Origin of the sequence: Rhizobium sp. FY34, assembly GCF_005222845.1 — a bacterium.
GTDB lineage: Bacteria > Pseudomonadota > Alphaproteobacteria > Rhizobiales > Rhizobiaceae > Neorhizobium.
Window position 1 is genome coordinate 1 of sequence record NZ_STFZ01000005.1, and the last position, 230,686, is coordinate 230,686.

At 60.2% G+C, this 230,686-nt stretch carries 201 protein-coding genes and 2 pseudogenes (1 of these 203 cut by a window edge); 110 read left to right on the forward strand and 93 right to left on the reverse strand.

The window, feature by feature from the left end:
• Positions 1 to 85: 85 nt before the first annotated feature.
• Together E8M77_RS02020 and E8M77_RS02025 are read right to left on the reverse strand one after the other, a co-directional pair.
• Positions 86 to 841, reverse strand: a complete 756-nt coding sequence (locus tag E8M77_RS02020) for a DUF6030 family protein (RefSeq protein WP_170975712.1) — start codon at positions 839 to 841, stop codon at positions 86 to 88.
• Positions 842 to 986: 145 nt separating this feature from the next.
• The gene (locus E8M77_RS02025; RefSeq protein WP_246659087.1) at positions 987 to 2,564 is read right to left on the reverse strand and encodes an AMP-binding protein; all 1,578 of its coding nucleotides are present in this window, start codon (positions 2,562 to 2,564) and stop codon (positions 987 to 989) included.
• Between the two features lie 194 nt (positions 2,565 to 2,758).
• On the opposite strand from E8M77_RS02025, the gene E8M77_RS02030 reads away from it, so the two are divergent.
• Complete coding sequence (locus E8M77_RS02030; RefSeq protein WP_137128951.1) at positions 2,759 to 3,247, forward strand: MarR family transcriptional regulator; 489 nt, start codon at positions 2,759 to 2,761, stop codon at positions 3,245 to 3,247.
• A 9-nt stretch (positions 3,248 to 3,256) separates the two neighbouring features.
• Here E8M77_RS02030 and E8M77_RS02035 read toward each other — a convergent pair whose 3' ends face one another.
• Complete coding sequence (locus E8M77_RS02035; protein ID WP_137128952.1) at positions 3,257 to 4,111, reverse strand: D-amino-acid transaminase; 855 nt, start codon at positions 4,109 to 4,111, stop codon at positions 3,257 to 3,259.
• Between the two features lie 187 nt (positions 4,112 to 4,298).
• Between E8M77_RS02035 and E8M77_RS02040 the strand changes: the two genes are divergently transcribed.
• From E8M77_RS02040 to E8M77_RS02050, 3 genes are all read left to right on the forward strand, one after another.
• A complete protein-coding gene (locus E8M77_RS02040; RefSeq protein ID WP_137128953.1) occupies positions 4,299 to 5,243 on the forward strand; it encodes a glyoxylate/hydroxypyruvate reductase A in 945 nt (314 codons plus the stop codon).
• Between the two features lie 188 nt (positions 5,244 to 5,431).
• Positions 5,432 to 7,567, forward strand: coding sequence for a mechanosensitive ion channel family protein (locus tag E8M77_RS02045; protein WP_170975713.1), 2,136 nt, complete (start codon positions 5,432 to 5,434; stop codon positions 7,565 to 7,567).
• An 11-nt stretch (positions 7,568 to 7,578) separates the two neighbouring features.
• Positions 7,579 to 8,697 (forward strand): UDP-galactopyranose mutase, encoded by a 1,119-nt coding sequence (locus E8M77_RS02050; protein WP_246659088.1) that lies wholly within the window; start codon positions 7,579 to 7,581, stop codon positions 8,695 to 8,697.
• A 10-nt stretch (positions 8,698 to 8,707) separates the two neighbouring features.
• Here the strand turns inward: E8M77_RS02050 and E8M77_RS02055 are convergent, their stop codons facing one another.
• Positions 8,708 to 9,343 carry a DUF1109 domain-containing protein gene (locus E8M77_RS02055; RefSeq protein ID WP_137128956.1) on the reverse strand — a complete coding sequence of 212 codons (636 nt, stop codon included), beginning with the start codon at positions 9,341 to 9,343 and terminating at the stop codon, positions 8,708 to 8,710.
• Complete coding sequence (locus E8M77_RS02060) at positions 9,330 to 9,896, reverse strand: sigma-70 family RNA polymerase sigma factor (protein WP_137128957.1); 567 nt, start codon at positions 9,894 to 9,896, stop codon at positions 9,330 to 9,332. Before E8M77_RS02060 ends, E8M77_RS02055 begins: the two co-directional genes overlap by 14 nt.
• A gap of 293 nt (positions 9,897 to 10,189) precedes the next feature.
• Between E8M77_RS02060 and E8M77_RS02065 the strand changes: the two genes are divergently transcribed.
• The 4 genes from E8M77_RS02065 (at position 10,190) to E8M77_RS02080 (ending at position 14,894) form a co-directional block, all read left to right on the forward strand.
• Positions 10,190 to 10,690 carry a cupin domain-containing protein gene (locus E8M77_RS02065; protein WP_137128958.1) on the forward strand — a complete coding sequence of 167 codons (501 nt, stop codon included), beginning with the start codon at positions 10,190 to 10,192 and terminating at the stop codon, positions 10,688 to 10,690.
• Positions 10,691 to 10,876: 186 nt separating this feature from the next.
• Positions 10,877 to 12,601: an alpha/beta fold hydrolase gene (locus E8M77_RS02070; RefSeq protein WP_137128959.1), complete on the forward strand. Its 1,725-nt coding sequence runs from the start codon at positions 10,877 to 10,879 to the stop codon at positions 12,599 to 12,601.
• 401 nt (positions 12,602 to 13,002) lie between these two features.
• Positions 13,003 to 13,761, forward strand: coding sequence for a WecB/TagA/CpsF family glycosyltransferase (locus E8M77_RS02075; protein WP_137129170.1), 759 nt, complete (start codon positions 13,003 to 13,005; stop codon positions 13,759 to 13,761).
• 14 nt (positions 13,762 to 13,775) lie between these two features.
• Positions 13,776 to 14,894: a cellulase family glycosylhydrolase gene (locus E8M77_RS02080; RefSeq protein WP_137128960.1), complete on the forward strand. Its 1,119-nt coding sequence runs from the start codon at positions 13,776 to 13,778 to the stop codon at positions 14,892 to 14,894.
• A gap of 28 nt (positions 14,895 to 14,922) precedes the next feature.
• Here E8M77_RS02080 and E8M77_RS02085 read toward each other — a convergent pair whose 3' ends face one another.
• From E8M77_RS02085 to E8M77_RS02095, 3 genes are all read right to left on the reverse strand, one after another.
• Positions 14,923 to 16,500, reverse strand: a complete 1,578-nt coding sequence (locus E8M77_RS02085) for a hypothetical protein (RefSeq protein WP_137128961.1) — start codon at positions 16,498 to 16,500, stop codon at positions 14,923 to 14,925.
• Complete coding sequence (locus E8M77_RS02090; RefSeq protein WP_137128962.1) at positions 16,497 to 17,642, reverse strand: glycosyltransferase family 4 protein; 1,146 nt, start codon at positions 17,640 to 17,642, stop codon at positions 16,497 to 16,499. Before E8M77_RS02090 ends, E8M77_RS02085 begins: the two co-directional genes overlap by 4 nt.
• A 169-nt stretch (positions 17,643 to 17,811) precedes the next feature.
• Positions 17,812 to 19,341: a hypothetical protein gene (locus E8M77_RS02095; RefSeq protein ID WP_170975715.1), complete on the reverse strand. Its 1,530-nt coding sequence runs from the start codon at positions 19,339 to 19,341 to the stop codon at positions 17,812 to 17,814.
• Positions 19,342 to 19,593: 252 nt separating this feature from the next.
• Here E8M77_RS02095 and E8M77_RS23805 point away from each other — a divergent pair, with 252 nt between their 5' ends.
• From E8M77_RS23805 to E8M77_RS02115, 5 genes are all read left to right on the forward strand, one after another.
• Complete coding sequence (locus E8M77_RS23805; protein WP_170975716.1) at positions 19,594 to 20,994, forward strand: GumC family protein; 1,401 nt, start codon at positions 19,594 to 19,596, stop codon at positions 20,992 to 20,994.
• 209 nt (positions 20,995 to 21,203) lie between these two features.
• The gene (locus tag E8M77_RS02105; RefSeq protein ID WP_137128965.1) at positions 21,204 to 22,547 is read left to right on the forward strand and encodes a lipopolysaccharide biosynthesis protein; all 1,344 of its coding nucleotides are present in this window, start codon (positions 21,204 to 21,206) and stop codon (positions 22,545 to 22,547) included.
• Between the two features lie 108 nt (positions 22,548 to 22,655).
• Complete coding sequence (locus tag E8M77_RS02110) at positions 22,656 to 23,066, forward strand: cytochrome b/b6 domain-containing protein (RefSeq protein ID WP_246659089.1); 411 nt, start codon at positions 22,656 to 22,658, stop codon at positions 23,064 to 23,066.
• On the forward strand, positions 22,975 to 23,169 hold the full coding sequence (locus E8M77_RS24360; RefSeq protein WP_281408168.1) for a cytochrome b/b6 domain-containing protein: 195 nt from the start codon (positions 22,975 to 22,977) through the stop codon (positions 23,167 to 23,169). Before E8M77_RS02110 ends, E8M77_RS24360 begins: the two co-directional genes overlap by 92 nt.
• A 20-nt stretch (positions 23,170 to 23,189) precedes the next feature.
• Positions 23,190 to 24,026: a dihydrofolate reductase family protein gene (locus E8M77_RS02115; RefSeq protein WP_137128966.1), complete on the forward strand. Its 837-nt coding sequence runs from the start codon at positions 23,190 to 23,192 to the stop codon at positions 24,024 to 24,026.
• On the opposite strand, the gene E8M77_RS02120 is transcribed toward E8M77_RS02115, so the two are convergent.
• Genes E8M77_RS02120 through E8M77_RS02135 form a run of 4 tightly spaced genes read right to left on the reverse strand, consistent with a single transcriptional unit; the run spans position 23,958 to position 27,198 of the window.
• A complete protein-coding gene (locus tag E8M77_RS02120; RefSeq protein WP_137128967.1) occupies positions 23,958 to 24,746 on the reverse strand; it encodes a class I SAM-dependent methyltransferase in 789 nt (262 codons plus the stop codon). The genes E8M77_RS02115 and E8M77_RS02120 overlap by 69 nt on opposite strands.
• Positions 24,743 to 25,786 carry a glycosyltransferase family 4 protein gene (locus E8M77_RS02125; protein WP_137128968.1) on the reverse strand — a complete coding sequence of 348 codons (1,044 nt, stop codon included), beginning with the start codon at positions 25,784 to 25,786 and terminating at the stop codon, positions 24,743 to 24,745. The genes E8M77_RS02120 and E8M77_RS02125 overlap by 4 nt, the downstream gene beginning before the upstream one ends.
• The gene (locus E8M77_RS02130) at positions 25,783 to 26,181 is read right to left on the reverse strand and encodes a 6-carboxytetrahydropterin synthase (RefSeq protein ID WP_137128969.1); all 399 of its coding nucleotides are present in this window, start codon (positions 26,179 to 26,181) and stop codon (positions 25,783 to 25,785) included. Before E8M77_RS02130 ends, E8M77_RS02125 begins: the two co-directional genes overlap by 4 nt.
• Positions 26,182 to 26,190: 9 nt before the next feature.
• Complete coding sequence (locus E8M77_RS02135) at positions 26,191 to 27,198, reverse strand: zinc-binding alcohol dehydrogenase (protein WP_137128970.1); 1,008 nt, start codon at positions 27,196 to 27,198, stop codon at positions 26,191 to 26,193.
• 176 nt (positions 27,199 to 27,374) lie between these two features.
• Here E8M77_RS02135 and ribA point away from each other — a divergent pair, with 176 nt between their 5' ends.
• Genes ribA through E8M77_RS02150 form a run of 3 tightly spaced genes read left to right on the forward strand, consistent with a single transcriptional unit; the run spans position 27,375 to position 30,053 of the window.
• Positions 27,375 to 28,481 carry a GTP cyclohydrolase II RibA gene (gene ribA / locus E8M77_RS02140; RefSeq protein WP_137128971.1) on the forward strand — a complete coding sequence of 369 codons (1,107 nt, stop codon included), beginning with the start codon at positions 27,375 to 27,377 and terminating at the stop codon, positions 28,479 to 28,481.
• Positions 28,482 to 28,512: 31 nt separating this feature from the next.
• A complete protein-coding gene (locus E8M77_RS02145; RefSeq protein WP_137128972.1) occupies positions 28,513 to 29,310 on the forward strand; it encodes a CDP-alcohol phosphatidyltransferase family protein in 798 nt (265 codons plus the stop codon).
• Positions 29,307 to 30,053 carry an FkbM family methyltransferase gene (locus E8M77_RS02150; protein ID WP_137128973.1) on the forward strand — a complete coding sequence of 249 codons (747 nt, stop codon included), beginning with the start codon at positions 29,307 to 29,309 and terminating at the stop codon, positions 30,051 to 30,053. The genes E8M77_RS02145 and E8M77_RS02150 overlap by 4 nt, the downstream gene beginning before the upstream one ends.
• On the opposite strand, the gene E8M77_RS02155 is transcribed toward E8M77_RS02150, so the two are convergent.
• Positions 30,032 to 30,976, reverse strand: coding sequence for a lysylphosphatidylglycerol synthase transmembrane domain-containing protein (locus tag E8M77_RS02155; protein WP_246659090.1), 945 nt, complete (start codon positions 30,974 to 30,976; stop codon positions 30,032 to 30,034). The two genes, E8M77_RS02150 and E8M77_RS02155, sit on opposite strands and share 22 nt — an antisense overlap.
• Positions 30,977 to 31,100: 124 nt before the next feature.
• Between E8M77_RS02155 and E8M77_RS02160 the strand changes: the two genes are divergently transcribed.
• The 6 genes from E8M77_RS02160 to E8M77_RS02185 all read left to right on the forward strand — a co-directional run bounded on the left by E8M77_RS02160 (position 31,101) and on the right by E8M77_RS02185 (position 36,532).
• A complete protein-coding gene (locus tag E8M77_RS02160) occupies positions 31,101 to 32,717 on the forward strand; it encodes a sulfatase (protein WP_246659091.1) in 1,617 nt (538 codons plus the stop codon).
• Between the two features lie 295 nt (positions 32,718 to 33,012).
• Positions 33,013 to 33,222, forward strand: coding sequence for a cold-shock protein (locus tag E8M77_RS02165; RefSeq protein ID WP_037085395.1), 210 nt, complete (start codon positions 33,013 to 33,015; stop codon positions 33,220 to 33,222).
• Positions 33,223 to 33,416: 194 nt separating this feature from the next.
• Positions 33,417 to 33,797, forward strand: coding sequence for a DUF6481 family protein (locus tag E8M77_RS02170; RefSeq protein ID WP_137129171.1), 381 nt, complete (start codon positions 33,417 to 33,419; stop codon positions 33,795 to 33,797).
• 55 nt (positions 33,798 to 33,852) lie between these two features.
• On the forward strand, positions 33,853 to 34,908 hold the full coding sequence (locus E8M77_RS02175; RefSeq protein WP_137128976.1) for a fatty acid desaturase: 1,056 nt from the start codon (positions 33,853 to 33,855) through the stop codon (positions 34,906 to 34,908).
• Positions 34,909 to 34,986: 78 nt separating this feature from the next.
• On the forward strand, positions 34,987 to 35,316 hold the full coding sequence (locus E8M77_RS02180) for a hypothetical protein (RefSeq protein WP_246659092.1): 330 nt from the start codon (positions 34,987 to 34,989) through the stop codon (positions 35,314 to 35,316).
• A gap of 127 nt (positions 35,317 to 35,443) precedes the next feature.
• Positions 35,444 to 36,532 (forward strand): PHB depolymerase family esterase, encoded by a 1,089-nt coding sequence (locus E8M77_RS02185; RefSeq protein WP_137128977.1) that lies wholly within the window; start codon positions 35,444 to 35,446, stop codon positions 36,530 to 36,532.
• Positions 36,533 to 36,581: 49 nt separating this feature from the next.
• Here the strand turns inward: E8M77_RS02185 and E8M77_RS02190 are convergent, their stop codons facing one another.
• The 5 genes from E8M77_RS02190 to E8M77_RS02210 form a co-directional block, all read right to left on the reverse strand.
• On the reverse strand, positions 36,582 to 37,703 hold the full coding sequence (locus tag E8M77_RS02190) for an anhydro-N-acetylmuramic acid kinase (protein ID WP_137128978.1): 1,122 nt from the start codon (positions 37,701 to 37,703) through the stop codon (positions 36,582 to 36,584).
• A gap of 167 nt (positions 37,704 to 37,870) precedes the next feature.
• Complete coding sequence (gene adh, locus E8M77_RS02195) at positions 37,871 to 39,385, reverse strand: aldehyde dehydrogenase (protein WP_137128979.1); 1,515 nt, start codon at positions 39,383 to 39,385, stop codon at positions 37,871 to 37,873.
• A gap of 135 nt (positions 39,386 to 39,520) precedes the next feature.
• Positions 39,521 to 40,477: a GAF domain-containing protein gene (locus tag E8M77_RS02200; RefSeq protein ID WP_137128980.1), complete on the reverse strand. Its 957-nt coding sequence runs from the start codon at positions 40,475 to 40,477 to the stop codon at positions 39,521 to 39,523.
• Positions 40,478 to 40,959: 482 nt separating this feature from the next.
• The gene (locus E8M77_RS02205; protein ID WP_137128981.1) at positions 40,960 to 41,106 is read right to left on the reverse strand and encodes a DUF1127 domain-containing protein; all 147 of its coding nucleotides are present in this window, start codon (positions 41,104 to 41,106) and stop codon (positions 40,960 to 40,962) included.
• Positions 41,107 to 41,285: 179 nt separating this feature from the next.
• Positions 41,286 to 41,921 (reverse strand): nucleoside/nucleotide kinase family protein, encoded by a 636-nt coding sequence (locus E8M77_RS02210; RefSeq protein ID WP_137128982.1) that lies wholly within the window; start codon positions 41,919 to 41,921, stop codon positions 41,286 to 41,288.
• A gap of 229 nt (positions 41,922 to 42,150) precedes the next feature.
• Between E8M77_RS02210 and E8M77_RS02215 the strand changes: the two genes are divergently transcribed.
• From E8M77_RS02215 to E8M77_RS02230, 4 genes are read left to right on the forward strand one after another with little or no spacing between them, the layout of a single operon-like run.
• Positions 42,151 to 43,683, forward strand: coding sequence for an ABC transporter substrate-binding protein (locus E8M77_RS02215; protein WP_137128983.1), 1,533 nt, complete (start codon positions 42,151 to 42,153; stop codon positions 43,681 to 43,683).
• A complete protein-coding gene (locus tag E8M77_RS02220; protein ID WP_137128984.1) occupies positions 43,680 to 44,624 on the forward strand; it encodes an ABC transporter permease in 945 nt (314 codons plus the stop codon). The genes E8M77_RS02215 and E8M77_RS02220 overlap by 4 nt, the downstream gene beginning before the upstream one ends.
• Positions 44,611 to 45,441 (forward strand): ABC transporter permease, encoded by an 831-nt coding sequence (locus tag E8M77_RS02225; RefSeq protein ID WP_246659093.1) that lies wholly within the window; start codon positions 44,611 to 44,613, stop codon positions 45,439 to 45,441. Before E8M77_RS02220 ends, E8M77_RS02225 begins: the two co-directional genes overlap by 14 nt.
• Positions 45,438 to 46,838, forward strand: coding sequence for an ATP-binding cassette domain-containing protein (locus tag E8M77_RS02230; RefSeq protein WP_137128985.1), 1,401 nt, complete (start codon positions 45,438 to 45,440; stop codon positions 46,836 to 46,838). Before E8M77_RS02225 ends, E8M77_RS02230 begins: the two co-directional genes overlap by 4 nt.
• 45 nt (positions 46,839 to 46,883) lie before the next feature.
• Here the strand turns inward: E8M77_RS02230 and E8M77_RS02235 are convergent, their stop codons facing one another.
• A complete protein-coding gene (locus E8M77_RS02235) occupies positions 46,884 to 48,218 on the reverse strand; it encodes an aspartate aminotransferase family protein (protein WP_137128986.1) in 1,335 nt (444 codons plus the stop codon).
• 142 nt (positions 48,219 to 48,360) lie between these two features.
• Here E8M77_RS02235 and E8M77_RS02240 point away from each other — a divergent pair, with 142 nt between their 5' ends.
• Positions 48,361 to 48,909 (forward strand): cupin domain-containing protein, encoded by a 549-nt coding sequence (locus E8M77_RS02240; RefSeq protein WP_137128987.1) that lies wholly within the window; start codon positions 48,361 to 48,363, stop codon positions 48,907 to 48,909.
• Between the two features lie 51 nt (positions 48,910 to 48,960).
• Here the strand turns inward: E8M77_RS02240 and minE are convergent, their stop codons facing one another.
• The 3 genes from minE to minC are packed head-to-tail and all read right to left on the reverse strand — an operon-like array spanning position 48,961 to position 50,808.
• On the reverse strand, positions 48,961 to 49,221 hold the full coding sequence (gene minE, locus E8M77_RS02245) for a cell division topological specificity factor MinE (protein WP_137128988.1): 261 nt from the start codon (positions 49,219 to 49,221) through the stop codon (positions 48,961 to 48,963).
• On the reverse strand, positions 49,218 to 50,033 hold the full coding sequence (gene minD / locus E8M77_RS02250; RefSeq protein ID WP_137128989.1) for a septum site-determining protein MinD: 816 nt from the start codon (positions 50,031 to 50,033) through the stop codon (positions 49,218 to 49,220). The genes minE and minD overlap by 4 nt, the downstream gene beginning before the upstream one ends.
• A 31-nt stretch (positions 50,034 to 50,064) precedes the next feature.
• Positions 50,065 to 50,808, reverse strand: a complete 744-nt coding sequence (minC, locus tag E8M77_RS02255) for a septum site-determining protein MinC (RefSeq protein WP_137128990.1) — start codon at positions 50,806 to 50,808, stop codon at positions 50,065 to 50,067.
• 477 nt (positions 50,809 to 51,285) lie between these two features.
• Here minC and E8M77_RS02260 point away from each other — a divergent pair, with 477 nt between their 5' ends.
• From E8M77_RS02260 to E8M77_RS02325, 14 genes are all read left to right on the forward strand, one after another.
• Positions 51,286 to 51,714, forward strand: a complete 429-nt coding sequence (locus E8M77_RS02260) for a helix-turn-helix transcriptional regulator (RefSeq protein WP_137128991.1) — start codon at positions 51,286 to 51,288, stop codon at positions 51,712 to 51,714.
• 93 nt (positions 51,715 to 51,807) lie between these two features.
• The gene (locus tag E8M77_RS02265) at positions 51,808 to 53,529 is read left to right on the forward strand and encodes a hypothetical protein (RefSeq protein ID WP_246659094.1); all 1,722 of its coding nucleotides are present in this window, start codon (positions 51,808 to 51,810) and stop codon (positions 53,527 to 53,529) included.
• Between the two features lie 14 nt (positions 53,530 to 53,543).
• A complete protein-coding gene (locus tag E8M77_RS02270; RefSeq protein ID WP_137128993.1) occupies positions 53,544 to 53,759 on the forward strand; it encodes a hypothetical protein in 216 nt (71 codons plus the stop codon).
• Between the two features lie 109 nt (positions 53,760 to 53,868).
• Positions 53,869 to 54,081: a hypothetical protein gene (locus E8M77_RS02275; RefSeq protein ID WP_137128994.1), complete on the forward strand. Its 213-nt coding sequence runs from the start codon at positions 53,869 to 53,871 to the stop codon at positions 54,079 to 54,081.
• A gap of 7 nt (positions 54,082 to 54,088) precedes the next feature.
• A complete protein-coding gene (locus tag E8M77_RS02280; protein ID WP_246659095.1) occupies positions 54,089 to 55,273 on the forward strand; it encodes a YcaO-like family protein in 1,185 nt (394 codons plus the stop codon).
• Positions 55,270 to 55,971, forward strand: coding sequence for a TfuA-like protein (locus E8M77_RS02285; RefSeq protein ID WP_137128995.1), 702 nt, complete (start codon positions 55,270 to 55,272; stop codon positions 55,969 to 55,971). Before E8M77_RS02280 ends, E8M77_RS02285 begins: the two co-directional genes overlap by 4 nt.
• 143 nt (positions 55,972 to 56,114) lie before the next feature.
• Positions 56,115 to 56,324 carry a hypothetical protein gene (locus E8M77_RS02290; protein ID WP_137128996.1) on the forward strand — a complete coding sequence of 70 codons (210 nt, stop codon included), beginning with the start codon at positions 56,115 to 56,117 and terminating at the stop codon, positions 56,322 to 56,324.
• Positions 56,325 to 56,509: 185 nt separating this feature from the next.
• Positions 56,510 to 56,908, forward strand: coding sequence for a hypothetical protein (locus E8M77_RS02295; protein WP_137128997.1), 399 nt, complete (start codon positions 56,510 to 56,512; stop codon positions 56,906 to 56,908).
• Between the two features lie 181 nt (positions 56,909 to 57,089).
• Positions 57,090 to 58,193 carry an ABC transporter substrate-binding protein gene (locus tag E8M77_RS02300; protein WP_137128998.1) on the forward strand — a complete coding sequence of 368 codons (1,104 nt, stop codon included), beginning with the start codon at positions 57,090 to 57,092 and terminating at the stop codon, positions 58,191 to 58,193.
• Positions 58,190 to 59,245: an iron ABC transporter permease gene (locus tag E8M77_RS02305; protein WP_205910449.1), complete on the forward strand. Its 1,056-nt coding sequence runs from the start codon at positions 58,190 to 58,192 to the stop codon at positions 59,243 to 59,245. The genes E8M77_RS02300 and E8M77_RS02305 overlap by 4 nt, the downstream gene beginning before the upstream one ends.
• Entirely contained in the window at positions 59,242 to 60,021 is a 780-nt protein-coding gene (locus tag E8M77_RS02310; protein WP_137128999.1) for an ABC transporter ATP-binding protein, read from the forward strand. Before E8M77_RS02305 ends, E8M77_RS02310 begins: the two co-directional genes overlap by 4 nt.
• Positions 60,018 to 60,500, forward strand: a complete 483-nt coding sequence (locus E8M77_RS02315; RefSeq protein WP_137129000.1) for a copper chaperone PCu(A)C — start codon at positions 60,018 to 60,020, stop codon at positions 60,498 to 60,500. The genes E8M77_RS02310 and E8M77_RS02315 overlap by 4 nt, the downstream gene beginning before the upstream one ends.
• Positions 60,497 to 61,099, forward strand: a complete 603-nt coding sequence (locus tag E8M77_RS02320; protein WP_137129001.1) for an SCO family protein — start codon at positions 60,497 to 60,499, stop codon at positions 61,097 to 61,099. Before E8M77_RS02315 ends, E8M77_RS02320 begins: the two co-directional genes overlap by 4 nt.
• Before the next feature lie 301 nt (positions 61,100 to 61,400).
• Positions 61,401 to 63,173, forward strand: coding sequence for a GGDEF domain-containing protein (locus E8M77_RS02325; RefSeq protein WP_137129002.1), 1,773 nt, complete (start codon positions 61,401 to 61,403; stop codon positions 63,171 to 63,173).
• Between the two features lie 210 nt (positions 63,174 to 63,383).
• Here the strand turns inward: E8M77_RS02325 and E8M77_RS24365 are convergent.
• The 8 genes and pseudogenes from E8M77_RS24365 to E8M77_RS02360 all read right to left on the reverse strand — a co-directional run.
• A pseudogene (locus E8M77_RS24365) lies at positions 63,384 to 63,640 on the reverse strand (ATP-binding cassette domain-containing protein); the annotation flags it as partial.
• A 78-nt stretch (positions 63,641 to 63,718) separates the two neighbouring features.
• Positions 63,719 to 63,781 (reverse strand): annotated as a pseudogene (locus tag E8M77_RS24120) (hypothetical protein); the annotation flags it as partial.
• Positions 63,782 to 63,836: 55 nt separating this feature from the next.
• Entirely contained in the window at positions 63,837 to 64,373 is a 537-nt protein-coding gene (locus E8M77_RS24125; RefSeq protein WP_246659096.1) for a hypothetical protein, read from the reverse strand.
• 44 nt (positions 64,374 to 64,417) lie between these two features.
• Complete coding sequence (locus tag E8M77_RS02340) at positions 64,418 to 65,464, reverse strand: dipeptidase (protein ID WP_137129004.1); 1,047 nt, start codon at positions 65,462 to 65,464, stop codon at positions 64,418 to 64,420.
• Positions 65,465 to 65,572: 108 nt separating this feature from the next.
• Positions 65,573 to 66,475, reverse strand: a complete 903-nt coding sequence (locus E8M77_RS02345) for a dihydrodipicolinate synthase family protein (RefSeq protein ID WP_137129005.1) — start codon at positions 66,473 to 66,475, stop codon at positions 65,573 to 65,575.
• 46 nt (positions 66,476 to 66,521) lie between these two features.
• The gene (locus E8M77_RS02350) at positions 66,522 to 67,400 is read right to left on the reverse strand and encodes an SMP-30/gluconolactonase/LRE family protein (protein WP_137129006.1); all 879 of its coding nucleotides are present in this window, start codon (positions 67,398 to 67,400) and stop codon (positions 66,522 to 66,524) included.
• 87 nt (positions 67,401 to 67,487) lie between these two features.
• A complete protein-coding gene (locus E8M77_RS02355; protein WP_137129007.1) occupies positions 67,488 to 68,201 on the reverse strand; it encodes a FadR/GntR family transcriptional regulator in 714 nt (237 codons plus the stop codon).
• Positions 68,201 to 68,914 carry a ribonuclease activity regulator RraA gene (locus E8M77_RS02360; RefSeq protein WP_137129008.1) on the reverse strand — a complete coding sequence of 238 codons (714 nt, stop codon included), beginning with the start codon at positions 68,912 to 68,914 and terminating at the stop codon, positions 68,201 to 68,203. The genes E8M77_RS02355 and E8M77_RS02360 overlap by 1 nt, the downstream gene beginning before the upstream one ends.
• Positions 68,915 to 69,124: 210 nt before the next feature.
• Here E8M77_RS02360 and E8M77_RS02365 point away from each other — a divergent pair, with 210 nt between their 5' ends.
• The 7 genes from E8M77_RS02365 to E8M77_RS02395 all read left to right on the forward strand — a co-directional run bounded on the left by E8M77_RS02365 (position 69,125) and on the right by E8M77_RS02395 (position 78,358).
• Positions 69,125 to 71,074 (forward strand): ABC transporter substrate-binding protein, encoded by a 1,950-nt coding sequence (locus E8M77_RS02365; RefSeq protein WP_137129009.1) that lies wholly within the window; start codon positions 69,125 to 69,127, stop codon positions 71,072 to 71,074.
• A 135-nt stretch (positions 71,075 to 71,209) separates the two neighbouring features.
• Positions 71,210 to 72,196: an ABC transporter permease gene (locus E8M77_RS02370; protein ID WP_137129010.1), complete on the forward strand. Its 987-nt coding sequence runs from the start codon at positions 71,210 to 71,212 to the stop codon at positions 72,194 to 72,196.
• Positions 72,197 to 72,205: 9 nt separating this feature from the next.
• Positions 72,206 to 73,327 (forward strand): ABC transporter permease, encoded by a 1,122-nt coding sequence (locus tag E8M77_RS02375; RefSeq protein ID WP_137129011.1) that lies wholly within the window; start codon positions 72,206 to 72,208, stop codon positions 73,325 to 73,327.
• A gap of 9 nt (positions 73,328 to 73,336) precedes the next feature.
• Complete coding sequence (locus tag E8M77_RS02380; RefSeq protein ID WP_170975718.1) at positions 73,337 to 75,076, forward strand: ABC transporter ATP-binding protein; 1,740 nt, start codon at positions 73,337 to 73,339, stop codon at positions 75,074 to 75,076.
• Positions 75,073 to 76,290, forward strand: coding sequence for a mandelate racemase/muconate lactonizing enzyme family protein (locus tag E8M77_RS02385; protein ID WP_137129012.1), 1,218 nt, complete (start codon positions 75,073 to 75,075; stop codon positions 76,288 to 76,290). The genes E8M77_RS02380 and E8M77_RS02385 overlap by 4 nt, the downstream gene beginning before the upstream one ends.
• Positions 76,291 to 76,302: 12 nt before the next feature.
• On the forward strand, positions 76,303 to 77,490 hold the full coding sequence (locus E8M77_RS02390) for a galactarate dehydratase (protein ID WP_137129013.1): 1,188 nt from the start codon (positions 76,303 to 76,305) through the stop codon (positions 77,488 to 77,490).
• Entirely contained in the window at positions 77,477 to 78,358 is an 882-nt protein-coding gene (locus tag E8M77_RS02395) for an aldose 1-epimerase (protein WP_137129014.1), read from the forward strand. Before E8M77_RS02390 ends, E8M77_RS02395 begins: the two co-directional genes overlap by 14 nt.
• A 43-nt stretch (positions 78,359 to 78,401) precedes the next feature.
• Here E8M77_RS02395 and E8M77_RS02400 read toward each other — a convergent pair whose 3' ends face one another.
• On the reverse strand, positions 78,402 to 79,499 hold the full coding sequence (locus E8M77_RS02400; RefSeq protein ID WP_137129015.1) for a LacI family DNA-binding transcriptional regulator: 1,098 nt from the start codon (positions 79,497 to 79,499) through the stop codon (positions 78,402 to 78,404).
• Between the two features lie 117 nt (positions 79,500 to 79,616).
• Here E8M77_RS02400 and E8M77_RS02405 point away from each other — a divergent pair, with 117 nt between their 5' ends.
• The 6 genes from E8M77_RS02405 (at position 79,617) to ugpC (E8M77_RS02430) (ending at position 87,881) form a co-directional block, all read left to right on the forward strand.
• Positions 79,617 to 80,717, forward strand: coding sequence for a glycoside hydrolase family 88 protein (locus tag E8M77_RS02405; protein WP_137129016.1), 1,101 nt, complete (start codon positions 79,617 to 79,619; stop codon positions 80,715 to 80,717).
• Positions 80,718 to 80,772: 55 nt separating this feature from the next.
• On the forward strand, positions 80,773 to 83,247 hold the full coding sequence (locus E8M77_RS02410; protein WP_137129017.1) for a hypothetical protein: 2,475 nt from the start codon (positions 80,773 to 80,775) through the stop codon (positions 83,245 to 83,247).
• A gap of 48 nt (positions 83,248 to 83,295) precedes the next feature.
• Positions 83,296 to 84,558 carry an ABC transporter substrate-binding protein gene (locus E8M77_RS02415; RefSeq protein ID WP_137129018.1) on the forward strand — a complete coding sequence of 421 codons (1,263 nt, stop codon included), beginning with the start codon at positions 83,296 to 83,298 and terminating at the stop codon, positions 84,556 to 84,558.
• A 168-nt stretch (positions 84,559 to 84,726) separates the two neighbouring features.
• Positions 84,727 to 85,725, forward strand: coding sequence for a sugar ABC transporter permease (locus tag E8M77_RS02420; RefSeq protein WP_137129177.1), 999 nt, complete (start codon positions 84,727 to 84,729; stop codon positions 85,723 to 85,725).
• Positions 85,725 to 86,777: a carbohydrate ABC transporter permease gene (locus E8M77_RS02425; RefSeq protein ID WP_137129019.1), complete on the forward strand. Its 1,053-nt coding sequence runs from the start codon at positions 85,725 to 85,727 to the stop codon at positions 86,775 to 86,777. Before E8M77_RS02420 ends, E8M77_RS02425 begins: the two co-directional genes overlap by 1 nt.
• A 9-nt stretch (positions 86,778 to 86,786) precedes the next feature.
• A complete protein-coding gene (gene ugpC, locus E8M77_RS02430; protein ID WP_137129020.1) occupies positions 86,787 to 87,881 on the forward strand; it encodes a sn-glycerol-3-phosphate ABC transporter ATP-binding protein UgpC in 1,095 nt (364 codons plus the stop codon).
• A 20-nt stretch (positions 87,882 to 87,901) separates the two neighbouring features.
• On the opposite strand, the gene E8M77_RS02435 is transcribed toward ugpC (E8M77_RS02430), so the two are convergent.
• On the reverse strand, positions 87,902 to 89,758 hold the full coding sequence (locus E8M77_RS02435; protein ID WP_246659097.1) for an EAL domain-containing protein: 1,857 nt from the start codon (positions 89,756 to 89,758) through the stop codon (positions 87,902 to 87,904).
• Positions 89,759 to 90,176: 418 nt separating this feature from the next.
• Here E8M77_RS02435 and E8M77_RS02440 point away from each other — a divergent pair, with 418 nt between their 5' ends.
• A complete protein-coding gene (locus E8M77_RS02440) occupies positions 90,177 to 90,917 on the forward strand; it encodes a FadR/GntR family transcriptional regulator (protein WP_246659098.1) in 741 nt (246 codons plus the stop codon).
• A 15-nt stretch (positions 90,918 to 90,932) separates the two neighbouring features.
• On the opposite strand, the gene E8M77_RS02445 is transcribed toward E8M77_RS02440, so the two are convergent.
• Positions 90,933 to 91,718, reverse strand: a complete 786-nt coding sequence (locus E8M77_RS02445) for a discoidin domain-containing protein (RefSeq protein ID WP_137129022.1) — start codon at positions 91,716 to 91,718, stop codon at positions 90,933 to 90,935.
• Positions 91,719 to 91,731: 13 nt separating this feature from the next.
• Positions 91,732 to 93,483, reverse strand: coding sequence for a heparinase II/III family protein (locus tag E8M77_RS02450; protein ID WP_137129179.1), 1,752 nt, complete (start codon positions 93,481 to 93,483; stop codon positions 91,732 to 91,734).
• 277 nt (positions 93,484 to 93,760) lie between these two features.
• Between E8M77_RS02450 and E8M77_RS02455 the strand changes: the two genes are divergently transcribed.
• The 11 genes from E8M77_RS02455 to E8M77_RS02505 all read left to right on the forward strand — a co-directional run bounded on the left by E8M77_RS02455 (position 93,761) and on the right by E8M77_RS02505 (position 107,630).
• Positions 93,761 to 94,717 (forward strand): sugar ABC transporter permease, encoded by a 957-nt coding sequence (locus E8M77_RS02455; RefSeq protein ID WP_137129023.1) that lies wholly within the window; start codon positions 93,761 to 93,763, stop codon positions 94,715 to 94,717.
• A 3-nt stretch (positions 94,718 to 94,720) separates the two neighbouring features.
• Positions 94,721 to 95,557, forward strand: coding sequence for a carbohydrate ABC transporter permease (locus E8M77_RS02460; RefSeq protein ID WP_137129024.1), 837 nt, complete (start codon positions 94,721 to 94,723; stop codon positions 95,555 to 95,557).
• A gap of 4 nt (positions 95,558 to 95,561) precedes the next feature.
• Positions 95,562 to 96,734, forward strand: a complete 1,173-nt coding sequence (locus E8M77_RS02465) for a glycoside hydrolase family 88 protein (protein ID WP_137129025.1) — start codon at positions 95,562 to 95,564, stop codon at positions 96,732 to 96,734.
• A gap of 15 nt (positions 96,735 to 96,749) precedes the next feature.
• Positions 96,750 to 97,859: an ABC transporter ATP-binding protein gene (locus E8M77_RS02470; RefSeq protein WP_137129026.1), complete on the forward strand. Its 1,110-nt coding sequence runs from the start codon at positions 96,750 to 96,752 to the stop codon at positions 97,857 to 97,859.
• A gap of 22 nt (positions 97,860 to 97,881) precedes the next feature.
• Positions 97,882 to 98,592, forward strand: coding sequence for a DUF624 domain-containing protein (locus tag E8M77_RS02475; protein WP_137129027.1), 711 nt, complete (start codon positions 97,882 to 97,884; stop codon positions 98,590 to 98,592).
• 55 nt (positions 98,593 to 98,647) lie between these two features.
• Positions 98,648 to 99,928, forward strand: a complete 1,281-nt coding sequence (locus E8M77_RS02480) for a sugar ABC transporter substrate-binding protein (RefSeq protein WP_137129028.1) — start codon at positions 98,648 to 98,650, stop codon at positions 99,926 to 99,928.
• Positions 99,929 to 100,003: 75 nt separating this feature from the next.
• A complete protein-coding gene (locus tag E8M77_RS02485; RefSeq protein WP_137129029.1) occupies positions 100,004 to 101,848 on the forward strand; it encodes a DUF2264 domain-containing protein in 1,845 nt (614 codons plus the stop codon).
• 186 nt (positions 101,849 to 102,034) lie between these two features.
• Positions 102,035 to 103,345 carry a diguanylate cyclase gene (locus E8M77_RS02490; protein ID WP_246659099.1) on the forward strand — a complete coding sequence of 437 codons (1,311 nt, stop codon included), beginning with the start codon at positions 102,035 to 102,037 and terminating at the stop codon, positions 103,343 to 103,345.
• Between the two features lie 189 nt (positions 103,346 to 103,534).
• Positions 103,535 to 105,742, forward strand: coding sequence for an EAL domain-containing protein (locus E8M77_RS02495; protein ID WP_170975719.1), 2,208 nt, complete (start codon positions 103,535 to 103,537; stop codon positions 105,740 to 105,742).
• Positions 105,743 to 105,757: 15 nt separating this feature from the next.
• Positions 105,758 to 106,711 carry an amino acid ABC transporter substrate-binding protein gene (locus E8M77_RS02500; RefSeq protein WP_246659100.1) on the forward strand — a complete coding sequence of 318 codons (954 nt, stop codon included), beginning with the start codon at positions 105,758 to 105,760 and terminating at the stop codon, positions 106,709 to 106,711.
• Positions 106,712 to 106,718: 7 nt separating this feature from the next.
• A complete protein-coding gene (locus E8M77_RS02505) occupies positions 106,719 to 107,630 on the forward strand; it encodes an amino acid ABC transporter substrate-binding protein (RefSeq protein WP_205910450.1) in 912 nt (303 codons plus the stop codon).
• A gap of 48 nt (positions 107,631 to 107,678) precedes the next feature.
• Here the strand turns inward: E8M77_RS02505 and E8M77_RS02510 are convergent, their stop codons facing one another.
• Positions 107,679 to 108,212 (reverse strand): DUF992 domain-containing protein, encoded by a 534-nt coding sequence (locus E8M77_RS02510; protein WP_137129031.1) that lies wholly within the window; start codon positions 108,210 to 108,212, stop codon positions 107,679 to 107,681.
• Between the two features lie 225 nt (positions 108,213 to 108,437).
• Here E8M77_RS02510 and E8M77_RS02515 point away from each other — a divergent pair, with 225 nt between their 5' ends.
• Both E8M77_RS02515 and E8M77_RS02520 read left to right on the forward strand, forming a co-directional pair.
• Positions 108,438 to 109,514, forward strand: coding sequence for a LacI family DNA-binding transcriptional regulator (locus E8M77_RS02515; RefSeq protein ID WP_137129032.1), 1,077 nt, complete (start codon positions 108,438 to 108,440; stop codon positions 109,512 to 109,514).
• A gap of 71 nt (positions 109,515 to 109,585) precedes the next feature.
• The gene (locus tag E8M77_RS02520) at positions 109,586 to 111,829 is read left to right on the forward strand and encodes a glycoside hydrolase family 2 TIM barrel-domain containing protein (RefSeq protein WP_137129033.1); all 2,244 of its coding nucleotides are present in this window, start codon (positions 109,586 to 109,588) and stop codon (positions 111,827 to 111,829) included.
• 24 nt (positions 111,830 to 111,853) lie between these two features.
• Here E8M77_RS02520 and mmsB read toward each other — a convergent pair whose 3' ends face one another.
• The 7 genes from mmsB to E8M77_RS02555 all read right to left on the reverse strand — a co-directional run bounded on the left by mmsB (position 111,854) and on the right by E8M77_RS02555 (position 119,059).
• Positions 111,854 to 112,729 carry a 3-hydroxyisobutyrate dehydrogenase gene (mmsB, locus tag E8M77_RS02525; RefSeq protein WP_137129034.1) on the reverse strand — a complete coding sequence of 292 codons (876 nt, stop codon included), beginning with the start codon at positions 112,727 to 112,729 and terminating at the stop codon, positions 111,854 to 111,856.
• 16 nt (positions 112,730 to 112,745) lie between these two features.
• On the reverse strand, positions 112,746 to 114,341 hold the full coding sequence (locus E8M77_RS02530; protein ID WP_137129035.1) for a GMC family oxidoreductase N-terminal domain-containing protein: 1,596 nt from the start codon (positions 114,339 to 114,341) through the stop codon (positions 112,746 to 112,748).
• Between the two features lie 124 nt (positions 114,342 to 114,465).
• Positions 114,466 to 115,458 carry a branched-chain amino acid ABC transporter permease gene (locus tag E8M77_RS02535; RefSeq protein ID WP_137129036.1) on the reverse strand — a complete coding sequence of 331 codons (993 nt, stop codon included), beginning with the start codon at positions 115,456 to 115,458 and terminating at the stop codon, positions 114,466 to 114,468.
• A 1-nt stretch (position 115,459) separates the two neighbouring features.
• On the reverse strand, positions 115,460 to 116,347 hold the full coding sequence (locus E8M77_RS02540) for a branched-chain amino acid ABC transporter permease (protein ID WP_137129037.1): 888 nt from the start codon (positions 116,345 to 116,347) through the stop codon (positions 115,460 to 115,462).
• A gap of 3 nt (positions 116,348 to 116,350) precedes the next feature.
• Entirely contained in the window at positions 116,351 to 117,052 is a 702-nt protein-coding gene (locus E8M77_RS02545) for an ABC transporter ATP-binding protein (RefSeq protein ID WP_137129038.1), read from the reverse strand.
• Between the two features lies 1 nt (position 117,053).
• A complete protein-coding gene (locus E8M77_RS02550) occupies positions 117,054 to 117,842 on the reverse strand; it encodes an ABC transporter ATP-binding protein (RefSeq protein ID WP_137129039.1) in 789 nt (262 codons plus the stop codon).
• 14 nt (positions 117,843 to 117,856) lie between these two features.
• Positions 117,857 to 119,059: an ABC transporter substrate-binding protein gene (locus tag E8M77_RS02555; RefSeq protein WP_137129040.1), complete on the reverse strand. Its 1,203-nt coding sequence runs from the start codon at positions 119,057 to 119,059 to the stop codon at positions 117,857 to 117,859.
• Between the two features lie 175 nt (positions 119,060 to 119,234).
• On the opposite strand from E8M77_RS02555, the gene E8M77_RS02560 reads away from it, so the two are divergent.
• The 3 genes from E8M77_RS02560 to E8M77_RS02570 all read left to right on the forward strand — a co-directional run bounded on the left by E8M77_RS02560 (position 119,235) and on the right by E8M77_RS02570 (position 122,971).
• Positions 119,235 to 120,161, forward strand: a complete 927-nt coding sequence (locus E8M77_RS02560; protein ID WP_137129041.1) for a LysR family transcriptional regulator — start codon at positions 119,235 to 119,237, stop codon at positions 120,159 to 120,161.
• 246 nt (positions 120,162 to 120,407) lie between these two features.
• Complete coding sequence (locus E8M77_RS02565) at positions 120,408 to 122,558, forward strand: bifunctional diguanylate cyclase/phosphodiesterase (protein ID WP_246659101.1); 2,151 nt, start codon at positions 120,408 to 120,410, stop codon at positions 122,556 to 122,558.
• Positions 122,559 to 122,659: 101 nt separating this feature from the next.
• Positions 122,660 to 122,971, forward strand: a complete 312-nt coding sequence (locus E8M77_RS02570; RefSeq protein WP_137129043.1) for a hypothetical protein — start codon at positions 122,660 to 122,662, stop codon at positions 122,969 to 122,971.
• Positions 122,972 to 123,110: 139 nt separating this feature from the next.
• On the opposite strand, the gene E8M77_RS02575 is transcribed toward E8M77_RS02570, so the two are convergent.
• From E8M77_RS02575 to E8M77_RS02585, 3 genes are all read right to left on the reverse strand, one after another.
• The gene (locus E8M77_RS02575; protein WP_137129044.1) at positions 123,111 to 123,965 is read right to left on the reverse strand and encodes an alpha/beta fold hydrolase; all 855 of its coding nucleotides are present in this window, start codon (positions 123,963 to 123,965) and stop codon (positions 123,111 to 123,113) included.
• A gap of 77 nt (positions 123,966 to 124,042) precedes the next feature.
• Positions 124,043 to 124,810, reverse strand: a complete 768-nt coding sequence (locus tag E8M77_RS02580; RefSeq protein ID WP_137129045.1) for a coniferyl-alcohol dehydrogenase — start codon at positions 124,808 to 124,810, stop codon at positions 124,043 to 124,045.
• Between the two features lie 105 nt (positions 124,811 to 124,915).
• The gene (locus tag E8M77_RS02585) at positions 124,916 to 126,388 is read right to left on the reverse strand and encodes a benzaldehyde dehydrogenase (protein ID WP_137129046.1); all 1,473 of its coding nucleotides are present in this window, start codon (positions 126,386 to 126,388) and stop codon (positions 124,916 to 124,918) included.
• A 316-nt stretch (positions 126,389 to 126,704) separates the two neighbouring features.
• Between E8M77_RS02585 and E8M77_RS02590 the strand changes: the two genes are divergently transcribed.
• Entirely contained in the window at positions 126,705 to 128,504 is a 1,800-nt protein-coding gene (locus E8M77_RS02590) for a sigma-54-dependent Fis family transcriptional regulator (RefSeq protein ID WP_137129047.1), read from the forward strand.
• A gap of 15 nt (positions 128,505 to 128,519) precedes the next feature.
• Here the strand turns inward: E8M77_RS02590 and E8M77_RS02595 are convergent, their stop codons facing one another.
• Complete coding sequence (locus E8M77_RS02595; RefSeq protein ID WP_246659102.1) at positions 128,520 to 129,404, reverse strand: methylenetetrahydrofolate reductase; 885 nt, start codon at positions 129,402 to 129,404, stop codon at positions 128,520 to 128,522.
• A 308-nt stretch (positions 129,405 to 129,712) separates the two neighbouring features.
• Between E8M77_RS02595 and E8M77_RS02600 the strand changes: the two genes are divergently transcribed.
• From E8M77_RS02600 to E8M77_RS02620, 5 genes are all read left to right on the forward strand, one after another.
• Positions 129,713 to 130,672: a VOC family protein gene (locus E8M77_RS02600; protein ID WP_137129048.1), complete on the forward strand. Its 960-nt coding sequence runs from the start codon at positions 129,713 to 129,715 to the stop codon at positions 130,670 to 130,672.
• A gap of 132 nt (positions 130,673 to 130,804) precedes the next feature.
• Positions 130,805 to 131,653 carry a formyltetrahydrofolate deformylase gene (gene purU, locus E8M77_RS02605; protein ID WP_137129049.1) on the forward strand — a complete coding sequence of 283 codons (849 nt, stop codon included), beginning with the start codon at positions 130,805 to 130,807 and terminating at the stop codon, positions 131,651 to 131,653.
• Between the two features lie 24 nt (positions 131,654 to 131,677).
• Entirely contained in the window at positions 131,678 to 132,535 is an 858-nt protein-coding gene (locus E8M77_RS02610) for a DUF1932 domain-containing protein (protein WP_137129050.1), read from the forward strand.
• A 113-nt stretch (positions 132,536 to 132,648) separates the two neighbouring features.
• Positions 132,649 to 133,383, forward strand: coding sequence for a GntR family transcriptional regulator (locus tag E8M77_RS02615; RefSeq protein WP_137129051.1), 735 nt, complete (start codon positions 132,649 to 132,651; stop codon positions 133,381 to 133,383).
• Positions 133,384 to 133,541: 158 nt separating this feature from the next.
• On the forward strand, positions 133,542 to 134,954 hold the full coding sequence (locus E8M77_RS02620) for an aminomethyltransferase family protein (protein ID WP_137129052.1): 1,413 nt from the start codon (positions 133,542 to 133,544) through the stop codon (positions 134,952 to 134,954).
• 138 nt (positions 134,955 to 135,092) lie between these two features.
• On the opposite strand, the gene E8M77_RS02625 is transcribed toward E8M77_RS02620, so the two are convergent.
• The 13 genes from E8M77_RS02625 to E8M77_RS02685 all read right to left on the reverse strand — a co-directional run bounded on the left by E8M77_RS02625 (position 135,093) and on the right by E8M77_RS02685 (position 148,467).
• Complete coding sequence (locus E8M77_RS02625) at positions 135,093 to 135,791, reverse strand: ABC transporter ATP-binding protein (RefSeq protein WP_137129053.1); 699 nt, start codon at positions 135,789 to 135,791, stop codon at positions 135,093 to 135,095.
• Positions 135,788 to 136,537, reverse strand: coding sequence for an ABC transporter ATP-binding protein (locus E8M77_RS02630; RefSeq protein ID WP_137129054.1), 750 nt, complete (start codon positions 136,535 to 136,537; stop codon positions 135,788 to 135,790). Before E8M77_RS02630 ends, E8M77_RS02625 begins: the two co-directional genes overlap by 4 nt.
• A complete protein-coding gene (locus E8M77_RS02635; RefSeq protein WP_137129055.1) occupies positions 136,534 to 137,568 on the reverse strand; it encodes a branched-chain amino acid ABC transporter permease in 1,035 nt (344 codons plus the stop codon). The genes E8M77_RS02630 and E8M77_RS02635 overlap by 4 nt, the downstream gene beginning before the upstream one ends.
• Positions 137,565 to 138,425: a branched-chain amino acid ABC transporter permease gene (locus E8M77_RS02640; RefSeq protein ID WP_137129056.1), complete on the reverse strand. Its 861-nt coding sequence runs from the start codon at positions 138,423 to 138,425 to the stop codon at positions 137,565 to 137,567. Before E8M77_RS02640 ends, E8M77_RS02635 begins: the two co-directional genes overlap by 4 nt.
• Positions 138,426 to 138,605: 180 nt before the next feature.
• A complete protein-coding gene (locus E8M77_RS02645; RefSeq protein WP_137129057.1) occupies positions 138,606 to 139,775 on the reverse strand; it encodes an ABC transporter substrate-binding protein in 1,170 nt (389 codons plus the stop codon).
• A 248-nt stretch (positions 139,776 to 140,023) separates the two neighbouring features.
• Positions 140,024 to 141,748 (reverse strand): ABC transporter substrate-binding protein, encoded by a 1,725-nt coding sequence (locus tag E8M77_RS02650; RefSeq protein ID WP_137129058.1) that lies wholly within the window; start codon positions 141,746 to 141,748, stop codon positions 140,024 to 140,026.
• 88 nt (positions 141,749 to 141,836) lie between these two features.
• Positions 141,837 to 142,118 (reverse strand): DUF2160 domain-containing protein, encoded by a 282-nt coding sequence (locus E8M77_RS02655; protein ID WP_137129059.1) that lies wholly within the window; start codon positions 142,116 to 142,118, stop codon positions 141,837 to 141,839.
• A gap of 13 nt (positions 142,119 to 142,131) precedes the next feature.
• Positions 142,132 to 142,950 carry a carbohydrate ABC transporter permease gene (locus E8M77_RS02660; protein ID WP_137129060.1) on the reverse strand — a complete coding sequence of 273 codons (819 nt, stop codon included), beginning with the start codon at positions 142,948 to 142,950 and terminating at the stop codon, positions 142,132 to 142,134.
• A gap of 10 nt (positions 142,951 to 142,960) precedes the next feature.
• The gene (locus tag E8M77_RS02665) at positions 142,961 to 143,830 is read right to left on the reverse strand and encodes a sugar ABC transporter permease (RefSeq protein WP_137129061.1); all 870 of its coding nucleotides are present in this window, start codon (positions 143,828 to 143,830) and stop codon (positions 142,961 to 142,963) included.
• Positions 143,831 to 143,833: 3 nt separating this feature from the next.
• Positions 143,834 to 144,904 carry an ABC transporter ATP-binding protein gene (locus tag E8M77_RS02670; protein WP_137129062.1) on the reverse strand — a complete coding sequence of 357 codons (1,071 nt, stop codon included), beginning with the start codon at positions 144,902 to 144,904 and terminating at the stop codon, positions 143,834 to 143,836.
• 10 nt (positions 144,905 to 144,914) lie between these two features.
• Positions 144,915 to 145,997, reverse strand: coding sequence for an ABC transporter ATP-binding protein (locus E8M77_RS02675; protein WP_137129063.1), 1,083 nt, complete (start codon positions 145,995 to 145,997; stop codon positions 144,915 to 144,917).
• An 83-nt stretch (positions 145,998 to 146,080) separates the two neighbouring features.
• Entirely contained in the window at positions 146,081 to 147,592 is a 1,512-nt protein-coding gene (gene glpD / locus E8M77_RS02680; protein ID WP_137129064.1) for a glycerol-3-phosphate dehydrogenase, read from the reverse strand.
• Between the two features lie 86 nt (positions 147,593 to 147,678).
• Positions 147,679 to 148,467 carry a DeoR/GlpR family DNA-binding transcription regulator gene (locus tag E8M77_RS02685; RefSeq protein WP_137129065.1) on the reverse strand — a complete coding sequence of 263 codons (789 nt, stop codon included), beginning with the start codon at positions 148,465 to 148,467 and terminating at the stop codon, positions 147,679 to 147,681.
• 556 nt (positions 148,468 to 149,023) lie between these two features.
• On the opposite strand from E8M77_RS02685, the gene E8M77_RS02690 reads away from it, so the two are divergent.
• Both E8M77_RS02690 and E8M77_RS02695 read left to right on the forward strand, forming a co-directional pair.
• Positions 149,024 to 149,914, forward strand: coding sequence for a hypothetical protein (locus E8M77_RS02690; RefSeq protein ID WP_137129066.1), 891 nt, complete (start codon positions 149,024 to 149,026; stop codon positions 149,912 to 149,914).
• Between the two features lie 65 nt (positions 149,915 to 149,979).
• Entirely contained in the window at positions 149,980 to 150,189 is a 210-nt protein-coding gene (locus E8M77_RS02695; RefSeq protein ID WP_137129067.1) for a hypothetical protein, read from the forward strand.
• 34 nt (positions 150,190 to 150,223) lie between these two features.
• Here the strand turns inward: E8M77_RS02695 and E8M77_RS02700 are convergent, their stop codons facing one another.
• Entirely contained in the window at positions 150,224 to 151,165 is a 942-nt protein-coding gene (locus tag E8M77_RS02700; protein WP_137129068.1) for a LysR substrate-binding domain-containing protein, read from the reverse strand.
• A 182-nt stretch (positions 151,166 to 151,347) separates the two neighbouring features.
• On the opposite strand from E8M77_RS02700, the gene katG reads away from it, so the two are divergent.
• Complete coding sequence (gene katG / locus E8M77_RS02705) at positions 151,348 to 153,564, forward strand: catalase/peroxidase HPI (protein ID WP_137129069.1); 2,217 nt, start codon at positions 151,348 to 151,350, stop codon at positions 153,562 to 153,564.
• A gap of 646 nt (positions 153,565 to 154,210) precedes the next feature.
• Here katG and E8M77_RS02710 read toward each other — a convergent pair.
• Positions 154,211 to 155,377, reverse strand: coding sequence for a hypothetical protein (locus E8M77_RS02710; protein WP_137129184.1), 1,167 nt, complete (start codon positions 155,375 to 155,377; stop codon positions 154,211 to 154,213).
• Between the two features lie 445 nt (positions 155,378 to 155,822).
• Between E8M77_RS02710 and E8M77_RS02715 the strand changes: the two genes are divergently transcribed.
• Positions 155,823 to 157,307, forward strand: a complete 1,485-nt coding sequence (locus E8M77_RS02715) for a glycosyltransferase family 39 protein (RefSeq protein ID WP_137129070.1) — start codon at positions 155,823 to 155,825, stop codon at positions 157,305 to 157,307.
• A 42-nt stretch (positions 157,308 to 157,349) separates the two neighbouring features.
• On the opposite strand, the gene hutC is transcribed toward E8M77_RS02715, so the two are convergent.
• Entirely contained in the window at positions 157,350 to 158,096 is a 747-nt protein-coding gene (hutC, locus tag E8M77_RS02720; RefSeq protein WP_137129071.1) for a histidine utilization repressor, read from the reverse strand.
• A complete protein-coding gene (locus E8M77_RS02725; RefSeq protein ID WP_137129072.1) occupies positions 158,093 to 159,439 on the reverse strand; it encodes a formimidoylglutamate deiminase in 1,347 nt (448 codons plus the stop codon). The genes hutC and E8M77_RS02725 overlap by 4 nt, the downstream gene beginning before the upstream one ends.
• Before the next feature lie 95 nt (positions 159,440 to 159,534).
• On the opposite strand from E8M77_RS02725, the gene hutI reads away from it, so the two are divergent.
• From hutI to E8M77_RS02755, 5 genes are all read left to right on the forward strand, one after another.
• Positions 159,535 to 160,809 carry an imidazolonepropionase gene (gene hutI, locus E8M77_RS02730; protein ID WP_137129073.1) on the forward strand — a complete coding sequence of 425 codons (1,275 nt, stop codon included), beginning with the start codon at positions 159,535 to 159,537 and terminating at the stop codon, positions 160,807 to 160,809.
• On the forward strand, positions 160,806 to 162,341 hold the full coding sequence (gene hutH, locus E8M77_RS02735) for a histidine ammonia-lyase (RefSeq protein WP_137129074.1): 1,536 nt from the start codon (positions 160,806 to 160,808) through the stop codon (positions 162,339 to 162,341). Before hutI ends, hutH begins: the two co-directional genes overlap by 4 nt.
• Positions 162,342 to 162,570: 229 nt before the next feature.
• Positions 162,571 to 163,380 (forward strand): N-formylglutamate deformylase, encoded by an 810-nt coding sequence (gene hutG / locus E8M77_RS02745; protein ID WP_137129185.1) that lies wholly within the window; start codon positions 162,571 to 162,573, stop codon positions 163,378 to 163,380.
• 1 nt (position 163,381) lies between these two features.
• A complete protein-coding gene (hutU, locus tag E8M77_RS02750) occupies positions 163,382 to 165,055 on the forward strand; it encodes a urocanate hydratase (protein ID WP_137129075.1) in 1,674 nt (557 codons plus the stop codon).
• Between the two features lie 2 nt (positions 165,056 to 165,057).
• Positions 165,058 to 165,630, forward strand: a complete 573-nt coding sequence (locus tag E8M77_RS02755) for a HutD family protein (protein ID WP_137129076.1) — start codon at positions 165,058 to 165,060, stop codon at positions 165,628 to 165,630.
• Positions 165,631 to 165,639: 9 nt separating this feature from the next.
• On the opposite strand, the gene E8M77_RS02760 is transcribed toward E8M77_RS02755, so the two are convergent.
• Positions 165,640 to 166,689, reverse strand: a complete 1,050-nt coding sequence (locus E8M77_RS02760) for a LacI family DNA-binding transcriptional regulator (RefSeq protein ID WP_246659103.1) — start codon at positions 166,687 to 166,689, stop codon at positions 165,640 to 165,642.
• A gap of 239 nt (positions 166,690 to 166,928) precedes the next feature.
• Here E8M77_RS02760 and ugpC (E8M77_RS02765) point away from each other — a divergent pair, with 239 nt between their 5' ends.
• From ugpC (E8M77_RS02765) to E8M77_RS02825, 12 genes are all read left to right on the forward strand, one after another.
• A complete protein-coding gene (gene ugpC, locus E8M77_RS02765) occupies positions 166,929 to 168,005 on the forward strand; it encodes a sn-glycerol-3-phosphate ABC transporter ATP-binding protein UgpC (RefSeq protein ID WP_137129077.1) in 1,077 nt (358 codons plus the stop codon).
• Between the two features lie 57 nt (positions 168,006 to 168,062).
• Positions 168,063 to 169,298 (forward strand): ABC transporter substrate-binding protein, encoded by a 1,236-nt coding sequence (locus E8M77_RS02770; RefSeq protein ID WP_137129078.1) that lies wholly within the window; start codon positions 168,063 to 168,065, stop codon positions 169,296 to 169,298.
• Positions 169,299 to 169,537: 239 nt separating this feature from the next.
• Entirely contained in the window at positions 169,538 to 170,407 is an 870-nt protein-coding gene (locus E8M77_RS02775) for a sugar ABC transporter permease (RefSeq protein ID WP_170975725.1), read from the forward strand.
• Positions 170,408 to 170,410: 3 nt separating this feature from the next.
• The gene (locus E8M77_RS02780; protein ID WP_137129080.1) at positions 170,411 to 171,265 is read left to right on the forward strand and encodes a carbohydrate ABC transporter permease; all 855 of its coding nucleotides are present in this window, start codon (positions 170,411 to 170,413) and stop codon (positions 171,263 to 171,265) included.
• Positions 171,262 to 173,007, forward strand: coding sequence for an L-arabinonate dehydratase (araD, locus tag E8M77_RS02785; RefSeq protein ID WP_137129081.1), 1,746 nt, complete (start codon positions 171,262 to 171,264; stop codon positions 173,005 to 173,007). The genes E8M77_RS02780 and araD overlap by 4 nt, the downstream gene beginning before the upstream one ends.
• A gap of 11 nt (positions 173,008 to 173,018) precedes the next feature.
• Complete coding sequence (locus E8M77_RS02790) at positions 173,019 to 173,825, forward strand: aldolase/citrate lyase family protein (RefSeq protein ID WP_137129082.1); 807 nt, start codon at positions 173,019 to 173,021, stop codon at positions 173,823 to 173,825.
• Between the two features lie 10 nt (positions 173,826 to 173,835).
• The gene (locus tag E8M77_RS02795) at positions 173,836 to 174,720 is read left to right on the forward strand and encodes an SMP-30/gluconolactonase/LRE family protein (protein ID WP_137129083.1); all 885 of its coding nucleotides are present in this window, start codon (positions 173,836 to 173,838) and stop codon (positions 174,718 to 174,720) included.
• An 8-nt stretch (positions 174,721 to 174,728) separates the two neighbouring features.
• Positions 174,729 to 175,493: an SDR family NAD(P)-dependent oxidoreductase gene (locus tag E8M77_RS02800; RefSeq protein WP_137129084.1), complete on the forward strand. Its 765-nt coding sequence runs from the start codon at positions 174,729 to 174,731 to the stop codon at positions 175,491 to 175,493.
• 264 nt (positions 175,494 to 175,757) lie between these two features.
• A complete protein-coding gene (locus E8M77_RS02810) occupies positions 175,758 to 177,749 on the forward strand; it encodes an alpha-glucosidase (protein WP_137129085.1) in 1,992 nt (663 codons plus the stop codon).
• Between the two features lie 2 nt (positions 177,750 to 177,751).
• Complete coding sequence (locus E8M77_RS02815) at positions 177,752 to 178,522, forward strand: TSUP family transporter (protein WP_137129086.1); 771 nt, start codon at positions 177,752 to 177,754, stop codon at positions 178,520 to 178,522.
• Between the two features lie 215 nt (positions 178,523 to 178,737).
• Entirely contained in the window at positions 178,738 to 180,231 is a 1,494-nt protein-coding gene (glpK, locus tag E8M77_RS02820) for a glycerol kinase GlpK (RefSeq protein ID WP_137129087.1), read from the forward strand.
• A gap of 47 nt (positions 180,232 to 180,278) precedes the next feature.
• Positions 180,279 to 181,100 (forward strand): aldolase/citrate lyase family protein, encoded by an 822-nt coding sequence (locus E8M77_RS02825; protein ID WP_137129088.1) that lies wholly within the window; start codon positions 180,279 to 180,281, stop codon positions 181,098 to 181,100.
• 22 nt (positions 181,101 to 181,122) lie between these two features.
• Here the strand turns inward: E8M77_RS02825 and rocF are convergent, their stop codons facing one another.
• From rocF to E8M77_RS02840, 3 genes are all read right to left on the reverse strand, one after another.
• Complete coding sequence (gene rocF / locus E8M77_RS02830; RefSeq protein ID WP_137129089.1) at positions 181,123 to 182,043, reverse strand: arginase; 921 nt, start codon at positions 182,041 to 182,043, stop codon at positions 181,123 to 181,125.
• 145 nt (positions 182,044 to 182,188) lie between these two features.
• Entirely contained in the window at positions 182,189 to 182,584 is a 396-nt protein-coding gene (locus E8M77_RS02835; protein WP_137129090.1) for a diacylglycerol kinase, read from the reverse strand.
• A gap of 192 nt (positions 182,585 to 182,776) precedes the next feature.
• Positions 182,777 to 183,604, reverse strand: coding sequence for a p-hydroxycinnamoyl CoA hydratase/lyase (locus tag E8M77_RS02840; RefSeq protein WP_137129091.1), 828 nt, complete (start codon positions 183,602 to 183,604; stop codon positions 182,777 to 182,779).
• A gap of 342 nt (positions 183,605 to 183,946) precedes the next feature.
• Here E8M77_RS02840 and E8M77_RS02845 point away from each other — a divergent pair, with 342 nt between their 5' ends.
• On the forward strand, positions 183,947 to 184,447 hold the full coding sequence (locus E8M77_RS02845) for a MarR family transcriptional regulator (protein WP_137129092.1): 501 nt from the start codon (positions 183,947 to 183,949) through the stop codon (positions 184,445 to 184,447).
• A 28-nt stretch (positions 184,448 to 184,475) separates the two neighbouring features.
• Here the strand turns inward: E8M77_RS02845 and E8M77_RS02850 are convergent, their stop codons facing one another.
• From E8M77_RS02850 to E8M77_RS02910, 13 genes are all read right to left on the reverse strand, one after another.
• Positions 184,476 to 185,378: a YbhN family protein gene (locus E8M77_RS02850; RefSeq protein WP_246659104.1), complete on the reverse strand. Its 903-nt coding sequence runs from the start codon at positions 185,376 to 185,378 to the stop codon at positions 184,476 to 184,478.
• 190 nt (positions 185,379 to 185,568) lie between these two features.
• Positions 185,569 to 187,086: a glycerol-3-phosphate dehydrogenase gene (gene glpD, locus E8M77_RS02855; RefSeq protein ID WP_137129188.1), complete on the reverse strand. Its 1,518-nt coding sequence runs from the start codon at positions 187,084 to 187,086 to the stop codon at positions 185,569 to 185,571.
• A 257-nt stretch (positions 187,087 to 187,343) separates the two neighbouring features.
• Positions 187,344 to 188,192 (reverse strand): dipeptide ABC transporter ATP-binding protein, encoded by an 849-nt coding sequence (locus E8M77_RS02860; RefSeq protein ID WP_137129189.1) that lies wholly within the window; start codon positions 188,190 to 188,192, stop codon positions 187,344 to 187,346.
• 5 nt (positions 188,193 to 188,197) lie between these two features.
• On the reverse strand, positions 188,198 to 189,049 hold the full coding sequence (locus tag E8M77_RS02865; RefSeq protein ID WP_137129094.1) for an ABC transporter ATP-binding protein: 852 nt from the start codon (positions 189,047 to 189,049) through the stop codon (positions 188,198 to 188,200).
• A gap of 3 nt (positions 189,050 to 189,052) precedes the next feature.
• On the reverse strand, positions 189,053 to 189,961 hold the full coding sequence (locus E8M77_RS02870) for an ABC transporter permease subunit (RefSeq protein ID WP_137129095.1): 909 nt from the start codon (positions 189,959 to 189,961) through the stop codon (positions 189,053 to 189,055).
• 15 nt (positions 189,962 to 189,976) lie between these two features.
• Positions 189,977 to 190,981 carry an ABC transporter permease subunit gene (locus E8M77_RS02875; protein WP_137129096.1) on the reverse strand — a complete coding sequence of 335 codons (1,005 nt, stop codon included), beginning with the start codon at positions 190,979 to 190,981 and terminating at the stop codon, positions 189,977 to 189,979.
• 163 nt (positions 190,982 to 191,144) lie between these two features.
• Positions 191,145 to 192,740: an ABC transporter substrate-binding protein gene (locus E8M77_RS02880; RefSeq protein ID WP_137129097.1), complete on the reverse strand. Its 1,596-nt coding sequence runs from the start codon at positions 192,738 to 192,740 to the stop codon at positions 191,145 to 191,147.
• 441 nt (positions 192,741 to 193,181) lie between these two features.
• Entirely contained in the window at positions 193,182 to 195,119 is a 1,938-nt protein-coding gene (locus tag E8M77_RS02885; RefSeq protein WP_137129098.1) for a beta-galactosidase, read from the reverse strand.
• Positions 195,119 to 196,213: a sn-glycerol-3-phosphate ABC transporter ATP-binding protein UgpC gene (ugpC, locus tag E8M77_RS02890; protein WP_137129099.1), complete on the reverse strand. Its 1,095-nt coding sequence runs from the start codon at positions 196,211 to 196,213 to the stop codon at positions 195,119 to 195,121. The genes E8M77_RS02885 and ugpC (E8M77_RS02890) overlap by 1 nt, the downstream gene beginning before the upstream one ends.
• Positions 196,206 to 198,311, reverse strand: a complete 2,106-nt coding sequence (locus E8M77_RS02895) for an alpha-galactosidase (RefSeq protein WP_137129100.1) — start codon at positions 198,309 to 198,311, stop codon at positions 196,206 to 196,208. The genes ugpC (E8M77_RS02890) and E8M77_RS02895 overlap by 8 nt, the downstream gene beginning before the upstream one ends.
• On the reverse strand, positions 198,308 to 199,159 hold the full coding sequence (locus E8M77_RS02900; protein WP_137129101.1) for a carbohydrate ABC transporter permease: 852 nt from the start codon (positions 199,157 to 199,159) through the stop codon (positions 198,308 to 198,310). The genes E8M77_RS02895 and E8M77_RS02900 overlap by 4 nt, the downstream gene beginning before the upstream one ends.
• A complete protein-coding gene (locus E8M77_RS02905) occupies positions 199,159 to 200,067 on the reverse strand; it encodes a sugar ABC transporter permease (protein ID WP_137129102.1) in 909 nt (302 codons plus the stop codon). Before E8M77_RS02905 ends, E8M77_RS02900 begins: the two co-directional genes overlap by 1 nt.
• Before the next feature lie 89 nt (positions 200,068 to 200,156).
• Complete coding sequence (locus E8M77_RS02910; RefSeq protein WP_137129103.1) at positions 200,157 to 201,389, reverse strand: extracellular solute-binding protein; 1,233 nt, start codon at positions 201,387 to 201,389, stop codon at positions 200,157 to 200,159.
• 162 nt (positions 201,390 to 201,551) lie between these two features.
• On the opposite strand from E8M77_RS02910, the gene E8M77_RS02915 reads away from it, so the two are divergent.
• From E8M77_RS02915 to E8M77_RS02945, 7 genes are all read left to right on the forward strand, one after another.
• The gene (locus E8M77_RS02915; protein WP_137129104.1) at positions 201,552 to 202,478 is read left to right on the forward strand and encodes a helix-turn-helix domain-containing protein; all 927 of its coding nucleotides are present in this window, start codon (positions 201,552 to 201,554) and stop codon (positions 202,476 to 202,478) included.
• 135 nt (positions 202,479 to 202,613) lie between these two features.
• On the forward strand, positions 202,614 to 203,444 hold the full coding sequence (locus E8M77_RS02920; RefSeq protein ID WP_137129105.1) for an MBL fold metallo-hydrolase: 831 nt from the start codon (positions 202,614 to 202,616) through the stop codon (positions 203,442 to 203,444).
• Positions 203,445 to 203,587: 143 nt separating this feature from the next.
• Positions 203,588 to 205,306, forward strand: coding sequence for an adenylate/guanylate cyclase domain-containing protein (locus tag E8M77_RS02925; protein ID WP_137129106.1), 1,719 nt, complete (start codon positions 203,588 to 203,590; stop codon positions 205,304 to 205,306).
• Between the two features lie 50 nt (positions 205,307 to 205,356).
• Positions 205,357 to 206,511, forward strand: a complete 1,155-nt coding sequence (locus tag E8M77_RS02930; RefSeq protein ID WP_137129107.1) for a DUF3095 domain-containing protein — start codon at positions 205,357 to 205,359, stop codon at positions 206,509 to 206,511.
• A gap of 171 nt (positions 206,512 to 206,682) precedes the next feature.
• Positions 206,683 to 208,035, forward strand: coding sequence for an adenylate/guanylate cyclase domain-containing protein (locus E8M77_RS02935; protein ID WP_137129108.1), 1,353 nt, complete (start codon positions 206,683 to 206,685; stop codon positions 208,033 to 208,035).
• 199 nt (positions 208,036 to 208,234) lie between these two features.
• Entirely contained in the window at positions 208,235 to 210,946 is a 2,712-nt protein-coding gene (locus E8M77_RS02940) for an ABC transporter ATP-binding protein (RefSeq protein WP_137129190.1), read from the forward strand.
• A gap of 35 nt (positions 210,947 to 210,981) precedes the next feature.
• The gene (locus E8M77_RS02945) at positions 210,982 to 211,446 is read left to right on the forward strand and encodes a cyclic nucleotide-binding domain-containing protein (RefSeq protein ID WP_137129109.1); all 465 of its coding nucleotides are present in this window, start codon (positions 210,982 to 210,984) and stop codon (positions 211,444 to 211,446) included.
• A gap of 141 nt (positions 211,447 to 211,587) precedes the next feature.
• Here the strand turns inward: E8M77_RS02945 and E8M77_RS02950 are convergent, their stop codons facing one another.
• The 4 genes from E8M77_RS02950 to E8M77_RS02965 all read right to left on the reverse strand — a co-directional run bounded on the left by E8M77_RS02950 (position 211,588) and on the right by E8M77_RS02965 (position 217,821).
• Positions 211,588 to 213,021: an NAD(P)(+) transhydrogenase (Re/Si-specific) subunit beta gene (locus tag E8M77_RS02950; protein WP_137129110.1), complete on the reverse strand. Its 1,434-nt coding sequence runs from the start codon at positions 213,019 to 213,021 to the stop codon at positions 211,588 to 211,590.
• A 19-nt stretch (positions 213,022 to 213,040) separates the two neighbouring features.
• Positions 213,041 to 214,612 (reverse strand): Re/Si-specific NAD(P)(+) transhydrogenase subunit alpha, encoded by a 1,572-nt coding sequence (locus tag E8M77_RS02955; RefSeq protein ID WP_137129111.1) that lies wholly within the window; start codon positions 214,610 to 214,612, stop codon positions 213,041 to 213,043.
• 243 nt (positions 214,613 to 214,855) lie between these two features.
• The gene (locus E8M77_RS02960) at positions 214,856 to 216,304 is read right to left on the reverse strand and encodes an aldehyde dehydrogenase (RefSeq protein WP_137129112.1); all 1,449 of its coding nucleotides are present in this window, start codon (positions 216,302 to 216,304) and stop codon (positions 214,856 to 214,858) included.
• 71 nt (positions 216,305 to 216,375) lie between these two features.
• The gene (locus E8M77_RS02965; protein ID WP_137129191.1) at positions 216,376 to 217,821 is read right to left on the reverse strand and encodes an aldehyde dehydrogenase family protein; all 1,446 of its coding nucleotides are present in this window, start codon (positions 217,819 to 217,821) and stop codon (positions 216,376 to 216,378) included.
• Between the two features lie 189 nt (positions 217,822 to 218,010).
• Between E8M77_RS02965 and E8M77_RS02970 the strand changes: the two genes are divergently transcribed.
• The gene (locus E8M77_RS02970; protein ID WP_170975720.1) at positions 218,011 to 218,904 is read left to right on the forward strand and encodes a helix-turn-helix domain-containing protein; all 894 of its coding nucleotides are present in this window, start codon (positions 218,011 to 218,013) and stop codon (positions 218,902 to 218,904) included.
• Positions 218,905 to 218,929: 25 nt separating this feature from the next.
• On the opposite strand, the gene E8M77_RS02975 is transcribed toward E8M77_RS02970, so the two are convergent.
• The 4 genes from E8M77_RS02975 to E8M77_RS02990 all read right to left on the reverse strand — a co-directional run bounded on the left by E8M77_RS02975 (position 218,930) and on the right by E8M77_RS02990 (position 223,074).
• Complete coding sequence (locus E8M77_RS02975) at positions 218,930 to 219,682, reverse strand: ABC transporter ATP-binding protein (RefSeq protein ID WP_137129114.1); 753 nt, start codon at positions 219,680 to 219,682, stop codon at positions 218,930 to 218,932.
• Positions 219,676 to 220,743, reverse strand: coding sequence for an iron ABC transporter permease (locus tag E8M77_RS02980; RefSeq protein ID WP_137129115.1), 1,068 nt, complete (start codon positions 220,741 to 220,743; stop codon positions 219,676 to 219,678). Before E8M77_RS02980 ends, E8M77_RS02975 begins: the two co-directional genes overlap by 7 nt.
• Entirely contained in the window at positions 220,743 to 221,876 is a 1,134-nt protein-coding gene (locus tag E8M77_RS02985) for an ABC transporter substrate-binding protein (RefSeq protein ID WP_137129116.1), read from the reverse strand. The genes E8M77_RS02980 and E8M77_RS02985 overlap by 1 nt, the downstream gene beginning before the upstream one ends.
• A gap of 91 nt (positions 221,877 to 221,967) precedes the next feature.
• Positions 221,968 to 223,074, reverse strand: a complete 1,107-nt coding sequence (locus tag E8M77_RS02990; protein ID WP_137129192.1) for an ABC transporter substrate-binding protein — start codon at positions 223,072 to 223,074, stop codon at positions 221,968 to 221,970.
• Between the two features lie 144 nt (positions 223,075 to 223,218).
• Between E8M77_RS02990 and E8M77_RS02995 the strand changes: the two genes are divergently transcribed.
• Entirely contained in the window at positions 223,219 to 224,022 is an 804-nt protein-coding gene (locus E8M77_RS02995; protein ID WP_137129117.1) for a class I SAM-dependent methyltransferase, read from the forward strand.
• A gap of 15 nt (positions 224,023 to 224,037) precedes the next feature.
• Here E8M77_RS02995 and E8M77_RS03000 read toward each other — a convergent pair whose 3' ends face one another.
• The 3 genes from E8M77_RS03000 to E8M77_RS03010 all read right to left on the reverse strand — a co-directional run bounded on the left by E8M77_RS03000 (position 224,038) and on the right by E8M77_RS03010 (position 226,706).
• Entirely contained in the window at positions 224,038 to 224,946 is a 909-nt protein-coding gene (locus tag E8M77_RS03000; protein WP_137129118.1) for an ROK family protein, read from the reverse strand.
• The gene (gene nagA, locus E8M77_RS03005; protein WP_137129119.1) at positions 224,943 to 226,118 is read right to left on the reverse strand and encodes an N-acetylglucosamine-6-phosphate deacetylase; all 1,176 of its coding nucleotides are present in this window, start codon (positions 226,116 to 226,118) and stop codon (positions 224,943 to 224,945) included. The genes E8M77_RS03000 and nagA overlap by 4 nt, the downstream gene beginning before the upstream one ends.
• Positions 226,119 to 226,241: 123 nt before the next feature.
• Positions 226,242 to 226,706 (reverse strand): Lrp/AsnC family transcriptional regulator, encoded by a 465-nt coding sequence (locus E8M77_RS03010; RefSeq protein WP_137129120.1) that lies wholly within the window; start codon positions 226,704 to 226,706, stop codon positions 226,242 to 226,244.
• 135 nt (positions 226,707 to 226,841) lie between these two features.
• On the opposite strand from E8M77_RS03010, the gene alr reads away from it, so the two are divergent.
• Complete coding sequence (alr, locus tag E8M77_RS03015) at positions 226,842 to 227,960, forward strand: alanine racemase (RefSeq protein ID WP_137129121.1); 1,119 nt, start codon at positions 226,842 to 226,844, stop codon at positions 227,958 to 227,960.
• A 30-nt stretch (positions 227,961 to 227,990) separates the two neighbouring features.
• Complete coding sequence (locus tag E8M77_RS03020) at positions 227,991 to 229,244, forward strand: D-amino acid dehydrogenase (RefSeq protein ID WP_137129122.1); 1,254 nt, start codon at positions 227,991 to 227,993, stop codon at positions 229,242 to 229,244.
• 62 nt (positions 229,245 to 229,306) lie between these two features.
• On the opposite strand, the gene E8M77_RS03025 is transcribed toward E8M77_RS03020, so the two are convergent.
• A complete protein-coding gene (locus E8M77_RS03025; RefSeq protein ID WP_137129123.1) occupies positions 229,307 to 230,395 on the reverse strand; it encodes a glycoside hydrolase family 88 protein in 1,089 nt (362 codons plus the stop codon).
• Between the two features lie 32 nt (positions 230,396 to 230,427).
• Positions 230,428 to 230,686, reverse strand: the final stretch of a protein-coding gene (locus E8M77_RS03030) for a hypothetical protein (RefSeq protein WP_205910451.1). It continues 2,255 nt past the right edge of the window; 259 of the gene's 2,514 nt are visible here — the last part of the coding sequence; its start codon lies beyond the right edge, outside the window; it ends in the stop codon at positions 230,428 to 230,430.

Sequence of the window (230,686 nt, forward strand, 5' to 3'; positions counted from 1 at the left end):
AAGTCTCTGTTTCTAAACACGAATTCCAATCAACACCCAACACCCCATCCCCAACAACCCCAAATCACCCGCAAAGCCTAAGCCATCATTCGATACCACCTGTCGGTGGGACCGGCAGTCGCAGGGGAAAGGTCAGGTCCTTCCCTCTGCCGGCCTGATCCTGGACGAAACCGGGCTTCAGCAGGACATTAAAGCGCCGTTCGCCGTTGCGCTCCGGTCGAATGGAAATCTCGCCATAGCCAAGGATGAAGGAAACGTTATCGTCCGTTTCGATCGCCTCGTTCACCTTGCCCTCGACGTACGGGACATCAATGGGCAGGTAATGGTTCATGAAATGGGCCGTCAGGCTGATCAGGCTCATACGGTCCTGATCGGCCAGCAGGCTGAGCTTGACTCGAAACGTGCGCGTCAACAGATCATCGCCACGGACATGCAGGAAAAGAGTATCCTTCCCCGTCTGCCGTTCAACGAGCAGTGTGCATTCCCAATCTCCATTGGGGTTTGTCTTGAACTCGGGCGCCGATCCGGCTTCCAGTTCGCGCAACATGTCACATCGTTCTTTTGGCTTCAGCGTAGCGAAACTCTCAGTGAGTTCAGCCTTGGGCGCAGCATCTGTCAGCCGCTCCAACAGGGATTCAGGCGGCACCGGCTGCACTTTGGCCGGAAGTCGTGGACCTTGCATGTCTCGCGGCTTTGCCGGTGCGCCCCATTCAATTCCCAAGGACAGGGCCAGTCTCTTCAGGTTCTGCGCATCATTGGCAAGTAGCGGCACGAGTATGACGGGCGCAAGGAACACCGCAAGGAAGACCAAAAAAGGTCCTTTTGACACTTTCGACTGCATCTGATGCCCCGGAGCAGGCCACCCTGGTCAACAATGACCGGCGATGGCACGGTTACGGCGAGGCAATACCACGACAGGAGGAAATGCGCGACGGTTGATCTGACTGAGCTCAAGCTAAAATGTGCAAGGGCCTGATAGGTCTACCTTAACGGCTAGCCGCCCAGGTCTCGCGCAGCAAATGCTTCAGTGGCTTTCCTGCCGCATTGCGCGGAATGCTATCGACAAAGATCACATGCGCCGGGCGCTTGAAGGTGGCGAGTTTTTCGGCGCAATGGGCCTTGACCATATCGGCGGAGAGTGTCGCACTGTTACGAGGGACGATGAAGGCTGCGCCCACTTCGCCCCAGCGATCATCCGCGACGCCAATCACGGCGACATCGCCCACCATGGAATGGCTGGCAATCGCGCCTTCAACCTCGGCCGGATAGACGTTTTCACCACCGCTGATATACATGTCCTTCAGACGGTCGGCTAGCATATGGAAGCCGTCCTCGTCACAGCGTGCCATGTCACCTGTGCGCAACCAGCCATCGACGAAACTGGCCGCCGACTGTTCGGGCTTGTTCCAATAGCCGGGCGAAATGGATGGACCGCGCACCCAGATCTCGCCAATCGTGCCGGGCTCGCATTCATGACCGGTCTCATCGCTGATCTTGACTTCGATCAGCGGCGCGGGGAAGCCGACGCTGCCGTGACGTTCGGCAATGGCCGTCTCGTCAAGCGGCATATGCAAAACCGTCCCGGCCTCGCTCATGCCGTAGCCGTTGACCAGAGCCACGCCATCTTTCAGGTAAGCGGCCACCAGCGGCGGCGGCAGCGGCGCCCCGCCAATGAAGATCGCTTTCAGGCGCCGCATGCGCTCAGGCGCATAGCCGGGCTGGTCGCGCAGAATCGATGCCATCTGCGGTACGGCGAAATAATGGGTAACGCCCAAAGTCTCGTCGCTCAAACAGGCTATCGTGCGCTCCGGAACGAAGCGATCCGAGATCACCAGTGTGCCGCCCATCATCAGCGTCGTGCGGGCAATCGCCACAAGACCGATCGTGTGAAAGAAGGGCAGATCGCAGAAGGTGACGGAACCGGGCACGACTTCGCCGACGAAGGAGAAGTTGACGGCCGAATAGAAAAGGTTCTTGCGCGTCAGGATGACGCCTTTCGGCGTCCCGGTGGTGCCGGATGTGTAAAGCAGAATACTTGGGGTCTCGGCATCTGCCTTCAGCCGCTTCATCGGCGTAGCGGCAGCAATCTCACCGTCAAGCGTTTCGCCTTCACCGGCAAAGGGCATGACCGCCAGACGGGCCGAGGCAGCGCTAAGGCTCGGCATCACGCCGGCAAATTCCTGCTCATAGACAACCAGTTCCGGATCGCAGTCGCGCACGATATCGGCCAATTCTGCCGCGCCAAGCCGCCAATTGAGCGGCACGAAGATCGCCCTTATGCGCTGGCAGGCAAAAGCAAGCACCAGAAGATCGACACTGTTACGGCCAAGGCTTGCCACCCGGAACTGATCGCCGCGACCGGAAAAACGTGCAAATAGCATGGCGGCACAGCGCGCAATGCGATCATCGAACTGCGCATAGGTCAGGCCAGCACCTTCCGGCAGCACGCGAATGGCCATCTTGCCCGGTGAAACCCGCGCCCGGTAACCCACCGGATCTTCGGCAACCAGTGTGTAGGAATTGCCCAGCGCAAATCCAGCCATGTCGAGTTCGGTCTTATGCATTGAAAGCCTCCTCCGGCGATCGCCTCCACGATCAATAGTATGCGACACTTACAATTAGAGTTGCGCTTTTGCAAGAGCGTCCGCAGGAATTCACCGAGCCGCATCTGCTGCATGGACCTATATTTAGCGGCTCCATTCCCTTCACGTCTATGTTATGCGCATGAAAGGATCATAATAAAGGAGACGTTGAGTCCATGGGCCTGGATGACATCGAAGACGGAACCGCCGACGCGGCCAAGGAGACAGGCCTTGAACGCGGTTGGTTGAAAGGCCTTCTCGGTTATCATCTTCGTATGGCGCATCTTGCGCTTTATCGCGACTTTGCCGCCAAAATGGCGTCATTCGATCTCACTCAGAAACAGCTGGCTGCGCTGGAGCTCATCGCCACCAATCCCGGCGCCTCGCAGGGTGACATTGCCAATGCCTTGTCAATGGACCGCGCCACCATGATGGGCATGGTCAAGCGTCTTCTGTCACGCGGCCTCATCGAGCGAAGGTCCTCGACCGTGGATCGGCGCCGGCAGGAGATCCGCCTGACGGCGCAAGGGGAAGAAACGATGAAGGCGGCACACATCATTATCGACAGGCACGAAGCGGAGTTTTCTTCTGTCCTGACTGCGCCGGAGCGTGAAGCCCTGATCGGCCTGCTCTGCCGGCTTTATGAGAAGCGGCCGCCCCTCTGACGGAAGCGATCAGATCGCCCGCGCCAACTGATCCTCGATATAGATCTGCCTTAGCCTTGCCGACACATCGCCCGGCTGGCCGTCGCCAACAGGCACGCCATCAATGGACACGACCGGCATGACGAATGTGCCGGCAGAGGTGATGAAGACTTCGCTTGCAGCCTTGGCCTCTTCCGGTGTGAAGCTCCGCTCTTCAACGGAAAGCCCGGCTGCGCGGGCCAGATCCAGCACCGATCCGCGGGTAATCCCGTGCAGAAGCGCATTGGAAAGCGCGCGGGTCACCAGCACGCCCTCTTTCGTCACCATATGGGCGTTGGACGATGTCGCCTCGGTGATGAAACCGTCCTCGACGAAAAATGCATCATCGGCACCGGACTTGACCGCCTCCATTTTCGCCAGCGACGAATAAAGGAGCTGCACAGTTTTGATCTGGCGGCTGACCCAGCGACCTTCCGGCACGGTGATCACCTTGATACCTGTCTTCCATCTCGGGTTTTCCAGGATATTGCGGGCCTGGGTAAAGAGCACGACAGACGGCGACAGGGTCCCGGAAAACAGGAAGTCGCGATCTTCCGCACCGCGCGAGATCTGCAGATAGATCAACCCGGTTTTCAGATCGTTGCGCGCAACGATCTCACGGTGCAAGTCCAGAAGAGCCGCCTCGTCAACGGGCGCATGCATCCCCAAAGCCTCCAGCGAGCGCTTCAGCCGGGCAATATGACCTTCGTAATCGATGAGCTTGCCGCCAATCACGCCCGTTACCTCATAGATGGCATCGGCAAACAGAAAACCGCGGTCGAACACGGAAATTTTCGCGTCTTCTTCGGGAAGCCATTGGCCATTCACATGGACGATGCGGGACATGAGCGTAAACTCCCTAGTCATTTCACAGATATGCGCGTGTAAGGGGCCTGTTCAGCCGAGCATCTGACACGCGCGCTTCCCAAGACCACAGGGCTAAAAATCAGTGCTGAGCGATTCGGGCAAGAGCAGGGCTTGACGGCATTTGCCGCATCGCTCCACAAGGCTTCCCAAACTTGGAGAACTCGTCATGCCGACGCCCATCGCCTTTGTCACCCGTCTGGAGCGGGAAGAAGAACAATCCTGGCTTGCGGCACTTGCACGGACCATGCCGGAAGAACGGATCATTCCCTTCCGTGAGTTGTCCATGCAAGAGCGCCAGGAGGCGCAGATTGCCATTGTTGCCAATCCAGATCCGGCCGACGTGGCGGCCCTGCCGGGTCTTGCCTTCATTCACAGCCTCTGGGCCGGTGTCGAGCGGCTGGTTCTGGAACTGGGTGAGACGGCACCGCCGATTGTCCGGCTGGTCGATCCGGAACTGTCGCGGGTCATGGCGGAAGCCGTGCTCGCCTGGACCTATTATCTGCAGCGCGACATGCCTGCCTATCGCAGGTCGCAGGAGGCGCGCCAATGGTTGCCGCGCGCCTATCGCCATCCTGCCGATATGACCATCGGCTTGCTGGGGCTTGGCGAGCTTGGAACGGCCGCCGCCCACCGGCTTCTCGAGGCCGGCTTCAAGGTCGAAGGCTGGAGCCGCACTGCCCGGCAGATGACGGCGATCAAGACGCATCATGGCGAGGATGGACTGGCCGCATTGCTCTCCTCCAGCGATATTGTCGTCTGCCTGCTGCCGCTCACCAGCCAGACGCGCGGTCTCCTTAATGCCCCGCGCCTCGCCCTAATGCCGAAAGGCGCGTGCCTCATCAATTTTGCCCGTGGCGCCATTGTCGTTGCAGACGATCTTCTGGCAGCACTTGATACAGAGCAACTTGAACACGCAGTGCTGGATGTTTTCGAAACCGAGCCGCTGGCCGCCTCATCGCCCTTCTATGCGCATCCGAAGGTGACCGTCCTGCCGCATATCTCCGCGCCCACGACGGAAGCGACCGCCGCGCAGATCGTCGCGACCAATATCACCGGCTGGCGAAAAGATGGCACCCTGCCGGCCAGTATCGATATGCGCCGGGGCTACTGACGCATGGTGCCGGCACAGATTGCCATGGCCCGGCATTCTGTTGCATCATCCGGATAAAGGACGCGCCGTTTCGGCACGCAACGGGCGGGTCTGTTTGACCCGGAGACAAAGGAATGGTGCGCTTGCAGGGGGTAATTCAGACTGGCCGGCGCTTTGCCGCGCTTTTCGTCTTGGCGTGGTGCTGCGCGATGGCGCCGTCCGCTGCCTTGGCTCAGGAGCCATCTATCACGCTTGTGCTGCAGCCGGGTCAATCGCAGGCCGATATTGACGCTGCCATCAAGGCAGCGGGTGCAGACGGCAAGCCCGTCATCATCCGCTGGACCGAGGCCAGCCCGCCGGGCGTGACCGCTTCGAGCGGTAATGCCACCCGCAGCGGGCCAGTCGTTGCCGTCGACAGCATGTGGATGTTCAGCGACGTGCTGGAGGCTCTCAGGACCGGAACGCAACGCGCCATCCGGGGATTTACGGGATTGCCTGCCGCCTTTGGCTCCAGCTGGGCCATCCTTAGTGCAGAAGAGGAAGGCGGTCCGGCTTTTGCCGCTCTTGCAGCGTTGCTTGCTGTGGCGGCGGGCCTTGCCGTCGCTTACCTGACGCGCCATGTGCTGGCCCGGCTGTCACGCCTGCATGAGACCACGCACCGCTTCACGATTGCCGCAGTCCGGCTTGGCTGCGATGCGATTGCGATCTTTGCCTTCATTTCTGTTGCACATGCGGTTTTGAGCCACATGACCGAACACGCGACCTTCACGCGACAGACGGCCAATGCCATGCTGTCAGTCGTGTCCGGCGGCATCATCTATGCGGCAGCGGGTCGTTTTCTCTTCAAGCCCAATGGCGCCGGCAGGCCCGGCCTGATTGCCATCGACCGGCCACGCTGGCATTTTCGCATGCTTCTCGCCTATGGACTAATGAATGCCTTTATCAGCAATTCCGTCCGGCTTGCCGATGTGCGCATGGTGGATGCAACGGCAGCCGACAGCTGGCTCTTTCTCACCGTCTCGGTTCTGACTGTCCTGAAGCTCTGGTGGTTCATTGCCGGGCGAAGCAACATTGCCCATGTGTTTGCCGGAAAGGATGCGGGTCCTGCCCGCCGATTCGTCGGCCATGTGCTGGCAGATTTTTACATCTTTTCGGCCATCGTCATCTGGATTGCCGGCCTACTGGTTGCCGGCACATCGCACAACAGCATCTGGGCACGGGCAGCGGGAACGACGCAGTTCCTGATGGTGGCCATTCCGCTGCTGGATCTCGGCATCGTCTCGCTACTCGGGGCGCTTGCGCGCCAGCGCGAGGCGCAGCAGGGCGCAAGCTTTGGCTCGGTCATGCTCTGGAGCCTTCGGACGCCACTTGCCGGCGCCGTCTGGCTGGTAGGTCTGCACATCGTCGTCATTCTGTGGCAACCCATGATGATGGGGGCAACAACGCTGGTCACCGAATGGCTCGTCTTGCTGCAACGTCTGAGCCTGTCGCTCATCGTCAGCTGGAGCATCTGCAGTTTCCTGATGCGCTATTTCGAATCCATCGCTCCCACAAAGGCCCCTATCCTGCCCGGCCAGGCCGATGAAATTGAAGTTGAAGCGAGCCGGATCTCGACCGTCCTGCCAGTCATCCGCAACCTGGTTCTCGGAGCGGTCATCGCCGTGGCCGGCCTCGTCATCATTTCCACGGCCGGCATAGATGTGACGCCGCTGCTCGCCGGCTTCGGGGTGCTGGGCCTTGCCCTGTCCTTCGGCTCTCAAACCCTGGTCAGGGATGTCGTTTCCGGCATATTCTTCCTGGCCGAGGATGCCTTCCGCATTGGCGAATATATCGATACCGGCAAGCTGATGGGCACGGTCGAGCAAATTTCCCTACGGTCAATCCGGCTTCGCCATCACAATGGACCAATCCACACCATCCCGTTTGGACAGATCAATGCGGTGACCAATTACAGCCGCGACTGGGGTACGATCAAATTCGAGCTGCGCTTCGATCGCGATGCCGATCTGGAACTCATCCGCAAGACGGCCAAGAAGGTTGGCCTCGGCCTGCTCGAACACCCGGAATTTGGCGATTCCTTCCTCGTGCCGGTCAAGATGCAAGGTATCCACGAGGTAAACGAAACATCCATGGTGATCCGCTTCAAGTTCACCGCCCGGCCCGGCAAGCCGAGCCTGATCAAGCGCGAGGCGATGAAGCGACTTCTCGCCGCCTTCCGCGAGGCTGGTTTGCTGCTTGCCTCGAATGCCGTCGTAGTGCGCTCCGGCAACGGCCCCCTTGCCGATGCTGCAGCCGCCGCCACCGTGATCCCGCTTCAGGCAAACAGTGGAGCGGGTAGCGCATGAATGGAAGCGCCTTGTCCCCCAGCACCATTGCCGTCGTCGGCGCCGGCCTTTCCGGCGCTGTCATTGGCCGATTGCTGGCGGAAGCCGGCCATAGTGTCGAGGTGTTCGACACGCGTGACCACGTGGCCGGGAATTGCCACACAGAGCGTGACCCGCAAACCGGCGTGATGGTGCATGTCTACGGACCGCATATCTTTCACACCGATGACACGGAAGTCTGGGCCTATGTGAACCGCTTCCAGACATTCATGCCCTACAAGAACCGGGTGAAGACGACAGCGGGCGGCCAAGTCTATTCGCTGCCGATCAACCTGCACACAATCAACCAGTTTTTCGGCAAGACGTTGCGTCCTGATGAAGCGCGCGCGTTTATCGAGGAACTGGGGGACCGTTCGATCACCGAGCCGAAAAGCTTTGAGGAGCAGGCGCTGCGCTTCCTTGGCCGCGATCTCTACGAGGCCTTCTTCAAGGGCTATACCGAAAAGCAGTGGGGGTGTTCGCCAAGCGCGCTTCCGGCCTCCATCCTGAAGCGCCTGCCGGTTCGCTTCAACTATGATGACGACTATTTTTTCCATCGCTACCAAGGCATGCCGGAAAACGGTTATACCGACATGGTCACCCGCATTCTCGATCATCCGGGCATTCGGGTTCACCTGTCGACGCGCTTTGAGCGTGCGACGGCCCGCGAGTTTGCGCATACCTTCTATTCAGGCCCACTCGACGGTTATTTCGATTACGCGCATGGGCGGCTCGGCTACCGCACGCTTGATTTCGAGCGCTTTACCTATCAGGGCGATTATCAGGGCTGCGCCGTGATGAATTATGGCGACAGCGCCGTGCCCTACACGCGCATTACCGAGCACAAGCATTTCTCCCCCTGGGAAGAGCACGATGCGTCCGTCTGCTACCGGGAGTTTTCGCGTGCCTGCGGGCCAGACGACATTCCCTATTATCCGATCCGGCTGATGGAGGATCAGGCCCAGCTTTCGCTTTACCTCAAGGCTGCCCATGAGGAAAAGCAGGTCACCTTTGTCGGGCGGCTTGGCACCTATCGCTATCTCGATATGGACGTGACAATCCGCGAGGCGCTGGATACCGCACGACGTTTCCTGTCATCGCCTACGGGCTGAACCGGATCCGCTACCAGCGCAGGAAACGACGGCCGGCGAGAGCGCCGGCGGCGGTGACGATGGCACTTGCCGTGACATACCAGGTCGCCACAAATAGCGGACTGTCATCCGGGCAATGCAGCGCATAGATGCAAGCGGCGATGCCGGCAGCAGCCAGACCCGCCACGGCACCGGCCAGCGTCGGGTTCTCAGGCGCTCCCTGGCGCAGCGCCAGGAACAGCACAACAAGCGGCGGCAGCGACAAAAGCGGAATGGCCATCACGCAAAAAGCCGCGTGCTGTCCGACAAGGCTCTTCGCCCAGGTGTCCCGCGGCACGACAGCAAGTTCAAGCCCAACCGAAAGGCAAAGCAGCAGAAGCGGCAGGAGGAGCAGCAGGGCACGTGGACGCATAGGCACCGCCGGCCGCCCAATCCGCACCGCAAGCGCACAGGCGCAGGCAGCAAAAATTGTACTGGTGAGAATCTTGGCGGCCACGCGCAGCGTTTCAATCGCGGATGCAAAATCATCACGCGGGCCGATGGACACCAGCATCAATGTCAGAGACAGGACCAGACCGGACAGCACAGCCTTGACCATCAGCGGCCCAAAGGGCTGCCGCACGGGCGCGTCTTGCGCAAGCAGGCTGATTAGGTCATTGGTCTTCACGCATTCCACTCCGATAAGCCGCCGCAAGTGACTTCAATGCCCTGTGCAGGGCAACGCGGACAGCAACCTCTGTCATTTTCAGGCGTGAGGCCGTATCGCGAATGCTTGCGCCCTCCAGCGAAATCGACCGGACAATATCGCGTTGCGGATCTTTAAGCCGTGTCAACATCTGCTCTGCATCCATCCGGTCGGTGAAGCTGCTCTGTTCGACCGCCTCCAGCGTTTCCATCACATCCTCGATCGGCACATCGATCCGGCGGCCTCGCCGGCGCATCGTGTCGATCAGCTTGTTGCGCACGATGATCGACAGCCAGGGGCCGATGGGACGCGCAGGATCCCAGGTACCGCGTTTCAGGTGAATGGCAAGCAGCACTTCCTGCACCACGTCCTCAGCCTCGCTCACCGGGGCGCCGAACTGTTCACATCGTCGGCGCGCCATCGCCCGCAGATGCGGCACAACAGCTTGCAGGAAGCGATGATAGGCTTGCGTATCGCCGGCAATAGCCAGACGCATCCAAGCGGCCCATTCATCTTCACGCAAAGACTGCGTCACCTGATACTGCCCCCTACGGATGTCGCGCGCGTATTGTTACCGCGGCGCTCGAAAAACTTGCATCCACAACATCACCCGCTGCCGTGCCTGTTTTCCACGGACATTCGCTTTACCACAAGTGCGAATATGCGCAGCGGCCATTGGAGCTGTAGCATTTGCGCAGGCCGCGCAGGTCCGACCAGAATGCCGTCCGAAAAATCGCAAGTCCCTAAAATGCAAGTCTTTACCTGAAGATAAAAATCACCTTCGGCCCGTAAAGATGTCGCGAAATGCAACATCACTTGGGGGTGACGATGCCTGTGAAGATTTTGTTGGCCATGGGGCTGGCGGTAACGGCGAAGCTGCGCGCGCAAGAGGAAGTTATCGATCCGGTGCCTCTGCCCTTCGTGTCCTACAAGTTCGGCGTCGTGCCCATGCATGATGCGCCAATCGAACCGAGCTGGATCATCGCCGGCGCGCCGAGGGCACGGATTTCACGCTGTTCCGCAGGCTTTGATGGCACCGGAGGTGCCGCCGTCTGGGATTGCTCGGCCGGCACCTTTCGCTGGCACTTCGTGCGCGAGGAAACGGTCGTCATTCTCGAAGGCGAGGTGCATGTGACGGCGCAAGACGGCACCCAGCGGCTGCTGAGCGTCGGTGATATCGCCTTCTTTCGCGCCGGAACCTGGGCCACATGGCGCATCGACACCTATGTGCGCAAGGTCGCCCATACGCGCCGACCCTTGCCCAAACTGATCTCTAGCGCGCTGAAACTGGTGCGCAGCCTCAAGGGCGGGGCGCAGCAAAGCCTGTAACCGCCGCCCCCTGAATGCCCGATACGTAAACCGCACATGGCCCACGCAATGTGCGCTGCCGATCCGTGTGCATCCGCCGATGCGCCCCACCCATCCGTTGCGCGACAGGCCGCCATGTCATCTGCATCACCCACCTCAGAACACCAGCCGGGGGGCCGTCCCGTTTCCCTCAGGTCCGGATGCGGCATGCTGCATGCGGCACCGGGCGATACTGCCGTGTTGATCTGCCCACCCTGGGGTTATGAGGCACTCTGCGCCTACAAAAGCCTGCGCATTCTGGCCGATCAGCTTGCCGAACGTGGCTATCCGGTACTGCGCTTTGATTATCCGGCAACAGGAAACAGCAGCGTAGCCCCCGACAATCTGTCCGGCATCGAAGACTGGCGCATCTCAGTCTGCAACGCTGCTGCGGATCTGCAGCAATTGACGGGCGCCTCACGCGTCGTGCTTCTCGGCCTGGGCCTCGGCACGCTCCTCGCCCGACTTGCCAGCCCCGACATCCCGTCCCTCTACGGCCTTGCTTTGCTTGGTCCCGTCAATGATGGGCGCCGCTATCTGCGCGAACTCTGCAGTTGGTCGGCCATGATCAACGAGAGCATCGGCCTTGCCCCAGCATCCACGGCTGTCGCGGAGCCGGATATTGGCCCGGCTATTGCAGGTTTCGAAATGCCTTCCGCCATCGCCCTGACATTGAAGGCCATCAATGCCAAGAGCGTTCCGCTTTCCTCGGTCATGCATCTGATTGCGCAGCGTTCGGGCTTTGTTGGCGACCAGGATCTTGCCGACACACTGAAAGCCGCCGGTACCGAAATCAGGCTCATCTCGTTTGAAGGCTTCGAAGGCCTGCTCGGCGATCCGACGTCCGCCAGAACGCCGAAGAAGACCTGGCAGGCGGTCGGCGACTGGATGTCAAAAACCTTTCCCATGCGCCCAGCCTATCAACCGGCGCTACCCGATCGCCCGGTGCGCCAGTCCGGCCATGGCTTTGAAGAGGAATTCCTGCGGTTTGGTGCAAACGACCAATTGTTCGGCGTGCTGTGCGAACCGGATGATCTGGTGCCAGTGAAAGACAGGCAGATCTATATCATCATCAATTCCGGCTTTGATCCGCAGGTCGGCTGGGCCCGCTCGACAACCGACCAGGCGCGCGCGCTGGCCCGTGCCGGCATCGCCTCCTTGCGCATGGATACGGCCGATATTGGCGACAGCCCAGCCTATCCTGACAGCCCAGCCATGGTCCTCTATTCGCAAGCTCAGATCGATGACGTGACGCCTGCCATCGACTGCCTCGAAGCCCGCGGCTACCGTCAGATATTGCTGACGGGTCGCTGCGCCGGGGCCTATGTCGCGCTGAATGCTGCCGTCGCCGATCATCGGGTCAAAGGCGCCGTCATCGTCAACCTGCAGCGCCTCGTCTGGGATCCGGATGAGGATGTCGAAGAGGCCGTGCAGAACGCCTTTCGCTCCTTCGACAATTACAAGAGCCGGATGCTGCAACTGGACACGCTGAAGCGGATCGTGAGCGGCGACATCAATGTGCTGCGCGTTGCTAGAAGCATCCTGCGCCGTCTCTCGGGCCGGCTGGGCGTCAAGCTGGCGCCGGTAAGTTTCGGTCTCACCAAATATGCCCGCTTGCGCCGCGAGGTTCTCTCCAATTTCGCCCTGTTGCGTCAACGCCAGACCGCCGTCGCGCTCGTCTACAGCGCCGATGATGGGGGGCTTGATGAACTCGCCACCTATTTCGGGCGCAACGGACAGATGCTGTGCGCCTATCCGAACACCTCGATCACCGTCATCGCGGATGCCGATCACAACATGACGCCAAAGGCCGCACGCGCCCAACTTCTGGCGCTCATGACCGCATGTGCGGGTGAAAATGGCCGCATCCGCTCTACAACTGCAACGATATGAAGATTTGCAGCGCCTTGCGGCAGGCAAAACCTGAATCTTCGGGGAGGAAAACATGATTAATAAATTATAAATAAATAAAATTTGAATAAAATTTTGAGTATAAATCTGAATTCACGTTAATCAAAGCCAAAACTACTTTTGAATTCTCGACTGAAAAGACTTCTATATTCACATCTATTCATGCTTAGTGGAAATGCAGAGTGTCGCTATTTGAGGCATTGGCAACAAACGATCTTAAGCCTTCGCGACAAGACCGCCACAATGAAGTGGGTGAATTGAGGATGTATCCGGTGAGCAATCTAAAGCCCATCAACAACCCAGAACATGAGCGCCGCCATGCAACCTCGCATGTACGGCCTGCACCCTATCGGGCGCCGGTGCAGGACGAAATCCATTCTGACATTCCGGGCTGGCCGACGACCATTCTGGGCGGCTTGCCGATCGCGCGCGCCGGTCTGGAGGAAAGTGCGCAAGGGTTTGTCGATCATGCGCTCGCTGCCCGTGGCAGGCGCGCACGCCCGCTCTATTCCACCTCCGCCAATGGTCAGGTCATCGCCATGTGTGCCAAGGACCCGGCACTGATGGCTTTGATGCTGCAGGCCGACCAGATCCATGCTGACGGCATGCCGATGGTGATGTTCTCGAAGCTCTACTCAACGAAGCCCGTCCTCGAACGGGTGGCAACGACCGATCTCATTCATGCGGTTGCCCGCAAGGCGGAGGAAGCCGGCGTCAGCTTCTATTTCCTCGGCGGCACGGAAGAGGTGAATGCCAAGGCCGTCGATGCCATGCACAAGGCCTATCCTCGCCTCACCATTGCCGGAAGGCGCAATGGCTATTTCACGCCTGAGCAGGAAGATGAAGTCATCGCTGATATCGTCCGCGCTCGCCCCGATATCCTCTGGGTTGGGTTGGGCGTGCCACTCGAGCAGAAATTCGTGCTGCGCAACCTCGACCGGCTTTCCGGCATCGGCATTGTGAAAACGGCTGGCGGACTGTTCGACTTCGTGTCCGGCAAGAACCGGCGCGCGCCACAATGGATGCAGCGTGCAGGCCTCGAATGGGCCTTCCGGCTGTGGCTTGAGCCGCGACGGCTTGCCATTCGCTACCTGCTCACCAATCCGATCGCACTTCAGGCCCTGATCCGCCACTCGCAGTGAACGGACGATTGTTCATGTCTTACGGCATCCGGTTGCTTGCCCTTCTTCTCGGCCTCCTGCCGGCACCGTGGCTGATGGCCGCTGAAGACAGGTCCTGTGCTGAATTCCGGCAATTTGCCAATCCGGATCTGCTGATCGCCATGCAGCGCGGCGTCAACCTGCCGGGCTGGGATCTGAAGAACGCTACTGAGCGACCGCAACTACAGCAATTGCGGGCTCTGCGCGCCAACGACTTTCGCCACATCCGGCTTCCGGTTGACAATCGCCGGCTGGATGGCAGCAGCAAATATGTCGGCGACCTCTACGACCAGACCATCATGCTGCTCAGCCTCGGCTTCGCAGTCTCTATCGATCTTCACCCGGACGATGAGATTGGCAGGCTTGCAAGACAAGATCCGGCAAAAGCCGAAGCCTATCTCAACGGCCTCTGGGACCAGATGCTGCCGATGATCCGCACGCTTGATCCCAAACGGGTTGCGGTCGAACTGCTCAATGAGCCGCAGATCGAACAGGATCCATGGATGGCCATGGCAAAGCGCCTGATCGCCCGTATCCGGCACGTCTTGCCTGCGCATACGATCGTCGTTGGCCCGTCCGGCCCTCAGCGTCACGAAATGCTCTCCGGCATGCAGCCATTCGACGATGACAACATCGTCTATGCCGTCCACTACTACGACCCGTTTCTCTTCACCCACCAGGGAGCCACCTGGGGTGCGGACAATGATCCGCTGCGCGATCTGGCGGGCCTTCCCTTCCCGGCAAAGGCGTCCGACAAAGCCGTTTCTGACCTCAGAGCCAAGCTGACGGCAAGCGGCAGAAGACAAGCTGTGGCAGAGATCGACAATGCGCTGCGCAACGACTGGAACGAAGCAATGATCGCCTCCGCCTTTACCGTGATGCGGGATTGGGCCAGCCGCTACAAGCGCCCGGTCATCATCAATGAATTCGGCGTTCTCAATTTCGTTGCGCCGCGCGCCTCGCGCCTGCGCTGGTTGGAGACAGTCAACCGCCAGGCGACATCACGCTGCCTCGGCTGGACACACTGGGATTTTCAGGACGGCTTCGGGCTGATCGATCCGGCAACGAAATTGCCGGATGCCGATATCATGCGCGTGCTCGCCCCCGCAAACTGAAGCCTTCCGCGCCTTGGGACTGCCCAGTTCACACAGATCTGGGGCTAAGCCGCTTTTCCAGCAGGCGCGAAATGGTCGCTGATTTCGGCTGTATGACGCTACCGTCGATCGCCTCGATATAGCCATTGCCCGATAGCGTATGCAGCTTGCGTCCAGGCCAGACCGGCGACACTGCTCTCAGATGCGTTTCCGGCACCTGCTCGAACCCCTCATCATCCAGCCGGTCGATCCGCATTAGGTTTAACGCCGTGCCATAGCCGCAGCGGGCTTCCTGCACGGGCCGATAGAGGGTCCCGTTGCGGATCACCATATTGCCGGCTGGACGCGACAGCCGATCATCGATCAGAACAGGATTATACCGATGTTCTGTCCAGGGGCCTGTCAGCCGATCGGCAGACCATATGGCCAGCGTATCGGAGTAACCGCCGATGGCCTGCCGCGTCACGGCAAACATCCACAGCCGCCCCTGATGGCGGATCACCGTCGCATCGGCTGCCTCCACATCGGACACCAGCGTTGCAAAAAGCTCCCACTGATCTGGAAAGCGAACGGCCCGGTAGAGCGGAATGCATCCGCTCAGCGATGCTTCCGGGATCATGAAGATCTGGCCATCCTCTTCGATCAGAAAAGGATAGGAAAGGTGCCAGGGCTCTTCCAGCACCGGCGTGATCGGCCCCGGATTTCCCGCTTCATCGATCAGGCAGTAGGAAATAATGCCTTTCTGCGTGGCGTGGGGCAGTTCCTCAAAAAACAGGTAGTCGCGGCCACCATGCCGGATCGGAAAGGGATCAGCGAGAAAGCGGTTGATCGGCGACGGCAGGATCGACCATGGCGCGCCGCCCAGGTTCCGCCTGGCCCAGACGTCATTCTGTGTATCGGCAAACCGCCAGCCGATACGCCAGTGCGGGGCGTGGCAGCAGAGACGATAGGCGGCATAGGCAGCGGAATGGGCAATCATGCGAAGACTGCGCAGCGCCACATGCTTTTTCGTGATCACGCTCAAGGGACATGTTGGGAAACCGATTTTGCCGTCATTTCCCGGCGCGCCGGCATGCAGCGACAGCGCCTTGTCGAGAAGCAGGATAAGCCGCGACCAGACGGCCTCCATGCCGCCGCCAATCCCGGCTGCCGCTTCTAGCGATGCGCAGCCTTGGGCAACCATGCGGGGTTCTTTGCCTTCACGCCGTTCCATCACGGAAATCTCGGGTGTTCCGTCAAAAAACAGCGCGCTTGCCAACGCCATTTCACCGGCATGGCCATTAAACAGCGGTTGCAGCCTTGGCACGGCAAGCGATCCGGCTTCCTCGGCGCAGAGATCGATGACCACATCGCAGTGCCGCAGGTCCTCGAGTGCCACCACCGGAAGGTTGCCGAGATCTGCCGCATCTGCCCAGCAGGCGCGACCTTTATGAAGTACGAGCTTTTCCAGTTGCAGCAGCGTCGAGAGCGCCGTGCCGCGCACGTCGGGTCCATCCGTCAGGACCACAACGACCTGGCAGTGAACCTGCGCGATCAGATAGCGGTGCAGCGCCAGAACGAAACCGGACATAGCAGCCCGCTCCACGAGGATACCGATCGTCCGGCGGGCACCAGCCATTGACGTCATGGCGCATGGCCTTGCGAAAGGTCCAGAACAAGCTCGCGATAGTGATTGACCATGGCATCAAGCGAATAGATTGAGGAAAGCCGCCTGCCCTGTTTAGATAGCGCCTCATGCCGGATCGGATCCGTCAGAAGCTCCTGAACACCGGCTGCAAATTCAGCCGGATCAGACGCATTGACGAACAGGGCGCAAGGATTGCCATCCACCTGCAGCACTTCCCTCAGCACAGGCAGACCATTAATGACGACAGGAATACCGGCCTGCGCGGCTTCCACGGCCGCAAGGCCAAAGGTCTCGGCCGCACTCGGAAAAACAAAGACATCAAGGCAGGCAAGGAAGCGGCCGATATCGCCGGGGCTGATCTCTCCCACCATGTGCAGCCGCTCGGCAACGCCCAGTTCCAGAGCGATTGTCTTCAGCCGCTCCGCATCCGGTCCCTGCCCGGCGACCGCGAGATGAACATGCGGCAGGCGCGACAGAATGCCGATCGCCAGATCGATCTGTTTCAACGGATGAAGGCGCGCAACGGTGCCGATCAATGGCGCATTGACCGGTAGGGAAAAACTGCTGCGTGCGGCAGCTTTCGGCATAGTGCAGGTCTTGTCGGCAAAACCATGCGGAACGTAGACGATGCGCCGCTTGTAGCGGTCGGGATAATCCGCATAATCCTGCAATGTCTGCTTGGAATTGACCGTCATCACATCATAAAAGCCCGCAAGACCCAGCCATCGATCAATCAGCCGCACCTTCGGGCTGATCGTTGCGGGTGCCGATACATGGTTGGCGATGATGCGCTTCACGCGCAAAAGCCGTCCGATGGGCGCTGCAACGATATTGCCATAGTGCTGAAATGGCAAAAGCACATCGGGCCTGATCTGCCGGATGATCCGCACGGTATTGAAGGCAAAGCGCAGGGCGGCCATCAGCCCTTTTGGGGCGCTGTCTGCGGCAAAATGGACATTCGGGAAATCATCGCATCCGGCGCTCTTGCGGTAGAGAAACAGATGGTGGACATCAAACGCGCTGTGCCCCTTATCGGTGCGCGACAATTCTGTCCCTAGAAGACGCGAAATCTCCTGGGCGCCGGCCATTTCGGCCTGCGTCTGAACGAAGAGCAGTCTTTTCGGCCGATGTTCATCAGGCATAGCAGTCCCTTTGCTTCAAGGTCTTCGGCCAGTCCAGTTGTGTGTGCAAGATCAACGCTTTCTCTCCCGCAAGGCACAACAGACCTGCTCCACCGAAGCCGCAGCTTTATAGTTCCCTATCGGCGCAGCCAATACTTGAGAAACCCTTTAGATCAGTAAACTTGATCGCCTATCTTTGTGCGTCTTCGCTCAGCACCCCGGTTCTGATACCGGCACCCAGCATCATGCCTGTAAGGCCGAGAAGGCTCGCCAAGGCCAGCGGTGCGAAATAGGCCTCTTCCTGGAAGAGACCGTTGAACAACATCCAGATGAGGCAGAGCGAGACTGCGGCATGCAGGGCATTGCCGGTGCGCTGGGCAAGCGTGAAGGCAAGCCAGGCAATCCAAGCATAACCTGCAATGATAACGAGGGCGAAGACACCCATCTGGTACAGCATCACGCCAACGGAACTTTCCACGGGAAAGGGCGTATAGCCTTGCGCCTGTGCCTGATACCAGTCGATGGTGATGAATAGCGGCGACAGATTGCCACCGGCACCAATGCCATAGCCCAGAGGATTGCCGAAAAACTCCCGCAACCCCGATATCAGCCCCAAAACGTGATAATCGCCGACCTGCAATCCGAGAAGGATGCCTGCAATTGCAAAGGCGAAGGCCGCTGCCAGATGCACGAAGAGAGCGATGCGCGCGCCGAGAAGCGCAAAGACGATCCAGCCGAAACCCACCATGATGAAGGCAATCAGCGGCCCCTTGACGCTGCACAAAAGCATCAGGATGACGAGTAGCCCGGCCTGGAAGAAAGCGCCGCGGTAAAGCGCAAACAGAGCAAAAAAGCTGATGCAATAGGCAAAGCTGATGGCGTGCATGTTCGGCCCGAACAGCCGCATGACTTCAATGCCGAGATCTGACAGGAAGGGCGAATTGAAAAAGGAAATGCGGAACGTGTCTGTCAGACCAGTCGCGACGATACCGGTTTCGCGGGCCGCCTTATCGAGTGCCAGCGTTTCCCAATTGGCCCCCAGCGACAGGTCCCAATAGGCAGCGCTGTTGGTATAGCTCAACCAGGCATCCCGATAGAAGAACTCCACAAAACCACAGAGCATGACCAGCATGCCCATGGCGCTCAAGGCTGCACCAAGCCTGACCTGATGCAAAGCAAAGACGACAAGGCAGATCTGGAACAGCAGCGTCGGCGTGACGACATTGCGCAGATTGATGACGGCACCCATGCCGTAAAGGACAAAGCCGATGGCGAAATAAGCGCCAATCAGGCAGAGCATGACGGTCGTTCTGAACAGAATGCGCCGCAGCATCGGCTGCAGATCCGTCAGCCGTGCCAACATCATGATCGCCAGCACGAGCCATACAATGCAGACATTCAGGAAGTTATAGGCGCGGATGATATCGAATTCATCGGCAGAGCCAATCGAGCCGGACAAAAGAGAGACGATGAGATTCTGGAAGATGAAACCGAACAGGATGCACACGATGGCCTGAGCCGGTGCAAGCCACGCGGTTGCCCCCATGACAAGGCTGGCCATAAGATAGCCAAGCATCGGGCTAGACGCATGCGCAACAATCGGCAAGGCCACCATGGCGCAGGCAAGCGCCACGGACCCAACGCCCTCCAGCAAGGGCGCCAGCCAGTGCGACAGCTGTCCGGGTCGCGCCGGTGGTTCAAGGGTAAAATAACTCGCCATGCCTTACCGCAATTCCAACGCGCCAGCCTTGTCTTCACAAAGCTTAAGGCAAAGGGCCTGACCGATTGGTTAACTTCCAATTTATCAATTGTCTCTAACACTGAGGACTTAGAGCGTGTTTCGCCCTCATTGAAACACGACCGAAGGCCCGCCCTGATGCCCGGAAAAGTGGAACAGATGTCGTCCTGGGATATGCCCCGTGTATCGAAAGAGACTTCGCTGCGGCGTGACCCGCATCGGAGCCTGCTGTCGATGGCGCCAGATGAACCGCTGACCAAGACACCCGCTCCCGCACGGCAACCGACACAGGAAAAGCCGGCACCCGAATTGCAGCCAGCCGAGCCCGAAGGACACCAGGGCTTTCTGCAGCCCGCCGCTCTCCTCAATCTCCTGGTCGACAAGGCGCGCTTCATTGTCTTCATCGCCCTGCTGATGGCTGTCTTCCTGTCAGGTATCGTGCTGTTCCTCCCCTTCCCCTTCAAGGCATCGGCCATTGTCTTCGTCGATCCGCGCGACGAACGTGTGACCTTGCAGGAAGAAGTGTTGCCGGCCATTGGCGCCGATGCCGCCGTGTTGGAAAGCATGGTACAGATCGTCAAGTCGGATGGCTTCCTGATTGACCTGATCAAGAAGATGAACCTGAATTCGGGCAGTGAATGGACGGGCAGTCCAGGCGATCTCGAAACTTTGGCCAGGCTGCGCAAGCAGATCCAGGCGGAGCGCATGGGCGCAACCTATCTCGTCAATGTCAGTTACCAGGGAAAGACGGCAGACGAAGCCGCGCGTGTGGCCAATGAAGTCGCCAATGCTTTCGTGTCGGCCCAGAACGGATCGCGCTCTCAGGCAACCGAGGATGCGTCTCGCAGGCTGTCGGACCGGCTGGTGGAAATCCGCGCCAGGCTGAACGAGAGCGAAGAGGCTGTCGCCCGCTTCAAGGCCGATAATGACATCGTCTATATCGACCAGCAGAACACGGTGCAGATGCGCCAGCTTGCGGATCTGAGCCAGCAACTGGCACTGATCCAGAATGCCACGGAAGAAGCTGAAGCGCGCTATAGTGAAGGCGCAACAAGCGGCACCTTCACCCGTTCCTCGACGCAAGGCGGCGAGGAAAGCGAGCAATTGTCCTTCCTGCGCCGGCAGTTGAACCAGCTGGAACAGACACGCGATCAGCAATTGCAAAGCTTCGGTCCGCGCCACCCGCGCCTGTTGCAGACGCAGCGGATGATCGACGGCATCAAGGAACAGATCGCCAGCCAGCGCCGGCTGCTGGTCGGCCAGCTGAAATCCGAACGCAATATCAACGTTTCGAAGCAGGACCAGCTCAAAAGCCAGGTGGACGAGTTGAGCGCCAGACTAGCACAATCGGAAGAAAAGAAGGTGCAACTGGCCGCGCTGGAGCGGGAGGCAACCGCCAATCGCGAGATCTACCAGCAGCTTTTGAGCCGCAACAAGGCAACCTTCGAACTTGCCCTTCTGCCGAGCAAGAACGTCCGCATCGTATCGGCGGCGATACCACCGGCCCGTTCAACACGCCCGCCGCTGGCACTGATCCTGCCCGTGCTTCTGGTCTTAAGCCTTGCCGGCGCGATTGCATTGACCGTTCTTAGCAACCTTTCCGCGTTGAGTTCCGACCGCCGGCCTAACGTCTGAAGCATGTTTGGAAGATGCATGCGGATTTCACTCTTGCGTTAACCAAGGCTTAAGATTTCGTTTTCATTAGGCTTTCATCACTGTCTGCGCCCCATATGCGCGTGCTAATGGCTGCTATATCGCGCCCAAAGCATCGAGCATGCCGCAGAGTGAGACAGATGGCGGCAGCTTCTGCAAGAACACCATGACCGGATACGAAAGCTGATATGATGCTGGATGAACCCCGTTGGGCCCGCGCTTTGCCGCCTTCCGTCGCGCGCCTACTGCTGCGACTCGATCTTGCCAGTATGGCAAGCTCCGTGGGCATCAAAGTGGTCATGGTGATCTTCAATTTCGCGTTGATCACGCTTGCGGCACGCGCGCTTGATGCCGATGGGTTTGGCCATTATTCCATTCTCTATTCGGCAGCCAGCCTGCTATACATCGCAGCCGCCGGCGGCCAGGAACTGTTCATCCTGCGTAGCTGGAGCGAAATATCCGCCAATCGTGATGCCGCAAGGCTGAAAGGCGCGCTGCGATTTACCGGCACGACGGCGCTCATCGGCACGATCACGGTCGGATCCGGCTTCTTGCTTTGGGCGCAGAGCCGCGTACCAACGCCTGAGGCTTTCGCCGCACTTGCCTATCTCGTGCTGGCAGCCTGGTTGCAGATCACCATCCATCTGGTGCGCAGCGAACTGGGTGTCGCGCGCGGTGATGGGCTCAATGCCGTGATCAGCGGCATGGTCCCGATCCTTTACCTGATGATCTGCCTGTCAACGGGCATCGATGCCACGATCACCTATCTGTTCCTCGCCCTTGCGCTCGGCAATGCGCTTTCGCTTGCCGTCCAGCTTTGGCTTGCGGCGCAACGCATCGCGCTCCAATTTCCGAATCTCGGCCAAGTGCGCCCGATTTCGGAAACCAAGGATTGGTTTCTACGCTCGGCAAAGTTCTGGATGTCGAGTACGCTGGAAGCCGTCAACCAGTATATCGACGTGATCGTCATCGCCTATCTGATGGACCCGGCGACCGCCGGCGCCTATTTCGTCACCGTGCGGCTTGCCAATCTGTTTGCTGCCGCAGCAGACGCAATCAATCTCTACACCACACGCCATCTGCCCGGCCTTCTTTACCGCGACGATCGCGAAGCGCTGTCGCGCATGCTCGACAATGTCGCGTGGCTGACGCTCGCCTTCGTCTTTGCCGGCATGGTGGCCATCATCCTCGGCGGCTATTTCGTCCTGATGCTGATCAATCCCGCCTATGCCGCCTATTTCCCTGAATTGCTGGTCCTGTGTATTGGGACGGCAGCGCTTGCCGCCGGTCGCTCATCGGCCATAACGCTGATGCTGGCCGGCCATGAAGGCCGCTATTTGCGCATCACGGCCATCTTCGTGCCGCTGCGCATCGTTGGCCTTCTGTTTTTCGGCTCGGCATTCGGTGTCATGGGGGCTGTCGCTGTCTCCGCCGTCTGCTTTCTCGCACAATCGCTCGTGCTGAGACGCAGCGCAGCCGCGCTTGTCGGCTTTGATCCGTCCGTATTCCGCCTCCTGCCACAGCGGCTTCATTGACCTCCCCTTTCCTCGCGCGGTCGTGATGATGCGTTTTCGCCAATGCTGATCTAGGTTGAACTCGGAGGCGTAACGCCCATGTGCCGTTGCGTGAGGTAGGAGGATCAAATGCTGACGCAGCGATATCCGGGCGCGATGCGGGCGATGCATTGGCTTGTTGCCGTGCTGGTGCTTGCCACCTGGCCGCTTGGCATGGTGATCAAATTCGTGCGCGATGATGTGAAGCTCGGCTTCTACCTTCTGCACGAATCGCTCGGCTTAATCGTGCTCTGGCTGACGCTGGTACGTATCGGTATCCGGCTGACATCTGAGGTGCCGAAAAGCCCAGTCGACGGCGCACTGGCCATGATTGCCCATGCTGTGCATTTGAGCCTCTACCTGATGTTGATCGTCATGCCGGTCAGCGGCTTTCTGGCAACCAATGCGCATGGTTTTCCGCTCGTATGGTTTGGTATCGTTCCCGTCTGGAGCCCGAGGCAAATCACCGGAGATCGCGCCCTGGCTTTCCACACTGCATGAGTGGAGCGCATGGATCCTTTTCGGCCTTTTTGCGTTGCATATCGCCGGTATTCTTTTTCATCACGTGCTGCGCCGGGATGACACGCTCTACCGGATCGTTTGATCAGCAGGAACGAGGTTTTGATGCGCCGTATCAAGGTGAGTGATGGAATCTGGCGCGTGCTGCTGGCAGCCAAAGCTGGACGGCCAATCCCAGCGACAGCCGCAGGTGACGCAGCGGTAGCGCTCTACGCGCCCATCGCCACCGCAGGCCGCCCCTTCGTTCTGGCGCAGGTCGGCCAGTCGCTCGACGGACGTGTGGCAACGCCGTTCGGCGATGCACGCGACATTTCAGGCCCCGAGGGTATCGCCCATCTGCACCGCTGCCGGGCGCTTGTCGATGCCGTGATTGTCGGCGTCGGCACGGTCAAGGCCGACAATCCGCGTCTGTCCGTGCGCGATGTCGAAGGTGACGATCCTGTGCGGGTCATCATCGATTGCCGGGGCGAACTTGCCGGTGATGAGGGCATATTTCATGATGGCGGCGCGCCCGTGATCCTCATCCAGTCACGCGACGCACCGCAAAAGGCCTATCCGGCCGATGTCATTCGCCTGCGTCAAAGCGTCAATGGCCTGTGTCCCACCGAGATTCTCGAGGCACTTTCCGAACGCAACCTTTCAAAGATCCTCGTGGAAGGCGGTGCCCGCACGATTGCGCGCTTCATGGATATGGATCTCGTCGATCATCTGCATGTGTCGATTGCACCGCTGATTATCGGCTCGGGCCCGTCCGGCATCTCGCTTCCACCGATCCGCACTCTTTCCGAGGCGCATCGGCCGGCAGCCGAACTCTATAGCCTGGGCCGTGACATCCTGTTTGATTGCCACCTGAGCGCCGGGCTCGCCGTCACGTCAGAGCGGAAGCGCCAGAAGATCGATATGTCCGACATCGAGACGTCCGCCGGCGTGGAGCTTCGCTAGGCGAAAATCGAACCATGTCGACAACTGATCCTGGTTGAGGTCACTGACTTCGGCAACCGGCGACACCATGCCGCGCAAGAACGCTTCCTGCAGTGCTGCATGCGACAGATCCAGATGCCAGGTGCTGTCTGCGGTTTTGGTTCGGTAACCGAGGCAGGTGAACGCACCTTCCAGATGCGCTGCGGCCTGCGGTCCAAGAGCCACGCCAAACCCTTTATCCCCGCGTTGGTGACGGTTGAAGGCGCCAACGATCTCGAGATCCAGTTCGTGGGGGTCGCTCCAGCTGATGCGACCATCATAGTTGAGCGCCGTATAAAGCCCGATACGCTTCGTGCTCAGATACTCGGCGAGATCCTCGCAGAAAGCACCGGAGCAGAGATCGAAGAAGGCCGATGCCGTCATCAGGCTAACGCCTTCCAGTGTCAGCGTGGAGAGATCTGTCAGATCTTTTCGGTGGTAAGAGACCGCAGCGCTGCCGATCAACCTTTCAGCCTCGGCAAGCAGAAGCTGGTCATAATCCACCAATTGCCAGTAAGCATTCACCGGAAACCGGCCGGACAGGCTGCGATAGGTGGAGCCTGTGCCGCAGCCGATATCCATGATGGTCGGTGCCTCCAGCCCCTCGAGATAGGAGGCAAGTTCCGCCAAGAGAAGCTCATTGCGGGCTGCCTTGTCGGCCGGCTCGCGAAGCGCCAGCCATCCAGTGTCAAAACCGCTCATTTTATCCCTTTCAAGCCAGTAGAAACTCTTGCCGCCGTATCCTGCCAGCCCGGAAGGGCGGCCCCGGCCTTGGCAGCCGCATCGGCAAATTCGCGCCGCAGGGCGGGGTTGGTGATGAACCTGCGCAAAGCGCCCGCAAATGCCTCGACATCATCGACCGGTACGAGAACGCCAGCATTTGCTGGCACGACATCGGGAACAGCGCCGGCATGGCAGGCAACGATCGGCAAACCTTGTGAAAGCGCTTCGGCAAACACCATGCCATAGCCCTCGTAACGGCTGGCCAGCGCAAAGATATCGGCTGTTTCAAGCACGGCCGGCACGTCGTTCACCTGCCCGCAAAGCCTCACGCGTTCGCCAAGAGCAAGCCGCTTCACCTGGTCATCCAGAGCGTCAGCCGTTGCCGGATCAAGTGATCGGTTGCCAATGATGCTGGCGCGCCAGGGCAGATCCCGGATCCTGTCGAGGGCGTCGATGAGAACGTCATGGCCCTTACGCTTTGTCAGCGTGCCGACGCTGACGATATGCACCGGATCATTGCCGCCCTTGGCGGGAGACCGCTGCTCAGTACCAGGCAAGGCAATGGTGATAGCGTCGAGCGAGACATTGTAGGATGAGGACAGCGTGCGCGCCGTTTCCGGCGAGGTCACCACCACATGGCGCACGAAGGCAAGCGCCTCCCGCTCGCTGTTTCTCAAGACGTCCGCGACATCGGCCGGGAGCCCGGTCTCCAGTGCCAGCGGGTGATGCACAAGAGCGATGATGCGCAGACGCGTCGCTTCGCGCTTCGCCCATTCATTCATCACCCCGAAGGCCAACCCGTCGATCATCACCAGGGCATCCTCCGGAAGGGCAGACAGCTGCTGTTCAGCTAAGGCAAGCGCATCGGCACTTGGCGCCGGAAATCCGTCGCCAAGGCTTAAGAGGTCAACCTGCCATCCCAATTGCTGCAGCCCATGGATCAGATGCCGGTCATAGGCATAGCCCCCGGTCTTCAGCTCCAGATCACCGGGATAGGCAAAGAATAGCGTGCTCGTCAAAGGTCTGCCTCATACCAGCCCCGCGCCGCATGGCTTTCGTGCAGGAGAACGCGAAGCCGGCAAATGCGGCCGCTGCCGGGCCCAAGCTTCTTCTCGGAGACAGCCTTCGCCAACTGGTCGAAGATATGCTTGGCAATGACTTCCGTGGTCGAAATCCGGCCTTTGAAAATCTCCAGTTCATCGAGGTTCTGGTAGTTGAGCGGCTTCAGGATCTCCGCAAGGATCGTTGTCGCAAGGCCGATATCGACAGCCAGACCGTCCTCATCGACATCGCGGGTAAAGAAGGCGGCATCGACCACGAAGGTTGCACCATGCATGCCCTGAGCCGGGCCGAACACCGGCCGCGGCAGGCTGTGGGCAATCATGATGTGGTCACGAACTTCAACGGCAAACATGGACAATCCTTATTCGTAGCGCACGCGATGGCAGAGCGTGGAGGTTGCATGGAGGATACGGGGGTAAATGTCCTGCAGATCAGAAAAGGCGGTCTCACCGGAAATCAGGGCATCCAGACGCGAATCGGCCAGCAGATCCAGCGCCTTCGACAACCGGCGCGACAAGGGCCAGCGCGGTTGCTGACTGGTCGAGACATGGCCGACCTGAGAACTCTTGATGGAAAGCCGCCGTGAGTGAAAGGCTCCGCCCAGCGACAGAGTGGCCTGGCGCTCGCCATACCAGCTCGCCTCGACGATGCGCCCTTCGAGGCCTGCATGATCGATCGCCAGGGAAAGAGCCGCCGACGCGCCGGACGCATTGATCAGCACGTCGAATTCTCCGTCGAGCCCGTTGGGTGCCACAAAGGAAAGACCCAGCCCATTGGCAAGGCTTGCGCGCTCCAGATCCGGATCCACCAGCAGCATTTCCGTGCCCGGCACCCCGGCGGCAAGATGCGCGGTCAGCGCGCCAACGACACCCGCCCCGAAGACTGCCACGCGATCACCCGGCCGGATTTCGGCATCCCAGACGACATTCAGCGCAGTTTCCATATTGGCGGCCAGAACCGCGCGCTCGGGCGCAAGTCCTTCCGGCAGAACGGTAACGGCGGTCTTGGGCACCACGAAATAATCCTGATGCGGATGAAGGCAGAAGACGCGTGCGCCGACGAGTTCTGCCTCGCCGTCCAGAACTTCACCCACAGCGCAGTAGCCGTATTTGACCGGAAACGGAAAACTGCCCGCCATGAAAGGTGCGCGCATCCGCTCATACTCCGAATGTGGCACGAGCCCCTGAAACACCGTGGCTTCCGTTCCCCGGCTGATGCCTGAATAGAGCGTGCGCACCAATAGGTCTCCACCCGTCAAAGCAGGCAGATGTTCGTCCAGAATTGCGCAACGGCCCTGCTCGGTAAACCAAAGGGCACGAGCGGCAGGCAGTTTTGAAGCAAGGTCAGGCGGTTGCGATGGAACGATCATGGCTCTATCCGGTTGGGCAAGTCGATCAGGTGGTCTTCGACAGGCTTGGGCAGCGCTATGTAGAGCAGGCAAATGGAATTGCCCGTCCTTTGAGCATCAAATTTAATTTATGTTCACATGGCAATCCGTTGGCTTTTGCTGGGCGTAACGCCAACTAAGCAGTCAAGGAGGCTATCATGACGTCCAAGAGCCCATTTGCCATCGATTTTGCCAACCCCGCCGCAGAGGTCGAACGCGCCGTATCCGAGTTGCGCTTCGGGCGCCCGGTGATTTTCGAGGAAGATCACCAGAGCCTTGCCGTTCTGGCGCTCGATGCCGTGACACCGGCACTTTATGACCAGTTTTCAGGCGTGGTCGAAGGCTCGCATCGTCTGCTTCTGACCCGGCAGCGTGCAAACCGGCTGGGCATTAAGACCATGACGGACGTGACCGTTCCCCTGGCTGGCATGAGCTTTGACGAGGCCTCAAGGCTTTCCTATGCGCTCGATGCAAAACGTCCGGGCAACTACGCTCCGGCCGAAAGTCTTGCCTCGCGATCCGCAGAACTTGCCCGCACCGCACTCCTCCTGCCGGCCATGATCATTGCCGATATCTCGCAGAAAAAATCGCTGTTTAGCGCCTGCTGCAGCCTGCATGCCTCACGCCTGACGCAAACCGGCATCGCCCGCCAGGAGTTTCAGCAGGTGGTTCGCACGCGCGTTCCGTTGAAGGACCATGGCGATTGCGATTTCGTCGTGTTTCGCGGCGGACTGGCGCAGAAGGATCAGGTGGCGATCGTCGTCGGAAAGCCGGATGTGACCAAGCCGGTGCCGATCCGCGTGCATTCCTCCTGCATCACCGGCGATCTCTGCGGCTCGCTGAAATGCGATTGCGGCGACCAGCTGCGCAACGGCCTCGACCTTTTGAAGCAGGCCGGCGGCGGCGTGCTGATCTATCTCGACCAGGAAGGTCGCGGCACCGGCATCGGCGCCAAGATGCGCGCCTATGGCTATCAGCACCTTGGCCTCGACACGATTGATGCCGATGCCGAACTCGGGCTTGCCGAGGATCACCGCCGCTATGAGGCAGCGCTTGCCATGCTGCGGCTCCTGTCGATTTCGGAAGTCGTGGTTTACACCAACAACCCGACAAAGATCGCGGCCCTGCGCGATGGCGGGATTATCGTCCATTCCCGCACAGCCGTGACGGGCCGCGTGACGAATGAAAACGAGAACTATCTGCGCACCAAGACTTTGCGCGCCGGCCATATGCTGGAACTCGACACGCTGATTGCCGCAGAGTAACCACATTGTAAAGCGCGCAGGAGATCCGCAGATGGTGAGCTTCGATGAGGGACGGCCGGGCTCCCACGGGCCCCCTGGCCGTCAAGACAGAGGTCACGATGGCGGATTGCTGGTCAATACGCTCAAGGTTTTAGCCTCTGTCTATGTGGCCTCTGTATTGATCTGGGGTCTTGCCGCCGCCAATCTGTCCATCGAACCACATGTCCCCCTCGTTGCCGGCGGCGTTCTTGCCGTCATATTCGTGCTGGTTCTCCTCGGCTTGCCGCAGCATCGGCATCCGCGGTTCGGCTATGCCAATATCGTCACGGCCCTGCGCGCAAGCCTGATCAGCATGGTCGGCGCCGTCGTTCTGTTTTCCGATACGTTCCGCGCCGAACACTTCGATCATATGATCTGGGCGACCTGCGGCGCGGTAATGTTTGCGCTTTCTCTGGATGGCGTTGACGGCTATCTCGCAAGGCGCTTTCGCCAGGCCTCGGCCCTCGGTGCGCGCTTCGACATGGAACTGGATGCGTTTCTCATTCTCATCCTGTCGGTAGCGGCAACCGAGCTGGGCAAGGCGGGGCCATGGGTGCTGCTGATCGGTGCGCTACGCTATCTCTTCGTGATGGCGCAGTGGTTTCTCCCATTGCTTCGAGAGGAACTGCCGGAATCATTCCGGCGCAAGCTGATCTGCGTCGTCCAGGTGGCGGCACTCTGCGGTGTGATGCTGCCCTTCGTCACGCAACCTGTCTCCGGCATCCTATGCGCGCTGGCACTTAGCCTGCTGGTCTATTCCTTCGCTGTCGATACGATCCATCTTCTGCTGAGGAAGGAACACCGGCCATGAATGGCTCACTTGCCACGTCGCTCGGCATGGCCCGTTCGCTAGCCATCTATTACGGCATGCCCTGGCGCCGCGGGAGCTTGAAGCGCTTCTATCGCGGCCTCGTAAAGCCCGGCCAGCTGGTTTTCGATATTGGCGCGCATGTGGGAAGCCGCAGCCGAACTCTCTTGTCACTTGGCGCCCGTGTCGTGGCCATCGAGCCGCAGCCAGCCTTTGCCGATTTTATTGAAAAGCATTTTTCCCGCGAGCTGGAAGGTTTTGAGCGCGTCGCCGTCGGGCGCGAGAGCGGCGAAATCGAACTGCACATTTCAAGCCGACACCCGACAGTCACCAGCATATCCACCGATTTCCTCGCCAAAGCCAAAAGTGCCGAGGGCTTTCAATCGGTAACCTGGGACCAGACCATCACGGTACCCATGGTGACGCTGGACGAGTTGATACGCCGCTATGGCAGCCCGGCTTTCTGCAAGATCGATGTGGAAGGCGCCGAGGCCGATATCATCCGGGGCGCCACGCAGCCCATACCGCTGATAGCCTTTGAATATCTGCCACCCATGCCGGAGCTGACGCTGCAGGCGCTGGATGCTGTCGAACGCCTTGCAGACTACCGCTATAACCGCGTGGTGGCTGAACAGCACAGATTTGTGCATTCGCAATGGCTGACAGCTGCTGAACTGCGGCATGTGCTGGCGGGATTGCCGGTATCAGACCCCTCGGGTGATATCTATGCGCGGCTTTCGTCTTGATCAGCAGCATGGCGCCGGGTCGGCAGTTCATGGCCTTTGCGCCGCCGTATGCTCGCCAACAGAATGACGAGCCCCGGAGCGACACCGATGAGCGCCAGCGCACCATAGACAAGGCTTGCCGCAACACCATCGGCACCGCTGAGCCCGGCAATCGGCCAGAGCGCGGCAGCTGCGGCTTCGCGCGTTCCCCAGCCGCCAAGACCGGTTGGAATGAGCATGGCAATCAGGCAGGCGGGAACCACGGTCAATGCGCCGATCGCCGGCAAAGGCGCGCCCACTGCATGTGCCGCCAGCATGAAAAGCCCGACATAGGCAAGCATGACGGTGAGGCTGAGGCCGGCCTGCACCGCCCAGGCATAACGAATGACAAAGACGGCCTGCAACTCTTGACCCAACCCCTTGAAGCGTCTGGCGACAAGCATCAGAACGACAATGAGACCCGACAGGCCGGCAAGCACCGGCAGCAGGATGCCGCCACCTATCAACGCCTGGCCCCGCAGAAGTGGCCAGAAGAACAGGCCAAGCGCAAAAAAGCCGAAAAAGGACAGCTGTCCCGACAATCTTTCAAACACGACGGTCTTTGCCGAGCGTTTAAAGCCACCCGGCTCCCCATCGCGCAGGCGATAGGCGCGCAGCGCATCACCCGCCACGCCGCCCGGCGCCAACTGGTTGACCGCACTTGCGACGTAATATTCGCTGATCGCATCAAGCCGAGCGATGGTAAAGGAGAGACGCTTTGCGGTAAAATGCCAGCGCAGGGCGGAGACGACGATCTGCACCTGCACGAGCAGCAGACCGGCCACCACATGACCAAGAGACACTTTTCCAAGCGCCGACAGGACAGCATCCAGATCGACCTGCAGCAGAAGTGCAGCAACAAGACAGATCAACAGAAGACTGGCGGCAAGCCGGGCAAGCGACACAAGTTTTGCCTTTCGGGCATGGAGAAACCGGGTTCCCCGAAGATAGAAGGAATAACTACGCTCCGCTACGCAGCAATCATGCAACTGGACCGGCCCGATGCCCAATCCGAGTAGACGACATTCAATGCCGACAAGGCAGTGGCCCGTCCCCGTCTGGTTCATGCTGTTTGCGCTGGTTACCGGCGCGATCCTCAATCTGCCGGATCATCCGGACGCGCTCAGCCTTGAGACCTTTCTCCGGCTTCCGCTGGAGGTTATCCTGCTTGGTCTTCTGTTGCTGGTGATCCCCCGCCGGCTGAGCGGCCTCCCGATTGCACTTATCTTGATCGCCTTGGGTCTCATCCTGTGTCTGAAGCTTGCGGATCTGGGCACGCAAGCAGCCTTCCAGCGTCCGTTCAACCCTTATCTCGACGGGAAGATGCTGAAGGACGGCTGGAACCTTCTGTCCGGCAGCCTCGGACTGGCCAAAGCTGCGCTTGCCTGCAGCGCCATTCTCGCCGCCTTCCTTGCCATTCTTGGGCTAATCAGCCATGCCATGCGCCGCATGACGGCAGGGTCCGGCAGACCCCGCATGGTGCTTCTCCTTCCTGTTGTGGCTCTGGCTGCAGCCGGCAGCATGGCAATCGCCAGACCGTCACTTGTCGCGAACCTGCCCCTGCCACCCATCGAATTCAGCGCCGCACGCTATCTGTCCGATCGACTGGTCCTGATTGCAAGCTCGGTTGCCGATATGCGCCGCTTCGAGGTCGAATTGGCTGGCGCCGACCCAGCCAAGGATGAGAAACCCATCTTTGAAGCGGTCAAGGGCCGAGATGTGATCCTGATCTTCGTTGAATCCTACGGCAGAAGCGCCCTTGAAGACCCGCTTTATGCACCAATGATTGGCGAGCGGCTGGATAAGATGGCGCAGCAATTGGAGAACGCCGGTTTCTCGATGGCCAGCCGCTGGATCGGCTCGCCCACAATTGCGGGCCTCAGCTGGCTTGCCCACGGCACCTTTCTCTCCGGCCTCTGGATCGACAGCCAATCACGCTACGACCGGCTGATGATGAGCGGGCGAACGAGCCTCAACCGGCTTTTTTCCGATGCCGGCTGGGACAGCATTGCCGTGATGCCGGCCATTACCATGGATTGGCCGGAAGCCGCCTGGTACGGCTATGACCGGATTTTGGCCGAGAAAGATCTTGGCTACAGGGGAAAGCCGTTCAACTGGATGACTATGCCCGACCAGTATACGCTATCGGCCTTTCAGCGCATGGTGCGTGACAGACCGGACCGAAAGCCGGTCATGGCCGAAATCGCGCTGATATCCAGCCACGCGCCCTGGACGCCAATCCCGCATCTGATCGACTGGGACAGCATTGGAAACGGAACGATCTTCAACGAACAGGCGGCCGCTGGCGAAACACCAACGCAGGTCTGGGCCGATCCGGACAAGATCCGCACCCACTATATCCGTACTGTGGATTATTCATTGGAAACGCTCGGTGACTACATCAGCCGATACGGACAGGACGCCCTGTTTATCGTGCTTGGCGACCATCAGCCGGCAGCCATTGTTACCGGCACCGAGGCTTCACGCGCCGTACCACTGCATGTGATCAGCCGCGACAGAGCACTGATGGAGCGCTTCCGGTCCCATGGCTTCGAAGGCGGCCTTGTGCCGTCCTCTGGCCAAGCGGAACTGCCGATGAGTCAGATGCGGCGGGTGTTGACCGAAATCCTTCGCCCGCTGCGTTGACGCCAGCACGCTTTATCGGAAAACGGGTTTACTTGCGGCAGCACGAAGATGTCGGTCCGACACCACGTGCTAAGCGCGAAATGAACTCGCATAGATTGTACTCCATCAGCGGGACGAAACAAAAAGTTGACATCGGCGGCAGGTTCACCTATGTAAGGCTCATCGATACTTTGTTTGCCGATCTTTGTTTTTGCTGCGCTTTGCGCTTCGTGACGAACTTTCCTTTCAAAAAGTCGAAAAAGTATCCGCTGCGCGTCGTGTGGCGGTCATCAAAACTGCTATGAAAGGGTTTATCATGGCCACTGGCACAGTAAAATGGTTCAACGCCACCAAAGGCTTCGGCTTCATTCAGCCGGACGATGGCAGTGCGGACGTATTCGTTCACATCTCGGCTGTTGAACGCGCCGGCATGAGCTCGATCGTTGAAGGTCAGAAGCTCGGCTTCGAGCTTGAGCGTGACCGCAAGTCGGGCAAAATGTCCGCCGGCCAGCTCCAGGCCGCCTAAAGAACCTCGACGCCACCTATGACCACGGATGTACTGGCATGGGTGAGCGCAAGGGTTGTCGAGAAGGTCAGGCATGTGTCTGGCCTTTTTCCATATCAGGCAAAGGCTTGATCGGCACTTTGCAGGCATGAATGGCCTGCGGTGCGACCACACATTTCCCGCGAACCATCATTTTCCGCGACAAGGACGACACGTTGAGACACCCGAACGACAATGGCTTTGCTGAGCGCCGCACCGCAGCGGCAGAGGCCAAGAAGCAATTGCTGGCGAAATTCGCCACTGCCCCCAAGGCGACTGACCCGGAAATGCGCGAGCGCCTTGCCGCCCGCGAGGCAATCGCTGCCGCACGCGAAGCGCGTCGCGCTGAACGTGATGCGTTGCGCGCTGCTGAAAACGAGCGTGAAGCACGCGAAGCTGCCGAACGCGTAGCCGCAGCAGAGGCTGATGAGAAGGCCGAGGCTTTGGCGCGCCAAGCCGAAATCGACAGCCGCGTGTCTCGCGTCGTGGCTGATGAAGCTGCCCGCAAGGCTGAACGAGATCGCCGCTATGCGGCACGCAAGGCCCGTCAGGGCTGATAGGTCTGGGCACCCTGCCAATGAGAGGCATGAGGGCCCGCAACGGAACGAGTTCATGAACGTCAATGTCAGAATAGAAGCGGCGTCATCGCCGGCGCCGGAAGATGTTGGTGCCTGGCTGAAACTTCTGTCGCGTTACCGCAAACCGCTGATGGATCGTAGCATCCTGGAACTTGCGGTGACCGTTGTTCCCCTCTTCCTGTTCTGGGCAGGCGCCTATGTCAGCGTCGCCTTTGGTTTTTGGTGGGGCGTGCTGCTTGCACTTCCCGCATCGGCCTTCCTGCTGCGTCTGTTCATGATCCAGCATGATTGCGGACACGGCTCCTTCTTCGGTCGACGCCGGCTCGACGACTGGACCGGCCGCATCATTGGCGTGCTGACCCTGACGCCCTACGATTACTGGCAGCGCGCCCATGCCATTCATCACGCTTCGGCCGGCAATCTGGACGAACGTGGCATCGGCGACATCAGCACGCTGACAGTTGCCGAATACCAGGCGCTTTCACCGTTTGGCCGGCTGAACTACCGGCTTTATCGCCATCCGCTGGTCATGTTCGGCATTGGGCCTGCCTGGGTCTTCCTCATCAAGCAGCGCCTGCCGTTTGGCCTGATGAACAAGGGGGCCATGCCATGGGTTTCCACCATGGCAACCAATGCCGCGATCGCCTTGCTGTTCGGCCTGCTTATCTGGGCAGTCGGGCTTTACGGCTTTCTGGCCGTCCACCTGCCTGTGGTGCTTCTGGCTGCTGCTGCCGGCATCTGGCTGTTTTACGTTCAGCATCAGTTCGAGGAAACCCATTGGTCGGAAGCCGACGAGTGGAATTTCCCGGAAGCCGCACTGCACGGCGCATCACATTACGACCTTCCGCCCGTGCTGCGCTGGATGACCGCCAATATCGGCATTCATCACGTACATCACCTGGCCAGCCGCATTCCCTATTACCGCCTGCCCGAAGTGCTGCGTGACTATCCGCAACTGGGCAATCTGGGGCGGATCACGGTGCGAGAGAGCATTGCCTGCGTCAAGCTCGTACTGTGGGACGAAAATGCCAAGCGGCTGGTTTCGTTCCGCGATGCGGCAATGATAGCGCCCATGCGCCAGACGACCTGAGTTAAGGCAAGGCGACTGCCGCAGACGCGGCGACCTTCCTCACCATCTTCCATAGACTAGGATCAAGGACCTTCCGTTTTGAGAACCAAGACCAACGCCGCGCCCGCCCTTCCCAGCGACGCGATCATTCTGACGCCGACCCAGGTCCGCGGCCTGAAACTTGCCAAGGATGGCGACCTGTTTCTGCAGGAGCAGAACCGCTGGACGCATGAAAATGCCACCATCACCTATGCCCGCACCGATCGCTTCAAGGAGCGCCCGCAGAAGGTGAAGTTCCTCACCACCGGCACGCTGGAAGAACTGAAGCGTCACGGTTTTGTCGAGAGCCTGGAACATGCGGGCGACGAGGCTGAAGCCCCGCATCGCATCACCATGGCCGGCAAGGTCTGGCTGTTCAAGGCCAAGTAGCCATTCATATCGGCCCGCCAGGGCCGACATGCGGATGTTTTATTGTGCAGCGCAGCAACATTTATGCTATTGAGGCGTTAGCATCCGTACCGTCAGGCCATTTTGGCATTGATGCCAGGAGGCAATGATGAGATCACTATCAGATACGCTCGAACGGCTTGCCCGTTTGAGCAACCAGCCCGAAAACGTTGCGCCGGTCATAAATTGGCTGGTGCCTGTCGAGCCATCGGGATCCAATCCTGGACAATTGTCGGGTTTTCTGGCCATTCCCTCGGTTGCGCCGAAAAAGCCTGCGCTTGTCGTTGTGCTGCATGGCTGCCAACAGAATGCCGGCGGCTATGACGAAGGCTCCGGCTGGTCGCGGCTGGCTGAGGAACAGGGCTTTCTGGTGCTTTACCCGCAGCAGTCGCGGTCGAACAATCCCAATCTCTGTTTCAACTGGTTTTCGCCGCAAGACACTGCGCGCGATGCAGGTGAAGCATTGTCAATCCGCCAGTTGATCGAAACAGTCGTGAAGGCGCATGGTGTCGATCCGAAACGGATTTTCGTCACGGGCCTGTCGGCCGGTGGCGCCATGGCCAATGTCATGCTGGCGACCTATCCGGAACTGTTTGCCGGCGGCGCCATTGTCGCAGGCCTGCCCTTCGGCGTGGCCAGTTCCGTTTCGCAGGCCTTTGATTGCATGCGCGGCCAACGGCTTCCCTCGGAGCCGGATCTCCAGGCCCGCCTGCGTGATGCCTCCGATCATGACGGACCCTGGCCGAAGCTTTCCGTCTGGCATGGCGACAGTGACACGACCGTGCATGAGGCCAATGCTGCCGCAAGCCTTGCCCAATGGCGCGGCGTGCATGAATTGTCGCAGGAACCGAACCGGATGGAACAGATCGGGCGGCATCAGCGCCATGTCTGGACCGATCGTCATGGTGCAGAGGTAATGGAATTCTTCCAGCTCTCCGGCATGGGGCACGGAACGCCGCTTGATCCATCGCTGGGCTATGAGCAGCCGGGCCCCTTCATGCTGGATGCCGGTCTGTCGGCAACTGTCGGCACAGCGCATTTCTGGGGGCTGGTGACGAAGGAAGCCGACCGTCAGGCGGCGCCCGCAAGCAAAGCCAAATCCAAGGCAGCACCCGCCAAGCCTCAGCCGCCGGCTGCCAATAACAGTATCCAGACGGTAATCGAGCAAGCACTGCGCAGCGCCGGACTGATGCGTTAAACCGACCGCCGTACAGGATATAGATTGCATCGGGGCCGGCCCCGGTGCATCACTCCATGCCTGCCAGTCGGCCGCCGGTCATTGGCGCTGGCACGCCCGTCGTACCAGGGAAACTGAGCGGCAGGCCGCGCAGCACCCGCACGGCTAAAAAGGCGAAGCATTCGGCCTCCACGGCATCGCCGCGCCAGCCATGTTGCTCGGCGGGCAGCACATCCACAAACGCCCGCTCTTTCAACATCGCCATCAGCGCAGGGTTATGGCGTCCACCACCGCTGACGATCAGCGTCTTCGGTCGGATCGGCAGAAGATCCAGCGCCTTGCCGACCGCTGATGCAGTAAAGGCCGTCAGGGTTGCGGCACCATCCTCAAGCCCCAGATCGCCCGCCATATCGGCGGTGAAATCAAAACGATCCAGCGATTTCGGATAGGCAGCCGTCAGATAGGGATGCAGCAGAAGACGCGCCAACCGCTCCTCGTCCACCCGACCTGCTGCGGCCAAATGGCCATCGCGGTCCATCTCGCCTGCACCGTGACGCTTGACGAAATCATTGATGGGCGCATTCGCCGGTCCCGTATCGAAGGCGACCAACTGGTCCTTGCCGTCTGTCCAGGTAATATTGCCGACACCGCCAAGATTGAGCACGGCTGCCTCGCCGGCTCCCGCGACACCGCGCAGAAGAGCTGCGTGATAGACAGCCGCCAACGGAGCACCCTGCCCGCCTGCTGCCACATCCGCCGAGCGAAAATCATAGGCAACGGGCACGCCGACCAACCGGCTCATCAGCGCGCCATCGCCAAGCTGGCGCGTTGCACCGGGCCGGCCTGGCTGCGGCGCCCGGTGCAAAACGGTCTGCCCATGAAAGCCAACGACACCGATCTCATGGGGTGACAAACCTTCTGAAGCCAACAGGTCGAGAACGGCAGCCGACTGCGCTCGCGACAATGCTTCCTGTGCAGCTGCGAAAATCGCCGGCTCCGGGCCTTCGAAATTCCAGCGGCGCGCTTCAACCAAGGTCTCTTCCAGGAGTTGACGCACAGGCGCCGCATAGGGTGCCAGCCGATAGGCACCGAAACTGTCAATGCGCTCGCCATCGGTTTTGAGGAGCGCCACATCGATTTTGCCGTCCAGCACAGTGCCAGTCATCAGTCCAACGGCCCAGATCGGCTGCATGCGGCATCTCCTCATCCGTCAATGCGCGGCACCGCAACGGTAGCCGCTTTCCATCTCCGATATGGCCGAAGGCGGGGCACTTGCAAAGCCCCGATTGAATGTAGTTGCGACGACAGAGGGCCCCCGCTTGCACGAGGACCTTCTGTCTGCGTTTGAAGGATAGACTGTCAGAAGAAGCCGAGCGCCTTGGGAGAATAGCTGACCAGCATGTTCTTGGTCTGCTGATAGTGGTCGAGCATCATCTTATGGGTTTCACGCCCGATGCCCGACTGCTTGTAGCCGCCAAAGGCAGCATGGGCCGGATAGGCATGATAGCAATTGGTCCACACACGGCCGGCATGAATGTTGCGGCCGAAATGATAGCAGGTATTGGCATCACGGCTCCAGACGCCAGCGCCGAGGCCATAGGGCGTATCATTGGCAAGTTCCAGCGCTTCCGCTTCGTCCTTGAACGTGGTGACGGACAGAACGGGGCCAAAGATCTCCTCCTGAAAAATCCGCATCTTGTTGTGGCCTTTGAAGACGGTCGGCTTCACATAATAGCCGCCAGCCAGATCGCCGGCCAATTGGCTGCGATAGCCGCCGGTCAGAACCTCGGCCCCTTCCTGCTTGCCGATATCGATATAGGACAGGATTTTCTCCAACTGCTCGGAAGACGCCTGTGCACCGATCATTGTGGACATGGACAGGGGATCGCCCTGGACAACCTTTTCGACACGGGCAATCGCCTTTTCCATGAAGCGGTCATAGATCTTCTCGTGCACAAGCGCGCGGCTGGGGCAGGTGCAGACCTCACCCTGGTTCAGCGCGAACATGGCAAAGCCTTCGAGCGCCTTGTCGAGATAATCGTCATCCTCGCGCATGACATCTTCGAAGAAGATATTCGGCGATTTGCCGCCCAGTTCCAGCGTCACCGGAATGAGATTCTGGCTGGCATATTGCATGATCAGCCGGCCGGTCGAGGTTTCGCCTGTAAAGGCGATCTTGGCAATGCGCGGGCTGGTGGCCAGCGGCTTGCCCGCCTCCAGACCAAAACCGTTGACGATGTTGAAGACACCCGGCGGCAGAAGATCGGCAATCAGTTCGGCGAGAACAAGGATCGAGGCCGGCGTCTGCTCGGCAGGCTTCAGCACCACACAATTGCCGGCAGCCAGCGCCGGCGCCACTTTCCAGGCGGCCATCAGGATCGGAAAATTCCACGGAATGATCTGGCCGACGACGCCAAGCGGCTCATGGAAATGATAGGCAATCGTCTCATGGTCCACTTCGCCGATCGTGCCTTCCTGAGAGCGCACGCAGGCGGCGAAATAGCGGAAATGGTCGATGGCCAGCGGAATATCGGCCACCATGGTTTCCCGCAGTGGCTTGCCATTGTCCCAGGTTTCGGCGCGCGCCAGAAGCTCGAGATTGGCTTCCATCCGGTCGGCGATCCTGTTCAGGATATTGGACCGCTCGGTGGCAGATGTCCGGCCCCATTTATCCTTGGCCGCATGCGCGGCATCAAGCGCCAGATTGATATCGGCCTCATCCGAGCGAGCAACATCGCACAGCTTCTGTCCGGTGATAGGGGTGTGGTTGGCAAATGTTCGACCATTGACCGGCTCATGCCACTTACCGCCAATGAAATTGCCGTAGGATAGCCTGAACGGCGACGCGGCAATCGTCTGGACCTGGATATTCATGGACGTCATCCTCCCTGTGGATCAGGCCCCTCCTCGGGCCGATGTGGGGATGATGACGAGCTTTGCCGCGCAATTGAAGACATGCGTCCCAGTGCTGCAGCGCACAGTGTCGCAGACCTGAGACACTGGCTTTGCCTATTGCAGGTCGAACTGCTTGAGCTTGCGATGCATGGTGGCGCGGCTGATACCCAGAATCTGTGCAGCCTTTGACACATTGCCGCTTGCCCGCGACAGGGCGCGCCGCAAGCCGGCGCGTTCGGCATCCTGAAGATCGCTGCCCTTATCCCCACGATCCTCGCGCAGCACATCTGAGGCGACAAGACCCTGGGCAATCCGCAGATCGTCGAGCTTTAACGCAAGACGGGCGGCACGCGTTGCGCCCACCACAATATCATCCTGATCGACCGCCAGCAGCGCCGACATCATCGAAGCACCCGGCACCATGACATGGCGTGCGGTCCGATAGGCTTGGCGAAACAGGGTGACCTCGACGCGTAGCGCCGCCTCTCGGACGGCCTGGGAGACAATGGAAAGCGTCGTCTCATCCACACTGTGACGGCATGTCGATACATCCAGCGCTCCGGACACCCGGCCCAGATGATCGCGGATCGGCGCTGTCGCGCAGGAAAGGCCCGTATTGGCGCTGAGAAAATGCTGGTCACGATGAATGATGACCGCCCGCTCGTCGGCAAGCGCAGTCCCGATGCCGTTCGTTCCGGCACTCGCCTCGCTCCAGATATGCTGGCGCCACAGCCCAAGTCGCCGGAAATCCTCGTCATCACCCGTAGCACTGCGACGATCGACGACAATGCCCTGCCGGTCAGACAGGATGATGCAGCAACCGGAGCGCCCAACAAGTTCGTACAATCGGTCAATTTCATCGGCGCAGGTGCGGATCACCGGCTCCATACGCTCAAAGGCCTCGCGGAAAACCTGGTCATCGACCCGCAGCGGGTTGCTATCCTGCTCAGGTGCCAGGCGGTGCAGATCCAGACACCGACGCCAGGAGGCCGCCACGGGCGAGGCAATCACCGCCGCAGAGCGGGCCGCTGTTGCATAGACAACATCTGAATGATTTGCATCCTGGCGCATTCACTCCTCCCAAAGCATCGCGACATCCACAGCCTAGCACGCTTCCGCCCAGATGTGAGGATGCATGGTCAGACGTCTCTTGCCGTGATCTGGCGCAAATCTGCGACAGTTCCAGCGCCTAAGATCAAAGGAATGCGAAATTGAAGACGGTGAGTTGGGCCATTGACCCAAAACGGGCCGTAAAACGAAAAAGCCTGCCGCGGGAGGAGGTGCGGCAGGCTTTCCGAAAATAACCGAACAGCAACCTGGGAGGAGGAGGTGCTGCTGTTCCCCAGGCAAGATTGGGAGGAGGAAAGCTTGCCTGGCACTCGAAGCTTAGCGGGAGGAGGTGCACCGCTTCGATGATTTGAATATAGGCCCTTCCCGCAGGATTCCTAGGCACAATGCTGCACTGCAGCTATGCGCCTAGCGAATATCACGAAATCGTAGGTGCTTCGTGAAGAGGCATTGGGCGACAATCCTGGCCCAAACACACCACCTGCTCAGCCACGACCTCTGCCGCGGGCCACGGCGTCTATATCCGAGCGGTTAATGCCCATGTCCTGAAGCTCGCGGCTGCTCAAACGAGACAGTTCTTCGATGGTGCGGCGGTATTGGCGCCAATTGTTAAAAGTGCGTGCGATCGACATAACGATCCCTTTCGTTTCCAAATTTCACGAAAATAGGTGAAAGCGGGCGTCGCTACGGTGCGCACCCTGCATGGATCTCAAATGGGTATGGACCGCATGATTGAGAACCGCCAAAGCATGGATGCACCCATGCGTTTGACGCAAAGCCAAGCGTCGCCACTATGCGCTGAACGTAGAACTCAGTTCTGGATGCGAATGTCCGGTTCGCTGCTACGCGCCAGGATCGCCATGCCATTGGGAATATCATTGCCGTCGAGCTTCTGGCGGATCGTCTCGGCGTCAAGACCAAAGCCCGCCCAGCGCTGTTCCAGCCGGCGGCGCAACTCGTCACCATCGACATCGACAAGCACGGTGAGGTCGAACATTGGCTTCAGGCGATCCCAGGGCTCATCCTGCATCAGGAGGTAATTTCCTTCGCAGACGATGATGCCTGTGGCCTGCGGGATCAGCCGACCGCCGGCACGGGCAATCTCGAGCGCACGATCGAAAACCGGTACCGCGATCCTATCGTCTTCATTGGCCTTCAACCGCGCCAGCATGTGACGAAACCCGTGCGCATCAAATGTTTCTATCGCGCCCTTATGGGCAAGCCGGCCCATATCGGAGAGAACAGCATCGTCAAAATGGAAGCCATCCATGGGAAAAACGGCCGCAAGCCCCGGTTGGCGGTGATTGATCTCCTCGACAATTGCCTCGGCCAGCGTCGATTTTCCAGATCCCGGCGCCCCGGCAACCGCCGCCAACAGCCGCGTTCCGCTATAGCCGGCGAGAAGTCGATCGGCGAGATCGCGGGCATTGTCTTCCAGATGTGTCACGGGCCGTCCTGTATGTGTTTGCCGGATTGTCCGCTTGGGCCAAAGCCAAGGGTTGTCTGCACAAAAGCCTGCCTCGCCTGCCAGATCAAGCGCGGGGCGCTGATCGGGCGCTCAATCCACTGCCATTCGGCGCATATTCGTAAGCTCGGGGAAATATCGGCCGGCCTTCTGGACAAGCTCGGATCGCTTCTCTAAAGGCACGTTACGATATAACATTAGGATCTGGATCATGTTGAAGCGCTCGCTTGCCCTCCCCTTCCTTTCAGCCGCCGCCCTGCTGATGCTGAGCACAGCATCTCTCTCTGCCGCCCAGGACGACGTGGTGGATATTGTCGCCCCCTTCGAGATCACCGGTCTCGATCCAGCAAAGTCTGGCGACATATTCCTGCGCATGCGCATTGTCGAAACGCTGGTCGAGGCCGATAAGACAGGCAATCCAACCGCAGCACTCGCCAAGTCCTGGAGCGTGTCCGAAGATGGCAAGACCTGGCGTTTTAAGCTTCAGGATGGCGTCGTCTTCCATGACGGATCAAAACTGACGGCAGGCGCTGTCGCCCAATCCCTCACGGTGGCGCGCGCCAAGCCCGGCCTTCTCGGCAAGGCGCCGATCGAAGCCATCAGTGCGGACGGCGCCGACACAGTCGTCATCACGCTGTCAAAGCCCTTCGTGCCGCTTTTGGCTTTCCTTGCCGAAAGCCGCGCGCAGATCTTGGCGCCCGCCTCCTATGAAGGTTCCGATGTGAAAACAGTCATCGGCACCGGTCCGTTCAGGCTCACCTCGCTTGAAGCGCCGCAGGCGCTCAGCGTCGAGCGATTTGCAAATTACTGGGGCGAAAAACCCTCCATCGAAAAGGCCGCCTATCACTCTGTCAGCCGGGCAGAAACCCGCGCATTGATGGCCGAAAGCGGCGATGCGGATTATGTCTTCAACCTCGATCCCGCCAGCCGCACGCGGCTTGCCAAGGGCGACAAGGTGAAGCTCCTCTCCGTCTCCATTCCGCGCAGCGTTCTGCTGAAAGTGAATATCGGCAAGCCGGTGCTTGCTGATGTCAAGGCACGCGAAGCCTTAAGCCTTGCAATCGATCGCGAAGGCCTGGCACTTGCCATCCTGCGCTATCCGGCCGCCGCCACCCAGCTTTTCCCGCCAAGCCTTGCCATCTGGCATGATGCGAACCTTGCGCCGCTGGGTTACGACCCGGACAAGGCAAAGGCCCTGCTCGCCGAACTTGGCTGGACGCCGGGTGCCGATGGCATTTTGCAAAAAGACGGCAAGCCGTTTGCGCTGACACTGACAACCTATCCCGATCGCCCGGAACTGCCGCTGATTGCGGCCGTGCTGCAGGATCAGATGAAGGAAATCGGCGTCGCGCTTACCATCAATTCCACAAATTCCAGCGAAATCCCGGCCAAGCACCAGGATGGCACGCTGGAACTGGCGCTGATGGCGCGCAATTTCGCGCTTGTGCCCGATCCGATCGGCACAATGCTTTCCGATTACGGCCCGAAGGGTGGCGATTGGGGCGCAATGAACTGGGTCAATCCGGGCTTTGAACAGGCGCTGGATGACCTGACGCGCATTGCCGATCCAGAGGCCGGCGCTGCGCTTCGTGCCAAGGCAGTTGCTGCCATTCAATCGGACCTGCCGGTGATCCCGATTGCCTGGTACCAACAGACGGTTGCCGTTTCGCCGCGTCTTGAAGGCGCCACCATCGATCCCTTCGAGCGCAGCTTCGGTCTTGAAACCATGCGGTGGGCAAAATGATGAAAACGCTCCTCAACCGTCTCATCCAGGCGGTTCTGGTGGCGCTGATGGTGGGTATGCTCACCTTCGTCATGGCGCGGTCTCTGCCCGGTGACATGGCCTATCGGATCGCTGCCGGCCGTTACGGCTATGATCTGGTGGATCAGGCGGCGGCGGCAAAGGTCGCCGCTGAGCTTGACCTTCACCAATCGGCATTCACCGCCTTTTCGCAGTGGATCATGGATCTGGCGCGGTTGGATTTCGGCGTATCGCTGATTTCCGGCGCGCCGGTGATGGAAGAGATCACCCAGCAGCTTGGCAATACGCTGGAACTGGCCATCGCAGCCCTCCTCCTCTCGCTGTTGATCGGCCCGCCGCTGGGCATTCTCGCTGGCCTTCGTCCGGGTGGCTGGCTTGATCGCACCTTGATGCTGATCTCGACGGCGCTGCGCGCCCTGCCGCAATTTGTCGTCGGGCTTGGGCTCATCATTCTCTTCAGCCTGACACTCAACCTGCTGCCGGCGGCCGGCCACGGCCAAAGCCAGCACCTTTTCCTGCCGGCGCTGACGCTGGCGCTCGGGCTTGCGGCTGTGTCCAACCGCGTGGCACGCGATGCCATGCTGTCGGTGCAACAGACGGCCTATTACAGTTTTGGCCGCACCAAGGGCCTCAGCGACTGGCAGGTCTTTACCCGGCATGGATTGCGCAATGTCGCCGTGCCGATCATCACCTATCTCGGCATCCAGTTCATCTATCTGGTCGAAAGCGTGGTGGTGGTGGAAACACTGTTTGCCTGGCCAGGCATCGGCCACGCGCTGGTGCATGCCGTATTTGGCCGCGATATCCCGATGATCCAGGCTACGGCGCTGATGATGGGGCTGATCTTCGTCGGGCTGAACGGGCTGGTGGACGCGCTTTGCCATCTGGTCGATCCGAGGAGGCGCGCCCATGGCTCCGCTTGAAATGGCACTGGCCGCACAGGCGGCGCCGGCGCCGCGTATCTCACGGCGGCGGCTGATCGGCGTCGCGGTCCTCGTTCTCCTGCTGCTCTTCGCCTTCCTGCCCCTGCTGGTCGGCGGCACTGATCCGCTAAAGCAGAGCCTGCGCTTTGCGCTGAAGGGACCAAGCCTTCAGGATTGGTTCGGCTTCGATCATCTGGGCCGCTCCATGCAGGCCCGTCTGGCGGCGGCCCTTCGCCTGTCGCTGGGCCTTGCCTTCCTGTCGGTCGTCACCGCCATGATACCCGGCATTGTGCTCGGCGTTCTGTCGGCCTGGTGCGGCGGACTGGTCGATCGGGTCATTTCCGGCCTTTCGGATGCCTTCATGGCACTGCCCGGCCTGCTTCTGGTGCTGATGCTGACAGCCATCGTGCCCGACAATCCGGCCATGCTCTATATCGGCATCTCGCTCGTGCTCTGGGTGGAATATTACCGCATGACGCGCGCACTTGCCCGGCCGTTGCTTGCCTCGCCAGCCGTCGAGGCCTCGCGCCTGCTCGGCTTTGGTCCCGCCCATATCCTGCGCCGGCATATCTGGCCGGAAATCGGGCCGATGATACTCACCGTTGGCGCCTATGGTGCGGCCAGCGCAATCATGGCGATTGCCGCCCTTGGTTTCGTCAGCGTCGGCGTGCGCCCACCCACCCCGGAACTCGGCGCCATGATGATTGAGCTGCTTCCCTATTATGAAGAAGCACCCCATGCGCTTCTTCAGCCGATCCTCGTCATCTTCCTGATGGTGCTGGCGCTGCAACTGGTCGGCGCAAAGGACAGACCATGAGCATTCTCTTCTCCGTCGATCAGGCTGCCGTGCATTCTTCGTCCACAACGCTGGTTGAGCCTGTCTCTCTGGCGCTTGTCGCCGGGCGGCCGTTTACGATTCTTGGCGAGACGGGCTCCGGCAAAAGCCTGCTGGCCCAGGCACTGATGGGACTATTGCCGCACGGTTTGAACGCCACCGGCTCAGCTCTTATCGACGGCCTGCCGATCGATCTGACCGATCCCGGCGCGCAGCGTCCGCTCTTTGGCCGCAAGGTCGGCGTTCTGCCGCAGGAACCCTGGCTGGCACTCGACCCCACCATGCGGGCTTTGCCACAGGTGGCGGAAGGCCATCGTTTCATTGCCGGTAAGCCTACCCGCCTGGCCAATGAGGCGGCTCGCGAGGATCTACTGGCGCTGGATGTCGCCGATTGCGCCGACAAGCTGCCGATGCAGCTTTCCGGCGGCATGGCGCAGCGAGTGGCCTTTGCCGCCGCGCGCGCCGGTGGTGCCCGCATCATCATTGCCGACGAGCCGACCAAGGGGCTGGACGTGGCGCGGCGCAACGAAGTCATCGCGCTTTTGATGCGCGAGGTGAAGGCCGGCGGCACGATCCTCACCATTACCCATGATCTGGAACTGGCGCGCCAGATGGGCGGCGACCTTGCCGTCATGTTCGAAGGACGCATCATCGAGCAGGGCCTGGCTGAGGAGGTGCTGGACAATCCAAGCCACACCTATACCAGACGCCTGATTGCCGCCGATCCGAAGCAATGGCCGCAGCAGAAGCGGCATGCGGACCAATCAAGCCCGATCATCCTGGAAGCCAAGGACATTGAAAAGACGCGGGGTGGAAAGCGCCTGTTCACCGGCATCGACCTTACGCTGCGGCGCGGAGAAATCCTCGGCGTGACCGGGCAGAGCGGATCGGGCAAGAGTTCGCTCGGCGATATCCTGCTTGGACTTCTGCCGCCGGATCGGGGCCGCGTGCTGCGCGACAAGGCGATTGCAAAGGTGCGCTACCAGAAGATCTATCAGGATCCGCCATCGGCCTTTCCGGCGCGCGTCACGCTGGCGCAGAGCCTGAATGACCTCACCCGCCTGCACAGGCTGGATGCGCAGCGCATCGCGCCGCTGATGCAGCGGCTGCGCCTGTCACCCACCCTGCTTTCCCGGCTGCCGGGTGAAGTTTCCGGCGGCGAGTTGCAGCGTTTTGCGCTGCTGCGGGTACTGATGCTTGATCCGGTCTTCCTGTTTGCCGACGAGCCGACATCACGCCTTGATGTGATCACCCAGGCCGAAACCATCCAGCTTCTGGTGGAGCTCGCCCGCGAACAGGGCTGCGCGGTGCTGATCGTCAGCCATGACAGAGCGCTGATCGACAAGACCTGCGACCGCCAGCTGGCGATTTCAGCCTAAGGAAAGCATCGGCCCGGCAGGCTGCCGGGCCAATGTATTGAAGCGTCAGGCAGCGCGCTTCAGCGCATCACCAATCATCGACACGATCGTATCGATCTGGTGCTTTTCGATGATCAGAGGCGGCGAAAGCGCAATGATATCGCCCGTCACGCGCACGAGAAGCCCCTTGCGGAAGCAATCGACGAAGACATCATAGGCGCGGGTGCCCGGTGCATTGTCACGCGGACGCAGCTCGATTGCACCAACAAGGCCGAGATTGCGGATGTCGACCACATGCGGCATGCCCTTCAACGAATGCAGCGCCTCCTGCCAATAATCGGCAAGTTCGGCGGCGCGCGTCAAAAGACCTTCTTCCTCATAGATTTCCATGGTGGCGAGACCGGCAGCGCAGGCCACGGGATGGCCGGAATAGGTATAGCCGTGGAACAGTTCAATCTGGTTGTCCGGCCCATGCATCAGCCCGTCATGCACCTTGCGGCTGGCATAGACGGCGCCCATCGGGATCGTGCCATTGGTGATGCCCTTGGCCGTGGTGATCAGATCCGGCACGACGCCGAAGTAATCTGTCGCAAACGGCACGCCAAGACGGCCAAAGCCGGTGATGACCTCATCGAAGATCAGCAGGATGCCATATTTGTCGGCAATGGCGCGCAGTCGCTGCAGATAGCCTTCCGGCGGCAGCACCACGCCGGCAGACCCAGACATCGGCTCGACAATCACGGCAGCGATGGTTTCAGCACCATGCAGCGCCACCAGCCGCTCCAGATCCTCGGCAAGCTCGATGCCATGTGCCGGCAGGCCCTTGGAAAAGGCATTGCGCTCGATATCCAGCGTATGGCGCATATGGTCGGCAGGGATCTGCGGGAAAACGCGACGGTTATTGACGAGGCCGCCGACGGAAATGCCGCCGAAGCCGACGCCGTGATAGCCCTTTTCACGGCCGATGATGCGCGAGCGCGTTCCCTGGCCGATGGCCCGCTGATAGGCGATGGCGATCTTCAGCGCCGTATCAACCGATTCGGAACCCGAGCCGGTGAAGAAGATGCGGTCGAGCTTAGCATCCGGGCCGCCGGGCGCATTTTCGGCAAGCTTTGTGGCAAAATCGAAGGCAATCGGATGGCCCATCTGGAAGGTCGGGGCAAAATCCATGGTGGAAAGCTGGCGCTCGACCGCCTGGGCAATCTTCTTGCGTCCGTGCCCGGCATTGACGCACCAGAGGCCGGCCGTGCCATCGAGAATCTGGTTTCCGTCGATATCGGTGTAATACATGCCGTCTGCGCGGGCGAGCAGGCGCGGCTGCTCCTTGAACTGCCGGTTTGCCGTAAACGGCATCCAGAAATTGTCGAGTACCGGTGTGTTCTGCCTGTTTGCGTGGTCCATGAGAGCCTCCATTGGTATCATAGGCATCCATGATTTTCGAAGCGTCAACAAGTCCTTTTCTTTGCCGCATCAACCCATTGATTTATATGGCTCCAATACCTTAATGTTTCGATATTTCGAACAGCAACAACGGGCTTTCCCCATGAGTGTCGATATCGGCAACCGTCTTCGTTATCTGCGCCTTGCGCATAACCTGTCGCAGCGCGAATTGGCCAAGCGCGCCGGCGTGACCAATTCCACGATCTCGCTCATCGAAAGCAATGCCTCGAACCCTTCCGTCGGGGCCTTGAAACGCATTCTGGATGGTATTCCGATCGGGCTGGCGGAGTTCTTCGCCTTTGAGCCGGAGCGGCCGAAAAAGGCCTTCTACGCGGCCGAAGAACTGGTGGAGATCGGCAAGGGGCCGATTTCCTATCGCCAGGTGGGGGATAACCTGTTCGGCCGCAGCCTGCAGATGCTGAAGGAATGCTACCAGCCGGGCGCCGATACCGGCAAGGTGCCGCTGGTGCATGATGGGGAGGAAGGCGGCATTGTCCTGTCCGGGCGCATCGAAATCACCGTGGATGACGAAAGGCGCATTCTGGGGCCGGGAGATGCCTATTATTTTGAAAGCCGGCGCCCGCATCGCTTCCGCTGCGTCGGGCCGGTGCCCTGCGAAGTCATCAGCGCCTGCACGCCACCAAGCTTCTGAGCAGCAGAAAAGGGGCCGCTATGAACGGCCCCTTGCTGAATCTGGTTGATGTCACGCCGCCTGCAGAGCGGGATCGAGCGGGATTTCCACATCGATTTCAAGAATCGACATGTTCTCGCTGCGGTCCATCTTCACATGCACGCGCTCGGCATCCACCTGCACATGCTTGGCGATGACGGCGAGGATTTCCTCGCGCAGGATCGAGACGAGATCGCAGCTGCTGGCCGCCCGCTCATGCGCCAGGAGAACCTGCAACCGTTCCCGCGCCAGGGGCGCCGAACGCTGCTTGTTGAAAAGCCGGAAGATGTTCATGCAGCCCTCCGGGAGAAAATCTTGCCGAAAATACCGCGCTTTTCCTCGGGCATGGAAATCGGAACGATTTCACCTGCCAGACGGCGGGCCGCCTCGAAATAAGCGAGGGCCGGCGCGGACCGGGCATCGGCCAGCGTGACCGGAGCACCAAGGTTGGAGGCGCGCAGCACATCCATGCTTTCCGGAATGATGCCGAGCAGCGGAATGGAGAGGATTTCCAGCACATCCTCAACCTTCAGCATATCGCCACGCTGGGCGCGGGCAGCATCGTAACGGGTCAGGAGAAGATGCTTCTCCATGCGCTCGCCACGCTCTGCCTTCAGCGTCTTGGAATCGAGCAGGCCGATGATGCGGTCGCTGTCGCGCACCGACGAGACTTCCGGATTGGTGACGACAACGGCCACATCCGCATGCCGCATGGCAAGCGTTGCTCCGCGCTCGATGCCGGCCGGGCTGTCACAGATCACCCAGTCGAAATAGCGTTTCAGCTCGTTGATCACCCATTCGACGCCTTCAGGCGTCAGATTGTCCTTGTCGCGGGTCTGCGAGGCCGGCAGCAGGAACAGCGTTTCCAGCCGTTTGTCGCGGATCAGCGCCTGCGGCAGCTTGGCATCGCCCTGAATAACGTTGACGAGGTCATAGACGACCCGACGTTCCGCACCCATGACCAGGTCGAGATTGCGCAGACCAACATCGAAGTCGACCACCACGACCTTCTCGTTTCGCTGCGCCAGCGCAGCGCCAAGTGCTGCCGTAGAGGTTGTCTTGCCAACTCCGCCCTTGCCGGACGTGACGACGATTACCTTCCCCATCTTTCTCTCCTGTGCTTGAGCGTTAAACGGCTCAATTGAGTTTCTCGGCCACGATGGCCTCCCCCTCGAGCCAGAGCTGAACAGGCTTGCCCAGCAGCTCGGACGGGAGGTCCTCGGCCATTTTATAGATGCCGTCGATTGCGATCAGTTCCGCTTCCAGCTTGCGGCAGAAGATCCGTGCAGAGGCATTGCCAACGGAACCCGCCATGGCCCGGCCGCGCAAGGCGCCGTAGATATGGATCGAGCCGCCGGCAATCACTTCCGCGCCGGAGGCGACAGAACCGATGACGGTCACATCACCTTCCGTAAAGATGATCGATTGCCCGGACCTTACGGGATCGCGGATTACCAGCGATTGCAGCACCGGACGGCTTTCCAGAACGGCCGGCGTGCCGGTCGTTTCTGCTTTCTCGCCGGAGGCCTCGAATGTCGGCTCCGTTGCCGGAACCTCCACATCGCCCGCAGGACGTCCACCCTTCAGAACCGGGGGCATTCCGGGCGCGATCATCGAAGGGCGCGCACCCTCCAGTCCCATGATCGCCACATTGCGAGCCGATAGCTCGCCCAGAAAATCCTTCAGCTGGGTGCGATCGATCGGCAGGTCGGTGACGTCCAGCACCACCGGACGGTTAAGAAAGAAGCCGGCGGAACGGGCAGCGAGATCGTCGAGCCGCGTCAGCCACTCATTGAGCGGCAGATCGGGCGACAAAACCACCGCCAGAAATGAGCGGCCCTTGATCCGGATTGAGCGAGCGTCTGTTAGCACTTTGGTCATCTACGTAAACAAATCGTTGAGATCCAAGTAGGTCTGATTTGGTTAACGAATGGTTAACATGCGCCATCATGCCATGCCAAACGCACACAGTCGCCCCCCTCTGTTGCACTGCAGTGACAGCAATGCGTCGCCGTCGCTGTAAGACGCCGCAAAACATCTGCAAATGCTTGCCTGCAGACATGGAATCGGGTGCAGTCTGACGCACATCCATAGGGTTGACGAGCATGAGAAGACAAGCCAAAGCCCAGGCGACCAAACTTGTCGTACAGCATGAAAATGTGATAGTTTTTCTTGACAAGACAAGTATAATTTCGGCGGCAATCAAACTATAATTCGGTGTTCGACGTTTACTTTTCGAGAAATATAATTTCAATATTGCGTTATTGATGGTGGATGCGCTAATAAACGCGGTTGCGCCATATGCAAAATGCGCGCAATGATAATGACATCCCAAGACGCTTTTCAGGAGCAGTGAGTATGAAGAAAACCCCCAATGCGATCGACGTACACGTCGGATCTCGCATTCGCATGCGCCGCACGATGCTTGGCATGAGCCAGGAAAAGCTGGGCGAAAGCCTCGGCATCACCTTCCAGCAGGTCCAGAAGTACGAAAAGGGTGCAAACCGCGTCGGCGCCAGCCGCCTTCAGCATATTGCCGAAGTGCTGAATGCACCCATTCCCTTCTTCTTCGAAGGTGGACCGGGCGCGACTGCCGATTCCGTCGAGCCGACCCGCGATGCGGCGACCGACTTCATGAGTTCGCGCGAATGCGTGGCTCTCGCCACCGCTTTTTCGGCCATTGAAGACAAGCGCGTGCGCCAGACGATCCTCAGCCTCGTGCAGTCGCTCGCCACGGATCCGGCAACGCCTGTCCAGACCAAAGACGCCTCGCGCGCGGCGCACTGACGCAAGATGACATATGCCCTGACAACGTTCGGCAGTTGCCGTCTGGCTGATGAAAACGGCCTGACCCTGCGCTGCCCGACGTTGGGGGTCATCATGTTGGCCTTTCTCTACGAGGCCAGCCATCCGGTTCCGCGCAAGGAATTGGCGGCAATTTTCTGGCCCGGCAATCCACATGCGGCTGCAACCAATCTGCGCTCCACCCTGCGGCGCATGCAGCAGGCAACAGAAGCCAGCCCCTTGCCGCTGCTTCTGGTCAACAACCTGACCGTCAGCGTGGAACGCGCAGCCCTCAGCTGCGATCTGGACCTGCCGGATCCGAGCGATCCGGTTGCGCGCCTGAAAGCGGGCAGCGATACGATCGCCATGCAGTTCCTGCCGTCAGAAGGCAAAGGCACGACAGCGCTCGATACCTGGGTGCGCCACATGCGGGCCAAGCGTGCAGCGCTCTTGCGCCAGGATTTCATTGCACTTGCGGGCCTGCCCGTGGCCGGCGCGGCACGCGCCGAACTGAAGCGCGCCGCCATTCTGCTTCTCGAATGGGACCCGCATGACGACGAGGTGCGGCGCTGGCTGGCCCAGCCCTTGGGCAGCGTGCCGGCCGAAGCCATCCGCCCACCCCCAAACCAGGCGCCGCTTGCCCCCGTCGAGCATCAGGCAGCGACCATTGGCTGGACCCCGCCGCGTCTGGCGCTGCTACCACCCGACACGGCCCTTGCCGCCGAACAGGCCGGCTCGGTTGCCAATGCGCTGGTGGAAGATCTGACCATCGACCTTTGCGCCAGCCGCATGGTCTCGGTGGTCGCCCCCTATACGTCTGAGCGCATTCGCGCCTCGCGTGACAAGGCCGGCCTTTTGGAGCGCCACCGAGTCATTTATGCGCTCGATACGCAGAGATCGGGCGATTGGCTGTTCGTGCAATTGATTTTCATGCCGACGGATGAGGTCTTGTGGGCCACGCGGTTCGAGTTGAACCCGCAATCCATTGCCCGCCAGCGCCAGGAGATGGCAGCCGCCATCCGCGCCACCATCACCCATCTGGTAGGCTCCCAGGCAAGCCTTGCCGAGCATTTCGGTGAAAAGCCGGAGGCCTATTTTGCCTATCTGCGCGGTGTCCAGAGCTTGTCGGACCTGACCTTGCCGGCCGTGCGCAAGGCCCGGCGTCATTTTCGCGAAGCACTGGACCATGACCGCAGCCTTGGGCTGGCCATGGCCGGGATTTCCCGGACCTTGAGCACGGAATGGATTTTGACTGCGCGAGGCGATGCGGATCTTCTGGCGCAGGCGGAAAAGTTTGCCTTGCAGGCAGCGGAATACTCATCCGAACACGCAAGCGTCTATAAGGAACTCGGCGTCAGCCGGCTCTATCTCGGCCAGTTCGATGAAAGTCTGGACGCACTGCAAAAAGCCGAGCGAATCAATCCAAACTATGCTGATGTACTATGCAGCCATGCCGACACTCTCGTTCATGGTGGTCAACCTAAAGCCGCACTGAAGAAGATCGAATTGGCCATGGGAATGAACCCGCTTTCACCAGACACTTATCTGTGGACCGCGGCCGGGGCCAGTTTCTTCCTAGGCTCCTATGAAGAAGCGCTGGGATATGTTGAGCGTATGCAGGATACTCGGCCTGCCGACAGGCTGGCAGCAGCCTGCTGGGGCATGCTTGGCGACACAGCAAGAGCACGTCGTTGCCGGCTCCGGGTGATGCGAGACAATCCTGGGTTTGATCTAGAGAACTGGCTCCGAACAGTACCATCGAGAGAAGCCTGGCAACACGAACTTTATAGAGAAGCCCTAATTAGGGCCGGATTTTAACAATGGAGAAGGTAATGTCGAAAGTGGTTGTGATTGGCGTAAAGGGTGAAACGGGTCTCTGGCTGGCGGACCTCGAACAAGGGACTGTAGTTCCCCTTAAAGAGGAGCTTTCAGGCGCCCTGGCTTCTGCAGCCGAGCTACGCAAGGATGGAGCGACTGTCGTAAAAGGCATTGATTTCGCGCTTGCAGCCTCGTCTGCAACAGTCATATTTTCTGGCGTTTATGAGTAATTATTAGGTTTAACTAAGAAAACTTCCCCGACAGATCGTGCAATTGGCTTACAGGTGTGTCGGGGCTAAGTAATCTAATATCCAAGTAATTTCAAACCGGAGAACAAGCATGGCACGTGTTGTTATCATTGGAATTCCTGGTGAAGCCGGCCTGTGGATGGCCGATCTCGATGCCGGCACGGTTGTGGCCGTGGATGGCGCCCTGAGCGATGAAATCATGGCCGCGCAAGCAAATAGCGATGAGACCATGGTAAAGGGCGTCAGGCTTGCCGTTGCCATCAATTCCGGCAGCGACATTGCTGGCGGTCATCACGAGCGTTGATTCTGGAGTGAGCATTCCTTCCTACCGGACATGCACTCCGGGCGAGACCCTTCAACGGGTCTCGCCTTTTTTTGCGCGGCTCGGCATTACCCGCCTGTCGCGGCAGACGGGGCTCGATTCGATCGGCATCCCCGTCTGGTCCGCCTATGCGCCCAATGCCAGGGCCATCGTGATTGCCCAGGGCAAGGGCATTGATGATATGGCGGCGCGCACGTCAGCCGCCATGGAGGCCATCGAGCGTTCGGTTGCCACGCGCCCCGCCTGCCCGGTGACGACCACAAGCCTTGCAGAAATCGAAGCGGCCGGCGGCAAGGCCGATGCCTTGACCTGTCTTGTGGCCTCCGGTCACGGGCCTTTGTCTGCCCATGACGTGAGCGACTGGGTCAAGGCGCGTGATCTCACATCCGGCGCGCCCATTTTCCTGCCTTTCGAAGCCGTGCATCTGGATCGCACCGGCGAGACGAAACGCTTCTGGCAATCCTCCGACGGGCTAGCCTCCGGCAATACCAAAAGCGAGGCGGTTCTGCATGGCCTGCTGGAACGGGTGGAGCGCGACGCGCTGACCCTGTGGCAGGTGATGCCCATGCCGAGACGCTACGGCGCCCGCATCGACCCCGACAGCCTGCGCGCAGAACCAGAGCTTTCCACCCTTCTGGACCTGATTGCCGCCGCAGACCTTGAGCTTGCGCTTTTCGATATCACCAGCGATCTGCAGATCGCCTGTATCACGGCCATTCTGGCGCCGAAAGCCCGGTCCGGGCCATCGCCCTTGCGCCATGTGGAGGTCACGCTCGGCTGCGGTTGCGCGCTGTCTCCGCTCGTGGCGGCCTCGCGGGCCATCACGGAAGCGGCCCAATCGCGCATGACCTTCATTGCCGGTGCCCGCGATGATCTTCTGCCGCAAATGTTTGCGCAGACCGTATCGGATGAAACGCTACAGGCGTTTGACGCGCCGTTTTCCGTGGCGCTCCACACACTGCCCTCGCTTGAGGCGGCAGAGGCGACAGAGGCGCTGGAGAGACTGGTCGCGCATCTCGCGCAAAAACGAATCACCCGGCTCTATGCGGTGGATCTGGCGCCCGACTGGCTGCCCGTTTCGGTCGTCAAGGTGATCGCCCCGCAGCTCGAAAACCCCGATGGCGACCGTCGGCAACGCTTCGGCATGCGAGCGCTATCAAAGGCACTCGCATGAAGGTTGTATTTGTCGGCCCCAGTCTGCCGGATGCAGCAAGCCACGCGGCACCGGGCGTGGACGTGCGCCCGCCTGCCCGCCAGGGTGATCTGATGGAAGCCTTTGCCGGTGGCGCAAAGGTGGTTGGCCTCATCGACGGCTATTTCGAAATGGTCGCGCCCGTCTGGCACAAGGAAATCCTCTATCTCCTGTCGCAAGGCGTTGCCGTGATCGGCGCCTCCAGCATGGGTGCACTGCGTGCTGCTGAATGCGCGCCCTTCGGCATGATCGGCATTGGCCGGATTTTTGAGGATTATGCGAGCGGCATTCGGGTTGATGATGCCGATGTGGCGCTGCAGCATGGGCCTGCGGAGCTTGGCTATCCGCCCCTCACCGTGCCTTTTGTCAATGTGGAGGCAACGCTTGGCAAGGCCTTGTCGCTTGGTCTCCTTTCGGCTGACGAATGCCATGCCTTGCAATCGGTCGCCGGACAGATGTTCTACAAGACGCGCAGCTGGAAAAGCCTATCGATACAAGCCGGATTTGACTGGCCGCGCATCCGCTCCATGCTGGCACTTGCCGGCGTGGACCAGAAAAAGCAGGACGCGCTTCAACTGCTGGATGCCATGACAAAATTGCCCGACAAGCAGGACTTGCCGGGTGACTGGACCTTCAATGCCACGCCTCTCTGGCGCAAGCTTTACCCAAATACCGCCTGACTTTGGCGAGTCTGAACCTGCCGTAACGTCACTCTTCGCGTGTGCAACGGTTTTGCAACGCGCCTGCAACGGATCGCTGTGCCAAGATAAGTCAAATGCATGTTTATGGGGGACGTAAAATGCGAACAGAACTGAGCTTGGACATGAATGAGAGACGCGACGAATTTTTCGCTCTCATCAACATCATTGGCTATGCGGCGGGCATAGCACACTCGCTTGGAACATCATCGGCAGTTGCGCATCTCGATGCAGCGCGCCAGGTCCTGGTGGCCGAATTGCAGGCCGAATTTCCGAGCATCCTCTCCAAGGATAGCATCACGCAGGCCGCATCGGTGCGCGCCGGCCACTGCTGAAGCAGGCTTGTCTGACAACAGACTTTCGATTTCGGGGCCGGACGAGATATCTCGCCCGGCCTTTTTCATGTCCACTGACGCGGGTTTGACAGAGATTGCTTCGGGTCAAAGAAGGCTCGCCCAATTTGCCGCATTGCGAAACACGGCGCGGCAGATTATCCAGAACACGTCGCAGAGGTTTGACGATGACACTGGTGGGTTTTGACATGGCAAAGGTGGTGCGCGCGCTCTGCGTCATTGCACTTCTGTGCCTTGGTCTCGCCCATAAGGCGCCCGCCGTCGAGGCGACCATTCCAGCCATCGACATGTCGGCCTATATCCTGCCGGATGGCACGCTGCCGGATCTCTGCCTGTCGCAGCATCATGACGAGACGCAGCACCACGACAAAGGCCGGGCCATGCCCGGCTGCGAAGCCTGCCGGCTTGGCGCTTCAGTGCTTCTGCCCGCTCCGGCCGATGTCGTGGGTCAGGCTGTCGAACCGGGCCTTGCACCGGTCTTCATGCTTCCCAGCGCGCCCGTTTTTCGTCAGCTCATTGCTCCCAATGCCCGTCCACGCGGACCGCCGCCGGCTCGTCTTGCCTGAGATTGTCGCGGCCTGGCCGCGATACACGCAGCCGTAGCAAGCCATGTGATGATCCTGAACGCCTGAACCTGCCGATTTGCCCTATCCGCCAAACAAGCGGGTTCGTTCATCGGGCAGTTGCGTTTCAACGCCAAGGCGCACGCTACGTGATGTTTCCGATCCCGAAATTGACGAGCAGACCATGTTTAAAACCCTAGTTTCAACGCTGGTCGGGGCGCTTGCCCTGGCATCCAGCGCCTTTGCCGATATCACCGTCACCGATGTGAAGGGCCGCACGGTCACCGTGCCACAATCGCCGCAACGCATCGTGCTGGGCTTCTACTACGAAGACTATCTGGCCATTGCCGGCCCCGGCGGCCTCGACCGTGTCGTGGCACTATCGCTATCGACCTGGAAGGATTGGCGCCCCTATCAGTTTGCCGCCTATGAAAAGGCGCTGCCGAAACTGTCCAGCATACCGGATGTCGGCAATACCGAAGACAATACGTTTTCGGTCGAAAAGGTGATTGCCGCAAAGCCGGACCTGCTGATCCTTGCCGCCTGGTCCTATGATGCGCTGGGTGAAAACATCAAGCAGATCGAAGCGGCAGGCATCCCGATCGTCACGCTCGACTACAATGCCCAGACGGTGGAAAAGCACGTCGCCTCGACGCTCGCACTCGGCAAGTTGCTCGGCACCGAGGAACGGGCCGAGGCACTGGCGAAAAACTACACGGATGCGATGGCCGACATCGATAGCCGCGTCAAGGCAGCCGGCCCGACCAGCAAGAAGGTCTATGTCGAACTTGCCCAGAAGGGGGCGGGCGAAATCGGCAATTCCTATGGCGACAGCATGTGGGGCGCGCTGGTCGACAGACTTGGCGGCACCAATATCGCCAAGGGCCAGATCGGCAATTGGGGGCCGCTCAGCCCCGAATATGTGCTGGCCCAGAAGCCGGATCTCATCTTCCTCGCCGGTTCGGAATGGGTCAAGCGGCCGCAGGCCGTGGCGGTCGGCTTCGGTGCGGATGCCGCCGTGGCACGCGAGCGCATGAAGCCCTATCTGGAGCGCGCCGGCTGGAGCGAATTGCCGGCGGTCCGCAATGGCGGCGTGCACGCGATCTATCATGGCGGTGCGCGCACGCTGTCCGATTACGTCTATGCGCAATATATCGCCAAGCAGCTTTACCCGCAGGCGTTCAAGGATGTCGATCCGGCGAAAAACATCCGCGATTATTACGATCGCTGGCTGCCGATCAAGGCTGATGGCGTCTTCGTACTGCCTTATCAAGCGGCAGGCCAATGAGTGTGTCGATCGACATCATGCGCGGCGGCTATCGCCGCGCATACCTGAAGCGCCAGACGGCGCTTTGGCTGGTGGCGGCCTGCCTTGTGACGCTGATGCTGCTGGATCTCGTCACCGGCCCTTCGGGCATGCCGCTGGGCGAAGTCTGGCATGGCCTGGTGGCCGGCCCATCCGGACAAGACCGCATGACGGCCACCATCCTCTGGCAATTGCGCATGCCGCAAACCGTCATGGGTGCGCTTGTCGGCGGCTGCCTCGGACTGGCCGGGCTTCAGATGCAGACGATCCTCGGCAATCCGCTGGCAAGCCCTTTCACGCTCGGTTTTTCTGCCGCTGCCGGCTTCGGCGCAGCGCTGGCCATCATGTTTGGTGGCTTCCTACCGCTGCCCTCCTTCGTCGTGGTGCCGGTCCTGGCCTTCATCATGACGCTTGTGGCCTGTGGGCTGGTCTACTCGATTGCACGCCTGCGCGGCGCATCGCCGGAAATCCTCGTTCTGGCCGGCATTGCCGTGCTGTTCTTCTTCCAGGCGCTGCAATCGCTGCTGCAGTTCATCGCCTCGCCGGAAGTCTTGCAGCAGATCGTCTTCTGGCTGTTCGGCAGCCTGCTGAAATCCAGCTGGACAACCGTTAGCGTCGTTGCGGTCATTGCCGGCGCCTGCATTCCCCTCATTGCGCGCAGCACCTGGGCACTGACAGCACTCCGGCTGGGCGATGCCAATGCGCGCAGCCTCGGTCTTTCGGTGGATGCGGTGCGCCGGCAAACCTTCCTCATCGTCGCGGTGCTGACGGCAGCCGCCGTCTCCTTTGTCGGCACAATCGGCTTTGTCGGCCTCATTGCACCGCATGTCTCCCGCGCGCTGGTAGGCGAAGATCATCGCTTTGCGCTGCCGCTTTCGGCGCTCACCGGCGCCATCATCCTCATCGGTGCCTCCGTCATCGGCAAGGTCATCTCGCCTGCCGCCGTCATTCCGGTCGGCATCATCACGGCGGTTGCGGGCGTTCCCATGCTGTTTGCCGTCATCGTGCGGCGTAGCCAGAAAGGCGGCGCATGACACAGCATCTCCAACTTGAAGATGTCACCGTGCGCCGTGGCCGGGTCACCATCCTGTCCGGCATCACCGCAAAAATTGATGCCGGCCAGATCTGTGCCCTGATCGGCCCGAATGGCGCTGGAAAATCCACGCTGCTGGCCGCAATCGCCGGGCAATTACAGGCAGTGGGCAAGCTGCACTTTCAGGGTCGCGCCATCGATCCGCGCCGCATCGGCTATATGCCGCAGCATATCGAGGTTCAGGCCGAACTCTCGGTGCTCGAAGTCATGCTGCTCGGCCGCCACGATGCGCTGGGCTGGCAGGTGAAGGCCAATATCATCGATGAGGCCTCAACGCTGCTATGCCGCATCGGTCTTGGCGATCTGGCGCAAAGAGGCATGCACACGCTGTCCGGCGGCCAGCAACAGCTTGTCCTGCTCGCCCAACGCCTGATGCGCAAGCCCGATCTTCTGCTTCTGGACGAAGCCACCAGCGCGCTGGACATTCGCCACCAGATGGAGGTCCTGGCCATGCTGAGAGCCTATGTGGCGCAAACCGGTGCGCTTGTTCTGTTTGCCATGCATGACCTCAACCTTGCCGCCCATCACAGCGACAGCATTCTTCTGCTCAAAAATGGGCGCCTTGTCGAACATGGCGCCTTTGCCGCCGCCGTCACACACACATCGCTGCGCTCGGTCTACGGCATCGAGGCCGAATTCCTGCGCACGGGCTCCGGCCGCAGCGTCATCGTACCACTTTCCCTCAATCCCATGGCATTCTCGGAGATCGCCTCATGAAAAGCCTTATCACAAGCCTTGCAGCCCTTAGCCTTGCCGTCTGCACATTTACAGGCACCACCTTTGCCCATGAATTCAAGGTGGGCGATATCGAAGTCGATCATCCTTATGCACGTGCCATGCTGCCCGGCGCCAAGGTGGGCGGCGGATATCTGAAGCTCGTCAACACCGGATCAAGCGACGACCGGCTGGTGAGCGCCACCGCCGAGCGGGCCGGCTCGGTCGAATTGCATGAGATGAAGATCGACAATGGCGTGATGATCATGCGCGCACTGGAAAACGGTGTCGCCATACCGGCCGGCGCGACGGTTGAACTGAAGCCCGGCAGCTACCACGTGATGTTCATGAAGGTGACGCAGCCCTTCAAGGAAGGCGAGATGGTCAAGGCAAAGCTTCAATTCGAAAAGGCTGGAGCCGTGGACGTGGAGTTCATGGTAGGACCCGCCGCCGGCAACCCGCATCAGGAGCATGGAAAATGACACGCAATCCGCTTGCTTTGGCCGGGATCTGCCTGGCCGGCATTTTCGTGACAATCCTGATCAGCATCATGGTGGCCGTAGCTGCCGATGATCCGCGTCCGGGCCGGTTCCGCACGAGCTTCCATCTGGTGGATCATACCGGCAAGCCGGTCGATCAGTCGCTGTTCCAGGGCAGCCCGTCCCTCGTCTATTTCGGTTATACGAACTGCCCGGAAGCCTGCCCGACGACGCTTTTCGAAATGGCCGACTGGCTGCGCACGCTGGGTCCGGAAGGCGCGCCGCTGAAAGCCTACTTCTTCTCGATCGATCCTGAACGCGATACGCCCGAGGTCATGAAGGGTTATGTGGAGGCTTTCACAGACCGCATCACCGGCATTACAGGCGATCCAGCCGAAATGAAGAAAGTGGCGGATGGCTGGATGATCCATGCGGAAAAGGAGGCCAGTTCCGGCCGCGATTATCACATGAACCATACGCTGTCGCTCATGCTCATCGGCGCGGATGGGCGTCTGAAAGGCATGATCCCCTACGGCATGGACCGCGACGCGGCAATCGAGAGAATTCGCAGCGCCCTGCTCTCGCCGCAACCGAATGCATGACACAGGCAGAACGCAACATGCTGTTTTGCAACCAGTAGAGCGTGTTTTGTGCCAACCGAGCTGATCCAATCAGGTCGAAACACGCCCTAGGCATCCTAATCCTAATATAAGAAGCTTATTAAGATATGGCGTTTATCGTCAACGCATGTGCAAGCAAGGCTGACGCTGAAAGAGCCGCGCTTGGCATGTGTTGACGTAACAACATGTGCCCCGCACCATGTTGAGAGTGCATTCGAAGGGCGGCTGAAGTCGGATCTAACCGGCAATCTGGACTGCATCGAACCAGGGGTGGGGATAGTTGGTGGCATTGACTGCATGGCATCGCCGAATCGTGACCGGGCGTAAGAGGCTCGCTGCCTTCGGTATTACACCGAGCCTGTTTGTCTATTCCGCTTTGGCCGTCGTGTGCACCATGTTGCTGGCCGTCTCGGCCATTTCACGCGCCGCCTCAACGGCAAGCACAGCCCGAATGAATGCAGAGCAGATCAGCGGTTTTGCCGTGATCTTTGATGCCGCAAACTATATTTCCGCCGAGCGCGGCCCCGCCAACAACTATATGTGTTCTCCAGCCAGCGATGGTGAAACGGCCCGTGAGGCCTGGCTTGCGGCACAGCGCAAGACCGATCAGGCACTGACGGCGGCGATACAGGCAGGCGCCCCTCCCCGCGCCATTGACGAGGTCCGCGGCCAGTTGTCGGCCGGTCGAAAGCTCGTCGCTCTCGTCGCTGAAGGACGCCGGGACAACCGGCGCCCCATCGACATCCAGTTTGCCGTCACCACCATGTTTCGGGCCTGGGACCTCTATCATAGCGAGATTACCGTCCAGAGCGGGCTCGACATCATCACCCGTGATCCCGGCCTGAGCGCCGTCATTCTGCAGGGCACGGCGCTGAGCGACATGCGCGAGTATGCCGGGCGCATGGGATCCTACCTGATCACGTCCATGGCCGCACAGGAGAAGATCAGCGCCGAAAAGCTCCAGACGATCCGCGGCCTGAGGGCGCGACTGGACGATTCCTGGCGCTTCCTCGCGCCAGCCGTTCTCGGGGCAGATGGAGACGCCATGCTGCGCCAACGGGCGCTGGAGGTCCAGCGAGCCTTCTTCGGCGCAGGTGTGCAGCTTGTCGATTCAGAGATTGCCTATAACTTTGAACAGGGTCGCTTCTCTCTGGATGGCGCAAGCTTCTCTGCCCGCTACATGAAACTGCTGACGCCACTCACCGAACTGCGAAACACCTATCTGACACGTCTGGTTGCGACCTACGAGGCACGCAAGACGCATGCGACCATGGCGCTTCTGCGCGACGGCATCATCACCTTCATTTTGCTGGGACTGCTTGTCGGCCTGATGCTGAAGGTGCGAAAGCGTCTGGTCCAACCGCTGCTGCAAGGCGTCGACGATGTCGTGGCGCTCGCTGATGGCCGCATGACAGAAACGCGTGAGCACAAGGACCAGATCTACGAGATCCACAAGCTGTTCAAGGCCATCGCCGTGCTACAGGTGCGGCTGGGCGAAAGAGCCGAGTTGACCCGGCAGCTTGAACAACTGGCCGAGACGGATCAGCTGACCGGGCTGTTCAACCGGCGCGGCTTCGAGAGACGTGCCATGGACGCGGACGGCGCAGCGCAGCTTATCGTGGTCGATATCGATCATTTCAAGACGGTGAACGACCAGTACGGCCATCCCGTTGGCGACATGGTTCTGCGACAGGTGGCGCAGATGATGACGCAGATCGCGGGGACCGATGCAGTGATTGCCCGGCTAGGCGGTGAAGAATTCGCCATACTATGCGAAAAACAGCAGCCACGCGCTGCCATCCTGCTGGCCCGGCGACTGAAAAAGCATCTCGAAACAATGCCACTCGGGATTTCCAACCAGGAAAGTCTGCGCGTCACTGCCAGTTTCGGTGTCTCGGTCGATGCCGGCCTGCCCCTGACGGAGCACCTGAAACGTGCCGATGACGCGCTTTACCGGGCCAAGGCCGATGGTCGCAACCGCGTGCGCATTGCCAGGACGACAAAGACGCGTCCACGCACAATGTATATGCCCGTGCCACTTTCTCCCGCGGCCTGATTGGCCTGATCCAGATCAATTCCCTTGCCATTTCGTCATTTGTGTTTACCACTTGGTAAGCCTTGCTGTTGAGGAGCACGCGGGGCGTTCATCACGCATGGGAGGAATTGCCGTGATCACCACTGGTTTCATACTCGCTTTCTGTATTGGTATTGGCAGCATCGCGTTTTTTCGCTGGCGCGACCGCCACTGACAGGCGGGCCTCTACGATTAGGCGATCCTTCGCTCACCGGCAGCGCTCGCATCCGTTTTGTCGTGTGTGACCATCAGCACCGGCAGTTGTCTTGCTCGCGCATGCGCAAAGACGACCTCCCGGATTTCCTGACGAAGCCCGGCATCCAGCTTGGAAAATGGCTCGTCCAGCAGCAGAGCCTGCGGATCTGACAGAAGCGTGCGCATCAGGGCAACCCGCGCACGCTGCCCCCCCCCGACAAACTGGCCGGGTCACGATCGGTAAAGCCATCAAGATCAGCACTTGCCAATGCCGAATGGATGGCAGCCTGACGCGGCAACACGCGCACACCGCGCTCCACCTGCGTGACATGCGTGCCAAGTCGGGCAAAGGCCAGCGAAAGCTCGCAGCCGATTGGTCCGCCAACCAGCACCACAGGCCGCGCCGGTGGGGCAGCGAGCGTTAAAAACGCTCCCTGAGCGTATCTGAGGTCACATAACCGCTCTCCTCGATCCCCGGCAGTGGCGGAACGAAGGACGAGGCGCCGGTGGCAAGCGATAAGCCCCGGCGACAGAATAGCGGACAGATCGTCGATCTGCGCCAATTGAGGAGGCAAAGGATACGAGCGCTGTACGAAAAACGACGCCGAACAGAGCGCCTGCCGCAAGCGTCATCAAGACAGCAAACGGCAGGGAGAGTGCCGTTACGGCAATATAGGGAACAAAGAATAGGCTTGCCGCAAGGAAAGGCGAGGCTTGCGTTGCGGCATTGAGGGCGAAAAGATGGGCACGGAGATCGGCCAGCGTCGGGCTGCCGGCCTTTTTCGCCAGAAAGCGCATGTCGAGGCGGATATCCTCTGCCCCATAATGGCCGGCAACCCAGCCCGGCAGCATGCCGGAATAATACTGCCAGCGCGACGGCGAAACCAGCGTCACCTCAAGCGCGGTGCGGGATGTTGCCGCCAGTTTCTCCAGCACGAAGAGATGCGCATGGCCGGCGACCGCCAGAAGAAGATGCTTTGCTGCCATCGCCCAAACTCCCGCGCCCAACCATCAGCGACATCTTCACCCTGTCAGGCGCCCCAGATGCGCTCCAGCACGTCGATCCAGTTGCGATGGGCAATCTTTTCCAGCGCATCGCGATCAAAGCCACGCTTTTCCAGCACGTCCATCAGGCGCGGCAGACCGCTTGCATCGCCAAGCGCATCCGGCACCATGGTGCCATCGAAATCGGAACCGAAGCCCACGTGATCGATGCCGATACGATCGGCCACATAGACGACGTGGTCGGCAATCCGCTCCAGCGTTGTATCCGGGTTCTTCACGCCGTCCTCGCGCAGGAAAAGCACGCCGAAATTGATGCCGACAAGACCACCGGACGCACCGATCGCATCCAGCTGGCGGTCCGTCAGGTTGCGGCTATGCGGGCAAAGCACATGCGCATTGGAATGCGAGGCAACCAGCGGCGCGTGCGACAAATGGGCGATATCCCAGAAGCCTTTTTCGTTCATATGCGACAGATCGACCATGATCTTCAGCCGATTGCAGGCACCAATCAGCGCGCGGCCGGCATCCGTCAGGCCCGGCCCGAAATCCGGCGTGGCCGGAAAGCGAAACGGCACGCCATGGGCAAAGATATTGGGACGGCTCCAGACGGGACCCAGACTGCGCAGGCCCGCCTGATGCAGCACGGTGAGAGCATCGAGATCCGGCCCCACCATTTCCAAACCTTCGATATGAAAGATGGCGGCAAACGAGCCGGCTGCCATGGCGCGGCGAATGTCGGCAGCACTGCGACAGACGCTGACCCCGCCTTCCGATCGGCTTTCGAGATCGAACAGAAGCCGTGCCATGGCCATGGTCTCGTTCAGCGCATCGGCTTGCGCGGGGGCAAGGAAATCGCCATTGGCATCCGGGCGCATGGTCGGCGGCGGAACGAAAATGGCGCAGAGACCGCCGGCAAGACCACCGGCGCGGGCGCGCGGCAAATCGATATGTCCGCTCGTCTCACCATCCAGAAAACCCTGTACCGGATCACCTGACTTTACCCCGCGCATGCGCAACAGCACGTCATTATGGCCGTCGAAAACGGGAAAAATAGCATTTGATGAAAGGGACATTATCCGGCCTTGCGTTGCAATGTTCCAGATCAGGTAGGCAGGACGGCGGGTTTAGGCAAATGCAAACTGCGGCTCGCTCCGGAAAACACCAAAGGACTGTCGCTGGAGCTAGTCCTGCTTCCAACCCTCCAGCAATTGCGCCAGCATCTGCCGGTCGGCATCGTCCAGCATTGCCAGACCCGGCGCCCGCACCGGCCCGACATCCAGCCCCGACATGCAAACTGCTTCCTTGACCACGGTGACATTGGCACCATTGCGGAATTTCGTGCGCAGCCGCTCGAAAAGCTCGATACGGGCAACAACTGCGCGGGCGCCGGCAAAATCACCCCGGTCAAGTGCGGCCAGCACGGCCAGCGAAAATTGCGGCGCGACATTGACGAGACCCGAGGTAAAACCGCGCGCGCCGACGGCGGCAAAGGCCGGCGCCCAGCTTTCCGCCAGACCGCAGACGAAGATGGCACCTGCCGGATCGGCAGCCTCGATGGCCCGCGACAAAAGCATCAGGTCCGTTGTGGCAAACTTGATGCCGGCGATATTGCCATGGCCGGCCAGCCGCACCAGGTCCTCGACGACAAAGCCGTCGGCCCGCACATAGGCAATGAGAGGTACGGGGGACTGATCGGCAACCGTGCAGAAATAATCGATCTGCGCCTGCGGAGCGGCAAAGGGATCGACGGGCTGATGCGCCATGACGGCACTGACGCCTTTGGCTGCTGCCTCACGAGCCATGGCCACCGCCTCGCGCGACGAGCGGCCAATCGCTGCCGTCACCGGGGCTTTGCCATCCACGCCGCGAATGGCCGCTTCATGCACCAGCGCGATCTCATCGGGCGTCAGCGCATAGAATTCACCGGTATTGCCCGCCGCCACGATATTGTGGATGCCGGCCAGCGCCACCCGCGCATAGATCTTGGCCGTTACATCCGGGTTCACCTCTCCCTGACGGTCATAGGCGGTAACGGGTACGCCGGAGACGCCACGAAGCGCCTGGCGAATAATGTCGATCGTCATGTCTCGATCCTTCTCAAAAGAATTCAGCCGCTATTTTGCCGATCCGTTACACGGGAAAGCGGGGAACCGGCACGCCGGCCACATCAACCTCGAAAGCGATCACCGTGCCCACCTCGTCGATTGCGCCCTCGCGCCGCGTCAGGCTGGTCACGTAGAGCGTCTTCAGATCCGGCCCGCCAAAGCAGGGCATGGTCGGCCCATCGACTGGCAGCTGATAGACTTCGACAATCTCGCCCTCTGGCGACATGCGGTTCAGCTTGCCGCCCAGCACGCCGGCGCTCCAATAGAAACCGTCGATATCGGTTGCCGCGCCATCCGGGCGCCCCTCGGCATTGGTGAAATCAAACAGCCGACGGGCCTTGCCCATCTCTCCCGTCTGCGGGTCGAAATCGAAGCTCTGCAAAAATTGCTGGCTGCTGTCAGAATGGAACATGGTGCGCCCATCACCGCTCCAGGCCAGACCGTTGGACGTATTCAGCCCATCCAGGACCTGGCTGAAGGCACCATCGGGCCTTACCCGGTAGAGCCGGCCATTGCCGGTGGGCGGCAGAGCCTCGTCGCGGGTGCCGACCCAGAGGCAGCCATCCGGGCCAACCTTGCCATCGTTCAGCCGGCTGTCAGGCCGTCCCTCATCGGGATCGCAAAGAAATTCCAGCGCACCGGTGCGGGCATGCATCAAATGCACGCCGGTCTGGAGGGCGACTGCAATACGGCCGCTATCGCAGAGCGCCAGGCAGCCTATGAGCGCCGGCATTTCGAAGCGCAGCACCGTGCCATCGACCTTCAGGCAGACAACCGCCGGCGCCAAAATATCGACAAGCCAGAGATCGCCGGTCTTGTCATCCCAGGTCGGCGATTCACCCACCCGCAGCGGCATGTGCAGCACGCGGCGCGCATCGGGATGGATAATTCTTGGCACCGGCATCGGATCTTCTCCCTCATTCATACTTCTGCGCCTTTGTCTGCGGCAGGCAGCCCTCCCCGGCCGGCCTGTCCCTTGGCGAAACCTGTCTCAAACGCCCTGGAACATACGTGCCCGCGCATTGAGGATATGGTCCTTCATGGCGCGGTGCGCATCGGCCTCGCGCCTCTCGAAAATTGCCTCGACAATGGCCGCATGCTCGTCCTGTACGGCGCGCACATGGGCGGGCGTCCGCTTCAGGCTCAGGGTCCGCGTCACCGACATGCCGATGGCGATATGCGGCTTGAACCATTCACGCACCAGCGTGTGAAACTGGTTGCCGGTGGCAAGCGCCACCGCATCGTGAAAGTCCTGGTCTTCATCGGCGCCCAGATCACCGCGCAGAAGACATCGCTCCAGCGCCTCGAAGGAGGCGCTGATGCGCAGCTTGTCGGCAGGCTGCCAGTTGCGGGCGGCAAGCGCTGCCGCTTCCGCCTCAAGCCCCGACCGGAACTCGAAGAAGCGCTGCACATCGGCCAGCGAGCCGACCGGCACCTGTTTCAGCACAGACGAATCCGGCCTTTGCCGTACATAGGAACCGGAGCCCTTCCGCGAAACGATCAGCTGGTCGGCACGCAACCGCTCCAGCGCCTCGCGCACCACCGGCCGCGACGCGCCGAGCATGGTCGCAAGGCTTGTCTCGGAAGGCAGCCGATCGTTGACGGGAAAACGCCCATCCGCGATCATGCCGACGATCTTTTCGTAGATGATGTCGCTGAAGCGCGTTTCAGCGCGTCCCGCAACGACAAGCTCCGGATTATTCATCACCGGCCCTTTTCTTTCCTCCAGGCGGCAAACTCGGCTTCCGCCTCGGCATTGGGCGGATAGATGCCGAAGATGCTGCGCCCGGCTTTGACCTGTTCCTCGACGAAATCCTCAAACACAGTCTGTTCGAAGGCTTCCTCTGCCACATCCTCGGCAATGCCGGCTGGAATGACGACAACACCCTCATCATCGCCCACCACAATATCCCCCGGATAGACGGCGACATCGCCGCAGCCGATCGGCTGGTTGATGTCGAGCGCATGGTGGCGGATGAGATTGGTCGGCGCAGACGGTGCCGCGTGATAGGCAGCAAAGGGCAGCTTGGCAATATCGGGCGTATCGCGGAAACCGCCATCGGTGACGACACCGGCAACGCCGCGCTTCCACAGGCGTGTGACGAGAATACCGCCAGCCGAAGCCGCGCTGGCATCCTTGCGGCTGTCCATCACCAGCACGGCATCCGGCGGGCATTCCTCTATGGCGCGACGCTGCGGATGGCCGCGATCGTTGAAGGCGCCGACATGATCGAGATCCTCGCGGGCCGGGATATAGCGCAGCGTGAAGGCGGGCCCCACCAGCCGCGGCGCATCCGGATTGATCTTGTGGATGCCGCGAATGAAGACGTTTCTCAAACCCCGCTTGAGGAGAACCGTTGTCAGCGTTGCCGTGGAAATGGTCTTCAACTGCTCGCGTGTCTTGTCAGATAATGGCATGTTTCATCTCCCGATACCGCTCTTTTCCGGCAAAATTATCCTCAAGGCCTAACGAAGCTGTAAAAATCTGTCAATACTTGTCATCATCTGAAAACCTGTTTATGGTCCGTGTCGCTGGCCTTGGAGGGGCCGGCATCGGCGTATGGCTTGGGAGAGCCGCCCCATGACGGGACAGCCGGTGCCCTATCGATCTTTGGGAGGAGACGAGTGATGAGTGCAGGGGATATTCCTTCGAACGGCGTGACCCGCCGAACGGTGCTGGCCGGAATGGGCGCTGCCGCAACGCTAGCGCTTGCGCCGCGCGGGGCATCGGCCGCCGGCACCAAGGAAGCACCGCAGCTTGCGGCACTGGTGAAGGATGGCAAGCTGCCGCCGCTGGCTGAGCGCCTGCCGCCAAAGCCGCTGGTGGTCAAGCCGCTGGAAAAAATCGGCTCCTATGGCGGCTCGTTGCGCCGTGGCCTGCGCGGTTCATCCGACCATAATGGCATTCTACGCATGGTCGGCAATCAGGGCCTGGTACGCTGGAACATGGAATTCACCGCGGTTATGCCCAATCTGGCAGAGCGCTGGGAGGTTAGCGCCGATGCCAAGCAGTTTACCTTCCATCTGATTCAGGGCGTGCGTTGGTCTGACGGCCAGCCCTTCACGGCCGACGACGTGGTGTTTGCCATCGAGGATGTGGTGAAGAACAAGGAGCTTTATAGCTCAACGCCAGCGCAATTGGCGGTGGCCGGCAAGCCGGTGGTGGTCGAAAAGATCGATGCCTATACAGTACGGTTCACTTTTGCGGGGCCGAACGCGCTTTATCTGGAAAACCTTGCAACGCCGCTTGGCCAGCATCCGACGTTGTTTGCAAAGCATTACTGCAGCAAGTTCCTGCCGAAATACAATGCCGGTCTCGATGCCGAAGTCAAAGCTGCCGGCGTTTCAAGCTGGACCGAACTTTTCCGCGCCAAGTGCGGCGATATCGAAATCCCGTCGCGCTGGGCCAATGTCGATAAGCCGACGCTTGACCCCTGGGTGGTCAAGGAAGCCTATTCGGGCGGCGCGACCCGCGTGGTGATGGCCCGCAACCCCTACTTCTGGCAGGTCGATACGGAAGGCAACCAGTTGCCTTACATCGACGAGATCAACTTCGGCATTTCCCAGGACGTGGAATCGCTGATGCTGAACGTCATTTCCGGCAAAATCGACATTCAGGAGCGCCATATCAGCGTGCTGGCCAACAAGCCGACGCTGTCGCAAAACATGCAGAAGGGTGATTATCGCCTGCTGACGCTCGTGCCCTCTGCCGCCCAGCAATGCCAGATCTACCTCAACATGACGCATAAAGATCCGGCTATGCGCAAGATGTTTGCCGACAAGACATTCCGACAGGCCCTGTCGCTTGGCATCAACCGGCAGGAAATCATCGATATCGTCTATTTCGGTCAGAGCGAACCCTATCAGACGGGACCACGCCCCGGTCACCCCTGGTTCCATGAGAAGCTTGGCAAGCAGATGACCGGCTACGAGCCGGACAAGGCCAATGCCATGCTCGACCAAGCGGGCTTTGATAAGAAGAACGCCAATGGCATCCGGTTGCGCCCGGACGGTCAGCCGATCTTCTTTGCCATCGATGTCATCCCGACGCTCTATCCAGACCTTGTCGACACGCTGGAACTGGTCAAATCGCAATGGGCGCAGATCGGCATCGATATCAAGGTCAACACGATCGAGCGGGCGCTCTACTATACACGCGGCGATGACAATGCCCATGATGCGGCGGTCTGGCCGGGTCCGGGTGGGCTTGATCCGATGCTCGACCCGCGTGACTTCTTCGCCTTCCATCCGCAGGGTTCGCGCTACGCCATTCCGTGGACGCTCTGGTACACATCCAACGGCGCCAAGGGGGAGGAACCGCCGGAAAGCCAGAAGAAGCGCTTCAAGCTTTTCGATGAAGCCCGCTCGACGGCGGATCTCGACAAGCGCGGCGCCATCATGAAGCAGCTGTTCGACATCACGGCCGAAGAGTTCGAGACGATCGGCGTGTGCCTCGCCGTCGGCGGCTTCGGGGTGATCCGCAACAATCTGCGCAACGTGCCTGAAAAGCAGCCCGATAGCTGGTCTTGGCCCAATCCCGGCCCGGCCCTGCCGCAGCAATTCACCTTCAACACGTAAAACCACACTCAGCCGAGCCGGCGCCGCCTTCGCCCTTTGCAGGGCGGCGCCACATTCCACGCCAGATCCGGCAAGCCTGCCCGTGCTTCGGCACGGTAGCGCCTGCCGGCTCGATCCCTCCTGCGAGTGCATGCCATGCTGAAATTCATTGCCAAACGCCTGCTCTGGATGATCCCGTCTCTGTTTGCCGTCAGCTTCCTGGCTTTCGTGCTGATCCAGCTGCCGCCCGGCGATTATGTGACGACCTATATTGCCACTCTTGCCGCCTCCAACGAGATCGTTGACCAGAACACGGCGGCGAGCCTTCGCGAACGCTTCGGCCTGGGTGACCCGCTGATGATCCAGTATTTCAAATGGATCTGGGGCATTCTCTCTCGCGGTGATTTCGGCATTTCATTTGAATGGCAGCAGCCGGTCTCCGGCCTCATCTGGGAGCGCATGGCGCTGACCCTGGTGCTTGCCGTGGCAAGCCTGATTGCCACCTGGGCCATCGCGCTGCCGATCGGCGTCTATTCCGCCGTGCGCAAATATTCGATCGGCGACTATATGTTTACCGCCTTCAGCTTCTTCGGCCTCTCGGTGCCATCCTTCCTTCTGGCTCTGGTGCTGATGTATGTGGCCGCCGTCCAGTTCGGCCAGAATGTCGGCGGGCTGTTTTCGCCAGAATACGAGACGGCATCCTGGAGCATCGCCAAGATGTTCGATCTCATGACGCATCTCTGGCTTCCCGTCATCATTCTGGCGGTGTCCTCGACGGCAAGCCTCATCCGCGTCATGCGCGCCAACATGCTGGATGAACTGCCCAAACCCTATGTGACCACCGCCCGTGCCAAGGGCCTATCCGAATTCCGGCTGCTCATCAAATATCCGATGCGCATCGCGCTCAACCCGTTCATCTCGACGATTGCCTGGCTGCTGCCCAATCTGATTTCCGGGTCCGTGGTGGTTGCCATCGTGCTCAACCTGCCCACCGCCGCCCCTCTCCTGCTGCAGGCGCTGATGGCGCAGGACATGTATCTCGCCGGCGCCTTCGTGCTTCTCATCTGCGCGCTTACCCTCATCGGATCCCTGATCAGCGACATCCTGCTCGCGCTCGTCGATCCGCGTATCCGTCTCGAATAGGAGGGCGTCATGGTCGATATTTCCGCCGTCAACATCCAGCCGGATCGCGCCGCCGTTGCCTCGCAATGGCAGCTCATCTGGTGGGCCTTCAAGCGCCATCGCCTGGCCATGATCGCGCTTTTCGTTACCATTGCCATGTATATCGTGGCGCTGGTGCCGGGCTTCTTTGCCATCAACGATCCCGTGCTGCAAAATGCACGCACCACCTTCCATCCGCCGCAGCGGGTGCATCTGATCGATACCACGAATGGTCTTTCGATCGGCCTTCATTACTATCCGCTGAAGCTGACGCGTGATCCGCAGACGCTGGCGACGATCTATACCGAGGATACGAGCCGCAAGATCCCCATCCGCCTGTTTGGCCGCGGCTATGAATATTCGGTGCTGGGCCTGTTCGACACCAATATCCACCTGATTGCCACCACGGACCCGAGCCGGCCGCTCTTCCTGTTCGGTGCCGACCGTCTTGGCCGCGATGTCTATAGCCGCGTTGTGCAAGGCGCGCAGATCTCGCTGTCCATCGGGCTTGTCGGCGTCTTCATTTCGCTTCTGCTTGGCGTCGTGCTGGGCGGCATATCCGGCTATTATGGTGGCCGTATCGATTTCGTCCTGCAACGCGTCATCGATTTCGTCCTGTCCCTGCCCACCATCCCGATCTGGCTGGCCATGGCTGCCGCCCTGCCGCAGGGCTGGCCCGCCACCGTGCAATATATGATGATCACCATCATCCTGTCGCTCACCGGCTGGGCGCAGCTTGCCCGTGTCGTGCGCGGTCGCTTCCTGTCGCTGCGCACGGAAGAATTCGTGGCCGCCGCCCGTCTCGACGGCGTCTCGGAAGGCCGCATCATCTTCCGGCATATGTTGCCAAGCTTTTCGAGCCATATCATCGCCTCGGTGACGTTGGCTGTGCCGGCAATGATCCTTGCGGAAACCTCGCTGTCCTTCCTCGGGCTCGGGCTGCAACCGCCGACGATCTCCTGGGGCGTGCTTTTGCGCGAGGCCCAGAACATCCGCTCGATTGCCACCGCTCCCTGGTTGTTCATGTCCGGTGCCGCCGTCGTCATTGCCGTCATGGCGCTCAACCTTCTTGGCGACGGCCTGCGCGATGCAGCCGATCCCTACAACAAGTGAGGGCGGATCATGTCTGACATCGTACCCATGACACCGCGCAAGCCGCTTCTGGACGTGCGCAACCTGGTGACGCAGTTTCCGCTGCGCACCGGCATCTTCAAGGCCGTCGACAACCTGTCTTTCACTATCGAGGCCGGCAAGACGCTCTGCGTGGTGGGCGAAAGCGGCTCCGGCAAGTCGGTCACCGCCCGCTCCATCCTGCAGATCATCGACAGCCCCGGCGAGATTGCCTCCGGCTCGATCATGCTCAACACAGCCGATGGCCTGTCGGTGGATCTGGCAAAGCTGCATCCGCGCTCCAAGGCGATCCGCAATATTCGCGGCCGCGATATCGCGATGATTTTCCAGGAGCCGATGTCGTCTTTGTCACCCGTCCACACGGTAGGCGACCAGATCACGGAAGTGCTGCGCCTGCACATGAAGATGACGAAAGCCGAAGCGCGGAATGAGGCCATCAGCCTTCTGCGCCAGGTGGAAATCCCCAATCCGGAACAGGCGATCGACCGCTACGCCTTCCAATATTCCGGCGGCATGCGCCAGCGCGCCATGATCGCCATGGCGCTGGCCTGCCGGCCAAAGCTGCTGATTGCCGACGAGCCGACCACGGCGCTTGACGTGACGACCCAGGCGGAAATCCTCGATCTCATCGCCCGGCTGCAGAAATCCTTCGGCATGGCAGTGCTGTTCATCACCCATGACATGGGCGTGGTGGCGCAGATCGCCGATGACGTGCTGGTCATGCATCATGGCGTGGCCAAGGAATACGGCCCTGTCGAGCAGATCTTCCACGCGCCGCAGGATCCTTACACGAGGATGCTGATCGGCTCGGTCCTCAAGCTCGAACAGAAGGCGGAAATCCGGCTTGCCCGCCCGCCGCTCGATACCAGCGCCAAGCCGATCCTCGAAGTGCGCAATCTCTCCCAGCATTTCGGCACGCTGAAAGCGCTGGACGATGTGTCGATCTCGCTTTTGCCGGGTGAAACACTGGGCATCGTTGGCGAGAGCGGCTCCGGCAAGACGACCATGGGCCGCGCCATCATGCGGCTCTATGATCCGACCGCAGGCGAAATGCTCTATCGCAAGGCCGATGGCTCGGTCGTCGATCTCGCCAGGCTTGAAGGCGCTGCGCTGAAGGAGGCGCGGCGCGAGCTGCGCATGGTCTTTCAGGATCCGTTCGGCTCGCTCAACCCGCGCATGACTGTGGCGCAGGTCATCGGCGAACCGCTGCTGGTCAATGGTATTGCGCGGGGCAAGGAACTGGACGAGCGCGTCTGCCATCTGATGGAACAGGTGGGGCTCGACCCCAGAGGCCGCGAACGCTATCCGCATGCCTTTTCCGGCGGCCAGCGCCAGCGCATCGGCATAGCGCGTGCCATCACGCTGAAGCCGCGTATCATCGTCGCCGATGAGGCAACCTCGGCGCTTGACGTCTCGGTGCGCTTCCAGGTGCTCGATCTGTTGATGAAACTGCAGGACGAGTTGCAGCTCGCCTATATCTTCATCAGCCATGATATCGGCGTCATTCGCTACATGTGCGACCGTGTCGGCGTCATGTATCGCGGCAAACTTGTCGAGGTCGGCGAGGCCGAAAAGGTCTGCAACGCGCCGGACCACCCTTACACGCAGGCGCTTCTTTCCGCCATTCCGCGACCCGATCCGCGCGATCGCGATCGCTCGCGCCGCTTCCGCTACACCGAACCCGCCACCATCTCATCCAGCCCTATCAAGAATGGAAGTTCTGCCCGATGAAGATCACCGCAATCCGCACCTTCCTCATGCATGCCGGCCAGCCGGACCCGTCCAAATGGGCCTCGGACGGCCACGCATCGCATATCACCCAGCACAAGCTGGAAGGCACCCGCAACTGGCTGTTCCTGAAGATCGAGACAGACGAGGGCATTACCGGCATCGGCGAATGCTCCGGCTGGCCGCGTGTCATCGAAACGGCGATCAAGGATCTCGCCCCGATCCTGATCGGCGAGGACCCGGCGCATATTGAAAAGCTCTGGCAGAAGATGGCGATTGCCATGATGGGCCATGGCATGCTCGGCACCGTCGGTGCCGGCGCCATGACCGGCATCGACATGGCGCTCTGGGATATCAAGGGCAAGGCGCTCGGCGTGCCCGTCTGGATGCTGCTTGGCGGCAAGGTGCGCGACCGTATCCCGATCTATTCGCATGCCAATACGGTGGAACGGGCGCTTGCCGTGAAGGCACGCGGCATCAAGGCCATCAAATGCGGCGGCGTTTCCAATCCGGTGAAGAAGGTGGCGATGCTGCGCGAGGCGGTGGGCGATGACATGGATATCGCCATTGACCTGCACGGCCCGCCGTGGATGACGCCGGCCGATGCCTGCCGTCTGGTGCGGGCGCTGGAGCCTTATGAACTGATGTGGGTCGAAGATCCGATTGCGCCCGACAATCTCGACGGCTATCGGCGCATCCGCGATGCGGCTCATATCCCGCTGGCGTCCGGCGAGCGCACGGCCACCATTTTCGGCGAGCGCCAGCTGATCGAGCAGGACCTCATCGATATCATCCAGCCGGATACGGGACGCGCCGGCGGCATCACCCAGATGAAGAAGATCGCCGCCATGGCGGAAGCGCATCACATCCAGATGGCGCCGCATTCCGGCTCGCTGGGACCAGTCGCCGAATATGCAGCCCTGCATGTGCTCGCCTCCATTCCCAATGCGCTCATTCTGGAGCGCATCGATGACGACTGGGAGGGGCGCATGCACACGATCGTGCCGCATCCCGTGCAGGTGGATGGCTTCCTCACCGTGCCGGACGGTCCGGGCCTTGGCTGCGATATCGATGAGGATTTCGTTGCCGGCTTCCCCAGCGAGGGCAATCTCTCGGTGCCTGTGCAAGAGCATGCCAATTCCTACAATCCCGGCACCTATGGTGAGCGTCTCTACGTCCAGACGCGCCTGCAACGCCGCAGCTATTTCAGTGCATGAGGTAATAGTCCGATGAAAATCGATCGCATGCGGGTGTTCGTCACCCGCGACAAGGACAGGCCGCGCATCATCGTGGCGCTTGATACGGATGATGGCCTGACCGGCTGGGGCGAATGCTACAATCACGGGCCGGATCTGGCGCTGCCACCGCTGCTCGATTACCTCTACGGCTTCATCGCCGGAGAGGACCCGTCACGGGTGGAGTATCTGGTCAACCTGTTGATCCAGCAAAGCCGTTTTCCGCCGGGCGCCATGGGCCTGTCTGCGATCTCGGCGCTCGATCATTGCCTCTGGGATCTCTCGGCAAAGGCGCTGGGCGTGCCGGTCTACAAGCTGCTCGGCGGTGCCGTGCGTGACCGGATCAAGGTCTATGCGGGGGTCTATACGGCCCCCGATGCACCTGCGGCGAAAGAAGAATTCGACCGGTTGAACGAGGCTTATGGCTTCACCGCCTTCAAGCTCAGCCCCTGGAGGATCGATCTGCATGCCAATCGCTGGGGTGAGGTGGTAAAAGCCTCTGCCGATTACTTCCGGTCCCTGCGCGAAACCGTGCGCAATGATTATGAAATCGCCTTTGATGCGCATGCCAAGATTTTCGAGCCGGCGGCGGCACGTCAACTGGGCAATGCGCTCGCCCCCTATGATCCGTTGTTCTTCGAAGAGCCGCTGCGACCGGAGAATATCGAGGCCTGGGGCGATCTGAAACAGGGGCTGAACTGCACGCTGGCCACTGGCGAATCCCTCTACAGCCGGTTTGAATTCCTGCGGCTGTTGCAGGTCAAAGGCGCCGATCTCATCCAGCCGGATATCTGCGTCGTCGGCGGCATTACCGAAATGCGCAAGATCGCAACCATTGCCGAAGCCTTTTTCGTGCCGATCGCCCCGCACAATCCGATGGGGCCGCTCGCCACCGCCGTCAATGTGCATTTCGCCGCTGCCACGCAAAGCTTCCGCATCCTCGAATACCGGCTGCCAAAGGGCCAATGCTATGTCTATGGCGGCACCGAGATCGAAAGTCGCGAGGACGAGACCCGCTATGTGGTCGATCCCTATTTGCCGAAGGATGGCTATCTCGAACTGCGGCCCGACCGTCCCGGCTGGGGTGTCGAGATGGACGAAAAGGCGATGAGCGAGGATGGCTATATCCATTGGCAGCGCCGCGTGCCCAAGCGCCCGGACGGTTCCTATGCCTTCGCCTGATGACGGGCCCGACATCGAGATCCGCAGCGGTCAATTCACGGCAGCCTTCCGGCCATCGGCCGGCGGGCGCGTCAGCCGGCTTTGGCATGACACTCTGGGCGAGATCCTTGTGCCGATGACAGACGCGGTTTTCGACCCCTATCAATGGCCGAAAGCCGGCGCCTATCCGCTGTTTCCCTTTCACAACCGGCTCACCGGCGGCACAATACGCCATGGCGGGCAGAGCTACCAGCTTTGCCCGCATCCGGCCCTTCAACCCGATGTCATGCATGGACCGGCGCAACGCCGGGTCTGGCAGGTCGTGGACCAGTCCGCAGACGGGCTATCCATGGCGCTCGATTACGCGGCCGACGATGACTGGCCCTTTGCCTTTCGGGCCGAGCAGCATTTCCAAATCGAGCCGGACGGCCTGCGCATTGCGCTCAGCATTGCCAATTCCGGCGACAGGCTGATGCCAGCGGGCCTCGGCTGGCATCCCTATTTTGCCGCAAGCCTCAACCAGCCGGCAGGTACAGATGCGCAAGCGACCTTCCCGCTCGACGACCTGAATGTGCCGACAGGGGCGCCAGCCGTCGCGCGGCGGCCAGGCCCCTTGCCGCAGAAGACCGGCTACACCATTCATCTGACGGAATGGACACGGGCAGGTGTCATGACCGATGGAGGAGCGCAGGTGACCATCGCTGCCGATGCCGCACTTGCCCATCTCGCCGTGCATCGCATGGAGCATTACCTTTGCCTGGAACCGGTATCGCACCGCGCCGGCAGCCTGCACACATCAGCCATGAATCTAACGCCAGATGACATCGCAATGCTGCAACCGGGCGAGATACTGACCGGCCATATCCATCTCAGCCTTTCACCCGGCTGATCTTACCGCAGAAAACCCGGACATTCAGGCGAGCCCCCCGCCCCTATTCGGCAGCGCTTGCAGCGCGCGGGCCCTGCGTTTCGATTGCCCTGCCCACCTTCGCCGGCCCTGTTGAGGAGCGCTCGACAAGATGGCAGGCAAGCTCGATGCGCCGGGCGGGATTGACGCGACCGGCCATGCTATCGCTCAACAGATCCAGCGCCGCCGCCCCCATTTCGCGCATCGGCAGGTGCATGGTGGTGAGCGGCGGATTGACGAAAGCCGCCTGCGGCAGGTCGTCCATGCCGACCACCGAGACATCGCTCGGCACAGAGAGACCCGCCTTTTGCACCGCCATGATGGCGCCGACGGCAAGGCTGTCGCCTGCCGTAACGACGGCGGTAAAATCGCACCCGCGCGTTGAAAGCCGGGCAGATACCGCCTGGGTGGCGAGTTCCGGCAACCAGTCATCGACTGAGACAATCATATCGTCGCGCACCGGCAAGCCGGCAGCCCGCAGGGCATCATGGAAGCCTTCGCGCCGATGCTCGATGGTGCGGCGGCCGGGCCGCATCAGAAACAGAATATCGCGGTGGCCAAGCCGGATCAGGTGATCGGTCGCCAGCCGCGCTGCCGAACGGTTGCAGGGCGTGACGCTGGAAAGCCGCATCAGCGGGTCATGGCCATTGAGCAGGATGACCGGCTTTTCGAAGTCGCGGGTCGCCGCCAGCATGGATTCGTCATCCACTGTCAGAAACAGCAGGCCTGCCGTTTCCGGGTCCTGGCGTGCCTCCATAAGCAGTTGCGTCTCGTCTTCGCGGTCGGCAACCGCCCGCGTGACGATCTGCAGACCGAGCGCTGCGGCCCGCTCGTTCAGGCCCTCCAGCACGTAAAGCGTGAACTGGTTGCGCACATAATCGATCATTGCTGCACTGGAGGCGGCCAGGATCACCTTGCGGCCAGCAAGGGCGGCAGGAACCGCATAATTGACCTGTTTTGCCGCCGCCAGCACCCGTTCGCGCAATTCGGGCCGCACGCCTTTTTCGCCGGCAAGCGCGCGCGATGCGGTGCTCAAGGACACGCCGCAACGTTCCGCGACATCCTCCAGCGTCGTTCGTCGGCTCTTCTTGGCGCGTTTGCCAGGTATGGGCTTGATGGTCATCTGTGAACTCCGAGCCCGCAAGCTGCAAGAAATTTTCAGATTGCGCAATGTTTTTCAGCGTGGCTTGATGCTTGCCAAGAAAGCCGCTCGGGAGAAGCGGCCGCATGGGAGGACTGCATGACCCTGAATGGTTCCGCCATTCTTGCCGATCTTGATCGGCTGGTCGCCGGCATGACCGGCCTGAAACATGATGGCCGGTTCCACGAGCCCAATCTCGACGGCACGGCAGGCGACTACATATCCTTCGACAGCTGGGAATGGCCGCAGGGCGTTGGTCTCTATGGCATGATCCGCCTTTGGCAGATCACCGGTCGCGACGACCTGAAGGTGATGATAGAGGCCTGGTACGACAGGCAAATTGCGGCCGGCCTGCCCGGTCTCAATGTCAACACGACAGCGCCGATGCTCGGCCTCTCCGTTCTCTGGCGCCAGACACGCGACCCGCGCTGGAAGGCCCCGCTCGACCAATGGGCAGACCGGGTGATGGCCGAAATGGGCCGCACCGAGGAAGGCGCCTTCGAGCACCACGTTTCCGACAAGGTCAATGACGGCGAACTGTGGGACGACACGCTCTACATGGTCGCGCTGTTTCTCGCCTCCTATGGCCAAGCAAGCGGCAGGCGTGAGTTGGTGGATGAAGCCGCCCGCCAGTTTCTCGTGCATGCCCGCTATCTCTGCGACATCGAAACCGGTCTCTGGTTCCATGGCTGGACCTTTAACGGGCGGCACAATTTTGCCCGTGCACGCTGGGCGCGCGGCAATGCCTGGATCACTGCCGGAATTCTCGACCTCTTCGATCTGGCCACACTTCCCCAGCCGATCAAGGACTTCCTGCTCGGCGTGCTGACAGCGCAGGTGAATGCACTTTTGCCACTGCAGGCGGCAAGCGGCGCCTGGCGCACCCTGCTCGACGATCCGACATCCTACGAGGAAACCTCGGCAACGGCCGGCATCGGCTATGGCCTTCTGAAGGGCTACCGGCTGGGGCTTGGCACGCCGGCCTGGCGCGAGGCGGGCCTGAAGGCGGTGGAATTCGTCATGCGCAATATCGATGAGACGGGCACGGTGCTGAACGTCTCCTATGGCACACGCATGGGCCATGACCTGCAATTTTACCGCGACATTCCGATCCAGCCCACAGGCTATGGCCAGGCGCTGTCGATCCTCTGCCTATCGGAAGCGCTGTCGCATGTCGATGCAAGAGTGGCGGCGGCATGACCGGCGAAACCAAAAACTATCATGATGTGGCACCCGTGGCCGTGGCGGATCTGAAATGAGCACAGAACAGACCTGGATGAAGAAGCCCCTCAATGCCGGTGAGCCCGTGCGCTACTGGCAGCTTGGCGCGCTGATGGAAGAGCGTTTCGATACGCAGGACCAACCGATGAAGGGCGAGATGGACCCCTTCTTCTTCCTCACCAAGCACAAGAACTTCATTCCGCACGAATATCCGTGCCGGACGATCTTTGCCGAAACCTTCCGCAACAAACGCCCGGATGTGCGCGGACGCTTCGAGGCGACCCGCTGGTGGCTGCCATTTTCCTCGCCGCGCGTCGATCTCTCCGGCTTCTGGTTTCGCCCCACACGGCTTGCCACCTGGGCCGGCACCCATCTGGAGGCGTCTGAGGCCGGCACGGCCAGAATTCGCCTTGGCACCTGCGGCGGTGCGATACTCTTCCTCAATGGCGAGGAAATCGGCTGGATGGCGCCCTATGGCCGCAATCTGGAAACCAGACAGGAGTTCGATCTGCCGCTGAAGGCCGGCCTCAACGAGATCACGCTGTTCTTCGATGATCTGGCCGAGCGCGACGCGCGCTATTTCTACCAGTTCGACTATCTGTCGGGACCGGCTGTGAATGTTGCTGTTCCGGTGCCGGTCGAAGGGTCGGTGGCCAACAGTATCGAAGCGGCACTTGAGGGCATGCATCTCGATCGCCCGGCCTATTTCTCCGGCGATATCACGCTGAAATTTGCAGAACCCCTGCCGGTTGCCGTCAAGGTCAATGTGGCGGTCGAGGGCGATTTCATGTCGCGCGAGCGCTTCGACCATGATTTCACGCTTGAAGCCGGTGCACTAAGCCTCAATCTCGGCCCCGCCGAGCAGGCGCCGGCCGATTTCCGCCATTTCCGCATCACGCTCGATGCTGGCGGCTTTGTCGCCGCCCGACCGCTTGGCGTTGAAATCTGCCATGCAGAGAGCCAGGGTGACGCGCCGGAGACGCTTAAAGAGCGTATCCGCGAAACGCTCGACGCCATTTCAGAACACTCCGAGCGCGACACGGTCTCGGCCTTTGCCCGCCTTGCCAGCGGGCGTGCCGGGCCTGAAACCGACGCGATCATCGAGGAAATCCTGCCGAGCATCGAGGATTGCCACGATTGCGCCGATTTCTCGCTGGTACCGCTCCTCTGGTCGCGCATGGTCTGGGGCGCCGATATCGGGGAAAAGACGCGCACCCGCATCGATAAGGCAATCCTTGCCTATCGCTACTGGATGGATGAGCCGGGCAATGACGTGCAGTGGTACTTTTCTGAAAACCACGCGCTGCTCTTCCACACATCCTGCTATCTCGCCGGTCATCTTCTGCCGGAAGAGACCTTTACCCGGTGCGGCCGCAAGGGTGCCGAGCAGTCGCGGATCGGTGCCGCCCGCGTGCGCACCTGGCTCGACCATTTCGAACACTTCGAAATGGCGGAATTCAATTCGGCGCCCTATTTCCCGATCGATCTGAAGGGCCTGACCGCACTTGCCGCCCTGTCGCCCGATACCGATATTGCCGAGCGCGCCAAGGCTGGCATCGTGCGGCTGTGTGAAATCGTTGCGCGCTCTGCCCATCACGGCATGCTGACGGCAGCTCAAGGGCGGTCTTATGAGCACACGCTCTGCGCCGGACGTTCGCTGGAATTGTCGGGCCTTGCCCGTCTTCTCTGGGGCAAGGGCTGGTATGGAAGGCGTGTGCATGCCTTGCCACAAATGGCCGTATGCCTGCGTGATCATGGACTGACTATTCCGCAAGAACTGCAATCGATCGCCGACCACCGGCGCGAGGCGCATCAGGAATGGCGGTTTGCGCAAGGCGAAAACAGTTTTGCCGCACTTTACCACTACAAGGGCCAGCATTTCGCCATGGGATCGGCCGTCCATTATCGCTGGGGCGATTGGGGCTATCAGGAAACCGTGCTGCATCTGCGCATCGGCGAGAAACCGGAAGCCACCATTTTCATCAATCATCCGGGCGAGATCATCCAGCTCGGCTATGGCCGCCCGTCCTATTGGGGCGGTTGCGGAACAGTGCCACGGGTGCAACAGTATCGCGGCCTCACAGTCGTCGATTTTGCCCTGCACGAGGACCAGCCGGAATTTTCGCATGCCTGGTTCCCGCAAGCGGAATTCGAGGAAAGCCGCGTTTCGGGCCACATGGCCTTGGCTCGCAGCGGCAAGGGCGTGGCACTTCTGATCGGCAGCGGCACGCTTCAGCCGGTAGACCATGGCCCATCCGCCGGTGCCGAACTGCGCATTGCCGGCCGGCGCACGCGCTGGATCGTACGACTGACCGAGGGCGAGGACTTGAGTGCGGTGGAGGCGCGTTACGGTTCGCTTGCGGTCCAGGCCGGCGAGGACGGAACGTTTGTCATCGAAGATCCCGATTATGGCACCGTGCGGTTTAAGGCGGATGGTTCAGTGGAGGCTGAAGGCCGGATCATCCGGCGCGCAGACTATACGGTCAAGGGCGAGGCAATCGACCTTTGAGCGAAACCGGGCGGGTGGAGGACCTGCCCTTTTGGAGGAGGAAAGACCATGGCATTGAAATCGCTTCTTGCGGCATCGGCGCTTACGCTGATGACAACCACGGCCCATGCCGGCGACGTTCGCATCATGTGGTATTCCGACGGCATCGAGGGCGAGGTCTTCCAGGATCTCGTCAGCCGGTTCATGAAGGACAATCCCGGTATCAACGTCATCGTCGACAATGTTGCCTATAGCGTCATCAAGGAGCAGCTGCCCGTGCAGCTGGAAGCCGGCAACGGGCCAGACATTGCCCGTGTCACGGCGATCAAGGACCTTGCCAAGCATTGGCTGGATCTGCGTCCGCTCGTCTCCAACGCCGCCTATTGGGACGAGAATTTCGGCGCCAATGCCGACTGGATGCGGCCCGATGGTTCCAACCAGATTTCCGGCTTCATGACGCAGCTGACGCTGACCGGCGGCTTTGCCAACAAGACGCTGTTCGAGCAGGCCGGCGTTGCCCTGCCCGGCCCCAAGGCCACCTGGGCGGAATGGGCCGCCGCCGCCAAGAAGGTCGCAGCCAGCCAGCAGATCCCCTATCCCATGGCGCTGGACCGTTCCGGCCACCGCATCACCGCCCCCAACATCTCCTATGGCGCAAATTATGTCGGCGCAGATGGCAAGCCAGCCAAGCTCGATGCGGGCGCCAAGGCCTATCTCGGCCAGTTCATCGGCTGGACCAAGGATGGTACCATGTCGAAGGATGTCTGGGTCTCGGCCGCCGGCCAGTCCTACCGGGCAGCAGCAGATGATTTCATCAATGGCCAGGTTGCCTTCTACTATGCCGGTTCGTGGCAGATCCCGAACTTCGCCAAGAAGATCGGCAGCAATTTCGATTGGGTGGCAACCGGCAGCCCCTGCGGGCCGACATCCTGTACCGGCCTTCCCGGCGGCGCGGCTCTGGTGGCGGTGAAATACACCAAGAACCCGAAGGATGTTGCCAAGGTGATGGAGTATCTCTCCAGCGAAACCGTGGTGAAGGAATTCTCCGAGCGCACGCTGTTCTTGCCGGCGCACAAGGGCGTTATCGCCAAGGGTGTCAGCTTCAAGAGCGATAGCCAGCTGGTGAAGGATGCGCTGAATACCTTTGTCGGCGCTAGCAAATCGACGGCCGATGCCGCGCAGAAAATGCCCGGCTGGCGCTGGTCCGACACATTGTACGGCGCCATCGTCACCCGCACCGCCCAGGCGGTGGCCGGTGAAATGACGGCAGAGGAAGCCTTTACCCGCATCGACAGCGATGTGGCCGACAAGGTGAAGGCCTCCGGTCTCTGATCTTTCCTGCGCTATGGCTGGCCGCCCTCCCTTCGATGCTTCGGGGGCGGCCATGCCTTTGATCCTGCGCGCCCGGCAGATGGGCGCCCCGACGCCTGAAGGAAGATGGCCATGGCCCCATCCGGTTCCCCCAAAGGTTCACTCGAACCGAAAGCATCCGCAAGCCCGATGGACAGGCTGGCAGGCCTTGCCCTTGCCCCGGTGCATCTGATCATGGGACTGGCGGACAAACCCTTGCGCGCCTGGCAGAAACGCACGGGCATTGGCGGCATGGCGCTGTTTTTCCTCGCGCCCAACATGCTGATCTTCGGCATGTTCGTGCTTTTGCCGATCGTCATCAACATCGTCTATTCGCTGACCGGTGGCACGGCGCTGTTTCTCTCGGAACGCAGCTTTGTCGGGCTTGATCAGTACCGCCAGCTGTTTAACTGCGCAAACTACCTGGATGCCATGACCTGCCAGGAGGATGCCTTCTGGACCTCCCTCGACAACACGTTCTGGTTCGTCGTGCTGCAGGTGACACTGATGATCCTTGCCTCGCTGATCACCGCGCTGATCCTCAACCGGGAACTGGCGGCCCGCTCCTTCTGGCGCGCGGTCTTCTTCTTTCCCGTGCTTCTGTCGCCGGTCGTTGTCGGGCTCATCTGGAAATGGATCCTGCAGCGTCAGGGCCTGTTGAATTTCACCCTTCTGCCCTTCGGCTTTGAGCCCCACACATGGCTATCCGATCGCGGTTTTGCCTTTGGCGCGGCGGTCGGCGTATCGATCTGGGCGCATATGGGCTTTTATACGCTGATCCTGCTTGCAGGCTTGCAGGCGATCCCGAAGGATCTCTATGAGGCGGCCCAGATGGATGGCACCAGACCTGCCCGCATTTTCTGGCGCATCACGCTGCCGCTTCTGATGCCGAACCTGCTGGTCGTCGTGGTTCTGGCGCTGATCAAGGCCGTACAGGTGTTTGATGAAGTCTTCATCCTCACCGGCGGCGGACCGGGCACCAGTACGCTGTTTCTCACGCAATATATCTACGAAACGGGCTTCGTATCACAGCCACGCAATGCCGGCCTGGCCGCCGCCGCCTCCATTCTGATGGGGCTTGTTCTGGTGGTGCTGACGCTGATCCAGCTTGGCGTGGGCCGCAAAAACGAAGCCAAGGGGAAACGCTGATGGGCAATGCAAGGGGCTTCCTCACCCGCCGCAAGGGCGGCAAGGGCTGGCACTGGACCGATATCGTCACCTGGGTCTGGCTGATCGGCGGCCTGATCGTCATGTTCGGACCGGCCGTCTGGCTCACCTTCTCCTCCTTCAAGACACCGGCCGCACTGGCCGAGTTTCCGCCAAGCATCCTGCCTTACGTGACACAACAGGTGAAAGTGGATGGCTATGAGAAACCGCTTGCGCTGTTTGAGGCGAAAATGCCGGATGGCTCGACACAGGTTCTGGCAGAAGTGCGCCGCGTCGGCATTGTCGCCCAGATGGTCGATCCGAAAGCGCCGGGCCAGATCATCCGCGTCAATATTGCGGATCGTCAGCCGGTGCGGGAAATCGCCTTTGCGACGGAAAACTACACAAAGCCCTTTACCCAGTTCGATTTCGTCCAGTATCTGTGGAACTCCGTCTTCGTCACGGTCACGGCCACGCTGATCACCCTCATCGTCAATTCCATGGCGGCATTCGCCCTGTCGAAATACGAGTTCAAGGGCCGCAATGCCGCCATGCTGGTGATCCTCGCCACACTGATGGTGCCGCTTTCGGTCATCCTCGTGCCGCTCTATTCGATCATCTCGACGGTCGGCCTGTTCAACAATCTCTGGGGCGTCATTCTGCCGACGGTAGCGACACCGACCGGCGTTTTCATCCTGCGCCAGTATATGTTGACGATCCCTGACGAGTTGATCGATGCAGCCCGCATGGACAAGGCCTCGGAATGGCAGATCTACTGGCGCATCATCCTGCCGCTCACGGCACCGGCGCTGGCGGTGCTTGCCATCTTCTCGGTCGTCTGGCGCTGGAATGATTTTCTCTGGCCGCTGATCGTTCTGTCGCGGCGCGAACTTTACACGCTGCAGGTAGGCCTCAGCATCTATTCCGGCGAACTCAACGTTCAATGGCACTATATCCTGGCGATGACGGTGGTGACGATGATCCCGGTCGTGCTGGTCTTCATCTTCCTGCAGCGCTTCATCACCACCGGCATTGCCGGCTCCGGGCTGAAATAGGATCCGATCATGGGTAGCATCACTCTCACCAATATCCAGAAAGCCTATGGCGCAGTGCATGTCCTGCATGACATCAACCTGTCGATCGAGGAGGGCGAATTCGTCGTCTTCGTCGGGCCGTCCGGCTGCGGCAAGTCCACTTTGCTGCGCGTCATTGCCGGCCTTGAAAAGGTCACCGGCGGCGATCTTTTCATCAAGGGCGAGCGCGTCAATGATGTATCTGCCGCAGATCGCGGCCTTGCCATGGTCTTCCAGTCCTATGCGCTTTATCCGCATATGACCGTGCGCCAGAACCTTGCCTTCGGGCTTGAAAATTCCGGCATGGCCAAGGCCGAGATTGCCGAGCGGATTGGCGAAGCCGCTCGAATGCTGGAAATCGACAGCTATATGGACCGGCGTCCGGGGCAATTGTCCGGCGGCCAGCGCCAGCGCGTGGCAATCGGCCGGGCTATCGTGCGCCGCCCGACGGCCTTCCTGCTCGATGAGCCGCTGTCCAACCTCGATGCGGAACTGCGCGTTTCCACTCGTGCCGAGATTGCCGCGCTGCATGCGCGGCTGAAATCCACGATGATCTATGTGACACATGACCAGGTGGAGGCGATGACACTCGCCAACCGCATCGTTGTCATGCGCGCCGGCCGCATCGAACAGGTCGGCACGCCGCTTGATCTCTATAATGCGCCGGCTAACCGTTTCGTGGCGGGCTTCATCGGCGCGCCGCACATGAATTTCATCGAGGGCGAGGTTCTGGGTGCAACAGCAGACGGAACGACCATTCGCGCCGACGATGGCAGCCTGATTGCCGTGCCGGTGGCATCAACTGAGGTCAGGGTTGGAGATCGGGTCACGCTCGGCATCCGGCCGCAGCACATCGCGCTTGCCACGGGAACTGCGGGAATAGAGGCAAAGGTGCGGATGGTCGAGGCGCTCGGATCGGAAACTGTCATTCATGCCGAAACACTGGGGCAGAAAATGCTGGCGATCGTGCCCGGCCAGCGGTTGCTGACCAGCGGCGACACCATCCGTCTCGGTTTGGACGCAGCCCCCATCCACCTGTTTGATGCAGCGGGTCTGCGGCTTGCGACATCAGGCGCACAACACTGAGGGACAATATCTCCGCCGGTTCAGGCCACCTGCTGGGAGGCCATATCGGACAGAACCAGATCGCGCGCAGTATTGGCCGGGAGCGGACGGGAAAAGTGGAAGCCCTGGACAAATTCGACGCCAATATTTTTCAGGACGGCGAGTTCCTCTTCCGTCTCAACGCCTTCTACGATCGTGCCAAGCCCCAGTTCGCTGCATAGGCTCAACATAGAGCGGATGATCTGCGCACTGGCAGGCCGCTGATCGACATTTTTGACGAAACAGGCGTCGATCTTGATTTTCGACAAAGGCAGGCGGTGCACATGGTTGAGGCTGGCATAGCCGGTGCCAAAATCATCCAGGGCAATCCCGCAGCCAAGACTGCGCAGCAACGTCAATGCGCTCGCCGCCTGCTCCAGATCGTGGATAACGGCGGTTTCGGTGATCTCGAAACTGATACGGCAGGGATCAAAGCCACTCTTTTCAACGATAGCAACGATCCGCAGAATGTTTTCCGGCGTGGCAATATCATGCGGTGACAGATTGAAGGACAGATAGACCGGCGACGGCCAATTGCTGGCCTCCACCAAGGCCAGAGCCAGCAGTTTGCGGGTGATGAGGCCAATGCGACCATTGTGCTCCGCAATGGGAATGAATTCCGCCGGCGAAACGGCACCGAGAATCGGGCTGTTCCAGCGCGCCAGCGCCTCAAAGCCGACCGGGCGACGGGTCACCATCTCGAAAATCGGCTGGAAGGCCAGATGCAGTTCTGCATCGAGGTCAGCAGCCAGCAGCACTTCTTCCACCCGCTTCTGGCGATTGAGCGTTTCGGCCTGCACAGTGTTGAAGATGACGACGCCGGCACGCTGAAAGCGCTTGGCGGCATAGAGCGCGTAATCGGCGCGCTCATAGAGATCCTGTCCGCTTGCGCCGACATCGGGGTAAATGGCAATGCCGAGTGAGCCGGTCACCTGAACGACGCCGGAACCGACATTGATGGGGTCGGCAATCACATCGCACAGCGCCTGGCCCAGCGCAGCGAGGGAAGCCTCGCTGCATTCGCCAGTCTTCAGGATGCCGAATTCGTCGCCGCCCAGACGGAAAATTGTGACGCCATCCTTGTTAAAATCATTCAACCGATGGCCGACTTCGACCAGAACCTTGTCGCCGGCCGCATGGCCGTACATGTCATTGATCGGCTTGAAGCCATCCAGGTCGATCACGCCGACAGCCAGTTTTTCGCCGCTTGCGCTGGCATGGCAGAAGGCCGTTTCCAGGAAATGGAAAAAGCTGCGTCGATTGGCCAGCAGGGTCAGGCTATCGAGATTTGCCAGCCGCAGGTTTTCGTTGGAAAGAGCCTGCATGGCGCGGTTCTGCTCATGCAGGGCATCCTGCTGCGCCATCAGCACCTGACGGGATTCGTTCAGCTGGCGAAAATCGCGGTAATGGGTCATGAGAATAGCGATCATGGCAATGGTCACCAGCACGACATTCACGCCGGTGGCGATGAAGGTCGGCTCGCCCAGAACCAGCATGCCGATGAGAAACGGGACATTGACGACGACCGAAACGATCAGTGCCGCCGAACGCAGATGCATCAGGCAGAAGATAATGCCGATGACGGTAATGGCCATGAAGAAGGCCACATGCGCCTGCTGATGCGCATCGCCATAGGGCAGAAGCGCCAGCGACCAGCCGGTGCAGAAAGCAGCGATTGGTCCCGCAAGGATATTGGTGATGCGCAGACGCCGGTAAGCTTCTTGTGCCGTGACCTTTGTACGGCGACGTATCGCCCAGCCGACAGTGCGCACAAGACACAGCAAGGAGAAGGCTGAAGGCACAACAACCACAAGCCAGAACGGCGCCTTTCCGGCATGCGTCCAGGCGAGCGCGGCCATGTTGGTCACAAGGATAAAGTAAAGGAGCGGCACCTGCTTTGAAAAGGCTTCAAACTGGGCAAGGCTCAGCAGAGGATTATTATTGGGAACCCTGAGAAGATCTGAGACCTTTCTGCCCCAATCTCTGAAATCTACCTTTTCCTGCATCTAACGATTTGGCCCCGATCATCGCGTTGCTGCCTTTCATCGCATATCCGAGTTAATTAGAGCATAACGATATGCACGCCAGCGCCACACCCAAGGGAGAGGCCTCATGCTTCCCCGGATGATTGCATCCAATAGCATTCGTCCGACACATTACGAAATTGGCCAAACGACATTGAACAAAATTCAAATTCATCATACAGATTATTTATGCCGATGCACGAAGTGTCGGCAATCGTGGTGGATCGACAGTCAGATCGACGAGGGGAAACGCGTGACGGTGCAGACAAAGACACGCGGCCGCGCGACCGGCTCGCTGGTGGCAAAGGTGGAGAGCAGCCTGCGCCAGGCAATTCTGAACGGCACCTACGCACCGGGCGACAGGCTTCCGAGTGAAATAGAGCTGACGGAAACCCATGGCGTCAGCCGCACGGTGATCCGCGAGGCAGTAACGGCGCTGCGCTGCGATGGGCTCGTGGATGTGCGCCAGGGCGCCGGCATTTTCGTTCTGAGGGCAGAGGCGCCGGAGATTGAAGCACCGAAACTTGATCGCGCCCGGATATCGTCCGATCTGGAGGTGCTGGAAGTGCGAACGCCGCTGGAAATCGAGGCGGCAGGACTTGCCGCGCAGCGTCGCTCTCCCGCCCAGGAGGAAGCGATCTTCGGCTGCCATGCGCAGGTTCTGCACTGCATTGAGGCCGACCAGTCGATCCGCGATGCGGATCTGGCTTTGCACATGGCCATTGCTGCCGCGACCAACAATCCGCTCTTCACCCAGTTTCTACAGCTGCACGGACCGGCCGCCATCCCACAATCGAAAGTGGTAGCAGACAATCGCGCCGCAGACCAGACAGCCTATCGCCGGCTGATCCACAAGGAGCACGAAGCCGTGGTGCTGGCCATTTCCGATGGTGACGAGAAGGCGGCGCGCGCCGCCATGCAAGATCACCTGCGCGGCAGCCAATTGCGCTACCGCGACCTCCTGCGCGATCTGCGGGGCTTCGCCAACAGCTGATCCCCGCCCGACAGATCAGAGATCCCGTCCCCAGGCCTCGATCTGCGTCAGGGCCGGATAGGGCGACGGATCATCCGCCTTCACCATATCATGCAGCCGCAGCCATTCGATCTGGCGTGCCGGGATCGGAAAGCGTTGCGCCGCACCCGATTTGACGAGATCGAAACGAAGCGTCTCACCATCGGAAAAGGTAACACTTGCGCTGTTCCACCAGGCATCATGGGGGAAATCGGCGCGCAGGTAGAGCACGATCTCGTCGACCTCGACGGTGCGGCCAAAATTGATGGTGATCGCGGCTTGCGGATCGCGGTTGATGCCCCAACTGGTAAACGGCCAGGAGCCGTGATCAAAGCTGGCTTTTTCGCCATCAATGGCATTTCGCGCCGCAAATTGCGCCTCGCCGCGCGTTTCCACATTGGCTTTCGCATGCGGATAGAGCGCGTCATTGCCATGGTGATCGACCGGATTGAAGGCAAGATTGCGCCGGGCTGCGACCTCACAGGGCGCGGCCACCCGCACATGCAGGCGATGAAGCGTGCCGAAAAAGGCCTGTGGCGCATAGGGCATGCGCTTTTCGCCGAAAGGAATGGGGAATGTGAAAGGCGATTGCGGCATGAAGAGAATGGCCGGCGCAAGGGCCGCATCAAGCGAAAGCCCGATATAGCCGGGTTCGGAGGCGGCAACCACGAGACGGTCGCCCTCCTCATAGGCGGCGCTGTAGACGAGAAACAGCTCGTCATCGCCCACAGCCTCAGCCTTCACCGCTCCGGCAGAATCGATCACCTTGAGGATCAACTGCATCTTCTTTCTCTCCCTAGATGATTGTCAGTTTCAGCGCTGGCCCGGCAAGCGGCACCAGCACGCGAAAAACCTGTTGCGGCCAGGATTGGCGCAGCCGCGCGTCAGTAATAACAATGGGTTCAATAAGGGGCGGACCTGCCCCGGCCAGCTGAATATCGGCCAGATCGCCAAGCCGCAACCCCTGCGGGGTTAAAACAGGCTCTACAAGCACCATCAGTGACAGCACGGCCGCTTGATCCCCGTCATGATCGTCATGGATCTCCACGCAACGCCCGCGCTTCAAAACTACACGGCGGCGATAGGAGCGCAGACCCGCCTCACTCGGATAGGCGCCGGCGATATCCATCGAGATCCGCGCTTCGGCATCCTCAAAGGCAAAGGCGAGATCGCGCGCGCCAAATTGCGCGCCATCAGCCTGCATCACGCCGGCAAAGCTCGGCAGGTTGTGAAAGGCGGACTGCATGGTCCAGATTTCATAGCGGCGCGGCGAGAAGGTCTTTGCCGTATAAGTCTCGACGCCAATATCGATGAGCAGCGGCTGCCCCCGCTTGTAGAGCGTGACACTGCCGACATCGTTGTGATTGTGGCTTTCGCCATTATTGCCGCCCTTGACGGCAAGCGCATAGATATCGTCGCGGGCGATGAAAAGTCCGATGCCGGGATAGAAAATGTCACCCCGCGGCACCGGCAGCTGCGGCGGTCTACATGCGTCCAGATAATTCGCCAATGTGACAGCCTGCACGCGGTACCAGAGGTTCCATTCCTTTGGCATCAGAGGCGTTTCACAGCGCTGGAAATCTCCCGCCGCAAAGGCTGCAAGCTGCTCGGAACCCACCGCCTTGCCGAACAGGAATTCGCGCACACCGCAAGGTTCCACCACGGCAGAGCTGTCAGCAAAATTGAAGTAGTGACCGCCCGCCACATGCATATGCAAGATGTATTCTGCCATATTGCGAATTTTCGGCTCTCTCCAGAGCGATGAAAACACGCCGGGTGCTGCACAATCCAGCATGGTCATGGAACCGAACAGGCAAAGCGCTGCGTGACGATAATAGACGACGCCCTCCTCGCAGGCGCCGTCCTCGGCATAATCCTTCAAAAAGGCATCGAGACTTGCCAGCGCCTTGTCCAGCACAGCATGCCGTAACTCCTGCGATGTCGGCAGCGCGAAGGTGGCAAGCAGGACATTCTGGGTGATCCAGGCCGTCCAGTTGTTCATCCGCTCCGCGCCGTGACCCATCCACCAGAAATGCCGGGCCAGATAGGGCTTAAAGACACGGCGATCGACCTCGTCAAAGATGCGCCGGGCAATCGCCGGACTGACCGCATCGAGTTGCGGGGAGAGCAGCTGAAGAGCCGTTGTCAGAATTGCCGCCGTTTCGGCGGCAAACAGATCGACCACCGGATCGAAGGGATCGGGAAGCGGCAGGCGCGCGCCGCCGCGTTCATAGGAATTATGCGCCGGCAATTGCCAGCCGCTTTCCTCGCAGATCAGGACAATGCCGTCGATGATGGCATCCAGAAACCGCCCTCCCCCTTCCAGCCTCTCGGCCAGGACCAGATCGTTCAGCATCAGGCGGCGCGCAAAATAGAGCGCCTCGAAACCGGCGCGGTCACCTTTTTCGCAATAGGTCCGATAATCGGAGGCAAGGATGACCGACCAGGGCTGCGACAGCGCTGCCTCACCGGCCTTGATCAGGCTTTCCCGATGGCGCTGCGGCACGGAGTCCCAATCGGCAACCCGGTTTTCGACCTGATCCAACATGACATCCGCCAGATGGGCCGGCAGATCCTTCCTGCGTTCGACAAACACGCGGCACTCCCCCGATGCGACGCACATACCGCCGCAAAACGAGGCCTATCATACCTATTTTGACGTTTCCAGCATATTTGTCTGACTGCACTTCAACTTGTTTGACCAATGCAGATTTTGTGTTATTGAAAGGTCAGGGAGGCGGGCCGCCATGCTGATGGGTCCGCAGGTTTTGATTGAGGTCAGGCTGCCGAACTGCTCGCAAGCAGACATAAGGCAGCGTGGGAGGATGCTGGTGACGATCGCACATGCGACCATGTCGGACAACCCGGTTCAGGCCGGGCGCAAGAAGAAGCTGCGGGTGGTTTCAAAGCGCCGTCGGCGCGTGGAAAACGCGCTGATCGCCTATTCCTTCATTGCGCCGAACTTTCTGGGTTTTGCGGTGTTTACGCTCGGGCCCATCCTGTTTGCCTTTGCGCTGGCCTTCATGCATTGGGATGGCTCCAACCCGATCACCTTTGCAGGTCTCGACAATTTCTGGAGGCTGTTCGAGGACAAGGCCTTCATCGATGCCCTGTGGAACACGATTGTGTTCACCGTCGTCTCTGTGCCGGCCACGCTTGCCTGCGCGCTTGGGCTTGCCATTCTGCTGAACCAGAAGATTTTCGGCCGCGACTTCTTTCGCACGGCCATGTTCTTCCCCTATGTTGCCTCGCTGGTCGCCGTCGCCGTCGTCTGGAACATGATCTTCAACCCGGAAATGGGTCCGGTGAACATGATCCTCTATACGCTGGGTATTGCGCCGGAAAACCTGCCCGGCTGGGCCGCCGACAGGCATTGGGCCATGGTCACCGTCATCCTCTTCGGCATCTGGAAGAGCATGGGCTATTATATGGTGATCTATCTCGCCGGCCTGCAGGGCATCAATTCCGAGCTTTACGAGGCAGCCGGGCTTGATGGCGCCAATGCCTGGCAGAAGTTCCGCCACGTAACCCTGCCGCAGCTGGCGCCCACCACCTTCTTCGTCACCGTGATGCTCACCATCCAGTCTTTCAAGGTCTTCGATCAGGTCTATATGATCACCCAAGGCGGGCCGGGCACCTCGACGCTGGTTCTCGTCTACCACATCTACAATGAGGCCTTCATCTCCTGGGATCTCGGTTATTCCAGCATGATCTCCCTTGTTCTCTTCTTCCTGGTTCTGGCTGTCACCGTCATCCAGTTCCGCCGCCAGAAGGAGGATTGAGCCATGCGCATTGCCGGAAAGAAGATCTCCACAGGCACGATCGCCGTCTACCTGACCGTTATCGTGGTCACCATCATCATGCTTTTGCCGTTTGCCTGGATGCTGTCGGCATCGCTGAAGCTCAGCCGCGATGTGTTTGCCTTCCCGATCGAGTGGATACCGTCTGAGCCGCGTTGGCAGAACTATGTCGACATCTGGACGAAGATCCCGCTGGCGCTGTTCATCTACAACACATCCAAGCTGACGATCATCGTCACGGTGCTGCAGCTACTGACCTCGAGCTTTGCGGCCTATGCCTTTGCCAAGCTGCATTTCCCTTACAAGAACACGCTGTTTCTCGGCTATATCGCCACCATCGCCATGCCCTGGCAGGTCTATATGGTGCCGCAATTCCTGCTGATGCGCGAGTTTGGCCTCAACAACACGCATCTGGCGCTCATCTGCCTGCAGGCGTTTACCGCCTTCGGCGTCTTCCTGATGCGCCAGTTCTACATGTCGATCCCGACCGAGCTTTGTGAAGCAGCCCGCATCGACGGCATGAACGAATACCAGATCTGGGCGAAGATCATGCTTCCGCTGTCCAAACCGGCACTCTCGACGCTCACCATCTTCACCTTCGTCACCACCTGGAACGACTTTCTAGGCCCGATGATCTACCTCACCCGCACGGAGCTGAAGACGATCCAGATTGGCCTTCGCATGTTCATCTCGCAATATTCAGCCGAATACGGGCTGATCATGGCGGCCTCGGTGGTGGCGCTCATTCCGGTGCTAATTGTCTTCCTTGCGCTGCAACGCTTCTTCGTCGAAGGCGTCGCTTCATCAGGGATCAAGGGCTGATATCATGAATGCAATTTCACCCCCCTCGCCCCAGCCGATTTCCGACGACGACGTCCACGTAGCGCTTGACCTCGCCTCCGCACAGGTGCGCCGCAACCTGCCAACCTTCACCTATGCCGCGCAGAACCATTCGAGCATTGGCAATGTCTATCCGCCGGTTGCCAATGACCAATGGACGGCGGGTTTCTGGCCGGGCGAAATCTGGCTTGCCTTTGAACATACCGGCGACAAGGTCTTTCAATATGCGGCGCAGATCCAGGTGCAGAGCTTTCTGCATCGCATCGAAAACCGCATCGAGACCGACCACCATGACATGGGGTTCCTCTACTCGCCCTCCTGCATTGCTGCCTGGAAACTGGTGGGTGACGAGGACGGTCGTAAGGCAGCACTGCTTGCCGCCGACCAGTTGATCGAGCGGTTCCAGCCGGTGGGGCAATTCATCCAGGCCTGGGGCCGGCGCGACAATCCGAACGAATATCGCTACATCATCGATTGCCTCTTGAACCTGCCGCTTCTCTATTGGGCGAGCGCCGAGACGGGCGATGTAAAATATCGCGATATCGCGCTCATTCATGCGCGCACGACGCTTGCGCATTCGGTTCGGCCGGACAATTCCACCTATCACACCTTCTACATGGACCCGGTGACCGGCGAGCCGGTGCGCGGCGTAACGAAGCAGGGTTATGCCGACGACAGTTTCTGGGCGCGCGGCCAGGCCTGGGGCATTGCCGGCATGGCGTTTTCCTATCGCTACGAACCCTTGCCGCAATACCGCGACACGTTCGAACGGCTTCTGTCCTTTTATCTGGAACGGCTGCCGATGGATCTCGTGCCCTATTGGGACCTGATCTTCACGCAAGGCTCACATGAACCGCGTGACAGTTCCTCGGCCTCCATCGTCGCCTGCGGGCTTCTCGAAATGGCCGATCTAGTCGGCGGCGAGGATGCAGATCGCTACCGCGACCTTGCCCGGCGCATGATGAAAAGCCTTGTCGAACACTATGCGGTGAGTGACCCGAGCCTTTCCAACGGGCTCGTGCTGCATGGCACCTATTCCAAGAAGACCCCGCACAACACCTGCCGCGGCGAAGGCGTCGATGAGTGCGTGTCCTGGGGGGATTATTATTACATGGAAGCCCTGACGCGCCTGTCGCGCCGCTGGGCTTCCTACTGGTGATCGCGTGAGGGTTTAATGGCAAGCATTTCGCTGAAAAAGCTGAACAAGACATTCGGTGCACTGACCGTGGTGCACGATATCGATCTGGAGATCGCCGACAAGGAGTTCATCATTCTCGTCGGTCCCTCCGGCTGCGGCAAATCCACGACGCTGCGTATGATTGCAGGCCTCGAAGAAATCTCCGGCGGCGAGCTTCTTATCGGCACGGACCTGATGAATGACGTGCCGTCGAAGGACCGCGACATTGCCATGGTGTTCCAGAACTATGCGCTCTACCCGCATATGACGGTCTACAAGAACATGGCCTTCGGGCTGGAACTGCGCAGGGCGCCGCGCGATATCATCGACGCCAAGGTGCAGGAAGCGGCAAAGATCCTCGACATTACCCATCTTCTGAACCGCAAGCCGAAGGCGCTCTCCGGCGGCCAGCGGCAGCGCGTGGCGCTCGGGCGCGCCATGGTGCGCAATCCGGAAGTTTTTCTGCTCGATGAGCCCTTGTCAAACCTCGATGCCAAACTGCGCGGCACCATGCGCGCCGAAATCACCAAGCTGCACAAAAGGCTGGATGCCACCTTCATCTATGTGACGCATGACCAGGTGGAAGCCATGACCATGGCCGACCGCATCGTCGTGATGAAGGATGGCCATATCCAGCAGGTGGATACGCCGCAGAACCTCTATGACCGCCCGGTCAACATGTTCGTCGCCGGCTTCATCGGCGCGCCGCAGATGAACCTTCTGCCGGCAACGATCCGCCGCAGTGGTCACGGCTTTACCGCCCAATTCGACGGCCGCGTGCTGCCGCTGCCGCACACCTTCGATGTCGCCCGCATTGCGCCCTATGACGGACGAGAGGTCATGCTCGGCATCCGGCCGGAAAACTTTCACGAACTGGCGCCGGGCGATATCGACCCGCAAAACACCGCCCCGTTTGCCGCCGTGGTGGAGCTGGCAGAACCCATGGGTTCTGAAATTCATCTCAACCTTCTGGCCGGTGGACGCCAGATGGTGGCGCGCGTTTCGCCACGGTTCAAATCAAAGATCGGCGATGCGGTGACGCTCACCGCCGACATGACGAATGCGCAATTGTTCGACCCTGAGACCGAGCGGTCAATCCTGTACTGACGCGGTAATCAAGGAGTGGCCCATGCAGTGGCTGGAGGCGATGTGGACGAAGGAGGGCAAGGGCATCGACAAGGATGCCCCGAAGCGCACCGGGCTTGCCTTGTTTTTCCAGATCTTTGCCCGTGAATGGTGGGAGTTGGTCAAGCTGAACCTGCTGTTTATCCTCGTCAGTCTTCCGCTTGTGACCGTGCCTGCCGCTACCTTTGCCACAGCCAGCATCTGCCGGGCGATGGTGGAGGACCGCAATGTCTATCTGCTGCGCGATTTCCTGGAAGCCATGCACCAATACGCCCTGCGGGCGACCGCCTGGGGCATGGTGACCGGCTCGGTGCTGGCGCTGGGTCTTTATGCCATCGCGACCTATGGCACGGCGGCGCACGAAAGCCTCATCTACGCGGCACCGCTGACGGTGAGCCTCGTGGCTACAGTCTTTGTGGGCCTCTGGGCGACCTATTTCCTAGCGGTGAGCGTGACTGCTCAGCGTCCGTTGCTGCAGGCGCTGAAACTTTCGGCGCTGGCCACCCTCTGGCGTCCGCTGCCACTCTTGGGCGCGCTTGCTTTCGTCGCCAGCCTGTGGCTGGCGCATATCCTGTTTTACCCCGTCTCGGTTTTTATGCCGGCGACACTGAATTTCTCTCTTGGACTGTTCGCCGTGATGTTCGGCGCACAGCGGGCCGCGACACTGGTTCTGTCGCGACCCGCAGAGGCATCCGGGGAGAAGGAACCATTCTAAGGGCGCCGCAGGAGTGGCGCTTCAACCAGGCACAATCAGGGAAGGAGACTTGAGGATGTATCTGGAGACATTTGGGAGAACACTGAAGGCGGCGGTTGCCGGTTTCACCATGGCAGCAGCGCTGGGAGGCACGGCGCTGGCGCAAGGGGCAGCACCGGTCACGCTCAAATGGGCGCTGTGGGACTGGGACAAGGTGGCCTTTTACAAGCCGCTGATCGAGGCCTATACGGCAAAGCACCCCAATGTGAAGTTCGAGCATATCGACCTTGGCTCGCAAGACTACACGCAGATGATCTCGACGCAGCTGACCGGCGGCTCGACGGATATCGACATCGTCACCATCAAGGACGTGCCGGGTTACGCCAATCTGGTGCGCGCCGGCAATATCGCCCCGCTCAACGAGTTCATGACGTCGCAGAAGATCGAAGCGGCCCCCTATGGCGGATTGATCGAAGCCATGACGGTGGATGGCAAGGTCTATGCCCTGCCCTTCCGCTCGGATTTCTGGGTCGTCTATTACAACAAGGACATTTTCGACAAGGCGGGCGTCAAATACCCCAGCAATGACATGACCTGGAAGCAGTTCGACGAGATCGCCGAAAAGCTGAAGGGCGGCTTTGGCGCCAACAAGACCTATGGCGCATTGTTGCACACATGGCGCTCCACCGTTCAGCTTCCCGGCATCCAGGACGGCAAGCAGACGCTGGTAGATGGCGAGTACGGCTTCCTGAAGCCCTGGTATGAGCGGGCGCTTGCCCTGCAAAAGAGCGGCGCAATCCCCTCTTATGCCTCGTTGAAGACCTCCAACACCCATTATTCGGCGCTGTTCTTCAATGGCACGATCGGCATGCTGCCCATGGGCACATGGTTCATCGGCACACAGATCGCCAAGGTGAAGTCGGGTGAATCCAAGAGCGTCAACTGGGGCATCGTGAGGTTCCCGCATCCAGAAGGCGTTGCCGCCGGCACAACGGCCGCCCAGATCTCCGGCCTGTCGGTCAACACCAATTCCAAGCACAAGGACGCAGCGCTCGACTTCATCAAGTTCGCGAGCGGCCCCGAAGGTGCAGCAATCGTGGCGGCCACCGGCACGATCCCGGCCATCCGCTCCGAGGATGTGGCGCAGAAGATCGCAGCACTTCCCGGCTACCCTGCAGATGACAATAGCAAGGCAGCCCTGAAGGCCGGCAAGTCCTATCTGGAAATGGCCGTCAACCCGAATGCGGCCAAGATCGAGGTCGTCCTGAACCGCGTGCATGACGCGATCATGACCGACAATATCGCCGTGGATGCGGGCCTCAAAGACATGACCGATGGCGTGAAGGCCATCAAGTAACACCGTACCAGAACGGCCGCAGGCAATCCGCCTGCGGCCGTTTCCTCTGACATGCAAGCATACGGAATCCTGCCCGTGATCTATGACCCCGCCAAGGCCAATCCCCTCTTTGGAAATCCGCTGAAAACGCGCGCCGATCTGGCCAAGGCGGTGAACGACCTGTTCAAACCGCTGCTTCCCTATTTTTCCGAAGGTGGCGCACGCGTGCGTTTGAGTGCGGCCGGCGCGATCTTCGATCATGCGGCAGCCGATCTGGAAGGCTTTGCCCGACCGCTCTGGGGCATCGTGCCGCTCTGTGCCGGCGGCGGCCAGTTCGACCATTGGGACCTCTATCGGCGCGGGCTGGACAACGGCACCAATCCTCACCATCCGGAATATTGGGGCGATGTGGCAGACCGCAACCAGCGTCTGGTGGAACTGGCCGCCATCGGCTTTGCGCTGGCGCTTGTGCCGCAGCATCTCTGGGAACCTCAGCCTGAAGAGGCAAAGCAGCGCATCGGCGCCTATCTCGTCTCTGCCCGCGAGCGCGACTATGTTGATAACAATTGGAAATTCTTTCGCGTTCTGGTCGATCTCGGGCTCGAACGGGTGGGCATCAAAGTCGATGCCAACAAGACCATGGCCTATCTCGATGAGTTGGAAGCATTCGATATCGGCGATGGCTGGTATCGCGACGGGCCGGTGAAGCGCGTCGATCACTACATCCCCTTTGCCATGCATTTCTATGGCCTGATCTATGCGGTGCTGGCCAAGGGCGACGAGGCCCGCAAGACCCGCATGCGTGAGCGCGCGCAACAATTTGCCGGCGATATCCGCCACTGGTTCGGACCGGATGGGGCAGCGCTGGCCTTCGGTCGCAGCCAGACCTACCGCTTTGCCGCCGGCGGCTTCTGGGCCTCGCTGGCGTTTGCCGATCTCGAAGCCCTGCCCTGGGGTGAGATCAAGGGTTATTACCTGCGCCACATCCGCTGGTGGTCACAGTTGCCGATTGCCGATCGTGATGGTGTCTTGTCGGTAGGTTACGGCTATCCGAACCTTCTGATGAGCGAGAGCTACAATTCCGCCGGCTCGCCCTACTGGGCCTTCAAGTTCTTCCTCGCTCTTGCCCTGCCGGAGGATCACCCGTTCTGGCAGGCGGAAGAGACCGAACAGCCGCAATTTGCCGATCCGGTCCCGCTCGAAAAGCCGGGCATGGTGGCCATGCACACGCAAGGCAATGTCGTTGTCCTGTCCTCGGGGCAGGAGCATGACAAGATGCGCGGCTCCAATGAGAAATATGCAAAATTCGCCTATTCGACGCGTTATGCCTTCAATATCGAGGCCAATGACCGGCATTTCGATGCGGCAAGTTTTGACAATATGCTGGGCCTGTCCGATGACGGTGTACATTTTCGCATGCGCGAGACGCTGGACGAAGCACTGATTGCGGGTGACATGCTTTATTCGCGCTGGAAACCCTGGGGCGATGTGACCGTCGAGACCTGGCTCATTCCCGCCAATCCCTGGCACATCCGCCTGCACCGGATCGTCACCCCGCGCCTCCTCCATTCGACCGAAGGCGGGTTTGCCATTTCGCGTGCCGATTTTGCCCGTGACCGGAGCGAAGAAGGGGAAGGCCGCGCCGTCTGGCATGGCCAGACGGATGTGAGCGCCATCGTTGATCTGGGCTTGGTCAAGCGCCAGGGCCGCGCCCATCTGCCGATTGCCAACACCAACCTCATCCATGCCAAGACCAACCTGCCGCAATTGCGCGGCGACATTCCAGCAGGCGAAACGTGGCTGGCCACCGCCGTCCTTGCCCTGCCGCTTGGGGATGCGGCAAGTGCCGCACTCGCCAAGCCTCCGGCCCTGCCGGACCGGGCCGAAATCCAGCGGATCTTTGCACAAAAAGGCAGAAGGGTTGCAGCCTTTGACATTTAACAACCTCTAACTCTCTGACGTTCTTCACAAATTGGATAGAGTTTTTACTTAGACTCTTCTATCTGCGTGCGGCGCCCATGCATTCGGCATGGTAGACATTTGCACCCGCACGGGTAGTTGAGGACATCGGGATTTGAACACGACGCAGGATTTGATGCGCGACGCTGGCTTTGAAGGAGCCAGCGGTTGAGCAAGTTCAGACAATCCCAGACAGCACCTGCTCTCGACAAGCTGCCAGCCAAGATCATGATCATTGAGGCATCCGTCTCGCTGGCAATGCTGATGCGTAACAGGATCGAAACAGAGACCGGAGCCCATGTCGTGGTCTGCGGAAACCTTTCCGGCGCACGCAAGGCGCTGGAGAGGGAGCGTTTCACCATGGCGCTGACCGGCCACAGGCTGCCGGATGCCCCGGATGGCGAAATCCTTGATCTGTTAGCGGAATTTGAAGTGCCGACCGTTCTGTTTTCCGGCAGCGTCATCGATGAGTTGCAAACCAATTATGCGCGTTACCGGCTGGTCGATTACATCACCAAGGACAATCGCAACACAGTGGAGATCGCCGTTGCCGCCGTCGCCAAGGTGATTGCCAACCAGACGATTTCCGTGCTGGTGGTGGATGATGCCAAGGCGGCGCGCAACGACCTTGTCGATTTTCTCCTGCGCCAGAATTACAAGGTGGTGGAAGCGAAAACCGGTCACGAAGCTCTGCAACGACTGGCCGAAGATCCCAGCATAGCAATGGTGATTACCGACTATTACATGCCCGACATGGACGGTTATGAACTGACCAAAGCCATTCGCGCCACCTACAGTTCAGAAAGATTGCGGATCATCGGCGTCTCAGCCTCGACCGACAGGCGCCTATCGGCCCTGTTTCTGAAAGCTGGCGCATCCGACTTCCTCTATCGGCCCTTCGTGCCGGAAGAACTGCAATGCCGCGTCAACAATACGGTCGAGACGCTGATGCAGCTGAAGCGCCTGCGCCATCTTGCGGAACGCGATCCGCTGACGGGCCTGTTCAATCGACGCGCCTTCTTCGAGCGGGCAGACAAGCAGCTGGCGCGTCTCAACGCCGCTGCTACCGGCACCGGTGCCATCGCTATTCTCGACATCGATCACTTCAAGCAGATCAACGACAATTTCGGCCATGACAGCGGCGACATCGTTCTCAAGCAGATCGCGTCGATCCTGCACGACCATGCGCGACAGGAGGATTACCTTCTCGCACGCCTCGGCGGCGAGGAATTCGTACTGTTGTTTCCCGACAGGACGCTTCAGGAAAGCCAGAGCCTGTGTGAAGCCATACTTAGGGGCATCCGCGCGGCCGATATCATGATGGGCGAAAGCTCGATCCGGGTGACCGGTTCGATCGGATTGTCCATGCTGAACCAGAATGAACCGCTGAACAACCAGCTGCACGCGGCAGACCAGATGCTCTATCTGGCAAAATCAGCCGGCCGCGACCAGTTGTGTAGCGACGCCTCCTTTCAGTAACAGCGATACACCCCTGCGACGGGGTGGGTTCGCGTGCCGAAAAGGGGAGCGTATTTTCGGAGAGGCTTCATTAACCCTGCAAAAGATTTCATCCCTAACCGATACTCCGTCAATTTTTTATCAATGCCTATGTTGCGACACTCGGTTGCGGGCGCCAGAGAGGCGCTCATTAGAGGGTGTAGACATATAATGCTTGCAGGCAAGGCAACGCAAACACGGCGATGGGATGACAAGCTCCGCTGGCGAGGATCGCTGCTGGGCAAGGTTACCTCGTTCCTGCTGGTTGCTGTCGCATTGGCCTATGTTTCCGGAGCAGTGACAGGCTGGCTGATGCTGGAAAGCAGCCAGCGCGAGGAATGGCGACGCCAGGCAAAAACAAATGCGCAGATCTCCAGTTCAGCCATCCGCAGCATCTACACCTTCGTAACAGTCGATCTTGCACCCTCCGGACAGATCGTGCGTATCCTGTCTTCGCGTCAGATCGGCGATGACCAGTCCGTGCTCGACACAGGGTTCATCCCGGCGGATGTCCTGGCTCTCGCCAGCGTCCAGACTCGCCAGCCCGTCTGGCTTATGCAATTTGATCCGACAACAACACAATTTACCGTCATCAGCGATAGTGATGCGAGCGGGCATGGCATTGTCATTACCGATCCCCGCCGGACGAACAACCAGGAGCCGGCAGCGGGCGAGATTTTTACGGGCTTCGTCAGCATCGACCACCAGCGGCATTTCATCAGCTTCCTGCCGATCGAAACCCCGGACGGCCAAATTCTGGGGGCGCTCGCGGCCAGCATTGGCACCGCAGACGAACTCCTGACGCTGAGGGCCGCCTTCTATCGCAATTCCATCCTGATCTTTGCGCTGATCATGCTGGCAACAGGTGCGGCAATCGTTTTCGTCATGCACCGGCTGTTCCATCCGGTTCCAGCCCTCATCGACGCCCTGAAGCGGATTGCCCGCGACGAGACAGGCAATGTCACGCCCTATCGCCGGCGCACCGATGAAATCGGCCAGCTGGCCACCGCCATTGAGACGCTGCGCGAGGCGGTCGTAGAGCGCGAACACCTGCGCCAAGTGCGAGAGACGGCGGCGCAGATGGAGCATCTGGCGCATCACGACGCCCTGACGGGCCTGCCAAACCGCACCTTCCTGCAGAAATCGCTGATCAGCGCACTGTCCGACAGTCTATCGGATGAAAGCGCAATCAATGTCCTGCTGTTTGATCTCGACCGGTTCAAGCCGGTCAACGATACCTATGGCCATGCGGTGGGTGACGAGGTGCTGATCATGACCAGCAAGCGGGTCCTCTCGCTTCTGGGACCCGACGACCTGCTGGCGCGCCTGGGCGGCGATGAATTTGCGCTGATCCAGAAAGTGCCGCGCCATGCCCGTCACCACGGGCAGAGGCTGGCAAGCCGGATTTTGCAAGCCATAGGGCGCCCCTACCACATCGGAGACCTTGTCCTACAGGTCGGCGCCAGCATCGGAATTGCCTCGGCACCGGAGCATGGTGACAATCCGGCCCTGCTTTTCAACAATGCCGATCTGGCCCTCTATGCTTCCAAAGCCGCCGGGCGAGGCATGTTCCATGTATTCAAGGCCGGCATGACCATGCCGGGTTCCAACCGCACAACGCTCGGCGAAGAACTGGTCGAGGCGCTGGCGAAGGAGCAGCTGGAAGTCCATTACCAGCCGATCGTGCAGGTGACGGATGGCCGCCTGACCGGTTATGAGGCCCTGGTGCGCTGGCGTCATCCGCAACGCGGTCTCGTGCCGCCCGGCGTCTTCATTCCCGTCGCCGAAGAAACCGGGCTGATTTCCGATATCGGTCGCTGGGTGATGAGACAGGCCTGCCGTGAGGCAGCCAGCTGGCAAACAGGACTGACGATCTCCGTCAATATTTCGGCACGCGAAATCGGCCAGGACGATCTGCCAGAACGTATCCGCGACGCGCTGGGCGAAAGCGGACTTGAACCACACCGGCTAGAAATCGAGCTGACCGAATCCCTGCTTCTCGAACAGGCCGGCGCATTGCCAGCCATGGTCGCCATCCGGGCCATGGGTGTGGGCATCGCCGTCGATGATTTCGGTACCGGCTATGCGACCCTGTCCTACCTCGCCGATCTGCCGTTCACACGTATCAAGCTCGACCGTCGCTTCATCTCCGCGATCGAAACAAGCCGGGATTGCCGCAGCATCGTCACCAGCACGATTGCGCTGGCCCGCGAACTCAACATGGCAACAACCGCCGAGGGCGTCGAGACCGCAGGTCAGCTCGAACTGCTGCAGGTCTTCGGCTGCCAATCGGCGCAGGGTTATTATTTCGGCAAGCCGGAATTGCAGCCAAGGTTGAACAGTCTCCACCCCGTCGCAGTGATCGCCGCGGCCCAATAGCGAAGGATCGATGACATGCCGAGCCATTTCTTTCGACAGCCTGATCGCGTGATCCGCAGCATGGCCAAGCCGCAGTGCAATGGCCTCGCGCTTTTTCTCGGACTGGCGGCAAGCCTGTCATGGCCCATGGCCGGCATGGCGCAGGAACCGGTCGACACACTGGGCAAGATTGCCCGGACCAAGACCGTAACCATCGGTCACCGCACAACCGAACTACCCTTCTCCTATGTCGTGGATGGCAAGCCGACCGGCTATTCGATCGAACTGTGCCAGAAGATCATCGAGCGACTTTCGCAAAAACTCGGCCTTGACGCAGTGACGATCGACTATGTTCCGGTGACGGCGGCAACCCGCTTCGTGATGATGCGCGCCGGCAAGATCGACATGGAATGCGCGGCAACGACCAACAATGCCGAGCGGCGCAAGCTGGTCGAATTCAGCTATCCACATTTCGTCACCGCCACCCGCTATGTCTCGAAGACAAGCGAAGGACTGCACACCATAGCCGACCTTGCCGGTCGCAGCGTGGCGGCAACCACCGGAACCGTCAACCTGGAACAGTTAAACGCCCTGAACCGGAGCCGTGGCCTCAATATTTCGGTCCTCCTCAACAAAGGTCATGATGACGCTTTCGGCATGGTCGAGACAGGCAAGGCATCGGCTTTCGTCATGGACGATATCCTGCTTGCCGGCCTCGTCGCATCCTCGGCAAGACCAACCGACTTTGCCATTTCCGACGAGCCGCTAAGCCCGCCGGAGCCCTATGGTATCATGATGCCGCTCGGCGACATGGCCTTCAAGAGCGAGGTGAATGCCATTCTCAGGCAGATTTATACCAGCCGGGAAATCGACGGCATCTATGACCGATGGTTCCAATCGCCGGTGCCGCCTGCGGGGCTTTCGATGAAGCTGCCGATGTCGCCCGAGCTGAAAGCCGTATTTGCCGATCCGAAAGATATCGGGAATTGATGCGCACATGGTGAGAGCTTTTCTTGACACCTTGGCCGTACTCGTCTTGAAGATGACCGCGACCCTTGCGATCGTCGCAGCTGTTGCAGGCCAGGTTTTCGCGCAGGCGCCGGTATCGACCCTGGACCGTATCAAGGAGACCGGAAGTCTCAAGGTCGGCTATGGATCGGCACCACCCTTTTCATTCCTGGATGAGGATGGCCAGGTGGCCGGCTATGCCATCGATCTTTGCAAGGCACTGGCCGAAGAGATCCGCAACGCACTTGCCATGACGGAGATCCGCATCGATTACGTGTTGCGCACGCCTGCCAACCGGGTGCAATTGCTCAACAGCGGTGACATTGATATCGAGTGCAATGCCAGCACGAACACGGCCGAGCGGCGCAAGGCCGCCGCCTTTGCCCCACCACATTTCATCGCCCAGACGCGCTTCGTTTCCTTGAGACAGAACAATATACGCACGATCGAGGATCTGCGCGGCAAGACTGTCAGCGTTGTGCTTGGAACTGTGAATGTCGGACAGATTCTGCATCTGTCGCGCGAGATGAGGCTTGGCCTGGCATCGATCCCGGTGGCCGATGTGCAATCGGCCTTTGATCTGGTGAAGGTTGGCAGCGTTTCCGCTTTCGCCATGGATGATATTCTCCTCACCACGATGATCGCCAGTACTGGCAAGGCGGAGGACTATCTGATTTCCAATGAGACCCTTGGTGAGCCGGCACCTTACGGTTTCATGACACGGCTGGACGATGCGCCGTTTACAGCATTGGTGGCCGAAAGCCTGGAACGGATCTATAAAAGCCCGCAGATGAAATCGATCTACGACAAGTGGTTCATGCAGCCCATTCGCGGCGGGCGCTACACACTCAACGTTCCGATGTCGGCGCAGTTGAAGAGTGCCATGGGCATTGCGGATTGATCAGCAAAAAAGCGGCGCCCTTGCCTTCAAGGGCGCCGCCGCATGGGCTCAGCTTGCCGGTGTCAGCGTCATCGACGTACCGGTTGCCGCCAGGTTGAGGCCAAGCTGGCCGCTGACGCTGATCGTCTGCAGATGGATCGAACCGGATGTGCCGCCGACCAGAACATTGACGCCAACACCAGCGGCGACTGTCGCCTCAGCCGTTGCGCCCTGGTAAAGGCCACCGAGCGAACCGTGATGGTAGCCGGATGTGGGTGCAAACACCGCCCAGATCATACGGCTGCGCGTGGTGAAGCCAATATCGACCCCCATTTTGCGCATAACGCCCGAATAACGGTCCAGCGGCTCGCTGCCGATGGTCGAGGTAAAGACGCATTCAGCTTCCTTGGCAGAACCGAATACATAGCCAACGCCACCGCCGATCGAGCAATCCAGATAGCCGATCCGTACACCATCGCGCTGATCGGCCTCCTGATAGGTGGGCACACGGTCCTGGCGCGAGACGACGTCGGCAGACAATGCCATGCCGGCGCTGGACAATACGGGCAGCGCAGACAGCGCGACTGCGAGGATCCTCTTCATCGAAATACTCCTTTGATGATGTCGCTGCCGGTTGGGCGACAATTCACATAAAACCTGCAGAGACGTCATCGTTAACGCACGTGGCAAAAAAATGATCCCTCGGTGTTTTCAAGATGATTAACTCATATCTTTCGCACCACAGTGTGTTCAGGCTATCAAACATCAAGTGGAAATTTTTACTAAACGTCATAGTGCATGCGCCGTTTCAAGAGACTGGGTCAATAGATGGTCACAATCAAGGAAATCGCCAAGGCTGCCGGCGTCTCGCCGGCCACCGTCTCGCGCGTACTCAATTATGATCCGAGCCTCTCCCTGTCGGCTGCCAAGCGCCAGGCCGTCATCGAAACCGCCGAAGCCTTGAACTACGCGACGCCGCGCAACCGCAACCGCGCGCAGGCAGGCCTGCCGCCGCTGACCGCGCGGCTGGCGGTACAGCCGCGCCTGGCCATCGTGCATTTTCTTGATCCCTCCGAGGAATTGATCGATCCCTATTTCATCGGCGTGCGGCTTGGCATCGAAAACCGCTGCGCCGAATTCAAGATGGATCTGGTCAAGGTCTTCCGGTCGCAGACCATGGCGGAGGCCTTGCTGCTGCAAGGCATGGCAGGCGTCATAGCCATCGGCCGCCATTCACGCGAGGAGATCGACTGGCTGGCGCAACATTGCCGGCATCTGGTATTTGCCGATTTCGTGCCCCGGCGCAACGATCTTGATTGCGTCTCCTGCGATCTGGGCCTTGCAACGCGACAGATCCTCGACGGGCTCAAACAGGCCGGATACCGGCGCATCGCATTCATCGGCGGGCAGGATCAGAAGAGTGCCGAGGGCGAAACATTCGGCGAGCCGCGCGCCAGCGCCTATATCGACTGGCAACGCAACGAGGGCCGTTTCGATGAACGGCTGCTGGCCTTGGGCACGCATACAGGAGACGGGCAAAACCTGCGACTGGAGGTGGGCTATGAACAGGCTAGACGCGTCCTCAGCTCCAGCGAACGGCCCGACGCGGTGCTTGCCGCCAACGATAACATGGCGATCGGTGCCTATCGGGCAATGCAGGAGGCAGGCCTTTCCATTCCCAAGGATATCGCGGTCGTCTCCTATAATGACATTCCGGTTGCGCAGTTTCTCAACCCACCGCTATCGACCATGCGCATCCTGTCGGAAGCGATTGGCGAAACTGCCGTCGATCTTCTGGTCGAGCGGATCAACGGGCGCGATTACCCCAAGCATGTGACAATCCCCAGCACGATGATCTGGCGCCAGAGCTGCCGTCAACCTGGCTGTGCGGATAAAAATATTTAGTAAAACTTTTCTTGCGGGATTTTCGGTTTTCCGCTTCAGTGCCTCCAATTGTTTCATTGGGAGGACATGCAATGCGCCGGACGGATCTGTTCAACGACGGCTGGACTTTCGCACAAGGGTTTACCGAGGCGGCCAAAACAACGGTGATGACGGGCGAAAGCGTGCGCCTTCCGCACAATGCCGTTGATCTGCCGTTCAATTATTTCGACGAGACCTGCTACCAGCGCGCCTTTACCTATCAGAAGATCCTTGCCTGGCAGCCGGACTTTCAGGATCGCGAAGTCTCGATCGTCTTTGACGGTGCCATGGCAGATGCCCAGGTCTTCGTGAATGGTACGGCGGTGGTTGCCCACCAGGATGGCTTCACCCCGTTCGAGGCACGGCTGACGCCGCATCTGAAGGCAGGCGACAACCTGATTACCGTGAAGATCGACGGCAGCGAAAACCCCGACATTCCGCCCTTCGGCGGCCGCATCGATTACCTTACCTATGCCGGCATTTACCGCGATGCCTGGCTGAAGCTCACGACGCCCGTGTCGATCAGCAGCATCAAAATCGAGACTCAGGAAACATTGGCGGACGCCAAGGGTGTCAGCGTGCGGGTTGATCTGGCAAATCCCGGCGACGACGCGATCGAAGGCCGCTTGACCGTCGAGTTGAAGGATGGCGACCGGGTTATCGCCAGCCAGAGCCAGGTGGTGACCGGCACGCGCAGCACCGTGCAGTTCAAAGGCCTTGAAGGCCTTGGCCTCTGGGACCTCGACACGCCGCAGCTCTACAGCGCCGAAGTCCATCTCGAGACGGCGGGTGGCATAGACAATATCGCCTCTCATTTCGGCTTCCGCACGGCGGAATTTACCGTGGACGGCTTCAAGCTGAACGGCAAAGCGCTGAAGATCCTCGGGTTGAATCGCCACCAGGCCTGGCCCTATTCCGGCTATGCCATGGGCAAGCGCGCGCAGGAGCGCGACGCCGAAATTCTGAAGCACGACCTCAAATGCAATCTGGTGCGCACCTCGCATTATCCGCAATCGCCCTGGTTCCTCGATCATTGCGATCGCATCGGGCTTCTGGTGTTTGAGGAAATTCCCGGCTGGCAGCATATCGGCGACAAGGCGTGGCAGGCTCAATCCGTGCGCAATGTCGAGCGCATGATCACCCGCGATTGGAACCACCCCTCGATCATTCTCTGGGGCGTGCGCATCAACGAATCGCAGGACAATCACGATTTCTATGCCGAGACCAATCGTGTCGCGCGCGCAACCGACCCGACCCGCCAGACCGGCGGCGTGCGCTTCATCACCGATAGCGAATTCCTCGAAGACGTTTTCACCATGAACGACTTCTATCTTGGCAGCGAGGAAATGCCCGGCGCCAATCACAGCCGCACGCCGCTGCGCGACCAGCAGGTCTGCACCGGCCTGCCGAGCAAGGTTCCCTATATCGTCACCGAATATAACGGCCACATGTATCCGACAAAGCGCCATGACCAGGAACAGCGCCAGGCCGAACATGTGACGCGCCACCTGCAGGTGCTGAACGCCATGTATGGCGAGCGCTCGACATCCGGCGCCATTGGCTGGTGCGCCTTCGATTACAACACGCACAAGGATTTCGGCTCGGGCGACCGCATCTGCCATCACGGCGTGATGGACATGTTCCGCGAACCGAAATTCGCCGCCTTCGCCTATGCCAGCCAGTGCGAAGCGGACGACGAGGTGATCCTGAAGCCCGTCACCTTCTGGGCGCGCGGCGAGCGCAATATCGGCGGCGTGGTACCGCTCATCGTGCTGACCAATTGCGACGAGGTGGAGTTCGTCTATGGCGATCATATCCGCAAGCGCGCCGGCCCGGACCGGGAAACCTATCCGCATCTGCCGCATCCGCCGGTCATTTTCGACCGCCGGCATTTCTCGGCGGAAGAACTCGGCAATTGGGGCATGGCCTGGCTGGATGGCGAAATGATCGGCTATCGCAATGGCAGAGAGGTCGAACGCGTCAAATTCGCCGGCGGGCCTGTACCCACCCGGCTTGACGTTGTAGCCGACGACGACACGCTGCCGGCCGCCACCAAGGACCAGGTGCGCGTCATCGTGCGGGCCCTCGACCAGGTGGGCAATCTCCTGCCCTTCCTCGACGAGCCGGTGCATGTGGCGGTCAGCGGCGCTGCAAAACTGCTCGGGCCGTCCACCAGCGTGCTCACCGGCGGGGCAACCGGCTTCTGGCTGGAATCGACCGGCGAGACGGGCGCGATCGAGGTGACGGTCACCTCTCCGCGCTTCGAAACCCGGCATTTGACGCTTTCGGCTGTCTGACGATCAACACAGAGATGCGCGGTATCAGCCGCGCATCATCTCGATAATGGCGGAAAAATCACGACCGCCCTGCCCCTGTGCTTCAAACAGGCTGTAGAGTTCTGCCGCATGCGCACCAAGCGGCGTGGAGGCGCCGGCAGACGATGCGGCTTCCTGCGCAAGTTTCAGGTCTTTCAGCATCAATTGCACGGCAAAGCCCGGCATGTAATCGCGATTGGCGGGCGATGCCGGCACCGGGCCTGGAACCGGGCAATAGGTGGTAAGCGACCAGCATTGGCCAGACGAGGTGGAGGCAACGTCAAACAGAGCCTGATGCGACAGGCCGAGCTTTTCGCCCAGCGCAAAGGCCTCGCAGACGCCAATCATCGATATGCCGAGGATCATGTTGTTGCAGATCTTGGCCGCCTGGCCAGCACCGTTCGAGCCGCAATGGACGATCTTACGACCCATGGCAGACAGAACGGGTTCGGCGCGGGCAAAGGCATCATCTGCTCCGCCCACCATGAAGGTCAGCGTGCCGGCACCGGCACCGCCGGTTCCGCCGGAGACCGGCGCATCGAGCGAGGACAACCCATGGCTTTCCGCGATCGCATGCGCCTTGCGGGCACTTTCCACGTCAATGGTCGAGCAATCGACAAACAGGCTCTGCGGCAAGGCGAGCGCGGCGATCTCGCTCCAGACCGCCACGACATGCGCACCGGCCGGCAGCATGGTGATGGTGATCTCGGCGCCATCGACGGCCTCCGCGATCCGCTCGACCGGACGGATACCGGCCTCGCTAGCGGCATCACGCGCTGCAGGCGACAGGTCGCAGCCGGTCACGACATGACCCGCCTTGACGAGATTGCTCGCCATCGGCAGTCCCATATTGCCAAGCCCGATGAATGCGATATTTGCCATGGTTGACCTCCTCCTGTCAGCGATTGTCCTCGATGATCATCTGCGCTGCCTTTTCGGCAATCATGATCGTCGGTGAATTGGTATTGCCGGATGTGATCGTCGGCATGATCGAGGCATCGGCAATGCGCAGGCGTTTCAGGGCACGCAGCCGCAGGCGCGGATCAACGACGCTTTCGGCATCCGGGCCCATGCGGCAGGTGCCGACCGGATGGAATATGGTCGTGCCGATATCACCGGCTGCATGCGCCAGTTCTTCATCGCTCTGCAAGGCAGCACCCGGTCTGTATTCCTCCGGCATGTAGCGGGCAAAGGAGGGCTGGCGGGCAATGTTGCGGGCAATGCGGATCGAAGCGACAGCCACGTCACGATCGCGCTCGCTGGTGAGATAGCGCGGCGCGATGGATGGCTGAAGCGCAAAATCCGGCGAGCGCACATGCACCGAGCCTCGGCTTTCCGGCCGCAGATTGCAGACACTGGCCGTAATGGCGGGAAAGCTGTGGACCGGATCGCCAAACTTGTCGAGCGACACCGGCTGGACGTGGAACTGGAGATCCGGCGTCTCTTTTTCATCGCCGGAACGGGTGAAAATGCCCAATTGGCTCGGCGCCATGGCCATGGGGCCGGAGCGGCGCATCAGATATTCGAGCCCGATTGCCGCCTTGCCAAACATCGACGAGGCTTTTTCATTCAGCGTCGGCACGCCCGAGACCTTGAAGACCACACGCAATTGCAGGTGATCCTGCAGGTTCTCGCCGACAGACGGCACCTCGCGCGCCACGTCGATACCGGCTGTCTTCAGGACATCCGGCCGGCCAATGCCGGACAATTCCAGAAGATGTGGCGAGCCAATGGAACCGGCCGACAGCACCGTCTCCTTGCGCGCCAGAAACCGCTTCGTCACCCCGTCATGATAGACATCGACGCCGGCAATGGCATCGCCCTCGATGATTAGACGCTGTGCCTGAGCCTTGGTCAGCACGGTGAGGTTTCCCCGCGCCATGGCCGGGCGCAGGAAGGCTTTCGTGGTGTTCCAGCGCACGCCGGATCGCTGGTTGACATCGAAATAGCCGCTGCCCTCGTTGCTGCCGCGGTTGAAATCCTCCGTTTCGGGAATGCCGGCCTCTTTCGCCGCCTGCTGGAAGGCTTCCAGAACCGCCCAGCGCACACGCGCCCGTTCCACCCGCCACTCGCCGCCCGATCCATGCAGGTCATCGGCGCCCTTGTAGAAATCCTCGGACTGGCGAAACAGCGGCAGCACATCGTCCCAGCCCCAGCCTTCACAACCCATCTGGCGCCACTGGTCGTAATCGCGGGCCTGGCCGCGCATATAGATCATGCCGTTGATCGACGAGCAGCCGCCAAGCACCTTGCCGCGCGGATACATCAGCGCCCGCCCGTTGAGGCCCTCTTCCTTATCCGTTGAAAAGCACCAGTCCGTGCGCGGATTGTTGATGCAATAGAGATAGCCGACGGGGATATGGATCCAGTGATAATTGTCGTTGCCGCCGGCTTCCAGCAAAAGCACGTGCATGTTGCGATCTGCCGCAAGGCGGTTGGCCAGAACGCAGCCCGCCGAACCGGCGCCGATGACGATATAGTCGTATGTCTCCATAATATGCTCCGCAGGCAGCGGTTTGGCTCCCATCGATGGGATGGGGCAAATCGGCAGCACTTCTTACGTGTCGGGTCGGAATTCAGGGCCGGTGTCGGCCCTGTCTCCCAAGGGGTGATGGATGCTACAGCTTGCGGCCGAAGCGCGAGGCGTTGAATTCGCCGATGATGCCACGTCGGAAAAGCAGCACGCAGACCATGAAGACAACGCCGGTAATGATGGTGACCGGGAAACCGGTAGTGGCCAGATAATTGCCAAGCGTCACGACGAGGCCCGCGCCGAAGACCGGCCCGAGCATGGTGCCGATGCCGCCAAGCAGCGTCATGAGGATCACCTCGCCGGACATCTGCCAGGACACGTCAGTCAGGGTGGCGAACTGGAAGACCAGCGCCTTCAGCCCGCCGGCCAGACCGGCCAGTGCAGCCGAAAACACGAAGGCACCCAGCTTATAGCGCGCCACCGAATAGCCGAGCGACGTGGCGCGCGCCTCGTTTTCGCGGATCGACTTCAACACCATGCCGAAGGGCGAGTGCACGAAGCGCCAGATAAGGAACAGACCGAGCAGGAAGGTGAAGGCCACGAGATAATACATGGCGAGCGGCTGGCTGAGATCGATGACGCCAAGCAGATGGCCGCGCGGCACGGACTGAATGCCATCCTCGCCCTTGGTGAATTCCGCCTGCAGGCAGAAGAAGAAGAACATCTGCGAGAGCGCCAGCGTGATCATGGCGAAATAGATGCCTTGCCGGCGAATGGCCAGCAGCCCCATCACCAGCCCGAGAAGCGCTGCGCCGGCGACCCCGACAAGGATGCCGAGTTCAGGCGGAAAGCCCCATTCCTTCACCGCATGGGCAGTGAAATAGGCCGCACCGCCAAAGAAAGTGGCATGGCCGAAGGACAGAAGCCCCGTATAGCCGAGAAGCACATTGAAGGCGCAGGCAAACAGCGCAAAGCACAGAACCTTCATGAGGAAGATCGGATAGACGAAGAAAGGTGCGGCAAGCAGAAGCCCAAGGGCAATCACGGCCAGCACGAGCCTTAAGGTCGTGCGGCTTTTTTGTCTGCCTGCGGCAAGCGGGGTCATGGTTGCAGTCGAGGTTGAGGTGCTGCGCGACATATCACGCCTCCCGTCCGAAGAGGCCAGCCGGCCGGATGAGCAGAACGATCGCCATGATGACGAAGATGACGATATTGGAGGCTTCCGGATAAAAGACCTTGGTCAGCCCTTCCGCAATGCCGAGCATATAGCCGGTGACGATAGCGCCCATGATCGAGCCCATGCCGCCCACCACCACCACCGCAAAGACGACGATGATGATGTTGGAGCCCATCAGCGGCGAGACCTGATAGATCGGCGCCGCCAACACGCCGGCAAAGGCTGCAAGCGCCACGCCAAGCCCATAGGTGAAGGTGAGCAAAACCGGCACATTGACGCCAAAGGCCTGCACCAGCGTGGCATTTTCGGTCGCAGCCCTCAGATAGGCGCCGAGCTTGGTCTTTTCGATAAGGAACCAGGTGGCCAGGCAGACGATGAGCGACACAACGACCACCCAGCCGCGATAGATGGGCAGAAACATGAAGCCGAGATTGGTGCCGCCGGCCAGTGCTGCCGGCGTCGCATAGGGCTGGCCGGATGCGCCGTAGAGATAACGGAACGACCCTTCCAGCGTCAGCGCCAGGCCGAAGGTGAAGAGCAGGCCGTAAAGCGGATCAAGATCGTAAAGCCTGCGCAGGAACAGCCTCTCGGTGACCGCGCCCAGAACACCGACAATCAGCGGCGCAAGGATCAGCGCCGGCCAATAGCCGATACCGGCAAAATGCAAAAGCAGATAGGCGGCAAAGGCACCCAGCATATACTGCGCGCCATGGGCAAAGTTGATCATGCGCAGCAGGCCGAAAATGATCGCCAGACCCAGCGACAGCAGCGCATAGAAGGAACCGTTGATAAGACCGATCAGAAGCTGACCGAGAAGGGCCTGCACGGGAACGCCGAAGATCATTGTCATGATTTACACTCCCAGCACCTTGTGCAGCATATCCATGCGATCAGGCAGTTCGCCGACCGGAAATTCCGAAACCACCTTGCCGTGATCCATCAGGTAGAAGCGGTCGGCGACACGCGCGGCAAAGCGGAAGTTCTGCTCGACAAGCACAACCGTCATGCCTCTTTCCTTCAGCGTCTTCAGCACCTCACCAATGCGCTGGACAATGACCGGGGCAAGCCCTTCGGTCGGCTCGTCGAGAAGCAGAACCTTCACGCCGGTGCGCAGGATACGGGCAATTGCCAGCATCTGCTGCTCGCCACCGGAAAGCCGCGTACCGGGGCTGTTGCGCCGCTCATGCAGATTGGGAAACAGTTCGAAGATCTCGTCCAGCGACATGCCGCCCTTACCGACATTCGGCGGCAGCATGAGGTTTTCGATGACATTCAACGTGGCAAAGATGCCGCGCTCCTCGGGCACATAGCCCAGACCGTGATGGGCGGTCCTGTGCAGCGGAACCTGCATCATGTCGCGGCCGGCAAGCTTGATCACACCCTGGCGCTTGCGCAGGATGCCGGTAATGGTGCGCAGGGTCGTCGTCTTGCCCACCCCGTTGCGGCCCAGAATGGTGATCATCTCACCTTCGCCCACCACCATGTCCACGCCATGCAGGACATGGCTTTCGCCATACCAGGCATTCAAGCCGCTGATTTCCAGAAGAGCCGGCATCTCAATGGTCCTCCGTGCCCATATAGGCGGTGCGCACGCGCGGATCGCGGCTCACCGTCTCGTAGTCGCCCTCGGCGAGAATTTCGCCGCGTTGCAGCACAGTCACCTGGTGGCAAAGATCGGCCACCACGGAGAGATTGTGCTCGACCATCAGCACGGCGCGGGTCTTGGCCACCTCGCGGATGAGGTTGGCAACCGTGCCGATATCCTCCTGGCCCATGCCGGCCATCGGCTCGTCCAGCAGCAGAACCTTGGGATCGAGCGCCAGCGTCGTTGCAATCTCCAGCACGCGCTTGCGGCCATAAGACAGATCGGCTGCCAGCACATCGCGCTCGCGTACCAGGCCAACGGAGACGAGAAGCTCTTCGGCGCGGGCGTTCAAGCGATCCAGCACCGAAAGCGGCTGCCAGAATTGATGCGCCAGGTTATGCTTGCGCTGCAAAGCAACACGGACGTTATCAAGCACGCTCATCTGCGGAAACACGGCCGAAATCTGGAACGAGCGAACAAGTCCCTTGCGCGCCACCTTGTCGGGGGGCGTGCGGGTAATGTCCTCGCCCATCAGCGTGATACGGCCTGCCGTTGGCTGCAGGAACTTCGTCAGAAGATTGAACACGGTGGTTTTGCCGGCCCCGTTCGGGCCGATCAGTGCATGCACCTGTGCATGATGAACATCGAGATCGACGTCTCTGACTGCGGTGAAGCCACCGAAATCCCGGCGCAGGCCGCGGGCGGACAAAACCACCCGCGGCTCAGGCCGCTCCATCGTGTGAATGGATGCACTTGCCATGGCGTCAGGCCTCGTCACTTGACGAGTTCACAGCCGCTCTTGGCGGGATCGATATAGGCTTCCTTACCGGGGATCGTCGCCAGCACGTTATAATAGTCCCACGGCTCCTTGCTGTCGGAAGGCTTCTTCACCTCCAGCAGATACATGTCGTGGATCATCCGGCCATTGGCGCCCACCGTGCCGCCGCGCCCGAAGACGTCATCGACCGGCAGTTCATGCAGCACCTTGGCCACAGCCGCCGTCTCATCGGTGCCGGCCTTCTGGATCGCCTTCAGATATTGCAGCACGGCAGAATAGGTGCCGGCATGGATCATGTTCGGCATCTTGCCGGTGCGCTTCATGAAGCGCTCGCCAAATTTGCGGCTTTCGGCGTCGCGGTTCCAGTAGAAACCCTCCGTCAGCGTCAGCCCCTGCGCGGCTTCAAGGCCAATGCCATGCACTTCGGCCAGCGTGAAGAGCAGTGCTGCCAGGCGCTGGCCGCTCTGGGTAATGCCGAATTCCGCCGCCTGCTTGATGGCGTTCTGCGTGTCGGCACCGGCATTGGCAAGGCCGACGACCTTGGCACCGGATGACTGCGCCTGCAGCAGGAAGGACGAGTAATCGGTGGTGGCAAGCGGATGACGCACGGCGCCGACCACATTGCCGCCGCTCTTCTTGACGAAATCGCTCGTCTGCTGTTCCAGCGAATAGCCGAAGGCGTAATCGGCGGTCAGGAAGAACCAGCTGTCACCGCCCTGCTTGACCAGCGCGCCGCCCGTTCCGACAGCCAGAGCATGTGTGTCATAGGCCCAATGGAAGCCATAGGGGCTGCACTGCTTGCCGGTCAGTTCCGTGGTGGCTGCACCGGTGACGATGTCGATCTTCTTCTTTTCCTTGGCAATTGCCTGCACGGCAAGCGCCACGGATGAGGTGGTCAATTCCATGATCGCATCCACCTGGTCCGTATCGAACCACTGGCGGGCGATGTTGGAGGCGATATCCGCCTTGTTCTGATGGTCGGCATCAACGATCTCGACCGGCACGCCCAGCACATTGCCGCCAAAATCCTCGACCGCCATCTTCGCCGCCTCGACGGACGACTTGCCCCCGAAATCGGCATAGACGCCGGATTGGTCGTTCAGGATGCCGATCTTGACTCTACCATCGGATGGAGCGGCATTGGCCGCAAAAGCGCCGGCGACAAAGATCGCGGCGGACGCCAAAAGCATATTGCGCATATGGTTCTCCTCCCAGAGAAAATGCTCAAACAGACTGAACCTGTTCAAATTTGACCAGCCCCTCTCCTCAAAGCGACCGGTCATCACATAATCATTGGCTATATCTCGCATTGACGCAAGCAAGCTGCGTGACTAATTGCAAACAAGCTCTGTTCATTTTTGAACAGATGGAGGGATGATGTCGCGCACGCAGTTCACCTGGGACGATCTGCAATTCTTCCTGGCGGTTGCCAGATCCGGGCAGCTATCGACGGCGGCACGCCAGCTGCGCACCAGTCATGTAACCGTAGCGAGGCGCATCGACCGGCTGGAATTTTCGTTGAAAGTAAAGCTGTTCGAGCGCAATCCGCGCGGCTATGTGCTGACGCCGATTGGCCACCGTTTCATCGAGACGGCGGAAAAGGTGGAGCTGGAGGCGGAACGCCTGCAGGCGGAAATCGCCGGCGGAGCGCTGATCCAGAGGGGCGTCGTGCGATTGTCGGCTCCAGAGGGCTTCGCCAATTTCTTCTTTGCCCAGATCCTTGTCGATCTGGCAGTGAAACATCCCAGCATTTCGCTGGAACTCGTCACCATCCAGCAGATCATGGCACTGTCGCGCAAGGAAGCGGATCTGGCCGTCGTGCTCGATCCGCCAAAGGCCGGTCCCTATTACTTCGAACCGTTGACCGGTTACCAACTGGCCATTTTTGCCACAGGCGATTATCTCTCCCGCGCTGGCGAACCACAACGCCGAGAGGATCTCCTCGATCACAGCTTCATCGGCTATATCCAGGACATGATTTTTGCCCCCGGCCTCGATTATCTGGGCGATATCCATCCGCGCATCCGCCCCAGCTTTCAAAGCTCCAGTATTTTTTCGCAACTGACGGCCACCCGCAACGGGCTGGGCCTCTGTGTCCTGCCCCTGTTCATCGCCGGCCAGTATCCGGAACTTCGCATGGTGCTGCCGGATGTCATTCTCGATCGTCAGTACTGGATTGTCTGCCACCATGACCTGCTGCAGGTTGCACGCGTTCGCGCCGTCATGGATTTTCTGAGAGCAAGTGTTGCAACACATGCCCAACGCTTCACCACAAGCGACGCACATAGGGCCGTCAGATAGTGGAAAAGCCGTCAATCGCCCCGGCGAATGCTACAATTCGGGGCATGACTGACCAATTTTGAAGCCAAATTTGCTTTTTAAGAGTCGTTAACCAAAAATATTTGCGCATCCTAATAGATCGTGAGCTACGTTCTGGTTGTAGAGCCTTGGCGGCATCACGGCGAACGCGGCTGGGGATAGGCTCGAATTTAAATCGATTAGGTCGTTGCAGACATGTCTTGGCATCGCATTTTCCCAAGCTTTTCAATGGCCTCAGCGCCGATAAAATCGGGTCTCCTGATCGTTACGACATTGATTCTGGGTTGGCTGGGCGCTGTCGTGATCAACGACATGCGCGATGCTGCAAACCTGTTGGATGACCGGCGGGCGGTAAGGGCTGCCACTGCCGCCCTCTCAAGCGTTCGCGACAACCTGTCATCCACCGTCAGGGACAATGCCGTCTGGGATGATGCCTTTGCGAAAATCCAGGGACCGGGAGCCGTCGATTGGATCTTCAGGAACTGGGGCAGGACGACGGAAGACTATCCGCTATATGACGGTGTCATTGTCACAGCACCGGACGGATCAACAACCTCTGCCTATTGGAAGGGCGAAGCGCTCAATGACAGCGAGAGCTTTTCAACACTCAATCCACAACTGCACCAAAGCCTCGAAGCGCCGTCCAATCCGCATGTCAGCTTCATTTCATCGAAGGGGCGCGTCATCCTGGCAGCGTCTGCTGCGATCCGCCCCTATTCCCATCAAGTGAACGATGGCGGCCTCTCGGTTCTGACATTCCTCAAAGTAATCAATGCCGATGCTGTCGCAAAGATTGCCAGCGATCACCAACTCGTCGGCCTTCACCTTACGCTCGCAGAGCCCGAAAGCGGACTGAATGTTGCCCTTGACGGCTTCGACAAGACGCCAGTGGCCTGGCTTGCCTGGCCAAGCGCAGCGCCCGGAACACAGATCTATTCAAGCGTTCGCCCGCTGGTGGCCATCACTCTTGGCCTGCTCGGGCTCTATCTCTTCGGCATCAGCTTGGCGGGTGCCGCCGAAACCCGCGAATTGCGGCGCCAGGCCTGGAAGTCAAGGTATGAAGCCATGCACGACCCACTGACCGGCCTGCATAATCGAAGCGGCCTGGTGGACGAATTGCGGCAGTCGCTTGTGGTCGGCCAGGGACCCGCTTGTCTGCATATCATCGACATCGATGGGTTCAAAGCAGTCAACGATGCCTGGGGCCATGCCGTGGGTGACGAACTCATCAAGCGGGTGGCCAGTACGCTGGAGAACATCCATCCGGACGTCACCGTCGTCGCCCGTATCGGCGGTGACAAATTCGCCATTCTGCAAAGCTTCGAGCGGTCGCAGGACGAGGTGAATGCCAATCTTCTGTCCGCCCTTTCCGTGCCGTTTCACATCAGCGGTCGAACCATCGAGATCGGTGCGAGCATCGGCTTCGTGACTGGTCATTCGGGCGAGGATGCGCATGAACTGATCCGCCGTGCGGATATCGCCCTCTACCGCGCCAAGGCGCAGGGCCGCAGCCAGGCGGTGCGCTACAGTCCTGAACTGGATCGCATTCGCGAGGAAAGGGCATCACTCGAGGCCAAGCTGCGCCATGCGCTGCATCACGACCAGATCCAGCCCGTATTCCAGCCCCTGGTCTGCGCCCGCACCGGCAAGATCCGCGGCGTCGAGGCTTTGGCACGCTGGCTCGATCCGGAAGGCCAGCGCAGCCCCGACCTTTTCATACCGCTTGCCGAACGCTGCGGCCTCATCGATACGCTCGGGTTGCAGATGATCCGCAAGTCGATGCGAGCGATCAGTGGCTGGCAGGAACTCGGCCTTTCGGTGAATGTCTCGCCGATCCAGCTGTGCAATCCGAATTTCTCCGCAGCCGTTCTCAAAGTGCTCAGCCAGGAAGGCTTCGATGCGCGCCGCCTGACGCTGGAAATCACCGAAAGCGTGCTGATGAAGAACCCTGAGCAGGCACAAAGATCGATCACTGTTCTGAAAGCGGCAGGCATCCGCTTTGCGCTCGACGATTTTGGCTGCGGCTATGCCAGCATCGGCACGCTGCGCGCCTTCGGTTTCGACCGGATGAAAATCGACCGTTCGCTGGTGGTGGCAGCGGCAGAAAACGCATCCGGGCGCGACGTGCTCTACGCGACCATTGCACTGGCAACGGCGCTCAGCATTCCGGTCACCGCCGAAGGCATCGAGACCAGCGATCAGGCGGATATGGTCAGGGCCGCCGGATGCGACCAGTTGCAGGGCTATATGCTGGGCAAGCCGATGCCGCTGGCCGATCTGGAAAAGGCACTCGCCGCCAAGGTCGCCAACTGGGCCGAACCGCCCATCTCGCAACGCTCGGCGACAGGACTTGAATCCCGCCGGTCCGTCACCAAATAAGGTTCGACCCGCTGGTCCGGGCCCCTCTGGCGAAAGCTTCGGCACTTTCGCGATGTCGGACCGTTTCCGACTTCGTTGCCGACCTTTCTAAGAGGTAGACCATGATCTCCGATATCGCCGCCTGGCTTTTTGCCCTTTTCGTCATCGATCCGCTACAGGCGGAAGTCCGCGAAAGGGTCGCGCAAGCCAATCTGCCGGTCGAAGCCATACAACAATCCCAGCAATGCGTGACGACCCAGGCACCTCTGCTTCTCGAGCGTGCCACCAATGATCCATCCTGGGCAGTTGGTACGGCCGTGAGCGTTGCTGTCGGCTGGACCCCAACCACCCAGTTGTTTGATACGGCGGACCCGAACTGCGCGGTTCTTGTGCGCGTGTTCTCAGGCAATGGCAGCGAAGACGCTGCGTCCTGATCGACAGACTGCGCCGACCTCGTAGGGAAATCGGCGCAACATATTCATCAGCGGTCAATTTTGGCGTGCCAGCGCCGTTTGCGCCATGGAGAGCACCGCCACTGCGCACACGGCCCTCCCTCCGGGTGCAATCAACACGTTATGCGGCGACCCCTTCGCGGCTGGCAGCCTTCTTCAGAAGATCCGAGAGGATCTGGTTGAAGCGCTGCGACTGCTCGAATTGCGGCGTGTGACCGCATTCTTCGAGAACGATGATCTCCGCCTGGCGGCAGAGCGCAGCGGCCGCTTGGGAATGCGACAGCGGCAAGACGATATCCTGGCGCCCGTGCACGATGGTCACGGGGATCTGAAGGGCGCCGAGAATTGCCCGCGAACGGTCAACAATCTGCGGCTTCTGACCGGAAAGACTGGTCATGCTGCGCATGGTTGCCAGGAAAGGCGCAACGGCGCCGGGCTTATGGACGTTGCGCGTCACACAGGCACGCAACTCCTCGGTCACCACCGACGGATCATGGAAAAGAGCTTTCAACTGCTGCTCGACGGCCATTGGGCCGGGTCTGTTCAACAATTCGCCAAGGAAGGGCAAGGTCATCAGGCGGAAAGGCAGATAGGTCTCCCGGCCCAGGGTTGCTGCATCGGCAAGCAAGAGCCCGACAACACGGTTCGGCTGAAGATCGGCCATGCGCAGAGATATCGCTCCGCCGAGCGAATTGCCCACCAGCACCAGATTCTGAAGACCGAGCGCATCGGCAAAGCGCCATGCAAACCGGCTGAAACTGTCTGGATCATAGGGCTGCGCACCCATGCCGGACAGACCATGGCCGGGCATGTCCCAGGCTATCAGCCGCACCGTGCCATCGGCTGTGTCCAACTGCTTCTGCCACAGTTCCAGCGATCCCGCGATGCCATGCGTCATCAGAACGGTCGGACCGTCACCGCCGCGATCACGGTAGCGAATGTTCACACCGTCCACGACAATCATCTTATCCTGCATGTCGGCCTCCCTTCCTCTGTTCACCTCAACACCTCATCCGGCAGCCACCGCCCTTACGCGGTAGCTGCCGGATGTCATCAGACGTAAGCAGCCTCAACGCCGCCATCAACGGGCAGGTTGGCACCAACCACCCAGCGTGCATCATCGGAGCAAAGGAAGACTACGGGACCGGCAACCTCATCGGCAAGTGCCGGGCGCTTCATCAGTGCGGAGTCACGCTCGACACGCTCTTGCCCGAGCATCGAGACGAAATCGCCGAGGATCGGTGTGAAGACGGGACCGGGCGCGACCGAATTCATGCGGATGTCGTGCTGCATGAAGAGTTCAACGCTGCGCTTCTTCGTCCAGACGATCAGCGCCTCCTTGAAATACTGGTAGCAAGTCTCCTGGGCTACCGGGTTTGCGTCCAGCCATGCCTTGCCTGCGGCAAAGCCTGCCGTCGCGGCCAGCTGTTTGTGGGCGTCCAGGCGTTTCGGCCACTCAACGCCAAGGATGGAGGCGAAATTGACGATTGAGCCGCCCTTGGGCATGCGTGGCACCAGCGCGTCCGTCAAATGGCGCAGGCCCAGATAGTTGACCCTGGCGACCACGTCGCGATCGACGGTCCCAGGAACGCCTGCGGCATTCACCAGACCGTCGATCTGCGCGGGGAGATGGGAAATGGCCGCATCGATGGCGGCTGGATCACCGAGGTCCATCTTGACGAAACCGTCGAGGGTCACCATCGGATCGTTGCGATCGACGCCAATCACATGGGCGCCGTGAAAGCGGGCCAGCCGCGCAACTTCGCCGCCGATGCCGGAGGACGCTCCGGTTATCACAATTGTCTTGCCATGCAGTTTCATGGTTCACATCCTTCAAAAATAACTGGGAGGGCTAGACTGGCCCCACAGGTAGCGCGCAGTTGCGGGGCCAGTCTAGCAAGGTCTGACGGGACCAATTGCGGACGGTCAGAACGGATAGGCCGTCGCCTGGTCCTTCACGGAAACCCATTGCCACTGGGTGAACTCTTCGATATCGGCTGGACCGCCCATGCGGCTGCCATTGCCCGACTTGCCGCGACCGCCAAAGGGCGCATAGGGGCCACCATTCACCGTCTGGTCGTTGATGTGGAGCTGGCCGACATTCAGTTGATCGCCAAGCGCCATGGCGCGTCCGACATTGGCGGAGATCACACCGGCGGCCAAACCGTATTCCGAGCGGTTGGCCAGTTCGACGGCGTCCTCGTCGCTCTTGAACGAGACGATGCAGGCGACCGGTCCAAAAATCTCCTCGTCGAAGGCGCGCATGCCGGGCTTGACGCCGGAAAGCACGGTTGCCTTGTAATAACGCCCATCATGCGTACCGCCGGCCAGAAGCTCTGCCCCCTTGGCAACGGCGTCATCGACTATGGCCTGGATACCGGCCACCTGCTGGTCGGAAATGATCGGGCCCAAGGCAACCTGATGTGTCGAGGGATCGCCCACCGGCAGGTGCGAGGCCTTGGCAGCCAGCCTTTCGCTGAGGCCGGCAACAATCTTTTCATCGGCGAGAACAAGACCGGTTGCCATGCAGATCTGTCCCTGATGCAGGAAGGCACCCCAGGCGGCATTGGAGGCGGCGACATCGAGATCGGCATCATCAAGGATGATCAGGGCGTTCTTACCGCCGAGTTCCAGCTGCACCTTCTTCAGGTGCTTTCCGCACAATTCGCCGACCTTGGAGCCGCCGCGCGCCGAACCTGTGAACGAAACCATCGCGATATTATCATCGGTGCAGAGCGCTTCGCCGGCTTCTGCACCACCCGGAATGATGTGCAGCACGCCTTTGGGCAGACCGGCATCCTCGAAAATGCGGGCAATGATGATGCCGCCGGAAATCGGCGTGCGCGGATCGGGCTTGTGGACAACGGTATTGCCCAAAGCCAGGGCCGGCGCGATAGAGCGGATCGACAGGACAAGCGGAAAGTTGAAGGGCGAAATGACGCCGACAACGCCGTGCGGCACGCGGCGTGCGTAATTGGTGCGGCTGTCCATGCCCGGCAGGAAGGCGCCTGTCGGCGCAGTCGCAAGTGTTGCCGCCTGGCGGATGAACAGCGCGCCATGTTCGACTTCGATCATCGCCTTGGCATGGATGGAGCCGGACTCCCTCATGATCCACGGCGCCAGTTCCGCGCCGTTTTCTTCCAGAAGATCGGCAGCCTTGTTGAGGATCTTTGCCCGCTCCGATGCGAGCATCCTGGCCCATTCCTTCTGGGCGGCCTTCGCCTCGCCGGCGGCGCGGGCAATATCCTGCGCTCCACCAAGGCCCACGCAGGCGACATGCGATCCATTGGCCGGATCGAGCACATTGACCGTGCCGGCAGCGGTTGCCTGCCAGCCGGAGAAATAGGCAAGGCCGTCCCAGCGGCTGGATTGCAGGAAGTCGGGGTGATGAATGTTCATGATGAGTGTCTCCTCAAGCTTCGAATTGAGCAGGACAAGCTTCGCCTTCGGCACGAAACAGGGTTTCGCCCGGCAGTCGGTGACGACGACGGTGCAGTCCTCCGATCCGTCTCCTCAACGGCTCTGACACCATGCAGCAAACAGCGTGCCAATTTCGGTAGAAGGCCTGGCGCAAGCGCTGGAAGCATGGGCAACGGCTGGAAAGACTTATCTTTTGGCAAATCAGGATCGGGACAGGACAGGCAGAAAGTGCTTGCAAGACTTCATCAAATGATAAAAAATTTCGTGTAATACCCGATCTTATGAAAGCTCTCCCATGCCCGACGATCTGCTGCCGCGCTTGATCTCCCTGGCTGCCGCCTCCAAGAAGACCGGCAAGATGCTGTCGCGCGGCGCTTTCGACGAGCTGGATTCCGGTGCATCGCCGACCTTGAGCGAACTGACCGAGACCCTGCACTTCTCGCTCGGCGACGGACGGATCTGGCTCAACGACCAGCGCATGGTGCTGATGCAGGCGCAGGTGCTTGGACGGCTGCGTCAGGAGGTCATCGATGCCTTCGGCGTCGAGGCCGCCAAGGGCCTGTTCATGCGGGTGGGCTATATGCAGGGCGTGCGCGACGCAGAACTGATCCAGAAACGCTTTCCCAACGAGGATCTCACCCATGCGCTGGCCGCCGGTCCGCGCGTTCATACGCTGGAAGGCTTCGTCAAGGTGACGACGCGACACTTCCGTTTCGACGGCAAAAGGGGCACCTATTTCGGCGAATTCCTCTGGGAGGATTCCTCGGAAGCAGCCGAACATATTGCCCATTACGGACTTGCCAGCGAGCCGGTCTGCTGGATGCAGACAGGCTATCCCACCGGCTATACGAGCACATTGTTCAAGCGTCCTGTGATCTTTCGCGAGATAGAATGCGTGGCCATGGGTGCGCCGCACTGCCTGGTGATAGGCCAGAATGCCGAGGAATGGGGCGATGACGCACCGGAGCGGGCCTATCTCGGGCTGGAATGGAAACGCACACGACCGACAAGCAACAGGCCAATTCCGCCGCCCACCGAAACGGAGGGCGAGGACACACCGGAAGACGAGGCGCCGCTAGAGGCAGTTGGCCAGATCGTTGGCGTCTCGGCGAGTTTCCTTCGGGCTCGCGCCATGGTCGAAAAAGTGGCTGATACCGAGGCCACCGTGCTGCTCATCGGTGAATCGGGCGTCGGCAAGGAGGTATTTTCACAGCAGCTGCACCGCCTGAGCGCCCGCGCGGGTGCGCCATTCGTGGCGATCAATTGCGCCGCCATTCCAGACAACCTGGTCGAATCGGAGCTGTTCGGGGTCGAAAAAGGCGCCTTTACCGGCGCCGTCGCTTCACGCGCCGGCTATTTCGAACGGGCAGCATCCGGCACGCTCTTCCTCGATGAAATCGCATCGCTTGCCTATGCCGCACAGGGAAAGCTGCTGCGCGCCATCCAGGAGCGACAGATTGAGCGCGTCGGCGGCACACGTACAATTCCCGCCGATGTGCGGGTGATTGCCGCCTCAAACGTCGATCTCGCCGATGAAGTGCGGGCCGGACGCTTTCGCCAGGACCTCTACTTTCGCCTCTGCGTTTTCCCGATCGTCATTCCGCCGCTTCGCGAACGTCGCGATGACATTCCCTTCCTGGTGTCGCACTTCCTGGCGCAATTCAAGCAGCGCCACCGCCGCACCTGCCGCGGGCTGACGCACCGGGCCATGGATGCACTGCTCGCCTATGCGTTTCCCGGCAATATTCGTGAATTGCAGAACCTGATCGAGCGCGGCGTGATCTTTGCCGATGCCGGCGGCCAGATCGATGTCCAGCACCTGTTCAGCGGACATGAGATCTCGCCGGTCTTTCCCCAGCATTTGAGCACCGAAGGGCGGGTGCGCGCCTATGGGCAAACCGATCAACCCTTGCCGGCACAGGCACCAGGCCGGATCACCTCAGCCGAGGATCTCGCAGAGGCGGAGGAAGCGCTATACCGGGACGCCATGTCCCAGGCCGGTGGCAATATCTCGTCGGCCGCCCGTCGCCTAGGCCTCAGCCGGGCGAAGTTCGAGTATCGCCTGAAGAAATTCGCTCTCTCCGGCAAGCGCTGAGCCCGAGAGAGCGCCTCAACCAACAGTTTTGCGCGCCCAGTTCGCAGACGCTTCAATCCCGCCGAGCGGAAACAGATGGATGCGGTCGAGCAGGCTATCGGGGTTATTCACCTTGTAGGCCTCAAGCGCCTGCACGAGATCCGTCGGTTCATAGGGCGTCAGAAGGCGCGTCACATCGAGCGCACGCTTCTGCAGGATGGACAAAGAAGGCCCGACGCCGCAGGAGAGCGCATATTTGATCAGTGTTTGCAGCTTGGCCGGACCCGCAACGCCCACATGCACGGGCAGAGTCACACCAATCGACGCCAGACGCTCCACCCAGCGGATGATCCCCTGCGCATCAAAGGCAAACTGCGTGGTAATCGCCATGCGCGCATCCGTGCGGCTGGCATAATCCTGCTTGGTCAGAAGGGCTGCATCCATCACCTTTGTCGTGCCGTCGCGCTCGATATCGCGATTGCCTTCCGGGTGACCGGCCACATGCAGATCGGTAAAGCCCATGGCATCAAACAGACCGGTTTCAATCATATCGATCGAGCTTGTGAACATGCCGCACGCAGTGGCATTGCCACCGGCAAGCAGCAGGGCCTGGCGCACATCCGCCTCGTTGCGATAGCGCGACAGCAGATCTTGCAATTCGGCGCGTCCCGCCAGAGACCGCGCCGGCAGATGCGGCATGACCGCAAAACCCTCGCGGTTCAACCGGCGCGCTGTCGCCACCATATCATCCAGCGGTGTGCCATCGATATGCGCCAGATAGATGCGGGTTTGACCGGGGCAGAGCAGGCGAAAATCCGCGATCTTGGCCGCCGTGCGCGGCATCACTTCGATCGACCAGTGATCGATCAGACGCGACCTGCGCGCGCTCGAAGTCACGCCTGCCCCTTCATGGCTGTTCATGCGCATGTCCATCCTCTTCCTCCACAGTTCCCTAGCAATAATGTATACATAAAATTCAAAACAGCAAAGACAGATTCATAAATTCGCGGCATTAACGGCGATACAATGGGGATTTCGCCAAGCCCTGGATAAATCCGCCCTCGCCGATGTATTCATCTGTTGCAAGGTGGAAACCTTTCTGGCAGTCTGGCTAGTGAGGAGAAAGCGATGAGGGCCTCATCGCCATCAGCCGTCCATAGCGGTCGGTTGAAGCATCATAAAGTCTTGGGAGGGACGCTTATGCATGCATGCAGCAAAGGGGTTGCGCCATGAGCGAACCCTGTTTTGACGTCGCCCATCTGGGGCATGTAGAGCTTTATTCCGATCGTTTTGAGGAAAGCCTGGATTTTTTCACCCGCGTCTATGGCCTGACGGCAAGCCGGGTGGAAAAGGACTGCGCCTATTTGCGCGCCTTCGACGATTACGAATTTCATACGTTGAAACTGTCGCGCCACCATACGACAGGCATTGGTCATGTCGGCTACCGCACAAGTTCCGAGGCCGCACTTCTGCGACGCGTGGCGGTGATCGAGTCCATGGGCTGCGGCATTGGTTGGGTGGAGGGCGACGAAGGCCATGGCCGCGCCTACCGTTTTACCGATCCAGACGGCCATATTTTCGAACTCTATTACGACACGTGCATCTATGAGGCGCCGCCGGACGAAAGGCCGGCGCTGAAGAATATCGCCCAACGCTATCATGGTCGCGGCGCATGCCCTCGCCGGCTCGACCATCTGAATCTGCTCGCAACCGATGTGCGCGCCATCCGCACCTTCATGACGCAGGCGCTCGGCAGCCGGGTGACGGAGCAGATCGCGCTCGACAATGGACGCCTTGGCGGCTGCTGGTTCACCGTCAATAACAAGACCTATGATATTGCCTATTCGGAAGACCACACCGGCGCCAAGGGCCGCTTCCACCATGTGACCTACGCCGTGGACCAGCGCGAAGACATCCTGCGGGCTGCCGATATCTTTCTTGAAAACGGCGTCCATATCGAAACCGGCCCGCACAAGCACGCGATTCAGGGCACATTCTTTCTCTATGTATGGGAACCCGCCGGCAACCGCGTGGAACTCGCCAATGCCGGTGCACGCCTGATCCTGCGCCCGGACTGGCCGACCGTGACCTGGACGGAGACCGAGCGCAAGAAGGGCCAGGCCTGGGGCCTGAAGACCATCGACACTTTCCACACCCACGGCACGCCGCCGGTTCAACACAAGGAATAGATCCATGTCCAAAACGGCATTGGTGATCAGCGCCCGGTCGTCAATCCAGCCGCGCCGCGCAGGGTGGCGGGCCATTCGATGATTTCAATTCTGAATGAGGAGGCAGGCCGAAAAGGCCCGCAGGCATGACCCATGACCGATTACATCATGACGCTTCGCTGCAACAATAGAAGTGGCATTGTTGCCGCCATTGCCGGACGGATCGCCCGCGAGGGCGGTGATATTACCGAGGCACACCAGTTCGACGATCCGGAAACCGGCATGTTTTTCATGCGGGTGGCCTTTCGTCTCGAGAGTGCGATCGACCCTCTGCGGGCAGGCCTTGGCGAGGATATCGCACGGTTTGGCCTAGACCTGACACTTCGTCCGGCGGGAAGCAAACGCAAGGTGCTGCTTCTGGTGTCGAAATTCGACCATTGCCTCGGCGATCTTCTCTACCGCGCGCGCATCGGAGAGTTGAACATAGAGCCGGTCGCCATTGTCGGCAATCACGCCCGCGAAACACTGAACCTGACCCTACTGGGGCAGATCCCCTATCACCACCTGCCCGTCACCAAAGACAATAAGGCCGAGCAGGAAAATGCGGTGCGCCACCTGATCGAGGAGACAGGCGCCGAACTGGTCGTACTCGCCCGTTATATGCAGATCCTGTCCGACGCGTTTTCCGCATTCCTGTCGGGCCGCTGCATCAATATCCACCACAGCTTCCTGCCCGGCTTCAAGGGCGCCAAACCCTATCACCAGGCGCACAGAAGGGGCGTGAAGATGATCGGCGCAACGGCCCATTATGTGACCGGCGATCTGGATGAAGGGCCGATCATCTGCCAGGATGTCGAGCCGGTCAGCCATGCCGATACACCGGACGATCTGGTGCGCAAGGGGCGCGACATCGAGCGGCGCGTACTGGCCCGCGCTGTTGCCTGGCACCTGGAAGATCGCGTATTGTTGAACAAGGACAAGACCGTCGTATTTGCCAAATGACGTCGTCTGCTTGAGGAGGGGCGCATGCGGATCGGCTTTTTGGGGTATGGAGAAGCAGGCCGCGCCTTTCACGAAGGCCTGACGAGACCGGATCTGTCGGTCCTTGCCTATGATCACGCGCTGCGCGGCCAGGCTAATGGCGACATGCGCGCAGCCATGACGGAACGCGGTGCGGCAGTGGTTGAAACCGCGGGTGAGCTTGCTACTGCCGACTGGATCTTCAGCGCCGTAACCGCCGACCAGAGCCTTGCCGCCGTCGCAGACCTTGCGTCCCATCTGAGACGGGGACATCTGCTGATCGACATCAACTCGGTCTCGCCGGAGCGCAAGCGGGCAACGGCATCGCTGGTGGCGCGTTCAGGGGCCGACTATCTCGACATGGCAGTGATGGCGCCGGTTCACCCGCGCCGGCACGCAACGCCGGTGTTGATTGCAGGGCCTCTGGCCGAGCCGCTTTTGCCAAAGCTGACAGCGCTTGGGTTTTGCGCAGAAATTGCCGGCCCGACGATCGGTGCGGCAACGGCCATCAAGATGGTCCGCTCCCTCTTCGTCAAAGGGCTTGAGGCGCTGACCGTGGAGACGCTGCTTTCCGCGCAGGCCTCCGGCTGTTACGACTATGTCCTGGCCTCGCTGTCCTCCTCCTATCCGGGCCTCAACTGGCCGGATTTTGCCGCCTATCAATTCGAACGGACGCTGCGCCATGGCGAAAGGCGCGCCGCCGAAATGCGTGAAAGCGCCGAGACATTGGCAGCTCTTGGCCTGCAGGGCACGCTGGCAGACGAGATCGCCGATGTACAGGCAGCCATGGGACAGTGCGGACTTGGCGCGGAAACCGATCTGCATGATGTGGTGAAAGCCAGCCTGAAGAAGCGCATGTCCTGACACAGCCGATGATAGGCTTGCCTTACCGGGCGTGTTATACAGACGAGAGGTACGCGCACGGCGCGCAGGCGATGGCGAGCGAGGCATCGGCAGGAATGAGCAGGGAAGCAGACATGAAGCAGGGGGAAGCGGCCACGCATGGCCGGAGGGCCGTTATCGAGTTGCGGGAACGGATCTTGAGCGGCGAGTTGCAAGGGGGAACCCGGCTGTTCGAAGTGCCACTGGCGGAACTGCTCGATATTTCCCGCACCCCTGTCCGCGAGGCCCTGTCACGGCTGGCTGAAGAAGGCCTGCTCGACCGGTTGCCGAGTGGCGGCTTCATCGTGCGGCGCTTTGGCTTCACGGATGTGGCCGATTCAATCGAAGTGCGTGGCGTGATGGAGGGCATGGCGGCAAGAGTTGCAGCAGAACGCGGCGTCGCGCCGGAACTGATGGCCGAGATCAAGGAAACGGTAGCCCGGCTTGACGCCTGTTTCGGCGAGGATGCCGACGATCTCGACTTCGACACCTATGCGGATCTCAACGAGATTTTCCACAAACAGATGGCGGGGCTTTGCGGCAGCGACGTTATCCGCCGCGAAGTGGAACGGGCGAGTGCCCTGCCCTTTGCCTCGCCCTCCGCCTTTCTGCCCAACCGCTCGGACATCATGGCGTTTCGCCGTTCGCTGCGCACGGCGCAGGAGCAGCACCGGGCGCTGGTGCGCGCCATAGAGCAGCGCGAGGGCGCGCGGGCTGAGGCCATTGCGCGCGAACATGCGCGCACGGCCCGCAACAATCTTGAATACATTTTGCACGAAGACCCCTCACTCCTCGACAAGGTCAAGGTTCTGGCGCTCGTCCAGGCCTGATCCGGTTTGTCTGAGCGTTTTCAAGGCGCCACCCTGCGGCGTCTTAGCTTCTGCATGCCTGAAAATCTGTCGGACCGGATGATTTTGCACTTGCAAATCATCGCGCTTCGTCGTTCTGTGTATACAGGAGACAATATCAATCGGGAGGAGGCACTCAGATGAAATCCAGCTTGAGCCAGGTATTGGCAGATTCACGCAATGCCGTCGATTTGCTGCGCAACACCAAGGGCGGCATGTATGTATACCCGGTCGTCGCACCGGAATTTGCCAACTGGCGGAGCGAACAAGCCGCATGGCGCCATTCCGCCGTGCTATTTGATCAGTCGCACCACATGGACGAACTGATCGTCGAAGGCCCGGAAGCCGAAAAATTCCTCAGCCATCACGGCATCAATGCATTTTCGAATTTCGGCCTGAACCGCGCCAAGCATTTCGTGCCGGTCACGCCCAATGGTCACGTCATCGGAGACCACATCATCTTCCGCGAACGCGAGGACAAGTTCATCCTCGTCGGCCGCGCCCCGACATCCAACTGGCTGATGTTCTGTGCTGCCTATGGCAAGTGGAATGTGCGCATCAAGCACGATCCGCGTTCGCCGTCGCGCCCCGAGGGCGAGCGCGTTCTGCGCACGCATTACCGCTTCCAAATCCAGGGACCGGATGCGCCGAAGATCTTTGAAAAGATGAATGGCGGACCGGTCCAGGAAATCAAGTTCTTCCACGTCGATTGGATCAATATCGGATCGAAGAAGGTGCAGGCGCTGCGCCACGGCATGTCCGGCGCACCGGGCCTGGAAGTCTGGGGTCCTTACGAGGACAAGAGCTATATTCTCTCCTGCATTCTGGAAGCCGCAAAGGATGCCGGCGTCGATCTCGTGCGCTGCGGCAGCCGCGCCTATTCCACCAACACGCTGGAATCGGGATGGATCCCCTCGCCTCTGCCGGGGATCTATACCGGCGACGGCATGATGGCGGCCTATCGCGATTGGCTGGGCGCCGACAGCTATGAAGCCATGGGCTCGATTGGCGGCAGCTTCGTCTCCGACAATATCGAGGACTATTACGTCAATCCGTTCGAGCTGGGCTACGACTTCTATATCGGCTGGAAGAAGGATGACTTCATCGGCAAGGCTGCGCTGGAAAAGATGAAGACCCAGACCAACCGCCGCAAGGTGACCTTCGAGTGGAATGCCGAAGACGTGGTGGAGGTCATCGCATCGGCCTTCCGGCCGGGCGAAGACCACTACAAGTGGATCGATTTCCCGCAGCCGAACTATGCCTCATCCAGCGCCGATCTGATCCTGCGCGACGGCAAGAAGGTGGGCATGTCGATGTTCAACGGCTATTCCTACAATGAGCGCTGCGTACTGTCGCTCGGCGTGGTGGATGCCGATGTCAAGGAAGGCGAAATCCTCACGCTGGTCTGGGGTGAGCCGGATGGTGGCTCGGGTAAAACCTCCACCGAACGCCATAAGCAGGCCCATATCCGCGTCCGGGTTTCGCCAACCCCTTACGCATCCCAGGCACGCGAAAGCTATGCCGACAGCTGGCGCACGAAGCGCCCTGCCTGATCGGGCGATGCCATAAAACTCATGCAAACGGCGTCCGTAAGGGCGCCGTTTCGCGTTGTAGCGACTGGTAAGTGTCGCGTTGCTGGGGTGGCGGCCGGCGGGCAGCCAAGCGCGTTTCTCAGCGGATGGTTGATCGCGTCAGATCGCCAAGAGAGCGTCCAGCTCGGACGAGCGCGCCAGAAGATCGGCGGATGCCGCATGCAGCGCGATACTGCCGCGGTTGAGCACGATCGCCTCGTCGGTGAGCGGCAGAACCTTGCGAGCCTTCTGCTCGACGATCACGGCCGATAGCCCTTCCTCCGTCACGATGCGGCGAAGGGCCGCCAGAAGTTCATCGACGATGATCGGCGCCAGTCCCTCAAGCGGTTCATCCAGCAGCAGCACACGCGGATTGAGCATCAGCGCACGCCCGACGGCCAGCATCTGCTGCTCGCCGCCCGAGAGCTGGTTGCCGAGATTGCGGCGGCGCTCTTCCAGCCGGGGAAACATGGCATAGATGGCCGACACATCCCAGCGCCCCTTGCGGGCAGCAGCCGTGAGATTTTCTTGCACGGTCAGCGAGCGAAAGATATTGCGCTCCTGCGGCACCCAGCCGATACCCGACGCGGCACGCTGCTCCGGCCGAAACCGGGTGACATCGCGCCCGGCAAGGACAAGCCGCCCGGAATGGTGGGTTGTCACGCCGATGATCGTGTTGATGAGCGTCGTCTTGCCGGCACCATTGCGCCCGAGAAGCGCCAGCGAGCGCCCCTCGCCAAGGGTCAGCGAGATGCCACCCAGAACCTGTGCCTCACCATAGCCCGCGACCAGATGTTCGATGTACAGCAGATCGCTCATGCCCCATCTCCCAGATAGATCGCCTTGACATCGGGATTGCGTGAAATCTCCTCGACCGTGCCTTCGGCAAACAGGCGGCCCGCCGCCAGAACCGAGATCCGGTCGGCAAAGGAAAAGACGAGATCCATGTCATGCTCGATCAGAACCACGGTCACATCGGCCGGCAGATCGCGCACGATGGACAGAACTTCGTGGCGATCCTCCTCCGGCACGCCAGCCGCCGGCTCATCCAGCAGCAGCACTTTCGGCTCAAGCGCGATGGCAAGGGCGATTTCCAGCAACCGCTGCTTGCCATAGGGCAGGCTCTTGGTCGGCAGGCACATGACATCGGCCAGACGGAAGCGTTCCATCAACGCGGCAGCCTCTTCGATCCCCGCCTTTTCAGCGGAAATTGCCCGCCAGATCCGCCGGCCTTCGCCTCGTCGTTCGCAAATTGCCAGCAAGGTGGATTCCAGCGGCGTCAGGTCACCAAACAGCTGATTGATCTGGAACGTGCGCGCCAGGCCCCGTTTCACACGGGCAAAGGATGTCGTTGCAGTGACATCCTCGCCCGCCAGAAGAATGCGCCCGCTGCTCGGCGTCAAAGCGCCGGTCAACAGATTGATGATCGTCGTCTTGCCGGCACCATTCGGGCCGATCAGCGCATGGCGCGCGCCGGGCCGAATGGTGAGCGAGACCTCGTTGGTGACGACAAGGCCACCGAAGCGCTTGACGAGAGCCTGAGTTTCGAGCGCCGGCACACTCATGGTCTGTCCTCCACAGGCTTCAGACTGGCCGGATCCGGCCCCATGCCGAGCCGGCTGCGCAGACGTGCGAAAAGCCAGACCGGATTGACCCGGTCGCGCCCGAGCAGCACCAGCACGACGAGGATGAGGCCGATCCAGAACATCCAGTATTGCGGCGTGACGACCGAAAGCCAGGCCCGCAAGAGGGTGAAGATGACGGCACCGACAATGCCGCCATAGAGATAGCCGACACCGCCGAGCACCAGCACGAGAAGCACATCTGCCGAGCGGTGAAAGGCGAGCACGTCCGGTGAAACAAAGCTTGTCGTCTGGGTGAGCAGCGCGCCGGCCGCACCGGCATAGAAGGCGGAAATCGTGTAGATGACGACGATGCGCCGGTTGGGAGCAATGCCCAGCATCGCGGCGCGGGTGTCGTTTCGCTTGATCGCCTTCAGCGACAGGCCGAAGGGCGAATTGACGATACGCCTTGCGATGAAGGTGAGCACAAACAGCGATGCCAGGCAGTAGAGATAGCCGGTGCGGCCCCAGAGATCGAATTCAAAGAGACCGGCCACCGGCTCGATCATGATGCCGCTCAAGCCGTCGGCCCCGCCTGTGAGCCAGGAGGCCTGGTTTGCCGCCTCCGCCAACAGCATGCTGACACCGAATGTCGTCATCAGCCGTGTGAGATCCGAGCCGCGCAGCACAAGAAAGCTGGTCGCAAGCCCCACAAGCCCAGAAACCAGACCGGCCAGCAGTAGGCCCATCAGGGGTTCGGCCACCAGATGCAGCGCCGCAAGACCAGCCACATAGGCGCCAACACCGAAGAAGGCGGCATGGCCGAGCGACAGGATGCCGGCATAGCCGACGATGAGATCAAGCGAGACGGCAAACAGGGCCAGAATGGCAATCTCTGCCAGTAGCAGCTGTTGCGAGGGAAAGACGAAGGCGACGGCCAGCGCCGCCAGCCAGAAGCAGATTTCGACAAGGCTCCAGCGGCTCTTGCGCTTAAGGAACCCGGTTGCCTGATCTTTTGCGAGGTCGGGCTTCATCGGCCGCCCTCCCGGAAAAACAGCCCATTCGGGCGAAGGATCAGGAAAAGGATCATCACCGCATAGATGATGAAGGCCCCAAGAGACGGGATGTAATACTTGCCAGCGACATCGGCTATGCCGAGCAGCATGGCGGCCAGAAACGGCCCGGTGATCGAGGATGTGCCGCCGATCGTCACGACGATCATGAAATAGATGAGATATTTCAGCGGAAAGTTCGGATCGAGCCCGAGCAGTTCCACGCCCAGCGCGCCGCCGAGGCCCGCAAGGCCGGAGCCGAGCGCGAAGGTCATCACAAAGATCAGCGACACATTGATGCCAAGCCCGCGCGCCACGCGGCCATCATCAACGGCAGCGCGCAGCTGGCTGCCGATGCGGGTGCGGGTCAGGGCCGCCTGTAGCGCAATGGTGAGAAGCGCGCAGATGACGATGATGAAAAGGCGATAGCGGCCAATGCCGACGCCCAACAGCGTGAAGCGGCCGGACAGTTCCGGCGGAAGCGCGATCAGCTGCTGCTGGCCGCCCATCACATAGTCAATGCCAGCAACGGCCATGAAGACGAGACCGATGGAAAACAGCACCTGATCGAGATGCGGTGCCGCATAGAGCCTGCGGTACAATGTGACCTCCAGAAGCCCGCCCAGCGCTGCAGAAACGAGGAAGGCTGCCGGCAGGCACCAATAGAATGAGATGCCGTAGCGGTTCATCATCACGACAGTGATATAGCCGCCGGCCATGGCAAAAGCGCCATGCGCCAGATTGACGAAATTCATCAGGCCGAGCGTGACGGCGAGCCCACAAGCCAGCACGAAAAGCAGCATGCCATAGGCGATACCATCGAACAGAATGGTCAGCATCGGTACTTCCTGGCAATCATGAATATCAAAGCAAAGAAACCACGAACACTCGAGGTTTATATTTTAAATCATAGACTTACGGGAGCGCATACCGCTCCCGCATCTACTTTGCGTGGCGAACCGGTCGGGAAGACGGAGCAAGACCCCCATACTTCACGGTCCTTGCCGCTTGCGCCCTGTTCAGGGCGTGTTCGGGTCGCGCACCTTGGGGAAGGTTGCGAATTCGACGTTGTAGAGCTCGCCACCCACTGATTTCACCTCGCGCATATAGATATCCTGCACGATGTCACGGGTCTTGGCATCGATGGTGATGGGGCCGCGCGGGCTGATCCAGGACATGCCCTTCATCGCCTCGATCAACTTGGTGCCATCCGTATCGCCCTTGGTCTTCTCAAGTGCTGCATAGGCCAGCGCCATGGCATCATAACCACCAACAGACATGAAGTTCGGCCGCATATTGTTGTTGGCCTTGCGCACCTCGGCAACGAAGGCCTTGTTTTCCGGGCTGTCATGGTTTGCCGAATAGAAGTGCCCGGTAATCACGCCAAGTGCTGCATCGCCCATGCCGTTCAGGAGGTCGTCATCGGTCACGTCACCGGTGGCAATCAGCTTGATGCCGGCATCGCGCAGGCCACGCTCGACGAATTGCTTCATGAAGATGGATCCGACGCCCGATGGCACGAAGACGAAGACCGCATCCGGCTTGATGTCGCGCACGCGCTGCAGGAAGGGCGCGAAATCCGGGTTCTGCAGAGGCACGCGCACGGCCTCGAGGATTTCACCGCCATCCTTCTTGAACTGGTCGGTAAAGCCCTTTTCGATATCGATGCCGGGGCCGTAATCGGTCACCAGTGTCACGACGCGCTTCAGCCCGTTCTTGGCAGCCCAGGTGGCGACAGGCACTGCCGATTGCGGACCGGCCATGCTGGTGCGGGTGAAGAATTCCGATTTCTGGGTGATCACCGAGGTCGTGGCAGAGGTGATGATGGCGGGAACCTTGGCCTGGTTCAATACGGGCGCGACAGACAGGGCAAGCGGTGTCAGCCCGAAGCCCATCAGCAGCGATGCGCCATCCTTGACGACCAGTTCCTGGGCGATGCGGCGGGTCTGATCGGCCGTGCCCGCATCATCGCGCAGCACCACTTCTACCTTCTTGCCGGCAACCGTGTTGCCATGCAGCGCCTGATAGGCCTTGATGCCGGCTTCCACCTGGCGGCCGGTTGAGGCAAATGGCCCGGTCATCGGCAGGACAAGACCGATCTTGACGCTTTCCTGCGCCTGAGCATTGGACAGGAACAGGCCGCAGACGGCAGCCCCGGCCATGAACACACGTCTTGATAAGGATGCCATGTATACTCCTCCCTTGGTTCAAACCATGCGGAGGGCACACTCCCATATGCCCATTCTTCGCCAAGTCGGCTTCTCCGCAGCAGAGCCCCAATCTCCTCATCAAGGCCACGCAGGGGCAATGTATACAGGAATATCGCGAAGAACAAGAGATCGCAGCGATGCCTGAAGGGCGAATGGGCCGGATGCGCGCACAAAAAAGCCGGTGCGTGATGAACACGCACCGGCCAGAGTTCAGAGGTCCGCCAGTCTTACTTCTTCTGCCAGCTCTTCACCAACTCGTCGTAATTCACGGTGATCGGCTTTTCCTTCTCGTTTGCAATCTTCAGCTGCGGCGCCAGGTTCCCCTTGGCAACGGCATCCTTGTTCCAATAGGCCAGATCATGCTCTGCTGCGAGCTTCGGGCCGATATCGCCTTGAACACCCGCGCGCTCAAGACGCTGAAGCACCTTTTCCTGCTCGCCGCACAGCGAATCCATGGCTGCCTGCGCGGTCTTTGCACCCGAGGATGCATCGCCGATCGCCTGCCACCACAACTGCGCCAGCTTCGGATAATCCGGAACATTGGTGCCGGTCGGCGACCATTGCACGCGGGCCGGCGAGCGATAGAACTCGATCAGGCCGCCAAGCTTGGGCGCACGATCCGTGAAGCTTTTGTGCTGGACCGTCGATTCCCGGATGAGCGTCAGGCCGACATGGCTCTTCTTCACGTCCACCGTTTTCGATGTGACGAACTGCGCATAAAGCCAGGCCGCCTTGGCGCGGTCAACCGGCGTAGATTTCAGCAGCGTCCAGGACCCAACGTCCTGATAACCGAGCTTCATGCCGTCCTTCCAGTAGACACCATGCGGGCTGGGCGCGAAACGCCATTTCGGCGTGCCGTCCGCATTGACGACCGGCAGACCATCCTTGACCAGATCGGCGGTGAAGGCTGTGTACATGAACATCTGCTGGGCGATTTCACCCTGCGATGGCACAGGCCCGGATTCCGAGAAGGTCATGCCCTGGGCAGAAGGCGGTGCATAGGCCTTCAACCAGTCGAGGTATTTCTGGATGGCATAGACCGAGGCCGGGCCGTTGGTATCCCCACCGCGGGCGACGCAGGAGCCGACAGGACGCGACTTTTCATCGACCTTGATGCCCCATTCATCGACCGGCAGACCGTTCGGCAGGCCCTTGTCGCCGTTGCCGGCCATGGAGAGCCAGGCATCGGTGAAACGCCAGCCGAGCGAGGGGTCCTTCTTGCCGTAATCCATATGGCCGAAGACCTTCTTGCCGCCTATTTCACGGCCGGTGAAGAACTCCGCGATATCCTCATATGCCGACCAGTTCACCGGCACGCCGAGGTCGTAACCATACTTCGCCTTGAAGTCGGCCTTGTTCTTTGCGTCGTTGAACCAGTCGTAACGGAACCAGTATAGGTTGGCGAACTGCTGGTCCGGCAACTGGTAGAGTTTGCCGTCCGGCGCCGTGGTGAATTTCAGACCGATGAAATCCTGCAAGTCGAGGCCGGGATTGGTGACGGCCTTGCCTTCGTTCGCCATCCAGTCAGTCAGCGAGCGGGCCTGCTTGTAGCGCCAGTGCGTGCCGATAAGGTCTGAGTCGTTGACATAGGCGTCATAGATGTTTTCGCCGGACTGCATCTGCGTTTGCAGTTTCTCGACCACGTCACCCTCGCCGATCAGATCATGGGTGACCTTGATGCCGGTGATGGCGGTAAAGGCTGGAGCCAGCACCTTGGCCTCATATTCATGCGTGGTGATGGTTTCGGAAACCACCTTGATCTCCATGCCGGCAAAAGGCTTTGCCGCATCGACGAACCACTGCATCTCCTTTTCTTGGTCGGCTCTTGTCAGAACCGACATATCCTTGACTTCCTTGTCCAGGAACTGCTTTGCCGCGTTCATATCGGCAAAGGCCGTCCCCGTCATGGCCAGCAGCATGGCTGCGGTCGTCGTCATCAGGTGCCGTCGCATAAGGTCTCCTCCCAAATTTGCGATTGCAGATTTTTTCCTATTACCGCCTGCCGGTTCCCATCCGGCAGGCCTTCCGGCCTTTTGCGGCCTAGACGAAGCGGAACACGCCGATCGCATAGACTACAGACAAGGCCAAAGCCCACCACAGGCTCGGCCCGCCAAGGCCAAGCCAAGCAAGATGAATGAAGGCCGAACCGAGCAGCGACACGAACAGACGGTCGCCGCGCGTCGTCTCGAACCTTAAAATTCCAGTGCGCGGGCCACCACCCGGCGAGACATATTCCCACACGCCCATGGCCGCGATCAGCGTGAAGATCACGATGAAGAAGATCGCTGTCGGCAGCGTCCAGGCCATCCATGAAAAGTCCATCGCGAGCCTCCTGTCACACGCGGCCAAGGGCAAAGCCCTTGGCGATGTAGTTGCGGACGAAATAGATGACGAGCGCGCCGGGTATGATGGTGAGTACGCCGGCAGCGGCCAGCACGCCCCAATCCATGCCCGATGCCGAGACGGTGCGCGTCATCGTGGCCGCAATCGGCTTGGCATCCGTCGTCGTCAGGGTCCGGGCAATCAGCAGTTCGACCCAGGAAAACATGAAGCAGAAGAAGGCAGCGACACCAATGCCGGATGCGATGAGCGGCATGAAGATCTTCACGAAGAATTTCGGGAAGGAATAGCCGTCGATATAGGCGGTTTCGTCGATTTCCTTCGGCACGCCGGACATGAAGCCTTCCAGAATCCACACTGCCAGCGGCACGTTGAACAGGCAGTGGGCGATGGCAACGGCGATATGCGTATCGATGAGACCGAAGGCCGAATAGAGCTGGAAAAAAGGCAGGGCAAACACTGCCGGCGGCGCCATGCGGTTGGTCAACAGCCAGAAGAACAGGTGCTTATCGCCCAGGAACCGGTAGCGCGAGAAAGCATAGGCTGCCGGAAGTGCTGCCGACACCGAAATCACCGTGTTCAGTACGACATAGATGATCGAGTTGATATAGCCATTATACCAGGACGGATCGGTAAAGATCACCGCGTAATTGCGCAGCGTCGGTTCCTGCGGCCAGAGCGAAAAGGCCCCGAGGATTTCGGAATTCGTCTTGAAGCTCATATTGGCGAGCCAATAGATCGGCAGGATGAGGAAGACGATGTAGATCGTCGGAACCAGAAAACCGAATCGGCTGCGTGTGCCAATGCTGCTCATGGCGCCCTCCTCACGTCTGCTCTGCATCGCTCTGCGTCATCACGGTGTAGAACACCCATGACAGCAGAAGGATGATCAGGAAGTAGATGATCGACATGGCCGCCGCAGGTCCCAGATCGAACTGGCCGACCGCCATCTTGACAAGATCGATGGACAGGAAAGTAGTGGAATTGCCCGGCCCGCCACCGGTCACCACGAAAGGTTCGGTGTAGATCATGAAACTGTCCATGAAGCGCAACAGGACGGCAATCAGCAGAACCCGCTTCATCTTCGGCAACTGGATGTAGCGAAACACCGACCAGCGCGACGCACCATCGATCTTGGCCGCCTGGTAATAGGCATCCGGGATGGACACGAGACCGGCATAGCAGAGCAGCACGACAAGGCTCGTCCAGTGCCAGACATCCATGACGATGACGGTTGCCCAGGCATCCACCGGGTCCTGCGTATAATTATAATCGATGCCGAGATTGTTGAGCACATAGCCGAGCAGGCCGATATCGACGCGACCGAAAACCTGCCAGATGGTGCCGACGACATTCCAGGGGATCAGCAGCGGCAGCGCCATCAGCACAAGGCAGACTGGCACACCCGGCCCGGTCTTTGGCATATTGAGCGCGATGAAAATGCCGAGCGGCACTTCGATGGCCAGAATAATGCCGGAAAAGACAAGATTGCGCGCAAGCGCATCCCAGAAGCGGTCGGAGGTGAGGATTTCGACGAACCAGTCGGTTCCGGCCCAGAAGAACTGGTTATTGCCGAACGTATCCTGAACCGAATAGTTCACCACCGTCATCAGCGGAATGACGGCGGAAAACGCCACCAGAACCAGAACCGGCAGCACCATGAACCAGGCCTTGTTATTCCATGTCGTGTTCATGTCTCAGCCCTCCATGCCGACGCGCCAGCTATCGGCGAAAATGCCGATGGCGGCCGGATCGAACGTCACGCGTGCATCCGCGGGGATCTCGTCATCCTCGGCCAGAACGATGGACAGAGGTTGACCGCAGAAACTTGCCCGCACGATCTTCTGGCGGCCGATATCCTCCACCTTGCCGATATCGATCGCCATGCCATCGCGCCCCAACCGCACGAATTCCGGCCGGATGCCCAGTTCAAGCTTTGCACCGCGCGCGAGTTTTGGCACGCCGGACAGGGCAATGGCCTGCTCGCCGATCCGCGCTAAAGCACCCTCCACCGTCACCGGCATGACATTCATGCCCGGCGAACCGATGAAATAGCCGACAAAGGTATGGCTTGGCCGCTCAAAGAGCTCCGCCGGCGTGCCGATCTGGACGATCTGCCCGTCATGCATGACGACAACCTTGTCGGCAAAGGTCAGGGCTTCCGTCTGGTCATGCGTGACATAGACCATGGTGAAGCGCGAGCTGCGATGCAGCCGCTTCAACTGCGAGCGCAATTGCCATTTCATATGCGGATCGATGACGGTGAGCGGTTCGTCAAACAGGATGGCATTGACATCCGAGCGCACCAGCCCCCGGCCGAGCGATATCTTCTGCTTCTGGTCGGCCGTCAGCCCCTGCGCACGGCGATTGGCCATGGATGCAAGGTCTGTCATCTCCAGAATGTGCGTAACGCGGCTTCGCACCTCAGCTTCCGGCACATGCCGGTTGCGCAGCGGAAAGGCCAGATTATCAAACACCGTCATCGTGTCGTAGACGACGGGGAACTGGAAGACCTGGGCAATGTTGCGCGCCTCGGTGGAGAGCGTCGTCACGTCCTTGCCGTCAAACAGTATGCGTCCATCGGATGGGTGCAGGAGGCCGGAAATGATATTGAGAAGCGTGGTCTTGCCGCAGCCGGAAGGGCCAAGCAGCGCATAGGCGCCACCATCCTCCCATTCATAGTGAACTTCCTTCAGCGCATAATCGCCGGCAGCCTTTGCCTTGGCGCTGTAGGCGTGGCGGATATGGTCGAGGGTGATACGGGCCATGTCGTCCTCCTCACGCCGCGACGGTGTCAGCAGAAACGAGCGCACGGCCCGTCTGCGGATCGAATGCCATCAGATGGCGGGCATCCAGATGCACATCGAGCATCTGGTCCGGATCGATATCGTGAATGCCATGGGTGAGCAGGACCCATTTTTCGCCGGCAAATTCCAGATGGATGAAGCTTTCCGAGCCGGCGATTTCCGACACTTGCGTGCGCGCCGAAAGGGGATGCGTAAAGGGCCGTGGCTTCAGCATCAAATGATGCGGCTGGAAGGCGATGGTGACCGGGCCGATCGGCATCCCGGTCAAATGCGCCGGCACCGGCATCACCGGTCGGCCCTCCAGCAGAAGGCTTGCGCCTTCATGCACCAGTTCGATCGTATTCAAAGGCGGATCGGCAAAGGTGCGCGCCGTCAGGAGATCGGATGGCTTGCGATAGACCTCGATCGTCTCGCCGAACTGCGTGACCCGACCTTCAGCAAGCGTGGCCGTGCTGCCGCCAAGCAGAAGCGCTTCCGAAGGTTCGGTCGTTGCATAGACGAAGATCGCTCCGGAGGCCGCAAAGATCTTCGGCAGTTCCTCGCGCAACTCCTCGCGCAACTTGTAGTCGAGATTGGCGAGCGGCTCATCAAGCAGAACCAGATTGGCATTCTTGACGATGGCGCGGGCGAGCGCCGTGCGCTGCTGCTGGCCACCGGAAAGATTGAGCGGCATGCGATCAAGATAGGGCGATAGACGCAGAAGATCGGCGGCCTTGCGCACCTCGCGATCAATCACTGCCGCATCCTTGCCGGCAATGCGCATGGGCGATGCGATATTCTCGTACACACTCAGCGCCGGATAGTTGATGAACTGCTGGTAGACCATGGCTATATTGCGCTTCTGCACCGGCATGCCGGTCACATCCACGCCATCCACGAAGATCTGGCCTTCCGTCGGGCGATCAAGCCCGGCCATCAGGCGCATCAGCGAGGTCTTGCCCGAGAGTGTCGGGCCAAGCAGGACGTTCAGCGTTCCCCGCTTGAGTGCGAGATTGGTCGGGCGGATGTGATAGTCACGCCCCACCATCTTCGACACATTGCGCAATTCCAACATGCCTTGGGCCTCCCAACCCTAAGCGAGTGATGACATACACGCTTCAAGCCCCTCCAAGGCTTAAAAGCGTCCCCCTCACACCGTCAGGCGGCGTGGCGGGCTCCGGTCATATAGTCTTCCAGACCGGCAGCCTGCGCAGCGGTCAGGAACAGCCCCTGCTTGGTGCGGCGCCAGAGAACATCCTCTGCCGTCACCGCCCATTCCTTGTCGATCAGCCAGCGAACCTCGGCCTCATAGAGCGAGCCGCCGAAATGGTAACCAAGATCAGCGGCAGTCTCGGCCTTGCCCAGCATGACGCCCGCATCGGTTCCATAGCAGCGCACCAGGCGTTCGGCATGGACCCTCGTGATGAACGGCGAGTGCGACAGAAGCCGCTTCACCTCCGCCTCAAAGCCAAGAACCGCGAAATCGCCGCCCGGCAACCGGCTGCCTGCCGTCCATGATGCGCCTCGGGTGCCAATCGCACCACCAATCTTTTCCAGCGCATGTTCGGCCAGCCGACGATAGGTGGTCAGCTTGCCGCCAAACACATTGAGAAGCGGCGCGCCCTCCGTCTCATCGAGCTTCAGCACATAGTCGCGCGTGGCTTCCTGCGCCTTCGACGCGCCATCATCATAAAGCGGCCGCACGGCCGAATAGCTCCAGACGATATCGGCCGGACGCACCGGCTCGGCGAAATACTCACTTGCGGCATTGCAGAGATAATTCACCTCTTCGTCGCTGATCCTGATGGCCTTCGGATCACCGGTATAGTCGCGGTCCGTGGTGCCGATCAGCGTGAATTCGCCCTCATAGGGAATGGCAAAGAAGATGCGGTTATCGGGATTCTGGAAAAAGTAAGCGCGTGCATGATCGAACTTCTTGCGCACCACGATATGGCTGCCCTGCACGAGGCGCACATTGTGGGCATTGTTGCGCCCCATGGCGCCGGCCAGCACCTGATCGACCCATGGGCCGGCGGCGTTGACAAGCATCCGGGCGCGGATCGTCTGCGTCTCGCCGCTCAGCGTATGCGCCACCGTCACGGCCCAGGCATCGCCATCTCGGCGCGCAGACGTCACCTTGTGACGCGACAGGATGGTGGCACCACGGATCTGCGCATCCCGTGCATTCAACACGACGATGCGCGCGTCATCCACCCAGCCGTCAGAATATTCAAAAGCGCGCCCAAACAGCGGCTTCAGCGGTTTTCCCGCCTCGTCACGGCGCAGATCGATTGTTTTCGTTGCCGGCAGAAGCTTGCGGCCGCCCAGATGATCATAGAGAAACAGTCCAAGCCGGATGAGCCAGGCAGGGCGCACGCCGCCCTTCTGGTAGGGCAGCACGAAACGCAGCGGCCAGATGACATGCGGCGCCATGGCCCAGAGCACTTCGCGCTCCATCAGCGCCTCGCGCACCAGACGGAATTCATAGTGTTCGAGATAGCGCAATCCGCCATGGATCAGCTTTGTCGAACCCGAAGAGGTGCCGGAGGCAAAATCATTCATCTCGGCCAGCGCAACCGAATAGCCGCGACCTGCCGCATCGCGGGCAATGCCGCAGCCATTGATGCCGCCGCCAATCACAAACAGATCGTAAACGCGCCCTTCAGCCATTCCCCACCCATCGCACTGCAGCAAACCTGAGCACTTGCGAAACAACTAAACTGTAATTCGAAATATATTCGAATGTCAAACGAATGCTATTCGCCATTCGTATGACCTGTCTTCACCGATGTTTCGATCAGAGCCACATCTTGCGCTGCACAGACCGCTCGGACACTTGCGGACGGACAGTGATCGCAGATGAAACTATGCACCTGCGAGATATGGCCGATACGCACCGGCGCCGTGCGTTCGAACTTGGAAGCGTCGGTCACCAGGATTACATGCCGCGCATTGGCGATGATCGCCTGCGCCACCTTGACCTCGCGGAAATCGAAATCGAGCAGCGCGCCATCTTCATCGATGGCCGACACGCCGATCACGGCAAAATCCACCTTGAACTGACGGATAAAATCGACAGCCGCCTCGCCGACGATACCGCCGTCGGAGCCGCGCACCACACCACCGGCAATAACCACCTCGATAGCGGGGAAGACCCGCAAGCGATTGGCCACGTTGATATTGTTGGTGATGACCATGAGTTCCTTATGATCCACCAGAGCATCGCCGACCGCCTCGGTTGTCGTGCCGATATTGATGAAGAGTGAGGAATTGTCGGGGATCATCGCCGCCGCTGCACGGCCGATCGCCTGCTTTTCGGCAGCCGCCATGGAGCGGCGCGCCTCGTATTTGACATTCTCATTGCCGCTTGGAAACACAGCGCCGCCATGGATGCGGTTCAAGGCCCGTGTCTCGCACAGATCGTTGAGATCCTTGCGAATGGTCTGCGGCGTGACCGTGAACCGGACCGCCAATTCCTCGACCAAAACCCGCCCATGCTCCTTGGCAAGAGCCATGATCTCGACCTGGCGCGCGGAAAGCAGCATGATCCACCCTTTTCGTTTTCATTCATCTTAGAGAAAAACGAAATGGCCGCAATAGGTGGACATGCACCTCAACAGGATGAGACTGGAGCCAATGAAACTGAATGATTTTGGTGTCTATGAGCGCGACACAAGTGAAGGCCCATATGACGCACGACCAGCACATGGGCCTCCTTCAGACGCGGTTGCAGCTGGAGGCATCACGGACCCCTAGCATCCTCCAGCTGCCGATTTCCAAAGGTATTTCACCCGGAAACCAAGAGCTCTTAGACAGCATCAGAGGGCCTGATCAAGGTCATATGCAGATTGCTCGGCGATGCACCCAAAATTGAGTCCGCCGCGGCTGACTGTCTTCCTGCTGCAGCAGAGAGAGGCTAAACAGCCAGACGACAAGCATCGAGGTATCGAGGTATCGAGGTATCGAGGTATCGAGGTATCGAGGTGGAGAAACTCTCTTTTTTGCCACGCGCATGCAAGTCACGAAATGCAACCTGGGCCAGCATACGTGAAATCAGAACCGAGTGAGACACCGTACCCGCACGACAGCAGCTTCAACATCATGCACGATAGCAACGAGCCGATCTTCCTGCGGATCCTGCGCCAAGCCGCATTGAAGCTTCTGGCCATGCATGATGAGGCCCCGCGGACCGTCCGCTATGTTGCCAGCATGCAAAAATGGCTGATTACTCAGGCAATCACCGCCATTCATTTCGAGCGGCGACAGGATGACAGCCTACCTCCTTTGACAGCTCGAACGCTCATCGATTTCTTTGCCGCTCAGCCACTCTTCAGCAAGAATACGCTGACCGCACATCTCGCGGAAATGCGCGCCTACGGCCTGCTGATCGACCAGGAGACCCATGACCGACGCGCCAAGCCGCTTGGCCTTAGTGGCTATTCGGAACGCATGATCAGTCAATGGCTCGAAAGTCACCTGGAAGGTCTAGATCAGCTGGATGGCGGCAACCGATCTACCACGTTCAAAGGCGAACCGCGTTTGCTGCTCCACATGCAGCCCATTGTGGTGCGCACCCTTGTATTTGATCCGCAATGGTCTCGACCACCGGCAAGCGTTGATCTTTTTGTCAAAACAGAATCGGGCAGCAACATTCTGCATGACCTGATCTGCCGCTTGCCCGAAGACATGCCCGAAGATGGAGCGCCCCTCTGCCTCGGCGCGGTGCGTGCCAGCGAAATCTCGACACGCCACACCCTGTCGCGCGGTCATGTTCAGCGTGTATTTGCACGAGCCAAATCGCAAGATCTGCTGGTCTGGAGCCTTCCGGCCAACCGTGGCGACCTATCGGTCTCGCAGCAATTGGTGCGCGATTATGCAAGCTGGCAAGCTGTCAAGTTCGCGGCGATCGCAAATGCCTATGACAAGGGCTTGAGGAACTTGCGGCAGGAGCAGCAGATGAACGCTGACAGCTTGGCGCAGCTCGGCTATTAGGAGGCCGCACCCGTTCTGCCACAAGCAGCCAGCAGCGCAAACAGCCAATCATCAAGGAGCTATTCTTGGATACGGTCAACATCGAGAACCGCAGCGATTTTGCCCAATGGGCCGTCGAACGTGCCAGTTCCATCGTCGCCGGCGAAGGCGGCGATCTGGCGCTTGCGGCCCGCGAGGGTACGGACGAGACGATTGCCAGCGCTGCAAATGGCCTTGGCCAGGCGATCGTCGACGCCTTGCTGGAAGTATTCGACGGGCTGCTGCCGGAGGACTGACACCACCGGACACGCTTGGCCTGTGGTTCACGCGTCAGGCGCGCGCGGACGCTGCCACTACAGGGTCGCGCGCTGCGCGCAGGGCTTCAGCAGAAGCGCGCACCACTTCTCCAACCTGCGCCAGCTGGCGGGCAATCGGGCTTGTCTTGCGCCACACCATGCCGATCGTTCGGGTCGGCTGCGGATCTTCAAAGCGGGCAATAGAGACATTGGCGGCGCGCGATTCGACCGACACCGCGATTTCCGGGATCAGCGTGATGCCAATGCCCGCCCCCACCATCTGCACCAGCGTAGAGAGCGAACTGCCATCCAGAAGCTCGCGCGGTTTGGAGGCGCCCATGCCGAGATTGCAGAAGGACAGCGCCTGTTCGCGGAAACAATGGCCCTCTTCCAGCAGAAGCAGCCGCATCTCGCGCAGCATTTCCCGGTTGGGCACCGGCTTGCCCTCGTCTTCCGCCGGGCGCACGAGCAGAAAACTCTCCTCAAAAAGCGCCACTTCCTCCAGTGAGGTTTCTGAAACCGGCAGCGCCACAATCGCCGTATCCAGCCGGCCTTCCGAAAGCTCCTGGATCAGCTTAGGCGTTACCGTTTCGCGCAGGTGAATGTCGAGAGCCGCATTCCTGCGCGTTAGATTGGCAATCACACTCGGCAGAAGATAGGGCGCAATCGTCGGAATAATGCCGATGCGCAGCCGACCGACCAGTTCCTGGCGCGAGGCGCGGGCGAGATCCCCCAGTTCATCGACCGAGCGCAGGATCTCGCGCACCCGCAACACGAATTCCTCGCCGAAACTGGTGAGGCGGATCTGCCGCGCACTGCGTTCCAAGAGCTCCACGCCGAGCATTTCCTCCAGTTCCTTCACCTGTACGGAGAGCGCCGGCTGCGAGATGGCGCAGGCCTCCGCCGCCCGGCCAAAATGGCCGCAACGGGCCAGAGCCTCGAAATACCGCAATTGCCGAAGTGTTGGGGTCGCCATAACCTTAGCCTATCAATTCGATCATTTAATCCTACTTACACTAATGGCTCCCATTTGCTAGGTGTGTTCCAGACGATGATGAAGCGGTGATCGGGACGGATCGCGGCATGGTTCTCATGTCGCACAAACGTTGCAATTCCGGTTGATCATCACCGAGAACCAACACTCTCTTGGAGGCTATTATGGACGTGACGAAAACAGGTACAGCCGGCAAATGTCCGGTGGCCCACGGGGCAACAAGCCAGAGCATGCGCAGCAACCGCGACTGGTGGCCAAACCAGCTGAACCTGAAGATGCTGCATCAGAACACGGCGCTGTCCAACCCGATGGGCCCGGCATTCAATTATGCAGACACGTTCAAGGCGCTGGACCTGAAAGCCCTGAAGCAGGACCTTTACGCCCTGATGACCGACAGTCAGGATTGGTGGCCGGCAGATTATGGCCATTACGGCCCCTTCTTCATCCGCATGGCCTGGCACAGCGCCGGCACCTATCGCACGGGCGATGGCCGCGGGGGCTCCACCTCCGGCACGCAGCGCTTTGCGCCGCTCAACAGCTTCCCCGACAATGCAAATCTCGACAAGGCCCGCCGTCTGCTTTGGCCGATCAAGCAGAAGTATGGCAATGCCATCTCCTGGGCTGACCTGATGATCCTCACCGGCAATTGCGCGCTGGAATCCATGGGCTTCAAAACCTTTGGCTTCGGCGGCGGCCGCGTCGACATCTGGGAGCCGGAAGAAGACATCTACTGGGGTCCCGAAGTCGAGTGGATGACCACCAGCGACAAGGATCACAGCCGTTACAGCGGCGATCGCGAGCTGGAAAATCCGCTGGCGGCCGTGCAGATGGGCCTCATCTACGTCAACCCGGAAGGCCCGGATGGCAAGCCCGATCCGCTGGCCTCTGCCCGCGACATCCGTGACACATTTGGCCGAATGGCGATGAACGATGCCGAAACCGTGGCACTGGTTGCCGGTGGCCACACATTCGGCAAGACGCATGGCGCCGGCGATGCCGCCCATGTCGGTCCCGAGCCGGAAGCTGCCGCCATCACCGAACAGGGTCTTGGCTGGATGAGCACCTACAAGAGCGGCAAGGGCTCCGACACCATCACCTCCGGCCTTGAAGGCGCCTGGACGGCCAACCCGATCCAGTGGGACATGGGCTATTTCGACGTGCTGTTCGGCTATGAATGGGAACTGGTAAAGAGCCCGGCCGGCGCATGGCAGTGGCATGCCAAGGACCTTGCCGAAAAGGACATGGCACCGGACGCGCAGGATGCATCGAAGAAGGTGCCGATCATGATGTCCACCGCCGACATGGCGATGCGCATGGACCCGGCCTATGAAGCCATTTCGCGCCGCTACCACCAGAACCCGGATGAATTCGCCGATGCTTTTGCTCGCGCCTGGTTCAAGTTGACCCACCGCGACATGGGCCCCAAGGTTCTCTATCTCGGCCCGGAAGTGCCCTCGGAAGACCTCATCTGGCAGGATCCTATCCCGGCCGTCGATCATCTGCTGATCGATGCAGGCGACATCACCGCGCTGAAAGGCAAGATCCTTGCATCCGGCCTCACCGTGTCGGAACTGGTGCAGACGGCCTGGGCATCCGCCTCGACCTTCCGTGGATCGGACAAGCGTGGCGGCGCCAATGGCGCACGCATTCGCCTCAGCCCGCAGAAGGATTGGGATGCCAACCAGCCGGCCCAACTCTCCAAGGTTCTGGCGACGCTCGAAGCCATCCAGTCCGTCTTCAACGGCGCACAGGCCGGAGCCAAGAAAGTCTCGCTGGCTGATCTCATCGTGCTCGGCGGCTCCGTTGCCGTCGAACAGGCGGCCAAGGCTGCCGGTCATGCCATCGAAGTGCCCTTTGCGCCGGGCCGTACCGATGCAACGCAGGAACAGACGGATGGCGAATCCTTCGACGTTCTGGAGCCGGTGGCCGATGGCTTCCGCAACTACCAGAAGACCGAGTTCACCATCTCGCCGGAAGAACTGCTGATCGACAAGGCCCAGCTTCTGACGCTGACGGCGCCGGAAATGACGGTTCTCCTCGGCGGCCTGCGCGTTATCGGCAACAATGTCGGCGGCTCGCCGCACGGCGTTTTCACCCAGCGTCCCGGCCAGTTGACGAACGACTTCTTCGTCAACCTGCTCGACATGGGTTCGACCTGGAGAGCGCTGACGCCGGCAGAAACCCTGTTCGAGGCCCGCGACCGCAAGACGGGCGCCATCAAGTGGAGCGCAACACGCGTCGATCTCGTCTTCGGATCGAACTCGCAGCTGCGCGCCCTGGCGGAAGTCTATGCCCAGAGCGACAATGGCGGAAAGTTCGTGCACGACTTCGTCGCAGCCTGGGTCAAGGTGATGAACGCCGATCGTTTCGACCTCATCTGATCACTCAATTCTGAAGCAGATAATGGGCTCCCGATGCAAATCGGGGGCCTTTTTTAGTGTGAAGGGGGGGCGGTGATAGCTGCGTCCGGCTCAAATCCCAAACGCGCGGGCGGAACCACGACAGCAAACTTAAACAAAATCAGATTACAGTTATCTATAACTCCTTAAATGCAAACAATTCAGTCGTAACAAATCCGGCAAAATCATAATAATTTTACAAATTTTTTGCCATCAATACGCAAATTGCACCGCTGAAAAGCAGCACAGATGGGTACAAAGCATTACGTATAATTACATTTCTATTGTCGTTGCTGACATTGGGATGGACGATATCAAAACCTGCGAATGCGCAAAGTCCAACGGCGGGCAGTATAGACAGCGACACGAAATACGAATTTATCGCGCATTGGGACGTGAGCAAGCTCAACCAGATCCTGACCACCGAAACACCGCAGTTTGCCGATCTCAAGGTGGCGTATACGCCTGCCCGCAATGGCGTGAACCTTTACAAGTGTCGATGGTAGAAGACCTGACCCAGGCCGTCGGAACCAGACGTGGTTTGTTTCCGACGGCTTGACGAAGTGTGTCCGAGGCCATGCTGCCGCAGCCAGCCAGCAGGCGGCCTGAGAACCTCGGCACGCCCTTATCAGGCTTTGGGCAGAGGACCCTCGCCCGTATAGCCGGCAAATGTGCATGCCGGCAAAGGTCCCGCAACCATGAGGCCGAAATCGAACGGCGAGCGGCAGTCGGAATCCAGCACATATTGCCGATGGACCCGCAGGAAGTCGCGCCGGATTTTCGCATAGCGCTCAGATGTCAGCATGTGCTTGATGCGGATGAGTGCGATATGCGCCGCCGGTGCGTCCTCATGTCCGCAAAGGGCAACGACCCGCGCCTTGTAGAAATTGATGATGTCGGTGAGACACTGGACATCGAGCCAGAACACCTCGCGCACGCGCGCAATAGCCCCGACCCTTTGTCGCAAAAGCCCGGCCGATTTCAAAAATGCGCATTGAAGCGTGGCGCCGCCCAGCGTGGCAAACACAACCTTCTTGCCGGCCAACAGATCCGGCTCCTCTTCCAGAAGTCTGCCCAGGACATGCGCCGCCATGCTGGAGCCCATGCTATGCGAACTGATGACATACTCATCCGCCGTTTCGGCAAGGGCAAGCTTGGCCGCCGCCATGCTGCGCGCCAGCCAGTCCGTCACATAGGATTCGTCCAGCCGCGCCACCGCGACCGCCAGTTCCCAGTCGGAAAACAGGTGTAACATATGCGATCTTTCCGCCCAGGGAACGAAAAAACGCAGAAAGAAGACATAGGCGAGCACCAGACCGATCAGGGTGTGCCACGGGGCAAGACCGAGCCAGAACGGATAGGTAATCAGCGCAAGACTTACCAGCAGGGCGGCAGCGACGACCAGGAAAGGGAAGATGAAAAACAGGCCGAAGCGCCAAGCATGGCGGAAATAGGCCGTCGCCCCGCCTTCCGCCACCACCTGCGCCGCAGCAGCGAACCCGCGCAGCAGACGCAGCACCAAAGGGCGATTGTTCAGCCTGTCGACGATTTCGCTATGGTCGAAAATATGGACGCGGCTATCGGTCTGCCAACCGTCACCCTGGCTATCCACATCGAAAAACGGCTGAACAGCATCACCGTTCAAAGCGGATGTCGTTGCCGAAAAATCCCAAAGCTTGGCGGTCTTGACCATTGAGCGTGCAAATCGCTCCCGGTGCTTTGCGGCATCGAGCCCTTCAAAACCCGGAAAATGCAGAACCACCCGTTTTCTGATGGCGGTGGGCGGCTGGATCATGGACACGTCGCATTCCTTCTGGTGACGTCATACCATCACGCAGCGTGGTGGAACTGGACGGTCTTCAAGGCATTCTTCGGGCAGGCGGTTCTCGTCAAATCGCCCTGGCCGCGCCGCGATAGCAGATCACGCAGCGCTTCAAAAGCCAGAACGCGGCGCTCATCACAGACAGTTGCGCCGGAAGCAGATAGCTACCCGTCCGGGATGCTCACAAGCCTCTTGATCACTGGCAGCGAGCAGCGTAGGGATCTTTCAAATCGAAAGTGACTAAAAAGGTAAAATCGTCATTTCGATACATGCTTGTGTTTTGGCAGATACTGACCCGCAAGCGCATCGCCATCCTGCCGGCTGGAAACAGTGTCTGGGCGGCCGATCCAACCCGCAGGTCGCCGGCTTCCGGTGCCATTGCAACAAGGCCCGTTTGAACAGATTTGCGCGATACCGAATGAACCATCCCGAACAGCCCACGTCTGCCTCACCCTTCCCCAGCGAAGTCATCGCCCTTGCGGCGGTGTATTTCTTTGTCACCTTCCTCGTGCGCCTCGCTCTGCCACCGGGCCTGCGCATGGACGAATCGCAGCAGGTCTTTCTGTCACAATGGCTGACAGCGGGATATGACGCACAGCCGCCGCTGTATAACTGGGTTCAGCGCCTCGTGTTCGAGTTGACGCAGAACTATGTTTTGGGCCTTGCCGCCTTGAAGGGTGTCGTGCTGGCTGCAGTCATCGCCACCTATGCCAAACTTGCGCACATGGTACTGAAGGATCGGGCCTTCACGCTGATGGCCACGCTTGGCCTGTTCCTCACGCCACAATTCTTCTGGCAGGCGCAGCGCGACCTGTCGCACACCACCGCAACCTTGCTGTTCGTCAACCTGACATTGATGGCAACAGTGCGCACGGTCGAGCGCCCAGCGACCATCAACTATCTCCTGCTTGGGGCTGCCATCGGCCTCGGCATGCTGACGAAATATAATTTCGCATTGTTCGTTGCGGGCCTGGCTGTCGCAACGGTTCTCACCCGGCAGGGACGACAGAGCCTGTTGAACTGGCGTTTTGCCCTGACGATCCTGATTGCAGGACTTGTATTCCTGCCGCATGCCATCTGGCTATTCAACCATCTGGCGGTTGCCTCGAGCGTCACGGTGGCCCGCATGGCCGAAGATGCGGGAAACAACAGCAGGTCACTGCAAATCCTGATTGGGCTTGCCAATCTTGTTCTGATGACGGCCATTGCCGTCGCACCAGCTGTCATTCTCTTCGGCCTTGCCTTTGGCCGACCGACCCTGCACCTTGTACGCCGCCCTCACCAATGGGACCGCTTCTTCACGCTTCTGCCAACCGCCATTCTGATGATCCTGGTGGTGCTGATCCTTGCCACCACTTTCACCACGTTTCGCGATCGCTGGCTGCTGCCGCTTCTGCAATATGCGCCGATTTCGCTATGCCTGCTGCTGCAGGCTGCGGGCGTTGATGCCGAACGGGGATGGCAGCGCATCTGGCGCGGCGTCATCATCATGGCCCTCGCGATTCCCGTCGCCCTTTTGGTCGTCGGCCTTGCCGACAAGACATCGCACTATCGCAAGCCCTATGGGGAGTTTACCGCGCAGTTGCGTCGCGAACTGCCGGTGGAACCGGGCCTGATCATCACCAATGATTGGCATACGGCGGGTAATATGAAGGCGCAGTGGCCGGCCGTGCCGGTCATGGCGGTGGATTTCCCCAATCTGCAACTGACGCCGATTGCCGGGCGCCCCATCCTGCTGGTCTGGCGCGATGATGCCGATCTGCCAGCTTCCATTCAGACCTGGCTTTCCACGAATCTTGGACGACAGGCGGACACGCGAGAGGCCCGCGCCTTGTCCCTGCCCTATACGGGTGGCGACGACAGCAAGGTCTCCAGCTTTCACTACATTCTGCTTGCGCCCTGAGATCATGTTCGGCGCGCAGCAATGTGGCGGCACAGTTCTATCTCACGCGCCCTCGCCGCCGGGCTGGAAACGGGCCACCAGTGCATGGCGGTCTCCGGGATAGGTAAAGCGCACGAAGGTGACGGGACCCGACGCGCCCCAGGTGCGCCGCTCGATCACCAGACATGCGGCATTGCGGGCAATTCCAAGGCTGGTGGCCGTCTCGGCCGTGGCGGCCAGCGCCTGGATGCGGTGTTCGGCAGTATTCCACGGCACGCGGCTGATCAGCCAGGCACCCGGCGCCATGTCCAGAAAGGTCTCGGCCTCTGCCTCCGGCACCGTGGCAAGGTTGATCAGGCGCTGTTCAAGGCAGAATGGCCGCTCGCCGGCCAGATGCAGGCAGGTCAGGTCCAGGATCGGCGCGCCTTCGGCCAGTTCCAGATGCAGCCGATCCTTGGCGCTGGCCACTCGGCGGGCACGTTTTTCCAGCCGAAATGCATAGGCGAGCTTCAGTGCCCGAACCTCTGCCTCGATATCGTGGATTTCCAGCACGGCCGCCTGTCCCACGGGTTGGGATACAAAACTGCCTGACTTCTTGCGTCGCTCGATAAGCCCGGCGCGGGCAAGCTGGGTCAGCACCTTGTTGGCCGTCATGCGCGAGCAGCCATATTGCGTGGCAAGATCCACCTCGAAGGGAAGTCGATGACCGGGCGGCCAGTCGCCGGAGAGAATATGGCGCTCCAGATCGCCCAGAATGCGGCTGTGCAGCGTGCCTTCCTTTTCCGCCGATGCGTGCCGTTCTCCGCTCATTGCACCATCAATTCCCGCATCACTGTCTGGAACCGACCATTTATCGCGTCCCGGTGACAATGGCGACCTTTTTCCACCTGTTTGCGGCCCTGCACCCAGACGAAATCCACCGAAACACCGCCGGCAAAGATCCATTGATCGAGAATCTGGTCGCCTGCCAGATAGGGAACGGCGTCCACATTCAAGGCGACAAAATCCGCGCTGGCACCCGGCGCGATGCCGGATGGTGCGGTAAGCGCCTGTGCCCCGCCGGCAAGGGCTTCATCAAACAGCCGGCGTCCCGTCGAGCCTTCTGTCTTGGCCACGACATTGCGCGCCTTGAGGCCAAGACGCTGCGAATATTCAAGCTGTCGCAATTCCTGCGCCACCGAAATCAGGATGTTGGAATCCGAGCCGATCCCGAGGGAACCGCCTTGCGCCAGAAACGCCTCGCCCTCGAAAATACCATCGCCGAGATTGGCCTCGGTGATCGGGCACAGACCCGCCACGGCACCGGCGCGGGCCACGCCTGATGTTTCCTCAGCTGTCATGTGCGTCGCATGGATCAGGCACCAGCGATGATCGACCGGCGCATTGGCCAGCAGCCATTCCACCGGGCGCTGGCCCGTATGGGAAAGGCAATCCTCCACCTCCTTCACCTGTTCGGCGACGTGAATATGCACCGGACCACCGTTTGCGAGCGGCAGGATCAAAGCCAGTTCCTCGGGCGCAACAGCCCGCAGACTATGCGGTGCAATGCCCAGACGCGCACCGGGCAGGCGTGCGGTGAGCATGCCGCAGGCTTCCATCTGCCGGGCAAACTGATCGGGCGAATGGATGAAGCGCAGCTGGCCATCGGCGGGTGGCTGACCGCCAAAACCGGAATGGGCGTAGAAGACCGGCAGCAAGGTGAGGTTGATGCCCGTCTCGACGCTTGCCGCCGCAATGCGCTCGGCCATCTCGGCGATATTGCCGTAGAGCCCGCCGTGCTTGTCGTGATGCAGGTAATGAAATTCGCCGACCCGGCCAAAACCCGCCTCCAGCATTTCCATGTAGAGCTGCGCTGCCACCGCCTCCACCTGATCCGGCGTCATGGAGAGCGCAAAGCGATACATCAGCGAGCGCCAGCTCCAGAAACTGTCGGCACCCGGCCCGCGAACCTCGGCAAGGCCGGCCATGGCCCGCTGGAAGGCATGAGAATGCAGGTTGGGCATGGCCGGAATGATCACCGCATGGCACTCATCTGCCGGCTGCGGCGCCGCATCATGCTGAATGGCGGCGATCTGTCCGGCCGTGATTGTCAGCCTGACATTGCGGCACCAGCCCTGCGGCAACAAAACATTCTCTGCGTGGATCACAACCATCAACCTGCCCTCTCTTCCGGAGGCCGACGAAATTCCGCTTGCCTCACGGTTATAATGTATATACATGTTTTCACGAAAGAGAAGGCGAAAGACCGATGGTAGAGGACGTTTTTTCACCAGAACATACGCAAGGGACGGCAAGGCCGACCCTCTGGCGCCATGCGCGGCTCGCGACCTTGGCTGAGGGCGCAGAGGGGCTGGCGCTGGTAGACGACGGTTGCATTCTGGTGCGCGATGGCCGCATCGCCTATGCGGGCCCGGAAGCGAGACTTGCCGCTGGCGCCGCAGACGGTGCCGAGATTGTCGATTGCGGCGACCGTTGGATCACGCCCGCCTTCATCGATTGCCACACGCATCTCGTCTATGGCGGCAACCGCGCGCTCGAATTTGAAATGCGGCTGGCCGGCGCGACCTATGAAGAGATTGCCCGCGCCGGTGGCGGCATTGTCTCCTCCGTCAGCGCCACCAATGCGCTCAGCGTCGAACAACTGGTAGAACAGTCGCTGCCAAGGCTCGATACGCTGCTGGCAGAGGGTGCTTCGACTGTTGAAATCAAATCGGGCTATGGGCTTTCGATAGAAGGCGAAATGAACATGCTGCGCGCCGCGCGCCGCCTCGGTCAAATCCGCCCGGTGCGCATCCTCACCAGCTGGCTTGCGGCCCACGCCACGCCTCCCGCCTATAAAGGCCGCAACAGCGACTACATTGCCGACGTGGTTTTGCCAGGGCTGACTGCCGCGCATGCGGAAAGGCTGGTGGATGCGGTGGATGGCTTTTGCGAAGGCATCGCCTTTTCGCCCGATGAAATTGCCCGCGTGTTCGATGCGGCAAAGGCGCTTGGCCTGCCGGTCAAGCTGCATGCCGAACAGCTGTCCAATCTCGGCGGCACGCGTCTCGCCGCCTCCTACCAAGCGCTGTCTGCCGATCATCTGGAATATCTGTCGCCGGCGGATGCTAAAATCATGGCGGATGCCGGAACGGTTGCCGTCCTCCTACCCGGCGCCTTCTACACGCTGCGGGAAAAGCAATTGCCGCCGATTGCCGCCCTGCGTGCCGCTGGCGCGCGCATTGCGCTTGCCACCGACAGCAATCCAGGCACCTCGCCACTCACGTCGCTGCTGCTGACGATGAACATGGGGGCCACCCTGTTTGGGCTGACCGTCGAGGAATGCCTTGCCGGCGTGACGCGAGAAGCGGCGCGGGCGCTTGGCCTTCAGGCCGAGACCGGCACGCTGGAGACCGGAAAATCTGCCGATTTCGCGGTCTGGTCGATCGAGCGACCCGCCGAACTTGTCTACCGCATGGGCTTCAACCCGCTTCATTCGCGGGTGTGGAAAGGCCAGACCATTCTTCAAGGAGCATCCGCATGACAACCACTCTCAAGCCCGGCAGCGTGACGCTCGCCGATCTTGCCCGCATCTACTGGACCGGCGAAAGCGTTGTGCTCGACCGTAGTTTTGATGCCGGGATCGCGCGTGCCGCCGCCCGCATTGCCGAGATTGCCGCTGGAAACGCGCCGGTCTATGGCATCAATACCGGCTTTGGAAAGCTCGCCTCGATCAAGATCGATTCAGCCGATACGGCGACCCTGCAGCGCAATCTCATTCTCTCGCATTGCTGCGGCGTGGGTCAGCCCATGGCAGAAAACATCACGCGCCTCATCATGGCGCTGAAGCTCGTGTCTCTCGGGCGCGGCGCATCCGGCGTGCGGCTGGACCTGGTCCGGCTGATCGAAGCCATGCTCGACAAAGGCGTCACGCCGCTCATCCCGGAAAAGGGTTCTGTGGGCGCATCTGGTGATCTTGCCCCGCTTGCCCATATGGCAGCCGTGATGATGGGCGAAGCGGAAGCCTTTTACCAGGGCGAGAAACTGCCCGGCGCCGAGGCTTTGAGGCGCGCAGGTCTTGCGCCCGTCATTCTTGCAGCCAAGGAAGGCCTTGCGCTGATCAATGGCACGCAGGCTTCAACAGCGCTGGCGCTTGCCGGTCTTTTCCGGGCACATCGGGCAGCGCAGGCGGCACTGATTACCGGCGCACTGTCCACCGATGCCGCCATGGGTTCATCCGCCCCCTTCACTGCCGACATTCACACATTGCGCGGCCACAAGGGCCAGATCGATACCGCCGTTTCGCTACGCGCCCTGCTGGAAGGCTCCGTCATTCGTGAAAGCCATCTGGAAGGCGATGAGCGCGTGCAGGACCCCTATTGCATTCGCTGCCAACCGCAGGTGGATGGCGCCTGCCTTGATCTCTTGCGCATGGCTGGCCGTACGCTCGAAATCGAGGCCAATGCCGTCACCGATAATCCGCTGGTCCTGTCGGACAATAGCGTCGTTTCCGGCGGCAATTTTCACGCCGAACCGGTGGCCTTTGCCGCCGACCAGATTGCCATTGCCGTCTGCGAAATCGGCGCGATTGCCCAGCGGCGCGTCGCACTTCTGGTCGATCCGGCGCTGTCTTATGGCCTGCCGGCCTTTCTGGCGAAGAAGCCGGGGCTGAATTCCGGCCTGATGATTGCCGAGGTCACCTCTGCCGCCCTGATGAGCGAAAACAAGCAGATGTCGCATCCGGCCTCGGTGGATTCGACACCCACCTCCGCCAATCAGGAAGACCATGTCTCCATGGCATGCCATGGCGCACGCCGCCTGTTGCAGATGACCGAAAATCTCTTTGCCATCATCGGCATCGAGGCGCTGACGGCAGCGCAAGGGGTGGAATTCCGCGCACCCCTGACGACGAGCCCCGAGCTTCTGAAGGCAATTGCCGCGCTACGCGCCGTCGTCCCCACGCTGGAAGAGGACCGTTTCATGGCGCCGGATCTTGCCGCCGCCGCCGCGCTGGTGGCGGATGGATCGCTGGTGGCCTGCGTTTCGGATGGCCTTCTGCCCGGACTGGAGGGGTGATGTCGATGACTGTGTTGCCCCCTCTGCCCTGCCGGGCATCTCCCCCTCAAGGGGGGAGATCAGCAAGACGCTCGCTCCCTGCCTCGATTATACAACTCGGCAAGGAGCCAACTCTACGGGGAGATGGAAATTACGGCCTTGGCGCGGATCGATCTCCCCCCTTGAGGGGGAGATGGTCGGCAGACCAGAGGGGGGGTGCAACAGTCTCCGTCAAAGGAGAACTGCGATGATGCCGGTCTTCGAAGTCACCCAAGGCAGCTCCCCCGTCATCCTCGCCTTCCCGCACACGGGAACGCAGGTGCCGAGCGAGATCTATGACCGGCTGAACGACAACGGAAAGCTGCTCGCCGATACCGACTGGCACATCCATGATCTCTATGCCGGGCTGTTGCCGCAGGCGACAATGGTTCGCGCCACATTCCACCGCTATGTGATCGATGCCAATCGCGACCCCACGGGTGTCAGCCTCTATCCCGGCCAGAACACGACAGGCCTCATTCCGGAGACGGATTTCGATGGTCTACCGATCTGGCGCGAGGGACAGGCGCCAACGGAAAGCGATATCGCTGAAAGGCTCGTAACCTTCCACGCGCCTTATCATGCGGCGCTTTGGGCCGAAATCGAACGGGTGAGAGCCCTTCATGGCGTGGCCGTGCTGTACGATTGCCACTCGATCCGCTCGACAATTCCCTTTCTGTTTGAAGGGCGGCTGCCGGATTTCAACATCGGCACCGATATGGGGCGCACCTGCGACCCGGCCATCGAGGCTGCCGCAGCCGGCATTACGGCTGAGGCGTCAGGCTATACGAGCATTGTCAATGGCCGCTTCAAGGGCGGCTGGACCACCCGCCATTATGGCCGGCCGGAAACCGGGGTGCATGCCATCCAGATGGAGCTTGCACAGATCAGCCATCTGGCAAGCGAAGCGCCACCCTTTGCCTATGCGCCTGAAAAGGCCGAGCGGCTTCGGGTGCATCTGAAAGCCATTCTGGAACGGATCGAAGCCGTTGCCCACGACATTAAGAACAAGGGGAAATGACATGACCAATCCACGCCACAATATTCGCGACGTGCGCGCTGCAACCGGCACCGAACTCACCGCCAAAAGCTGGATGACGGAAGCGCCGCTGCGCATGCTGATGAACAATCTCGATCCGGACGTCGCCGAGCGCCCGCATGAACTGGTGGTCTATGGCGGCATTGGCCGGGCAGCCCGCACCTGGGATGATTTCGACAAAATCGTCGAGACGCTGAAAACGCTGACGGAGGAGGAAACCCTCATCGTCCAATCGGGCAAGCCCGTCGGCGTGTTTCGCACCCATAAGGATGCGCCGCGCGTGCTGATTGCCAATTCCAATCTCGTGCCGCATTGGGCCACCTGGGATCATTTCAACGAGTTGGACAAGAAGGGACTGGCCATGTACGGCCAGATGACCGCTGGATCCTGGATCTATATCGGCACGCAGGGCATCGTGCAGGGCACTTACGAGACCTTCGTCGAGGCCGGTCGCCAGCACTATAACGGCAGCCTGAAGGGCAAGTGGATCCTGACCGGCGGGCTTGGCGGCATGGGTGGCGCACAGCCGCTGGCCGCTGTCATGGCCGGCGCCTGCTGCCTTGCCGTAGAATGCGACGAGACCCGCGTCGATTTTCGTCTGCGCACCCGTTACGTGGATGCCAAGGCCCATACGCTGGACGAGGCTTTGGCGCTGATCGATCAATGGACCAAGGCGGGCGAGGCAAAGTCCGTCGGCCTCATCGGCAATGCCGCCGATATCTTCCCGGAACTGGTTCGTCGTGGCGTAAAGCCGGATATCGTTACCGACCAGACCTCGGCGCATGACCCGATCCACGGCTACCTGCCCTCCGGCTGGACGGTGGCCGAATGGCGCGCCAAGCAGGAGAGCGATCCGAAATCGGTAGAAGTTGCAGCGCGAGCATCCATGAAGGTGCATGTCGCGGCCATGGTGGATTTCTGGAACATGGGCGTGCCGACGCTCGATTACGGCAATAATATCCGCCAGGTGGCCAAGGAAGAGGGTCTTGAAAACGCCTTCGCCTTTCCCGGCTTCGTGCCGGCCTATATCCGCCCGCTGTTTTGCCGCGGCATCGGCCCCTTCCGTTGGGCAGCTCTCTCGGGCGATCCGGAGGATATCTACAAGACCGATGCCAAGGTGAAGGAACTGCTGCCCGACAACACCCACCTGCACAACTGGCTGGACATGGCGCGCGAGCGCATTGCCTTCCAGGGCCTGCCGGCGCGCATCTGCTGGGTGGGTCTTGGCGATCGCCACAAGCTGGGTCTCGCCTTCAACGAAATGGTGCGCAGCGGCGAGCTGAAGGCCCCGGTCGTCATCGGCCGCGACCATCTTGATAGCGGCTCCGTCGCCTCGCCCAACCGCGAGACGGAAGCCATGAAGGACGGTTCGGATGCCGTATCCGACTGGCCGCTGCTGAATGCGCTCCTGAACTGCGCGTCCGGTGCCACCTGGGTATCATTGCATCATGGCGGCGGCGTCGGCATGGGCTTTTCCCAGCATTCCGGCATGGTCATCTGCGCCGACGGCACGGATGATGCGGCACGCCGGCTGGAACGGGTGCTGTGGAACGATCCGGCAACCGGCGTCATGCGCCATGCCGATGCCGGCTATGACGTGGCGCTGGATTGCGCGCGCGAGAAGGGCCTGCGCCTGCCCGGCATTCTGGGCAATTGACGATGCAGGTTCTGAAGGCCGATGACTACAAGCGCATGCCTTGGAAGAATGGCGGCGGGCAGACGGCGGAGATCGCCGTCTATCCACCTGATGCCGGGCTTTCCGGTTTCGACTGGCGTCTCAGCATGGCAACAGTGGCCAGCGATGGTCCCTTTTCCAGCTTTCCAGGCGTCGATCGAACGCTGACCATCCTGTCAGGTGCTGGCATGATCCTTCATGGGCAAGACGGACAGGACATCACCCTGACGCGCCGTTCACCGCCCTTTTCCTTTGCCGCCGATGAACCGATTTCGGCGGTACTGGTCGATGCGGCAGTCGTTGATCTCAATGTCATGACGCGGCGGGACCGCCTGTCGCACCGGGTAGAACGCAAAAAACCACCCTTCACACTGGAGCAGATGCAAGATGTCTCTGTCGTCTTCTGCCTCGGCGGAACGACGACACTCGGCTGCGGCCCATCGGCCGCTCGCCTGCAAAGCTTTGACTGTGCCATCCTGTCTGCCGCCGACCTTCCAATGAAGCTCGACGGCAGCCATGAGGTTCTGGTGATCGAATTTGCCGAAACCTCGGCCTAATTCCGCTTCTTAGCTGCTTCGCCGGTGCAAAAGCGTGAAGCGCGTGTCGATCGTCATCTGCGGCGCGGGCGCCTTGCCCCCCATATGCTCGATGATCAGCCGGGCGGCCTCCTTGCCGATCAGGTCGCCGGAGGGGCGGATGGTGGTAAGCGGCGGATTGCAGGCGGCGCTGAAGCTCAAATCACCAAAGCCCACCAGTGCCAGCTTTTCCGGCACGGCAATCTTCAGCCGCTCGCATTCAAACAGAACACCGAGCGCCACGTGATCGTTGGATGTGGCGATGCCATCAATGTCCGGCAGTGTCTGCATCGTTTCAGACAGGAGCATGGCACCAACTTCGGCCGAGGATGGCGCCGGATGCTGCATCACGTCCACGCTCACGCCTGCTTCGGCTGCGGCCGCCATGAAACCATCGCAACGCAGTCGCGCACGCCTGTCTTCATGCATGCGGGCACCGAGAAAGGCCAGGCGGCGACGTCCCTGCTGGATGAGGTGGCGGGCGGTGGCCGCCCCCACCTGCTCATGGTGAAAGCCGATCGCCGTATCGATCTGCGGGCCGCCAAGTTCCCAGATCTCGATGACCGGCACGCTGGTCTTGCCCAGCATGCGGCGCGTCGCCTGCGAATGGGAAAGCCCGGTCAGCACGACAGCAGCCGGCGCCCAGGAGAGCGCGGTGCGCACCAGGTCTTCTTCCTCGCGCTCGTCATATTCCGTATGCCCCAGAATAACCTGCAGGCGTTCCTTGCGCAGCGCCACCTGCATGGCGGCCACCGTTTCGGCAAAGAAGGCATTGCGCACGGACGGAACGATAATGCTGACGGCACGCGAAGACGCGGCAGCCAGACCGCCGGCCACAAGATTCGGCACATAGTTCAGCTTGTCTATGGCATGCGCAATGGCACTACCGGCACTGGCAGAGACCGCATCCGGGCGGCGCAGATAGAGCGACACGGTGGAAGGCGACACTTTGGCCAGTTCGGCCACATCCATCATCGTCACGCTCTGCATCTTGCGTCGCTGGCGCGCCGGTCGTGGCACACCAAGATTCTTCTGCCCCATTTTATCTCCTCACCGCAGCGCTATTATCTAAAATTCTAATCTGTTGAACCTCCCCGGACAACATAATTCTAAATTATATGTCCAAAATAATCTCCTTTACACTCTATATCTGCAGAATTGTCATATTCTAATCATCACATCAAAACAGGCTATCAGCCATTGCATTTAAAAATCGCAGCGCTATGATCCGATCCCGATAGAATGCTGCAGGGCCCCGCGCCCTGTCTCGGGAGGAACTTATGGCATCCGTCAGCCTACGCAAGCTTGAAAAGAGCTATGGCGCACTTCGCATCGTCAAGGGCATCGATCTGGACATAAAGGATGGCGAATTCGTCGTCTTTGTCGGCCCGTCCGGCTGCGGCAAGTCAACGACGCTGCGCATGGTTGCCGGCCTCGAATCAATCAGTGACGGCGAAATCCTGATTGGCGACCGCGTCGTCAACAAGCTCGCGCCCCGCGAGCGCGATATCGCCATGGTGTTCCAGGACTATGCACTTTACCCGCACAAGACCGTGCGCGAAAACATGGGCTTCAGCCTGAAAGTTCGGGGCGTGGCGGTAAAGGATGCCGAGACCCGCATCAACGAGGCCGCCGAAATGCTGGGCATTGCCCATCTGCTCGACCGGCGTCCCGGCCAGTTGTCCGGTGGCCAGCGCCAGCGCGTTGCCATGGGGCGCGCCATCGTACGGCGCCCGCAGGTCTTTCTCTTCGATGAGCCCCTGTCCAACCTCGACGCCAAGCTGCGCGGCCAGGTTCGCACGGAAATCAAACGCCTGCACCAGCAGATCGGCACGACGATCATCTATGTCACGCATGACCAGGTGGAAGCCATGACCTTGGCCGACCGCATCGTCATCCTGCGCGGCGGCGATATCGAGCAGGTCGGCACGCCGGACGAGGTCTACAACAAGCCGCAAAGCGTTTTCGTCGGCGGCTTCGTCGGCTCGCCGGCCATGAATTTTGCCAAGGCGAAAATCGAGGCCGGCCATGTGTGCTTTGCCAATGGCGACCGGCTGCCGCTATCGGCCATCCAGACCGGCAAGGAAACCGCATTCGACGGACGTGACGTGATTGTCGGCATTCGGCCGGAGCATTTCGTCACGGCGGCCGATCCGGCCATCACACTCACGGCCACGGTTCAGGTCGTTGAACCGCTCGGCTCCGACACGCTGGTGCATTTCGACATGGGCGGTGAAACACTGACGGCACGCATGCCGCCAGACATGCGCCCGACGGTAGGCGCCACGCTGCGCCTCGGGCTTGATCCGTCCAAGGTTCATCTCTTCGATGCCGCAAGCGAACGCGCCATCGGCTGATGCTCCTCGCGCGGGGGAGTGGTTTGGGCCCGCGCATCGTTATTTGGGAGAGTGACAATGACTAAGACATTTCTGGCGGGAGCGCTTCTGTCGGCCAGCATTTTTGGCCTGGCGGCACCGGCCTTTGCCGATACCGAACTGAAGGTTTATATTTCCAGCCAGCATCAGCCACAGGTCTGGCGCAAGGTGATGGATCAATACGAAGCGGCCAATCCCGGCACGAAGGTGACGATCGAAACCGGCGGCAACACATCGGAAGCCCAGGCACAGTATCTCAACACGATCATGTCGGCCAAGGATAGCTCGCTCGACGTGCTGATCCTCGACGTCATTCGCCCGGCGCAGTTTGCCGCCGCCGGCTGGACAAGCCCCTTCGAGGGCAAGGATATGTCGGTCTATCTGCCGGCCTATGCGGAAGCCAATACGGTGGATGGCAAGGTCGTGGCGCTTCCGGCATTCGCCGATTCCATGTTCCTCTACTATCGCAAGGATCTCCTGGAGAAGTATGGCGTAGAACCGCCGAAGACCTGGGATGAGTTGAAGGCTGCCGTCAAGAAGATCAACGGCGGCGAGAACAATCAGGACCTGCAGGGCCTGTCCTTCCAGGGCAAGGCGATTGAAGGCGCGGTCTGCACCTTCCTTCTGCCCTATTGGAGCCAGGGCAAGAACCTCACCGACAATGGCAAGCTGACCTTCGACAAGCAGGCCGCCGTCAATTCGCTGAAGCTGTGGAAGAGCTTCGTCGATGAAGGCGTTTCCAAGAAGAACATTGCGGAAGTCGCAACCGACGACACGCGCAAGGAATTCCAGGCCGGCAATGTCGTCTTCGCCGTCAACTGGTCCTATGCCTGGGCACAGTCGCAGAGCAAGGATTCAGCCGTTGCCGGAAAGGTCGGCGTTGCCCGTCTTCCGGCGATGACCGGCGGCGAGCAGGCAACCTGCCTCGGCGGATGGGAATGGGGCGTCTCGGCCTATTCCAAGAACCAGGATGGCGCGAAAAAGCTGGTCGAATACCTTTCCAGCAAGGATGCCTCCAAGTTCATGGCGGTCAACGGCTCGCTGCTGCCGACCCATTCGGAACTCTACAAGGATGCAGACGTGCTGAAGGCAGCACCGTGGTTTGCCGATGCCAAGCAGGTGGTTGAAACCGCCAAGCCGCGCCCGGTCACGCCACGCTATAACGAGGTGAGCGAAACCATCCGCACCACGGTCAATGCCGTGCTGGCTGGCGTCACCACCCCGGAAGATGGTGCAGCCCAGATCGAAGCCCGCCTAAAGCGTATCCTGCGTTGATTGCCGACCAGACTGTGAAACGGGCGCAAGGCTTTGCGTCCCTTTCACAGCGCAAATGACCGGACGGGGTGGCACGATGCCGCCCCGAACGGAGCCTTATACCAAGGGAACCTATTGCGGTTTCTATCGTCGACACTTGGTATTACGACCGACAAGCAATCGCGGGAGCTGCGACGGTGACAACCTCCACCCTCACCAAGACCGACCGGACAGACAGACAGCCCCCGGCCTGGACGAAGATGCTGGATCTGAGCGATCGTGCGCTGGCCGTACTGTTGCTGGCACCAGCCGCCATCCTCCTGTCGCTGATCATCGTCTATCCGGTGATGCGGCTGATCTATACGAGCTTCTTCAGCCTGTCGCTGACTTCCGGCCTGCCGGCGGAATTCGTCGGCATCGAGAATTACCAGCTGATGATCGAGGATCCGGTCTTCTGGGAAACCACCTGGAACACCGTGCTGATCACCCTCATCACCGTTCCCGGCGCGCTGTTTGTCGGGCTCGGGCTTGCGCTTCTCGCCAATATCCCGTTTCGCCGGCAATGGCCGGTGCGCCTGTCGCTGCTCATTCCCTGGGCGCTGCCGCTATCCTTTGCCGGCCTGATCTTCGCCTGGTTCTTCCATTCCGAATATGGCGTGGTGAATGATGTTCTGTCCCGCTTCGGCATCGAGGGCGTCATCTGGTTCAATTCGCCCAACCTTGCCTTTGCCGCCATCTGTCTCACCATCGTGTGGAAGACATCCTCCTTCATGGCGCTGATCATCTTGGCCGGCCTGCAGACCATTCCACGCTCGCTTTATGAAGCCGCCGATGTCGATGGCGCAGGCCGCATCCGCCAGTTCTTCGAAATCACCCTGCCGCTTTTGAAGCCGGCGATTGTCGTGGCGCTGATTTTCCGCACCATCACGGCGCTGCAGACCTTCGACATACCCTACATGATGACCGGCGGCGGCCCCGGCACATCCACCGCCACGCTTGCCATGTATATCCACCAGAACACCGTATCCTTCCTCGATCTCGGTTACGGCTCGGCGCTCGCCGTCGTCATGTTCGCGCTGTCCATGTGCGTGACAGCCGTCTACCTGCGCATCATCCGGACCAAGGAGTAACCCATGAGCCAAGTCATCGCCTCGGGGGCAAACTCGTTCTTGTCCGGCAAGCCGCTGCGCTTCATCGCCGCCACCATTCTTCTGGTCAACGGCATGTTTCCGGCCCTGTGGATCCTGTTCACCTCGCTGAAGACGGAAGCGGAACTGACGCAAAAGCCGATCACATGGCTGCCGCATACGCCAACACTTGCCAATTACATGCAGGCCTTTTCCGACCAGCCGCTGCACATGTTCCTGTTCAACAGCTTCATGGTGGCGATCCTCTCCACCTGCCTGACGCTGCTGGTCTCGGTGCTGGCGGCATACGCGCTGGCGCGCCTCAATCTCAAATATCGCGGACTTATCCTGTCGCTCATCATCGCGGTTTCCACCTTCCCGCTGGTGACGCTGCTGGTGCCGCTGTTTGAAATCATGCGGGCGCTGAACTTGCTCAACACCTGGGTTGCGCTGATCCTACCCTATACGGTTCTGTCGCTGCCGGTCTGCACGCTGATGCTCGTTTCCTTCTTCGAGGGCATTCCGCGCGATCTGGAAAACGCCGCGATGATCGACGGCTGCACACGGATGGGGGCGCTGTTCAAGGTCGTCGTGCCGCTTTGCGCGCCGGGTGTGTTTACCGCCGGCATTCTGGCCTTCGTCAATGCCTGGGATGAGTTTCTGCTCGCGCTATCGTTCAATTCCAATCCGGGATTGCGCACGCTGCCGGTCGGCATCCAGCTCTATCAGGGTGAGTTTGCCTTTCCCTGGCCGGTGATTTCGGCAGCGCTCGTCGTCGGCATCGTGCCGGTCGCGATCCTGATCGTCATCTTTCAGGAACGGGTGGTTTCCGGCCTTACCGCAGGCGGCATCAAGGGATGAGCGACGTGACCAAACGAAAAGAGCTATCCGAACTGCGCAGCCAGCGCTGGTTTGCCTCCGACGACATGCGTGGCTTTGCCCATCGCCAGCGCACGCAGCAGATGGGCATGCGCCGCGACGAGTTCATGGGGCGCCCGGTCATCGGCATTATCAATACCTGGAGCGAGATGAGCCCCTGCCACGCGCATCTGCGTGACCGGGCCGAAGCGGTAAAACGCGGCGTCTGGCAGGCGGGCGGCTATCCGGTCGAAATGCCGGCGCTGTCAGTGGGCGAGGTCATGGTAAAGCCAACCACCATGCTCTACCGCAACTTTCTCGCCATGGAATGCGAGGAACTGTTGCGCTCACACCCGATCGATGGCGCCGTGCTGCTCGGCGGCTGCGACAAGTCCACGCCGGCGCTGATCATGGGCGCCATTTCCATGGATATTCCGGTGATCTATTGCCCGGCAGGCCCCATGTCGAACGGCCAGTGGCGCGGCATCAAGACGGGCGCCGGCACGCATACGAAGAAATACTGGGACGAGCTTCGCGCTGGCAACATCACCCAGGATGACTGGGTGGATCTTGAAAGCCGCATGACGCGTTCCGCCGGCACCTGCAACACGATCGGCACCGCCTCCACCATGACGTCGATCGTCGATGCCATGGGGCTGACACTGCCCGGCGCATCCTCCATTCCGGCCACCGACAGCGGCCATCCACGCATGGCGTCCGCCTGCGGCGTGCGCATTGTCGAAATGGTCTGGGAGGATCTGAAACCTTCCGACATCATCAACAAGGCGAGCTTTGAAAACGGCCTTGTTGCCTATATGGCGCTTGGCGGCTCCACCAATGCTGCCGTACATCTGGTCGCGATGGCCCGCCGCGCCCAGGTGAACCTGACGCTCGATGACATGTCGGCCATGGCCGCCAAGGTGCCGGTTGCCGTCAATGTCTTCCCCTCCGGCGAATATCTGATGGAAGACTTTTATTTTGCCGGCGGTTTGAACGCGCTTCTGCGCAAATACCAGCATCATCTGGATCTCTCCCGCCCAACTGTGAACGGCAAGACGGTGGGCGAGAATATAGCCGGCGCCGATTGCTGGAACGATGACGTGATCCGCGACGAGAATAATCCGGTCGTGCCGCTGTCGCGCGGCAAGACGCTGGAAGTGCTGCGCGGCAATCTGGCGCCGAATGGCGCAGTGATGAAATCCTCTGCCGCCAATCCGAAATTCTTGAAGCATATCGGCCCGGCCATCGTCTTTGATGATCCGGCCACGATGAATAAGACGCTCGACCAGCCGGATCTGGATGTCAGGGAAGACACGGTGATCATCCTGCGCAATGCCGGTCCCGTCGGCGCCCCCGGAATGCCGGAATGGGGCAACCTGCCCATCCCGAAAAAGCTGTTGAGAGAGGGCGTGCGCGACATGGTGCGCATCTGCGACGGGCGCATGAGCGGCACACATTACGGCACCTGCATCCTGCATGTCTCGCCGGAAGCAGCCGTCGGCGGACCTCTGGCGCTGGTGAAGACCGGCGACCTCATTGAGCTGGATGTCGCCGCCGGCACGATCAATATGCGGGTGGACGAGGCGGAAATCGCCCGCCGCCGCGCCGCATGGACGCCGACTGCGCGCATCTATGAGCGTTCCTTTGCAGCGCTTTATCAGAACCATGTCAGCCAGGCGCATGAAGGCTGCGACTTCGATTTTCTCAGTGGCTCGGCCAAAGTGCCGGACCCGGTCATTTTCTAAAGGATATTGTCATGAGCACGCTGAACCCTTTCAAGTCCTGGCTGTCGGACAAGAACCGCGCTACCCCGCTTGGCACCTGGCTGATGGCCGCTGCGCCGACAACGGCTGAAGCGCTGGGCTATGCCGGCTTCGACTTTCTCGTCGTCGATATGGAACATGTACCGATCGAGGTCTCTGATCTCGCCCATATCCTGCGCGCCATCGGCTGCACGCCGGCAGATGCCGTCGTGCGTCTCGCCTGGAACGATCAGGTTCTCGTGAAGCGCTGCATGGATGCCGGCGCCCGCACCGTCATGCTGCCCTTCGTGCAGACGGCGGAAGAGGCAAAGGCTGCCGCTTCCTACACGCGCTATCCGCCGGAAGGCATTCGCGGCGTTGCCGCCGTCCATCGCGGTTCGAAATTCGGCACCATTCCGGATTACCTGAAGAGTGCCAACAAGGATGTTTGCACCATCGTGCAGCTGGAAACGCCGGAAGCTATCGAGCGGCTGCCGGAAATTGCCGCTGTCGAGGGTATCGATGCGCTGTTCGTCGGTCCGGGTGATCTGTCGGCGGCCATGGGCCATATCGGCAATATCGCCCATCCCGAAGTCCAGGCGCTGATCGAAAAGGCAGCAAAGGATGCCCACGCCGCCGGCAAGCCGGTCGGCATTGTCGGCCCCAATCCGGATATGGTGAAGCGCTTCATCGGCTATGGCTATGACTATGCGGCAATCGCCTCGGATGTGGCGATGATGACCGGTCGTGCCAATGACTGGCTCGGCCAAATGAAGGGCGAGACGAAGCCCGCCGTCAGCGCACCCACAGCAGCATACTGAGGTGGGTCAGGTGCAAGCCGGTTTCAGCCTCGCTCTTGATATCAGAACGGACCTTGGCGAATGCCCCCTCTGGTCAGTCGCCGAGCAGGTTCTGTATTTTGTCGATATCAAGCAGAGCCGCATCCATCGCTTTGATCCGGCAAGCGGCGCGCTTGGCACGATTCAGCTGCCCGAAGAAGTCGGCTGCATTGGTCTCGCTTTGGGCGGCGGCTTTGTGGCCGGCCTGCGCTCCGGCATCTGGCTGCTCTCGGCAAAGGGTGACCTGATCGACAAGCTCGCCGATAACCCGGAAGACCAGTCCGTCAGCCGATTCAACGACGGCATGGTCGATCCGGCTGGCCGCTTCATCGCCGGCACCGTGGACGAAACGCGCGAGCGCGGCACGGCCAGCCTTTACCGCTATGACCGCCGGGGGCTTGAAAAGCTGGCCGGCGACCTCTTCACCTCCAATGGCGTCGCCTTTTCGCCGGATGGCAAGCGCCTCTATCATTCCGATACGCTGCGTTATTCGCTCTACACCTATGATTACGAGGTGGAGACGGGTGCGGCGACCAATCGCCAACTGTTTGCCAAATTCGGTTCCGAGACGGACAAAGGCCGGCCCGATGGTGGCGCCGTCGATGCCGAGGGCTGCTATTGGTCAGCCCTGTTTGAAGGCGGCCGCGTGCAGCGCTATGCGCCCGACGGAACGCTTCTCTCAGAACATCCGGTACCCGCCAAATGCCCGACCATGGTGACATTTGGCGGCCCTGATCTGAAAACCCTCTACTGCACCAGCGCCCGCATCGGCCGGCCTGACGAGGAACTGGCCGAATATCCGCTCTCCGGCGCGGTGTTTGCCATGCCCGTTGATGTGGCCGGCCTGTCCAAGCCCCTGTTCAATCCCGATATCTGAGACCCATCATGCCCGCTTCCTATGAAACCGTTCGCTATTCCTCGCTTGAAGGCCGTCATGTGCTGATCACCGGCGGTGCCTCGGGCATTGGCGAGGAAATGGTGAAGGCCTTTCGTGCGCAAGGCGCGCGCGTCTCCTTCCTCGATATCGATGCGGATGCAGGTGCGAAGACAGCAGAAGCGACCGGCGCCAGCTTCAAACCCTGCGACGTGACGGATATCGCCGCCCTTCGCGAGACGATTGCGGCCTTCGAGGCCGATCAGGGTGGCGTGGATGTTCTCCTCAATAATGCCGGCAAGGACGATCGCCACGCTATCGACGAGGTGGAGCCGGACTATTGGCGCCGGGCGCTGTCGCTCAATCTCGACCACCAGTTTTTCGCAAGCCAGGCCGTGACCAAGGCGATGGCAGAGAAGGGCGGCGGTTCTATCATCATGCTCGGCTCGATATCCTGGATGCGCGGGCGCCCCGGCATGGTGGGCTATACGACCGCCAAAGCCGCCATCAACGGCATGACGAAGACGCTGGCGCGCGAGCTTGGGCCCTCCGGCATCCGCGTCAATTGCATCGTACCCGGCGCCATCGTCACCGAACGGCAGCTGGCGCTCTGGACGAGCCCCGAACAGAACCAGCAGTTCATCGACCTGCAGGCGCTGAAATTCCGCCTCGATGCGAGCCACGTGGCCCGCCTTGCCCTTTTCCTCGGCTCCGACGAAAGCGCCGGCTGCACCGGCGCCAATTTCGTCGTCGATGCCGGCCTTACCCAGAACTAATCGCGATGAGTAAACCGGCTCTACCCCCCTCTGCCCTGCCGGGCATCTCCCCCTCAAGGAGGGAGATCACAAGCGGCAGGCTCCTCATGCACCAAACCCGCCCGCTGTTTACCATTCTCAATGCTGCGGGACGTAGCGACAAAGCGTCTGGCATGATCTCCCCCCTTGAGGGGGAGATGCCCGGCAGGGCAGAGGGGGGTGCATGTTGCGCTCACAACGCTCGCCATCATCAAGACAAGCGCCGCGGCGCAAGGACAGATATCCATGCAGCTTAACCTCATCCCCGGCGGTTTTACCCTCACTCTTGAAGGCCGCGAGATCCTGCGCCACACGCACGCCGCCCCTGCCCTCTTCGTCGGACGTGGCGAAGAGCGGATGGACATGTATCGCGGCAATTTCGATATCGAGGATTATGTCGTGGAGCGCGTGGCGCTTACCCATGCCGAGATCGACGGCAACCGGATCTCCTTTTCGCCAGCCGCCGGGCAACCGGTGCGCTTCGTGCTGACCATGGATGCCAATCATCTCATCACGCAAACGCCAGATCCATCGATCAACCGCGTATGGTTCCGCATCGTGGCTGAAGCGGGCGAGCATGTCTGGGGCGGCGGCGAGCAGATGTCCTATTTCGACATGCGCGGCCGCAAATTCCCGCTCTGGACATCCGAGCCAGGCGTCGGGCGCGACAAGACAAGCGAGATCACCTTCAAGGCAGACGTGACCGGCAAATCCGGCGGCGACTATTACAACACCAACTATCCGCAGCCGACCTATATCTCGTCGCGCCGCTATGCAGCCCATGTGGAAACCACGGCCTATTCCGTCTTCGATTTCCGCCGCGACGGTTTCCACGAGATCGAGATCTGGGCCGTGCCGGAACGACTGGAGTTCTTCTGCGCGCCGACCTTCGTGGAACTGGTGGGCCTGCTCTCCACCCGCTTCGGCCGCCAGCCGGAACTTCCCGACTGGGTCTATGTCGGCGCGATCCTTGGTCTCAAGGATGGCGAGAACTCGTTTGCCCGCATGGAAAAGATGCGTGATGCCGGCGTTAAGGTATCCGGTCTCTGGTGCGAGGATTGGGTTGGCCTTCGCCACACATCGTTTGGCGCGCGCCTGTTCTGGGACTGGCAGGCCAACGAGACCCGCTATCCGAACCTTCGCCAGAAGATCACTGAGCTGGGCAATGAGGGCATCCGCTTCCTCGGCTATGTGAACCCCTATCTCTGCGTCGATGGCCCGCTGTTTCCGGTCGCGGAAGCAAACGGCTATTTCGCCACGGACAATGCGGGCAAGACGGCGCTTGTCGATTTCGGCGAGTTTGATTGCGGCGTGGTGGATTTCACCAATCCAGCAGCGGCAGACTGGTTTGCCGAAGAGGTGATCGGCAAGAACATGCTGGATTACGGTCTCTCCGGCTGGATGGCGGATTTCGGCGAATATCTGCCCATCGACATCAATCTGGCCAATGGCGTGGACGCCAAGCTGATGCACAATGCCTGGCCGACGCTCTGGGCAGAAGTCAACGCAAAGGCAGTGGCAAGCCGTGGCAAGACAGGCGACAGCCTGTTCTTCATGCGGGCAGGCTTTACCGGCGTGCAGGCCCATTGCCCGCTTTTATGGGGCGGTGACCAGTCGGTCGACTTCTCCCGTCACGATGGCCTTGTCACCGTCATCTGCGGTGCGCTCTCCTCCGGCCTGCTTGGCAATGCCTATCATCACTCGGATATCGGCGGCTATACCAGCCTGTTCGGCAATGTGCGCACGGCAGAACTCATCATGCGCTGGGCGGAAATGGCAGCCTTTACCGCCGTGATGCGCAGCCACGAGGGCAACCGCCCGCGCGACAACCTGCAGCTTGATCAGGACGCCGGGGTTCTGGCGCATTTTGCGCGGATGACGGCAATCTATGTGCATCTGGCGCCTTATCTGAAGAGCCTGTCGAGCGAGGCTGCAGCAACTGGCCTTCCCGTCCAGCGCCCGCTTTTCCTGCACCACGAGGATGACCGCGAAACCTATGCCATTCAGGACGCCTATCTCTTTGGCCGCGACCTGCTGGTGGCGCCGGTCTGGCAGGCGGGCGAGATCACCCGCACGCTCTATCTGCCGAAGGGCGAAACCTGGGTGCATATCTGGAGCGGCAGCGAGCATCAGGGTGGCCAGACGCTGACGGTCGATGCGCCGCTCGGTTCGCCGCCGGTATTTTACCGCAAGGGCGCCAATCGCACCGATCTCTTCGACGGTCTGCAGGCACTCTGAGCATGGATATTCAAAGTCTTGCCGGATTGCTGCTGATTGCAGCCATCGCCGCCTATAGCCAGACCCTGACCGGCTTTGCGCTGGGTCTTATCATGATGGGCGGCATCGGGTTGACCGGCATCATCCCGCTCACCGATGCGGCAGTGCTCGTCAGCATTCTGGTCATCGTCAATGCAGCACAGGTGCTGGCCAAGGGCTGGCGGGATATTGCCTTTGCCCAAGCGCTTCCGGCGCTTGCCGCAAGCCTTGTGTTTCTCGGTCTCGGCTACTTCCTGCTCGGGCTGATGGCTTCTGCCTCTCTCGATTGGCTGAAAGCGGTTCTCGGTGTCGTCATCGTCGCCTCCAGCATCCAGCTGTCGCTGAAACCACAGGCCCTGCCGCAGCTATCGTCGCGCGCCTCGTTTATCGGTTTCGGCGCGGTCGCCGGCGTGATGGGCGGGTTGTTTTCGACAGCCGGGCCGCCGCTCATCTATCATTTCTATCGCCAGCCGCTGAAACCGACTGCGGTGCGCGAAACGCTGGTCGCCATATTCGCCACAAATGCCGTGGTGCGGCTGGCACTGGTGGCCGGCGCCGGACATCTGCCGTCGCCAAGCTTCTGGTGGGGCCTTCTCGCCATCCCTGTGGTCATCGCCTCGACCACTCTGGCGCGGCGCTATCCGCCTCCGCTTTCGCCGCTTGCCATGCGGCGCGTGGCTTTTCTGCTGCTGTTTCTCTCAGGCCTGTCTCTGGCCATACCGGCGATATTGAAGCTATCGGCGGCTGCGGTATGAGACAGAAAAAACGGCTTCGGTCGGCCGGCTTTTATGCTACCAAGACCGGAAACATCGTCGGGAGCGGTGGAATTTGGGGAGGATGACGACCGGCAGCACAGGCTGTCGGTGCGTTTGTGTGTCGGTTCCATCCTCACTGAAACTTGCTTCCTCGACGCCCCATTGGGCGCCGAACGCTTTGTACTGATTGCCATGACGGAAACGGGATCTGCCGCATGAAGGACTTCATTCTCGCCATCGACCAGGGCACGACCTCGACCCGCTCGATCATCTTTGACCGCAGCTACAAGAGCCGTGGCGCCGGCCAGATGGAATTTTCCCAGCACTTTCCCCAGTCGGGCTGGGTGGAACACGAGGCGGAAGACCTCTGGACGACAACGCTTGAGACAGCGCGCAAGGCCATGACGGACGCTGGCGCCAGTGCCAATCAGATAGCCGCCATCGGCATTACCAACCAGCGCGAGACGGCGCTTGTCTGGGACAGGCGCACCGGCAAGGCGATCCACCGGGCCATCGTCTGGCAGGACCGGCGCACCGCAGACCATTGCGCACGCCTGCGCCAGGATGGCCATGCGGCACTGGTTGCCGAGCGCACGGGCCTTCTGATCGATCCGTATTTTTCCGCAAGCAAGATTGCCTGGATATTGGAGCATGTGCCGGGCGCACGCGCCGATGCGGAAGCCGGACATCTCGCCTTCGGCACGGTCGACAGCTGGCTCATCTACAAGATGACCGGCGGCAAACGTCACGTGATCGATGTCACCAATGCCTCGCGCACCATGCTGTGCAATATCGGCACCGCCGAATGGGATGACGAGCTTCTGGCGCTGTTTGGCATTCCGCACGCCATGCTGCCGGAGATCCTCTCCAATATCGATGATTTCGGCACGACGGAGCCGGATCTCTTCGGCGGCGCAATCGCCATTAGGGGCGTGGCCGGCGACCAGCAGGCCGCCGTCATCGGCCAGGCCTGCTTTACGCCGGGCATGATGAAATCCACCTATGGTACCGGCTGCTTTGCGCTTTTGAACACCGGCAAGGACCGGGTCACGTCCAATAACAGACTGCTGACGACGATCGCCTATCGGCTCAACGGTGAAATCCATTACGCGCTAGAAGGCTCGATCTTCATTGCAGGCGCCGCCGTGCAATGGCTGCGCGATGGGCTGAAGATGATCGGCAAGGCCTCCGAGACGGCAGATCTTGCCGCAAGCGCCGATCCAGGCCAGCGCGTCTATCTCGTGCCGGCCTTCACCGGTCTTGGCGCCCCCTGGTGGGATGCGCAAGCGCGTGGCGCCATGTTCGGCATGACCCGCAATACGGGACCGGCCGAGTTTGCCCGTGCAGCGCTTGAATCCGTCTGCTTCCAGACCCGTGATCTCTTGGGCGCCATGCGCAAGGATTGGCCGGCAACCGCCGATACGTTGCTGCGCGTCGATGGCGGCATGGCGGCCAATGACTGGACAATGCAGCGGCTGGCCGACATTCTCGGCGTGGCGGTGGATCGATCCGCCTCCTCGGAAGTGACGGCGCTTGGTGCCGCCTGGCTTGCCGGCCATGGTGCGGGCATCTGGCCGGATCAGGCAGGCTTTGCCGCAGACTGGCATCTGGAGCGCCAGTTCAACCCGTCAATGGCGGTCGATGAGCGCCGAGAGTTGCTGGATGGCTGGGACTCGGCTGTCAAATGCACGCTGGCGTTTGGCAAGTGAGATCAAATCCGGATAACAAGAAACCAAGTGCCTGACGAGGATCCATCGTGTTCAAGCCCAACCAACTGAAGAGCCGGCTGATGGCCGGCGAAACCGCCTATGGCTGCTGGGTGGGTGGCGGATCGCCGGGCAATGCCGAGATCCTCGGACATACCGGCTATGATTTCATTCTCGCAGACCACGAACATGGGGTGGGCGATACACGCGATATCCTGGAAGTGCTGCGGGTGCTGGAAACCACGCCGAGCCCCGCCGTTCTGCGTGTTGCCTGGAACGATCATGTTCTCCTGAAACGCGTCATCGATGCCGGCGCGCAATCGGTAATGATCCCCTCGGTCGATACGCCGGAACTGGCGCAGGCGGCGGTCAAAGCCTGTCTTTATCCGCCCCATGGCATTCGCGGCTATGCCGCCTCCGTGGTGCGGGCCTCCACATTCGGGCTAGAGCCGGATTATGTCGCCAAGGCCAATGACAATATGCTGATTGTCATCCAGCTGGAATCCGTGCTTGCCATCGACAATGCCGCAGCGATTGCCGCCATTCCCGGCGCCGATGTCATCTTCATCGGCATCAATGATCTGGCAGCCTCGATGGGCCTGATCGGCCAGACGGAACATGTTGAGGTTCAGGCCCTGGCGCGCAAGGCGGAAGAGGCGGTCCTGAAGGCCGGCAAGATCCTCGGCACCGTGCCGAATGCCGGTGCCGGCGTGCATGACCTTCTGGAGCGCGGCTATCGCTTCATTCCCGGCCCCTATGATGTGGCGCTGCTGCGCGATGCAGGCCTTGCCGGCATGGCGGAGTTTCGCCAGATCCAGGCGGCACGGGCACGCGGCGAACAGTTTGCCGGCGCCAAGGGCGCGTCATACTGAACGCGCCTTTGGCGACTGGCACTCAATAACGACGCGTGGGGCGGTCCATCACGGTACGCCCCATCAGGCTTGCCGTCAGATCGACCAGCATGGTGGCGGTGCGTCCGCGCTCATCGAGAAACGGATTGAGTTCGACCAGATCGAGGCTCGACACACACCCGCTGTCATGCAGCATTTCCATGACCAGATGCGCCTCGCGGAAGGTGGCGCCGCCGGGCACAGTCGTGCCGACCGCCGGGCCGACAGAGGGATCGAGGAAATCCACATCCAGGCTGACATGCAACAGGCCGTTCGCCACTTCGACCTTCTCCAGGAAGGCGCGCAAAAGCACTGCAACGCCATGCTCGTCAATGGCGCGCATGTCATGAACCGTCACTGCCGTCTGGTTCAGCGCGGCGCGTTCGGCGGGATCGACGCTGCGAATGCCGATCATGCAGACATTGGCCGGATCAACCGGTGCCTGCAAAACTGGGAAGTAAGGCGAAAATCCCGGCTGACCGGTAAAGTAAGCGACCGGCACGCCATGCAGATTACCGCTGGTGGTAGAAGTCAGGCTGTGAAAATCGGTATGGGCATCAAGCCAGAGCACGAAAAGCGGGCGGCCCCTCTCTGCCGCACGCCGGGCAAGGCCCGCAACGCTTCCAGCCGATAGCGCATGGTCGCCGCCGAGAAAGATCGGCATGCCATTGGCGCTTTCCCGGTAGGCAGTTTCGGCTATCACATCGATCCAGCCACTGACATCGGCAAGATTGCGCAATGCGGCATTGGCATGCGGTGGTGGATCTGCACTGCGTGGCGAAAGATTGCCCAGATCCGCCACCTCATGGCCAAGCTCCCGCAACGCGGCCACAAGCCCGGCCGTGCGAAGCGCACTTGGCCCCATTTCGCAACCCAGTTGCGATGCGCCGTCCTGCAACGGCACCCCGATCAATTTGCACAGCATAGACCCATCTCCATTTGCGCCGCATAAAGCCACGGCCTCCTGACGATCAAAACGCCAAGAGCTGTCAATTTTGACAGGTCCAGCTGTCACTTTGATGAAGGGACAGAGCAGATTGTGCAGTGCGCGCTAAAAACAGGGAGACCCTTTATGTCCATAGCGGCGATAGCCGGCTGAAGAGCACGTAACCCACCAGCGCCGCCCCTGCGAGCAGCAGGCAAAAGACAGCGAAGGAACCGAGATCCTTGGCATGGCGCCCGGTGACGGAAAGCTCCGGTGAAATACGGTCGATGATTTCCTCGATGGCTGTATTCAGCGCCTCGACGGCGCAGAGGACCAGGAAGATCACGGTCAGCGCAATATATTCGCCCGGATGCGCGCCGACTGCGAAAAACAGCAGAAGAAAAACAAGATAGGCGAGGATCTCATGGCGAAAGGCCGTTTCCTGCAAAAGGCGTCGAAAACCGGCAATAGAATAGGTCTGGGCCGCCAACAGGTGGCGCCATCCGTGAACCTTTATCGGAACATTCTTGTCTTCCGTCATGCCTGCGAACCAGCCCTTGCCACCGGTGGGATCCTTATGCACCCCTGATGCAGCAGGCGAGTAGCGCAAATGGCGACATCACGCAAATGACGAAAGACCGCAGGCAGCCTGCCCCACGGCATTCGCCGTGAGGCAGGCTGCAAATCGACCGAAAAACCGGCGGAAGCATGCTTCTGCCGGCTCCCGGATAGATCAGCCCTTGCGGGACTTGTCATAGGCGCCGAGGCCCGGCTTGTAGCTCTTTTCGTCGATGAACTGACGAATGCCCTCCTTGCGACCGTCCGGATCGTAGGAATTGGCAGCTTCCTGGGCGCGCACCAGGTAATCCTCTGCTTCCTCATAGGTCATGATGCCAACGCGACGCACGGCGTCCTTGGTGGCCTTCAGAGCAACCGGGTTCTTTGCCAGCAGCTTCTGGGCCACGTCGCTCACGCGGGCATGCAATTGTGCGAGCGGCATGCTTTCGTTGACGAGGCCCCATTCAGCTGCCGTCTTGCCGTCGATCGGCTCACCCAGCATGGCGTGGTACATGGCCTTGCGCATCGGCAGAAGCTCGACAGCAACCTTGGTTGCGCCGCCACCCGGCAGGATACCCCAGTTGATCTCGGAGAGACCGAACTTGGATTCGTCGGCTGCAAAGGCGAGATCGCAGGCAAACAGCGGACCGTAACCGCCGCCGAAGCACCAGCCATTGACCATGGCAATCGTCGGCTTCTGGTACCAGCGCAGACGACGCCACCAGCCATAGCTCTCGCGCTGCGAGCGACGAACGCCCTTCAGGCCATCCTTTTCGGATTCGCGGAAATATTCCTTTAGGTCCATGCCGGCAGACCAGGCAGAGCCCTCGCCGGTCAAGACCAGAACGCCCACATCTTCGCGGAACTCAAGCTCGTCCAGCACATCCATCATCGCGCGGTTCAGCGTTGGGCTCATCGCATTGCGCTTGTCCGGACGGTTGAAGCTCACCCATGCGACGCCATCCTTGACGTCATATTTTACGGTATCAACATCATTTGCCATTGTCGTCTCCTCAGGTTTTAAAGGGGGCGCAGGGTTCTCGCCTGGCGCAAAAAAACGGATGCGGGAGGTCCCGCGTCATGCACTATCAAAACGATCCGGCGAAACATCTTGCCGATCCGCTCTCTCGTCATCATTGTCGGAAACCGTGCGCCATGACGGAAACCGCTGAAGGTCAGGAATTTCGCAATGTTATGTTCGGCCCCTCCAGGCCTCAAAATCGAATGCCGCCCCTCCCCAGGCCTTGGCAAGTCGCTGGACCCACGATCGCGTCCGTCTTCGATTGACTGCTATGTTGCATAGCATTATTGTCGATCTGGTGGAGCGACGTCAAGAGGAGAAGTGATGAACAACAAGACCTCATCCGACAAAGGCACTGATGGCGCCTCCGATCTGTCTGACGCCAATGGCGTGCGCGAAGCATTGAACCTGCTGGTGGGTTATCATCTGCGAAGAGCGTCCGTGTATGACCTGAATGGCGCGGTGGCAGCCCTGGAGCTTGCCGGCGCACGCCCGATCACCCTCAGCGTGCTGCTGTGCATCGTCGAAAGCCCCGGCCGCACCTCCGCCGATATCTGCCGCAATCTCGGCATCAAGCGCGCCAATATCGTTGCGCTGCTGCAAAGCCTCGAGGCGAAGGGCCTGTTCCTGCGCAGCAATGACCCAACGGACCAGCGCATCCAGCGCCTTTACCCGACAAAACAGGGTGTGCAGACGGCGCAGGAATGGCTTGAGCTTATTCGCACCCACGAGGAACGCACGCTGAAGCGCCTGTCACAGGCTGAACGTGCCGAGCTTCGTCGTCTTCTGCAGATGATCTGGGAAGACGACACCAGCCAGGACTGATGCACGACACGGATGGATCGACCAGCAATCAGGCTCTCTGCCGCAACAGGTTGCGCTCGAAAGCCAGAACCACGACCAGCGACACCGCAAAGGGAATGATGAGATAGAGAAGCCGGAATACGATGAGCGCCGCCAGCACGTCGGATGACTGCATTTCCGGCAGGCCGCTCACGAAAAACAGCTCCAAAACACCAAGCCCGCCCGGCGCCGTGGACAGAAGCGCTGCCGAAAAGGACATTAGGAAAATTCCGAGCACCGGGAAATAGCCAGGATTACCGTCCGCCGGCAGGGCGAAATAGATGATGGCGGCAGCACCCAGAAGCTCCAGCGGCCCGATGATCAGTTGCAGGCAGACCGTTTTCAGGCTGGGATAGCAGATCGTTACCGGTCCGATGACCAGCGGGCGGAACTGCTTCCAGCTGCCATAGACATAGGCCGCCACCGCCAGAAGGGCGAGGACACCTAAACCACGCGCCGCCTGCAGCGAGATATCGTCAATGAAACGCGTGGCAATCGACGGATCAACCACTAATGTGATGCCGGTCAGCACAATCGTGCCCAAAGCAAAGGTGAAGGAGCAGAAGGCCACCAGTTGGCCGATCTCGATCCCCGTCAGCCCCTTGGACGAATAGGCCCGGTAGCGGATCAGCGAGCCGGACAGCACGGAAGCGCCCAGATTGTGCGAAATCGCATAGGTGGTGAAGGACGTGACCGAGATGAACAGCCATTCGACCCGGCGGCGCAGATGCATGAGTGCGAGAGCATCATAGCCGGCCAATGCGGCATAGGCGATCAGAGCGCTGGCGCTCGACAACAGCCAGGCATGCAGCGGAATGGCTGAAAAACTGTCACCCAGATCCTCAAGCGACAGCCCGCGCAATTCCTTGTACAAAAGCCAGACCGAAACGGCGACAACCGCCAGTCCGACCACGGGCCACGCATATTTCTTCAGGACAGCACCTCCCTATGCCTCTCCGGATCCGCAGCCGAGCCCTCCACCAGACTAGGCGCGCATTTCAAACCGATACCAGCGAAAGGTGCAGCATACAGATTGACGATTCGTGAGGAAATGCACGGCTTTTCAAAAATCCACGATGGCGGATCTCCAGATACCCTGCACATCAGGCAGCGACGCTCTCCCTATCCAGATAGACCTTGAGAGCAGCGATCTCTGCGACTGACAGGAACAATCCCTGCTTGGTGCGGCGCCAGAGAATATCCTCGGCGGTGACCGCCCATTCCTTGTCGATCAACCAGCGTACCTCGACCTCATACAGCGTGCCGCCGAAATGCCGGCCAAGATCGTCCACCGTGCCGACCGATTTCAAGACCTCAAGGGCATCGGTGCCATAGCAGCGAATGAGCCGCTCGGCATGCCGGCGGTCAAGGAATGGATAGCGGGTGAGGAGATCGCCCACTTCCGTCGCAAAGCCGGTCACGGCAAAACCGCCGCCGGGCAGATGGCTGCCGGCGGTCCAGGGCTTGCCCTTTTCGCCGATCACTTCGGCGATCTTTTCCAGCGCATGTTCGGCCAGCCGCCGATAGGTGGTCAGCTTGCCGCCAAACACATTGAGAAGCGGCGCGCCGCCATCCGGCGTCTCGACCTTCAGCACATAATCGCGCGTGGCTTCCTGGGCCCTCGATGCGCCGTCATCAAACAGCGGGCGCACAGCGGAATAGCTCCAGACGATATCGCCCAGCGCAATCGGCTCCTTGAAATAGTCGCTGGCCGCATTGCAGAGATAGTCCACCTCTTCCTGGCTGATGCGCACATCCTTCGGATCCTCCTTGAAATCCCGGTCCGTCGTGCCGATCAGCGTGAAATCCCCCTCATAGGGAATGGCAAAGATGATGCGGTTGTCCGGGTTCTGGAAGAAGTAGGCGCGCGCATGTTCGAATTTCTTGCGCACGATAATGTGGCTGCCCTGTACCAGCCGCACATTCTGGGCATTGTTGCGGCCCATGGCGCCGGCAAGCACCTGATCGACCCAGGGGCCGGCGGCATTGACCACCATGCGTGCCCTGTGCGTCTGCAGACTGCCATCGCGCTCAAGCTTCGTGGTAATGACCCAGTGATCGGCTTCGCGCACCGCGCTCACCACCTTTGAGCGGCTGAGGATGGTGGCGCCGCGGATCTGCGCATCCCGCGCATTCAGCACCACCATGCGCGCATCATCCACCCAGCCGTCGGAATATTCAAACGCCCTGCGAAACTCCGGCTTCAGCGCGCGGCCGGCCTCGTCACGCGTCAGGTTCAGCGTTTTCGTTGCGGGCAAAAGCTTGCGGCCACCCAGATGATCATAGAGGAAAAGGCCGAGCCGCACGAGCCAGGCGGGACGCACGCCGCCCTTCTGGATCGGTAATACGAAGCGCAGTGGCCAGATGACATGCGGCGCCATGGCCCAGAGCACTTCACGCTCCATCAGCGCCTCGCGCACCAGACGGAATTCATAGTGTTCGAGATAGCGCAATCCACCATGAATGAGCTTGGTGGCGCCCGAAGACGTACCAGAGGCAAAGTCATTCATTTCCGCCAGCGCCACCGAATAGCCCCGCCCCGCCGCATCGCGGGCAATGCCGCAGCCATTGATGCCGCCGCCAATCACAAACAGATCATGGATGGGCTCTTCGGAATTCATGACGGGGGGGACTGGCACAGCACTTAACTCCATTTCGAAACACAATTCCTATATTGTGAACCTAAAACGAATGTCAAACGAATGCGACCAGACACGCGTTGCCCATGGCGCGTTTCTCCGCCGCCGCATGGCAAAGCATGGCGAAGGGTCAATGGATCAACATGTCGGGAGTGTGAAACGTGCCGGCTCTTGGCCCAAAAAATAGCCGGGCCGCACTGGCGGCCCGTATCATTCCACAGCAAGGTAGTGCGCCCGGTTCAGGCGCTGGCGCGCTTTTTCGCTACGCGGGCGCGAATGGACTCCACATCGGCGCGGGGTGTGGCGGCAAACAGTGTGCGTGTATAATCGTGGGAGGGCGCGCTGAACACGGCCTCACGCGTTCCGTATTCCACCGCTTCGCCGTAATACATCACCATCACCTCGTCGGCTATGTGCTTCACAACCGAAAGATCATGACTGATGAACACGTAAGTCAGGCCAAACTCCTCCTGCAGGTCAGCGAGAAGGTTCAGCACCTGTGCCTGCACCGAAAGATCAAGTGCCGAGACCGGTTCGTCCAGCACCAGAAGTTTCGGGTTCATCATCAGCGCACGGGCAATGGCAATGCGCTGGCGCTGGCCACCGGAAAACATGTGCGGATAACGGTTATAGTGCTCGGGCGCCAACCCCACCTTGACCAGCATATCGGTGGCGCGCTCGCGCCGTTCGGCGACCGACATCTTCGTATTGATGGCCAACGGTTCGCCCAATACATCGCCAATCTTCTGGCGTGGGTTGAGCGAGCCATAGGGGTTCTGGAAGACGATCTGCACCTTGCGGCGCATTTCAGCCGTCAGGTGACCGGGCCTTGTATCGACGATCTTGCCATCGATCAGCAATTCGCCGGCCGTCGGTTCATCGATGAAGGTGAGGATACGGGCAAGGGTAGACTTGCCGCAGCCGCTCTCACCGACGATGGCAAGCGTCTTGCCAGTTTCCAGCTTGAAGGACACGCCCTTCACCGCATGGACAATTTTTTCCGCTTTGAACAGACCCTGCGGCACGCGGTAATCCTGGCGGATATTGCGAACTTCCAGCATCGGCACGGCAGCCGTCGGATTGGTCATCTCGCTCATCGCGCCTCTCCTGCAAAATCGGCCGCAGCCATGAAGTCGGAAACCGTGCTCAACCGCTTACCCGTCGCATTTTCCGGCAGTGCCGACATCAGCGCGCGGGTATAGGCGTTCTTCGGCGCCTCAAACAGGGTCAGCACTTCAGCCTCTTCCATCTTGCGGCCCTTGTATTGCACGATCACGCGGTCGGCGGTTTCCGCCACAACGCCCATGTCGTGGGTGATCATGATGAGGCCCATGCCGTGCTCGGTCTGCAGCGTCATTAGAAGATCGAGAATCTGCTTCTGGATCGTCACATCCAGCGCGGTGGTCGGTTCATCAGCGATCAGCAGTTTCGGATTGCAGGCGATCGCCATGGCGATCATCACGCGCTGGCACTGGCCGCCCGACATCTGGTGCGGGAAGTGATGGAGCCGTTCCGCAGGATTCGGCAGGCCAACCAGCGTGAACAGTTCGATGGCGCGCGCCCGGCGGTCCTTCTTGCCTAGCCCCATATGAATGCGCAGCACTTCCTCGATCTGGAAGCCGACGGTGAAACACGGGTTAAGGCTGGCGATCGGCTCCTGGAAGATCATCGCCATGTCCTTGCCGATCAGCTTGCGCCGTTCGCTATCGGGCAGGTTGCGGATATCGCGCCCGGCAAACAGCATCGTGTCGGCGGTGATCTTGGCGCTCCACGGCAAAAGGCCCATGACGGCGAGCATGGACACGGACTTGCCCGAGCCGCTTTCGCCCACAATGGCCAGCACTTCGCCGGCATTGACGGACAGTGACACGCCATCGACCGCCCGGAACCAGCCGGTGGCAGTTTCAAATTCGACGGTCAGATTTTCAATTTCAAGAAGCGCCATGGATCAGGACCTCTTCATCTTGGGATCGAGCGCATCACGCAGGCCGTCACCCATCAGGTTGATGGCGAGCACCGTGATGAGAATGGCAAGACCGGGAAAGGTCACCACCCACCAGGCGCGCAGGATGAACTCGCGGGCTTCAGCCAGCATCGTGCCCCATTCGGGTGCAGGCGGCTGGGCGCCCATGCCGAGAAAGCCGAGTGCGGCGGCATCGAGAATCGCATTCGAAAAGGACAGTGTTGCCTGGACGATCAGCGGCGCCGTGCAGTTCGGCAGGATGGTGCGAAACATCAGGCGGAAGGAGCCGGCCCCGGAAATGCGCGCAGCCGTTACATAGTCGCGGGTCTTTTCCGTCATCACGGCGGCACGCGTCAGGCGCACGAAATGCGGCTGTAGCGTCAGCGCAATGGCAATCATGCCATTCGTCAGGCTAGGTCCCATGATGGCCACCAGCACGAGCGCCAGAAGCAGCGAGGGAAAGGCCAGGATGATATCCATCAGCCGCATGATGACTGTATCGACCCAGCCGCGATAATAGCCTGCGATGAGGCCAACCAGAATGCCGCCGGTCAGCGACAGTGTGGTGACGAACAGGCCGATGAACAGCGAATATTGCGCGCCATAAATGAGGCGCGACAGCATATCGCGACCCACGGGATCGGTACCGAGGAGGAAGCTCATGCGTCCGCCGTCCATCCAGGCCGGCGGCACAAGCACGGCGTCACGATATTGTTCGAAGGGCGAATGCGGTGCAATCAGCGGCGCAAAGACCGCGACGATGACGAGTGCCACGAAGACCCAGAGGCCGATGACGGCGCCGCGGTTTTCGGAAAAGTAGAACCAGAATTCTGACAGCATCTGGCGGCGCAGCGCCGCGCTGGAAACCGGCTGGACTTTAACAGTGTCTGCCATGGGATTTTCTCCTTCTTAGTGGCGAATGCGCGGATTGATCAGCCCATAGAGCAGATCGACAATCAGGTTCACCACCATGATGATGCCGGCAATCAGCAGCAGGCCACCCTGGATGACCGGGTAGTCGCGGCGAAACACACTATCGACCATCCACTTGCCGATACCCGGCCAGGAGAAGATGGATTCTGTGAGGATTGCGCCGGCCAGCATCACGCCGATCTGCAGGCCGATCGTGGTGATAACCGGGATCATGGCATTGCGCAGCGCATGCAGGCTGACGACCCGAAACGGTGACAGGCCCTTGGCGCGGGCGGTACGGATGTAATCTTCCGACAGCACTTCCAACATGGCAGAGCGCGTCTGGCGGGCAATGACCGCCAGCGGAATGGTGGCCAGCACGATCGAAGGCAGGATCAAATGGCTGACCGCCGAGGAAAAAGCGCCCTTCTGGCCGGAGATCAGCGAATCGATCAGCATGAAGCCGGTGACGGGCTTGAAGAAATACATCAGCGAAATGCGGCCAGAGACCGGCGTCCATTGCAGGATGCCGGAAAACAGGATGATCAGCAGCAGGCCCCACCAGAAGATTGGCATGGAATAGCCGACAAGCGCGATACCCATCATCGACTGGTCAAGCGCCGAACCGCGCTTGATGGCGGCAATAATGCCGGCGGGAATGCCAAGCGCCACCGCAATCAAGATGGCGCAGAAGGACAGCTCCACCGTCGCTGGAAACAGCGCCATGAACTGCTTGAGAATGGGGGTCTTCGATACAATCGAGGAGCCGAAATCACCGGTCAGCACGCCGCCGAGATAATCGAAATACTGGATGACCAGCGGTCGGTCGAGACCAAGCTGGGCGCTGATCATCGCATGGCGCTCAGGCGACATGACGCGCTCGCCCGACAGCAGCGCGACCGGATCACCCGGCAGAAGCCGAATGAAGGCAAAGGCGATGATGGAAACCCCGATAAAAGTCGGGATCAGCACGGCGATACGCCGCAACAAAAAGCCAAACATGGATGGACCTGCTTTTGTTTTTGAAAAGGTATGGCTGCTGGACAGCAGCCTGGCCGTCGGACATGCACACCGGTGACCGGGCCGGATTTGAACCGGGCCAACCTTCAGGAAAAGCCGCGGGATGAAACATCCCGCGGCCAGCACTCATTATGGCCTAACCGGATTACTCGGCAATATCGACGTTTTCGAAGGTGAAATCACCAAGCGGGCTCTGGACGAAGCCGGTGACTTCCTTGCGCATCGGAACGACGGACAGCGAATGGTCGAGCGTTGCCCAGGGAGCCTCGCGCTTGAAGATGACCTGCGCCTGTTCGTAAAGCTTGGTGCGTTCGGCCTGGTCGGATGTGACCTTGGCCTTCTTCACCAGCGCGTCGAATTCCGGATTGCACCACTGCGCGCGGTTGTTGCCGCCGACTGCTTCGCAGCCGAGCAGGGTGTCGAGGAAGTTGTCCGGATCGCCATTGTCGCCGGTCCAGCCGAGCATGGCTGCGCCATCGCGGTCCTTGGCCTTCGAACGCTGCAGATATTCGGCCCATTCATAGGATACGATCTCGACCTTGACGCCGATCTTGGCAAAGTCGTCCTGCATGATTTCGGCCGCACGGCGGGCGTTCAGCATATAGGGACGCGATACGGGCATGGCCCAGATCTTCATCGACAGGTCCTTGACGCCGGCATCAGCCAGCATCTTCTTGGCCGCGTCGAGATCGTAGGCGTCGTCCTTGATGTCCTTGTTATAGGACCACATGGTCGGCGGGATCGGGTTCGTTGCAGGCGTTGCCATGCCCTGGAACACGGCTTCGACGATCGCCTTCTTGTTGATTGCCTTGTTCAGTGCCTTGCGCACTTCCGGCTTATCGAAGGGAGCCTGCGTCGTGTTGTAGGCGAGATAGGCAACGTTGAGGCCTTCCTGCTCCATGACCTGAAGGTTCTTGTCAGCCTTCATGGACTGCACGTCGGCAGCATTCGGATAGGGCATCAGGTGGCATTCGCCGGCCTTCAGCTTCTGGTAGCGAACGGCAGCATCTGTGGTGATGGCGAAGACTAGATCGTCGATCTTCGGCGCGCCACCCCAGTAATCGGCATTCTTGGCATAGCGGATAACGGCGTCCTGCTGGTAGCCGACGAAGGAGAACGGACCCGTGCCAACCGGCATCTGGTTCAACTGCTCCATTTTACCATCAGCCTGCAGCTTGTCGGCATATTCCTTCGACATGATCGAAGCAAACGGCATGGCAAGATTGGCAAGGAAAGGCGCTTCCGGACGGTTGAGCGTGAACTTGACTGTCAGGTCGTCGACCTTCTCGACCGACTTGATCAATTCCGGAAAGCCCATGCCGGCGGCATATTCCCAGGACGTGCCAGGCACATACTGGTTCCAAGGATTGGCCTTGTTGATCTGGCGGTCGATGGAGAAGACAACGTCATCGGCGGTCAGCGTGCGGGTCGGCGTGAAGAATTCGGTGGTGTGGAACTTGACGCCCGAACGCAGCTTGAACGTATATTCCTTGCCATCGGCCGATACGGTCCAGCTTTCGGCGAGACCGGCGGCCGGCTTTGTTGTGCCCGGTTCGAATTCGAGCAGGCGGCTATACACCGGATGTGCAGAGGCATCAAATGTGCTGCCGCCTGTGTAGAGGCCAGGATCGAAGCCTTCCGGCGAAGCTTCAGAGCAGTAGACAAAGGTCTTGGCGCTCGCAGCGGTCGAAAGGAAGGAGGCGGCCAGCAGGGCTGCCGTGAAACCAAGTTTAAATTTCATTATAGTCTCCCATCGGCAAGGCTGCGGATCAGCCGCAGATGCCGTTTATCGGATTGAGATTGCTCCGGAGCGTCGCATTCTTGTTCTTCTTGGCGCGCCGCAGCTCACCGTTTGGCCAATTCAGTCCTCTTGCCGGATGTCGCCAGGAGGTGTTCTCCCGCGGCTCGTTGGACAAGACGACATAATCTCATATCCATTAGGCGCGCCTTGTAAAGACGGCTTCTGCCAACTGACTGACACAATCAGCATTATTTTTTGGCGGCCTTTCGGAGTGCAAAGAATATGAGCGCCAGAAGAAACAATGTTTCGTCAATTTTACGCCACAGCAAAAATTATCCCCACAAATCAAAGTTTATGAGCGTGGTTTTTCACAACCACGCCAAAACGCGAAACGGGCCAGCGACATGCCGACCCGTTCTCATTACGCCCCGATACCTGTGATCAGCAGGCATTTTTCCAGATTGCAACCGCCTGCGGCTTTAGCACCGCTTCGCCTAGAACGGGCACCGCACCTTCCGGCAACGGCCAATCTTGAATGCCATAGTTGAAGGCGAAGGTGAGGCTGCCGCGACGGCGTATACGGATGAAATCCGGGACCGGCAGCGTATCAAGTCCGGCCTTTTCCGCGGCAAGCGTCATGACGCTTTCCAACAGCGTCTGATCGGGCCAGCAGGCGAGATAGAGTGTATTGCCCTTTTCCGTCAGCGCCGCATCACCGTTTTCAAACCGGGCAAGTACCGTGGCTGACGCTTCCAGCGTTTCGCGCCACCGACTGCCAGCCCCGGCAACCTTACCGGAAACCGTATCCGACAGGCCGGGCCTCAAGGTCGAGACCTGAATGACGCGGTTGCCCGTCGCGTCTGCGAGCGGACCAGGGGCCAGGTTTTCCGGGATGACGAAATTGCGATCCCGCGAGCCGCTTCGTGCGCCGATCAGCACGGTGCCCGAAGCATTTTCCAGCGCAGAGCGGGCGGCCTCATCCACTTCCGTCATGCAGGGCACAACGACTAGCGCATAGCCTTCCAGCGAAGCGCCGGGACGCACGAAATCGACGTTGAGCCCCAGACGGCGCAGCCCCTCATACCAGCGGAAGCAGAGTTCCTCATAGCGGAAATCACGGCCCTGCGGCTGGATCGCCGTCATCCAGTGGCTCTGGTAATCGAAGACAAGCGCAACAGAGGACTGCTGCGTGTCCGGCAAGCCACCCAGCACGGCAAGTTCCTGCGCCACCTGCCGCGCCTCAAGTCCGCCCGGCGAAAGCTCATCAAGCCCTGCCATGTTGAGACCGGCATGCATCTGCTCCTGCGCAAACGTCGCCTGCCGCCAGCGGAAATAACTCACCACCTCGGCGCCATGGGCCAGCGCTTCGAAGGTCCAGAGCCGCACCATGCCAGGCTTCGGCACCGGGTTCCACGGCGCCCAGTTGACCGGCCCCGGCTGCTGTTCCATTACCCAGAAACGGCCCTTGCCGACGGCGCGGTAAAGATCGTGGTGATAGGGCGCGATATCCGGATGCGATGTCTGCGCCCAGCGATTGCGCTCTTCCTCTGAGAAGGGAAACTTCTCGACAAAGCCGATCGGATAACTATCCCAGGAGGCCAGATCGAGATTATCACCCACCTTGAAATGATCGAAATCCGAGATGAAGCCCATGAAGTTATGAGTGACCCAACGCTCAGGCGAATGCTTGCGGATGATATCGCACTGCATTTTGTCATAGGCCGCCACCTGCTCGGAATGGAAGCGCCAGAAATCCAGCCGCGTTGCCGGATTGGCTTCCGTCACCGTCAGGTTCGGCAGCGTCACCTCGTCAAAGCTGTTCACCTCCATCGACCAGAAGACGCTGCCCCAGGCCTCGTTCAACTGATCGGTGGACTGGTAGCGCAGGCGCAGCCAGCGTTTGAAGCTCTTCAGATCCTCCGGCCCCCAGGACACGGTGGTATCGTGACAACCGTATTCATTGTCCGTCTGCCAGCCGACAAGCCCCGGATGATGGCCGTAGCGCTTGGCGATGATCTCGACAATGCGCGCGCTTTCACGCCACCAGGTCTCGGATGAAAACGTGTAGTGACGACGCGAACCAAAACCGCGCGGACGACCCTGCACATCATAAGGGATGATATCCGGGCACTCATCCACCAGCCATTTCGGCGGCGTGGCAGTCGGCGTGCCCAGCACGATCTTCAACCCGGCATTCGCCAAAATATCCATGGCCCGGTCCAGCCAGGAAAAATCAAAGCTATCCCGGCGCGGCTCCAGCCGCGACCAGGCAAATTCTCCGATCCGCACGAAGGATATGCCGAGCTCGCGCATACGCCGCGCATCGGTTTCCCACCGGCTTTCGTCCCAGTGTTCCGGATAGTAGCATACGCCCAACATTATCGTGTCAGATCCCCATTGATGACGGCCGTGCCGTCAGTGTTGAACAAATGGCAGGCCTTGGCATTGATGCCGAGCGTGATCGTGTCACCCGGACGCTGGCTGGCCAGACCATCGGCCTTCACCGCCATTTCCGACCCGTCGGCAAGCGTGACGAAAAACAGCGTTTCGGAACCGAGATATTCGGCAAGCTTGACCGTGGCCTGGATCTGCGCATCGCCCTTGCCTTTGGCATCCACATGCTCGGGGCGAAGGCCAAAGGTCATCTCGCCGCCGGCAATGGTCGTGGCCCCGGCATCGAGAACAACCGTTGCGCCGGGAAGAGAAACAACTGCCTTACCACCCTCGCCGGCCGTGACGTTGACGGTGAGGAAATTCATCTTCGGCGACCCGATGAAGCCGGCGACGAACAGGTTGTTCGGGCGGTGATAGAGCTCTAGCGGCGAGCCGACCTGTTCGATCTTGCCGGCTGATAGCACGACGATCTTGTCCGCCATGGTCATGGCTTCCACCTGGTCATGGGTGACGTAGATCATCGTCGCCTTCAAATCCTGGTGTAGCTTGGACAATTCGGTGCGCATCTGCACGCGAAGGGCCGCATCCAGGTTCGACAGCGGCTCGTCAAACAGGAAGACTTGCGGATTGCGCACGATGGCGCGACCGATGGCGACGCGCTGGCGCTGGCCACCGGAGAGCTGGCCGGGCTTGCGTTGAAGAAGCGGTTCCAACTGCAACAGCTTGGCGGCCGCCGCCGTACGCTCGGCAATCATCGCCTTGGAATGACCGGTCATCTTCAGGCCGAAGCCAATGTTTTCAGCGACCGTCATATGCGGGTAAAGCGCATAGGACTGGAACACCATGGCGACACCTCGCTCGGAAGGGCCGACGCTGGTCATGTCCTTGCCGCCGATGGAAAGCGCCCCGGAGGTAATGTCTTCAAGACCGGCGATCATGCGCAAAAGCGTGGACTTGCCGCAGCCGGACGGCCCGACGAAAACGCAGAACTCACCATCCTTCACGTCGAGATCGACGCCCTTGATGACGCTCAAGGCGCCGAACTGTTTCTTGACGTCGCGAAGGCTCACGTCAGCCATGGGTCTTGCCTCCCTTTGAAGGAATAAGTTCAAGCAGCAATGCGCTTTCAGGCCGCAGCATCGGCAGCGGCAGGCCGGAAAGCCCCGCCACAGCCAAATCAAAGCTGATCTCGCCCGAAAGAAGCGCCTTCTGCCCTTCGGAAATACGGATAAACTCCGGTTCTGCCGGAAGCATCTGCGCGATTGCCCAGCGCCCACCAAGCTGTGTGACGCTGTCGGGCAATTTCAGTGATGCGGGCTGTTCACCGACCATCTGCGGCCCCTGCGCCACGATCATGACGATCTTCTCGTCGCTTGCCGCTCCCCAGACATAGCGTCCGTCGAGCGGCTCCATGCGAAAGCTCGCGCCCGACGCATGCAAGAGACTGCGTAGCCGCTTGTAGGTCTCGATATAGACGTTGAGCTCGGCGCGCTCCTCGTCCGTCAGTTCCAGCGGGTTAAGCTCGACACCCAGATGATAGGCCATCGCCACCAGCGCCCGGAAGGACAGGCTATGGCGCCGACCCGTCTGGTGGTTGGGCGATGCGGAAATATGGGAGCCCAGAATTTCCGGCGGCACGAAAATGGAGGCACCGCGCTGGATTTCCAGGCGCTCCAGCGCATCCGTGCAGTCGGATGTCCAGACACGATGCGTGCGCGATAGCACGCCGTAATCGATACGCCCGCCACCCGAGGCACAGCTTTCGATCTCGACATCCGGATGGAAAGCGCGGATGCGATCCATCAGCGCATAGACGGCGCGTGTCTGCGCAGCGATCTTTGCCTTGCCATCGCGACCACCGGCATGCGTCAGGTCGCGGTTCATGTCCCATTTGATGTAGGATACGGCATGATTTTGCAGGACGGCGTGCATCTTGTCGAACAGATAGTCTGATACGTCCTTGCGTGTCAGATCCAGAACCAGCTGCGTGCGCGATTGCAGGATGGGCCGGCCGGCAATGGTCAGCGCCCAATCGGGATGTGCTTCGTAAAGCGCAGAGACGGGATTGACCATTTCCGGCTCGAACCAGATGCCGAACTGCATGCCAAGCCCGGTCACATGATCCACCAGCGGCTTCAACCCGTCGGGATATTTGCGCGGATCGATATCCCAGTCGCCAAGGCTCGTCGTGTCATCGTCGCGTTTGCCGAACCAGCCATCATCGAGCACGAAACGCTCGATGCCGAGTTCGGCCGCAGCCGTCGCCTGGTCCTTCAGCGAGACCATGCGATGGTCAAAGTAATTGCCTTCCCAAGTGTTCAGCGTCACCGGACGCGGGCTCATGGTGCCACCCGGCCAGGTCATCAACTCCTCGCGCACGAAGGCGTGGAAATCTTCCGTGTCGGCACCGGCATAGGCAATCGGGCTCTGATAGCTTTCGCCCGGCGCCAGGATCATCTCGCCGGGCTCAAAAAGCTCGCCCAGATGTACCAGCCGCTGGCCGTCATCGGTGCGGTCGATCACCATCTGATGATTGCCGCTGAAACCGAGCGTCACGCCAAACAGCTGGGTTTCGCTTTCGACAAAGAGCATCGGAAAACGGTCATGCGAGGTGCGGCCACGCCGGCTTTCCTGGGTCCAGGTGCCATTGCCCAGAAGCTCGCGCCGCGTCTGGAATTCACGGCCCCAGATGCCGGTAAAGCTCATCACCTGCACATCGCCGGCGGGTGCGAGAAAGGTTGCGGCCATGCAGCGGTCGAGCTGGTAATCCGCTTCACCCGTATTGGTGAGCGTCGTCGCCATGGAGATGAGACCGGACGCATGCGCTGTGAGCGCAATCGAAAGGCCAAGCTTTGCCACCGCGTCCGTTGCGGAAAGAACGGTGCGATTCCCCTCGCGCAAAACGGTCCAGCCGCCGAACTGGGCGACGAAATCCCGGCCGTTTCGATGTCCGGCAATTGCCGGCCAGCCAAAGAAACCCATGCCGCCGGTCGGCAGCAGAGCGGCAGACGGCACGGCCACATCCATGCCGTTGACACGGCTTGAACGCTCGATTTCAAACAGCGGATCGGCTTCGACCGGTTCGCGGCCGAAGGACAGGATTTCCGGCATTCCAAGCGCGGGCAATCGCAGGCAAAGCGAAAGCTGGCCTGAATCAATGGTGATAATCTCGCTCATCCCTTGGTCGCTCCAAGCGTCAGGCCGGCAATGAAATGCCGTTGCATCAGGAAAAACATGGCAACCGGCGGCAATGCCGCGACGATCGAGCCGGCGGAAACCAGGTGCCAGGCGGCAACCCATTGGCCGTTCAGCGAATTGAGGCCCGCCGTCACCGGCATGGCGTGCTGGCCCTGCACCAGCACGGTTGCCCAGAAATAGTCGTTCCAGACAAAGGTGAAGATGAGTACGGAGAGCGCGGCAATGGCCGGACGCATCAACGGCAGCACGATATAGCGGAAGATCCGCCATTCCGACACGCCTTCGACACGGGCAGATTCAATCAGCGCAAATGGCAGGCCCTTGATGAAATTGCGCATGAACAGCGTGCAGAAACCGGTCTGGAAGGCGACATGGAACAGCACGAGCCCCATGGTCGTATCGTAGAGCCCCAGTTTCAGCGTCAGGTCACGCACCGGCACCATGAGGATCTGGAAGGGTATGAAATTGCCGGCGACGAACATGAAGAACAGGATCAGGTTGCCCTTGAACTTGTAGACGGCGAGCGCAAAGCCGGTAAGGCAGGAGAGCGCCACGGCACCGATCACCGTCGGGATCGTCACCTTGAACGAGTTGAGGATGTAGAGGCCGATCGGCGAATCCCGGAAGACGGCCGTATAGTTCTCGACGCCGGCAAAGCCGGAGGGAATGCCGAAATAATTGCCGGCAGCCAGATCGCCTGCCGGGCGCACGGAGGTAACGGCAACGCCGATCAACGGCAGGAGCCACAGAAACAGTGCCAGCGGCAGAAGTAGCTTGTAACCTGCCTGAACAAAGGGCGATGCCTTCTGGATGGGTGTCGGGAACATCAGGCGTTCCTTTCCTGCGAGAGCATGCGCACGATGAACAGCGTGATGAAGATCATCATAATGAGGAAGAGGATGACGGCAATCGCCGCGCCATAGCCCATGCGGTATCCGTATTCGGACAGCGCCTGCTCATACATGAAGTAGGAGAGAACCTGGCTTGTGCCATAGGGACCGCCGGCGGTCATCACCGATACGAGATCGAAGGACCGCAGCGAACCGATGACCGTGACCACCATGGCGATGAAGGTGGCAGGCGCCAGCTGCGGCAGAACCACGAACCAGAGAAGCTTTGCCCCCTTGGCACCATCCATGCGGGCCGCCTCCACCTGCTCGGGATTGATGTTGTTGAGACCCGTCAGATAGAGGATCATGCAATAGGCAGTCTGCGGCCAGAGACCGGCTGCAATAATGCCATAGGTGACATAGCGTTCATCGGCGAGCACGGCGACTTCTTCGCCGGTCAGCCATTTGAGCAGTTGCGAGAACAGCCCGAAATCCGGAGCGTAGAACCAGGTGAACATCAGCCCGACAACGACCTGGCTGATGACGAAGGGAAAGAAGAACAGCGACTTGTAGAGCCTTATGCCGGTGACCGTCTGGTTGAGGAAGAGCGCCACCGCAAGCCCCGCCGGGATCGACAGGAGATAGAGCACCAGCCAGATGATGTTGTTCTTCAGCGAGGTGTAGAAGTCTTCATCATCGATAAGCTCGACATAATTGCCAAGCCCGATCCAGACCTTTTCGCCCAGACCGTCCCAGTCATGGAAACTGATCCAGATGGATTGGAAGATGGGCACCAGCACATAGATAACAAACATCAGAAGGCCCGGCGCCAGAAACAGCCAGGGCGCAAGCTTCTGCTGGTTCTTCTTCCAGAAGCCGGGCGCGGAAGAGACGGCCTGGGTCACGGCAACACCTCGGGATATTTCAAAGGACGGGGGAATACCGGGCGCCGGCTCCTGATTGGAGACACGGCACCCGGCACTGGGAGGATGGGTTATTTGTAGACGCGAGCCTGGACCTTATCGAGGCGCGCAAGAATGGCATCGAGCTTGTCTGGCTTGACCATGAATTCCTGGAAGCTTTCCATGCCGGCCTTTGCCATATCGGCCGGTGCATCACGGTCATAGAACTGAGCGAGCGCATAGGCATTGGACAGCATTTCAAAACCTGCCGCCAGGAACGGATCGTTGGACTTGGTTGCCTTGTTGTTGATCGGCAACTGGCCAAGCGTCGCATTCATCTTGGTCTGCGTTTCCGGTAGGGCCAGATAGGCCAGGAACTTGCGGGCATCCGCCTTGTTCTTGGCGCCGGAGGGGATGTGGAAGGATTCGGTCGGCGCGTCTTCCGCCATCGGAATGCCGGGGGTAATCGTCGGGAATTGCAGGAAACCGATCTGCTCTTCCTTCAGGCCGCCGTCCTTCATCGTGGCAACCGCGAAATTGCCCATCAGATACATGGCAGCCTTGCCCTGCACCATCTGCGGCACTGCATCCTGCCAGTCGATGGCGGCGTGGTTGGCGTTGAAATAGCCCGGCTTGACAAGCTCGCCCCACTTTTCAAACACGGCCTTCACGCGTGGATCGGTGTAGGGAACCTTGCCCGCTGTCAGGTCCATGTGAAACTCATAGCCGTTGACGCGCAGGTTCAGATAATCGAACCAGCCACCGGTCGGCCACAGGGCCTTGGTGCCGATGGTAAACGGCGTTATGCCGGCAGCCTTCAACTTTTCGCAGGCAGCGAGCAGTTCCGCCCAGGTCTTCGGCGGGGTGATGTTCTTCTCGGCAAAGATGTCCTTGCGGTAGTAGATACCCCATTGATAGGTCGAGTAAGGGATGCCCCACTTCTTGCCGTCGATTTCCATCGATTTGGTGGCGGACTTCAGCTGATTGTTGAGATCACCCTGGGCCCACAGGTCGCTCACGTCTTCAAACAAGCCGGCCTTGACGAAGGGCGCCATGCGGTTGCCGGAATACCAGGACACGACATCCGGAGCGTCCGCCGTCAGGAAGTTGCGGATGGCGGATTTGTAGCCTTCATGGTCAAAATTGTTCCATTTGACCTTGATATCCGGATTGGCCTTTTGGAAATCAGCGATCAGCTGTTCCATGGCCTTTTTCGGCGCCGGATCGGACTGGTCGGAATTGATAACCAGTTCGCCGGCTGCGGCGGACCCAAGCGTCAGAGCATAGACAAGGCCAAGGCCAGTCAGATATTTCAGAGACTTCATAGCTTCCTCCCAAAATAGCCATTGCGATCCTGCATTGAAGATCGGTGCACTGCGCCCGCCTCTCCCGCAAACGCCGCTTGACAGTGATGGAGAAAGCCGCAACTTTCCTCCGCATTTCCATAAGAAAATTCCGGTATCCTAAGCTTCGATAGGGGATTGCATTTGGCTCACCGTTCCTTGGCCATCAATCATCTGGGTGCAACGCCCGTTCACCCGCATCACGACCCGGCGCATCCGCTTGTCGTGTTCGGCGATCACCAATTCTGTGCGGGCAAGATCATGGAAGTGCAGCGTATGGCCGGCCCGCATATGCACAGCCAGATCGAGCTGAACTTCGTCCTGAAAGGCAAGATGACCTACTGGTTCGATGGGCGCGAACTGACGGTGGATGAGGACCGGCTCTGCCTGTTCTGGGGCATGATCCCGCACCAGGTGATAGATAGAGACGAAGGTACGCAGTTCATCTGCCTTTACGTTCCGATGTCGGTGTTTCTCGGCTTTGCCAGTCTCAGCCGTTTCCGCGATGCGGTGTTTCGCGGCGCCGTCATCGAAGCGCTCGACATTCGCGGCTGGGACCGCGAGGTGTTCCAGCGCTGGCGCGAGGAGCTTCTGTCCGGCGATCCGGAAGCTGCCGAAATCGTGCGCGCGGAACTGACGGCGCGCGTCATGCGCATCGAGCGCGAAGGCTGGCGGGATCTGCGGCAACAGGGGGCAGCCCTTATCAGCAATGGCAAGCGCGACGCCGACTGGGTGGTGCATGTGGAAAAGATGCTGCGCTTCATCGGTGAAGGGGCGCTGACACAGATCTCGGCCGACGATGTGGGCCGTGCGGCCGGTCTGCATCCCAACTATGCCATGACATTGTTTCGCAAGGCCGTTGGCATGACGATCAACCAGGCGATCGTGCGCCACCGGCTGGATACCGCGCAATCCTTGTTGATCGCCACCGATCTACCGATCACCGAGGTGGCTTACGAATCCGGCTTCGGTTCGCTTTCCACCTTCTATGACGCCTTTCAGAAGCGCTTCAAGGAAAAGCCGGTGCAATATCGCCGGCGCATGCGTCCCGCAAGCGCAGCTGCGGCATGAACCGATGAAGTTTCTGCGATTAAACCGTATTTCCTGGCAGCAGGCCTTGCATTCCTTGGAAAAAGGCAATTCGCTAGCCGAACGCTAATCATTGCTGGATAGAGTGCCGCTATCCGGGGAAGCTCATGATGCAAAATGGACTGTGATCGATTTCAGGTGAAGATCTGGGGAGCCAGGGGCAGCATTCCCGTGGCCGGCCAGGACTTTCTCAAATATGGCGGCAACACCCCATGCGTCGAGGTGCGGTGCGGCGACTACAAGCTGATCTTCGATGCCGGTTCCGGCATTCGCGAGGCAGGGCTTGATATGCTGGCGGACGAGACCCGCCAAATCGATGTGTTCTTCTCGCATTGCCATTATGACCACATCATCGGCCTGCCCTTCTTCAGACCGCTTTATAGCCCCTCCATCGTCGTGAATGTCTGGTCCGGCCATATGGCCGGCATCATGACGACGGCGGAAATGATCAAGCAATTCGTCAGCCCGCCTTATTTTCCGGTGAAGCTCGACATCTGCAAGGCCTCGCTCAACTTCCGTGATTTTCGCGCCGGAGACGTGCTGTCGCCACGTCCCGGCATTTCCATTCGCACCTTCACCCTCAATCATCCCGGCGGCTGCATCGGCTACCGCATCGAATGGGGGGCCAAGGCGGTGGCGCTTGTGTTTGATATCGAACACCAGCCGGGCATTCTCGATCCAACCGCACTCGAACTGATGGCGGATGCCGATCTTGCCATCTACGATTCGGCCTTCACGGAATCGGAAATGGACCGCTATCGGGGCTTTGGCCATTCCACCTGGGAACAGGGCGTGAAGCTGGCCAAGCAGGCGAAGACGAAGAAGCTGATGCTGTTCCACCACGCCCCCTCGCGCACCGATGCCGAGATGGCGCTGATCGAGCGGCTGGCACAGGAAGAATTTCCGGCCACGCTAGCAGCGCGCGACGGCATGTTGCTCGACATCTAAAAGCTGCAAGGATCTGGTCGATCCGCGAAACGTGATGAGCCAGAGCCCAGGGACTGGCACCATATGCCGGAACGGTGATTTACACCGCAAATCAAAACTGCCATTCACTGAAGCCGAGGAACAGGCTGCGAGGCTCTACATCCATGGCGGCTGACGTCAAAGACCGCATTTTTTCCGAGCGCCGCATCCGGCGCGCCCGCCTTGTTTCCGGTCTGGTGATCTTCCTCTTCATGATCACCCATCTGAGCAATCATGCCTTCGGGCTGATCTCCGTCAGCGCTGCCGACGAGGCGCGCCGCTGGCTGCCGTTCATCTGGCATAACCCGGTGGGTACGGTACTGCTTTACGGGTCGTTCCTCGTCCATATCGGGCTGACCCTGCGCTCCATCTACAAGCGCCGAAGCCTCGTGATGCCGAAATCGGAAGCCGCGCAGATCATCCTGGGCCTGGCCGTTCCGCTTCTCATCATTGACCACATCATCGGCACGCGCATTGCTTCCGGCCTATTTGCGTTTCGCAGCAATTACGAAAACATCGTCCACATCATGTGGACGAAATCACCCAGCGACGGCCTGCGCCAGTCGATCGCCATCGTAATCCTATGGGCACATGGCTGTATCGGCATTCATTTCTGGCTGCGCTATCGGCCATGGTATCAGGGACTCACCTCGTGGCTTCTGCCGCTTGCCATCCTGCTACCCATCCTGTCGCTGCTCGGCTTTGCACAAATGGGCCGCACCATCGCCAGCCCAACCTTCCTGCTCAGTGGCTATCCGGGCGGAAATTATGATCCGACGACACTGACCGCCGAGGCCACGCATACCTTGCGGATCATCCAGATCTGCGCCTATTCCGCCTTTGGTCTGGCGGTCGCTATCGTTTTTTTCCTGCGTATCCTGCGATGGATGAAGGAGCGTGCGCATCTCATCACCATCCGCTATCCGAATGGCGAAGCCATCAGCGTGCCGCGCGGCTTTACCGTGCTCGAAGCAAGCCGGATGGCGGGCAAGCCCCATTACTCGGCCTGCGGTGGCAAGGGCCGATGCTCGACCTGTCGTGTGCAGGTGATTGAGGGCGAGGAGACGCTGCCGGCCGCCGAACCGCTGGAACAGCGCACCCTGACCCGCATCAATGCCGGACCCGGCGTGCGGCTTGCCTGCCAGCTGCGGCCAAAGGCGAATGTGATGCTGGTGCCGCTTCTTGTTGCCATGCCGGAAACCGATGTCGATCCGAGCAATTACGAGGCCGTGCCCGGACGCGAACGAGAAATTGCCGTGCTGTTTTGCGATTTGCGCAATTTCACCACGCTGACCGAAACGCGCCTGCCCTTCGATATCGTCTTTCTGCTCAACCGCTATTTCGGCGTCATAGGCCGTGCCGTCGAGGAAAGTGGCGGCCGGATGGACAAGTTCATCGGCGATGGCGCCATGGCCCTGTTCGGTATTTCCGGCTCGACCGAAGATGCCTGTCGGCAGGCCTTGCAGGCGGCAGCGCGCATCCTTGCCGGCATAGACGAGTTGAACCGGCAGTTGGCCAAGGAGCTTTCCACGCCGCTGCGCATCGCCATCGGCATCCATACCGGCCCCGCCGTCGTTGGAACGCTCGGCTATGGTGCAGCACGAAACCTGACGGCTGTCGGCGATACGGTCAATGTCGCAAGCCGGCTTGAAACGGTTGCCAAGGATTTCGATGCAACGCTGGTCATCTCCGCGCCGGTGGCGCGCCTTTCGGGTCTCGACACGTCGGCGTCAAACGCGCGCGATATCGCCATTCGTGGTCGCAGCGAAATGCTTCAGGTCTATATCTTCGACGAAGCCGCCACGGCCACGCTGAACCTTGCAACAGAGGCCGTGCCCGCATAACGGGTCAAACAAGCCTAGGACCGATCGATTTACAATGTTAGGACTGGCGCATGCGTGCCAAAGGCCATGATCCGTTTTACCAGTCGCTCCCCGTCTTCACCCAGTTCGAAGGGGTGGCGGATACGCGCAACTACATGCCCCTGCCGGGGGGCTGGGTGCTGGCGGTGGCCGATGTCATCGGCTCAACCAAGGCCATCGCCGCCGGTCACTACAAAGCCGTCAACATGGCCGGCGCCGCCGTCATCTCGGCGGTTCTCAATGCGGTCGGCACGCAGGATTACCCCTTCATATTCGGTGGTGATGGCGCCATGGTGGCCCTTCCCGCTGCCCATGCAAACAATGCCGCGCAAGCCTTGAGCGATGTGCGTAAATGGACAGCTGGCGAACTTGGTCTAGAGCTTCGCATCGCGCTTGTTCCGGTGGATGATGTCCGGGCGCAAGGGCTGGAGGTTTCCATAGCCCGCTTTGCCGCAAGCCCGCACGCCTCCTACGCCATGTTCAATGGCGGCGGCGCAAGCTGGGCCGAGCAGCAGATGAAAGCCGGCCGCTACGCCATCGATCGGAAAAGTCTGTCCCCGCCCGATCTTACCGGCCTTTCCTGCCGCTGGAGCCCGATCCTGGCGCAAAATGGCGAGATCGTCTCGATCATCGCCAAGCCGACCTCCCCGGACAACATGCAAGCCTTCCGCCGCCTAGTGTCGGAGATCATCTCGATCACGGCCGAACAGAACCGGGCCGGTCACCCGGTTCCCGAACAAGGACCACGGCTTGCCTTTTCCAGAGAAGGGATTGCTGCAGAGGTGGCGGCGACCCCGGCATCTGCCGGTCGCGTCATCCCGTGGTTATCGATTGGTCTTCAGGTGTTTCTCACCTATGTGCTGCACAGACTGAACATCACGCTTGGGCGTTTTGATCCGCGCAGCTATACGCGCGACGTGGCGGCAAACTCCGATTTCCGCAAGTTCGATGACGGGCTGAAGATGACGGTCGATGTTGACGAGGCCCACCGCCTGCGCATTGAGGCCCTGCTTTTGCAGGCTGAAGCTGCTGGCGTGTGCCATTACGGCCTGCACCGGCAGGATAGCGCTTTGGTTACCTGCCTGGTCCTGAGCCCGATGACACGCGACCACATGCATTTCATCGATGGCGCGCATGGCGGCTATGCTCTGGCCGCCAGCCAGCTATCGCACAAACACTCATCCTGACGCCTGTGGCAAATGTGTCTCTCGTTTTCGACACCTGCACCCAATAGGCGAAAATCCTAATCCATGCCATTGTTTGCGGATCATACCGCACCGATCTAAAGCGATACCAGACGCCGACAACCGCATCCGAGTGTTGCAGCGAGCGGGCGCCTCTATCGAACAGGTACACCCATGACGACGAATACTGGAACGGTTTCCGCGCTTTTCATGGACAAGGTCGCCGATTGGCTGACGCGCGCGGCTCTGTCAGGCCGTTCGCTGGAAGATATCGTGCGCGGCTTTTGTGATCGTATTGCCGCCGCCGGTCTTCCCATCGCTCGGGTGCATCTTTCATTTGCCATGCTCCACCCCCTTTATGATGCCCTGGGCTTCACGTGGCGCGCGGCAGACGGCCTGACCGTGGAAGGCTATCGTTACGATGCGGGTAATCCGGACATATTCCTGAAAAGCCCCTATTACAAACTGCTCAGCTCCAACCTGGATTATATGCGCCGGCGCATTCCGGCCGAAGGTCCTGTCGAGTTCCCGGTCTTCGAGGATCTGCGTCGCGAGGGCATCACAGATTATATCAGCTTCATGCAGCCGTTTGGCGACCAATCGGTGCAAGGAATGATGGGTTCCTGGTCCACGGATGCCAAGGACGGTTTCGATGACGAGACGATCGGCGCGCTTCTGCGTATCCAGAACCATCTGGCGGTCGCGGCAAAAATGGCGGTTCTCGACAAGCTCGCCAACAATATGCTGACCACCTATCTTGGCGGCGACGCCGGAAAGCGGGTTTTGAACGGCCAGATCCGCCGCGGCGACGGCGAAACCATCCGCGCGGCACTAGTGATGGGCGATATGCGCCACTCCACCATGCTAGCCGAAAGAGAGGGCCGCCAGACCTATATCGATACGCTGAACGATTTCTTCGATGCGATTGCCACGCCATTCAATCGCAATGGCGGGCAGATCCTCAGTTTCATGGGCGATGGGTTTCTGGCCGTCTACCCGTGCGACCGCCACCGCGAACCATCGCAGCAAGCCTGCCAGGCTGCCATTTCCGCTGTCCGCCAGGCGCAGATCCGGGTTGCCCATCTCAACACCGAGCGGCGAAAAAAACATAAGGCCGTCATCCATTATGGTATCGGCCTGCATGTCGGCAATGTCATGTTCGGCAATGTGGGCTTGCAGGAACGCCTGACCTTTTCGGCTTTCGGATCAGCGGTCAACGAGGTGTCTCGCCTGCAATCGCTCAGCAAGAAATATGATCGCGAAGTGATCGCCACCCAAGCCTTTGCCAATTATTGCGGCGGAGACTGGACGACGCTCGGCCAGGAAAAGCTGCGCGGCGTGCGCCAGAAGGTGACGGTTCTCGAGCCCATGCCTCTGGAAGCGGGAGAGCGAGTGGACGAAGTGGTGGCAGATTTGCGCCGGCATGCGCTGTCGGAAGCCGAGCGGCTGATCCTGCTTCACCGCGATGCCGTCGAGATCGATCCGAAGTCCGGTCCCCGGCCCATGCTGAGCAAGTTTATGCCGTGAACTGGCAACACCCAGCGCGGGCCGGCAATTGCGTTCTCTCCCTCGCTCTCCTGTATAAAGACGGGGGTTCAACCGTCCCTGCACATTGCCAAATCTTGCCAATACAAAGATACTCGCTGGAGAGATCAGGCAGATTATGGCCGAAAAGCCTTCCGGCGTCAGGCAAACTGCATTCGACAGGCGCTCAGTGTAGGTGAAGATGGAAAAAGGCCTGACGCGGTACATCTGGTCCAATACCTACAAGCAGCAGATCTGGATTCTCCTGATCGTCGCAGCCTCGATGGTTCCCTACTTCCTCTCCTTCGACCTGCCCAAGCGGATCGTCAACGGGCCCATCCAGGGAGAGGGCTTCGAGACTGCTGAGGCAACGCAGCGCTTTTTCGCCATTGCCTTCAACCTGCCCTTCATCGGTCCTATCGACTTGTTTTCCGGCTTTGAGCTGAACCGCGTCGAGATGCTGATGGCGCTGAGCACCGTTTTCCTCGGTCTCGTCGTGCTCAACGGCTTGTTCAAATTCTACATCAACACCTACAAGGGTCGCCTCGGCGAACGCATGCTGCGGCGCATCCGCTTCGAACTGGTCGATCGTGTGCTGCGTTTTCCGCCCGTACAGTTCAAGCGCGTCAAATCCGCCGAAATCGCAACAATGATCAAGGACGAGGTAGAACCGCTCGGCGGCTTTACCGGCGATGCCTTCGTCCAGCCGGCGCTTCTGGGCGGACAAGCGCTGACAGCGCTGGTCTTCATCGTCATCCAGAATTTCTGGCTCGGCATGATTGCCGCATCCATCGTCTGCGTGCAGGCCGTCATCATTCCACGCATGCGACGCAGGCTTCTGGAACTGGGGCGCGAGCGCCAGCTGACAGCGCGACAGCTCTCCGGCCGGGTGAGCGAGATCGTCGATGGCATTCACACCATTCATGGCCATGACACGACCAACCTGGAGCGGGCCGACATCGCCTCGCGGCTCGGCATCATCTTCCAGATCCGCTACGACCTGTATCAATGGAAGTTCATGGTGAAATTCATCAACAACTTCCTCGCCCAGGTCACTCCATTTCTGTTCTATGCCATCGGTGGCTATCTGGCGCTGCAGGGACGTCTCGACATCGGCCAGCTGGTGGCTGTCATCGCCGCCTACAAGGATCTGCCCGGCCCTCTCAAGGAGTTGATCGACTGGGATCAGGCTCGCCAGGACGTGCAGATCAAATATGCGCAGGTCGTGGAACAGTTCGACGTGGAAGGGCTTGTCGCGCCTCATGTGCACAGCGTCGTCACAGACCCCGTGCCACGCCTGTCGGAAGCTTTGGTCATCACCAATCTCGTGCTGAGCGATGACAGTGGCGCGCGGCTGCTGCACCGTACCTCGCTGGATGTCCAGCCCGATGAAACGGTGGCCATTCTGGGGCAGAACGGTAGCGGGGGCGAGGCCCTAGCCGAAGCACTGGGCCGTATCCTCTGGCCGGAAGCCGGCCGGATCACGATTGGCGGCAAGGATCTGCTCGATATCCCGGAATCAGTCACGGGCAGGCGGATATCCTTCGTCGCCTCCGACACCTATTTCTTCTCTGGCAGCCTGCGGGATAATCTTCTCTACGGGCTGAAGCACGCGCCCCTGACCCAGGCGCAGTACCAGGGCGAAGATCAGCGCAAGTTCAAGCGCAAGCTTCTGGAAGCGCTCCGCTCAGGAAATCCCGCGCTCGACCTCAACAGCGACTGGATCGACTACGGGTCTGCTGGCGCAAGCGGGCCGGATGATCTCTTGAAGGTGATCCGCCCTGTGCTGGATGCCGTGACCATATCGCAGGACATTTTCGATCTGGCCTTGCGGTCGCAGGTGGATACGGATGCCCACCAGACTCTGACCGATCGTATCGTGGAGGTGCGGCAGGCACTTCGCCGCCGCCTCAGCGAAGAAGACCTCGGCCACATCGTCGCCCCCTTCGAGGCCGATGCCTATAATCGCCAGGCGACGGTTGGTGAAAACCTGCTATTCGGCACGATGAAAAAGCCGATGAATCCGCAGATATTGGCGACCCATCCTTACTTCCGCAGGATTATCAGCGAAACCGGTCTTGGCGCCCATCTTTACGAGATGGGTCTGGAAATTGCCGAAAACGCGGTCGAATTGTTCCGCGACCTGCCACCAGACCATCCCTTTTTCCAGCAGCTGACCTTCATGAGCGCCGATGATATTCCGGCTTACGAAAACCTCCTGCAAAAACTGCAGGGCACGACCATCGACAAGGCATCGGCCAGCGAGCGCAGCGCCATCATTCGCCTCAGCTTTTCCTATATCGAGCCGCGCCATCGCTTCGGCCTTCTGACACAGAAGCTGATGGACGAAATCGTCGAGGCGCGCCGGCAATTCTACGCCAATATTCCAGCGGATCTGTCTGCGGCGATTGAACGCCACGATGCGCAGCGGTTCACCGCATCAACATCGCTGATGGACAATGTCCTGTTTGGCCGTCTCTCGCTTCAGGAAGTCGATACCACGGAGCGCATCCGTGCCATTACCCGCAGCGTGTTTGCCGAACTGGGGCTGGAAGACCATGTTCTCTCCATCGGTCTGGATTTCGAGGTCGGCTCGCAGGGACGACGCCTCACCAATGTACAGCGCCAGAAACTCAACCTGGCACGCGCCCTGTTGAAGCGCTCCGATTACTTCATCTTCAACCGGCCGCTTTCGGCACTCGATCAGCGTGCGCAGGATTTGATCGTGACACATGTCATGCAGGACCTGCACAAGGACGGGCAAAGGCCTGCCATCATCTGGGTACTGCCCAATGCGCATGTCAGCGAATTGTTCGACAGGATTCTAGTGTTCGATAATGGAAACCTTGTCGAAAGCGGCCGATTCGAAGAGCTTGCGACCACAAACGGGATGTTCAAGCAGCTCCTGTCGTAATATCCTGTTTGAAGCCTATAGGGGGTACCACGCTGATGCTATTGAAGGACGAGGTTGAAATGTTGCGGCGTGTGCCGCTTTTCTCCCGCATTGCTCCGGCAAAGCTCAAGCTATTGGCCTTTGCTTCCGAGCGGATGAGCTGTCGCGAGGGACAGAACCTCTTCAGCCAGGGCGATACGGGGGATGCTGCCTATGTCATCCTGTCGGGCACCGCAGATATCGTGGTGAGTTCCGAATCCGGTGAAATCAAGGTTGCAGAACTCGAGAAAAACTCCATTGTCGGCGAGATCGCCATTCTTTGCGATATGTCGCGCACGGCAACGGTGCGGGCAACGTCACAGCTTGAACTGCTCAAGATCAGCAAGGAAAGCTTCCTTGACCTGATGAATGATTTCCCCGACATGGCCGTGGAAATCATGCGGGTGCTTGCCAACCGCCTGAATCATACGACCAGCGAACTGACGGCAGCCCGCAGCAGGGAGCAGCGCGTCAACTCCTGATGCACACGGCAGGCCATGGACATTCGGGCATAAAGTGCATCCTGTTTCTGAATGCAGAACGTAAAACGCCGCGCACGAGAACCGTGCGCGGCGTTTCCATCGGTCGGGCAAAAGGCGGCGGACCCAGCCCGACGTCTGAGCTTACTTGATGAGCGGCAGAAGCTCGCTCACCGATTTCTTGGCATCGCCATAGAACATGCGTGTGTTGTCCTTGAAGAACAGCGGGTTCTCGATACCGGAATAGCCGGTTCCCTGCCCGCGCTTGGAGACGAACACCTGCTTTGCCTTCCACACTTCCAGAACCGGCATGCCGGCAATCGGCGAATTGGGATCTTCCTGCGCCGCCGGATTGACGATGTCATTGGAACCGATGACGATCACCACGTCGGTCTTGGGGAAATCCTCGTTGATCTCGTCCATTTCCAGAACGATATCATAGGGCACCTTGGCTTCGGCCAGCAGCACATTCATGTGGCCGGGCAGGCGTCCGGCGACCGGATGGATGGCAAAGCGCACCTCCTTGCCGGCAGAACGCAGCTTGCGGGTGAGTTCGGATACCGCCTGCTGGGCTTGCGCCACCGCCATGCCATAGCCGGGAACGATAACGACGCTGTCTGCATCGTTGAGTGCATTTGCAACACCATCGGCATCGATGGCGATCTGTTCGCCGGAAATCTCCATGGCAGGCCCCGTTGTGCCGCCAAAGCCGCCGAGAATGACCGAGATAAACGAGCGGTTCATCGCCTTGCACATGATGTAGGAAAGGATTGCCCCGGACGAGCCGACCAGCGCGCCGGTCACGATCAGCAGATCATTTCCCAACGTGAAGCCGATGGCAGCGGCTGCCCAGCCGGAATAGCTGTTGAGCATGGAGACGACCACGGGCATGTCTGCGCCGCCAATGCCCATAATCAGGTGATAGCCGATGAAGAAGGCGAGAAGCGTCATCAGGACCAGCGCCCAGGCGCCGGCGCCATTGGCATAGGCCACCAGAAGGATAATGCTGAGCGCTGCGGCACCGGCATTCAGCAGATGCCCGCCCGGCAGTTTCTTCGCCTTGCCATCCACCTTGCCAGCAAGCTTGCCGAAGGCGATGATCGAGCCGGTGAAGGTGACGGCGCCGATGAAGACGCCGAGGAAGACCTCGACCTTCATGATCGCCAGTTCCACCGGCGTCTTGTGGGCCAGGATCGCCGCAAAACCGGAGAGCGTCGAGCGGGTGGCCTCGTCCATGCCGGCGATGCGCCAGGCTTCGATATGGGTGTTGAAGCCGATGAAGACGGCGGCAAGGCCAACGAAGGAATGCAGGGCCGCCACCAGCTGCGGCATTTCCGTCATCTGCACGCGGGCAGCGACATAGTAGCCGATGACAGAGCCGCCGGCGATCATCACCAGAATAATGAAGCCGTGGCCGACATCCGGGCTCAAAACGGTGGCGAGAACGGCAAGCGCCATGCCGGCAATGCCGTACAAGACGGCGCGCTTGGCGCTTTCCTGGCCCGACAGTCCGCCCAGCGACAGGATGAAGAGAACGGCTGCAGCCACATAGGCTGCCGATACGATACCAAGTGTCATGGTGTTATTCCTTCCCGCCTCAAGACTTCTGGAACATGGCGAGCATGCGCCGTGTCACGAGGAAGCCGCCGACGATGTTGATCGTCGCGATCAGCACCGACAGCGCGGCCAGAATGACCACCAGCCAGTTGCCCGACCCGATCTGCAGCAGAGCGCCGAGGATGACGATGCCGGAGACGGCATTGGTGACGGCCATCAGCGGCGTGTGCAGCGAATGGCTGACATTCCAGATGACCTGGAAGCCGATGAAGCAGGCCAGAACGAAGACGATAAAGTGGCTCATGAAGCTTGCCGGCGCAACGGAGCCGACCAGCAGCAACAACAGCGTGCCGATGGCCAAAAGCCCCACCTGGTTGCGAGTCTGCGTCTTGAAGGCCGCGGTTTCCTGGGCGCGCTTTTCCTGCGGCGTCAGTTCCTTCACCTTTTCCTTGGGCTTGGCAGCCGCAATCGCCTGCACCTTGGGCGGCGGCGGGGGATAGCTGACCGTGCCCTCGAAGGTAACGGTCGCGCCGCGAATGACGTCGTCTTCCATATTATGGACGACGACACCGTCCTTCTTCGGCGTCAGGTCCGTCATCATGTGGCGGATATTCGTCGCATAGAGCGTCGAGGCCTGCGCCGCCATGCGGCTTGGAAAATCCGTATAGCCGACAATGGTAACACCATTGTCCGAGGTGACCTTCTGGTCGGGAACGGTCAGGTCGCAATTGCCGCCGCGTTCGGCTGCCAGATCGACGACGACGGAGCCCGGCTTCATGGCAGCCACCATATCGGCTAGCCAGAGTTTCGGCGCATCACGGCCGGGAATGAGGGCCGTGGTAATGACGATGTCGATATCCGGCGCCAGTTCGCGGAACTTGGCGAGCTGCTTTTCGCGGAATTCCGGCGAAGAGGGCGCCGCATAGCCACCGGTTGCCGCACCATCCTGGGCAGCTTCGAATTCGAGATAAACGAACTGCGCACCCATGCTCTCGATCTGCTCGGACACTTCCGGGCGCACGTCGAAGGCATAGGTGATCGCACCGAGCGAGGTGGCCGTACCGATGGCCGCAAGACCTGCAACGCCAGCGCCAATTACCAGAACCTTGGCGGGCGGCACCTTGCCGGCAGCCGTCACCTGACCGGTGAAGAAGCGGCCGAAATTGCTGCCGGCCTCGATCACCGCCCGGTAGCCGGCGATATTGGCCATGGATGACAGCGCGTCCATCTTCTGGGCGCGCGAAATGCGCGGCACCATGTCCATGGCAATGACGCTGGCACCAGTGCTCGCGGCCTGGTCCAGAAGGTCCTTGTTCTGCGCCGGATAGAAGAAGGAAATAAGCGTCTTGTCCGGCGAAAGCCTAGCGATTTCGCCCGCTTCCGGCGGGCGCACCTTAGCAATCACATCGGCGCCTTCATAAAGCGCTGCTGCCGTCTCCACCACATCCACGCCGACGGCACGATAGGCATCGTCGGAAAATCCCGCTGCCTTGCCGGCGCCCGCTTCCAACAGACAGGTATGTCCGAGCTTTTGCAGTTGAACCGCACTATCCGGCGTCAGCGCCACGCGCGCCTCGCCCAGATATATTTCCTTCGGTGAACCGACCTTCATTCCTCTACCCCACTAACCAATGAGCTTCATGCTTCATCCGGATTTCTTCATGCGCGGTATCCGCAGGCTTACACTCTAGCCCTGTTCATCCGCCACATGGGAAAAATCGCCTCCGGGTTAGGCGATTAGCACCCGGCGCCGGTGGTTGACCACCTCATGAGGCGCCATTTCGGTACGCTTACTGAAAAGACGGCGGAGCTTTTCACCTCCGCCGTCCATATTATCGATTGAAATCAGAACCGATCAGAACGGATAGTGCTGGTTCGGGTCTTCGATCGTCACCCAGCGCAGGTCGGTAAACTCGGCAATGGCTGCCTTGCCGCCGAAACGGCCATAGCCGGAGCTCTTCACGCCGCCGAAGGGCATCTGGGCTTCGTCGGCCAAAGTCGGGCCGTTGATATGGCAAATGCCGGATTCCAGACGCGCGGCAAGATCCATGGCGCGCTTTACATCACGGCTGAAGATAGCCGAGGAGAGACCGTATTCGGTATCATTAGCGATGCGGATCGCCTCTTCCGCATCCTTGACGCGAATGACCGGCTTGACCGGACCGAAGCTTTCCTCGTCAAACGAGCGCATGCCTTCCTTGACATGATCGAGCAGCGTTGCGGAAACAACGCTTCCGTCGATCTTGCCGCCAGCCGCAAGCGTTGCGCCCTTGGATACGGCGTCATCGATGAAGGCCTGCATCTTGACGGCGGCTTCCGGATTGACGAGCGAGCCGAGCACGACGTGACCACGCGGATCGCCGGCCGGAAGCGCTGCAGCACGGGCCGAAAGCTTGGCGACGAATTCATCGGCAACGGCTTCATGCACGATGAGGCGTTCCGTCGACATGCAAATCTGGCCCATGTTCATGTAGCAACCGAAGACAGCAGCATTCACGGCAGCATCGATGTCGGCATCTTCCAGCACGATCAACGGTGCCTTGCCGCCCAGTTCCAACAGAGCCGGCTTCAGGTGACGCCCCGAAAGTTCGCCGATGATGCGGCCAACCTTGGTGGAACCGGTAAAGTTGACGCGACGCACTTCAGGGGCTGCGATCAAGGCTGCAACGATCTCGGCTGCATCTTCCGGCGCATTGGTGATGACATTGATCACGCCTTCCGGCAGGCCGGCTTCCACCAGAACCTCGCCGATCAGCACATGCATGCCGGGGCAGGCTTCAGACGCCTTCAGGATGACGGTATTGCCGCAGGCAATGGCCATGGCGATGGCACGGGTACCCAGAATGACCGGTGCGTTCCACGGCGCGATACCGAGGCAGACGCCGGCTGCCTGGCGGAGCGCCATGGAGATCGTGCCGGGCTTGTTGGAGGGAATGACTTCGCCCTGGATCTGCGTGGTCATGGATGCAGCTTCGCGCAGCACGCCGGCGGCCAGCATGGTGTTGAACCCTGCCCAGGGCGCCGTGCCGCCGGTTTCGGCGATCATCAGCTCGGTGAACTGGCCAGCCTTGGTTTCCATGATGTCGGCTGCCTTCAGGAGCAGCGTGCGGCGCTGTCCGGGGCCAGTGCTAGACCAGGCCGGAAAGGCGGCCTGTGCGGCAGCAACGGCTGCCTTGACATCCTCAAGACCAGAGGCGGGCGCGCGGCTTGCCACTTTGCCGGTAAAGGGATCGATGCGGTCAAACGTCTTGCCGGAAATCGCTCCGACATGCTTGCCCCCGATGATCTGCTGGATTTCGAACATGTCCTCTTCCTCTTCTTGCTGCTGTTGTCTGAATGGTGACCATCCGCCGGCGCAGATGGTCGTGTTGAAGGTCATATCGGGTAGGTTTTCCCACCCGCTGCCCTGGTGATCCAGCGCAATTCCGTAAACTCGTCTATGGCCGAGGCGCCGCCAAAGCGCCCGTAGCCGGACGCCTTCACACCGCCAAACGGCATGGCGGGTTCATCGGCGACGGTTGCGCCATTGATGTGCATGATGCCGGTTTCGACCCGCAAGGCGATGTCGAGCGCCCGCTCGAGATCGCGGCTGAAAACCGCGCCGGAGAGGCCATAGTCGCAATCATTGGCAACCGTCACGGCCTCTTCGGCATCAGCCACGCGCAGGATGGCGGCAATCGGCCCGAAGCTTTCCTCGCGGTAGAGCCGCATGGAACTCGTCACGCCATCGACAATCGTTGCATCCATCATCGCACCATAGGCAGCGCCGCCGATGCGCAGAACCGCACCTCTGGTCACGGCATCCTCGATCAGGGTGGTGAGACGACGCCCGGCATCGGTAGAAATCAGCGCGCCGAGCGGCATATGGCCGATGGATGGATCGCCAGATTTCAGCGGCCGCGCCCGCTCGATCATGCGTGCAAGGAATGCGTCTGCAACGGCATCCTCGACGATGATCCGCTCTGTCGACATGCAGATCTGGCCCTGATTGAAAAAAGCGCCGAACACGGCAGCATCGGCCGCCTCGTCCAGATCGGCATCGGCCAGCACGATCAGCGGCGCCTTGCCGCCAAGCTCCAGCAGGCAGCGCTTCAGATGACGGGCAGCCATCTCCGCAATCATCCGCCCGACCCGCGTCGAGCCGGTGAAATTGACGCGGCGGACCACCGGATGGGCAATCAGCGCCTCAACGATCCTGCGAGCATCTTCCGGCGCATTGGACAGAATGTTCAAGACACCCGCTGGCAGGCCAGCATCAGCCATCACATCGCCCAGCAGGCGCTGGGTGGCCGGGCAGAGTTCGGATGATTTAAGGATGACGGTATTGCCCCAGGCAATAGCATAGGCAAATGACCGCACGGCCAGAAGGATGGGCGCGTTCCACGGCGCAATCGCCAGGCACACGCCGGCCGGCTGGCGAATGGCGACAGATCCGCCGCCAAGACCAAGCGTCGCCATGTCGGGGGGAGAGACATCGCCTGCGCAATCGGCGGCCTCGCGCAGCACGCGAACGGCAAGCTCGACATTGAAATGACACCATTGGCTCGTGGCACCGGTCTCGACCAGCATGACGGCGGCAAGGTCATCGGCCCGCGCGCTCAAAAGGTCGGCGGCCTTTTCGAGGATTGTCTTTCGCTGCTGCGGCGTGGTGCGCGACCAGTGCGGAAAGACGGCAGCGGCGGCACAGGCGGCGGCCTCCACATCCTCTTCGCCGGCAGCAGCAGCACTCGTTACGATCGTGCCGGAACAAGGATTGGCACGCAAGAAACGCTGTCCGGTGGCAGAGGCCACGGACTTGCCGGCGATCAGAAGGTCTGCCATGTGGCAGCCCGCTTCTGTCGTCACCGGTGCGGCGCGTGTGCCGCTACGTTTCAGAGCTTCGGACATAAATGATGCCTCCTCCCAAAGGCTGACGCACCCTACCTGTTCGCCAGAGGAGAGGAATGCATTTTTCCGGCGCAAACTTATCATTATATGGTAGGCACTATCACGGTTTGGTCAGGTGATGGGATGCAGACAGCACAGAAGAACCAGTTCATGCGGGGCGAAAAACTCGAACCCGCCCTGCAGCGCCGTGTCATTTTCAGCGGATCAGCTTCGGATCTTGAGGCCAATCACCTGATTTTCCTGGTCTCCGGGCGCCTGCAATCGACAGGTCGCGACGAGACGCAGACGGTGACGGCACCGGCCCTTCTCATTCTGCCGCGCACCAACCCGGCGCGCCTGACGCTGGAGGCGGGCAGCCGGGCCTATCTGCTCGGCGCATCCGATGATGAAATCGCCGCAGCACTCGGAGATTTTCCCGAAGCTCCGGCCATCCGTGGCATATTGTCTGGAGTGATACATCTCACGGATCTCGAACCTGACCAGCAACGGTTGCTGGACCGGGCATTCGATGCCCTGGTGGGTGAAATCCGTACCCAGTCTGCGGGCGCGATGATGGCGATCGCTGCCCATCTGCGGCTGATCCTGCTTGCCGCCTGGCGGCTTGCCGGCGCGCTGGACCAGGATGTCGTCGCCAGCGGCGATGGCGTCTCCGTGTTGCAAAAATTCCGGCAACTGGTGGAGGCACAGTTTCGCCGCCACCGGCCCATCACCTTTTATGCCGATGAACTGGGTGTGACGGCCGACCGCCTGCATGCCATTTCCACGCGCCATCTGGGGCGCCCGCCGCTCGATCTGGTGCATGACAGGCTGGCGCGCGAGGCGCGGCATTATCTGGAACGGTCGAGCCTCTCGGTTCAGGCGATTTCCGACAGCCTGAACTTCAAGGATCCGGCGCATTTCAGCCGCTTCGTCAAACGCCGCACCGGCTATGCGCCGGCGCAGTATCGTGCCCTCATGCGCAAGACATCCGATCGAAGCGCCAGCGATGCCCGCTTCGACTATCACGAATGGCCGTGATCACTCCCGACCACGACCCTCGTGATCAGGCGGTTCCATCGACGATCACCAGCGGGCGACCTTGCGTGCAGTTTTCGATGCGTGCATCGACGCGGTAGACATCGCGCAGCATGGCGGGCGTGACCACGTCCAGCGTCGGGCCGCTGGCCAGCAGCCGTCCGCCGGCAATCACCATCGTATTGGTGCAATAACGCAGCGCATGATTGAGGTCGTGCAGGGCAATCAGAACCGCCATCCCCTCGTCAGCGGCAATGCGCTTCATGAACTGCAGCACCTCGATCTGGCGAAACAGGTCGAGCGCCGAAGTTGGCTCATCCATCAGCAGCACTTCCGGCTTGCGCACCAGCGCCTGGGCAATCGCCACAAGCTGTCGCTGGCCACCCGACAGGGCGCCGAGATCGCGGAAGGCCAGATCCGAGATATGAAGGGCTGCCAGCAGCCGGTCGATTTCGGAAAGATCGTCTTCCGCCACCCGCCAGCCGGTGCCCTGCTTAGCCGCCAGCAGAATCGATTCGTAAACGGTCAGAACGGCATTGGCGCCGGTATCCTGCGGCATATAGCAGATCGGCCGGTGGCCTTCGCGTACATCCTCCACCGTGACAACGCCCTTGCCCTTGAGCAGGCCGGCAATGCGCTTGAACAGCGTGGATTTGCCGGCTGCGTTCGGGCCGATCAGCGCCGTCAACTCGCCGCCGCGCAGCCAGTCGGTCGAGATATCCTCAAACACGGTGGTGCGGCCATAGCGGGCGCTGATATCGTCGAGCTTCAGGGCTACCATGCGCGCCTCCGATTGGTGAAGATCAGCGAGAAGAAGAAGGGAACACCAACCAGGGCCGTGATGACGCCGATCGGCAGGATAGCGCCGGGAATGAGCATCTTCGACACGACCGAGGTGGCCGACAGCAGCAGCGCGCCGCAGATGACCGAGCCGGGCAGGAAGAAACGCTGGTCCTCGCCCACCACCATGCGGGCAATATGCGGGCCGACCAGACCGACAAAGCCGATCGTGCCGACAAAGGACACTGGAATGGCGGCCAGCAGGCTGACCAGCATCATGGTTTCCAGGCGCAGACCCCGCACATTGACGCCAAGACTTGCAGCCTTGTCATCACCGAGCCGCAGCGCCGTCAGCGCCCAGGCGCGACGGGCAAACAGCGGTACGCAGAGAACAAGAATGGCAAAGGTCACGGCAACCTTGCCCCATGTCGCCTTGGTAAGGCTTCCCATGGTCCAGAACACGACGGCCGCCAGCGCCTGTTCTGAGGCCAGATATTGCAGCAGCGACAGGAGCGCATTGAAGGTGAACACCAGCGCAATGCCAAGCAGAACAATGGTTTCCACCGTGACGCCGCGCAGCGTGGAAACGCCATAGATGAACAGCGAGGCAAGCATTGCCATCAGGAAGGCATTGATCGGCACCATATATTGAACGGCGGCCGGAAAGACGGACACGCCCGCCACCAGCGCCAGCGCCGCGCCAAAGCCGGCGGCAGCGGAAATGCCGAGCGTAAACGGGCTTGCCAGCGGATTGGCCAGAATGGTCTGCATCTGCGCACCGGCAAGCGACAGGCAGGCACCCACGGTGACGGCCATCAGTGCGATCGGCATGCGGATATCCCAGACGACAACGCGCAACTGGTTGGAAACGCTGCCCGGCGTGAAAATCGCCGACAGCACTTCGCTGAGGCTATAGCGTGCCGGGCCAAGTCCGATATCGACAGCCACGCTGAATGCCAGCGCTATAGCCAGACAGCAGAGAATGAGAATGCGACGCGCCGCAAGGGCGCGGTACTGTCCGCGCCCTTCCACCACCGTCTGCTCCTGAAAAGCTATGGCCATCAGTTTGTGCCTTTCTCAGCCGTGACGAAGTAACCCGGCCTGTAGGTGACCGGCAGGAACTTGTCGTGGAAGTCCCGGAAGGTCTGGTCCGGGTCAAGATCGGCAAACAGGTCCGGGTGAAACCATTTGGCAAATTGCTGGATCGGAATGAACTCGTAAGGCGCGCCATAGAACTGGTGCCACACCGCATGCACATGGCCTTGCTTGACGGCCTTGAGTTCTGGAAAAGGCGTGCGCGTCATCAGGGCTGCCAACCGCGTGCGGGCCGCCTGCATATCTGCGCCACGACCGACGGAGACGAACTGGTTGATGTCGGATTCTGCGGCCCAGTTGGAGCCGGTGACGATGACATGATCCGGATCGGAGACAACCAGCTGTTCGGGATTGAGATCGCCGAACGTGGTGGTGATGATGCCATTGGCGATGTTGTTGCCGCCAGCCAGATCGACCATGGCGCCGAAATTATAGGGACCGAAGGTGCGGCAGCAATTGTTTTCGCCGGAAATTCCGGGCGAACGCTCGATGAAGACATTCGGCCGTTTCAGGTCGCGGATACCGGCCAGACGATCCGTCACACGGGCGATCTGCGCGCGGCGATAGGCCTTGAATTCCTCTGCCTTGTCACTGGCACCGAACAGTTGGCCGAGAATATCGATGGATTTTTCGGTGTTCTTGTCGGGATCGATGCGGAAATCCAGATAGACAACCTTGATGCCGGCGCTCGCGGCCTTTTCCTCAAAGCCGCTTTCCTTGGCAACCTTGGCCGATTCCAGATTGAGCGTGATCACGTCAGGGTAAAGCGTAATGGCCGTTTCGAGATCGAAATTGCCCTGCGGCACGTAACCGAACTGGGGAAGCTTGGCGATATCGGGAAAACGCTCGACATAGGCCGCGTAGCTGTCCGGATCCTTTTTCACCAGGTCGTCGCGCCAGCCGACAATCGTGTCGAAGGTCTGCGCGCCTTTAAGGGCGGCGATCACATGGATCTGGCGGGCTTCGCCGACGATGACGCGCTTGGCCGGCAGGTCAAGCTCGACAGTGCGACCGGCAACATCGGTCAGCCGAGCGGCGAAGGCCGGACCAGCGAAAAACGGCAAAAGGGCGACGAGCGCCCGGACAAATTTGAAGATCATGTCGGATCTCCCCTTTTCAACGATGCGCCGGCGCGAGACCAAGGCACATAGGACGGAACCCGGCAGGACCAGCCTGCCGGGTGCTCACTCATTACTGCTTGCCGTTCAGCGACACGAAGTAGCCGGTCTTGTAGTCCACCGGCAGGAAGCGCGTGTGCAGTTCCTGGAACGTGGCTTCCGGATCGAGATCCTTGAACAGGTCCGGATGCAGCCACTTGGCAATCTGCTGGATGGCGACGAACTGGTACGGATTATTGTAGAACTGGTGCCAGACCGCATGGACATTGCCATCCTTGACCGCCTTGATATCCGTGAAGGCCGGGCGCTTCATCAGATTGGCAAGCTTCTTCTTGGCCAGTTCCTTGTCTGCACCGGGACCGACGCCGACCCAGTTGCCACCCGGAACATAAAGCTCCCAGTTGGCGCCGGTGACGATGACCTGATCAGGATTGGAGGCAATGATCTGCTCGGGATTGACCGTGCCGAACGTGCCGGGAATGATTTTTGCAGCCAGGTTCACACCACCTGCCATTTCGACCATCTTGCCGAAATTCTCATTGCCGAAGGACATGCAGCAATCGTCGCTATAGCCACCGGCGCGTTCCATGAACACGAGAGGCTTCTTCAGATCCTTTGCCTTGGCGATCGTGTCCGTGACGCGGGCGATCTGCGCATCATGGAACTTCACGAATTCATCGGCCTTGGCTTCCTTGCCAAAGAGCTTGCCGATCAGGCGCATCGACGGATCGGTGTTTTCCATCGATTTCTCACGAAAATCGACGTAGACCAGCGGAATACCAACCTTGGAAAGCTTCTCGATATAGCCGCTTTCTTCCGTCGCAGACTTGGCGTCGATGTTCATGATGATGACATCGGGCTTCAGCGTCACGGCCTGCTCGACGTCGAACGTGCCATCCTTCATACCGCCAAAGGTCGGGATCTTGTCCATCTGCGGAAATTTCTTCAGATAGATATTCCAGCCGTCGAGATCGGCCTTCTTGAAATCGTCGCGCCAGCCGACAACCCGCTTGAAGGGTTCTTCGGTGTCGAGGGCAGCAGTGAAATAGATCTGGCGCCCCTCGCCCAGAATCACGCGTTCGACAGGTACGCTCACTTCGACCTCACGGCCGGTGATATCCGTCACCTTGATCTTTTCGCCCGCATCGGCCACACCCGCCATCAGGGCGAGCGAAAGCATGGCAGCGGTAGCCACCCCAGAAACGTTGAACACGTTTGCCTCCATTAGATTGTTTGTAGCGGCATCTATGTTTTTATGACTTTCATCGTCAAGAATTATCTTTTAGAAGAATTCCAAGTAGATAGTAGAGTACGGACCTTACTCATGCAGCAGTTGGCAACTCAGACGAATTACAACTTGAGAGACGAGATCAAGGCCTATTGGTCGGCGCGCGCCGAAACCTTCGACAGCCAGCCGGGCCACGAGATTTTTTCCGAGGACGAGCGAGCCGCCTGGCATGCGCTGATTGCGCGACATCTGGGCGCCGGTGAGGGTCGCAAGGCGCTGGACCTGGCATCGGGTACCGGCGTGGTGTCGCATCTTCTCGATGATCTCGGCTTTTCCGTCACCGGCATGGACTGGGCGGAACCCATGCTGGAGCGAGCGCGGGAAAAGGCCAAGGCGCGGGGGCGCAGCATTCGCTTCTTCATGGGAGACGCAGAAAACACGCTGGAGCCGGATGCTGTCTATGATGTCATCACCAACCGGCACCTGGTCTGGACGCTGGTCGATCCGAAGACCGCCTTCCTGGAATGGTACCGCGTGTTGAAACCGGGCGGCAGGTTGCTGATCGTCGATGGTGATTTCGTCAATCCGAGCCTGGTGTCGCGCATTGCCAACCGGCTTGCGTCTCTGGCCCAAAGCTTCGGCATCGGCGCCAAGCGACCGCATCATGGACCGGCAGCCAACCTGACCGATACGCATCGCAGCATCTTGTCACGTGTCTATTTTTCAAAAGGGGCACGCGCCGAAGCGGTCATGGCACTTTTGAAGGAAGCTGGTTTCTCGTCGGTCACGGTCGATACCAACATGCGGGCGATCCATAAGGCGCAGAAGAAGAATTTCGGCTTCCTGAAGGGGTTGGAGCGGGCAACCCAGCACCGCTATGCCATCTGCGCGGTGAAATAATCGCCTGACGCTTTGTCAGCCCTTCCAGCCAAGCCCCAGCAGAGCCGCGCCGATCAGGCCCGGCTCGATGCGGCACGTCGCTTTCACCACCAGCGGGTGATCGAACCGGCGCAGGATATTGCGGCGTACAGCCTCATCCAGCGTCGCGAGTAGCGGTTCTGAATTGGACAGCCCGCCGCCAACCGGCATTACCGTTGCGCCGGTCACATTGGCAACCAGCGCCAGCGGTGCGGCCAGAAGTTCGATAAAGACGCCGATGGTCTGCGCCGCCGGCACCTCGCCTGCCTGCCAGGCGGTGACGATTTCCTCGCTGGTCATCACGACCTGATGCAGATGCGTATGCAGCTTTTCCATGCCGCGTGCGCTGCAGGTGGCATCGATACAGCCTTTCAGGCCACAGCCGCATTGAAACCGCGGCAGTTGCACCGGTGGATCGCCCACTTGCGTTGCCGCCACCGGCGCATGGCCCCATTCACCGGCAAAACCGCCATCGCGGTTGATCAACTGGCCGTCGATAACCAGTCCGCCGCCGACCCCGGTGCCCAGAATGACACCGAACACGACGCGGTGGCCCCTGCCGGCACCCAGGCCGGCTTCTGCCAGAACGAAACAATCCGCATCATTGGCAATCAGCACCGGCAGGCCAAGCGCTGCCTGAAGATCGTCCTTCAGGCAGCGCCCGTTGATGCAGGGCACATTGGCAACCACGGCTTTTTGGCTATCGGGATCAATAATGCCGGCAATCGACAGCGCCACGCATTCTGGCCGCTCTTCGGCCAGATCGACAACCGCCTGCAACACGCGCACGAAAGCGTCGAAATCATCAATGGGTGTCGGCTGGCGCGGCAGCACGCGTATATCATCCGGCGAATAGGCATGCGCACCCTTGATGGCGGTGCCGCCGATATCGAAACAGACGATCACGGCTTAGCTCCCATTCCGGCGCCATGCACGCAATGGCCGCCGATATAGGTCGAGACAAGGCTCAGGTCTTTGTCGAGCAGGATGAAATCGGCCCGCATTCCGGGGGAAAGCCTGCCTCTGTCTGCCGCACCGATCGCCTGCGCCGGATAGAGCGAGGCCATGTTGAGCGCTTGCGGCACAGGCAGTCCGAGGCGGGTGTGGGCAAAGCGCACGCAGGACAGCATGTCGATATCGGCGCCGGCCAGCGTTCCATCGGCCAGCGACAGCCGACCATCGCGGCGAAATACGTGGCGACCATTCAGATCAAAACCGGTGTCATCCGTGCCGATAGTAGACATCGCATCGGTCACGAGAAAGATCTGGCCGGGACCCGCTTTGGCCCGCAGCGCAATGCCCATGCTGGTGGGATCGACATGGAAGCCATCGGCGATGAGACCGCAGAACAGGGCGCCGAATGAAAGCGCTGCCCCAACCAGCCCCGGCTCGCGATTGCCCATCTGGCTCATGGCATTGAACAGATGCGTGACCATGGAAGCCCCGGCTTCGACATAATCCGCAACCTCTGCCGCCGCCACATCGGTGTGGCCAAGGCTGACGACGTAACCGGCAGCGCACAAAGCCCTCACCTGCTCGGGGTTGACATTTTCCGGCGCAATCGTTGTCAGCGCATGGCCAAACGTGCCGACCGCTGCCACAAGCGCTGATAAATCCTCTTCGTCCATCGGCCGAATGAGGGCCGGATCATGCGTGCCCTTTCGCGCAATCGAAAGATGCGGCCCTTCCAGATGCAGGCCGAGATAGCCCGGCAAATGCTCCGCATGCGCTGTCGCACCGGCAGTCAGGGCCTCATCCCTCACCGCCACCCTGTCGGTAATCAGCGTTACCATCAGAGCCGTCGTGCCAAAGCGGGCATGCGCTTCGCAAATCGTCGCAATGCCATCGCGGGTCGGGCAGTTGTTGAACAGCACGCCGCCGCCGCCATTCACCTGAAGATCGACAAAACCGGGCGCCACCAGCGCGCCCTCCGCCTCAAGCCGCGCAAGATCTGCCGGCAGGGCATCCTCTTCCACGATTGCGCGGATAGTCGCCCCTTCGACGACAAGGGCATGGCCTGTCAGGATCGCGTCGCCATCAAAAATCCGGCCGCCTGTCACGGCAAAAGGAGCGGTCATCGGGTGTCCAATATGTTCGAAAATGCCAAGCAGGCGACAGGATGAGAACTCGACCATGGCACAAGAATGGGCGGGCGGGCAGAGCCCATCATCTGGAAGGTTTCGGTTTCCACAAGCACAAACCTATCGCCGCCTGCCGCGCGCCGTCAGCGCATTGCGGATGGAGAAGCTCGAATGAATGCGGGTAACACCCGGCAGCTTGGAGAGGATATCGGTGTGGATGGCTTCGAACTCCTTCGGGCTTTCCACCTCCACGCGCAGAAAATAATCCCAATCGCCGGTCATCAGATAGCATTCGCGGATCTCGGGCTGCTTGCGCACAGCATCCTCGAAGCGGTTCAGCGAATCCTCGGTCTGGCGATCCAGCGTGATATTGATCATCACCGCCAGCGTGCTGCCTTCTTCGCCGGAACCGATCAGCGCCGTATAGCCACGGATCACGCCGCTTTCTTCCAGAATGCGGATACGCCGCAGGCAGGCGGATGGCGAGAGCCCAACGACCTCGGCCATTTTCGCGCTGCTCATGCGCGCATCGAGCCGCAGCAGGCGGATAATGTTGCGGTCAATCGCGTCAAGAGTTTCAGCCATGCTCGTTTCAATCAGCCTTGCGCTAAATTTACGCCCGAATTGAGCACGAATGCACATTTCATGCAATATCTGCTCGAAACACGCAGGATTTTCACGTTACGCTGTTGGCAAGGGTAAGGCTTGCGGGGTTGGGCCATGGACATGCTGTCAACGACACACTGGGAAAAGACCGGCGCGCCGGGCATTGTAACAATTGACCTTCAGGCCATCAGGCGCAATTACCGCCGGATCGCCACACTGGTGGCGCCAGCGCGTGCGTCCGCCGTGGTCAAGGCTGATGCCTATGGGCTGGGTGCTGACAAGGTTGCACCCGCCCTTTACGACGAGGGCTGTCGGGATTTCTTCGTGGCGCAGTATCACGAAGCCTTGGACCTCCAGCCGCTTCTGCCCGCCGATGCGACCCTCTATGTGCTGAACGGGCTGCAACCCGGCATAGAGGCAGATTGCGCACGCCGTGCCATCACTCCGGTCCTGAACTCGCTCGAACAGGTTGGCCGCTGGCGCTCTGCCGCGCAGTTTGCCGGGCGCCGCCTGCCGGCTCTCCTGCAGTTTGATACCGGCATGTCGCGGCTTGGTATGAGCCCGGAAGAGGCTGAGGCGCTGGCCAGCGACGATATGCTCCTGTCGGGCATCGACATTGTCTATATCATGAGCCATCTCGCCTGCGCCGATGAGGCGGACGATCCGCACAATGCCGCCCAGGCCGAGCAGATGCGCCGCTTTTCCGCAATGTTTCCGGGCGTCCCCGTCTGTTTCGGCAATTCGGCGGGATCTTTCCTCGGCGAGACCTATCGCGGCGCGCTGGTGCGGCCGGGACTGGCGCTGTATGGCGCACGCCCGACCGACATGCTGGAGCGCCCGATGGAGCCGGTGCTGACAATCGAGGCCGCCGTCGTGCAGACCCGCACGGTGCCGGCCGGCACATCCATAGGCTATTCCGCCACGCATGTAACGACCGAGACACGCCGGCTTGCAACGATCTCGCTCGGCTATGCCGATGGCATCCTGCGCGCGCTCAGCAATCGTGGCGCCTTCTTTTATGAAAACATCCGCCTGCCGATTGTCGGGCGCGTGTCGATGGATAGCACCATTATCGACATTTCCGACCTGCCGGAGGGCGCGCTGCATCTGGGCAGCCTGGTCGAATTCATCGGCCCGCACCAGTCACTCGAAGAGGTGGCGGAGCTTGCCGGAACGATTTCCTGGGAGGTGCTGACCAGCATTGGCCATCGCACGTTCCGTCAGTACCGCTGAGAAACAAGAAGAACACAAGGGGATAGCATCATGAAGATCACCATTCTGGGCGCCGGCGTCATCGGTGTGACCTCCGCCTATTATCTTGCCAAAGCCGGCCACGAGGTGACCGTGCTCGACCGCCAGCCCGGCCCGGCGCTGGAAACCTCGTTTGCCAATGCCGGCGAAGTATCCTTCGGCTATTGTTCGCCCTGGGCTGCACCCGGCATTCCGCAAAAGGCGATGAAATGGCTGTTCATGGAGCATGCCCCGCTCATCCTGCGCCCCAAGCTCGACATGGCAATGCTGTCCTGGATGGTGCGCATGCTGAGCAACTGCACCTCCGAGCGTTATGCGCTGAACAAGAGCCGCATGCTGCGCCTGGCTGATTACAGCCGGCTGGCGCTGGCAGAGGTTCGCCAGCAGACCAATATCGATTACGACCAGCGCATGCAGGGGACGCTGCAGCTGTTTCGCACGCAAGCGCAGCTGGATGCCTCGGCAAAGGATGTCAAGGCGCTTGCCGCCGACGGCATCCCCTTCGAGGTTCTCGATCCCGAAGGCTGCATTCGCGTCGAGCCGGCGCTCGCCCATGTGCGTGACAAGATCGTCGGCGGTTTGCTGACACCGAAGGACGAGACCGGCGACTGCTTCAAGTTTACCAATCTGCTGGCTGATGCAGCCATCAGCATGGGCGTTCGCTTCGAATGGGGCGTCAATATCAAGGGATTGGACGTACAAGGTGGTGCCGCCACCGGCGTGGTGACCGATCGCGGCACGATCGCATCGGATGCCGTTGTCGTGGCCATGGGCAGCTTTTCACCGCTCCTCGTCAAGCCGCATGGCATCAACCTGCCGGTCTATCCGGTCAAGGGCTATTCGCTGACTATCCCGATCATCGATGCCGCGCGTGCACCGGAATCAACGGTCATGGATGAGACCTACAAGATCGCCATTACCCGGCTTGGAGACCGTATCCGCGTCGGCGGCATGGCGGAAATTTCCGGTTATACCAATGATCTGGGCGAGGCGCGCCGCCGCACGCTGGAACATTCCGTCACTGACCTGTTTCCGGGCGGCGATGTCACCAAGGCCAATTTCTGGTCTGGCCTGCGTCCCATGACGCCGGATGGCACGCCGGTGATCGGCGCAACCAAGGTGCGCAACCTCTTCCTCAACACCGGCCACGGCACGCTGGGCTGGACGATGAGCTGCGGCTCGGCCAAGGTGCTTGCCGATATCGTCGGCGGTCGCAAGGCCGATATCGAGACCAAGGATCTGGCGGTCGCACGCTACGCCGCATAACGAACCTGGAACGATCTCCCCGAGAAAGGCGGCCCGTTTGCGGAGCCGCCTTTTTTTGTCGTTCAGGCTTCCAGCTCTTGCTTTTCCGCCATCACGCGCACCAGAAGCAGCATGACAAGCGCCTGGCCATAAGGCGCCGGTACATTGGGGATCTGCCGGTAGAAATCCAGCGTATGGCCCATCGGCGTGCCGTCGGAGACTTCCAGCACGATGCCTGTCTCGTCGATGCGCTGCATCACGGCCTCCAGCGCCTTGACCGCCACCGGCTTCAGTTCTGCATCGAGAAGACCCAGATCAATGCCGCGCAGGATGCCATAGGCAATGGCGGCCGTAGCCGAGGTTTCCTCCGGTGACTGCGGATCGCAGACGAGCGTGCAGAACATGCCATTGTCGCGCTGATGGGCGGCCAGCGTCTTCACCTGCGAAGCCAGAACATAGGTCAGGTGGCGGCGCAGATGATCCGGCACGTGATCGACCAGGCTGAACAATTCGGGAATGGCAACCGTGATCCAGGAATTGCCGCGTGCCCAGAAGGCATTGGCGAAATTGTGCCGGCCGTTGAAGGTCCAGCCGTGATACCAAAGGCCGGTCACCGGATCGGCGAGATAACGTTCATGCGCCATGAACTGGTAGAAGGCCTCCTCGATCCAGTCCTGCCGACCAAAGCGCTGTCCGGCGCGGGCGAGAAACAGGCAGGTCATGAACAGCGTATCATCCCACAATTCGCCGTCATTCATGCGCTCCTTCACCACATGCTGGAAACCGCCATCTTCGGTGCGGGCAAGCTTCGTCACCAGCCAGTCGGCCCAATCCTTCACCAGGACTTCCCAGTCCGGCCGGTCCACATGGTCGATAAGGACGGAAAGCGCCAGCATGGGCGAGGAGGAATTCACCTGACGCGGCGGCAGGCCACGGCTGATCTGCCAGTCATACCAGCGGGCGATGGCTTCCATCAGCGACTGGTCTTCAACGGCTTCTGCATGGCGGATGAGGCCATAAATGCCGACACCCACTTCCCAGTCCCATTCATCGAACTGCAGGTCGTATGTGCCGTCAGGGGCGGCTACGGTCTCATTGATACCCTTCAGACGGGCAAGCCCGACAGCAACGCGGGACAGGGTTTCGGAAAGGATTTCAGGCTGCATCAACATCGATAAGGTCCTGTCTTGCAAATTGGAATGCGTCAGAAGCAAACGGCATCGAGATGCCGGATCGCGGGCTCGAGCGAGCGGTTGGGGAAGGAATAGGGCGTGTCGTTAAGGAAAAGCCCGAGGTCCCAGTCGAGCGAAAGAGACCGGCCCTCACGGCTGACAAACTGCAACCGGCCATTCGTACCGATGGTCAGCTGCGTCTCGGACAGGCTCTGGCAAAAGGCTGCAAATGCGGCGTCGCCATCGCCTTCGGCCATAATGGCCGCCCAGCCGCAGCGTGCGCCATGGGCC

What these genes read in the sequence shown, in the direction of transcription:
- E8M77_RS02020 (WP_170975712.1), bottom strand. Translation starts at nt 841, where the DNA reads ATGCAGTCGAAAGTGTCAAAAGGACCTTTTTTGGTCTTCCTTGCGGTG.
- E8M77_RS02025 (WP_246659087.1), bottom strand. Translation starts at nt 2,564, where the DNA reads ATGCATAAGACCGAACTCGACATGGCTGGATTTGCGCTGGGCAATTCC.
- E8M77_RS02030 (WP_137128951.1), top strand. Translation starts at nt 2,759, where the DNA reads ATGGGCCTGGATGACATCGAAGACGGAACCGCCGACGCGGCCAAGGAG.
- E8M77_RS02035 (WP_137128952.1), bottom strand. Translation starts at nt 4,111, where the DNA reads ATGTCCCGCATCGTCCATGTGAATGGCCAATGGCTTCCCGAAGAAGAC.
- E8M77_RS02040 (WP_137128953.1), top strand. Translation starts at nt 4,299, where the DNA reads ATGCCGACGCCCATCGCCTTTGTCACCCGTCTGGAGCGGGAAGAAGAA.
- E8M77_RS02045 (WP_170975713.1), top strand. Translation starts at nt 5,432, where the DNA reads ATGGCGCCGTCCGCTGCCTTGGCTCAGGAGCCATCTATCACGCTTGTG.
- E8M77_RS02065 (WP_137128958.1), top strand. Translation starts at nt 10,190, where the DNA reads ATGCCTGTGAAGATTTTGTTGGCCATGGGGCTGGCGGTAACGGCGAAG.
- E8M77_RS02070 (WP_137128959.1), top strand. Translation starts at nt 10,877, where the DNA reads ATGCTGCATGCGGCACCGGGCGATACTGCCGTGTTGATCTGCCCACCC.
- E8M77_RS02080 (WP_137128960.1), top strand. Translation starts at nt 13,776, where the DNA reads ATGTCTTACGGCATCCGGTTGCTTGCCCTTCTTCTCGGCCTCCTGCCG.
- E8M77_RS02085 (WP_137128961.1), bottom strand. Translation starts at nt 16,500, where the DNA reads ATGACGTCAATGGCTGGTGCCCGCCGGACGATCGGTATCCTCGTGGAG.
- E8M77_RS02090 (WP_137128962.1), bottom strand. Translation starts at nt 17,642, where the DNA reads ATGCCTGATGAACATCGGCCGAAAAGACTGCTCTTCGTTCAGACGCAG.
- E8M77_RS02095 (WP_170975715.1), bottom strand. Translation starts at nt 19,341, where the DNA reads ATGGCGAGTTATTTTACCCTTGAACCACCGGCGCGACCCGGACAGCTG.
- E8M77_RS23805 (WP_170975716.1), top strand. Translation starts at nt 19,594, where the DNA reads ATGGCGCCAGATGAACCGCTGACCAAGACACCCGCTCCCGCACGGCAA.
- E8M77_RS02105 (WP_137128965.1), top strand. Translation starts at nt 21,204, where the DNA reads ATGCTGGATGAACCCCGTTGGGCCCGCGCTTTGCCGCCTTCCGTCGCG.
- E8M77_RS02110 (WP_246659089.1), top strand. Translation starts at nt 22,656, where the DNA reads ATGCTGACGCAGCGATATCCGGGCGCGATGCGGGCGATGCATTGGCTT.
- E8M77_RS24360 (WP_281408168.1), top strand. Translation starts at nt 22,975, where the DNA reads ATGGTTTTCCGCTCGTATGGTTTGGTATCGTTCCCGTCTGGAGCCCGA.
- E8M77_RS02115 (WP_137128966.1), top strand. Translation starts at nt 23,190, where the DNA reads ATGCGCCGTATCAAGGTGAGTGATGGAATCTGGCGCGTGCTGCTGGCA.
- E8M77_RS02120 (WP_137128967.1), bottom strand. Translation starts at nt 24,746, where the DNA reads ATGAGCGGTTTTGACACTGGATGGCTGGCGCTTCGCGAGCCGGCCGAC.
- E8M77_RS02130 (WP_137128969.1), bottom strand. Translation starts at nt 26,181, where the DNA reads ATGTTTGCCGTTGAAGTTCGTGACCACATCATGATTGCCCACAGCCTG.
- E8M77_RS02135 (WP_137128970.1), bottom strand. Translation starts at nt 27,198, where the DNA reads ATGATCGTTCCATCGCAACCGCCTGACCTTGCTTCAAAACTGCCTGCC.
- ribA (WP_137128971.1), top strand. Translation starts at nt 27,375, where the DNA reads ATGACGTCCAAGAGCCCATTTGCCATCGATTTTGCCAACCCCGCCGCA.
- E8M77_RS02145 (WP_137128972.1), top strand. Translation starts at nt 28,513, where the DNA reads ATGGTGAGCTTCGATGAGGGACGGCCGGGCTCCCACGGGCCCCCTGGC.
- E8M77_RS02150 (WP_137128973.1), top strand. Translation starts at nt 29,307, where the DNA reads ATGAATGGCTCACTTGCCACGTCGCTCGGCATGGCCCGTTCGCTAGCC.
- E8M77_RS02160 (WP_246659091.1), top strand. Translation starts at nt 31,101, where the DNA reads ATGCCGACAAGGCAGTGGCCCGTCCCCGTCTGGTTCATGCTGTTTGCG.
- E8M77_RS02165 (WP_037085395.1), top strand. Translation starts at nt 33,013, where the DNA reads ATGGCCACTGGCACAGTAAAATGGTTCAACGCCACCAAAGGCTTCGGC.
- E8M77_RS02175 (WP_137128976.1), top strand. Translation starts at nt 33,853, where the DNA reads ATGAACGTCAATGTCAGAATAGAAGCGGCGTCATCGCCGGCGCCGGAA.
- E8M77_RS02185 (WP_137128977.1), top strand. Translation starts at nt 35,444, where the DNA reads ATGAGATCACTATCAGATACGCTCGAACGGCTTGCCCGTTTGAGCAAC.
- E8M77_RS02190 (WP_137128978.1), bottom strand. Translation starts at nt 37,703, where the DNA reads ATGCAGCCGATCTGGGCCGTTGGACTGATGACTGGCACTGTGCTGGAC.
- adh (WP_137128979.1), bottom strand. Translation starts at nt 39,385, where the DNA reads ATGAATATCCAGGTCCAGACGATTGCCGCGTCGCCGTTCAGGCTATCC.
- E8M77_RS02200 (WP_137128980.1), bottom strand. Translation starts at nt 40,477, where the DNA reads ATGCGCCAGGATGCAAATCATTCAGATGTTGTCTATGCAACAGCGGCC.
- E8M77_RS02205 (WP_137128981.1), bottom strand. Translation starts at nt 41,106, where the DNA reads ATGTCGATCGCACGCACTTTTAACAATTGGCGCCAATACCGCCGCACC.
- E8M77_RS02215 (WP_137128983.1), top strand. Translation starts at nt 42,151, where the DNA reads ATGTTGAAGCGCTCGCTTGCCCTCCCCTTCCTTTCAGCCGCCGCCCTG.
- E8M77_RS02220 (WP_137128984.1), top strand. Translation starts at nt 43,680, where the DNA reads ATGATGAAAACGCTCCTCAACCGTCTCATCCAGGCGGTTCTGGTGGCG.
- E8M77_RS02225 (WP_246659093.1), top strand. Translation starts at nt 44,611, where the DNA reads ATGGCTCCGCTTGAAATGGCACTGGCCGCACAGGCGGCGCCGGCGCCG.
- E8M77_RS02230 (WP_137128985.1), top strand. Translation starts at nt 45,438, where the DNA reads ATGAGCATTCTCTTCTCCGTCGATCAGGCTGCCGTGCATTCTTCGTCC.
- E8M77_RS02235 (WP_137128986.1), bottom strand. Translation starts at nt 48,218, where the DNA reads ATGGACCACGCAAACAGGCAGAACACACCGGTACTCGACAATTTCTGG.
- E8M77_RS02240 (WP_137128987.1), top strand. Translation starts at nt 48,361, where the DNA reads ATGAGTGTCGATATCGGCAACCGTCTTCGTTATCTGCGCCTTGCGCAT.
- minE (WP_137128988.1), bottom strand. Translation starts at nt 49,221, where the DNA reads ATGAACATCTTCCGGCTTTTCAACAAGCAGCGTTCGGCGCCCCTGGCG.
- minD (WP_137128989.1), bottom strand. Translation starts at nt 50,033, where the DNA reads ATGGGGAAGGTAATCGTCGTCACGTCCGGCAAGGGCGGAGTTGGCAAG.
- minC (WP_137128990.1), bottom strand. Translation starts at nt 50,808, where the DNA reads ATGACCAAAGTGCTAACAGACGCTCGCTCAATCCGGATCAAGGGCCGC.
- E8M77_RS02260 (WP_137128991.1), top strand. Translation starts at nt 51,286, where the DNA reads ATGAAGAAAACCCCCAATGCGATCGACGTACACGTCGGATCTCGCATT.
- E8M77_RS02265 (WP_246659094.1), top strand. Translation starts at nt 51,808, where the DNA reads ATGTTGGCCTTTCTCTACGAGGCCAGCCATCCGGTTCCGCGCAAGGAA.
- E8M77_RS02270 (WP_137128993.1), top strand. Translation starts at nt 53,544, where the DNA reads ATGTCGAAAGTGGTTGTGATTGGCGTAAAGGGTGAAACGGGTCTCTGG.
- E8M77_RS02275 (WP_137128994.1), top strand. Translation starts at nt 53,869, where the DNA reads ATGGCACGTGTTGTTATCATTGGAATTCCTGGTGAAGCCGGCCTGTGG.
- E8M77_RS02285 (WP_137128995.1), top strand. Translation starts at nt 55,270, where the DNA reads ATGAAGGTTGTATTTGTCGGCCCCAGTCTGCCGGATGCAGCAAGCCAC.
- E8M77_RS02290 (WP_137128996.1), top strand. Translation starts at nt 56,115, where the DNA reads ATGAATGAGAGACGCGACGAATTTTTCGCTCTCATCAACATCATTGGC.
- E8M77_RS02295 (WP_137128997.1), top strand. Translation starts at nt 56,510, where the DNA reads ATGACACTGGTGGGTTTTGACATGGCAAAGGTGGTGCGCGCGCTCTGC.
- E8M77_RS02300 (WP_137128998.1), top strand. Translation starts at nt 57,090, where the DNA reads ATGTTTAAAACCCTAGTTTCAACGCTGGTCGGGGCGCTTGCCCTGGCA.
- E8M77_RS02305 (WP_205910449.1), top strand. Translation starts at nt 58,190, where the DNA reads ATGAGTGTGTCGATCGACATCATGCGCGGCGGCTATCGCCGCGCATAC.
- E8M77_RS02310 (WP_137128999.1), top strand. Translation starts at nt 59,242, where the DNA reads ATGACACAGCATCTCCAACTTGAAGATGTCACCGTGCGCCGTGGCCGG.
- E8M77_RS02315 (WP_137129000.1), top strand. Translation starts at nt 60,018, where the DNA reads ATGAAAAGCCTTATCACAAGCCTTGCAGCCCTTAGCCTTGCCGTCTGC.
- E8M77_RS02320 (WP_137129001.1), top strand. Translation starts at nt 60,497, where the DNA reads ATGACACGCAATCCGCTTGCTTTGGCCGGGATCTGCCTGGCCGGCATT.
- E8M77_RS24125 (WP_246659096.1), bottom strand. Translation starts at nt 64,373, where the DNA reads ATGGCAGCAAAGCATCTTCTTCTGGCGGTCGCCGGCCATGCGCATCTC.
- E8M77_RS02340 (WP_137129004.1), bottom strand. Translation starts at nt 65,464, where the DNA reads ATGTCCCTTTCATCAAATGCTATTTTTCCCGTTTTCGACGGCCATAAT.
- E8M77_RS02345 (WP_137129005.1), bottom strand. Translation starts at nt 66,475, where the DNA reads ATGACGATCGACATTATTCGCCAGGCGCTTCGTGGCGTCTCCGGCGTA.
- E8M77_RS02350 (WP_137129006.1), bottom strand. Translation starts at nt 67,400, where the DNA reads ATGCCGGTGCCAAGAATTATCCATCCCGATGCGCGCCGCGTGCTGCAC.
- E8M77_RS02355 (WP_137129007.1), bottom strand. Translation starts at nt 68,201, where the DNA reads ATGAATAATCCGGAGCTTGTCGTTGCGGGACGCGCTGAAACGCGCTTC.
- E8M77_RS02360 (WP_137129008.1), bottom strand. Translation starts at nt 68,914, where the DNA reads ATGCCATTATCTGACAAGACACGCGAGCAGTTGAAGACCATTTCCACG.
- E8M77_RS02365 (WP_137129009.1), top strand. Translation starts at nt 69,125, where the DNA reads ATGAGTGCAGGGGATATTCCTTCGAACGGCGTGACCCGCCGAACGGTG.
- E8M77_RS02370 (WP_137129010.1), top strand. Translation starts at nt 71,210, where the DNA reads ATGCTGAAATTCATTGCCAAACGCCTGCTCTGGATGATCCCGTCTCTG.
- E8M77_RS02375 (WP_137129011.1), top strand. Translation starts at nt 72,206, where the DNA reads ATGGTCGATATTTCCGCCGTCAACATCCAGCCGGATCGCGCCGCCGTT.
- E8M77_RS02380 (WP_170975718.1), top strand. Translation starts at nt 73,337, where the DNA reads ATGTCTGACATCGTACCCATGACACCGCGCAAGCCGCTTCTGGACGTG.
- E8M77_RS02385 (WP_137129012.1), top strand. Translation starts at nt 75,073, where the DNA reads ATGAAGATCACCGCAATCCGCACCTTCCTCATGCATGCCGGCCAGCCG.
- E8M77_RS02390 (WP_137129013.1), top strand. Translation starts at nt 76,303, where the DNA reads ATGAAAATCGATCGCATGCGGGTGTTCGTCACCCGCGACAAGGACAGG.
- E8M77_RS02395 (WP_137129014.1), top strand. Translation starts at nt 77,477, where the DNA reads ATGCCTTCGCCTGATGACGGGCCCGACATCGAGATCCGCAGCGGTCAA.
- E8M77_RS02400 (WP_137129015.1), bottom strand. Translation starts at nt 79,499, where the DNA reads ATGACCATCAAGCCCATACCTGGCAAACGCGCCAAGAAGAGCCGACGA.
- E8M77_RS02405 (WP_137129016.1), top strand. Translation starts at nt 79,617, where the DNA reads ATGACCCTGAATGGTTCCGCCATTCTTGCCGATCTTGATCGGCTGGTC.
- E8M77_RS02410 (WP_137129017.1), top strand. Translation starts at nt 80,773, where the DNA reads ATGAGCACAGAACAGACCTGGATGAAGAAGCCCCTCAATGCCGGTGAG.
- E8M77_RS02415 (WP_137129018.1), top strand. Translation starts at nt 83,296, where the DNA reads ATGGCATTGAAATCGCTTCTTGCGGCATCGGCGCTTACGCTGATGACA.
- E8M77_RS02420 (WP_137129177.1), top strand. Translation starts at nt 84,727, where the DNA reads ATGGACAGGCTGGCAGGCCTTGCCCTTGCCCCGGTGCATCTGATCATG.
- E8M77_RS02425 (WP_137129019.1), top strand. Translation starts at nt 85,725, where the DNA reads ATGGGCAATGCAAGGGGCTTCCTCACCCGCCGCAAGGGCGGCAAGGGC.
- ugpC (WP_137129020.1), top strand. Translation starts at nt 86,787, where the DNA reads ATGGGTAGCATCACTCTCACCAATATCCAGAAAGCCTATGGCGCAGTG.
- E8M77_RS02435 (WP_246659097.1), bottom strand. Translation starts at nt 89,758, where the DNA reads ATGGCCGCGCTCGCCTGGACGCATGCCGGAAAGGCGCCGTTCTGGCTT.
- E8M77_RS02445 (WP_137129022.1), bottom strand. Translation starts at nt 91,718, where the DNA reads ATGCAGTTGATCCTCAAGGTGATCGATTCTGCCGGAGCGGTGAAGGCT.
- E8M77_RS02450 (WP_137129179.1), bottom strand. Translation starts at nt 93,483, where the DNA reads ATGTTGGATCAGGTCGAAAACCGGGTTGCCGATTGGGACTCCGTGCCG.
- E8M77_RS02455 (WP_137129023.1), top strand. Translation starts at nt 93,761, where the DNA reads ATGCTGGTGACGATCGCACATGCGACCATGTCGGACAACCCGGTTCAG.
- E8M77_RS02460 (WP_137129024.1), top strand. Translation starts at nt 94,721, where the DNA reads ATGCGCATTGCCGGAAAGAAGATCTCCACAGGCACGATCGCCGTCTAC.
- E8M77_RS02465 (WP_137129025.1), top strand. Translation starts at nt 95,562, where the DNA reads ATGAATGCAATTTCACCCCCCTCGCCCCAGCCGATTTCCGACGACGAC.
- E8M77_RS02470 (WP_137129026.1), top strand. Translation starts at nt 96,750, where the DNA reads ATGGCAAGCATTTCGCTGAAAAAGCTGAACAAGACATTCGGTGCACTG.
- E8M77_RS02475 (WP_137129027.1), top strand. Translation starts at nt 97,882, where the DNA reads ATGCAGTGGCTGGAGGCGATGTGGACGAAGGAGGGCAAGGGCATCGAC.
- E8M77_RS02480 (WP_137129028.1), top strand. Translation starts at nt 98,648, where the DNA reads ATGTATCTGGAGACATTTGGGAGAACACTGAAGGCGGCGGTTGCCGGT.
- E8M77_RS02495 (WP_170975719.1), top strand. Translation starts at nt 103,535, where the DNA reads ATGCTTGCAGGCAAGGCAACGCAAACACGGCGATGGGATGACAAGCTC.
- E8M77_RS02500 (WP_246659100.1), top strand. Translation starts at nt 105,758, where the DNA reads ATGCCGAGCCATTTCTTTCGACAGCCTGATCGCGTGATCCGCAGCATG.
- E8M77_RS02505 (WP_205910450.1), top strand. Translation starts at nt 106,719, where the DNA reads ATGGTGAGAGCTTTTCTTGACACCTTGGCCGTACTCGTCTTGAAGATG.
- E8M77_RS02510 (WP_137129031.1), bottom strand. Translation starts at nt 108,212, where the DNA reads ATGAAGAGGATCCTCGCAGTCGCGCTGTCTGCGCTGCCCGTATTGTCC.
- E8M77_RS02515 (WP_137129032.1), top strand. Translation starts at nt 108,438, where the DNA reads ATGGTCACAATCAAGGAAATCGCCAAGGCTGCCGGCGTCTCGCCGGCC.
- E8M77_RS02520 (WP_137129033.1), top strand. Translation starts at nt 109,586, where the DNA reads ATGCGCCGGACGGATCTGTTCAACGACGGCTGGACTTTCGCACAAGGG.
- mmsB (WP_137129034.1), bottom strand. Translation starts at nt 112,729, where the DNA reads ATGGCAAATATCGCATTCATCGGGCTTGGCAATATGGGACTGCCGATG.
- E8M77_RS02530 (WP_137129035.1), bottom strand. Translation starts at nt 114,341, where the DNA reads ATGGAGACATACGACTATATCGTCATCGGCGCCGGTTCGGCGGGCTGC.
- E8M77_RS02535 (WP_137129036.1), bottom strand. Translation starts at nt 115,458, where the DNA reads ATGTCGCGCAGCACCTCAACCTCGACTGCAACCATGACCCCGCTTGCC.
- E8M77_RS02540 (WP_137129037.1), bottom strand. Translation starts at nt 116,347, where the DNA reads ATGACAATGATCTTCGGCGTTCCCGTGCAGGCCCTTCTCGGTCAGCTT.
- E8M77_RS02545 (WP_137129038.1), bottom strand. Translation starts at nt 117,052, where the DNA reads ATGCCGGCTCTTCTGGAAATCAGCGGCTTGAATGCCTGGTATGGCGAA.
- E8M77_RS02550 (WP_137129039.1), bottom strand. Translation starts at nt 117,842, where the DNA reads ATGGCAAGTGCATCCATTCACACGATGGAGCGGCCTGAGCCGCGGGTG.
- E8M77_RS02555 (WP_137129040.1), bottom strand. Translation starts at nt 119,059, where the DNA reads ATGCGCAATATGCTTTTGGCGTCCGCCGCGATCTTTGTCGCCGGCGCT.
- E8M77_RS02560 (WP_137129041.1), top strand. Translation starts at nt 119,235, where the DNA reads ATGATGTCGCGCACGCAGTTCACCTGGGACGATCTGCAATTCTTCCTG.
- E8M77_RS02565 (WP_246659101.1), top strand. Translation starts at nt 120,408, where the DNA reads ATGGCCTCAGCGCCGATAAAATCGGGTCTCCTGATCGTTACGACATTG.
- E8M77_RS02570 (WP_137129043.1), top strand. Translation starts at nt 122,660, where the DNA reads ATGATCTCCGATATCGCCGCCTGGCTTTTTGCCCTTTTCGTCATCGAT.
- E8M77_RS02575 (WP_137129044.1), bottom strand. Translation starts at nt 123,965, where the DNA reads ATGCAGGATAAGATGATTGTCGTGGACGGTGTGAACATTCGCTACCGT.
- E8M77_RS02580 (WP_137129045.1), bottom strand. Translation starts at nt 124,810, where the DNA reads ATGAAACTGCATGGCAAGACAATTGTGATAACCGGAGCGTCCTCCGGC.
- E8M77_RS02585 (WP_137129046.1), bottom strand. Translation starts at nt 126,388, where the DNA reads ATGAACATTCATCACCCCGACTTCCTGCAATCCAGCCGCTGGGACGGC.
- E8M77_RS02590 (WP_137129047.1), top strand. Translation starts at nt 126,705, where the DNA reads ATGCCCGACGATCTGCTGCCGCGCTTGATCTCCCTGGCTGCCGCCTCC.
- E8M77_RS02595 (WP_246659102.1), bottom strand. Translation starts at nt 129,404, where the DNA reads ATGAACAGCCATGAAGGGGCAGGCGTGACTTCGAGCGCGCGCAGGTCG.
- E8M77_RS02600 (WP_137129048.1), top strand. Translation starts at nt 129,713, where the DNA reads ATGAGCGAACCCTGTTTTGACGTCGCCCATCTGGGGCATGTAGAGCTT.
- purU (WP_137129049.1), top strand. Translation starts at nt 130,805, where the DNA reads ATGACCGATTACATCATGACGCTTCGCTGCAACAATAGAAGTGGCATT.
- E8M77_RS02610 (WP_137129050.1), top strand. Translation starts at nt 131,678, where the DNA reads ATGCGGATCGGCTTTTTGGGGTATGGAGAAGCAGGCCGCGCCTTTCAC.
- E8M77_RS02615 (WP_137129051.1), top strand. Translation starts at nt 132,649, where the DNA reads ATGAAGCAGGGGGAAGCGGCCACGCATGGCCGGAGGGCCGTTATCGAG.
- E8M77_RS02620 (WP_137129052.1), top strand. Translation starts at nt 133,542, where the DNA reads ATGAAATCCAGCTTGAGCCAGGTATTGGCAGATTCACGCAATGCCGTC.
- E8M77_RS02625 (WP_137129053.1), bottom strand. Translation starts at nt 135,791, where the DNA reads ATGAGCGATCTGCTGTACATCGAACATCTGGTCGCGGGCTATGGTGAG.
- E8M77_RS02630 (WP_137129054.1), bottom strand. Translation starts at nt 136,537, where the DNA reads ATGAGTGTGCCGGCGCTCGAAACTCAGGCTCTCGTCAAGCGCTTCGGT.
- E8M77_RS02635 (WP_137129055.1), bottom strand. Translation starts at nt 137,568, where the DNA reads ATGAAGCCCGACCTCGCAAAAGATCAGGCAACCGGGTTCCTTAAGCGC.
- E8M77_RS02640 (WP_137129056.1), bottom strand. Translation starts at nt 138,425, where the DNA reads ATGCTGACCATTCTGTTCGATGGTATCGCCTATGGCATGCTGCTTTTC.
- E8M77_RS02645 (WP_137129057.1), bottom strand. Translation starts at nt 139,775, where the DNA reads ATGGCATCCTTATCAAGACGTGTGTTCATGGCCGGGGCTGCCGTCTGC.
- E8M77_RS02650 (WP_137129058.1), bottom strand. Translation starts at nt 141,748, where the DNA reads ATGCGACGGCACCTGATGACGACGACCGCAGCCATGCTGCTGGCCATG.
- E8M77_RS02655 (WP_137129059.1), bottom strand. Translation starts at nt 142,118, where the DNA reads ATGGACTTTTCATGGATGGCCTGGACGCTGCCGACAGCGATCTTCTTC.
- E8M77_RS02660 (WP_137129060.1), bottom strand. Translation starts at nt 142,950, where the DNA reads ATGAGCAGCATTGGCACACGCAGCCGATTCGGTTTTCTGGTTCCGACG.
- E8M77_RS02665 (WP_137129061.1), bottom strand. Translation starts at nt 143,830, where the DNA reads ATGAACACGACATGGAATAACAAGGCCTGGTTCATGGTGCTGCCGGTT.
- E8M77_RS02670 (WP_137129062.1), bottom strand. Translation starts at nt 144,904, where the DNA reads ATGGCCCGTATCACCCTCGACCATATCCGCCACGCCTACAGCGCCAAG.
- E8M77_RS02675 (WP_137129063.1), bottom strand. Translation starts at nt 145,997, where the DNA reads ATGTTGGAATTGCGCAATGTGTCGAAGATGGTGGGGCGTGACTATCAC.
- glpD (WP_137129064.1), bottom strand. Translation starts at nt 147,592, where the DNA reads ATGGCTGAAGGGCGCGTTTACGATCTGTTTGTGATTGGCGGCGGCATC.
- E8M77_RS02685 (WP_137129065.1), bottom strand. Translation starts at nt 148,467, where the DNA reads ATGCTGCTTTCCGCGCGCCAGGTCGAGATCATGGCTCTTGCCAAGGAG.
- E8M77_RS02690 (WP_137129066.1), top strand. Translation starts at nt 149,024, where the DNA reads ATGCACGATAGCAACGAGCCGATCTTCCTGCGGATCCTGCGCCAAGCC.
- E8M77_RS02700 (WP_137129068.1), bottom strand. Translation starts at nt 151,165, where the DNA reads ATGGCGACCCCAACACTTCGGCAATTGCGGTATTTCGAGGCTCTGGCC.
- katG (WP_137129069.1), top strand. Translation starts at nt 151,348, where the DNA reads ATGGACGTGACGAAAACAGGTACAGCCGGCAAATGTCCGGTGGCCCAC.
- E8M77_RS02710 (WP_137129184.1), bottom strand. Translation starts at nt 155,377, where the DNA reads ATGATCCAGCCGCCCACCGCCATCAGAAAACGGGTGGTTCTGCATTTT.
- E8M77_RS02715 (WP_137129070.1), top strand. Translation starts at nt 155,823, where the DNA reads ATGAACCATCCCGAACAGCCCACGTCTGCCTCACCCTTCCCCAGCGAA.
- hutC (WP_137129071.1), bottom strand. Translation starts at nt 158,096, where the DNA reads ATGAGCGGAGAACGGCACGCATCGGCGGAAAAGGAAGGCACGCTGCAC.
- E8M77_RS02725 (WP_137129072.1), bottom strand. Translation starts at nt 159,439, where the DNA reads ATGGTTGTGATCCACGCAGAGAATGTTTTGTTGCCGCAGGGCTGGTGC.
- hutI (WP_137129073.1), top strand. Translation starts at nt 159,535, where the DNA reads ATGGTAGAGGACGTTTTTTCACCAGAACATACGCAAGGGACGGCAAGG.
- hutH (WP_137129074.1), top strand. Translation starts at nt 160,806, where the DNA reads ATGACAACCACTCTCAAGCCCGGCAGCGTGACGCTCGCCGATCTTGCC.
- hutG (WP_137129185.1), top strand. Translation starts at nt 162,571, where the DNA reads ATGCCGGTCTTCGAAGTCACCCAAGGCAGCTCCCCCGTCATCCTCGCC.
- hutU (WP_137129075.1), top strand. Translation starts at nt 163,382, where the DNA reads ATGACCAATCCACGCCACAATATTCGCGACGTGCGCGCTGCAACCGGC.
- E8M77_RS02755 (WP_137129076.1), top strand. Translation starts at nt 165,058, where the DNA reads ATGCAGGTTCTGAAGGCCGATGACTACAAGCGCATGCCTTGGAAGAAT.
- E8M77_RS02760 (WP_246659103.1), bottom strand. Translation starts at nt 166,689, where the DNA reads ATGGGGCAGAAGAATCTTGGTGTGCCACGACCGGCGCGCCAGCGACGC.
- ugpC (WP_137129077.1), top strand. Translation starts at nt 166,929, where the DNA reads ATGGCATCCGTCAGCCTACGCAAGCTTGAAAAGAGCTATGGCGCACTT.
- E8M77_RS02770 (WP_137129078.1), top strand. Translation starts at nt 168,063, where the DNA reads ATGACTAAGACATTTCTGGCGGGAGCGCTTCTGTCGGCCAGCATTTTT.
- E8M77_RS02775 (WP_170975725.1), top strand. Translation starts at nt 169,538, where the DNA reads ATGCTGGATCTGAGCGATCGTGCGCTGGCCGTACTGTTGCTGGCACCA.
- E8M77_RS02780 (WP_137129080.1), top strand. Translation starts at nt 170,411, where the DNA reads ATGAGCCAAGTCATCGCCTCGGGGGCAAACTCGTTCTTGTCCGGCAAG.
- araD (WP_137129081.1), top strand. Translation starts at nt 171,262, where the DNA reads ATGAGCGACGTGACCAAACGAAAAGAGCTATCCGAACTGCGCAGCCAG.
- E8M77_RS02790 (WP_137129082.1), top strand. Translation starts at nt 173,019, where the DNA reads ATGAGCACGCTGAACCCTTTCAAGTCCTGGCTGTCGGACAAGAACCGC.
- E8M77_RS02800 (WP_137129084.1), top strand. Translation starts at nt 174,729, where the DNA reads ATGCCCGCTTCCTATGAAACCGTTCGCTATTCCTCGCTTGAAGGCCGT.
- E8M77_RS02810 (WP_137129085.1), top strand. Translation starts at nt 175,758, where the DNA reads ATGCAGCTTAACCTCATCCCCGGCGGTTTTACCCTCACTCTTGAAGGC.
- E8M77_RS02815 (WP_137129086.1), top strand. Translation starts at nt 177,752, where the DNA reads ATGGATATTCAAAGTCTTGCCGGATTGCTGCTGATTGCAGCCATCGCC.
- glpK (WP_137129087.1), top strand. Translation starts at nt 178,738, where the DNA reads ATGAAGGACTTCATTCTCGCCATCGACCAGGGCACGACCTCGACCCGC.
- rocF (WP_137129089.1), bottom strand. Translation starts at nt 182,043, where the DNA reads ATGCTGTGCAAATTGATCGGGGTGCCGTTGCAGGACGGCGCATCGCAA.
- E8M77_RS02835 (WP_137129090.1), bottom strand. Translation starts at nt 182,584, where the DNA reads ATGACGGAAGACAAGAATGTTCCGATAAAGGTTCACGGATGGCGCCAC.
- E8M77_RS02840 (WP_137129091.1), bottom strand. Translation starts at nt 183,604, where the DNA reads ATGGCAAATGATGTTGATACCGTAAAATATGACGTCAAGGATGGCGTC.
- E8M77_RS02845 (WP_137129092.1), top strand. Translation starts at nt 183,947, where the DNA reads ATGAACAACAAGACCTCATCCGACAAAGGCACTGATGGCGCCTCCGAT.
- glpD (WP_137129188.1), bottom strand. Translation starts at nt 187,086, where the DNA reads ATGAATTCCGAAGAGCCCATCCATGATCTGTTTGTGATTGGCGGCGGC.
- E8M77_RS02860 (WP_137129189.1), bottom strand. Translation starts at nt 188,192, where the DNA reads ATGACCAATCCGACGGCTGCCGTGCCGATGCTGGAAGTTCGCAATATC.
- E8M77_RS02865 (WP_137129094.1), bottom strand. Translation starts at nt 189,049, where the DNA reads ATGGCGCTTCTTGAAATTGAAAATCTGACCGTCGAATTTGAAACTGCC.
- E8M77_RS02870 (WP_137129095.1), bottom strand. Translation starts at nt 189,961, where the DNA reads ATGGCAGACACTGTTAAAGTCCAGCCGGTTTCCAGCGCGGCGCTGCGC.
- E8M77_RS02875 (WP_137129096.1), bottom strand. Translation starts at nt 190,981, where the DNA reads ATGTTTGGCTTTTTGTTGCGGCGTATCGCCGTGCTGATCCCGACTTTT.
- E8M77_RS02880 (WP_137129097.1), bottom strand. Translation starts at nt 192,740, where the DNA reads ATGAAATTTAAACTTGGTTTCACGGCAGCCCTGCTGGCCGCCTCCTTC.
- E8M77_RS02885 (WP_137129098.1), bottom strand. Translation starts at nt 195,119, where the DNA reads ATGTTGGGCGTATGCTACTATCCGGAACACTGGGACGAAAGCCGGTGG.
- ugpC (WP_137129099.1), bottom strand. Translation starts at nt 196,213, where the DNA reads ATGGCTGACGTGAGCCTTCGCGACGTCAAGAAACAGTTCGGCGCCTTG.
- E8M77_RS02895 (WP_137129100.1), bottom strand. Translation starts at nt 198,311, where the DNA reads ATGAGCGAGATTATCACCATTGATTCAGGCCAGCTTTCGCTTTGCCTG.
- E8M77_RS02900 (WP_137129101.1), bottom strand. Translation starts at nt 199,159, where the DNA reads ATGTTCCCGACACCCATCCAGAAGGCATCGCCCTTTGTTCAGGCAGGT.
- E8M77_RS02910 (WP_137129103.1), bottom strand. Translation starts at nt 201,389, where the DNA reads ATGAAGTCTCTGAAATATCTGACTGGCCTTGGCCTTGTCTATGCTCTG.
- E8M77_RS02920 (WP_137129105.1), top strand. Translation starts at nt 202,614, where the DNA reads ATGGACTGTGATCGATTTCAGGTGAAGATCTGGGGAGCCAGGGGCAGC.
- E8M77_RS02925 (WP_137129106.1), top strand. Translation starts at nt 203,588, where the DNA reads ATGGCGGCTGACGTCAAAGACCGCATTTTTTCCGAGCGCCGCATCCGG.
- E8M77_RS02930 (WP_137129107.1), top strand. Translation starts at nt 205,357, where the DNA reads ATGCGTGCCAAAGGCCATGATCCGTTTTACCAGTCGCTCCCCGTCTTC.
- E8M77_RS02935 (WP_137129108.1), top strand. Translation starts at nt 206,683, where the DNA reads ATGACGACGAATACTGGAACGGTTTCCGCGCTTTTCATGGACAAGGTC.
- E8M77_RS02940 (WP_137129190.1), top strand. Translation starts at nt 208,235, where the DNA reads ATGGAAAAAGGCCTGACGCGGTACATCTGGTCCAATACCTACAAGCAG.
- E8M77_RS02945 (WP_137129109.1), top strand. Translation starts at nt 210,982, where the DNA reads ATGCTATTGAAGGACGAGGTTGAAATGTTGCGGCGTGTGCCGCTTTTC.
- E8M77_RS02950 (WP_137129110.1), bottom strand. Translation starts at nt 213,021, where the DNA reads ATGACACTTGGTATCGTATCGGCAGCCTATGTGGCTGCAGCCGTTCTC.
- E8M77_RS02955 (WP_137129111.1), bottom strand. Translation starts at nt 214,612, where the DNA reads ATGAAGGTCGGTTCACCGAAGGAAATATATCTGGGCGAGGCGCGCGTG.
- E8M77_RS02960 (WP_137129112.1), bottom strand. Translation starts at nt 216,304, where the DNA reads ATGTTCGAAATCCAGCAGATCATCGGGGGCAAGCATGTCGGAGCGATT.
- E8M77_RS02965 (WP_137129191.1), bottom strand. Translation starts at nt 217,821, where the DNA reads ATGGCAGACCTTCTGATCGCCGGCAAGTCCGTGGCCTCTGCCACCGGA.
- E8M77_RS02970 (WP_170975720.1), top strand. Translation starts at nt 218,011, where the DNA reads ATGCAGACAGCACAGAAGAACCAGTTCATGCGGGGCGAAAAACTCGAA.
- E8M77_RS02975 (WP_137129114.1), bottom strand. Translation starts at nt 219,682, where the DNA reads ATGGTAGCCCTGAAGCTCGACGATATCAGCGCCCGCTATGGCCGCACC.
- E8M77_RS02980 (WP_137129115.1), bottom strand. Translation starts at nt 220,743, where the DNA reads ATGGCCATAGCTTTTCAGGAGCAGACGGTGGTGGAAGGGCGCGGACAG.
- E8M77_RS02985 (WP_137129116.1), bottom strand. Translation starts at nt 221,876, where the DNA reads ATGATCTTCAAATTTGTCCGGGCGCTCGTCGCCCTTTTGCCGTTTTTC.
- E8M77_RS02990 (WP_137129192.1), bottom strand. Translation starts at nt 223,074, where the DNA reads ATGCTTTCGCTCGCCCTGATGGCGGGTGTGGCCGATGCGGGCGAAAAG.
- E8M77_RS02995 (WP_137129117.1), top strand. Translation starts at nt 223,219, where the DNA reads ATGCAGCAGTTGGCAACTCAGACGAATTACAACTTGAGAGACGAGATC.
- nagA (WP_137129119.1), bottom strand. Translation starts at nt 226,118, where the DNA reads ATGACCGCTCCTTTTGCCGTGACAGGCGGCCGGATTTTTGATGGCGAC.
- E8M77_RS03010 (WP_137129120.1), bottom strand. Translation starts at nt 226,706, where the DNA reads ATGGCTGAAACTCTTGACGCGATTGACCGCAACATTATCCGCCTGCTG.
- alr (WP_137129121.1), top strand. Translation starts at nt 226,842, where the DNA reads ATGGACATGCTGTCAACGACACACTGGGAAAAGACCGGCGCGCCGGGC.
- E8M77_RS03020 (WP_137129122.1), top strand. Translation starts at nt 227,991, where the DNA reads ATGAAGATCACCATTCTGGGCGCCGGCGTCATCGGTGTGACCTCCGCC.
- E8M77_RS03025 (WP_137129123.1), bottom strand. Translation starts at nt 230,395, where the DNA reads ATGTTGATGCAGCCTGAAATCCTTTCCGAAACCCTGTCCCGCGTTGCT.